The 211,571-nt window shown below is 69.7% G+C and carries 212 protein-coding genes, 1 tRNA gene, 1 other RNA gene and 3 pseudogenes; 108 read left to right on the top strand and 109 right to left on the bottom strand.

Annotation, left to right across the window (positions count from 1 at the left end; genetic code table 11):
- On the bottom strand, positions 1-428 hold a 428-nt coding region (locus ACE37J_RS09375; RefSeq protein WP_409710542.1), incomplete at its 3' end, for a hypothetical protein.
- A 572-nt stretch (positions 429-1,000) separates the two neighbouring features.
- Entirely contained in the window at positions 1,001-3,490 is a 2,490-nt protein-coding gene (locus ACE37J_RS09370; RefSeq protein WP_409710539.1) for a heavy metal translocating P-type ATPase, read from the bottom strand.
- A gap of 152 nt (positions 3,491-3,642) precedes the next feature.
- Between ACE37J_RS09370 and ACE37J_RS09365 the strand changes: the two genes are divergently transcribed.
- Positions 3,643-3,834 carry a heavy-metal-associated domain-containing protein gene (locus tag ACE37J_RS09365; RefSeq protein ID WP_409710536.1) on the top strand — a complete coding sequence of 64 codons (192 nt, stop codon included), beginning with the start codon at positions 3,643-3,645 and terminating at the stop codon, positions 3,832-3,834.
- 173 nt (positions 3,835-4,007) lie between these two features.
- Here the strand turns inward: ACE37J_RS09365 and ACE37J_RS09360 are convergent, their stop codons facing one another.
- Positions 4,008-4,439, bottom strand: a complete 432-nt coding sequence (locus ACE37J_RS09360) for a c-type cytochrome (RefSeq protein ID WP_409710533.1) — start codon at positions 4,437-4,439, stop codon at positions 4,008-4,010.
- Positions 4,440-5,078: 639 nt separating this feature from the next.
- Between ACE37J_RS09360 and ACE37J_RS09355 the strand changes: the two genes are divergently transcribed.
- The 13 genes from ACE37J_RS09355 to ACE37J_RS09295 are packed head-to-tail and all read left to right on the top strand — an operon-like array spanning position 5,079 to position 17,576.
- A complete protein-coding gene (locus ACE37J_RS09355; protein ID WP_409710530.1) occupies positions 5,079-6,314 on the top strand; it encodes a transporter substrate-binding protein in 1,236 nt (411 codons plus the stop codon).
- Positions 6,315-6,356: 42 nt separating this feature from the next.
- Positions 6,357-7,223, top strand: a complete 867-nt coding sequence (locus ACE37J_RS09350) for a branched-chain amino acid ABC transporter permease (protein ID WP_409710527.1) — start codon at positions 6,357-6,359, stop codon at positions 7,221-7,223.
- A 2-nt stretch (positions 7,224-7,225) separates the two neighbouring features.
- Positions 7,226-8,299, top strand: coding sequence for an ABC transporter permease subunit (locus tag ACE37J_RS09345; RefSeq protein ID WP_409710524.1), 1,074 nt, complete (start codon positions 7,226-7,228; stop codon positions 8,297-8,299).
- Positions 8,292-9,020 carry an ABC transporter ATP-binding protein gene (locus tag ACE37J_RS09340; RefSeq protein ID WP_409710520.1) on the top strand — a complete coding sequence of 243 codons (729 nt, stop codon included), beginning with the start codon at positions 8,292-8,294 and terminating at the stop codon, positions 9,018-9,020. Before ACE37J_RS09345 ends, ACE37J_RS09340 begins: the two co-directional genes overlap by 8 nt.
- Positions 9,010-9,711: an ABC transporter ATP-binding protein gene (locus ACE37J_RS09335; RefSeq protein WP_409710517.1), complete on the top strand. Its 702-nt coding sequence runs from the start codon at positions 9,010-9,012 to the stop codon at positions 9,709-9,711. The genes ACE37J_RS09340 and ACE37J_RS09335 overlap by 11 nt, the downstream gene beginning before the upstream one ends.
- Before the next feature lie 21 nt (positions 9,712-9,732).
- Entirely contained in the window at positions 9,733-11,247 is a 1,515-nt protein-coding gene (locus tag ACE37J_RS09330) for an amidase (protein WP_409710514.1), read from the top strand.
- 3 nt (positions 11,248-11,250) lie between these two features.
- Positions 11,251-12,753: an amidase gene (locus ACE37J_RS09325; RefSeq protein WP_409710511.1), complete on the top strand. Its 1,503-nt coding sequence runs from the start codon at positions 11,251-11,253 to the stop codon at positions 12,751-12,753.
- Positions 12,753-13,196, top strand: a complete 444-nt coding sequence (locus ACE37J_RS09320) for an urease accessory protein UreE (RefSeq protein ID WP_409710508.1) — start codon at positions 12,753-12,755, stop codon at positions 13,194-13,196. Before ACE37J_RS09325 ends, ACE37J_RS09320 begins: the two co-directional genes overlap by 1 nt.
- Positions 13,193-13,801, top strand: a complete 609-nt coding sequence (locus tag ACE37J_RS09315; RefSeq protein ID WP_409710505.1) for an urease accessory protein UreF — start codon at positions 13,193-13,195, stop codon at positions 13,799-13,801. The genes ACE37J_RS09320 and ACE37J_RS09315 overlap by 4 nt, the downstream gene beginning before the upstream one ends.
- Positions 13,802-13,811: 10 nt before the next feature.
- On the top strand, positions 13,812-14,501 hold the full coding sequence (gene ureB, locus ACE37J_RS09310; protein WP_409710502.1) for an urease subunit beta: 690 nt from the start codon (positions 13,812-13,814) through the stop codon (positions 14,499-14,501).
- Positions 14,498-16,198, top strand: coding sequence for an urease subunit alpha (ureC, locus tag ACE37J_RS09305; RefSeq protein WP_409710499.1), 1,701 nt, complete (start codon positions 14,498-14,500; stop codon positions 16,196-16,198). The genes ureB and ureC (ACE37J_RS09305) overlap by 4 nt, the downstream gene beginning before the upstream one ends.
- Positions 16,195-16,797 (top strand): urease accessory protein UreG, encoded by a 603-nt coding sequence (gene ureG, locus ACE37J_RS09300; protein WP_409710496.1) that lies wholly within the window; start codon positions 16,195-16,197, stop codon positions 16,795-16,797. The genes ureC (ACE37J_RS09305) and ureG (ACE37J_RS09300) overlap by 4 nt, the downstream gene beginning before the upstream one ends.
- Positions 16,794-17,576, top strand: a complete 783-nt coding sequence (locus ACE37J_RS09295) for an urease accessory protein UreD (protein ID WP_409710493.1) — start codon at positions 16,794-16,796, stop codon at positions 17,574-17,576. Before ureG (ACE37J_RS09300) ends, ACE37J_RS09295 begins: the two co-directional genes overlap by 4 nt.
- Here ACE37J_RS09295 and ACE37J_RS09290 read toward each other — a convergent pair.
- The gene (locus tag ACE37J_RS09290) at positions 17,573-18,277 is read right to left on the bottom strand and encodes a cysteine hydrolase family protein (protein ID WP_409710490.1); all 705 of its coding nucleotides are present in this window, start codon (positions 18,275-18,277) and stop codon (positions 17,573-17,575) included. The genes ACE37J_RS09295 and ACE37J_RS09290 overlap by 4 nt on opposite strands.
- 12 nt (positions 18,278-18,289) lie before the next feature.
- On the bottom strand, positions 18,290-19,708 hold the full coding sequence (locus ACE37J_RS09285) for an amidase (protein WP_409710488.1): 1,419 nt from the start codon (positions 19,706-19,708) through the stop codon (positions 18,290-18,292).
- Between the two features lie 105 nt (positions 19,709-19,813).
- Between ACE37J_RS09285 and ACE37J_RS09280 the strand changes: the two genes are divergently transcribed.
- Positions 19,814-20,821 carry an ABC transporter substrate-binding protein gene (locus ACE37J_RS09280; protein WP_409710485.1) on the top strand — a complete coding sequence of 336 codons (1,008 nt, stop codon included), beginning with the start codon at positions 19,814-19,816 and terminating at the stop codon, positions 20,819-20,821.
- Positions 20,822-20,924: 103 nt separating this feature from the next.
- On the top strand, positions 20,925-21,347 hold the full coding sequence (locus ACE37J_RS09275; RefSeq protein ID WP_409710483.1) for a MarR family winged helix-turn-helix transcriptional regulator: 423 nt from the start codon (positions 20,925-20,927) through the stop codon (positions 21,345-21,347).
- A 682-nt stretch (positions 21,348-22,029) separates the two neighbouring features.
- On the opposite strand, the gene ACE37J_RS09270 is transcribed toward ACE37J_RS09275, so the two are convergent.
- The 3 genes and pseudogenes from ACE37J_RS09270 to ACE37J_RS09260 form a co-directional block, all read right to left on the bottom strand.
- Positions 22,030-22,464 (bottom strand): dimethylsulfonioproprionate lyase family protein, encoded by a 435-nt coding sequence (locus ACE37J_RS09270; RefSeq protein ID WP_409710480.1) that lies wholly within the window; start codon positions 22,462-22,464, stop codon positions 22,030-22,032.
- A 172-nt stretch (positions 22,465-22,636) separates the two neighbouring features.
- Positions 22,637-23,359, bottom strand: coding sequence for a LysR substrate-binding domain-containing protein (locus ACE37J_RS09265; protein WP_409710555.1), 723 nt, complete (start codon positions 23,357-23,359; stop codon positions 22,637-22,639).
- A 60-nt stretch (positions 23,360-23,419) separates the two neighbouring features.
- Positions 23,420-23,548, bottom strand: a pseudogene (locus tag ACE37J_RS09260) (LysR family transcriptional regulator); the annotation flags it as partial.
- Between the two features lie 153 nt (positions 23,549-23,701).
- Between ACE37J_RS09260 and ACE37J_RS09255 the strand changes: the two are divergent.
- The 7 genes from ACE37J_RS09255 (at position 23,702) to ACE37J_RS09225 (ending at position 31,726) form a co-directional block, all read left to right on the top strand.
- On the top strand, positions 23,702-25,021 hold the full coding sequence (locus ACE37J_RS09255) for an NAD(P)/FAD-dependent oxidoreductase (RefSeq protein WP_409710477.1): 1,320 nt from the start codon (positions 23,702-23,704) through the stop codon (positions 25,019-25,021).
- An 80-nt stretch (positions 25,022-25,101) separates the two neighbouring features.
- Positions 25,102-26,142, top strand: a complete 1,041-nt coding sequence (locus ACE37J_RS09250) for a polyamine ABC transporter substrate-binding protein (protein ID WP_409710474.1) — start codon at positions 25,102-25,104, stop codon at positions 26,140-26,142.
- Between the two features lie 66 nt (positions 26,143-26,208).
- Positions 26,209-27,297: an ABC transporter ATP-binding protein gene (locus ACE37J_RS09245; RefSeq protein ID WP_409710471.1), complete on the top strand. Its 1,089-nt coding sequence runs from the start codon at positions 26,209-26,211 to the stop codon at positions 27,295-27,297.
- Position 27,298: 1 nt separating this feature from the next.
- Complete coding sequence (locus ACE37J_RS09240) at positions 27,299-28,183, top strand: ABC transporter permease (RefSeq protein WP_409710468.1); 885 nt, start codon at positions 27,299-27,301, stop codon at positions 28,181-28,183.
- Entirely contained in the window at positions 28,180-29,007 is an 828-nt protein-coding gene (locus ACE37J_RS09235) for an ABC transporter permease (RefSeq protein ID WP_409710465.1), read from the top strand. The genes ACE37J_RS09240 and ACE37J_RS09235 overlap by 4 nt, the downstream gene beginning before the upstream one ends.
- Positions 29,004-30,626, top strand: coding sequence for a GMC family oxidoreductase (locus ACE37J_RS09230; protein ID WP_409710462.1), 1,623 nt, complete (start codon positions 29,004-29,006; stop codon positions 30,624-30,626). The genes ACE37J_RS09235 and ACE37J_RS09230 overlap by 4 nt, the downstream gene beginning before the upstream one ends.
- Positions 30,623-31,726 (top strand): mandelate racemase/muconate lactonizing enzyme family protein, encoded by a 1,104-nt coding sequence (locus tag ACE37J_RS09225; RefSeq protein WP_409710459.1) that lies wholly within the window; start codon positions 30,623-30,625, stop codon positions 31,724-31,726. Before ACE37J_RS09230 ends, ACE37J_RS09225 begins: the two co-directional genes overlap by 4 nt.
- 172 nt (positions 31,727-31,898) lie before the next feature.
- Here the strand turns inward: ACE37J_RS09225 and ACE37J_RS09220 are convergent, their stop codons facing one another.
- From ACE37J_RS09220 to ACE37J_RS09205, 4 genes are read right to left on the bottom strand one after another with little or no spacing between them, the layout of a single operon-like run.
- Entirely contained in the window at positions 31,899-32,825 is a 927-nt protein-coding gene (locus tag ACE37J_RS09220) for an ornithine cyclodeaminase family protein (protein ID WP_409710456.1), read from the bottom strand.
- Positions 32,822-33,340, bottom strand: coding sequence for a TRAP transporter small permease (locus tag ACE37J_RS09215; RefSeq protein ID WP_409710453.1), 519 nt, complete (start codon positions 33,338-33,340; stop codon positions 32,822-32,824). The genes ACE37J_RS09220 and ACE37J_RS09215 overlap by 4 nt, the downstream gene beginning before the upstream one ends.
- Positions 33,337-34,335 (bottom strand): TRAP transporter substrate-binding protein, encoded by a 999-nt coding sequence (locus tag ACE37J_RS09210; protein ID WP_409710450.1) that lies wholly within the window; start codon positions 34,333-34,335, stop codon positions 33,337-33,339. The genes ACE37J_RS09215 and ACE37J_RS09210 overlap by 4 nt, the downstream gene beginning before the upstream one ends.
- 22 nt (positions 34,336-34,357) lie before the next feature.
- The gene (locus ACE37J_RS09205) at positions 34,358-35,677 is read right to left on the bottom strand and encodes a TRAP transporter large permease (RefSeq protein ID WP_409710447.1); all 1,320 of its coding nucleotides are present in this window, start codon (positions 35,675-35,677) and stop codon (positions 34,358-34,360) included.
- Between the two features lie 99 nt (positions 35,678-35,776).
- On the opposite strand from ACE37J_RS09205, the gene ACE37J_RS09200 reads away from it, so the two are divergent.
- Both ACE37J_RS09200 and ACE37J_RS09195 read left to right on the top strand, forming a co-directional pair.
- Complete coding sequence (locus ACE37J_RS09200) at positions 35,777-36,403, top strand: helix-turn-helix domain-containing protein (protein WP_409710444.1); 627 nt, start codon at positions 35,777-35,779, stop codon at positions 36,401-36,403.
- Positions 36,403-37,824: an amidase gene (locus tag ACE37J_RS09195; protein ID WP_409710441.1), complete on the top strand. Its 1,422-nt coding sequence runs from the start codon at positions 36,403-36,405 to the stop codon at positions 37,822-37,824. The genes ACE37J_RS09200 and ACE37J_RS09195 overlap by 1 nt, the downstream gene beginning before the upstream one ends.
- Positions 37,825-37,925: 101 nt before the next feature.
- Here ACE37J_RS09195 and ACE37J_RS09190 read toward each other — a convergent pair.
- Positions 37,926-38,002, bottom strand: a tRNA-Met gene (locus ACE37J_RS09190).
- Between the two features lie 52 nt (positions 38,003-38,054).
- Entirely contained in the window at positions 38,055-38,687 is a 633-nt protein-coding gene (locus tag ACE37J_RS09185) for a glutathione S-transferase family protein (RefSeq protein WP_409710438.1), read from the bottom strand.
- A gap of 96 nt (positions 38,688-38,783) precedes the next feature.
- Between ACE37J_RS09185 and ACE37J_RS09180 the strand changes: the two genes are divergently transcribed.
- The 9 genes from ACE37J_RS09180 to ACE37J_RS09140 are packed head-to-tail and all read left to right on the top strand — an operon-like array spanning position 38,784 to position 46,732.
- Positions 38,784-39,416 carry a TetR/AcrR family transcriptional regulator gene (locus ACE37J_RS09180; RefSeq protein ID WP_409710435.1) on the top strand — a complete coding sequence of 211 codons (633 nt, stop codon included), beginning with the start codon at positions 38,784-38,786 and terminating at the stop codon, positions 39,414-39,416.
- The gene (locus ACE37J_RS09175; RefSeq protein WP_409710432.1) at positions 39,398-40,561 is read left to right on the top strand and encodes an isovaleryl-CoA dehydrogenase; all 1,164 of its coding nucleotides are present in this window, start codon (positions 39,398-39,400) and stop codon (positions 40,559-40,561) included. Before ACE37J_RS09180 ends, ACE37J_RS09175 begins: the two co-directional genes overlap by 19 nt.
- Positions 40,562-40,618: 57 nt before the next feature.
- Positions 40,619-41,089, top strand: coding sequence for a hypothetical protein (locus ACE37J_RS09170; protein WP_409710429.1), 471 nt, complete (start codon positions 40,619-40,621; stop codon positions 41,087-41,089).
- A gap of 5 nt (positions 41,090-41,094) precedes the next feature.
- On the top strand, positions 41,095-41,466 hold the full coding sequence (locus tag ACE37J_RS09165) for a type II toxin-antitoxin system VapC family toxin (protein WP_409710426.1): 372 nt from the start codon (positions 41,095-41,097) through the stop codon (positions 41,464-41,466).
- Positions 41,463-41,918, top strand: a complete 456-nt coding sequence (locus ACE37J_RS09160) for a lysozyme inhibitor LprI family protein (protein ID WP_409710423.1) — start codon at positions 41,463-41,465, stop codon at positions 41,916-41,918. Before ACE37J_RS09165 ends, ACE37J_RS09160 begins: the two co-directional genes overlap by 4 nt.
- Positions 41,919-43,523, top strand: a complete 1,605-nt coding sequence (locus ACE37J_RS09155; RefSeq protein ID WP_409710420.1) for a carboxyl transferase domain-containing protein — start codon at positions 41,919-41,921, stop codon at positions 43,521-43,523.
- A gap of 4 nt (positions 43,524-43,527) precedes the next feature.
- Positions 43,528-43,902, top strand: coding sequence for a YybH family protein (locus tag ACE37J_RS09150; RefSeq protein WP_409710417.1), 375 nt, complete (start codon positions 43,528-43,530; stop codon positions 43,900-43,902).
- Between the two features lie 27 nt (positions 43,903-43,929).
- Positions 43,930-45,885: an acetyl/propionyl/methylcrotonyl-CoA carboxylase subunit alpha gene (locus ACE37J_RS09145; RefSeq protein WP_409710414.1), complete on the top strand. Its 1,956-nt coding sequence runs from the start codon at positions 43,930-43,932 to the stop codon at positions 45,883-45,885.
- Positions 45,878-46,732, top strand: coding sequence for a hydroxymethylglutaryl-CoA lyase (locus ACE37J_RS09140; protein WP_409710411.1), 855 nt, complete (start codon positions 45,878-45,880; stop codon positions 46,730-46,732). The genes ACE37J_RS09145 and ACE37J_RS09140 overlap by 8 nt, the downstream gene beginning before the upstream one ends.
- On the opposite strand, the gene ACE37J_RS09135 is transcribed toward ACE37J_RS09140, so the two are convergent.
- A complete protein-coding gene (locus ACE37J_RS09135) occupies positions 46,719-46,937 on the bottom strand; it encodes a DUF2061 domain-containing protein (RefSeq protein ID WP_409710408.1) in 219 nt (72 codons plus the stop codon). The two genes, ACE37J_RS09140 and ACE37J_RS09135, sit on opposite strands and share 14 nt — an antisense overlap.
- A gap of 104 nt (positions 46,938-47,041) precedes the next feature.
- On the opposite strand from ACE37J_RS09135, the gene ACE37J_RS09130 reads away from it, so the two are divergent.
- The gene (locus ACE37J_RS09130) at positions 47,042-47,905 is read left to right on the top strand and encodes a multiprotein-bridging factor 1 family protein (RefSeq protein ID WP_409710405.1); all 864 of its coding nucleotides are present in this window, start codon (positions 47,042-47,044) and stop codon (positions 47,903-47,905) included.
- 45 nt (positions 47,906-47,950) lie between these two features.
- Positions 47,951-48,736: a crotonase/enoyl-CoA hydratase family protein gene (locus tag ACE37J_RS09125; RefSeq protein ID WP_409710402.1), complete on the top strand. Its 786-nt coding sequence runs from the start codon at positions 47,951-47,953 to the stop codon at positions 48,734-48,736.
- A 107-nt stretch (positions 48,737-48,843) separates the two neighbouring features.
- Here ACE37J_RS09125 and ACE37J_RS09120 read toward each other — a convergent pair whose 3' ends face one another.
- From ACE37J_RS09120 to ACE37J_RS09110, 3 genes are all read right to left on the bottom strand, one after another.
- Positions 48,844-49,083 (bottom strand): helix-turn-helix domain-containing protein, encoded by a 240-nt coding sequence (locus ACE37J_RS09120; RefSeq protein ID WP_409710399.1) that lies wholly within the window; start codon positions 49,081-49,083, stop codon positions 48,844-48,846.
- On the bottom strand, positions 49,083-49,619 hold the full coding sequence (locus ACE37J_RS09115) for a hypothetical protein (protein ID WP_409710396.1): 537 nt from the start codon (positions 49,617-49,619) through the stop codon (positions 49,083-49,085). The genes ACE37J_RS09120 and ACE37J_RS09115 overlap by 1 nt, the downstream gene beginning before the upstream one ends.
- 67 nt (positions 49,620-49,686) lie before the next feature.
- Complete coding sequence (locus tag ACE37J_RS09110; RefSeq protein WP_409710393.1) at positions 49,687-50,178, bottom strand: flavin reductase family protein; 492 nt, start codon at positions 50,176-50,178, stop codon at positions 49,687-49,689.
- Between the two features lie 70 nt (positions 50,179-50,248).
- Between ACE37J_RS09110 and ACE37J_RS09105 the strand changes: the two genes are divergently transcribed.
- The gene (locus tag ACE37J_RS09105) at positions 50,249-50,656 is read left to right on the top strand and encodes a GFA family protein (RefSeq protein ID WP_409710390.1); all 408 of its coding nucleotides are present in this window, start codon (positions 50,249-50,251) and stop codon (positions 50,654-50,656) included.
- A 199-nt stretch (positions 50,657-50,855) separates the two neighbouring features.
- On the opposite strand, the gene rnpB is transcribed toward ACE37J_RS09105, so the two are convergent.
- The 3 genes and pseudogenes from rnpB to ACE37J_RS09090 form a co-directional block, all read right to left on the bottom strand.
- An RNA gene (gene rnpB, locus ACE37J_RS09100) (RNase P RNA component class A) lies at positions 50,856-51,229 on the bottom strand.
- A 28-nt stretch (positions 51,230-51,257) separates the two neighbouring features.
- Positions 51,258-52,031 (bottom strand): hypothetical protein, encoded by a 774-nt coding sequence (locus ACE37J_RS09095; RefSeq protein WP_409710387.1) that lies wholly within the window; start codon positions 52,029-52,031, stop codon positions 51,258-51,260.
- A 62-nt stretch (positions 52,032-52,093) separates the two neighbouring features.
- A pseudogene (locus ACE37J_RS09090) lies at positions 52,094-52,552 on the bottom strand (N-acetylmuramoyl-L-alanine amidase); the annotation flags it as partial.
- Between the two features lie 28 nt (positions 52,553-52,580).
- Between ACE37J_RS09090 and ACE37J_RS09085 the strand changes: the two are divergent.
- The gene (locus tag ACE37J_RS09085; RefSeq protein ID WP_409710384.1) at positions 52,581-53,168 is read left to right on the top strand and encodes a hypothetical protein; all 588 of its coding nucleotides are present in this window, start codon (positions 52,581-52,583) and stop codon (positions 53,166-53,168) included.
- On the opposite strand, the gene ACE37J_RS09080 is transcribed toward ACE37J_RS09085, so the two are convergent.
- The gene (locus ACE37J_RS09080; protein ID WP_409710381.1) at positions 53,095-54,015 is read right to left on the bottom strand and encodes a pseudouridine synthase; all 921 of its coding nucleotides are present in this window, start codon (positions 54,013-54,015) and stop codon (positions 53,095-53,097) included. The genes ACE37J_RS09085 and ACE37J_RS09080 overlap by 74 nt on opposite strands.
- 66 nt (positions 54,016-54,081) lie before the next feature.
- Between ACE37J_RS09080 and ACE37J_RS09075 the strand changes: the two genes are divergently transcribed.
- Positions 54,082-54,522, top strand: a complete 441-nt coding sequence (locus ACE37J_RS09075) for a nucleoside deaminase (RefSeq protein WP_409710378.1) — start codon at positions 54,082-54,084, stop codon at positions 54,520-54,522.
- Here ACE37J_RS09075 and ACE37J_RS09070 read toward each other — a convergent pair.
- The 3 genes from ACE37J_RS09070 to ACE37J_RS09060 form a co-directional block, all read right to left on the bottom strand.
- Complete coding sequence (locus ACE37J_RS09070) at positions 54,506-54,691, bottom strand: hypothetical protein (protein WP_409710375.1); 186 nt, start codon at positions 54,689-54,691, stop codon at positions 54,506-54,508. The two genes, ACE37J_RS09075 and ACE37J_RS09070, sit on opposite strands and share 17 nt — an antisense overlap.
- Before the next feature lie 142 nt (positions 54,692-54,833).
- Positions 54,834-55,139, bottom strand: a complete 306-nt coding sequence (locus ACE37J_RS09065; protein ID WP_409710372.1) for a hypothetical protein — start codon at positions 55,137-55,139, stop codon at positions 54,834-54,836.
- Between the two features lie 65 nt (positions 55,140-55,204).
- A complete protein-coding gene (locus ACE37J_RS09060; RefSeq protein ID WP_409710369.1) occupies positions 55,205-55,891 on the bottom strand; it encodes a metal-dependent hydrolase in 687 nt (228 codons plus the stop codon).
- A 79-nt stretch (positions 55,892-55,970) separates the two neighbouring features.
- Here ACE37J_RS09060 and ACE37J_RS09055 point away from each other — a divergent pair, with 79 nt between their 5' ends.
- On the top strand, positions 55,971-56,264 hold the full coding sequence (locus tag ACE37J_RS09055; protein ID WP_409710366.1) for a hypothetical protein: 294 nt from the start codon (positions 55,971-55,973) through the stop codon (positions 56,262-56,264).
- Positions 56,237-56,893 (top strand): phosphotransferase family protein, encoded by a 657-nt coding sequence (locus ACE37J_RS09050; protein ID WP_409710551.1) that lies wholly within the window; start codon positions 56,237-56,239, stop codon positions 56,891-56,893. Before ACE37J_RS09055 ends, ACE37J_RS09050 begins: the two co-directional genes overlap by 28 nt.
- Here the strand turns inward: ACE37J_RS09050 and ACE37J_RS09045 are convergent.
- The 5 genes from ACE37J_RS09045 to ACE37J_RS09025 all read right to left on the bottom strand — a co-directional run bounded on the left by ACE37J_RS09045 (position 56,790) and on the right by ACE37J_RS09025 (position 62,122).
- A complete protein-coding gene (locus ACE37J_RS09045) occupies positions 56,790-58,493 on the bottom strand; it encodes an ATP-binding cassette domain-containing protein (RefSeq protein WP_409710363.1) in 1,704 nt (567 codons plus the stop codon). The two genes, ACE37J_RS09050 and ACE37J_RS09045, sit on opposite strands and share 104 nt — an antisense overlap.
- Entirely contained in the window at positions 58,490-59,572 is a 1,083-nt protein-coding gene (locus tag ACE37J_RS09040) for a hypothetical protein (RefSeq protein ID WP_409710361.1), read from the bottom strand. Before ACE37J_RS09040 ends, ACE37J_RS09045 begins: the two co-directional genes overlap by 4 nt.
- 11 nt (positions 59,573-59,583) lie before the next feature.
- Positions 59,584-60,375 carry a hypothetical protein gene (locus ACE37J_RS09035; protein ID WP_409710358.1) on the bottom strand — a complete coding sequence of 264 codons (792 nt, stop codon included), beginning with the start codon at positions 60,373-60,375 and terminating at the stop codon, positions 59,584-59,586.
- A gap of 38 nt (positions 60,376-60,413) precedes the next feature.
- Complete coding sequence (locus tag ACE37J_RS09030; protein WP_409710355.1) at positions 60,414-61,067, bottom strand: hypothetical protein; 654 nt, start codon at positions 61,065-61,067, stop codon at positions 60,414-60,416.
- Between the two features lie 107 nt (positions 61,068-61,174).
- A complete protein-coding gene (locus tag ACE37J_RS09025; protein ID WP_409710353.1) occupies positions 61,175-62,122 on the bottom strand; it encodes a S8 family serine peptidase in 948 nt (315 codons plus the stop codon).
- Between ACE37J_RS09025 and ACE37J_RS09020 the strand changes: the two genes are divergently transcribed.
- The 5 genes from ACE37J_RS09020 (at position 62,117) to ACE37J_RS09000 (ending at position 65,836) form a co-directional block, all read left to right on the top strand.
- Positions 62,117-63,058 carry a hypothetical protein gene (locus tag ACE37J_RS09020; protein WP_409710350.1) on the top strand — a complete coding sequence of 314 codons (942 nt, stop codon included), beginning with the start codon at positions 62,117-62,119 and terminating at the stop codon, positions 63,056-63,058. The genes ACE37J_RS09025 and ACE37J_RS09020 overlap by 6 nt on opposite strands.
- A 98-nt stretch (positions 63,059-63,156) precedes the next feature.
- Complete coding sequence (locus ACE37J_RS09015; RefSeq protein ID WP_409710347.1) at positions 63,157-63,654, top strand: RNA polymerase sigma factor; 498 nt, start codon at positions 63,157-63,159, stop codon at positions 63,652-63,654.
- Positions 63,651-64,382, top strand: a complete 732-nt coding sequence (locus ACE37J_RS09010) for a hypothetical protein (protein WP_409710343.1) — start codon at positions 63,651-63,653, stop codon at positions 64,380-64,382. Before ACE37J_RS09015 ends, ACE37J_RS09010 begins: the two co-directional genes overlap by 4 nt.
- Before the next feature lie 71 nt (positions 64,383-64,453).
- Entirely contained in the window at positions 64,454-64,642 is a 189-nt protein-coding gene (locus ACE37J_RS09005) for a hypothetical protein (protein WP_409710340.1), read from the top strand.
- Between the two features lie 9 nt (positions 64,643-64,651).
- Positions 64,652-65,836: a vWA domain-containing protein gene (locus ACE37J_RS09000; RefSeq protein WP_409710337.1), complete on the top strand. Its 1,185-nt coding sequence runs from the start codon at positions 64,652-64,654 to the stop codon at positions 65,834-65,836.
- 58 nt (positions 65,837-65,894) lie between these two features.
- Here the strand turns inward: ACE37J_RS09000 and ACE37J_RS08995 are convergent, their stop codons facing one another.
- Positions 65,895-66,299 carry a RidA family protein gene (locus ACE37J_RS08995; RefSeq protein WP_409710334.1) on the bottom strand — a complete coding sequence of 135 codons (405 nt, stop codon included), beginning with the start codon at positions 66,297-66,299 and terminating at the stop codon, positions 65,895-65,897.
- 23 nt (positions 66,300-66,322) lie between these two features.
- Positions 66,323-68,359, bottom strand: coding sequence for an FAD-dependent oxidoreductase (locus ACE37J_RS08990; protein WP_409710331.1), 2,037 nt, complete (start codon positions 68,357-68,359; stop codon positions 66,323-66,325).
- Positions 68,360-68,746: 387 nt separating this feature from the next.
- Here ACE37J_RS08990 and ACE37J_RS08985 point away from each other — a divergent pair, with 387 nt between their 5' ends.
- Positions 68,747-69,475 (top strand): HAD family hydrolase, encoded by a 729-nt coding sequence (locus tag ACE37J_RS08985; RefSeq protein WP_409710328.1) that lies wholly within the window; start codon positions 68,747-68,749, stop codon positions 69,473-69,475.
- Positions 69,476-69,566: 91 nt separating this feature from the next.
- The gene (locus ACE37J_RS08980; RefSeq protein ID WP_409710326.1) at positions 69,567-71,129 is read left to right on the top strand and encodes a trimethylamine methyltransferase family protein; all 1,563 of its coding nucleotides are present in this window, start codon (positions 69,567-69,569) and stop codon (positions 71,127-71,129) included.
- Between the two features lie 3 nt (positions 71,130-71,132).
- Here the strand turns inward: ACE37J_RS08980 and ACE37J_RS08975 are convergent, their stop codons facing one another.
- Entirely contained in the window at positions 71,133-71,789 is a 657-nt protein-coding gene (locus tag ACE37J_RS08975) for a VPLPA-CTERM sorting domain-containing protein (RefSeq protein ID WP_409710323.1), read from the bottom strand.
- Between the two features lie 209 nt (positions 71,790-71,998).
- A complete protein-coding gene (locus tag ACE37J_RS08970) occupies positions 71,999-72,763 on the bottom strand; it encodes a DUF1013 domain-containing protein (RefSeq protein WP_409710320.1) in 765 nt (254 codons plus the stop codon).
- Positions 72,764-72,877: 114 nt separating this feature from the next.
- Here ACE37J_RS08970 and ACE37J_RS08965 point away from each other — a divergent pair, with 114 nt between their 5' ends.
- The 7 genes from ACE37J_RS08965 to ACE37J_RS08935 all read left to right on the top strand — a co-directional run bounded on the left by ACE37J_RS08965 (position 72,878) and on the right by ACE37J_RS08935 (position 81,701).
- Positions 72,878-73,519 (top strand): ribonuclease T2 family protein, encoded by a 642-nt coding sequence (locus tag ACE37J_RS08965; RefSeq protein ID WP_409710548.1) that lies wholly within the window; start codon positions 72,878-72,880, stop codon positions 73,517-73,519.
- Between the two features lie 185 nt (positions 73,520-73,704).
- Positions 73,705-75,330: an acyl-CoA synthetase gene (locus tag ACE37J_RS08960; protein ID WP_409710317.1), complete on the top strand. Its 1,626-nt coding sequence runs from the start codon at positions 73,705-73,707 to the stop codon at positions 75,328-75,330.
- 63 nt (positions 75,331-75,393) lie between these two features.
- Positions 75,394-76,023, top strand: coding sequence for a pyridoxamine 5'-phosphate oxidase (gene pdxH / locus ACE37J_RS08955; RefSeq protein WP_409710314.1), 630 nt, complete (start codon positions 75,394-75,396; stop codon positions 76,021-76,023).
- A gap of 330 nt (positions 76,024-76,353) precedes the next feature.
- Positions 76,354-77,793, top strand: coding sequence for a protein adenylyltransferase SelO (locus ACE37J_RS08950; protein ID WP_409710311.1), 1,440 nt, complete (start codon positions 76,354-76,356; stop codon positions 77,791-77,793).
- Between the two features lie 279 nt (positions 77,794-78,072).
- Positions 78,073-79,245 (top strand): hypothetical protein, encoded by a 1,173-nt coding sequence (locus ACE37J_RS08945; protein WP_409710308.1) that lies wholly within the window; start codon positions 78,073-78,075, stop codon positions 79,243-79,245.
- Positions 79,246-79,764: 519 nt separating this feature from the next.
- A complete protein-coding gene (locus ACE37J_RS08940; protein WP_409710305.1) occupies positions 79,765-80,499 on the top strand; it encodes an SDR family NAD(P)-dependent oxidoreductase in 735 nt (244 codons plus the stop codon).
- Positions 80,496-81,701: a DUF2254 family protein gene (locus tag ACE37J_RS08935; protein ID WP_409710301.1), complete on the top strand. Its 1,206-nt coding sequence runs from the start codon at positions 80,496-80,498 to the stop codon at positions 81,699-81,701. The genes ACE37J_RS08940 and ACE37J_RS08935 overlap by 4 nt, the downstream gene beginning before the upstream one ends.
- Positions 81,702-81,705: 4 nt before the next feature.
- Here ACE37J_RS08935 and ACE37J_RS08930 read toward each other — a convergent pair whose 3' ends face one another.
- Positions 81,706-82,449 (bottom strand): hypothetical protein, encoded by a 744-nt coding sequence (locus tag ACE37J_RS08930; RefSeq protein ID WP_409710298.1) that lies wholly within the window; start codon positions 82,447-82,449, stop codon positions 81,706-81,708.
- A gap of 114 nt (positions 82,450-82,563) precedes the next feature.
- On the opposite strand from ACE37J_RS08930, the gene ACE37J_RS08925 reads away from it, so the two are divergent.
- Both ACE37J_RS08925 and ACE37J_RS08920 read left to right on the top strand, forming a co-directional pair.
- The gene (locus ACE37J_RS08925) at positions 82,564-84,090 is read left to right on the top strand and encodes a malonate--CoA ligase (protein WP_409710295.1); all 1,527 of its coding nucleotides are present in this window, start codon (positions 82,564-82,566) and stop codon (positions 84,088-84,090) included.
- Between the two features lie 33 nt (positions 84,091-84,123).
- Positions 84,124-84,750, top strand: a complete 627-nt coding sequence (locus ACE37J_RS08920; protein ID WP_409710292.1) for a VanZ family protein — start codon at positions 84,124-84,126, stop codon at positions 84,748-84,750.
- On the opposite strand, the gene ACE37J_RS08915 is transcribed toward ACE37J_RS08920, so the two are convergent.
- Both ACE37J_RS08915 and ACE37J_RS08910 read right to left on the bottom strand, forming a co-directional pair.
- Positions 84,674-85,135 carry a DNA polymerase III subunit chi gene (locus tag ACE37J_RS08915; RefSeq protein WP_409710289.1) on the bottom strand — a complete coding sequence of 154 codons (462 nt, stop codon included), beginning with the start codon at positions 85,133-85,135 and terminating at the stop codon, positions 84,674-84,676. The genes ACE37J_RS08920 and ACE37J_RS08915 overlap by 77 nt on opposite strands.
- Positions 85,128-86,612, bottom strand: coding sequence for a leucyl aminopeptidase (locus ACE37J_RS08910; RefSeq protein ID WP_409710286.1), 1,485 nt, complete (start codon positions 86,610-86,612; stop codon positions 85,128-85,130). Before ACE37J_RS08910 ends, ACE37J_RS08915 begins: the two co-directional genes overlap by 8 nt.
- A gap of 126 nt (positions 86,613-86,738) precedes the next feature.
- Between ACE37J_RS08910 and ACE37J_RS08905 the strand changes: the two genes are divergently transcribed.
- Genes ACE37J_RS08905 through rsmA form a run of 4 tightly spaced genes read left to right on the top strand, consistent with a single transcriptional unit; the run spans position 86,739 to position 91,919 of the window.
- A complete protein-coding gene (locus tag ACE37J_RS08905; protein ID WP_409710283.1) occupies positions 86,739-88,883 on the top strand; it encodes an LPS-assembly protein LptD in 2,145 nt (714 codons plus the stop codon).
- 13 nt (positions 88,884-88,896) lie between these two features.
- A complete protein-coding gene (locus ACE37J_RS08900; RefSeq protein ID WP_409710280.1) occupies positions 88,897-90,123 on the top strand; it encodes a peptidylprolyl isomerase in 1,227 nt (408 codons plus the stop codon).
- Entirely contained in the window at positions 90,124-91,095 is a 972-nt protein-coding gene (gene pdxA / locus ACE37J_RS08895; protein WP_409710277.1) for a 4-hydroxythreonine-4-phosphate dehydrogenase PdxA, read from the top strand.
- Entirely contained in the window at positions 91,092-91,919 is an 828-nt protein-coding gene (gene rsmA, locus ACE37J_RS08890) for a 16S rRNA (adenine(1518)-N(6)/adenine(1519)-N(6))-dimethyltransferase RsmA (protein WP_409710274.1), read from the top strand. Before pdxA ends, rsmA begins: the two co-directional genes overlap by 4 nt.
- On the opposite strand, the gene ACE37J_RS08885 is transcribed toward rsmA, so the two are convergent.
- Genes ACE37J_RS08885 through prfA form a run of 3 tightly spaced genes read right to left on the bottom strand, consistent with a single transcriptional unit; the run spans position 91,920 to position 94,842 of the window.
- Positions 91,920-92,921 carry a DUF4167 domain-containing protein gene (locus tag ACE37J_RS08885; protein ID WP_409710271.1) on the bottom strand — a complete coding sequence of 334 codons (1,002 nt, stop codon included), beginning with the start codon at positions 92,919-92,921 and terminating at the stop codon, positions 91,920-91,922. It lies immediately after the preceding gene.
- A 14-nt stretch (positions 92,922-92,935) separates the two neighbouring features.
- Complete coding sequence (prmC, locus tag ACE37J_RS08880; protein ID WP_409710269.1) at positions 92,936-93,790, bottom strand: peptide chain release factor N(5)-glutamine methyltransferase; 855 nt, start codon at positions 93,788-93,790, stop codon at positions 92,936-92,938.
- Positions 93,787-94,842 carry a peptide chain release factor 1 gene (prfA, locus tag ACE37J_RS08875; protein ID WP_409710266.1) on the bottom strand — a complete coding sequence of 352 codons (1,056 nt, stop codon included), beginning with the start codon at positions 94,840-94,842 and terminating at the stop codon, positions 93,787-93,789. Before prfA ends, prmC begins: the two co-directional genes overlap by 4 nt.
- A 78-nt stretch (positions 94,843-94,920) precedes the next feature.
- Here prfA and ACE37J_RS08870 point away from each other — a divergent pair, with 78 nt between their 5' ends.
- Entirely contained in the window at positions 94,921-95,229 is a 309-nt protein-coding gene (locus ACE37J_RS08870; protein ID WP_409710263.1) for a hypothetical protein, read from the top strand.
- On the opposite strand, the gene ACE37J_RS08865 is transcribed toward ACE37J_RS08870, so the two are convergent.
- The 3 genes from ACE37J_RS08865 to ACE37J_RS08855 form a co-directional block, all read right to left on the bottom strand.
- Positions 95,206-95,655, bottom strand: coding sequence for a DUF1499 domain-containing protein (locus ACE37J_RS08865; protein ID WP_409710260.1), 450 nt, complete (start codon positions 95,653-95,655; stop codon positions 95,206-95,208). The two genes, ACE37J_RS08870 and ACE37J_RS08865, sit on opposite strands and share 24 nt — an antisense overlap.
- 5 nt (positions 95,656-95,660) lie before the next feature.
- Positions 95,661-96,785, bottom strand: a complete 1,125-nt coding sequence (gene ispG / locus ACE37J_RS08860) for a flavodoxin-dependent (E)-4-hydroxy-3-methylbut-2-enyl-diphosphate synthase (protein ID WP_409710257.1) — start codon at positions 96,783-96,785, stop codon at positions 95,661-95,663.
- Between the two features lie 72 nt (positions 96,786-96,857).
- On the bottom strand, positions 96,858-98,135 hold the full coding sequence (locus ACE37J_RS08855; RefSeq protein ID WP_409710254.1) for a helix-turn-helix domain-containing protein: 1,278 nt from the start codon (positions 98,133-98,135) through the stop codon (positions 96,858-96,860).
- 302 nt (positions 98,136-98,437) lie between these two features.
- Between ACE37J_RS08855 and ACE37J_RS08850 the strand changes: the two genes are divergently transcribed.
- Positions 98,438-99,235: a DUF1295 domain-containing protein gene (locus ACE37J_RS08850; protein WP_409710251.1), complete on the top strand. Its 798-nt coding sequence runs from the start codon at positions 98,438-98,440 to the stop codon at positions 99,233-99,235.
- A 16-nt stretch (positions 99,236-99,251) separates the two neighbouring features.
- Here ACE37J_RS08850 and ACE37J_RS08845 read toward each other — a convergent pair whose 3' ends face one another.
- Together ACE37J_RS08845 and trmFO are read right to left on the bottom strand one after the other, a co-directional pair.
- On the bottom strand, positions 99,252-99,866 hold the full coding sequence (locus ACE37J_RS08845; protein WP_409710249.1) for a class I SAM-dependent DNA methyltransferase: 615 nt from the start codon (positions 99,864-99,866) through the stop codon (positions 99,252-99,254).
- Positions 99,867-99,915: 49 nt separating this feature from the next.
- Entirely contained in the window at positions 99,916-101,304 is a 1,389-nt protein-coding gene (gene trmFO, locus ACE37J_RS08840; RefSeq protein ID WP_409710245.1) for a methylenetetrahydrofolate--tRNA-(uracil(54)-C(5))-methyltransferase (FADH(2)-oxidizing) TrmFO, read from the bottom strand.
- A 96-nt stretch (positions 101,305-101,400) separates the two neighbouring features.
- On the opposite strand from trmFO, the gene ACE37J_RS08835 reads away from it, so the two are divergent.
- On the top strand, positions 101,401-101,559 hold the full coding sequence (locus ACE37J_RS08835) for a hypothetical protein (protein ID WP_409710242.1): 159 nt from the start codon (positions 101,401-101,403) through the stop codon (positions 101,557-101,559).
- A gap of 10 nt (positions 101,560-101,569) precedes the next feature.
- On the opposite strand, the gene ACE37J_RS08830 is transcribed toward ACE37J_RS08835, so the two are convergent.
- The 5 genes from ACE37J_RS08830 to ACE37J_RS08810 form a co-directional block, all read right to left on the bottom strand.
- A complete protein-coding gene (locus ACE37J_RS08830) occupies positions 101,570-102,403 on the bottom strand; it encodes a lytic transglycosylase domain-containing protein (protein WP_409710238.1) in 834 nt (277 codons plus the stop codon).
- Positions 102,400-102,792 (bottom strand): VOC family protein, encoded by a 393-nt coding sequence (locus tag ACE37J_RS08825; protein WP_409710233.1) that lies wholly within the window; start codon positions 102,790-102,792, stop codon positions 102,400-102,402. Before ACE37J_RS08825 ends, ACE37J_RS08830 begins: the two co-directional genes overlap by 4 nt.
- Positions 102,789-105,530 carry a DNA gyrase subunit A gene (gene gyrA, locus ACE37J_RS08820; protein WP_409710230.1) on the bottom strand — a complete coding sequence of 914 codons (2,742 nt, stop codon included), beginning with the start codon at positions 105,528-105,530 and terminating at the stop codon, positions 102,789-102,791. Before gyrA ends, ACE37J_RS08825 begins: the two co-directional genes overlap by 4 nt.
- A 142-nt stretch (positions 105,531-105,672) precedes the next feature.
- Positions 105,673-106,752, bottom strand: coding sequence for a malate/lactate/ureidoglycolate dehydrogenase (locus tag ACE37J_RS08815; protein WP_409710227.1), 1,080 nt, complete (start codon positions 106,750-106,752; stop codon positions 105,673-105,675).
- On the bottom strand, positions 106,753-107,139 hold the full coding sequence (locus ACE37J_RS08810; protein WP_409710224.1) for a DUF2147 domain-containing protein: 387 nt from the start codon (positions 107,137-107,139) through the stop codon (positions 106,753-106,755).
- 120 nt (positions 107,140-107,259) lie between these two features.
- Between ACE37J_RS08810 and hisA the strand changes: the two genes are divergently transcribed.
- From hisA to ACE37J_RS08775, 7 genes are all read left to right on the top strand, one after another.
- On the top strand, positions 107,260-107,994 hold the full coding sequence (hisA, locus tag ACE37J_RS08805; protein ID WP_409710221.1) for a 1-(5-phosphoribosyl)-5-[(5-phosphoribosylamino)methylideneamino]imidazole-4-carboxamide isomerase: 735 nt from the start codon (positions 107,260-107,262) through the stop codon (positions 107,992-107,994).
- On the top strand, positions 107,988-108,746 hold the full coding sequence (hisF, locus tag ACE37J_RS08800; RefSeq protein ID WP_409710218.1) for an imidazole glycerol phosphate synthase subunit HisF: 759 nt from the start codon (positions 107,988-107,990) through the stop codon (positions 108,744-108,746). Before hisA ends, hisF begins: the two co-directional genes overlap by 7 nt.
- The gene (locus tag ACE37J_RS08795) at positions 108,743-109,060 is read left to right on the top strand and encodes a phosphoribosyl-ATP diphosphatase (protein ID WP_409710215.1); all 318 of its coding nucleotides are present in this window, start codon (positions 108,743-108,745) and stop codon (positions 109,058-109,060) included. Before hisF ends, ACE37J_RS08795 begins: the two co-directional genes overlap by 4 nt.
- Complete coding sequence (locus ACE37J_RS08790) at positions 109,057-110,454, top strand: FkbM family methyltransferase (protein ID WP_409710212.1); 1,398 nt, start codon at positions 109,057-109,059, stop codon at positions 110,452-110,454. Before ACE37J_RS08795 ends, ACE37J_RS08790 begins: the two co-directional genes overlap by 4 nt.
- 98 nt (positions 110,455-110,552) lie before the next feature.
- Complete coding sequence (locus ACE37J_RS08785) at positions 110,553-110,900, top strand: hypothetical protein (RefSeq protein WP_409710209.1); 348 nt, start codon at positions 110,553-110,555, stop codon at positions 110,898-110,900.
- The gene (gene zapA / locus ACE37J_RS08780; protein ID WP_409710206.1) at positions 110,893-111,327 is read left to right on the top strand and encodes a cell division protein ZapA; all 435 of its coding nucleotides are present in this window, start codon (positions 110,893-110,895) and stop codon (positions 111,325-111,327) included. The genes ACE37J_RS08785 and zapA overlap by 8 nt, the downstream gene beginning before the upstream one ends.
- Before the next feature lie 105 nt (positions 111,328-111,432).
- Positions 111,433-112,617, top strand: a complete 1,185-nt coding sequence (locus ACE37J_RS08775) for a pyridoxal-phosphate-dependent aminotransferase family protein (protein WP_409710203.1) — start codon at positions 111,433-111,435, stop codon at positions 112,615-112,617.
- 36 nt (positions 112,618-112,653) lie between these two features.
- Here the strand turns inward: ACE37J_RS08775 and ACE37J_RS08770 are convergent, their stop codons facing one another.
- On the bottom strand, positions 112,654-113,310 hold the full coding sequence (locus ACE37J_RS08770; protein ID WP_409710200.1) for a hypothetical protein: 657 nt from the start codon (positions 113,308-113,310) through the stop codon (positions 112,654-112,656).
- Between the two features lie 181 nt (positions 113,311-113,491).
- Between ACE37J_RS08770 and ACE37J_RS08765 the strand changes: the two genes are divergently transcribed.
- On the top strand, positions 113,492-115,378 hold the full coding sequence (locus tag ACE37J_RS08765; RefSeq protein ID WP_409710197.1) for a SurA N-terminal domain-containing protein: 1,887 nt from the start codon (positions 113,492-113,494) through the stop codon (positions 115,376-115,378).
- Between the two features lie 12 nt (positions 115,379-115,390).
- Here ACE37J_RS08765 and gatB read toward each other — a convergent pair whose 3' ends face one another.
- Positions 115,391-116,917, bottom strand: a complete 1,527-nt coding sequence (gene gatB / locus ACE37J_RS08760; protein WP_409710194.1) for an Asp-tRNA(Asn)/Glu-tRNA(Gln) amidotransferase subunit GatB — start codon at positions 116,915-116,917, stop codon at positions 115,391-115,393.
- A gap of 116 nt (positions 116,918-117,033) precedes the next feature.
- Between gatB and ACE37J_RS08755 the strand changes: the two genes are divergently transcribed.
- From ACE37J_RS08755 to ACE37J_RS08740, 4 genes are all read left to right on the top strand, one after another.
- The gene (locus ACE37J_RS08755; protein WP_409710191.1) at positions 117,034-117,867 is read left to right on the top strand and encodes an amino acid ABC transporter substrate-binding protein; all 834 of its coding nucleotides are present in this window, start codon (positions 117,034-117,036) and stop codon (positions 117,865-117,867) included.
- A 111-nt stretch (positions 117,868-117,978) separates the two neighbouring features.
- A complete protein-coding gene (gene argB, locus ACE37J_RS08750; RefSeq protein ID WP_409710188.1) occupies positions 117,979-118,881 on the top strand; it encodes an acetylglutamate kinase in 903 nt (300 codons plus the stop codon).
- 98 nt (positions 118,882-118,979) lie between these two features.
- Complete coding sequence (locus ACE37J_RS08745) at positions 118,980-119,282, top strand: hypothetical protein (RefSeq protein ID WP_409710185.1); 303 nt, start codon at positions 118,980-118,982, stop codon at positions 119,280-119,282.
- Positions 119,282-119,968: a helix-turn-helix transcriptional regulator gene (locus ACE37J_RS08740; protein WP_409710182.1), complete on the top strand. Its 687-nt coding sequence runs from the start codon at positions 119,282-119,284 to the stop codon at positions 119,966-119,968. Before ACE37J_RS08745 ends, ACE37J_RS08740 begins: the two co-directional genes overlap by 1 nt.
- A 411-nt stretch (positions 119,969-120,379) precedes the next feature.
- Here ACE37J_RS08740 and ACE37J_RS08735 read toward each other — a convergent pair whose 3' ends face one another.
- From ACE37J_RS08735 to ACE37J_RS08560, 36 genes are all read right to left on the bottom strand, one after another.
- Positions 120,380-120,811 (bottom strand): DUF6691 family protein, encoded by a 432-nt coding sequence (locus tag ACE37J_RS08735; RefSeq protein ID WP_409710179.1) that lies wholly within the window; start codon positions 120,809-120,811, stop codon positions 120,380-120,382.
- A gap of 4 nt (positions 120,812-120,815) precedes the next feature.
- Complete coding sequence (locus ACE37J_RS08730; protein WP_409710176.1) at positions 120,816-121,244, bottom strand: YeeE/YedE family protein; 429 nt, start codon at positions 121,242-121,244, stop codon at positions 120,816-120,818.
- Positions 121,241-121,570: a metalloregulator ArsR/SmtB family transcription factor gene (locus ACE37J_RS08725; RefSeq protein ID WP_409710173.1), complete on the bottom strand. Its 330-nt coding sequence runs from the start codon at positions 121,568-121,570 to the stop codon at positions 121,241-121,243. Before ACE37J_RS08725 ends, ACE37J_RS08730 begins: the two co-directional genes overlap by 4 nt.
- Before the next feature lie 70 nt (positions 121,571-121,640).
- Positions 121,641-123,203 carry an isochorismatase family protein gene (locus tag ACE37J_RS08720; RefSeq protein ID WP_409710170.1) on the bottom strand — a complete coding sequence of 521 codons (1,563 nt, stop codon included), beginning with the start codon at positions 123,201-123,203 and terminating at the stop codon, positions 121,641-121,643.
- A gap of 10 nt (positions 123,204-123,213) precedes the next feature.
- Positions 123,214-124,065 carry an MBL fold metallo-hydrolase gene (locus ACE37J_RS08715; RefSeq protein ID WP_409710167.1) on the bottom strand — a complete coding sequence of 284 codons (852 nt, stop codon included), beginning with the start codon at positions 124,063-124,065 and terminating at the stop codon, positions 123,214-123,216.
- Positions 124,066-124,078: 13 nt separating this feature from the next.
- Positions 124,079-124,960: an amidohydrolase family protein gene (locus ACE37J_RS08710; protein ID WP_409710164.1), complete on the bottom strand. Its 882-nt coding sequence runs from the start codon at positions 124,958-124,960 to the stop codon at positions 124,079-124,081.
- On the bottom strand, positions 124,957-126,054 hold the full coding sequence (locus tag ACE37J_RS08705; RefSeq protein WP_409710161.1) for a VWA domain-containing protein: 1,098 nt from the start codon (positions 126,052-126,054) through the stop codon (positions 124,957-124,959). Before ACE37J_RS08705 ends, ACE37J_RS08710 begins: the two co-directional genes overlap by 4 nt.
- Positions 126,055-126,556: 502 nt before the next feature.
- Positions 126,557-127,438 (bottom strand): AAA family ATPase, encoded by an 882-nt coding sequence (locus ACE37J_RS08700; protein WP_409710158.1) that lies wholly within the window; start codon positions 127,436-127,438, stop codon positions 126,557-126,559.
- Positions 127,438-128,460 carry a xanthine dehydrogenase family protein molybdopterin-binding subunit gene (locus ACE37J_RS08695; protein ID WP_409710155.1) on the bottom strand — a complete coding sequence of 341 codons (1,023 nt, stop codon included), beginning with the start codon at positions 128,458-128,460 and terminating at the stop codon, positions 127,438-127,440. The genes ACE37J_RS08700 and ACE37J_RS08695 overlap by 1 nt, the downstream gene beginning before the upstream one ends.
- Positions 128,460-130,109, bottom strand: coding sequence for a xanthine dehydrogenase family protein molybdopterin-binding subunit (locus ACE37J_RS08690; protein ID WP_409710152.1), 1,650 nt, complete (start codon positions 130,107-130,109; stop codon positions 128,460-128,462). Before ACE37J_RS08690 ends, ACE37J_RS08695 begins: the two co-directional genes overlap by 1 nt.
- Complete coding sequence (locus ACE37J_RS08685) at positions 130,106-130,582, bottom strand: (2Fe-2S)-binding protein (protein ID WP_409710149.1); 477 nt, start codon at positions 130,580-130,582, stop codon at positions 130,106-130,108. Before ACE37J_RS08685 ends, ACE37J_RS08690 begins: the two co-directional genes overlap by 4 nt.
- Positions 130,582-131,382 carry an FAD binding domain-containing protein gene (locus ACE37J_RS08680; RefSeq protein ID WP_409710146.1) on the bottom strand — a complete coding sequence of 267 codons (801 nt, stop codon included), beginning with the start codon at positions 131,380-131,382 and terminating at the stop codon, positions 130,582-130,584. The genes ACE37J_RS08685 and ACE37J_RS08680 overlap by 1 nt, the downstream gene beginning before the upstream one ends.
- Complete coding sequence (locus ACE37J_RS08675) at positions 131,379-131,822, bottom strand: SRPBCC family protein (RefSeq protein ID WP_409710143.1); 444 nt, start codon at positions 131,820-131,822, stop codon at positions 131,379-131,381. The genes ACE37J_RS08680 and ACE37J_RS08675 overlap by 4 nt, the downstream gene beginning before the upstream one ends.
- 4 nt (positions 131,823-131,826) lie before the next feature.
- Positions 131,827-132,264, bottom strand: a complete 438-nt coding sequence (locus ACE37J_RS08670) for an SRPBCC family protein (RefSeq protein ID WP_409710140.1) — start codon at positions 132,262-132,264, stop codon at positions 131,827-131,829.
- Positions 132,265-135,213, bottom strand: coding sequence for a flotillin domain-containing protein (locus ACE37J_RS08665; protein WP_409710137.1), 2,949 nt, complete (start codon positions 135,211-135,213; stop codon positions 132,265-132,267).
- A 19-nt stretch (positions 135,214-135,232) separates the two neighbouring features.
- Positions 135,233-136,057 carry a phosphoenolpyruvate hydrolase family protein gene (locus ACE37J_RS08660; protein ID WP_409710134.1) on the bottom strand — a complete coding sequence of 275 codons (825 nt, stop codon included), beginning with the start codon at positions 136,055-136,057 and terminating at the stop codon, positions 135,233-135,235.
- Positions 136,054-138,222, bottom strand: coding sequence for an ABC transporter permease (locus ACE37J_RS08655; protein WP_409710132.1), 2,169 nt, complete (start codon positions 138,220-138,222; stop codon positions 136,054-136,056). Before ACE37J_RS08655 ends, ACE37J_RS08660 begins: the two co-directional genes overlap by 4 nt.
- Positions 138,215-138,994, bottom strand: a complete 780-nt coding sequence (locus ACE37J_RS08650; RefSeq protein WP_409710129.1) for an ABC transporter ATP-binding protein — start codon at positions 138,992-138,994, stop codon at positions 138,215-138,217. The genes ACE37J_RS08655 and ACE37J_RS08650 overlap by 8 nt, the downstream gene beginning before the upstream one ends.
- Complete coding sequence (locus ACE37J_RS08645; protein WP_409710126.1) at positions 138,991-140,034, bottom strand: branched-chain amino acid ABC transporter permease; 1,044 nt, start codon at positions 140,032-140,034, stop codon at positions 138,991-138,993. The genes ACE37J_RS08650 and ACE37J_RS08645 overlap by 4 nt, the downstream gene beginning before the upstream one ends.
- Before the next feature lie 7 nt (positions 140,035-140,041).
- Positions 140,042-141,055 carry a branched-chain amino acid ABC transporter permease gene (locus tag ACE37J_RS08640; RefSeq protein ID WP_409710123.1) on the bottom strand — a complete coding sequence of 338 codons (1,014 nt, stop codon included), beginning with the start codon at positions 141,053-141,055 and terminating at the stop codon, positions 140,042-140,044.
- 122 nt (positions 141,056-141,177) lie between these two features.
- The gene (locus ACE37J_RS08635; protein WP_409710120.1) at positions 141,178-142,014 is read right to left on the bottom strand and encodes an AraC family transcriptional regulator; all 837 of its coding nucleotides are present in this window, start codon (positions 142,012-142,014) and stop codon (positions 141,178-141,180) included.
- 91 nt (positions 142,015-142,105) lie between these two features.
- Complete coding sequence (locus tag ACE37J_RS08630; RefSeq protein ID WP_409710118.1) at positions 142,106-143,170, bottom strand: iron-containing alcohol dehydrogenase; 1,065 nt, start codon at positions 143,168-143,170, stop codon at positions 142,106-142,108.
- Positions 143,171-143,266: 96 nt separating this feature from the next.
- Positions 143,267-144,523 (bottom strand): ABC transporter substrate-binding protein, encoded by a 1,257-nt coding sequence (locus ACE37J_RS08625; RefSeq protein ID WP_409710114.1) that lies wholly within the window; start codon positions 144,521-144,523, stop codon positions 143,267-143,269.
- Positions 144,524-144,658: 135 nt separating this feature from the next.
- Positions 144,659-145,255: a protocatechuate 3,4-dioxygenase subunit alpha gene (gene pcaG, locus ACE37J_RS08620; RefSeq protein ID WP_409710111.1), complete on the bottom strand. Its 597-nt coding sequence runs from the start codon at positions 145,253-145,255 to the stop codon at positions 144,659-144,661.
- Positions 145,252-145,953, bottom strand: coding sequence for a protocatechuate 3,4-dioxygenase subunit beta (pcaH, locus tag ACE37J_RS08615; protein ID WP_409710108.1), 702 nt, complete (start codon positions 145,951-145,953; stop codon positions 145,252-145,254). The genes pcaG and pcaH overlap by 4 nt, the downstream gene beginning before the upstream one ends.
- A 24-nt stretch (positions 145,954-145,977) precedes the next feature.
- Positions 145,978-147,837 carry a bifunctional sugar phosphate isomerase/epimerase/4-hydroxyphenylpyruvate dioxygenase family protein gene (locus ACE37J_RS08610; RefSeq protein ID WP_409710105.1) on the bottom strand — a complete coding sequence of 620 codons (1,860 nt, stop codon included), beginning with the start codon at positions 147,835-147,837 and terminating at the stop codon, positions 145,978-145,980.
- A 1-nt stretch (position 147,838) separates the two neighbouring features.
- The gene (locus tag ACE37J_RS08605) at positions 147,839-148,663 is read right to left on the bottom strand and encodes a shikimate dehydrogenase family protein (RefSeq protein WP_409710102.1); all 825 of its coding nucleotides are present in this window, start codon (positions 148,661-148,663) and stop codon (positions 147,839-147,841) included.
- On the bottom strand, positions 148,660-149,097 hold the full coding sequence (locus ACE37J_RS08600; protein ID WP_409710100.1) for a TerB family tellurite resistance protein: 438 nt from the start codon (positions 149,095-149,097) through the stop codon (positions 148,660-148,662). The genes ACE37J_RS08605 and ACE37J_RS08600 overlap by 4 nt, the downstream gene beginning before the upstream one ends.
- Positions 149,094-150,005, bottom strand: a complete 912-nt coding sequence (locus tag ACE37J_RS08595) for a histone deacetylase (RefSeq protein ID WP_409710097.1) — start codon at positions 150,003-150,005, stop codon at positions 149,094-149,096. Before ACE37J_RS08595 ends, ACE37J_RS08600 begins: the two co-directional genes overlap by 4 nt.
- A 269-nt stretch (positions 150,006-150,274) precedes the next feature.
- Entirely contained in the window at positions 150,275-153,091 is a 2,817-nt protein-coding gene (locus ACE37J_RS08590) for a bifunctional [glutamine synthetase] adenylyltransferase/[glutamine synthetase]-adenylyl-L-tyrosine phosphorylase (protein ID WP_409710094.1), read from the bottom strand.
- Positions 153,088-153,864, bottom strand: a complete 777-nt coding sequence (locus ACE37J_RS08585) for an enoyl-CoA hydratase-related protein (protein ID WP_409710092.1) — start codon at positions 153,862-153,864, stop codon at positions 153,088-153,090. Before ACE37J_RS08585 ends, ACE37J_RS08590 begins: the two co-directional genes overlap by 4 nt.
- A 451-nt stretch (positions 153,865-154,315) precedes the next feature.
- On the bottom strand, positions 154,316-154,771 hold the full coding sequence (locus tag ACE37J_RS08580; RefSeq protein ID WP_409710089.1) for a cytochrome c-type biogenesis protein: 456 nt from the start codon (positions 154,769-154,771) through the stop codon (positions 154,316-154,318).
- A gap of 4 nt (positions 154,772-154,775) precedes the next feature.
- Positions 154,776-156,773, bottom strand: coding sequence for a heme lyase CcmF/NrfE family subunit (locus tag ACE37J_RS08575; protein ID WP_409710086.1), 1,998 nt, complete (start codon positions 156,771-156,773; stop codon positions 154,776-154,778).
- Positions 156,774-157,070: 297 nt separating this feature from the next.
- Positions 157,071-158,759, bottom strand: a complete 1,689-nt coding sequence (locus ACE37J_RS08570; RefSeq protein WP_409710083.1) for a thiamine pyrophosphate-requiring protein — start codon at positions 158,757-158,759, stop codon at positions 157,071-157,073.
- Entirely contained in the window at positions 158,756-159,637 is an 882-nt protein-coding gene (locus ACE37J_RS08565) for a 4-(cytidine 5'-diphospho)-2-C-methyl-D-erythritol kinase (RefSeq protein ID WP_409710080.1), read from the bottom strand. The genes ACE37J_RS08570 and ACE37J_RS08565 overlap by 4 nt, the downstream gene beginning before the upstream one ends.
- The gene (locus tag ACE37J_RS08560; protein WP_409710077.1) at positions 159,627-161,348 is read right to left on the bottom strand and encodes a tetratricopeptide repeat protein; all 1,722 of its coding nucleotides are present in this window, start codon (positions 161,346-161,348) and stop codon (positions 159,627-159,629) included. Before ACE37J_RS08560 ends, ACE37J_RS08565 begins: the two co-directional genes overlap by 11 nt.
- Positions 161,349-161,461: 113 nt before the next feature.
- Between ACE37J_RS08560 and ACE37J_RS08555 the strand changes: the two genes are divergently transcribed.
- From ACE37J_RS08555 to ACE37J_RS08540, 4 genes are all read left to right on the top strand, one after another.
- A complete protein-coding gene (locus ACE37J_RS08555) occupies positions 161,462-162,334 on the top strand; it encodes a sulfotransferase (protein ID WP_409710074.1) in 873 nt (290 codons plus the stop codon).
- A gap of 57 nt (positions 162,335-162,391) precedes the next feature.
- On the top strand, positions 162,392-163,213 hold the full coding sequence (locus tag ACE37J_RS08550) for a sulfotransferase (RefSeq protein ID WP_409710071.1): 822 nt from the start codon (positions 162,392-162,394) through the stop codon (positions 163,211-163,213).
- A gap of 112 nt (positions 163,214-163,325) precedes the next feature.
- Entirely contained in the window at positions 163,326-163,634 is a 309-nt protein-coding gene (locus tag ACE37J_RS08545; protein ID WP_409710068.1) for a DUF6280 family protein, read from the top strand.
- A gap of 113 nt (positions 163,635-163,747) precedes the next feature.
- A complete protein-coding gene (locus ACE37J_RS08540) occupies positions 163,748-164,164 on the top strand; it encodes a VOC family protein (RefSeq protein WP_409710065.1) in 417 nt (138 codons plus the stop codon).
- A gap of 7 nt (positions 164,165-164,171) precedes the next feature.
- Here ACE37J_RS08540 and ACE37J_RS08535 read toward each other — a convergent pair whose 3' ends face one another.
- The 6 genes from ACE37J_RS08535 to hslV form a co-directional block, all read right to left on the bottom strand.
- Complete coding sequence (locus ACE37J_RS08535) at positions 164,172-165,479, bottom strand: M16 family metallopeptidase (RefSeq protein ID WP_409710062.1); 1,308 nt, start codon at positions 165,477-165,479, stop codon at positions 164,172-164,174.
- Entirely contained in the window at positions 165,476-166,804 is a 1,329-nt protein-coding gene (locus tag ACE37J_RS08530) for a M16 family metallopeptidase (protein ID WP_409710059.1), read from the bottom strand. Before ACE37J_RS08530 ends, ACE37J_RS08535 begins: the two co-directional genes overlap by 4 nt.
- An 88-nt stretch (positions 166,805-166,892) precedes the next feature.
- Positions 166,893-167,495, bottom strand: coding sequence for a DUF3035 domain-containing protein (locus tag ACE37J_RS08525; RefSeq protein WP_409710056.1), 603 nt, complete (start codon positions 167,493-167,495; stop codon positions 166,893-166,895).
- Positions 167,496-167,566: 71 nt separating this feature from the next.
- Entirely contained in the window at positions 167,567-168,049 is a 483-nt protein-coding gene (lspA, locus tag ACE37J_RS08520) for a signal peptidase II (protein WP_409710053.1), read from the bottom strand.
- The gene (gene hslU / locus ACE37J_RS08515) at positions 168,046-169,359 is read right to left on the bottom strand and encodes an ATP-dependent protease ATPase subunit HslU (protein ID WP_409710049.1); all 1,314 of its coding nucleotides are present in this window, start codon (positions 169,357-169,359) and stop codon (positions 168,046-168,048) included. Before hslU ends, lspA begins: the two co-directional genes overlap by 4 nt.
- An 18-nt stretch (positions 169,360-169,377) precedes the next feature.
- Positions 169,378-169,908, bottom strand: coding sequence for an ATP-dependent protease subunit HslV (hslV, locus tag ACE37J_RS08510; protein ID WP_409710046.1), 531 nt, complete (start codon positions 169,906-169,908; stop codon positions 169,378-169,380).
- Positions 169,909-170,012: 104 nt separating this feature from the next.
- Between hslV and hisB the strand changes: the two genes are divergently transcribed.
- Genes hisB through ACE37J_RS08495 form a run of 3 tightly spaced genes read left to right on the top strand, consistent with a single transcriptional unit; the run spans position 170,013 to position 172,439 of the window.
- Positions 170,013-170,603, top strand: a complete 591-nt coding sequence (gene hisB / locus ACE37J_RS08505) for an imidazoleglycerol-phosphate dehydratase HisB (RefSeq protein WP_409710044.1) — start codon at positions 170,013-170,015, stop codon at positions 170,601-170,603.
- On the top strand, positions 170,600-171,235 hold the full coding sequence (hisH, locus tag ACE37J_RS08500; RefSeq protein ID WP_409710041.1) for an imidazole glycerol phosphate synthase subunit HisH: 636 nt from the start codon (positions 170,600-170,602) through the stop codon (positions 171,233-171,235). The genes hisB and hisH overlap by 4 nt, the downstream gene beginning before the upstream one ends.
- A gap of 22 nt (positions 171,236-171,257) precedes the next feature.
- Entirely contained in the window at positions 171,258-172,439 is a 1,182-nt protein-coding gene (locus ACE37J_RS08495) for an acetyl-CoA C-acyltransferase (protein ID WP_409710038.1), read from the top strand.
- A 2-nt stretch (positions 172,440-172,441) separates the two neighbouring features.
- Here the strand turns inward: ACE37J_RS08495 and ACE37J_RS08490 are convergent, their stop codons facing one another.
- From ACE37J_RS08490 to ACE37J_RS08475, 4 genes are all read right to left on the bottom strand, one after another.
- The gene (locus tag ACE37J_RS08490; RefSeq protein WP_409710035.1) at positions 172,442-172,621 is read right to left on the bottom strand and encodes a hypothetical protein; all 180 of its coding nucleotides are present in this window, start codon (positions 172,619-172,621) and stop codon (positions 172,442-172,444) included.
- A 206-nt stretch (positions 172,622-172,827) separates the two neighbouring features.
- Positions 172,828-173,808: a 3,4-dihydroxyphenylacetate 2,3-dioxygenase gene (gene hpaD / locus ACE37J_RS08485; RefSeq protein WP_409710032.1), complete on the bottom strand. Its 981-nt coding sequence runs from the start codon at positions 173,806-173,808 to the stop codon at positions 172,828-172,830.
- A gap of 11 nt (positions 173,809-173,819) precedes the next feature.
- Complete coding sequence (hpaE, locus tag ACE37J_RS08480; protein WP_409710029.1) at positions 173,820-175,325, bottom strand: 5-carboxymethyl-2-hydroxymuconate semialdehyde dehydrogenase; 1,506 nt, start codon at positions 175,323-175,325, stop codon at positions 173,820-173,822.
- Positions 175,322-175,732 (bottom strand): 5-carboxymethyl-2-hydroxymuconate isomerase, encoded by a 411-nt coding sequence (locus ACE37J_RS08475; protein ID WP_409710026.1) that lies wholly within the window; start codon positions 175,730-175,732, stop codon positions 175,322-175,324. The genes hpaE and ACE37J_RS08475 overlap by 4 nt, the downstream gene beginning before the upstream one ends.
- Positions 175,733-175,785: 53 nt before the next feature.
- Here ACE37J_RS08475 and ACE37J_RS08470 point away from each other — a divergent pair, with 53 nt between their 5' ends.
- From ACE37J_RS08470 to ACE37J_RS08425, 10 genes are all read left to right on the top strand, one after another.
- Positions 175,786-176,622: a fumarylacetoacetate hydrolase family protein gene (locus ACE37J_RS08470; RefSeq protein WP_409710023.1), complete on the top strand. Its 837-nt coding sequence runs from the start codon at positions 175,786-175,788 to the stop codon at positions 176,620-176,622.
- Positions 176,619-177,431 (top strand): 2-oxo-hept-4-ene-1,7-dioate hydratase, encoded by an 813-nt coding sequence (hpaH, locus tag ACE37J_RS08465; protein WP_409710019.1) that lies wholly within the window; start codon positions 176,619-176,621, stop codon positions 177,429-177,431. The genes ACE37J_RS08470 and hpaH overlap by 4 nt, the downstream gene beginning before the upstream one ends.
- Positions 177,428-178,183 carry an HpcH/HpaI aldolase family protein gene (locus ACE37J_RS08460; protein ID WP_409710016.1) on the top strand — a complete coding sequence of 252 codons (756 nt, stop codon included), beginning with the start codon at positions 177,428-177,430 and terminating at the stop codon, positions 178,181-178,183. Before hpaH ends, ACE37J_RS08460 begins: the two co-directional genes overlap by 4 nt.
- Positions 178,184-178,206: 23 nt before the next feature.
- Entirely contained in the window at positions 178,207-178,623 is a 417-nt protein-coding gene (locus ACE37J_RS08455) for an ATP-binding protein (protein WP_409710013.1), read from the top strand.
- Positions 178,624-178,753: 130 nt separating this feature from the next.
- A complete protein-coding gene (locus ACE37J_RS08450; RefSeq protein ID WP_409710010.1) occupies positions 178,754-179,071 on the top strand; it encodes a hypothetical protein in 318 nt (105 codons plus the stop codon).
- 11 nt (positions 179,072-179,082) lie between these two features.
- Positions 179,083-179,601, top strand: a complete 519-nt coding sequence (locus tag ACE37J_RS08445) for a hypothetical protein (RefSeq protein ID WP_409710007.1) — start codon at positions 179,083-179,085, stop codon at positions 179,599-179,601.
- 1 nt (position 179,602) lies between these two features.
- On the top strand, positions 179,603-180,931 hold the full coding sequence (locus ACE37J_RS08440; RefSeq protein WP_409710004.1) for an OmpA family protein: 1,329 nt from the start codon (positions 179,603-179,605) through the stop codon (positions 180,929-180,931).
- 119 nt (positions 180,932-181,050) lie between these two features.
- Positions 181,051-181,998: an alpha/beta hydrolase gene (locus ACE37J_RS08435; protein WP_409710001.1), complete on the top strand. Its 948-nt coding sequence runs from the start codon at positions 181,051-181,053 to the stop codon at positions 181,996-181,998.
- Positions 181,999-182,040: 42 nt separating this feature from the next.
- Complete coding sequence (gene xth / locus ACE37J_RS08430) at positions 182,041-182,823, top strand: exodeoxyribonuclease III (protein ID WP_409709998.1); 783 nt, start codon at positions 182,041-182,043, stop codon at positions 182,821-182,823.
- 3 nt (positions 182,824-182,826) lie between these two features.
- Entirely contained in the window at positions 182,827-182,943 is a 117-nt protein-coding gene (locus tag ACE37J_RS08425; protein WP_409709995.1) for a type II toxin-antitoxin system ParD family antitoxin, read from the top strand.
- A 398-nt stretch (positions 182,944-183,341) separates the two neighbouring features.
- On the opposite strand, the gene ACE37J_RS08420 is transcribed toward ACE37J_RS08425, so the two are convergent.
- Positions 183,342-184,349 (bottom strand): hydrogen peroxide-inducible genes activator, encoded by a 1,008-nt coding sequence (locus ACE37J_RS08420; protein ID WP_409709992.1) that lies wholly within the window; start codon positions 184,347-184,349, stop codon positions 183,342-183,344.
- 154 nt (positions 184,350-184,503) lie between these two features.
- Between ACE37J_RS08420 and katG the strand changes: the two genes are divergently transcribed.
- Complete coding sequence (gene katG, locus ACE37J_RS08415) at positions 184,504-186,717, top strand: catalase/peroxidase HPI (RefSeq protein WP_409709989.1); 2,214 nt, start codon at positions 184,504-184,506, stop codon at positions 186,715-186,717.
- Between the two features lie 53 nt (positions 186,718-186,770).
- On the opposite strand, the gene ACE37J_RS08410 is transcribed toward katG, so the two are convergent.
- From ACE37J_RS08410 to ACE37J_RS08385, 6 genes and pseudogenes are all read right to left on the bottom strand, one after another.
- The gene (locus ACE37J_RS08410) at positions 186,771-189,053 is read right to left on the bottom strand and encodes an NADP-dependent malic enzyme (protein ID WP_409709986.1); all 2,283 of its coding nucleotides are present in this window, start codon (positions 189,051-189,053) and stop codon (positions 186,771-186,773) included.
- Positions 189,054-189,126: 73 nt separating this feature from the next.
- Entirely contained in the window at positions 189,127-191,130 is a 2,004-nt protein-coding gene (locus ACE37J_RS08405; RefSeq protein ID WP_409709983.1) for a hypothetical protein, read from the bottom strand.
- 117 nt (positions 191,131-191,247) lie between these two features.
- Positions 191,248-194,109: a hypothetical protein gene (locus ACE37J_RS08400; RefSeq protein WP_409709980.1), complete on the bottom strand. Its 2,862-nt coding sequence runs from the start codon at positions 194,107-194,109 to the stop codon at positions 191,248-191,250.
- A 105-nt stretch (positions 194,110-194,214) separates the two neighbouring features.
- Positions 194,215-194,835: a hypothetical protein gene (locus tag ACE37J_RS08395; RefSeq protein ID WP_409709977.1), complete on the bottom strand. Its 621-nt coding sequence runs from the start codon at positions 194,833-194,835 to the stop codon at positions 194,215-194,217.
- 1 nt (position 194,836) lies between these two features.
- Positions 194,837-195,175, bottom strand: coding sequence for a YbaB/EbfC family nucleoid-associated protein (locus ACE37J_RS08390; RefSeq protein ID WP_409709974.1), 339 nt, complete (start codon positions 195,173-195,175; stop codon positions 194,837-194,839).
- 18 nt (positions 195,176-195,193) lie between these two features.
- Positions 195,194-196,987: pseudogene (locus ACE37J_RS08385) on the bottom strand (DNA polymerase III subunit gamma/tau); the annotation flags it as partial.
- Between the two features lie 98 nt (positions 196,988-197,085).
- Here ACE37J_RS08385 and ACE37J_RS08380 point away from each other — a divergent pair.
- The 3 genes from ACE37J_RS08380 to ACE37J_RS08370 all read left to right on the top strand — a co-directional run bounded on the left by ACE37J_RS08380 (position 197,086) and on the right by ACE37J_RS08370 (position 199,464).
- A complete protein-coding gene (locus ACE37J_RS08380) occupies positions 197,086-197,754 on the top strand; it encodes a response regulator transcription factor (RefSeq protein ID WP_409709970.1) in 669 nt (222 codons plus the stop codon).
- 61 nt (positions 197,755-197,815) lie between these two features.
- Positions 197,816-198,811, top strand: coding sequence for a carbon-nitrogen hydrolase family protein (locus tag ACE37J_RS08375; protein ID WP_409709967.1), 996 nt, complete (start codon positions 197,816-197,818; stop codon positions 198,809-198,811).
- Entirely contained in the window at positions 198,808-199,464 is a 657-nt protein-coding gene (locus ACE37J_RS08370; protein WP_409709964.1) for a pyridoxamine 5'-phosphate oxidase family protein, read from the top strand. The genes ACE37J_RS08375 and ACE37J_RS08370 overlap by 4 nt, the downstream gene beginning before the upstream one ends.
- Before the next feature lie 19 nt (positions 199,465-199,483).
- Here the strand turns inward: ACE37J_RS08370 and ACE37J_RS08365 are convergent, their stop codons facing one another.
- Together ACE37J_RS08365 and ACE37J_RS08360 are read right to left on the bottom strand one after the other, a co-directional pair.
- Complete coding sequence (locus ACE37J_RS08365; RefSeq protein ID WP_409709961.1) at positions 199,484-200,092, bottom strand: HAD family hydrolase; 609 nt, start codon at positions 200,090-200,092, stop codon at positions 199,484-199,486.
- Entirely contained in the window at positions 200,089-202,317 is a 2,229-nt protein-coding gene (locus ACE37J_RS08360; protein WP_409709958.1) for a mechanosensitive ion channel family protein, read from the bottom strand. The genes ACE37J_RS08365 and ACE37J_RS08360 overlap by 4 nt, the downstream gene beginning before the upstream one ends.
- A gap of 117 nt (positions 202,318-202,434) precedes the next feature.
- Between ACE37J_RS08360 and ACE37J_RS08355 the strand changes: the two genes are divergently transcribed.
- From ACE37J_RS08355 to ureG (ACE37J_RS08305), 11 genes are all read left to right on the top strand, one after another.
- The gene (locus tag ACE37J_RS08355) at positions 202,435-202,722 is read left to right on the top strand and encodes a putative quinol monooxygenase (RefSeq protein ID WP_409709955.1); all 288 of its coding nucleotides are present in this window, start codon (positions 202,435-202,437) and stop codon (positions 202,720-202,722) included.
- Between the two features lie 53 nt (positions 202,723-202,775).
- Positions 202,776-203,549: an SDR family oxidoreductase gene (locus ACE37J_RS08350; RefSeq protein WP_409709952.1), complete on the top strand. Its 774-nt coding sequence runs from the start codon at positions 202,776-202,778 to the stop codon at positions 203,547-203,549.
- Positions 203,549-204,472 carry a sugar kinase gene (locus tag ACE37J_RS08345; RefSeq protein ID WP_409709949.1) on the top strand — a complete coding sequence of 308 codons (924 nt, stop codon included), beginning with the start codon at positions 203,549-203,551 and terminating at the stop codon, positions 204,470-204,472. The genes ACE37J_RS08350 and ACE37J_RS08345 overlap by 1 nt, the downstream gene beginning before the upstream one ends.
- 67 nt (positions 204,473-204,539) lie before the next feature.
- Positions 204,540-205,373 (top strand): urease accessory protein UreD, encoded by an 834-nt coding sequence (locus ACE37J_RS08340; RefSeq protein ID WP_409709946.1) that lies wholly within the window; start codon positions 204,540-204,542, stop codon positions 205,371-205,373.
- 14 nt (positions 205,374-205,387) lie between these two features.
- Complete coding sequence (locus ACE37J_RS08335) at positions 205,388-205,690, top strand: urease subunit gamma (protein WP_409709943.1); 303 nt, start codon at positions 205,388-205,390, stop codon at positions 205,688-205,690.
- A 5-nt stretch (positions 205,691-205,695) separates the two neighbouring features.
- Positions 205,696-206,001, top strand: coding sequence for an urease subunit beta (locus ACE37J_RS08330; protein ID WP_409709940.1), 306 nt, complete (start codon positions 205,696-205,698; stop codon positions 205,999-206,001).
- The gene (gene ureC, locus ACE37J_RS08325) at positions 206,001-207,707 is read left to right on the top strand and encodes an urease subunit alpha (RefSeq protein WP_409709937.1); all 1,707 of its coding nucleotides are present in this window, start codon (positions 206,001-206,003) and stop codon (positions 207,705-207,707) included. Before ACE37J_RS08330 ends, ureC (ACE37J_RS08325) begins: the two co-directional genes overlap by 1 nt.
- Before the next feature lie 154 nt (positions 207,708-207,861).
- A complete protein-coding gene (locus tag ACE37J_RS08320) occupies positions 207,862-208,452 on the top strand; it encodes an urease accessory protein UreE (RefSeq protein ID WP_409709934.1) in 591 nt (196 codons plus the stop codon).
- The gene (locus ACE37J_RS08315) at positions 208,445-209,077 is read left to right on the top strand and encodes an urease accessory protein UreF (RefSeq protein WP_409710545.1); all 633 of its coding nucleotides are present in this window, start codon (positions 208,445-208,447) and stop codon (positions 209,075-209,077) included. The genes ACE37J_RS08320 and ACE37J_RS08315 overlap by 8 nt, the downstream gene beginning before the upstream one ends.
- A complete protein-coding gene (locus tag ACE37J_RS08310; RefSeq protein WP_409709931.1) occupies positions 209,074-209,502 on the top strand; it encodes a hypothetical protein in 429 nt (142 codons plus the stop codon). Before ACE37J_RS08315 ends, ACE37J_RS08310 begins: the two co-directional genes overlap by 4 nt.
- The gene (gene ureG, locus ACE37J_RS08305) at positions 209,502-210,122 is read left to right on the top strand and encodes an urease accessory protein UreG (protein WP_409709928.1); all 621 of its coding nucleotides are present in this window, start codon (positions 209,502-209,504) and stop codon (positions 210,120-210,122) included. Before ACE37J_RS08310 ends, ureG (ACE37J_RS08305) begins: the two co-directional genes overlap by 1 nt.
- Here ureG (ACE37J_RS08305) and ACE37J_RS08300 read toward each other — a convergent pair.
- Both ACE37J_RS08300 and ACE37J_RS08295 read right to left on the bottom strand, forming a co-directional pair.
- Positions 210,110-210,859 carry a hypothetical protein gene (locus ACE37J_RS08300; RefSeq protein WP_409709925.1) on the bottom strand — a complete coding sequence of 250 codons (750 nt, stop codon included), beginning with the start codon at positions 210,857-210,859 and terminating at the stop codon, positions 210,110-210,112. The two genes, ureG (ACE37J_RS08305) and ACE37J_RS08300, sit on opposite strands and share 13 nt — an antisense overlap.
- On the bottom strand, positions 210,856-211,470 hold the full coding sequence (locus ACE37J_RS08295; protein WP_409709922.1) for a sulfatase/phosphatase domain-containing protein: 615 nt from the start codon (positions 211,468-211,470) through the stop codon (positions 210,856-210,858). The genes ACE37J_RS08300 and ACE37J_RS08295 overlap by 4 nt, the downstream gene beginning before the upstream one ends.
- Positions 211,471-211,571: the final 101 nt, after the last annotated feature.

Raw genomic sequence — 211,571 nt, 5'->3', positions numbered from 1 at the left:
CTCAGCGCTCGGCGGCTTGACGCCGACCGAGTTCGCCGACCAACTGAAACTAGCCCGGAAGGTCGCATGAGGACTGGACCAGATACAGGGTCAGGTCCCATCCCAAGCGCTTCATTGGCGAGCGCCTCGCGGCCATTGGCGCCCAGCACCTCCTTCCCCGAGAAGGAAGGACTTGAAAGAAAGTGCAGATGATCGTGGTAGGCCCCCGACAGCGCCATGAGGACCTTCGCCTTGTTCTCCCAGATTGCGGCGTCAAGAGCGTCGGGGTTCTGCGTGGCGCGCGAAAGTTGATCTCTCAGCTTCCCGACTTGCGCTTCCTTGCGCTCAGCTTCCAGTAAAGCCTCGCCAAGTTCGTGTTCCAACTGGTTATAGAGGCGAAGAAGGGACTTGAGAGCGTCACTACCTTTTTCGTGTTGGTTTTCCAGCACTATTACCTACCACCTCGCATTGCGCTCACGACGGATCAGCCCTCAACACTCTCTGACCGAGACGCAAGGTTGACGTTGATCGTACTGGGGCATCGGAAATTTTCAACACCCTGCGCCTTTCGCGGAGCGCAAAGCGGGCGCCCTGACCTCCGCCACGAATCCCGCTGAAACCGGAGCCGGCGCTCGCCGATTGCCGCAATCTGCGCGACGGTCGGCAGCGCGTTCGCCCAGATCACGGAACATCGGAATTGAAAGCCGGATCGGGGGCGCCCGTCGTCCACGACGAAGGGACGCCTGCGGCCACGCTCGCCGCGGAGGCGGGGGTGGTCGAGCGCCGGACTCACGCGCGGGTTCGACGAACCCGGGGCGCCTCGCGCACGAAGGCGCAGAACGAGCCGCGCGGCTGCGCCGTCCAGCGAGGCGGCAAAGGACGCGCTGACCCATGGCGCCCGTTCCCCGGGCCTCGTCGAGGGGATCTCCGGCTTCTTCGTCAGCGCCGCCCGAGCGCGGAAAGCGCGGGCGGGCGCCTCGGCCGCGACCAGGCTGGTCATCGACGCGGCCGGCGCCGATGTTCATGCCCGCCCGGCCGCGAGCGGCGGCGCGAAACGGCGGAGACGGAGGGCGTTGCCGACGACGAAGACCGAAGAAAGCGCCATCGCCGCCGCGGCGAGGGCGGGCGAGAGCATGAGTCCGAAAGCGGGCTGGAGCGCGCCGGCCGCGACCGGGATGAGTGCGGCGTTGTAGGCGAAGGCCCAGAAGAGGTTCTGCCGGATGTTGCGGATCGTGGCGCGGGAGAGCGCGACCGCGTTCGGCGCGCCGGCAACGGAGCCTGACATCAGCACCACGTCCGCCGCCTCCGCGGCCACGTCCGTCCCGCCGCCGACCGCGAGGCCGGTATCCGCCTCCGCGAGCGCGGGCGCATCGTTGATCCCGTCCCCGACGAAGGCGACGCGGCCCCGGGCCTTCAGCCGCCGCACCGCCTCGACCTTGCCCTCGGGCAGCGCCTCGGCGACCACCTCGTCGATCCCCAGCCGCTTCGCGACCGCCTCCGCCGTTCGCCGGTTGTCGCCCGTAACCATCACGACCTCGAGCCCGAGCGCGTGGAGCGCCGCGATAGCGGCGGGCGTCGTCTCCCTGATCGGGTCGGCGACCGCGAGGATTGCGGCGAGCCGCCCGTCTATCGCGGCGTAGAGCGGCGTCTTGCCCTCGTCGCCGAGCCGCGCCGCCGTGTCGCCGAAGAGCGCTGCGTCGAGCCCGAGCGACGCCATGAAGCGGTCCGCCCCGACCTCGACCCGCCGACCGGCGACATCCGCCCGCGCGCCCATGCCCGTGACGCTTTCGAACGCCCCGGCCTCCTCCCTGGCGAGCCCCTCCGCCTCCGCCGCCGCGACAAGGGCGCGGGCGATCGGATGCTCCGAGTTCGCCTCGACGGCGGCGACGGCGGCCAGAACCTCCGCCCGGTCGAAACCTTCCGCCGTCTCGAGATCGGTGAGCGCCGGCCGCCCCTCGGTCAGCGTCCCCGTCTTGTCGAGCGCGACGATCCTGGCCTCCCGCAGCAGCTGAAGCGCCTCGCCCCGGCGGAAGAGCACGCCAATCTCCGCGCCCCGCCCCGTGCCGACCATGATCGAGACGGGCGTCGCAAGCCCCATCGCGCAGGGGCAGGCGATGATGAGGACGGCGACCGCGGCGACGAGCGCATGGGTCAGCGCCGGCTCCGGCCCGAAGGCGAACCAGAGCGCGAAGGTCGCCGCGGCGACCGCCATCACCGCCGGGACGAACCACATCGTCACCCGATCCACCATCGCCTGGATCGGGAGCTTTGCGCCCTGCGCCGCCTCCACCATGCGCACGATCTGCGCCAGCATGGTCTCGGCGCCCACCGCCTCGACGCGGAAGGCGAAGGCCCCGGCGCCGTTGACCGCGCCGCCCGTCACCGCCGCGCCCTCCGTCTTCTCGACGGGGACCGGCTCTCCGGTGAGCATCGACTCGTCGACGAAGCTGCGGCCCTCGGTCACCGCGCCGTCCGCGGGCACGCGCTCTCCCGGGCGCATCTCCACGATGTCGCCCGGCCGCAGCGCCTCGACCGCGACAGTCTCGACCCGCCCCGCCCGCCGGACCCGCGCCGTCGCCGGGCGGAGCGCGGCGAGCCGGCGGATCGCCTCGGACGTGCGGCCCTTCGCCCTCGCCTCCAGCCAGCGGCCGAAGAGGATCAGCGTCACGATCACCGCCGCCGCCTCGAAATAGACATGGCGCGCATCCTCCGGCAGGAGCTCCGCCATGAAGGTCGCGATGGTGGAATAGACGAAGGCCGCCCCTGCGCCGAGCGCGACGAGGCTGTTCATGTCCGGAGCGCCCCTGGCGAGCGCGGGAAGCCCGATCTCGAAGAAGCGCCGCCCCGGCCCGGCGAGGACGAGCGTCGCAAGGCCGAACTGGACCGCCCAGCTCTGCGTCTGTCCGACCGTGGAGGCGATCCAGTGATGGATGGCGGGGATGAGATGCCCGCCCATCTCGAAAGCGAAGAGCGGCAGGGTGAGAGCCGCCGCGATCAGCGTGTCGCGGCGGAGCGCCGCCGTCTCCGCCTCGCGGCGGGCCGCCGCGGCGCCGTCTCCGGCCTCGCCGCCGGTTTCGTCGGCGACAGGACGCACGCCATAGCCTGCAGCCTCGACCGCGGCGAGAAGCGCCGACATGTCGGCCGCGCCCTCGATCTCGGCCCGCTCCGTCGCGAGGTTCACCCGCGCCGCGCGCACGCCGGGAACGGCCGCGAGCGCGCGCTCCACCCGCCCGACGCAGGAGGCGCAGGTCATCCCCTCCACGTCGAGCCGGACCGGCGCGGAGCGGACCGAATACCCCGCCGCCTCCACCGCGGCCACGAGCGAAGCGCGTGCGCCCGGGGCGTCGACGCGTATCTCGGCGCGTTCGGTGGCGAGGTTCACGGACGCCTCCGTCACGCCCGGCGCCGCCTTAAGCGCGCGCTCGACCCGCCCGACGCAGGAGGCGCAGGTCATCCCCTCGATGGGGAGGGAGATCGTCTCGAAATGGCGGGCCTTGGCGGGGGCGTTCATCGCGGTCTCCGGGTTCGGTATCGGCTCCCCGCTTCAGGTAGGGCTTCCAGTCATGGGAAGGTCAAGCGCCGATCTCCGGAATCTTTCCCCTTGACCTTCCCATTGCGGGAAACCCCATCTGATCGGGGAAGCGGCGACCGGAGGACAGAACCATGAAGTTCCGCATCGAGGCGATGCATTGCGGCGGCTGCGCCCGTGGCGTGACAGCGGCGATCCGCAGCGTCGACCCGGCCGCCGCCGTCGAGGCGGACCCGCCGAGCCGCGCCGTGACCGTGACGACGGACCGGCCCCGCGCCGCGATCGTGGCCGCGCTGGAGGCGGCCGGGTTCCCGCCGGCCGCGTGAGGCCGAACCTCGCCTTCGGCGCGTCGAGCGCGCGGCGCTGAATTCCCGCGTCTCGACAGCGGCGCCGGTCGCGTGCATCCGGTCGCCCTGGCGCCGCAGCAAGCGCAGGTCGGCGTCTTGGCGAAATCGAATGCTCTCCGGTTCATTGCCATTGTCTGTCCTCTTGTTTCGGCTCAGTCAGGATCGGCCGCATTCATCTGTTCCTGATACTCCCTCATCCGCGGCGACCAGCGCGAGCGGATGAAGGCGAGCACATCGCGGATATCGTCGTCCGACAGCACGTCGCCGAAGGCAGGCATGGCGCTCTGCACCCCGCCGACGCCCATCCGCGCCAGCGTCTCGGCGCCGCCCAGCTTCACATAGTCGAAGAGCAGCCGGTCCGAATGATGCCATGTATGGCCGCTGTCGCCATGCGGCGGGGCGCGGAGCGTTCCGTCCGGATTCGGCTCCTGCCAGTCGGGCTCGCCTTCGAGCGAAGCGCCGTGGCAGGACGCGCAATTCTCAGCATAGAGCGACGCGCCGCGCGCCAGATCCGGCTCCGCCGGCGAGCGCAGCGCGAGCGCGGCGAGCCCGATGGCCGCAAGCCCGCAAGCCGCGCCCGCCATGAGCCTGCGGCGGCGATCGGCGGCGTCTGGCTGCGCAGCGGTGGATCGGCGGGTTGGTCCTGTCATCTCGTCCTCGTCGGTCAGGCGGGTCCGCCCCGGCGCGCGGCCGGGCGCGGCCGGGCGCGGCAGAGGATCGTCGAGCCTTCCGCCCGAAGCCCGGCTTCGGGCGGCGCGGCTTCCGGCGCTTCGCCATCGTCGCCGGCGCCGCCGGGAGAGGTAGCGCCTTTCATGGTCGAGAATACCTCGTCCACATGCCGGCGCCACATCGAGCAGGCGCGCATCCGTGCGCTGCGTTTCGGGGGCGCCGAAGCGGATCGCAGGGGGCGACAGGCTCGCCGTTCTGATCCGGGGAAGAGTGCTGAATGACCGGCGGTGGACGCCGCTGCGCGGCTGAGGCGGCTTTCCCCGTTTGCGAGGCGGGCGGTCTCGGGCGGCGCGACGCTCCCCGCATCGCGGAGATTCGCCATTTGATTGCGACCGCAACCATCAAAAGATTTTCTAAATTTCTACCATTTCCTCCGAGTTCGCCTGATTCTTAGTCATCTGAGGAGCAATTTCGCGCGCAGCACCCGATTTCGTTGACCTGAAGTGGAGCGGCCCCTGACCGTATGTTGGAAATTTCAACGAACAGGAGCCGCCATGAGCATCAGCCGCCGCCGTTTCGTAAAGGGCGCAGCCGCCCTCGCCGCAGGGTCTGTGGCCCTGCCCTACGCAGCCGAGGCCAGCGACGACACGATCCTCGTCGGCGGGTTGCACGATCTTTCCGGCCCGATCGACTTCGCCGGGATCCCGATGAACCAGATCCTCCAGCTCGCCGTCGAGGAGATCAACGCCACCGGCGGCCTGCTGGGCAAGCAGCTGAAGGCGGTCACCTACGACCCGCAGTCGAACATGTCGCTCTATTCGCAGTACGCCACCCAGCTTGCGCTGCGCGACAAGGTGGCGGTCGTGCATGGCGGCATCACCTCGGCCAGCCGCGAGACGATCCGCCCGATCTTCCACCGCTTCAAGACTCTCTACTTCTACAACACCCTCTATGAGGGCGGGGTCTGCGACCGCAACGAGATCAGCCTGGGCACCACCCCGGCCCAGACGGTGGAAAAGCTGGTCCCCCATGTGATGAACATGTGGGGCAAGAAGGTCTACACCATCGCCGCCGACTACAACTATGGCCAGATCACCGCCGCATGGGTGAAGCGCTATGTCGAGGCGAATGGCGGCGAGGTGGTCGCGACAGAATTCTTCCCGCTCGACGTCACGCAGTTCGGCTCGACCATCTCGAAGATCCAGGGCGCCGCGCCGGACATCGTCATGTCCGTCCTCGTCGGCACCGGGCATCTCGGCTTCTATCGCCAGTGGGTCGCGGCGGGGATGAAGGACAAGATCCCCATGGCCTCGACCACCTTCGGCGCGGCCGGCACCGAACCGGTCATCATGACGCCGGAGGAGGCGAACGGCATCCCGACCTGCTACGGCTACTACGACACGATCGACAACCCGGTGAACAAGGCGTTCCTCGAGAAGGTCAAGGCGCGCTACCCAACCGACACGCCGCTCCTGTCCGAGCTCTCGGCCTGCACCTGGGAAGGCATGATGATCTGGGCCGACGCGGTGAAGATGGCCGGCACGATCGAGCGCATGCCGGTGATCGAGGCGCTGGAATCGGGCAAGTCCTACGATATGCCGGGGGGCAAGGTCACCATCGACCCGATCACCCACCACGCGATCCGCGACGTCTACATCGCGGAGCTTCAGGACCGCGTCTGGCAGATCAAGGGCAAGTTCGAGCAGGTGCCGCCGAGCGACACGCAGATGGTGTGCAATCTCGTCGAGACGCCGGACGCGAACGTCCATCACGAGATCAGCCTGAACTGAGCGAGGGGGCTTCGGCCCCCTCCCGCAGCATTGGAGCCCTGCATGGACTACGCCTTCATCGTCCTGATCGAAGTTCTGCGCGCCATTTCTTGGCTCGTGCTCCTCGCTTCGGGCCTCGCGATCATCTTCGGCATGATGCGGGTGATCAACATCGCCCATGGCGAGTTCCTGATGCTCGGGGGATACACCGTCATCCTCGCCACCGGGGCCGGCGTGCCGCTGGCGATCTCGATCCTGGTGCTGGCGCCGCTTGTCGTCGGCGTTTTCGGCGTTCTGGTCGAGCGGCTGGTGATCCGGTTCCTCTACGGGCGGATGATCGACACGCTTCTGGCGACATGGGGGCTGGGGCTCTTCATGGTCGGGAGCGTGACGCTGATCTTCGGCAACACGCGCGAGGGCGTCTCGACCCCGCTCGGCGGGTTCTCGGTCGGCGCCTATCAGGTCTCGACCTACACGCTCGTGCTGATCGCCGCGTCGGCGGCGCTTCTGGCGGCGATCTGGGCGGTTCTGAAGTTCACCCGCGCCGGCCTGATCGCCCGCGCCGTGATGCAGAACCCCGGCATGGCGCAAGCGCTCGGGGTCAATTCCCGGCTTGTCTACATGGTCACCTTCGGGATCGGGTCGGCGCTGACCGGGCTCGCCGGGGGGCTGCTCGCGCCGGTCACCGGCGTCGTGCCGTCGATGGGCGTGAACTTCATCGGCCAGTCCTTCATCACCGTCATCGTCGGCGGCGCCTCGGTCATCACCGGGACGATCTCGGCCGCCGGCTCTCTCGGCGCGGTCAGCCAGTCCGTCACCTTCGGCTGGGGGCCGGTCTATGGCGACGCGGCGCTGCTTCTCGCCGCGCTTGTCCTGCTTCGGCTGCTGCCGCAGGGCATCACAGGCCGCATCTTCACGAGGAGCATCTGAGCATGAAACGCTTCGAGAAGCCGATCCTCAGGGATCCGGGTTTCTACGCCGTCACCGCTTTCGGGCTCGTCGTGCTGTTCGTCGCGCCCCTGATCTTCGATTTCTTCGAGATCATGCAGATGACGCAATATGTCGTCCTGTCGGTCTATGCGCTCAGCCTCGCCTATATCTGGGGCTATGGCGGTATCCTCTCCTTCGGGCAGTCGGCCTTCTTCGGGCTCGGCGGCTATACGTTCGCCATCGCGGCGATCAACATGGGCGACACGACGGCGCCACTGATCCTCGCCTTCGTGATCCCCGCGGCGTTCGGCGCGGCGCTCGGCTATTTCATGTTCTACGGGCGGCTCTCCGACGTCTATCTCGGGGTCGTGACGCTGGTCGTGGCGCTGATCTTCTGGAAGATCATCAATACCACCGCCGGCCCCGAATACGCCATCGGCGCCGCGCGGCTCGGCGGGTTCAACGGCATACCCTCGATTCCCATCGTCAACGTGCCGGGCGATCCGAACGCAGACCTCGACCCGGTCCAGCTCTTCCAGTTCTTCATGGTCGTGCTGATCGGCGTCTACATCGCGCTCCGGCTGCTGATCGCTTCGGATTTCGGGCGGATCACCGTATCGATCCGCGAGAACGAGACCCGCACCGCGCTTCTCGGCTACGACGTCCGCCGCCACAAGGTCATCGTCTTCTCCATCGGCTCCGGCATCGCCGGCTTCGCAGGGGCGATGTGGGCGACCTACCAGACTTTCATCGACCCGAACGCCTTCAGCCTGGAGATGTCCGCCAAGGCGCTGATCTGGGCGATGGCGGGGGGCATCGGCACCCTGTTCGGGCCGATCGTCGGCGTCCTCGGGCTCCAGTGGCTGTCCCTCAAGCTCGGGGAGATGACGCTGCCCATCAACAATTTCATGATCCTCGGCGCGATCCTTGTCGTCCTCGTCCTGGTCCTTCCGCGGGGGATCGTGCCGTCGATCAGGCTCTGGGCGATCCAGGGCTGGACCCTCCTGCGCCTCCGGCGGGCGGCGCAGGCGGATGAACAGTCCGCGCCCGCCCGTCCGGCGACCTCCGATGTCTGAGTACCGCATCCTCACCACCGAGGCGCTGACCATGCGCTTCGGCGGCGTCACCGCCGTGGACGGGGTGGACTTCGCCGTCCGCGACGGCGAACTCCGCTGCCTCCTCGGGCCGAACGGGGCGGGCAAGAGCACCTTCTTCAAGTGCCTGACCGGGCAGCTGACGCCGACCTCCGGGCGCGTGACCTTCCGCGACCAGGACATAACGGGCTGGCAGACGCACCAGATCGTCGCCCTTGGCATCGGCATCAAGACGCAGGTGCCGAACCTCTATAACGGCCTCGACGCCTGGGAGCATGTGCGCATCGCGGCCCGGCGCAAACACCTGCCGAAACTGGCGCGGGAGATCGCCGAGAAAAGTCTCGAACGCTGCGGCATCACCGATCTCGCGCGGCGCGAGGTCGGGCTCCTCAGCCACGGCCAGAGGCAGCTTGTGGAGCTGGCCATGGTGCTGGCGGGCGAGCCGACGCTGCTGCTGCTGGACGAGCCGGCCGCCGGAATGACCGGGGAGGAGAGGGACCGTCTGGCCCGCCTCGTGATCGAGGCGTCGAAGACCGCCGCCGTGATCGTCGTCGAGCATGACATGGCCTTCATCCGGCAAATCGCCCGCGACGTCACCGTGTTCCACCGCGGCGCGATCTTCGCGGAGGCGCCGGTGGCGGAAATCATGGCCGATCGGCGGGTGCAGGAGATCTATCTGGGGAAGCAATCAGATGCTGCTTGAGGTGAAGGGGCTGAAGGCGTCCTACGGCGTTGTGCCGGCGTTGCACAGCGTCGACTTCCACGCCAATGCCGGCGAGTGCGTCGGCATCCTCGGCCACAACGGCATGGGCAAGACCACCCTGCTGCGCGCCATCATGGGCTTCGTGAAGGTGACCGGGGGCGAGGTGACGTTCGACGGTCAATCGCTCAAGGGCAAGTCGATCCACGCCCGGGCCCGGATGGGCATGGGGCTTGTCCCGCAGGGGCGGGAGATCTTCCCCAACCTTTCGGTCGAGCAGAACCTGATGGTCGGCATCTCCAACGAGAATCCGGCGGCCGTCGTGCAGGAGATCCTCGCCCTCTTCCCCCGGCTCGAACGACTGCTCGACCGGCGGGGCGGCGCGCTCTCCGGCGGCGAGCAACAGCTTCTCGCGCTCGCGAGATGCCTTTGCGCGCGGCCGCGGCTGATGCTTCTGGACGAGCCGACCGAGGGTATCCAGCCCTCGATCATCGACGAGATCGGCGAGACGCTCGGCAAGCTGACCGCGCGGGGCGAGTTGACCATCGTGCTCGTCGAGCAGAATCTCGAATTCATCACCCGCCTCGCCGGCCGCGTCTACGCCATCACCCGCGGCGTCCTCGATGCGGAAATCCCGCGGGCGAGCCTGACCGACCCGCGGGCGGTCAGCGAATACATGGGCTTCGCAGCCTGAGACGAGGGACAGGAGACTGAAATGGCAGTACAACTTCCCACTTCCGCGCAGGTCGAGAGCGTCGCGGCGGAACTCGGGCTGAGCCTGTCGAAGGAGGATGTGGCCTCCTTCCAGGGCCTGATGAAGGGCTATGTCGACGCCTACAACATCGTCGACCGGCTGCCTGACCCGCTGCCGCGCGTGAAGTATCCCCGGACGCCGGGCCACCGCCCCGCGCCGGAGGAGAACCCGATGGGGGCGTGGTACGTGAAATCAACGATCGCCGGCGCCCCGGAAGGGCGGCTCGCCGGCAAGACCTTCGCGGCGAAGGACAACGTGATGGTCGCCGGCGTGCCGATGATGAACGGCGCCGCTACGCTCGAAGGCTACGTGCCGGAAGTGGACGCGACCATCGTCACCCGCCTGCTCGACGCGGGGGCGACCTGCCTCGGCAAGGCGACCTGCGAGTATTTCTGCCTCTCCGGCGGCAGCCACACCTCGATGCCGGGGCCGGTCCACAACCCCATGAAGCAGGGTTGGTCGGCCGGCGGCTCCTCCTCGGGCTCGGCGGCGCTCGTCGTCTCCGGCGAGGTCGACATGGCCATCGGCGGGGACCAGGGCGGCTCCATCCGGATGCCGGCGGCGTATTCCGGCTGCGTGGGCATGAAGGGCACGCATGGCCTCGTCCCTTATACGGGCGTCATGCCGATCGAGATCTATGTCGACCATACCGGCCCGATGACGCGCTCCGTCGCGGACAATGCGCTGTTCCTCGAAGTCATGGCGGGGCCGGACGGCTACGATTCCCGCCAGATCGGCTGCGCGGTCGACGCCTATACCGAGGCGCTGGACAAGGGCGCGAAGGGGTTGAAGATCGCCGTCGTGAAGGAGGGCTTCGACCGGCCCGATAGCGAACCCGGCGTGGATGCGAAGGTGCGCGCCGCGGCGAAACGGCTGGAGGCGCTCGGGGCCGAGATCTCCGAGGTCTCGATACCGTGGCATACGCTCGGGGCGGCGATCTGGGCGCCGATCGGCCTCGAAGGGCTGACGCAGACGATGATGCTCGGCGACGGCTACGGAACCTCGCGGCAGGACCTCTACGTGACCTCGCTGATGGACTTCCATCGCGGCTGGCGCAAGCGGGCGGATGAACTGTCCGAAACGCTGAAGCTCACGATGCTGTTCGGCGCCTATGCGGACCGGATGTACGGCAAGCGGTTCTACGGCAAGGCGATCAACCTCAGCTATCAGCTGCGCGCCGCCTATGACGCGGTTCTGGCGGACCATGACATGCTCCTGATGCCCACCGTCCCGATGGTCGCGACGAAGCTTCCCGAACCGGGGGCGAGCCGCGAGGACATCTGCGCCCGCGCCTTCGAGATGCTCGGCAACACCTCCCCCTTCGACATTTCGCACCATCCCTCCCTGTCCCTGCCCTGCGGACTCTCTGACGGCCTGCCTGTCGGACTGATGCTGACGGGCCGGTTCTGGGGCGAGAAGGCGCTCTACCAGGCCGCCCACGCCTTCGAATCCGCCGGCGACTGGAAGGGTTTCTGAGCCATGACAATGCCCCTCGCGCCGAACGCGGCGGAGCTGACGGCGATCGGCGAAAGCCTCGGAATCGACTATACGGACGAAGACGTCGCCTTCATCGGCGCAGCCATCACGCCCTTCGTGGCGGCGGCGAACGCGGCGATGCGCCTGCCGGACAACCTGCCGGAATCGCGATGGCCCCGGACGCCGGGCTGGCGGCCGGCGGCGGAGGAGAACCCGCTCAACGCCTGGTACTGGCGGACGGAGATACCCGGCGCGCCGGAAGGGCCGCTCGCCGGCAAGACGGTTGCGCTGAAGGACAACGTCCTCGTCGCCGGCGTGCCGATGATGAACGGCGCGTCGATGTGGCAGCACTACACGCCGGAAGCGGACGCGACCGTGGTCACGCGCCTGCTGGACGCTGGCGCGACGATCCTCGGCAAGGCGCATTGCGAGTATTTCTGTCTTTCGGGCTCCAGCCATTCGAACGCGCTCGGCCCGTGCCACAACCCGGTGAAGCACGGCTATTCCGCGGGCGGCTCCTCTTCGGGCTCGGCCGCGCTGGTCGGCGCAGGCGAGGTGGACATGGCCATCGGCGGCGACCAGGGCGGCTCGATCCGGATGCCCGCCTCCTTTTGCGGGATCGTCGGCCTGAAGCCGACCCATGGCCTCGTCCCCTACAGCGGCATCTGTTCGATGGAGGTGACGATCGACCATGCCGGCCCGATGACCCGGACGGTGGCCGACAACGCCCTCATGCTGGAGGCGATTGCGGGCCCCGACGGCTGGGACGCAAGGCAGCAGAACGTGGTCACGCATCCCTATTCGCGCGCGCTCGGGGAGGGGGTGAAAGGCCTCCGCATCGGCGTTCTCCGCGAAGGGTTCGGCCGGCCCGAGAGCATGGCGGAGGTGGACGCCGCATGCCGCGCGGCGGCGGAGGCGCTGGCGCGGATGGGCGCGGAGGTGGCGGAGGTCTCCGTCCCCGCCCATGACAGGATCGGCGACATCTTCATGCCGATGATCGCGGAAGGCATGGTCCGGCAGCTTACCTTTGGCGGCGGGCTCGGTTCGGGCGCTTTCGGGTTCTATCCCCGGAGCCTCCTGGAAAAGAACCTCGCCGTCAGCGACCGGGCGAACGAGCTCCCCGATACGGTCCGCGCAATGGCGACTTTCGGCGCCTGGGTGTTGAAGAAGTATGGCGGACGGGTCTATGCCAAGGGGCAGAACCTCCGGCCCTTCTACCGGGCGCAATATGACGAGCCCCTTCGCCGTTTCGACCTCCTGCTGATGCCGACCACGCCCATGACCGCGATGAAGCTGCCGGAGCCGGATGTCAGCCGGGAGGACTGGCTGCATCAGGCATGGTGCATGCTCGGGAACACGTCCCCTTACGACTATACCGGGCATCCCGCGATCAGCCTGCCCTGCGGGACGACGTCCGAGGGCCTGCCGATCGGATTGCAACTGGTCGGGCGGCACTTCGACGAGCCGACGATCTATCGCGCCGCGGCGGCGTTCGAGGCCGGCTGATGCTGCTGACCCGGATCGTCGGCCTTGCGGGCGATCCGGGGATTCACCACAGGCTGCATGCGCTGGAGCATGAGGGGCGGGTGGAGATCATCGCCGTCCCTGAAGCGGAGGCCGCGCGGCGGCGCCTGCGGGCGGTGACGGACAAGGGGCGGGACTGCGCCATCGCGCTCGACCGGGCGGAGCGCCTGTCGGACGGCGCGGTGCTCCATCTCGGCGACGATCTCGCCATTCTCGTCCGGCTCGACGGCGGCGCCCGGCTCCGGCTGATCCCGGCCGATGTCGCCTCCGCGCTCCGGCTCGGGCACTGGTGCGGCAATCTCCACTGGCGGGTGGAGTTTGCGCCGGGCCATATGGACGTGATCCTGGAACGGCCGGAAGAGACTTATCGCGAGCGGCTTCGCGACCTCGAAGCGCTCGCAAGCTTCCGCGTGGAGCGGCCATGAGCCTCCTCTCCGCCCTGCAATTCGGCGATTCCGCCTTCCCGAGCGGCGGCTTCGCCTTCTCCTGGGGGCTGGAGACGGCGCTCCGCGACGGGCGCGTCGGGCGCGACGACCTCTCCGGCTGGATCGAGGCGGAGCTCCTGGGCCGCTGGGCGCGGTTCGACCGGGTGGCGCTCGCAGGCGCCTGGGAAGCCGATCCCGACTGGGCCGAGATCGTGGACGCCGCCCTCTGGTCCGAGGCGATGCGGCTCCGCTCGCTCGAAGCCGGCGCGGCGCTCCTGACCTCCGCGCGCCGGATGGGGCTGGAGCCGCTGCCGGCGGCGGCGCACCTGCCGCTCGCCCAGGCGGCGGCCTACCGGGCGGCCGGGCTCACGCTCGAAGAGGCGCTTTCCGTCTCGGCGCATCAGGCCGCGCAGGGGCTCGCCTCGGCGGCGGTCCGGCTGAACGTCGTGGGCGCGGTGGCGGTGCAGGGCCTCCTCCGCACGCTCCGTCCCGCGCTCGAACGCGCCGCCGCCGCGCCCGCGCCGGGAACGCCTCTCTCAAGCTTCGCGCCGCTCTCCGACATCGCGATGCTGCGCCCGCGCGCCGACCGGCTCTTCGTGACCTGAAGGAGGCCCCATGCACCTGACACCCACCGAGATGGAGCGGCTGGCGATCTTCCAGGCGGCCGAGCTCGCCCGCCGCTACCGCGCGCGGGGCATCCGCCTCAGCGCGCCGGAGGCCACGGCGCTGATCGCAGACGAGATCGTGACCGCCGCGCGCGAGGGGCTGGATCATCCCGCGCTCGTGGCCTTCGGGGGTCAGGTGCTGAGCGCCGACGAGGTCCAGCCGGGCGTCGCCTCGATGATCAAGGTCATTTCGGTCGAAGTCATGATGGACGAGGGCACCAAGCTCATAACCGTCTTCGACCCTGTCCGCCCCGGCGCGGAGGCGGAGACGGGCCCCGTACCCGGCGAATACCTGATCGAGCCCGGCGAGATCGAGATCAACGCCGGGCGCGAGGGCGTGGAGATCGAGGTGCTGAACGTCGGGGACAGGACGATCCAGGTCCGGAGCCACGCCCATTTCTTCGAGGTCAACAAGGCGCTTCGCTTTGACCGCCGCGCCGCCTTCGGCATGCGGCTCGACCGGCCTTCGGGCGCGGGCGAGCGCTTCGACCCCGGCGTGGCGCGCGCCGTCCGGCTTGTCCCCTTCGGCGGCCTCCGGCGGATGCACGGCTTCGCCGGGCTGGCCGAGGGCGGGATGGAGACACGGGAGGCGGCCTTCGCCCGCGCCCGGGCGCGCGGCTATATGGAGGAGCCGGAATGAAGATCTCCCGCGCGCAATACGCCGCTTTCTACGGCCCCACGACGGGCGACCGCATCCGCCTCGCAGACACGTCCCTCATCGTCGAGATCGAGCGCGACCACGCCCATCCGGGCGAGGAGCTGACCACCGGCGCCGGCAAGACGATGCGCGACGGGGAAGGATTCCGCACCACGGGCACGGACCGCGCCGGCGCGCTCGACATGGTGGTGCAGAACGCGATCATCCTCGATCCGCTGCTTGGCGTCGTGAAGGGTGATATCGGCGTGCGCCGGGGCCGCATCGTCGGCGTCGGCAAGGCCGGCAATCCGGACGTGATGGAGGGGGTGACGCCCGGCCTCGTCACCGGGCCGAACACCACCGTGATCCACGGCGACCATCACATCGTCACCGCCGGCGTGATCGAGGCGCATGCGCATTTCCTCTCCCCCCAGCAGGTCTGGCATGCGCTCGCGGGGGGCTGCACGACGATGATCGGCATGTCGCCCGGCCCACATTTCGACACGTCCTGCGCCGGGCCCCACACGCTCGGCCGGCTGATCCAGGCGGCGGACGAGTATCCGATCAATTTCGGCTTCCTCGGCCGCGGCTGTTCGGATCCGGGCGCGGTGGCGGAATCGGTCGCGGGCGGTGCGCTCGGCGTGAAGATCCACGAGGATCTGGGCGCCTCCCCCGGCGTGATCGACGGCTGCCTCAGGGCGGCGGACGACGCGGACTTCTCGGTCCATATCCACACCGACACGATCAACGAGTTCGGCTTCTACGAGGATACGATGGCGGCGGTCGCGAACCGCACCATCCACATGTACCACACGGAAGGCGCCGGCGGCGGCCACGCGCCGGACATCCTCGCCGTCAACCAGCACGCCTGCGTCCTCCCCTCCTCGACCAATCCGACCAACCCCTTCACGCCCGCGGCGCTGGAGGAAGGGGTGCCGATGACGATGCTCGCCCACATGATGAGCTTCGACCTGCCGGAGGATGTCGCCTTCGCCGAAAGCCGCATCCGCCCGCAATCCATGTCCGCGGAGGATTTCCTGCACGACATGGGCGCCGTCTCCATCTTCGCGACGGATACCCAGGGTATGGGCCGCCTCGCCGAGAACGCTGCGAAATGCTTCCAGCTCGCCAGCGTGATGAAGGACCGGCTCGGCCCGCTCGAAGGGGACAGCGCGCGGAACGACAATTCCCGCGTGCTTCGCTATCTCGCCAAGCTCACGATCAACCCGGCGATCGCCGCCGGAATAGACGCGCATGTCGGCGCCATCGCGCCGGGGCGGATGGCGGACCTCGCCTTCTGGCCCCCCGCGAGCTTCGGCGCGAAACCCTCCATGGTCGTGAAGGCGGGGGAGATCGTCTGGTCCACGATGGGGGACGGGAACGGCAGCCATATCGGCTCGGAGCCGATGCTGCACCGGCCGATGTGGGGCGCGCTCGGCACGGCGAAGCACCGCGTCGGCGTCACCTTCGCGAGCCGCCTCGCGGTCGAGAGCGGCGTGGCGGGGCGGCTCGGCGTCGCGAAGGAGATCCTGCCGATCTCCAGCGTCCGCGCCTTGCGGAAGACGGACATGGTGCGCAACGCCGCCATGCCCGTGATCGAGGTCGACCCGCGCACATTCGACGTGCGGGCGGACGGCCGGAGGCTCTGGGCGCCGCCGGTCACCTCCGTCCCGCTCAACCGCCGGCATTTCCTCCGATGACCGCGGCGAGGGTGGGCATCGGCGGCCCGGTCGGCTCGGGCAAGACCGCGCTGATCGAGCGGCTGCTGGAGCGGATGGCGGGGCGGGTCGACGTCGCCGTCATCACCAACGACCTCGTGACCGACGAGGATGCGGAGCGCCTCCGCCGCGGCGGGCGGCTCCCGCCGGAGCGCATTCTCGCGGTGCAGGCCGGCGCCTGCCCCCATACCGTGATCCGCGAGGATCCGACGATGAACATCGCCGCGGCGGACCGGCTTGAGGCCGCGTTCCCCGGGCTCGAACTGATCCTGATCGAAAGCGGGGGGGACAACCTCGCCTCCACCTTCTCCCTGGATCTGGTGGACTGGTGGATGTTCGTGATCGACGTCGCGGGCGGGGACGACATCCCCCGAAAGAACGGCCCCGGCGTGCTGATGTGCGACCTTCTGATCGTGAACAAGACCGATCTCGGCCCCCATGTCGGCGTCGATGTTCCGACGATGGTGGAGACGGCGCGCAGGGCGCGGCGGGACCGCCCCGTGCTCTCCACCGATGCGCGCTCCGGCGGGGGCGTGGATGCGGTGCTGGACCACATCAGCGCCGCGGTGCTCTTCACGTGAGCCTCGACCTGCCCCGCGCCGGCGGGCCGGTTCTCGACCTCCTGCTGGAGCGGGGGCCCGGCGGCGTCACGCGCATCGCGCGCCGCCGCGTCGCCTGGCCCTGGTCGCTGCCGCGTGGCTACGCGCTCGGCGGGCCGGAAGGCTGCCTGACCCTCGTGCCGCAGGCCGCGGGCGCGGCGCTCATGCCGGGCGACATCTGGGAGCAGCGGCTGACCCTCGGCCCGGGCGCGGCCGCGCGGCTGGTCACCGCGGGCGCGACGGCGGTTCACGGGCCGGGCGGGGCGGAGACGATATGGCGGCTCTCGCTCGCACCCGGCGCGTGGCTCGCCATGCTGCCCGACCCGGCCGTGCTCTTCGAGGGCGCCGCCCTCCGGCAGACGGTCGAGGCCGATCTCGGGCCGGGCGCCGTCCTGATTCTGGCGGACGGCGTGTGCCTCCGTGCGCCGGATGTCCGCCCGCTCGGCTGGACCTCCCGGCTCGTCGTCACCGGGCCGGAAGGAACGATCCTGACCGAGCGGCAGGAGGCCGGGCCCGAAAGCTTCCCCCGCCTCGCCCGGCTGCCGGATGCCCCCGCCGCCTTCGGCAGCCTGACGGCGTTCGGGGCCTTTCCAGCGGAGCCCGGCCCGCTCGACCTGCCGGGCTGCTATGCGGCTGCGGGCTTGCTGCGCGGCGGCGCCGGGATGACGGCCCGCATCGCCGCGCCGAGCGGGGGCGCTCTTTCGAGCGCCCTCCGCCGCCTCGCCGCCGCCTGGGCGCCGCGCTTCGAGCCGCGGCTCTAGGCGGCGGTCTTCGCCTTGGCGCGCTCGATGCCGGCGACCACCTGGTCGGCGCTTTGCAGGTCAGCGAAGATCGTCGCCATGTTGGCGAGGGTGGCGTTGTGCTCCCAATCGGTATGCGTGGCGTTGCCGTCGGTCACGAAGACGGTGCGATAGTTCCGCTGGTTCGCGTCCCGCGCCGTGCTCTCGCAGCAGCAATTGGTCAGCGTGCCGGTGATGATCAGCGTGTCGATCCCCTTCTTGCGCAGCATCTCGTCAAGATCGCAGGTTCCCGGCACGAAGGCGGAGAAGCGCGTCTTGTCGACGATCCAGTCCGCCGGCTGAACGTCCAGCGCCGACCAGAGCTCGAAATCCGGATGGCCGGGCGTGAACACCTCCTTCAGCTCCTCCGAGGCCGCATCCGTGAGCATCTCGCCGTACCAAGCCGTCCAGTTCTGCGGCTCGGCGGCGTCATGGGTATAGCGGAGATAGACGACAAGGCCGCCCGCGTCCCGCAGCGCCTTCGTGATGCGGTTGACGGCGGGGACGATGGCGCGCGCCATCGGCACCTCCACCGCCGCGCCTTCGCGCATGAAGCCGTTCTGGAGGTCGACGACGATATGCGCCGTCCGGGTGGGGTCGAGCCGGTCGAAGATTACCTCGCGGTCACCGCGCAGGCCCTTCGCGCGGGCGAGAATGAAGTCGGGAAGGTCGATCTTGTGCATCTGAATCTCCTCTCAGGCGGTGAAGGGGGAAAGGTCGGGCCGGCGCGTGTGCCACCCCGTGACGGTCTGGAAGGCGTGGCCGGCGGAGAGCAGCGCCGGCTCCGAGAGCGCCGGGCCCATCAGCTGGAGCCCGATCGGCGCGCCCTTCGCGTCGAACCCGGCGGGGAAGGTCAGCGCAGGGAGACCGGCCATGTCCGCCGGCGCGGTGAATTTCAGCAGCGCCTCGATGCCGCCCTCAACCATCGCCATGAAGTCCGGAATCGTCGGCGTGTCGCCGGTGAGCACAGGCATGAGGACCATGTCCACGTCCATGAGGCTCCGGTTCAGCGCGCCGACATAGATCAGCCGGTTCTGCATGGCGCGGGCGAGCTCAAGCCCGGTGACCGCGTGGCCGGCTTCGATGAGGGCCCCGATCGGGCCGTAATGCGCCTTCTTCGCCGGCCATGTCTCGGCATGGGCGACCGCGCATTCGGCGGCGCAGATCGCGTTCCAGTCGTCGAACATGCCGGCGTCATCGGGCAGGGTGACGGGAACGATCCGCGCGCCGAGCGCCCGGAAAGCCTCCAGCGCATCGGTGAGCGCGGCCGCCGTGGCGGGCGAGACCGCTCCCATGACAAGAGCCTCGTCGAAGCCGATGCGAAGGCCGCTGACCGGGGTGGAGAGGCCGGCGAGGTAGTCGGGCGTCGGCGCGTCCAGCGTGGTGGGGTCGCGCGGGTCCGCACCGGCGAGCGCCGTCATCATCGCGGCGCAATCCTCCGCCGCCCGCGCCATCGGGCCGACATGGTCGAGGCTGTCCGCGAGCGCGAAGACCCCGGCGCGGCTGACGCGGCCCCAGGTCGGCTTCAGCCCCGTCACGCCGCAGGCGGCGGAGGGGAACCGGATCGACCCGCCCGTGTCGGAGCCGAGCGAAGCGAAGCACTGGCCCGCGGCGACAGACGAGCCGGACCCGGAGGAGGACGCCCCGGTCCAGGTTCGCTCCCCCCAGGGGTTGACCGGCGTCTGCAGGAGCGGGTGGTGATGGGCGAAGGCCCCTTCCGTCATCGCAAGCTTGCCAAGGATGATCGCCCCGGCCTGTTCGAGCCGGACGCAGACCGTGGCGTCCGCCTCCGCCATGTAATCCTTGTGGATCGACATGCCCGCGGAGGTCGGCGCCCATTCCGTCCGGCAGAGATCCTTGACCGCAACGGGCACGCCGTGAAGCGGGCCGCGGACCTGCCCGGCGGCTCGCTCGGCGTCGAGGGCCCGGGCCTTCGACAGGGCGCGCTCGCCGGCGACGATCATGTAGGATTTCAGGCTTGCGTCCGTCGCCTCGATGCGGGCCAGCGCGGCCTCCGTCAGGTCCAGAGCGCTCACCGCGCCGGACGAGAGCATCCGGGACGCCTGCATCAGCCCCAGATCCGCCGGGCTGCCCAATTCGTGACCATCCTTCATCGCTTCTCTCCCGAGACTGCCCGATCCGCTATCAGATTCGATAGTTGAAAACAAAAATGTTGCAATGCAAGGGGAATCTGAGACTCTGTCACTGACGGAGGCGTGATGAAGCTCGGGCTGATCCTGCCGCGACGAGGACCAAGCGGCTTGTGGGCCGCGGGCTGCGAGGCCGCCGCCTTCCTCGCCGTCGCCGAAATCAACGCTGCAGGGGGCGTGCGCGGAGAGCCGGTGCGCATGGCGGTCGCCTGTTCGGGAGAGACGCCCGCCGACGCAGCGGAAGCAGCCGGAGCCCTGCAGGAGACCGAACATCCGGACGCCGTCATCGGCTTCCAGCCCAGCCATATGCGCCACGCCGTCCGGGCGCGGCTCGCCGGCGCCGTTCCCTATTTCTACACGCCGCAATACGAGGGGGGCTATCCCGGGCCGGGCACGCTGGCGCTCGGCGTGACGGACGAGGAGGCGCTGCGCCCGGCGCTCTCCTGGCTGATGGACGCGCGGGGAGTTCGCCGCTGCTTTTTCGTGGGCAACGATTACATCTGGCCGAGGACGGCCCACGGCACGGCGCACGATGCGATGGCCCAATGCGGCCTGCAGTCCTGCGGCTCGGCGATAATCCCGTTCGGCACCGAGGATTACGAGCCGCTCCTCGCGACAATCCGGCGCGCCGCGCCGGATCTGGTCATCACCGTTCTCCTCGGCGAGGAGACGGTCCGGTTCAATCGCGCCTTCGCTGCGGCGGGCATGGCGGCGCGAAGCCTCCGGCTGGCGCTGGCGATGGACGAGACGCTGCTGCTCGGGATCGGCCCCGACGCAGCCGAGAACCTGTTCGCCGCCGAGACCTTTTTCGCGGGCAATCACGGCCGAGCGGACGACCCGATGCTCGCGCTCTATGACGCCGCCTATGGCCGTTCGCTGCCGCCGGTGAATGTGTTCTCCCTCGGCTGCTACAACGCCATCAGGCTCGTCGCCGACCTTGCCGGAGAGGCGGGCCGCTCGGATGCGAAGAGCCTCCTCACGGCGATGCGCCGCCCGCATGCCAGGCGCAGCCGGCTCAGGCCGATCCATATCGCCGAGGCGGACGGCACCGGCTTCCGGGTTCGCGCCACGCTCTGAGCCGCGCCGGTTTCTCTTGATCGCGCCCCCGTCATCGGCATATCCACGCTGCAATGGTAGAAAACGATATGGTCTCTTGGGAGAGAGACGCCGGAGGACTGAAATGAACGGCCCGGAACTGAACCAGCAGCTCGGATACATCATCGCCAGCGTCAATCGCCGGCTGGAGGATGAGCTCGCCGAACGGCTCCGGCCCGGCGGCGTGCCGATAGAACAGTTCCGTGTGCTGGAGGCGCTCGCCCAGCGCGGGGAATGCGCGATGGGGGAACTCGCACAGATCATCCTAGTCGAGCCCGCAACGCTCACGAAAATCGTGGACCGCATGGTCTCGGAGCAGCTCGTCTTCCGCTCGCCCGATCCGGCCGACCGGCGCCGGGTGAAGATCCTCACCACGCCGGAGGGAAAGGCGCTCTGGAAGCGGCTTTCCGGGGTCAGCAAGGCGCAGGAGGCGCGCATCGCCGCGCTGCTGGACGCTCCGCGCGCGGAAGAGCTGAGGTCGCTCCTCCGCGAGCTTCTGGATCGTTGAGCACCGCCGGCGACGGGACGGAGATCGCCCCCCGAGCCGACGCCGAAGCTCAGCAGCCGCCGCGGGCGCGAACCTGACCGGCCGGAACTCGCCGCAATCGGGAGCGACGGCGAAACGCCCGGCCCGGAACGGAGGCTCCGGCATCTCGGCGAGGCGAAGGGCCCGGGGGCCATGCGCTGCTGTCTTCGCCGCCGGCTTGTCCTTACCCGTCATCGGGCGTCTCGCCCGCCATGAGAGCGGCGAAAAGACGCCCGACGTCGTCGCGGGCGTTTGACTTCGCCGCGGAGACGACCTTGCGAAGAGGTCGCGCCCTGAACGAGCGCTGTCTCGATGACGGAGACGACCCATCCGGCGCGGTCCTGGCGCTGTTCGGGGTTTCGTCGTCACTCTCGGCGCTCTCCATCGGAGAGGCGGCTTCGCCACGCCTGCGGTCTGAGCTTGAAACGAGGCGGCGGGCCTGACGGGCAGGCCATCAGACTGGCGACGCTCGTCGTGCCGTTCCGCGTTGCAATGCGTGCGAAGGCAAGCCCGCCGATGACGGCGCGATCACGCGCGAAAGAGACGGAAATCCGCCGCAACGGATTGATCCGATCCGGAGAAATCAGGGGAATGATAGCGGAGGTTCGTTCCTGTCAAACCCCGACGCTCCGGCTCGCCGAGACTTGCACTTGAAATCAACAATTCAGGCCGAATAGGTCGCTGCGCCGATGTCGCCCGTCCACGCCCAGGCGGCAAGCAGCTGCTCCGCCTCAGTCCGCATGGCGTGGGTTCGTCTGGGCGCGTGATGAACAAATTCGCCGGGCCGCCTCGGCCGCGGCTCCTCGCCGTCGACGGCCCAGAGCGCGGTTCCCTGCAACACGAGGTAGAGTTCCTCCGCTGCATGCCGGTGTGGCGGATAGAGGAGATGCGCACGCTGGACAAGGAGACCGAAGCGGATATCCGGGTCGATGAACATCCCGTCGGGGCCGAGGATTTCGCAGACGGCCATCTTGTCCGCGATCTCCGGAGAAAGGCGGCCGAATCCTGGCGCCCGCCATTCAAGGAGCGGCAAGCAAGGGACAAGAACCTCGACCAGCGGGTCGCACGCGCCCGCCATCCCGTCCATGGCCGGAAGCATCGCGCGGGGTGATCGCGGGGCGAGGTCGCGCGGCTTCTCAAGCGCGGCGGCAATCTTCGTTCCTATCTCGCTTCGATGCGCGCCGAACCGCGCTGCGGCGAAGGAGATAAAGGTCCGGATCGGCTCCGAATTCAGCATGACGACCCCTTTCTCGCGGCCCGGCCGGATGGCCCTACTCGACACCTGTCGTCTCCGCGCCGACGGCTTTCAGGCCGTCGCGGACGAGCTGGCGAACGGCCTTGGCCGCATCACTGAGGATCTGGCCACGAGCGGTGATCATTGCGGCCTCATGGTCGATCCGCGGTTCGAACCGTCGCCAGACGACCCCGTCGCCGAGATCCGCCTTGCCATTGACAGGATCGATGATCGCAACGCCGCCGCCCTCGGCCACGATGTTCCGCCCGATGGCGAAGAAGTAGCTGGTGACGTCGCGCTTAACGGGCGCGCCCGTCTTTGACAGGTGCGTCTCAAGCTGTCGGTCCACCGCATGGTCGCCGGTGACGCCAATGATCGAGCGGTCTCGCAGGTGGGCCGGCGTGACGACCGGCTCCGCGGCCAGCGGATCCTTCGCCTGCATAACGCAGACGCATTCCAGTCGGAAAATCTCCGTGCTGAGGCCGGCGACCGGAACCGGGGTGTCGATCAGACCGATATCGATCTGCCCCGCCGCCACCCAGGCTGCGATCTGGCGCGACGAATGCACCCGCAACTCGACGCCGACGCCGGAATTGTCGCCACGGAAGCCGGCGATCAGCCGCGGAAGGAAATTGACGGCGAGCGCGCCGTTCGTCGCGATGCTCACGCCTCCGGTCGCGCCGGTGCGAATTTCCGCCGCGCGGCGCTCGATCCTCGCGATGGCGCGAAGCCCCTGAGCGACCTCGTCGTGAAGCTGCATCGCCTCGGCGGTCGGAGCGAAATAGCCGCGTTCGCGATGGAAGAGGCGAAAGCCCAGCTGCGTTTCGAGATTACCGAGCGCGATGCTGACGGCGGGCTGCGTGAGGTTGAGCCGCTCCGCCGCGCGCGAAACCGACCCGGCCTCAAGCAGCGCGGTGAAGACTTCGAGATGCCGAAGCTTGAGTTGCATCGCGCCTCACAGGCGTTTCCATAAGCGTTTCGAATACACGAATTACGCTGTTTAAATTGATCTAATGCGATTCCGCCCGTAGCGTCAATGAAGGCAAATGTGAGCCGCGCCCGCCGGCTGATCAGGAGCAGGCGTTTTCGGCAAGGATCGAACATGACTCCGCGGACAAACGCGCTGACGCCGGATTTCAGGGACACGTCATACTGGCTTGACGGCCTGCCGCCGCCGCCCGCGTTTCCGGATCAGATTCCGGACGAGGTGGACGTCGCCATCGTCGGGTCGGGCTATACCGGCCTGAACGCCGCGATCGAGACGGCGAAGGGCGGCGCCGCGACCCTCGTGCTGGATGCCGGGGAGCCCGGCTGGGGTTGCAGCACGCGCAATGGCGGGCAGATCAGCACAAGCGTGAAGCCCTCGCTCGCCAAGCTGAGCATGCGTTTCGGGGCCGAACGGGCCCGGGCGATCCGCCGGGAGGGCGAGACCGCGCTCGAATGGATCGAGACCTTCACAAAGGAGGAGGGGATCGAGTGCGATTTCAGTCGGTGCGGACGCTTCCACGCCGCGCACACTCCGGCGAAATACGAGGAGCTCGCCCGCGATGCGGAGACGATGCGGAAGGCGGAGGGTATCGAGAGCTTCGCCGTCAGCAGGGCGGATCAGCGGCGGGAGCTTGGAACGAACGTCTATCACGGCGGCGTCGTCTTCACGCGCCACGCCTCGCTCAACCCGGCGAAGTACCATCGCGGGCTGCTGGCGCGCGCGCTCGCGCTTGGCGTCCAGGTAGTCGGTCGCTGCACCGTGACCCGGATCGCGCGGGACTCGCGCGGCTTCGTCCTTGCGACGGCGAAGGGCCCGGTGCGCGCCCGCGAGGTGATCGTGGCGACGAACGGCTACACGACGAACCTGACTCCCTGGCTCCGCCGCAGGGTCATCCCCATCGGCAGCTACATCATCGCCACAGAGCCCCTTCCGAGGGATCTCGTCGCCGGACTTTTCCCGACGAACCGGATCGCGAGCGACAGCTGCAAGGTCGTCTACTACTACCGCGCCTCGCCGGACGGGACCCGGGTGCTTTTCGGCGGGCGCGTATCCGCAAGCGAGACGGACGTTTCCTTAAGCGGGCCGAAGCTCCATGCGGACATGGTCCGCATCTTCCCCGAGCTCTCCGGCTATCGCGCGACGCATTCCTGGATGGGCCTCGTCGCCTATACGTTCGACGAGCTGGCGCACACCGGAACCCACGAGGGGGTGCGCTATGCGATGGGCTATTGCGGCTCCGGCGTCTCGATGGCCAGCTATCTCGGCATGCGGCTCGGCCAGAAGACAATGGGGCTGGAGGCGGGCAGGACGGCCTTCGACGACCTGCCCAACCCGACCCGCCCGCTCTACACCGGAAACCCCTGGTTCCTGCCCGCGACCGTCGCCTGGTATCGCTGGCGGGACCGGATCGAATATCAGCGGGCGGCGGCCTAGGGCCGTCGACGCGGAACCGGGCGGCTGAAGCGCCGCGTCGCCCGGCCTACACAGAACGGCGCACGACAAGGAGGTCTGCCATGAGAATCCGACTTGGACTGGTCGCAGTCGCGGCTTTGCTGTCCGGCGCCGCCGCGGCGCAGGACAGGAGCGTGACCATCGCATCCTGGGGCGGCTCCTATCAGGAGGCGCAGAGCAAGGCGCTGTTCGTCCCCGCCGCCGCCGCCACCGGCATCGCCGTGAAGGAGGAGACCTATGGCGGCATGTCCGACGTGCGGCTTCAGGTCAGCTCTGGCGTCGTGACGCTCGATATCGTGGCCAGCGGCTCCGGCTCGGCGGCGCGCGCCGCAGCGGAGGGCCTGCTGGAGAAGCTCGATTACACGATCATCGACATCTCCGACTTCTACCCGGGGCTCGCCACCGATTACTGCGTTGGCGGCGACGTCTTCTCGACGGTCTACGCCTGGAACACGGCTACCTATGGCGACGCCGGGCCGCAGAGCTGGGCCGACTTCTTCGACGTGGAGAAATTCCCCGGGAAGCGCGCATACCGCAACAAGGTCGCCGGCGCGCTGGAGCCTGCGCTGATGGCGGACGGCGTGCCGATGGAGGAAGTCTACAAGGTGCTCGATTCGGAAGAGGGCATCGAGCGCGCAATCAACAAGATCCGCGAACTGAAGCCGCATATCGACGTCTTCTGGTCCTCAGGGGCGCAGCACGCTCAGCTGATAAAGGACGGCGAGGTCGACATGACGACGGGCTGGAACGGCCGGTTCGACAACGCCGCGAAGGACGGCGGCAAGGTGAAGTACAGCTTCAACCAGGCCCTGCTCGACTATGACTGCTTCGCCATTCCGAAGGGCGCTCCGAACAAGGACGCGGCGATGGCCTTCCTCGCGGAAATCTCGAAGCCCGAATACCAGGACGATCTGCCAAAATACATCACCTACGGCCCGACCAACAAGGCGGCCTACGACACGGGCGTGATCGACGCGGCGACGGCGGCGACGCTGCCCTCCTCGCCGGCCAACGCGGCGCTGCAGCTGCCGGTCTCCCTCGAATGGTACGCGAAGTGGGAGACCATCGCGGACGAGATGTATCAGGAGATGCTGACCGAATAACCCCGAGCCGGACAACGACGCTCCGCGGGCCCGCCGGGCCCGCGGACCCGCATCGGGGAGAAGGACATGCAGAATGAAGCGGTCGGAGCGCTCCCGATCACGGTCAGGAACGTTACGAAGCGATACGGGCGCGTTTTCGCGCTCGACGACGTCTCGCTGGACGTGCGGAGCGGCGAGTTCCTGACCCTGCTGGGCCCTTCCGGCTCCGGCAAGACGACGCTCCTGATGGTGCTCGCGGGCTTCACCCGGCCGGACCGCGGCAGCCTGAAGTTCGGCGAAACAGAGATGATCCGCAAGCCGCCGCACCTGCGCGACGTCGGCATGGTCTTCCAGAACTACGCGCTCTTCCCGCACATGACCGTCGCCGGCAATGTCGGCTACCCGCTCCGACTCCGGAACACGCCGAAGGCGGAGGCGGAGTCGCGTGTGGAGCGCGCGCTGGAGACGGTGCAGCTCGGCGGCTACGGAGCGCGGCGGATCGACCAGCTCTCGGGCGGTCAGAAGCAGCGTGTCGCGCTGGCGCGCTCCATCGTGTTCGAGCCGCGCATCCTGCTGATGGACGAGCCGCTCTCCGCCCTCGACAAGAAGCTGCGCGATCGCATGCAGATCGAACTCCGGCATCTGCATGAGAAGCTCGGGATGACGACCGTCTACGTGACGCATGACCAGCGCGAGGCGCTGACCATGTCGGATCGGATCGCGGTGGTGAACCACGGCCGGATCATGCAGCTCGCCACGCCCCAGGCGCTCTACGACCGGCCGGCGAACCGCTTCGTCGCCGATTTCATCGGGGATTCCGCCTTCCTCCCGGTTACGCGATCGGGGGATCAGGTGCTCCTCCACGGGGCGCCGCTGAAGATCGGGGGGTCGATCCCCGCCTCCGGCTCCCTCCTCCTGATGATCCGGCCTGAACGCGTGCGTCTCGCCGGCGAGGAGACCGGGGAGGATGTGAACCGGTTCGAGGCGACCGTATCCGAAGTCGTCTACCAGGGGGACAGCTACCTCCTCTACGCCCGCCTGTCCGACGGGTCGGAGATCGGCCTCCGCGGCCCGATCCGGGAGGGGACGGTCGCGGGCCTGCCCAAACCGGGCGCGCAGGCGACGCTGGCCCTCGCGCCCGAGGACGCGATCCTCATCGAAGACGGGGACGGGTGAGATGACCGCGTTCGCGGACAACGCAAGCGGCCTCCGCCTCGACGCCCGGCTGGAGCGGCTCCGGCTCTTCGGCCTCGGCTCCCCGGCGCTTCTTCTTGTTCTGGTGATCCTCGTAATCCCGGTCGGATGGCTCTTCTACCTGTCGTTCATCGGGGCCGACGGCGCGCTCTCATGGGAGAACTATGACCGGATGCTGGAGCGGAGTTCCTACTACCGGATCTTCGTCACGACCTTCCAGGTGAGCCTGCTGACGACCGGCCTCTGCATCCTGATCGGTTATCCTCTCGCCTATTTCCTCTCGCAGCTGCCGGCGCGCGCCGCCAATCTCTGCATGATCGCGGTCCTCCTGCCGTTCTGGACCTCGCTTCTCGTCCGCACCTACGCCTGGCTGGTCCTCCTGCAGAAGCAGGGGCTGGTGAATGACTGGGCGATCTCGCTCGGCCTCTGGGCGGAGCCGGTGAAGATGGTCCACAACATGACGGGGACGTTGATCGGCATGGTGCATATCATGCTCCCCTTCCTAATCCTGCCGGTTTACAGCGCGATGAAGGCCATCGACCGGGACTACATGAAGGCCGCCTCCAATCTCGGCGCCAACCCGACGCGCGCGTTCTGGACGATCTTCTTTCCGCTCTCGACGCCGGGCCTCTTCGCCGGCTCGCTCATGGTCTTCGTGCTCTGCCTCGGCTTCTTCGTGACGCCGGCCGTGCTAGGCGGCGGGCGGGTCATCATGGTGTCGATGAAGATCGTCTCCAACATCGAGCTCTTCGTGAACTGGGGCGCGGCCAGCGCCCTCGGCGTGGTGCTTCTGGTCCTGACGCTCGCCATCCTCTGGATCTCGTCGCGGTTCCTGAGGCTGGAGTCGATGGCGGGGGGTGGGCGATGATCGGCGGCTGGTTCGGCCGTCCGGCCTCGGAGACGCAGGTCACCCACGGCCAGCGGCTGTGGCTCTATGTCTTCTCCGTAATCGCGATGATCCTCCTCGTCGCGCCGACGCTGATCGTGATCCCGATGTCCTTCTCCGACTCCCAGTATCTGGAGTTCCCGCCGGAGACATGGTCGCTCCGCTGGTACCGGAACTATTTCGGCTCGTCGGAATGGATGCTCGCCACCGAAACCTCGCTCAAGGCCGCGGTGCTGACGATGCTGGTGGCGACCCCGATCGGGGTGCTTGCGGCCTATGGTCTCCACACGTCCGGTCTCCGGCTCGTCCGCGCCGCTTTCGTGCTCCTGATCGCGCCGATGATGGTTCCGGTCGTGCTCGTCGCCATCGGGGCCTTCTACGCCTATGCGAAGCTCGGCCTGATCTACACCCTCGCGGGCCTCGTGCTCGCGCATACGATCCTCGCGCTGCCGCTGGTGCTGATCGTCGTGGGGTCCGCGCTGAAGAGCTACGACATGAACCAGGAACTGGCGGCCCGGAGCCTCGGCGCGCCGCGCTGGCGGGCCTTCCTGACGATCACGCTGCCGCAGATCCGCTTCTCCGTCATCACCGCGGCGCTCCTCTCATTTCTCACGTCGTTCGACGAGGTGGTGGTCGCGATGTTCATCTCGGGGGGGGACAATCCGACCCTCACGCGCAGCATGTTCAACGCGCTCCGCGACCAGATCGACCCGACCATCGCCGCGATCTCGACACTGATGATCGTCGTCACGACGCTGGCGATGGTGCTGGCGCAGGTCTTCGGGCGGGGCTCCGCCGGGAAATGACCGCTTTCGACTATGTGATCGTCGGCGCGGGCTCCGCCGGCTCCGCCCTCGCCGCGCGGCTGACGGAGGACGGGCGGGCGACCGTTCTGCTGCTGGAGGCCGGGGGATCGGACCGAAGGATCTGGATCCGGGTCCCCATCGGCTACGGCAAGATCTACTATGACGCGCGGGTAAACTGGAAATACCTCACCGAGCCCGACCCGGGACTGGACGGGGCGCGCACCTACTGGCCGCGCGGCAAGGTTCTCGGCGGGTCGAGCTCGATCAACGCGATGGTCTATGTCCGTGGCCATCCTGCGGACTATGCGGAGTGGAACGAATCCGCGCCCGGCTGGGACTGGCAGGAAGTTGCGCCCGTCTTCCGGCGAATGGAGGACTGGGAGGGCGGCGCCGATGAATGGCGCGGCGCCGGCGGGCCGCTGCCGGTCCATGACGTCTCCGGCGAGGTCCACCCCCTCACCCGGACCTATCTGGAGGCGGCCGCGGAAGCCGGCATTCCGACGAACCCGGACTATAACGGGGCGCGGATGGACGGCGCCGCGCTCTACCAGATCACCACGAAGGGCGGGTTTCGCGCCTCCGCGGCGCGCGCCTATCTCTGGCCGGCGCGGGGGCGGCGCAATCTCGAAACCCGCCTCGGCGCGCATGCGACCCGCATCCTCTTCGAAGGGCGGCGGGCCGTCGGCGTCGAATACCGGCGGGCGGGTCGGCTGGAGCGCGCGCAGGCCCGGGCGGAGGTGATCCTCTGCGGCGGCGCCATCAACTCGCCGCAGCTCCTCCAGCTTTCCGGGATCGGCCCGGGATCGCTTCTCCGCCGTTACGGGATCGACATCGTCCGCGACGCGCCGGAGGTCGGCCGGAACCTGCAGGATCATCTGGGGGCCGATCATCTCTACCGCTCCCGCGCGCCGACGCTGAATCAGGAGCTGCGGCCCTGGGCCGGCAAGCTTCGCGCCGCGCTCCGCTATCTCCTGACCCGCACCGGGCCGCTCTCGCTCAGCCTCAACCAGGGCGGCGGCTTCGTCCGGGCGATGGAGGGGGGCGGGCCGCCGGATCTGCAACTCTATTTCTCGCCGGTCAGCTACACGCGCGCGCCACCCGGAACGCGCCCGCTGATGAACCCGGACCCGTTCCCCGGCTTCCTGCTCGGGTTCAACCCTTGCAAGCCGACAAGCCTCGGCTCGGTCGCGATCCGCTCCGCCGATCCGCTGGAGGCTCCGGAGCTGAGGGGCAATTACCTTGACACCGAGCATGACCGCGCGCTGATGCGCGCGGGCGTCCGCCTGATACGGCGCATCGCGGCGGCGCCGGCGCTCGCTTCCGTCATCGAGGAGGAAATCCAGCCGGGGCCGGACGCCCACTCCGATGAGGAGGTGGACGCCTTCATCCGCGCGAAGTCATGGTCCGTCTTCCATCAATGCGGAACCTGCCGAATGGGGCGGGACCCGGCGTCATCCGTCGTCGATCCGCGGCTCAGGGCGCACGGGATAGAGGGGCTGCGCGTCGCCGACGCCTCGGTATTCCCGACGATCCCCACTGGAAACATCAACGCGCCCGCCATCATGGTCGGCGAAAGGGCGGCGGACCTCATCCGCCTGGACAGGGAAGCAGGCGCATGAGACTCCGGAGCATAGAGACGTTCAGCACGCGCGACGTGGGCTTCGTCCGCGTGACGGCGGAGGATGGATCGCAAGGCTGGGGGCAGGTCTCCACCTACAATTCCGATATCACGGCGCAGGTGCTGCACCGGCAGGTCGCGCCGTGGACGCTGATGCAGGACACAACCGACCTCGACGATCTGCTCGACCGCGTGACCGAGCGGGAGCACAAGTTCCCCGGCTCCTATCTCCGCCGCGCAATGGCCGGGCTCGACACGGCGATCTGGGATCTCCGCGGCAAGCTTGCGGGCAAACCCGTCGCCGAACTTCTCGGGGGCTCGGCGGGGACGCTCCGCGCCTACGCCTCCTCCATGAAACGCGACATCACGCCGAAGGACGAGGCGGCGCGGCTGAAGCGGCTGCGGGACGAACAGGGCTTCGACGCCTTCAAGGTCCGCGCCGGAGCGGAGGTCGGCCGCGACAGGGACGAATGGCCGGGCCGGACGGAGGAGATCATCCCCACCATGCGGCGCGAGCTCGGCGACGACGTGGACCTCCTGATCGACGCCAACAGCTGCTATTCGCCGCGCCGCGCCATCGAGGTCGGCCGCATGCTTCAGGATCACGGCTTCCGGCATTTCGAGGAGCCCTGCCCCTATTGGGAGCTGGAGCAGACCAAGGAAGTCGCCGACGCCCTGGAGATCGACGTGACGGGCGGCGAACAGGATTGCGACCTCACGATCTGGCGGCGGATGATCGACATGCGCGCCGTCGACATCGTCCAGCCGGATATCCTCTATCTCGGGGGAATCTGCCGGACGCTGCGGGTGGTCGAGATGGCGCGGGCGGCGGGCCTGCCGGTGACGCCGCATTGCGCGAACTGGTCGATGGTGACGCTCTTCACCATGCATCTCCTGCGCGCCATTCCGAATGCCGGCGACTATCTCGAATTCTCCATCGAGGGGCCGGACTATTACCCGTGGCAATACGGCCTCTTCGTCGACTCGCCCTACCGGATCGAGGGCGGGCGGGTCCGGGTTGCGGACGCGCCCGGCTGGGGCGTCGAGATCAGCCCGGAATGGCTGGCGAAGTCGCGCTATGAGGCGAGCGGCGCCGTGTAGACCCGCGCGGGCGCGGCGACGGCGGACGACGACCCGGACCCCGACCTCGCTCTCAACGCCGCGTTCGACGCCTTGAGGCGGATCGAAGGCGGCCACATCGCCGCTTGCCCGCTTGGCGCGTCCGCGCCGTTCCAGGCCGATCTGCGAAAGCGCGAAGGCCGCTTCCTGAACTCTAGCCACGCGCCCGAAGAACGGCGAGGCCGACGGCGAGATCCTGCACGATGACGCCGTGCGACTTGTAGAGCGTGAGCTCGCCCGCCCCGCCGCGCCCCGGCGCCGCGCCGGAGAGGACGGCGCCGATCTCCGTTAGGGCAACGTCATCCAGGATCGCGCCGCTCGCGCGGGCGCCGATGATCTCGCCCGCCTCGCGCGAGGCGCTCTCCCTTGAGTCGGTGAAAAGCCGGGCGCGGGCGACGCCCTCGTCGTCGATCTCCCGCTGGTCCGCGAGGCTGGCGCCGACGAGGTTCACGTGCTGGCCGGGCTGCAGCAGGCGGCCGGGCAGGAAGGGCGCGCGCGCGGCGGTGAGCGCCGTCACGACATCCGCGCCGGCGAGCGCGCGTTCGAGCGTCTCCGCGAGGACGAGACGCTCCGGCCCCGCCGCCGCGATCAGCGCCGCCGCCCGCTCCGGCCGGCGCGCCCAGATCCGGATCTCCTCCGGCTCGAAACGCGCGCGGAAGGCGGCGAGATGCGCCGCCGCCTGCTCCCCCGCGCCGAGGATCGCGAAGTGGCGCGGTCCGGGCCGGGCGAGCGCGCGCGTGGCGAGGCAGGTCATCGCCGCGGTCCGCAGCGCGGTGAGCGCATCCGCCTCCAGCGCGGCGATCGTCTCCCCCGTCTCCCGGTCGAAGAGCAGGAGATGGCCGAGATGACTGGAGCGGCCCTTGGCCGGGTTTCCGGGAAAGAGCGAAAGGACCTTCACGCCGTGAACCCCGCCCCAGGCCCCGGGCATCAGCCCGAGCCGGTCGCCGCCGCCGAGATTGACGACGCAGCGCGCGGGCACGATGGCGCGCCCCTCCGAAAGGTCGATCATCGGCTCGCGCAGCGCCGCCTCCGCCGCCGCGAAGCCGAGCCGCCCGATCTCCTCCGCGCCGACGAGGATCACGGTCGGGCGCCTTCCGGGCCCGGCCGAAGCGCCTGCGCGGCGGCGTGGAGGAGGATCAGCGCAGCGGAGACGGGAATCGCCGCGCCGATCAGCGCCATGTTGACGCCGAGGCCGTTCGACGTGCGGGCGAGGCTCCGGGCGATGAAGCCGCGGTCCACGTCCCCTCCCGGCCCGGCGAGCGAATAGGCGATGACGGGAGCGAGGAAGACGAGGACGGCGGCGAAGACCGCCGCCCGCCGCGCCGCCGCCGCCCGGCGAGCGCCGCCCTCCCGCGGGCGCACGATCACAGGGTCCGCCCCACGGCGGAAGGCCGAGGCGGCGCCGAGGAGGCCGCCCCAGACCATCAGGTAGCGGGCCAGTTCCTCCGTCCACGCGGGCGGCGCGCGAAAGCCGTAGCGGAGCGCGATCTGGAGGAGGATCACGAGCGCGATCCCCGCCAGCGCCGCCTTGGCGAGCGGCAGGCAGACCCGGTCCGCCGCCGCGCTCGCCCGTTCGAGCGCCGCCGCGAGCCTCATTTCCGCGTCGCCTCGGCGAGCGCCTGGAAGGCGGCGATCTTTTCCTCCGGCATCAGGATGGGCCAGACCGCCTCGGACCGCGCGCGGAAATCGGCCAGCGCCTCGGGCGAAAGCTCCGTCACGGTCACGCCCCGCTCCTTGAGCATGGCGGGCTCCGCCTTCGCCGCCTCCAGCGTCCACGCGCGGTTGCCCTCCATCGCGGCGGCCACCGCCTCGTCAACCAGCGCGCGCGCCGCGTCGTCCAGCCCGTCATACCAGTCCGCCGACATCAGCGCGGAGCGGAATGGCGTGCCGGCGCCGAGATCGGTGTAATGGGTCAGGAAGTCGGTATGCTTGAAGATCACCGGCACGATGGGCGGGTTGAAATAGCCGTCCACCACGCCCTGGGAGACGGCGCCGGCGAATTCCGGCATGTCCACCACGGCCCCGGCGGCGCCCCATTGCTCGAAGAGCTTGATCTGGCTGTCGTCGATGGCGCGAAGCCGCAGTTCCGCGAGGTCCCCGGGCCCAGTCACCGGGCGCTTCGAGTTGAAGATGCCCATCGTGCCGCCGATGCCGGGCAGGCCGGCGATGCGGACGCCCTGGGCCGCCATGGACGCCTTCACGCCGTCCATCAGCGCGCTTTCCGCATCGAGCGTAGCGCGGAAGAAATGCGCCATGTCGTCGAACATGTAGGGCGCGAGGAAGCCGAGGACGGTCGGGTCCACCTCCTTGATCATCACGAAGTTGACGAGGCCGAACTGGAGGAGGCCCTGCGCCAGCTGGTCCACGATCTCCGGATCCTTGCCGAGCGCGCCGCCGGTATAGACCTTCGCCTCCAGCCCCCCGGCGTTGAGGCGGCCCGCGAGGTCCTCCGCCCAGAGCCAGTCGGAACAGGCGGGGACGGGCGGGCAGCCGACGGCGATGCGGATTTCCTCGGCCGCCGCGGGGGAATACGGTGCGGGTGCGAGGGCGGCGGCGGCGAAGAGGGCGCCGAGGGCGAATGTCTTCTGCATGTCGTCTCTCCTTCTGGTCGGTTCAGGGCGAGAGCCCAGCCAGGCGCGGCAGGGTCAGGGTGATGGCGGGGAAGAGGATGAGGATCACGACGGCGACGAGATGGACGCCGAGAAAGGGCGTCACCGCGCGGCAGAGCCGGGCGTAGTTCACCCCGCTCGCCGCCGAGATGACCATCAGGCAGCCGCCGAAGGGCGGGGAGATCAGCCCGAGCGTCAGCACGATGCAGGCGACGATGCCGACATGGACCGGGTCGAGCCCCGTCGCCGTCGCCGCCGGAATGAGGAGCGGGACGAGGAGGACGAGCGCCATCGTCACGTCGATGAACATCCCCGCGACAAAGAGCACCGCCGCCGCGAGGAGGAGATAGGCCGTTCCCGTCAGCTCCACACGGGCGACGAGCGCGGCGATGGCCTCCGGCGCGCCGAGGATGCCGAAGAGATAGCCGAAGACGGCCGCCGCCACGAGGATCATGAAGATCGATCCGGTGAGGATTACCGCCCGCTCCAGCGCCACAGAGCCGACTTCCATCGCCCCGCGGAAGGCGGCCCCCGCCCCTTCCCCGTCCGCGAGCCGGTAGGCGAGAACGAGCGCGCCCGCGATCAGCACGGCGAGCGCCGCCGCCTCCGTCGGCGTCACGACGCCGAAGACGATGCCGGCGACGATGGTGGCGGGAATCGAGAGCGCGGGCAGCGCGCGGGCGATCGTGGGCCACAGGGGGGGCGGCTCCGCGCCCTCCCCGCCCGGATGATCATCCCGATGCGCGACGCGCAGGTTCCAGAGCGCGAGCAGGGCCGCGATCAGGAGGCCCGGCAGGATGCCCCCGGCGAAGAGCGCGGCGACCGAGACGTTCATCAGCGCGCCATAGAAGATCATCACGATGCTCGGCGGAATGATCGGCCCGATCACGCAGCTCGCCGCGGTGAGCGCGGCCGCGTAGTCGAGCGGATAGCGCCGCGCCGTCATCGCGGGCACGAGCGTGTTGGTCGTCGCCGCCGCGTCGGCCACCGCCGAGCCCGAGACGCCGGCCATGAAGACGCTGGCGGCGATGTTCACATGGCCGAGCCCGCCCTTCAGCCGCCCGACGGCGAGGAGGGCGAGGTCGATCATTCGCGCTGTAACCCCGCCGCGCGTCATGATCTCGCCGGCGAGGATGAAGAGCGGCATGGCGAGAAAGGTGAAGACGTCGAGCTGGCTGAAGATGCGCTGGGGCATGATCGCGAGGAAGCGGGCGTGATCGGTCGCCACAAAGGCGAGTACGGCGGAAGCGCCCGCCACATAGGCCACGGCGGCGCCGGCGAGGATGGCGGCGGCTCCGAAGAGAAGGATCAGCGCAAGGCCCATGCAGCACTCCCGTTCGGGCCATGCTTTTTCCGATCGGAAAACTTGTCAATCATTTTCCTTTCGGAAATACTCGCCGTGAATGCCGATGGAGGGCGAAGCATGGCGGAGGGCGAGAGGGCGGCGCGCGCGCCGCTGCCGGGCGGCGAGGAGTTCGGAGCGCGGCTGCGCGCCCTCCGCCGCACCACCGGCATGACGATGCAGCAGCTGGCGGACCGGGCCGGCCTCGCCGTCTCCACGATCTCGAAGATCGAGACCTCCCGCACCTCGCCGACCTATGACGTGCTCCTGAAGCTCGCCGGCGGGCTCGGCGCGGATTTCAGCACGCTGCTGGAGGGCGCCGCGCCGCGCGCGAATCCGGGCGCGGAGGGCCGCCTTAACGTCACCCGCGCGGCGGAGCGCAAGGCGCATCCCGCCGGCGCCTATGTCTACGAGCCGATGGCGACCGGCCTCCTCGACAAGCTGATCGACCCGACCGTGGCGCATGTGAGGGCGCGGTCACGGGAGGAGTTCGAGTCCCTGATCTCCCATCCGGGGGAGGAATTCGTCTATGTCGTCTCGGGCGAGGTCGAGCTCATCACCGACATCTACGCCCCGATCCGCCTCGCCGCCGGAGACAGCGTCTACTACGACGCGCGGATGGGGCACGCCTTCATCTCGAAAAGCCGGGAGGACGCCGTGATCCTGAACATCGTCGCCGGGGGCTCGCCCCGGCCGGAGCGCGCGTGATGCTGACGCGGGAGGAATGGCGGGCGCAGGACCTCGTCGGGCTCGCCGCGCTCGTCGCGCGGAAGGAGATCGCACCGCGCGAGGTCGCGCTGACCGCGATCCGGGAGATCGAGGCGCTGAACCCCGCGCTCAACGCCGTCGTCGTCACGCGCTTCGAGGAGGCGCTCTCCGCGCTCGACGCGGCGGAGGCGGCGGGGGGGGAGCGACCCCGGTTCCACGGCATGCCCTGGCTCGCGAAGGATCTCCACGCGCCGGTCAAAGGCCTGCCGCTCGCCAATGGCAGCCGCCGCTTCCGGGGCCAGACGCACAATTTCGATTCGACGACCTTTGCGCGGATGCGCGCCGCCGGCTTCGCGATGCTCGGGCGGACGAACTCCCCCGAATTCGGCCTCTCCGTCTCGACCGAACCGGCGCTCTGGGGCCCGGCGCTGAACCCGTGGGACAGGAGCCGGAGCGCGGGCGGATCGAGCGGCGGGGCCGCCGCCGCCGTTGGCGCAGGCATGCTGCCCGCCGCCCATGCGACGGACAGCGCCGGCTCGATCCGCGCGCCCGCCGCGAATTGCGGCGTCGTCGGCTTCAAGCCGACGCGCGGCGTGAACGCCCTCGGCCCGCACCGGGGCGACCCGAATTTCGGCATCAGCCATGAACACGCCGTCGCCCGCTCGGTGCGGGACAGCGCGGCGATCCTCGACTTCACCGCCGGGCCTGATGTCGGCGCGCCCTGGTTCACGAAGACGCCGGACGAGCCCTTCGAGCGGTTGATCGAGAAGGCGCCCTCCAGGCTCCGCATCGGCTTCACGACGCGGACGCTGGCGGGCGACCCGGTGCATCCGGATTGCGCCGCGGCGGCGGAAGCGATGGCGCGGCTCCTCGCCGACATGGGCCATGACGTGGAGGAGGCGACGCCGAACTTCGATGCGAAAGGGCTGACGGACGCGACGATCCGCCTGCTGATGGGCTCGCTTGCCGGGCTCTTTCCCGGAGGGGCGGCGGACGGCGAGGGGCTGGAGCCGATGACCCGCGCCGCCCTCGCCTTCGCCGCCCGCACGTCGCTCGGCGAGCATCTCGCCCGCAGCGCGGTGATGAACGCGGAGGTGCGCCGCCTCTCCGCCTTCTGGACCGGCCACGACATCCTCGTCACCCCGGCGATGGCGACCCCGCCGGTCCTGCTCGGCGTCCTCGACACGAGCGGCGACGATCTCGAAGCCTTCCTCGACACGCTCTTCGGCATCTGCCCCTTCACCGCGCCCTTCAACGCGAGCGGCCAGCCGGCGATCAGCCTGCCCTTCGGCCGGAGCGCGGAGGGTCTCCCCGTCGGCGTCCAGCTTGTCGGGCGCTTCGCCGACGACGCGACCGTTCTCGCCCTCTCCCGCGCAGTCGAGGATGCGAGCCCCTGGGCGCCGCCGCCGGGAAGCCTCTAGGAGAGGCGGCGGCGGCCGTCATGCAAGCCGCTTCAACGCCGCCCTCTGCCCGGACGTATCCGACGCGCCATCGCACAGGAAACTGGGAGCTTTGTGGATTTTGGTAGCGGAGGAGGGACTTGAACCCCCGACACGCGGATTATGATTCCGCTGCTCTAACCAGCTGAGCTACTCCGCCACTGCGCGCGGGTTCTAGGGGCGCGCCCCCGCCCCGTCAAGCGGGAAACCTGTCAGCCCGGCAGGGGGATGGCGTGCCCCATCGCGGGAACGTCATAGCCCTTGCGGAAGCCCTCGCGCGCCGCGAGGGCGAGGTACCAGCGGCGCACGTTCGGGAATTCCGCAAGGTCGATCCGCTGCCATTCGTAGCGGGAGGCCCAGGGCCAGATCGCGAAATCGGCGATGGAGAGATCGCCCGCCACATGCTCCGCCTCGCCGAGCCGCCGGTCGAGCACGCCGTAGAGCCGCCGCGCCTCGGCCGAGAAGCGCTCCTCCGCATAGGGCGCCTTGCCGGGATTGAAGCGAAGGAAGTGATGCGCCTGCCCCAGCATCGGGCCGAATCCGCCCATCTGCCACATCAGCCATTCGAACACCGCCGCGCGCGCCGGACCGGTAGCCGGCAGGAAGCGCCCCGTCTTCTCGCCGAGCCACAGGAGAATCGCCCCGCTCTCGAACACTGTCTGGCCGCTCTCACGGTCCCGGATCGCAGGGATCTTGTTGTTCGGGCTCACTTTCAGGAAGCCGGGCGCGAACTGCTCGTCCTTCGTGATGTCGACAGGATGGACCTCGTAGGCCAGCCCCATCTCCTCCAGCGCGATGGAGACCTTGCGGCCGTTCGGCGTGCTCCAGGCGTAAAGGTCGATCATCGTCGGCTCCCGCTTCTTCGCCGCCGAACCCTATCCGCACGGCCCGCTTGCGCAAGCGGATTGACAATGAACGAGCGTTCGTTTCTATCAGGGCGCATGGCGAGGCAGGCAGGATCGCAGGGGGCGGAGACGGCGGAGCGGGCGCGGCGCGCCGCGCTTTCGCTCTTCGCCCGGCACGGCTACGCCGCCGTCTCGATGCGGGAGATCGCGGCCGAGACGGGCGTGGGCGCCGCCGCGCTCTACAACCATTTCGCGACGAAGCAGGACCTCCTGACCGAACTCATGGTCAAGCATCTCGAAACCCTCCTCGCCGCGTGGGACGCGGAGCCGGAGGCCGCGCCGGAGACTGAGCCGCGCGCCGCGCTCGCCGCCTTCGCGCGCTTCCATCTCCGCTTCCACGCCGCACGGCGGGACGCCGTCTTCGTCTCCACGATGGAGCTCCGGAGCCTCGACCAGCCGAATTTCCACCGGGTCGAACGGCTCCGCCGCGCCTGGGAGGACCGGATGGAGGACATTGTCCGGCGCGGGGCGGAGGCAGGGCTCTTTCACGCGCCCGAGCCGCGGATCGCGACCATGGCGCTGATCGGGATGCTGACGGGCGTGACGAACTGGTACCGCCCCGCCGGCCGGCTGCCCGCTTCCGCCATAGAAGCCCTGCATGTAGAGATGACGCTCAGCGCCCTCGGCGCTCCGATGACGGGAGATGACGCATGTTCGCCGCATCCATGAACTTCGCCCTCGGCGACGACATCGAGAGCCTCAGGGAGGCGACGCATCGCTGGGCGCAGGAGCGCGTCGCGCCCCTCGCCGCCGAGATCGACAGGACGAACGCCTTCCCCATGCATCTCTGGAAGGAGATGGGCGATCTCGGCCTTCTCGGGGTCACCGTAGACGAGAAATATGGCGGGCTCGGCCTCGGCTATCTCGCCCATTCCGTCGCGGTGGAGGAGGTGAGCCGCGCCTCGGCCTCCGTCGGCCTCTCCTACGGCGCGCATTCCAATCTCTGCGTCAACCAGATCAAGCTGAACGGCACGGAGGAGCAGAAGCGCCGCTACCTGCCCGGCCTGATCTCCGGCGAGCATGTCGGCGCCCTCGCCATGTCGGAGGCGGGCGCGGGCTCGGACGTGATGGGCATGAAGCTCCGGGCGGAGAAGCGGAACGACCGCTTCGTGCTGAACGGCACGAAATACTGGATCACCAACGGCCCGGACGCGGACACGCTCGTCGTCTACGCCAAGACGGACCCGGAGGCGGGCTCGAAGGGCGTCACCGCCTTCATCGTGGAGAAGGCGATGAAGGGCTTCTCCACCTCCCCGCATTTCGACAAGCTGGGGATGCGCGGCTCCAATACGGGCGAGCTGATCTTCGAGGATGTCGAGGTGCCGTTCGAGAACGTGCTGGGCGAGGAAGGGCGCGGCGCCGCCGTCCTCATGTCCGGGCTCGACTATGAGCGCGTCGTGCTCTCCGGCATCGGCGTCGGCATCATGCACGCCTGCCTCGATCATGTGATGCCCTACATGCACGAGCGGCGGCAGTTCGGGCAGAAGATTGGCGATTTCCAGCTGATGCAGGGCAAGATCGCGGACATGTACGCCGCGATGAACTCCGCCCGCGCCTATGTCTACGCCGTCGCCGCCGCCTGCGACCGCGGGCAGGTGACCCGGCAGGACGCGGCGGCCTGCGTGCTCTACGCCTCCGAACAGGCCATGCTCCAGGCGATGCAGGCCGTGCAGGCGATGGGCGGCGCGGGCTTCCTCAACGACAGCCCGGTGAGCCGCATCTTCCGCGACGCCAAGCTGATGGAGATCGGCGCGGGCACGTCGGAAATCCGCCGCATGCTCTGCGGGCGGGAGCTGATGCGGGTGACGGCGTGACTTTTGTTGTTTGTCGATTTATATGTCGATAACGACAAACGGAACGAGGGACGCGCCATGACCGCCCATTTCCGCCGCCCGCGCGAGGGGACCGAGAAGGCCCGCATCTGGCGGCTCTGCGAGGAGCTCGCCGCCGAACTCGGCCATGAGCCGACGGGCCGGCAGGTGGTGGATCGTTATGTCGCTGCGGGCGGGAACGAGGCGACGGGCTTCACGCAATTCTCCCACTGGCGCAAGGCGCGCGCCGCGGCGGACGAGGCGCCGGGCGAGCCGGGCGACCATGACCGCGTCCTCCTCGAACTCGGCAAGGACGGCGCGTTGCGCCTGCCCGAATCCCTCCGCCGGGCGATGGCGCTGAAGTCGGGCGAGCGCGTCACGGCCTTCGTCGAGGGGGGGGAGCTGCGCGTTGTCGGGATGCAGGCGGCGATCCGCCGGGCGCAGGCGATCGCGGCGAAGTACAAGAAACCGGGGGAAAGTATCGTGGACGAGTTTCTCGCGGAGCGGCGGGCGATGTGGGGCGAAGAGTGAGGACGGTGCTGGATTGTTCGGCCGTCCTCGCTCTCATCTTCGATGAGCCGGGCCGCGAGCGGGTGGACGCTGCGTTGCCGGAAGCGCTCCTGTCCGCAGTGAATCTCGCCGAAGTGGTCTCGAAGCTGATCGAACGCGGCGTGGCGAAGGCGGATGTGCCCCCGCTGATCTCGCCTTTTCTCGCCGGAATCGTCCCCTTCGACAAAGCCATGGCTCTGGAGGCCGGCGCGCTCCGCGCCGAGACGCGCGCCGCCGGCCTCTCCCTCGGCGACCGGGCCTGCCTCGCCCTCGCCGCCGCCGAGGGCGTCCCCGCCCTGACGGCGGATCGCGCCTGGGCGCAGGTCGATATCGGCGTTGAAATCGAGGTGATCCGGTGATCCGCGCGCTCTTCGCCCTCGCCCTCGCCGCCCCCGCGCCCGCCGTCGCGGAGACGCTTGTGGAGCGGATCGACGCCTGCGTCGCAGAACTCGGCGCCTATGGCGACCATGTCGAGCAATGCCTCGGTCTTCATGCGCAGCCCTGCATGGAGGAGGAGGAGAATTTCACCACACTCGGCATGGTCGGCTGCCTGACGACCGAGGCCGAGGCGTGGGAGACGATCATGGCGCGGGAGGTGCGCCGCCTCCTCCCCCGGCTCGACGATGAGCAGAAGGCGGCGCTGCAACAGGCGCAGGCCGCCTGGTCCGCCTTCCGGGACGCGGATTGCGCCTTTCCCCAGGTCCTCGTCCGGGGCACGCTCGCGCAGCCCTGGAGCGCGGATTGCGTGATGCAGCACACCGCCCGGCGGGCGATGGAGATCCGCGGCCTCGTCGCCTACACGGAGGACTGAATGAAACTCGCGACCGCCGCCCTGCCCCGCGACCCGGCCTTCCGCGCCAACCGGGAGGCGCATCTCGCCGCGCTGGAGGAGGCGCGCGCGGCGGCTGACGCGGCGGCGCAGGGCGGCGGGGAGCGGGCGATGGCCCGCCATGTCTCCCGCGGCAAGCTCCCGCCGCGGGACAGGGTGGCCGCGCTCCTCGACCCGGGCGCGCCCTTTCTCGAGATCGGCGCGACCGCGGCGCACGGCATGTATGAGGGCGCCGCGCCCTGCGCCGGCGTCATCGCGGGCGTCGGCCGCGTCTCGGGCCGCGAATGCGTCATCGTCTGCAACGACGCGACCGTGAAGGGCGGCACCTATTACCCGATGACGGTGAAGAAGCATCTCCGCGCGCAGGAAATCGCGATGGAGAACCGCCTGCCCTGCGTCTACCTCGTGGATTCCGGCGGCGCGAACCTCCCGAACCAGGACGACGTTTTCCCGGACCGAGAGCATTTCGGCCGCATCTTCTACAACCAGGCCAATCTCTCCGCCCGCGGGATACCGCAGATCGCCGTCGTCATGGGCTCCTGTACCGCGGGCGGCGCCTATGTGCCCGCGATGTCGGACGAGACGATCATCGTGAAGAAGCAGGGCACGATCTTCCTCGGCGGCCCGCCGCTCGTGAAGATGGCGACGGGCGAGGTGGTGGACGCGGAGACGCTCGGCGGGGGGGACACGCATACCCGCCTCTCCGGCGTCGCGGACCATCTGGCGGAGGACGACATGCACGCCCTTGCGCTGGCCCGCCGCATCGTCGCCGGGCTGAACCGCCCCAAGCCCGCGACGGTGGAGCTTATGGCGCCGGAGCCGCCCGCGCATGACCCGGAAGAGATGCTGGGCGTCGTCCCCGCCGACCTCCGCACGCCCTATGACATCCGCGAGGTGATCGCCCGCACGGTGGATGGTTCAAGGTTCGACGAGTTCAAGGCCCGGTTCGGCCCCACCCTCGTCACCGGCTTCGCCCATATCGAGGGCATCCCCGCGGGGATCATCGCGAACAACGGCATCCTCTATTCCGAGAGCGCCGCGAAGGGCGCGCATTTCATCGAGCTTTGCTGCCAGCGGCGCATCCCGCTCGTCTTCCTCCAGAACATCACCGGCTTCATGGTCGGCCGGAAATACGAGGCGGAGGGCATCGCCCGGCACGGCGCGAAACTCGTCACCGCCGTCGCCACCGCCTCCGTCCCGAAAGTCACCGTGATCGTCGGCGGCTCCTTCGGCGCAGGGAATTACGGCATGTGCGGGCGGGCCTATTCCCCCCGCTTCCTCTGGACCTGGCCGAATTCCCGCATCTCCGTGATGGGCGGGGAGCAGGCTGCGGGCGTGCTCGCCACCGTGCAGCGCGACGCGCGGGAAGCGCGGGGCGAGACGCTGACGATGGAAGAGGAGGCCGGGATCAAGGACCCGATCCTCGCCCAGTTCGCCCATCAATCCCACCCGCTCTACGCCTCCGCCCGGCTCTGGGACGACGGGATCATCGACCCGCGGCGGACGCGGGACGTGCTGGCGCTCTCCCTCTCGGCGGCGCTGAATGCGGAAATCGGGGAGCCGCGCTTCGGCGTGTTCCGGATGTGACCCGATGACCCCGACCCGCGAGGAGGCCGAACGCATGGCCCGCGACTGGTGCGACGCCTGGAACCGGCGGGACCTTGAGGCTGTGCTCTCGCATTACGCCGAGGACATCGAAATCCGCTCGCCCCTCGTCGCGAAGCGGCTCGGGCGGGCGGACGGCATCCTGCGCGGCAAGGCGGAGCTTCGCGGCTATTTCGCGCGGGGCATGACGAATTCCGCCCTCCGGTTCGAGTTCGAAGACGTGCGGATCGGCGTCAATGCGGTCACCGTCCTCTACAGGCGGGAGAACGGGATGCGCGTCTCCGACACGATGGAGCTGGATGATGACGGGCGGGCGATCCGGATGATCGCCTGTTATGCGGGGGGCGAGAGCGATGTGTGAGACGGCGCGCGCGAGGAAGGCAGGCTGATGTTCCGAAAGATCCTCATCGCCAACCGGGGCGAGATCGCCTGCCGGGTGATCCGCACCGCCCGCCGCATGGGCGTCTCCACCGTCGCCGTCTACTCGGACGCGGATGCGGCGAGCCTCCATGTCGCCAGCGCGGACGAGGCGGTGGGGATCGGCCCCGCCCCCGTCTCGCAATCCTATCTGAAGGCCGACGCGATCATCGCCGCCGCGAAGGCGACGGGCGCGGAGGCGATCCATCCCGGCTTCGGCTTCCTTTCCGAAAATCCCGAATTCGTGGAAGCGGTGGAGGCGGCGGGCCTCGTCTTCATCGGCCCCTCCGCCTCCGCGATCCGCGCAATGGGCCTGAAGGACGCGGCGAAAGCGCTGATGGAGAAGGCGGGCGTCCCCGTCGTCCCCGGCTATCACGGCCCGCGGCAGGAGCCGGACTTCCTCGCCGGGGAGGCGGAGGCCATCGGCTACCCCGTCCTCATCAAGGCGCGGGCGGGCGGCGGCGGCAAGGGGATGCGGCTTGTCGAGCGGGCCGAGGATTTCCCCGCCGCCCTCGCCTCCGCCGCCTCCGAAGGCAAGTCGAGTTTCGGGGACGGGGCGGTTCTGATTGAGAAATACGTCACCGCCCCGCGCCATATCGAGGTGCAGGTCTTCGGCGACGGGAAGGACGCGATCCACCTCTTCGAGCGGGATTGCTCGCTCCAGCGCCGCCATCAGAAGGTGATCGAGGAGGCGCCCGCGCCGGGGATGACGGAGGAGGTCCGCGCCGCGATGGGCGCCGCGGCGGTGAAGGCGGCGAAGGCCATCGGCTATGCCGGCGCCGGCACCATCGAGTTCATAGTGGACGGGAGCCGCGGCCTCCGCCCCGACGGCTTCTGGTTCATGGAGATGAACACCCGCCTCCAGGTCGAGCACCCGGTGACGGAGGAGATCACGGGCGTCGACCTCGTCGAATGGCAGCTCCGCGTCGCCGCCGGGGAGCCGCTGCCGATGCGGCAGGAGGACCTTCGCATCGACGGCTGGGCCTTCGAGGCGCGGCTCTATGCGGAGGACCCGGCGAAGGGCTTCCTCCCCGCCACCGGCCGGCTCGACCATCTGGACTTCCCGAATTCCGCGCGGATCGAGACGGGCGTGCGGCCGGGGGACGAGATCACGCCCTTCTACGACCCGATGATCGCCAAGATCGTCACCAGGGGGCGGGACCGGGCGGAGGCGCTTTCCCGCCTCCGCGCCGCGCTCGAAGCCACGGAAGTGGCGGGCTCCGTGACGAATATCGACTTCCTCGCCCGCCTCGCCGCGCATGAGGGTTTCGGGCGGGGAGAGGTGGACACCGGCCTCATCGCCCGCGACGCGGAGGCGCTCACCGCCCCGCGCGAAGCGCCGTCCGTCGCCCGAGCCCTCGCCGCGCTCGCGGCGCTCGGGCTCCCGGCGGAGGGCGGCGCGGAGTGGAGCCGGCGGGACGGGTTCCGCCTCTGGGGCCCTGCGCGCAGCCTTGTGCGCATCGGGGAGGCGCTGGCCGAAGTCGAGACGGCGGGGGAGTGCTTCTCCGTCGCCTTCGGCGCAGAGCGCGTCGGCCTCTCCGTGAAGCGCGAGGGCGACCGGCTCCGCGTCGATGACGGCGCCCGCATCTTCACCGCCCGCGCCGTGCTCCACGGGGGGCGCGTCACCGTGTTCATGGACGGCGCGGCGCACGGCTTCGCCCTGCCCGATCCGCTCGCCGTCGGCGGAGATGCGGGCGCCGGTGGCGACATGGTGCTCTCCCCCATGCCCGGCCTCGTGAAATCCGTCTCCGCCGCGGTCGGCGCCGCCGTGGAGAAGGGCGCGCCGCTCTGCGTGCTGGAGGCGATGAAGATGGAGCACACGCTGAAGGCGCCGCGCGCCGGCGTTGTCGCCGCGCTCGGCGCCGGGCCGGGCGACCAGGTGGAGGAGGGCGCGATCCTCGTCACGCTCGAGCCCCTCGATGGCTGAACGCGTCACGATCTTCGAGATGAGCCCGCGCGACGGGCTCCAGAACGAGAAGCGCCCGGCCGCGACGGCGGAGAAGGTCCGCCTCGTCGATCTCCTCACCGCCGCCGGCTTCGCGAAGATCGAGGCGGCGAGCTTCGTCTCCCCGAAATGGGTGCCGCAGATGGCGGACGGGGCGGAGGTGCTGGCCGGCATCGCCCGGCGCGCGGGCGTGCGCTACACCGCGCTCACGCCGAACCTGAAGGGCTTCGAGCGGGCGATGGCGGCGGGGGCGGACGAGGTGGCGATCTTCGGCTCCGCCTCCGAGGGCTTCTCCCGCGCCAATCTGAACGCCTCCTGCGTCGAAGCGATGGAGATGTTCCGCCCCGTGGCCGAGGCGGCGAAGGCGGCCGGCGTCCCGCTCCGCGCCTATGTCTCCTGCGTCACCGACTGCCCGTTCGACGGGCCGACCCCGCCCGCAGCCGTGGCCGAAGCCGTGGCGGCCTTCCTCGCCCTCGGCGCCTACGAGGTCTCGCTGGGGGATACGATCGGCCGCGGAACGCCGGAGGCGGTCGCCGCCATGCTCGACGCCTGCCTAGAAGCCGCCCCCGCCGCCCGGCTCGCCGGGCATTTCCACGATACCGGGGGCCGGGCGCTGGAGAATGTCGCCGTCGCGCTCGAAAAGGGCCTCCGCACCTTCGATTCCTCCGCCGGCGGGCTCGGCGGCTGCCCCTACGCCCCCGGCGCCGCCGGCAATGTGGCGACGGAGGCGGTCGTCGCCCTCATGGCGGAGCGGGGCTTCGAGACGGGGATCGACCGGGAGAGGCTGGCGGAGGCCGCCGCCTTCGCGAAAGGGCTCAGGGCCGCCTGAAGCCCCAACGCACCCGCGCCCAGGCTCTCTCGTGAAGAAAGTAGGAGACAAATCCCGCAACCGCGCCGCCAGCCGCAACGGCGCCGCCTTCCGCAAGTGAGCCTGTGATCGCCCAAGTCAGCGCCGTCATCACGGCGAAGCCGCTGACCTGCCAGGTCGTCGCCTTGGCGAAGGTCCTTCCTGCCGTCTCCTCCGATCTCTGCACGCTTGGCTCCCGTTCCGCCTTCGAACCGAGATATCGGGGAAGGCAGGGCCGTGGCAGTCAGCTTTTTCGTAACAGAAAATAGCGCTAGGTGATAATAGTCGACGATGACGACAAAAACCGACAAGCGAGACCGCGCCGCCCTGTTCCGCAGCCGGCTGGCCGAAGCGATGCAGCGCGCCGGGATGAGTCGCGCCGCCCTCGCCCGTGAGAGCGGCGTCAACCGCTCCACCGTCGCGCAGCTTCTGTCGGACGAGGGGCCGCGCCTTCCCAACGCGCATCTCGCCGCCGACTGCGCCGCCGCGCTCGGAGTCAGCGCGGACTGGCTGCTGGGCCTCGCGAACCGGCCGGAGCGGGCGGGGGACCTCGTGGAGGCCGCGGTCAGCCTTTCCGACGCGGCGCGAGCCGAGGTGGACGACCGGATTCTCTCGTGGCACCGGGAGGCGCGGGGTTACAAGATCCGCCATGTGCCGGCGACCCTGCCCGACGTGCTGAAGACGGACGCGGTGCTCCGCTGGGAATATGCGCGGCATGAGGCGCGAACGCCGGCTCAGGCGCAGGCCGCTGCGGAGGACCGGCGCGCATGGCTGCGCGAGCAGCTCTCGGATTATGAAATCGCGATGCCTGTGGGCGAGCTTCGCGCCTTCGCCGCCGCCGCCGGATACTACCACGGGCTGCCACGCGAGGCGCGCGCCCCACAGCTTCGTGCGCTAGCCGAGCGTGCGCAACAAGGCTATCCGGCTCTCCGTATTCATCTTTTTGACGCCCGGCGTGTATTCAGCGCGCCGGTCACCGTATTCGGCCCGCTCCTCGCCACGGTCTATATCGGCAAGGTGCATCTGGCCTTCCGGTCCGCAGACCGGGTGCAAGCGCTCACCCGGCATTTCGACGGCCTCGTTCGAGAGGCGGAGGTGGACGCGCGTGAAACGGCGAACTGGATCGATGCGCTGGCCGACGAGATCGGGGATTGACCTGCAAGCGCCGCTACGGCGCTATCGCCGCGAAAGGGAGCCCGCATGACCTTCGAAACCATCCGCCTCGCGACCGACACGCGCGGCGTCGCCACGCTGACCCTCGCCCGTCCGGAAAAGCACAACGCCCTCTCCGCCCGGATGATCGCGGAGCTTTCGGAGGCCGCCGCCGCCCTCGCCGCGGACCGCGCCGTCCGGGTGGTGATCCTGACCGGGGAGGGCGAAAGCTTCTGCGCCGGCGGCGATCTCGGCTGGATGCGGGAGCAGTTCGCGGCGGACCGCGAACAGCGCATGGCGGAGGCGCGGAAACTCGCCGCCATGCTCGGCGCGCTGAACTCCCTGCCCCAGCCGCTGATCGGCCGGGTGAACGGCCCGGCCTATGGCGGGGGCATGGGCATGATGTCCGTCTGCGACGTCGCCATCGCCGCCGACCATGCGAAGTTCGGCTTCACGGAAACCCGCCTCGGCCTCGTGCCCGCGACGATCTCACCGTATGTCCTCGCCCGGATGGGCGAGGGCATGGCCCGCCGCGTCTTCATGTCCGCCCGTCTCTTCGGCGCGGAGGAGGCGGTCGCGCTCGGCCTCGCCGCCAGGGCCGTCCCTGCCGCGATGCTTGATGAAGCGGTGGAGGCGGAGGCCCAGCCCTATCTCGCCGCCGCGCCCGGCGCCGTCGCCCGCTCCAAACGCCTCGCCCGGATGCTCGGCCCGAAGCTCGACCCGGAGACCATCGAGGCGACCATCGCCGCCCTCGCCGACGCCTGGGAAGACCCGGAATCGCATGAGGGCGTCGCCGCCTTCTTCGAGAAGCGGAAGCCGGCCTGGCGGGCCTGACCGGCGCCGCCTACCGCCGCCGGGAGGGGCAAGGGTCGATCCGGTTCTCCCGGCATATGCTTTCGAGCCAGTCCGCGCCCGCGCCGCGCCAGTTCCAGTCCGTGCAGCTAGACGTCGCGAGCGCGATCAGCAGGATCAGCGTTGTCCTTCGCATAATGCAATAAGTCCCCTGGCTGGCAGTCGAGCGCCGCGCAGAGCCGCGCGAGCGTCTCGAACCGCACGCCCTTCACGCGCCCCTGTTTCAGAAGCGAGAGATTGGCCTCCGTGACGCCAATCTCCGCCGCCAGTTCGCGGGAGCGCATCTTTCGGCGCGCGAGCATGACGTCGAGCGTCAGCACGATCCCCATCAGACAATCTCCGCGTGGTCCGCCGCGAGTTCAGCCGCCCGCGCCATCACGTCGGAAATCAGCCAGACTGCTGCGCCAAGAACGAGCCCGAGCAACGGACCCGAGCCGATTTCGACGACAAGCATCCGCTCCCCTTCCGGCGCGCCGGCCGAGAGGATGAGCCAGATCGCCGTCGGCGCGGCGAGCGCCGCGGCGGCGGCGGCGATCATCCGCGCCGCCATGCGGCGGAGCGCCGCCGCCGCTTCAGGCTCGAACCATCGGCCCGCCGCGAAGACCTCCAGACAGGCCCGGGCTGAAAGCAGCGCCGCGCCCGCGAGAAGCGCCGGCGCTAAGCCGGCGAGCGCCGCGAAGACGAGCGCGAGCCGGGTCGGATCGAAACCCAAGGGCGACCCGGAGACGAGAGCGCCCGGACCTGCATAGGCGAGCACGGCGGCCACGGAGGCCGGCAGCAGGAAGGCCATAACGAGGCAGACAAGGGCCGCGGCGCGGCTCTTGCGTTTCAGCCGGGCGTCGGCGAGCGGTTCGGCAAAGGTCATCCGGGAACTCCTTTCCCGATGACGGCTACCGAAAACCTTATCGTATTACAATAATTTTTTTCTGTGATCAGATATCCGCCAAGAAATATCCGCCCCGCGCGTAGCCGAGCGGGCGGAGCCGCTCCTGCCCGAAGCCGGCGATGCGGCCGATCAGGATCTCGTGGTCCCCCGCCTCCAGCCGGTCATGCAGCCGGCAGTCGAACCAGCCGCAGACCCCGTCGAGAATCGGGCCGCCGACCGGGCCGGGCGTCCACGCGACCCCGGCGAAGCGATCCTCCGCCGGGCGTGCGAAGCGGTCCGAGAGCGCCTGCTGCGATTCGGAAAGGATGTTCACCGCGAAACCCTCTGTCCGCAGGAAGGCCGGAAGGCTGAGCGATTTCCGCGAAATGCAGACGAGGAGGAGCGGCGGCTCGAGCGAAACCGAGGTGAAGGAATTGGCCGTGAGGCCCACCGGCGTCCCGCATTCGTCCACCGTCGTCACCACGGTCACGCCGGTCATGAAGGCGCCGAAGGCCGTCCGAAGGGCGCGCTTCTCGTCTGCGGCCGCTTCCACGGTCATGTCTTTGTCCTCCGGCTTCGCCTGCGCAATATAGAGGCGAAGGGCCGCGATGAAAGACGGGAGCCGCGAAATGGGCGAAGCGGAGATCACGCAGGGGCGCTGCCTCTGCGGCGCGGTGCGCTATGAGTTCGAGGGGGCGCCGAACTGGGCCGGCCATTGCAGCTGCGAAAGCTGCCGCCGCGCCGCCTCCGCCGGGGTCACAAGCTATTTCGGCGTCTCCAACGAGCGCTGGCGATGGACTGGGGCGGAGCCTGCCGCCTACGCCTCCTCGCCCGGCGTGGAGCGCCTCTTCTGCGGCCGCTGCGGCTCGCCGCTCGCCTATCGCTGCGAAAAACGGGCGCACGAGACCGATTTCCACGCGATGACGCTGGAGCGGCCGGAGGCGTTCCGCCCCGAATTCCACGTCTTCGCGGCGGAAGCGGTGGACTGGCTGCCGGTGGCGGACGGCCTTCCGCGCTGGCCGGGAACGAAGGGCTGAGGCGCCGGGGGTGTATTCCTGCACTGGCGGGCGGCAGGGCGGCCGCGCATCTTGGTCTCCGGGGCGGGAAGGAGAACAGAATGTCGCGAAAGATGGCCCTTGCGGCGCTGGCGACGGTGGCGGCCTTTCTTGCGCTCTCCGCGCTGGCCCGGGCCGGGCATGACGGCGCCGCGCCGGCGGCGATTCTCGGATTCCTATAAGGCGCGGATGGCCTGTACGCCGGGTTCTGTCCCCCCGCTTTCGCGGGATGGATAGCCATTCATCTGGGACGCGCGTCGCCGCGCGCCTCGTGCGATCAACCCGGCCGGCGGGGCGGAGACCCCCTGCGCCCTTTCGGGCGCGGCCAGCCCTATTCGATCTTGCGGCCGGCGGGGCTTGCCATGCCGCCCCCGTCGCCGGGGGCGCGGTGGGCTCTTACCCCACCCTTTCACCCTTTCCTCCGAGAACGGAGGCGGTTTGCTTTCTGTGGCGCTTTCCCTCGGGTCGCCCCGGCCGGGCGTTACCCGGCGCCGTCTCTCCATGCCGCCCGGACGTTCCTCACCCCCGAAGGAGCGCGGCTATCCGGCCATCCGCGCGCCGCGTTTACGCGCCGCGGGCCGGATCAGCAAGCCTCCTCCTTCACCAGCGCCCCGCCGCTGTAGCAGACCGTTGTCGGCCCGCTCTCGCGGGAGGGAAAGTGCGCCGTCCCTTCCGGCGCGCCGTTGACGAAGGTGACGGCGGCGTCGAGCCGGGCGCCGGTATAGCGCCGCTGCTCCTGCGCGCCGGGAGTGGCGCCCGAGCGGAGAGTCATCGTCCTCCGCACGAAGCCGCCTTCGACGACCGGAACAAAGTCCTGCGCGATGAAGACGCCGCCGAGCACGCCGGCGGAATAAGTCGCGCGCCTGAATGAAAAGTAGGCGGGAAACGCCCCCCAGTTTTCGGACTCGTAGCGGGAGCCCGAACTGAGAACGACGCCCGAGAGCGCGCCGTTCTCCATCGCGCCCTCGATATAGGTGACGACCTCGACAACAGGCGCCTCCGAAGGCTCCGCCTCTCGCAGGATGAGCGCGCCGAATGGCCCGCTCAGCGCGCCGCCCGTGCAGTCGCCCGAGAGAACCTTCACTTCCGGCATGGAGGCGCCGCGCGCCAGCAGCTCCGCCGCCGGGCGCTGGTAGACGATGGCGCTGATCGTCTCGTCGCCGAGGTCGCAGATCGGGTCCGCATCCTGAAACTCGCCCCGGTCAGGGAGCGGGCTGCGGCCCCTGAATTCGTCCAGGCTCCGGAGCGCGGCGATCTCGTCCGCGGCGGCGAAATCGGGGCTGCGGTCGAACTCGTTCGCCGCGGGGGCGAATGCGAAAAGGGCGGCGGCCGCCCCGATCGGAAAGGCTGGCGGCATCGGTCGCTCCTTCGTTGACCGGGCGAGCATTTCAGCCGCCGCGCGCGCGGTCAACCGCGCGCCGCCAGCCCAAGCCGCGCGAGCCGGGCCCAGTCGAACTTCCCGCCCGGGTCGATCTTCCGCCCCGGCGCCACATCCTCGTGCCCGACGACGTTTCGCGGGCTGACGGGCCAGCGCGCCATGATCTCCGCCAGCAACCGCTCCAGCGCCGCCATCTGCGGCTCGGAGAACGGATGATAGCCATGCTCGTGGCCGGGATTGACCAGCTCGATCCCGATGGAGCGGGAATTCACGTCCCGCTCCCCCTCCCATTCCGAAACCCCGGCATGCCAGGCGCGCCGGTCCTCGGGAACGAGCGCCTCCGTCCGCCCGTCGAGATGGATCAGCCAATGGGCCGAAACTTCCGATTCCGGGTCGCAGAGCCGGGCGCGCGCCGCCTCCGCCGTCTCCATGCCGGTATAGTGGATCACCACCATGTCCGGCTTGCCGAGGCGGCGCTCGTTGTGGTTCGGGCTTTGCATCGCGCGAGGTTTCGGCTTTCCTCCGCGGATGTCCAGCCGCCCCTCCCCGCTCCCGAACCGCGTGGACCCGTTCGGGGCGGTCCACGCCCATCCCGCGCGCGGCGCATGGATGGGCAATCGCGGCGGACGAATCCACGAAGGGTTCCGCATCGCGCGCCCCCAGGCCTCCCGCCGCTGGATCATCTGCCGCCTGAGGTGGAAGGACTGGCGGCGGGAGGTCATGGGAGAAGGCTACACCGAGCTCTTCTTCCACGACGAGGCGACGGCGCTCGCCGCCGGTCACCGGCCCTGCTTCCTCTGCCGGCGGGAGGCGGCGCTCGCCTTCGCGGAGGCGTTCGGGGAGGCGATGGCCGAGGCGATGGACCGGCGGCTGGCGGCGGAGCGGCGCGGCGCGCGGCCCCTCATCGAGCCCGAGGCCCTCGCGCCGGGCGCGCTGGTGGAGACCGCAGGCGCGGCCTTCCTCTGGGAGGGCGAAGCCCTCCGCCGCTGGTCCTTCGAAGGCTACGGGCCGCCCGAGGCGCCCGCCGGCCCGCTCCGCCTCCTCACCCCCGTCTCGACCCTCGCGGCCCTCCGCCGGGGCTACCGCCCGGAGACGGGCGCTTCGGCCCCGAGCTGAGCGCGGGGCCCGGCTTCGCACCCGCGCGCGGCTTGCGGGCGCCGGGCTTCGGCGCCCCGGGCTTGGGGGCGGGCGCCGGCTGCGCCGGGCCGCGCAGCGCCTCCGGGTCCCGCTTGATGCCGAGCTGGTCGCGCAGGATCTTCGGCCGGACCTCCTCCACCGCCCCCGCGGCGAGGTCGCCAAGCTGGAACGGGCCGTAGGAGATGCGGATCAGCCGGTTGACGACGAGGCCCACCGCCTCCAGCGCCCGCCGGATCTCCCGGTTCTTGCCCTCCTTCAGCGAGATCCCGAGCCAGAGATTGCCGCCCTGCGCCCGCTCGATCTCCACCTTCATCGGCTGGAAGCGCTCGCCCTCGACCGTGAGGCCCTTTCGCAACGGCTCCAGCCCCGCATCGTCGATCCGGCCATGCGCGCGGGCGCGATAGCGGCGGGTCCAGCCCGTGGAGGGCAGCTCCAGCTTCCGCTTCAGGTCGCCGTCATTGGTGAGGAGCAGGAGCCCCTCCGAGGTGAGGTCGAGCCGGCCGACGCTCAGCACGCGCGGCATGTCCGGCGGCAGATTGTCGAACACCGTCGCCCGCCCCTTCTCGTCCCGTTCCGAGGTCACGAGGCCCACGGGCTTGTGATAGCGCCAGAGCCGCGGCGGCTCGGCTGCGGCGAGCGGCTGCCCGTCCACCTCGATCCGGTCGCCCTCCCCCACATTCAGCGCCGGGCTCGCGATCTTCCTGCCGTTGACGGAGACGCGCCCGGCCTCGATCATCCGCTCCGCCTCCCGGCGGGAGGCGACGCCGGCGCGGGCGAGCCGCTTGGCGATGCGCTCGCCCCCCTCCGTTTCGCTTTCCTTCGCCATGGATCGGCCCTTGCAAGCGCGCGCGGCGCGGGTTCAAACCGCTCAATGGGCCTTTTCTCCCCTCATATGCAAGCCGCGCTGGAAGAGGCGCGCGCCGCCGCCCTGCGCGGGGAGGTTCCCGTCGGCGCCGTCGTGGCGGAGCCCGGCGGCGCCATCCTCGCCCGCGAGGGCAACCGGATGCGGGAGCGGAATGACCCCACCGCCCATGCGGAGATCCTCGCCATCCGCGCGGCCTGCGCCCGGCTCGGCGCCGAGCGGCTGACGGGGCTCGACCTCTTCGTGACGCTGGAGCCCTGCGCGATGTGCGCCGGCGCGATCTCCTTCGCCCGGATCGGCCGGCTCTATTTCGGCGCGGCGGACCCGAAGGGCGGCGCGGTGGAGCACGGCCCGCGCTTCTTCGATCAGCCGACCTGTCATCACGCCCCCGAACTCTATGGCGGCATCGCGGAGCGGGAGGCGGCGGAGCTCCTCCGCGCCTTCTTCGCGGGCCTCAGGGGCGGCGGATGATGTTCAGCCCGGGGCCGACGCCATAGCTCGGGCTCTGGTCGCGGCGCAGCTGGTCCGTCCTGATCGCCGGCTGGCGCTCGATCTGGCTCCGCTGGTCGAGGAGGCGGCCCTGGTTGTCGAATGTCCCGCCCTCGCGGCGGCTTCGCTCCGCAGGCGTCTCCTCGCGCACGAGCGGCCTGTCGGAGGAGGCGGGCGGCGCGCCGGCGGAGGGCGGCGGATTTTCGGCGCGCGGAAAGGGCGCGATCTGACCGGGCGGCGGCGGGCTCTGCGCGAATGCGGCGCCGGCGAGCAGCGCCGCAAGCAGCGCGGCGCTACTCCGAAGGGTCGAAGAGCGAACGGAGCCGCCGGTTCCCGCCCTTGCGGAGGCCTGGCGGGCCCGAAGCCTCGAAATCATAGCGGTCGCCCTCCGAGGCGCTGCGCTCGTAGATATTGTCATAGCGCCGCTCCGGCCGCCGCGTCGGGTCGAAGCCCGGCGCGATGAAGGGCGAGCGTTCGGCCGCCGCCCGGTCCGGCGCGGCCTCCAGCACGATCTCGCCCTGCGGCCGCTCCGCATCCTGCGCGAGGGCGGGCGCGGCGGCGAGGGCGGCGCAGGCGAAGAGGAAGGCGCAGGGCTTCATGGCGATCTCCCATGCCATCGAGATGGCGAATCCTACGGCGCTTTCAACCGGCGGTCGATCTCCGCTCAGATCACGATCGCCTTCATCACTTCCGGCTCGACAATCCGCGCGCCCGGAACCTCCATCCCCTCGGCGGATTGGGCGAGGAGCGGGAAGGTCTTGTAATGGCAGGGAATGATCGTCCGGAACTTGAAGAATTTCCGGCAGGCGAAGGCGGCGCGGGGCGGGTCCATCGTGAAATGCCCGCCGATCGGCACGATCCCGATATCGGGGTCGTGAAGCTCAGCGAAGACGCCCATATCGGCCATCACGTCGGTGTCGCCCATGAAATAGATCACATGGCCCTCGGCCGCGATCATGTAGCCCGATTCATGGCCCATATAGACGGGCCGCCCCTCGATGCTGGCGGAGGAGGAATGGGCGGCGTTGACCATCGTCACCGCGACATCGCCAAGCTTCACCGTCCCGCCCTTGTTGAAGCCGATGACCTCGACCTTCTCCGTCTCGCCAAGCCAGGTCGCCCAGTCATAGATGCCGACGACCTTCGCCCCCGTCGCGCGCGCGATCTCCGCGGCGCCGGAGGCGTGGTCGCCATGCGCATGGCTGACGAGAACATGCGTCGCGCCCGCCACCGCCTCGTCGAACCGCGCCTCGTCGAAGCTCGGATTGCCGCGGAGCCAGGGGTCGACCAGCAGGACTTGCCCCGCCGCCTCGATGCGGAATCCGGAATGGCCGAGCCAGGTGATCTTCATGCTGCTGCTCCTCTCGCGGGGCCGTCTGCCCTTCTCGGGGGGACTGTGGCATAGCTTCCGGCGCGAAGGAACAGGGGCGATGGGGATGGAGGATCAGGCGGCGGCGGCGCTGGCGGCGGCGGATTTTCCGGCGGCTCCGCTCTCCCTCCTCCGCCTCCGCCCGGGCCGCGCCGCCGCGTTCCGCGCGGGCGGCGCCTTCGTGAAGGTCTATCTCGGGCCGGAGGCCGAGGCCCGCGCCGACGCGGCGATCGCGGGCAGGCGCGGGCCGCCCGGCTCGAAGGGCCGGGCGGCGCGCTCGCCCCCGCCCCCGGCCCGCTCGCCGGCGCGGCCTTCGCGAGCGAATGGCTGGAGGCGGAGCGGTTCGGGGACCTGATGCGCGCCCGCTTCCGCCCCGCTCGCCGCGCCGCGCTCCTCGAGGCGGCGGGCGCGTCCCTCGCGCGGCTCCACCGCAGCGCCCCCGGCGCGCCGCTCGCCTTCGGCGGCTGGCCGGCCGACGCGCTCCTGAAGACGCTGGCCCGCGCGGGCCGCCCGCCCTGGCCCGGCTTCGCCGCGCTTGTCGGCCGCGCCTGCGGCAAGCTCCATGAAGCGCGGGCGGAGCCGCTCCCCGCCGGTCCCGGGCATGGCGACCTTCATGCGGAGAACCTGCTCGTTCTGGCCGGCGGCGCGCTCCGGATGGTCGATTTCGCGGGTGACGAAACGCGCCCGGCGCTGGCCGACGTCGCGCAGCTCCTCGTCACCGCGGCGGCGCGGAGCCCGCGCTTCCCGCCCCGGCGGCGCGGCCGGTTCGGGCTCGCGTCGGCGGACGAGGCGGCGTTTTTCGCCGGCTACGGCGCGCTCCCCGCGCCGCCGCCGCTCGTCGCGCTCCACATCCTCCGCGTCGCGCTCGCGCAGGCGCTCCTCACCGCGGACCCGGAGCGCGAAGGGGCGGCGTCGCGCGGGCGGCGGCGGCGGCTCGCCCGGTTGCGGAGCCTCGCCGAGGCTGCGGCGGCGCGGATCGGCTGAGCCCCCGCGGGCGGGAGGCGGGCGGCGCCGGCAGCCGCCACATCGCGCCGATCCGCTCCGCGAAGCCCTCGTCCCGGCAGGCGATGAGCACGGCGCCCTTCCGCGCCGCGATGGCTTCGAGCAGCGCCTCCCGCCCCGCCTCGTCCAGCGCGGCGTCGAGCCCGTCGATGAGCGCGAGCCGCGCGTCGGAAAGGATCAGCCGCGCCAGCGCGAGCCTCGCGAGCTCCCCGGCGGAAAGCGTGCGCCCCCCCTCCCCCACTTCGCCGTCAAGACCGCCGAGCCGCGCCAGCGTCTCGCCGAACCCGGCCCGCTCCGCCGCCGCGATCAGCGCGGCGTCATCCGGCCGGGGCGATAGGCCGAGCGAAAGCGCCCGGCGGAGCGATCCGGCGAGGACCAGCGGGCGCGGCCCGAGATGGAGGATATGCCGCCGCCGGTCCGCCACGGAGAGCGAGGCGGGCGCCGCGCCCCGCACCCGAACCTTGCCGGCGGCGGGCGCGTCGAGCCCCGCGGCGACGCGCAGGAGGGCGGACTTGCCGGCCCCGTTCGGCCCGGTCAGCGCCGCCTTCTCCCCGGGCGCGAGCGCGGCGTCGAACCCCGTCACCGGCCCCGCCGAGACGCCTTCAAAGGCGAGCGCGGGCCGCCCTTTCCGCGGCCGCGCGGCGCCCGGCCGGGCGAGCCGCGGGGCGGAGAGCAGCGCGTCGAGCCGCGCCCGCGCCGCCTCATGCGCGCGCCGCCGGTCCCAGACGCCCGCAAGGTCGCGAAGCTGCGTCAGCATCAGCCCGAGCGCGGCGAGCGCGCCGGCGAGCGCCGCCGGCCCTTCCCCCGCCTGGAAGACGGCGAGTATCGCGCCGAGCGCGGCGAGCCCCGCAATCGCATCCGGCGCGGCGGCGAGCGCAGCGGCGTCCCGCGCGCGAAGGGCGGCGGCACGGCGGAGCGCGCGGCCGCGGGTTTCAAGCCGCGCCGTCTCCGTCGCCATCCGCCCGGCGAGCCGCAATTCGGGCGCAAGCGGCAACCGCTCCGCCATTTCGGAGGCGAGCCGCGCGCGCCGGCTCCGCAGCCGCCGATGCCGCCGCCCGAGCCCCGCGCCGAAGAGCGCCATCGCCCCGAGCCCGATGAGGAGCCCCGGCGCCGCCCCCATCGCCGCCGCCGGGCTGACCCAGACGAGCGCGGCGAAGGCGGCGGGGAGCGCGACCGCGGCGGCGAGGAGCGGCGCAAGGCCCCGGCTCACCCAGCCCGAAAGCGCCGCAAGATCGCCGGTGAAGCGCAAAGTGAGCCCCCCCGCGCGCCGCGCCGCCACAGCCTCCGCCGGCATCCGCGAAAGCTGGCGGAAAACGGCGAGCCGCACCGCCGCGGCGTAATCCTGCCCGAGGCCGGCGGCGGCCCAGCGCCCACCCCAGCGGCAAAGCGCGAGCGCGAGCGCCGCGGCGGCGAGGGCGAGCGCGGGGCCGAGCGGCGAAAGCCCCTCATGCATCGCGGAGAAAACCGCCCGCGTCGCCACCGCCGCAGCGGCCATCGCCGCCGCCTGCCCGAAGGCGAGCGCGACGAGGCCCGCGAAGCGGCCCCGCCGCCCGTCGCCGAGCGGGGCGGGCGCCGCGTTCACGCCGCCTCCCGCGCGCCGCTCTCCGCCCGGCGGATCAGCGCGGCGGCTTCCGCCGGGTCGCAAAGATCGCCGAGGTCGAGCACGCGCAGCCCCGTCGCCGCCTCCGCCTCCGCCGCGAGAAGCGGGGAGCGGGCGACGAGCCCGGAAAGGGCGAGCGGCGCGATCCCCCGCGCCGCGAGCGCGGAGACGCCGCCGACGGCGGAGAGCGCGCAGCCCGTCGCGAAGAGGAAGCCGCCAAAGGCGGAGCGCAGAACGGGGTCGGAGATCAGCGCATCTGTCTCCGTCTGCAGCACGCCGTCCGCGAACTCGACGACGGCCGCGTCGCAGCCCCGCGCCGCAGCCTCCGCCAGCAGCGTGTCAAGCGCCGCGGAGAGCCGCGCCGGCGCCTCGCGATAGGTCGAGGCCATGCCGCAATCGGTGAAGTCGAGCACGACATGCGCGCCGGCGTCGAGATAGGCGTTGTAGTCGCCGAAGGCGCCCGTCCCCGTCGCCTTGATCGCGGCGACGCGCCGCCCGGCGCGGGCGAGCCCGTGGGCGAGGCTGGCCGTCGTCGCCGTCTTGCCGGCGTTCATCGAGGCGCCGACGACCGCGATGGCGGAAATCCCGGCGGGCCGCGGCGCGGGCGCGAGCGCATAGGCGGAGAGGTTGAGCGCCGCGCCCCGCGCATCGGCCAGGAGCCCGAGCGGCGTCACCCGCGTCGGCGCGCCCATCTTCCCGTGCTTCTCGCGCATCCGGCCGAGCACGCCGCCGCCGGCCAGCATGTCCGCCTCGGCGCCGATCTCGGCCACCCCTTCGAACTGGTCGGCGGCGTAGCGCGCGCCGCAGGGCATGACGATCAGGTCGCCCTCATAGAGCTGGGAGGGGCGGCCGGCGGCGAGCTGGATGTTCCGGTGCTGCCCGATCCGGGCGACCCGGGCGAGGACGAGATCGCCCGCCCGCGCGCCGCGCGCATCCTCGATGAGGCCGGCCACGTCTCCCTGCGCTACGCGGCGCGCGGAGAAGGCCCATTTGGCGCGCTCGGCGAGCCGCGCGGCGTTGGTGCGGATAAGGGCGGCGGAAAACGGGGCGGTCATGGTCATGGTCCTTTGCTTCAGCCGCGATGGGCGAGGTTGATGAGGGCGCCGTCCGCGGCGCAGGCGTCGAAATCATGCCCGAGGCCGGGCGCGACGGTGAGGGAGAGGCGCGGGGCGGGCAGGCCCCGTTCCGCGGCGGCCGCCTTCAGCGCCGCGACCCAGGCCCCGGCGCGGGCGCGCCGGTTTGGGCCCTGCTGGGCGTCGATCCCGGGCGCGGCGCGCATGTTCTCGTCCCGCTGGTCGTCATCCGCGCCGACGAAGACGGCGATGTCGAGCCCGAGCATCCGATCGAAGCCGGAGGCGAGCTTCGCCCCCCACTCGCCGCCGAAGCCATAGGGAAAGGGCGCCTCGTCCGGGAAGGTCCAGAAGCCCGGCGCGGCGAGGGTCAGCCGCCGCACGCGCTCAGGGTAGAGCATCGCGAAACGGTGGGCGAACTGCGCCCCGCCGGAGAAGCCGGAGAGGTCGAAGCGCCGCGTCTCGAGGAGCCCCTCGTCCTCCAGCTCGTCGAGGAGCGAGAGCAACGCGCGGTCGGCCCGGTTCGGCTTCACCCGCTGATAGCCGCCCCAGCGCGCCTCGTCGAAGAGCGGGGCGATGACGGCGCGGCCCGCGGCGGCGGCGCCCGGCGCATGGGCGCAGGCCTGCGCCTCGGCGTCCCGCGCGATCCCGTGGAGGGCGATCAGCGGCGGCGCGCCCGCCTCGGCTTCGGCCGGCAGCGCCAGCCAGCAATCCAGAGCCCGCTTGCCGCGGCCCTTCCGAAAGGCGAGCCGGAAGGCCCCCGCTTTCGCCCGTGTCTCGGTCACATGCATCATCTCGGCGCCTCTTCTGACAAGTTGGAGCGCTTCGCCGCTCAGTTGCGAACCCAGGCCTCTTCGACCCCGTTCTCCTCATGCACGGCGCGGAAGGCCACCGGCCCCTCGCCCTCGGCGAACCAGGTGGTGCGGACGCGCTTGCCGTCCGCGCAGGCGACGACATGGGCGGGCGTGGCGGCGCCGGAGGGGCGGATCACCGCCTCGGAGCCGGTGACGCGGCAGCGCGTCTCCCGCGTGTAGGTGCGGCCGGTATGGGAGGTCGCGTTGCGCACATAGCCGGCCTCGGCGCCGGGCCGGAGCGGCCAGAGCGAGCCGACCGGGCGAACCGTCGCCTGGCCGGTATGCCAGTTCTGCGACTCGCCGCAATTCGCCCAGCTGTCGGAGGGCGCGAACCAGTCGCCCCAGCGCGTCCATGCGCAGCCGTCGGACTGCACCACGCGAACCGTGTCGCCGGACGCCCGGGCGCGAAGGGTGACGGGCGCGCCGTCGATGAGGTTGGTCGCGCTGATGTCGCCCGTCAGCGGCGCGCGCGGCTTCGCCATCGCGGCGAGCGGCCCGGAAAGCGGCGCCGTCTCCGGCGCGACGGCCGGCGCCGCGAGGCGCGCGACCGGGGCCGGGGCGCCGGCGCAGGCGGCGAGGCCGAGCAGCGCGGCGGCGGCGGCGGACAGGCGGAGGGGGGAAAGGCGGTTCATCGTTTCGTCTCCTGCTTGGCGGCCCCGTTCGGGCCGGTTGCAGGAAGAACGAAGGGCCGCGCGGGTTATTCCCGCGCGGCCCGTCTTTTTTCCGCCTTGCGCAGGCCTTAGCGGCAGCGCCCCCCCGGCGCGCGGATAAGGCCGAAGCCCGTCTCCTCGTCCCGCCCCGGCGCGCCGAGATCCTCCGCGCCGCGCACGAGCAGGGCGCGCGCCGCCTCCGGGTCCCCGCCCGCGGCGCCGCGCGCGCGGAGAAGGGCCGCGACCGCGAACGGCACGGCGAAGCTCGTCCCCGTCCACCCTTGCGAGCCGCCGTCCGGCGCGGCGGAGGCGACGTTCACGCCCGGCGCCGCGAACTCGACATAGGGGCCGCGATTGCCCCCGCGCCAGGCGCGCTTGCGCCGGTCCACGGCCGAGACGGCGATGACGGAGGGCAGCGCGGCCGGGAAGGCGGCGCGCGCGCCCGGCCCGGCATTCCCCGCCGCCGCGACGATGTTCGCCCGCCGCCCCGCCGTGTCGAGCGCGCGGCCGAGGAGGATGTTGTGTTCCCCCGCGATGCTCATGCCGACGACGCGCGCGCCCTCGGCAAGCGCCCAGTCGAGCGCGCGGATCAGCGCCGCCGCGTCGGCGCGCGTCGCCTCGCCCCGCTGCGCGAAGGCGGCGGCGGAGAGGAGCCGCGCGCCGGGGGCGAGCGGGGCCATGCCGGGCGCGGCCTCCCCGACGAGGAGCGCGGCGACCGCGGTGCCGTGATCGGGCGGCGCGGGGGAAAGGCCGGGCGTGAGGAAGCTCGCCTGCTCGATCCGGGCCCCGCGCAGCGAGGGGTGCGAAAGGTCCACCGCCGTGTCGATGATCGCAATCGGCGCGGCCCCTGTGCAGGCGTCGGCCGGGCCCGTATCGAGGCTGACGAACTGCGCCCCCCAGCACTCCTCCCCGGCGCAGGCGCCGGCGCCGCTGTCGTAGAGGTCATTCTGGTCGAACACCGCCTCGGGCGCGATGTTGCGCGCGGCGGCGAGCGCGGCTTCGACGCTCTGTCCGAGCGGCAGGGAGAGGACATGCATGACCTCCCCGAGCCCGCCGAGCCGATCCTCCGAAAGCGCGACATAGCCCCGCGCCGCCAGCGCCTGAAGCGCCGCCGGGCTCAGGCCGAAGGCGACGATCTCCTCGGGCAGCACGTCACGCCCGTCAGGCGAGCGCGGCGCGCCGAAGAGCGCCGCGAGCGCCCGCTGCGGGGCCGTCGTGCGGTCCTCGTCGTCATCATCGTCGTCATCGTCATCGTCATCGTCATCGTCGTCATCGTCGCGGCGGTCCCCGTCGTCATCGTCCCGGTCGTCATCGTCGCGGTCGTCATCGTCCCGGTCGTCGTCCCGGTCGTCGTCGTCGCGGTCATTGTCGTCCCGGTCATTGTCGTCCCGGTCGTTGTCGCCGTCGTCTCCGCCGTCATCTCCCCCATCGTCGCCGCCATCGTCGCCGCCGTCATCTCCCCCGTCGTCGCCGCCATCGTCGCCGCCGTCATCTCCCCCGTCGTCGCCGCCGTCGTCGCCGCCATCGTCGCCACCGTCATCCCCGCCATCGTCGCCACCGTCGTCGCCGCCGTCATCCCCGCCGCCGCCGCTTCCGCCGCCGCTGCCGCCGCCGCTTCCACCACTGCCGCCGCCGTCATCGCCGCCATCGCCATCCCCGTCGCCGTCCCCGTCGCCGTCCCCATCCCCATCCCCGTCGCCATCCCCATCCCCGTCGCCGTCTCCATCCCCGTCGCCGTCTCCATCCCCGTCGCCATCGCCGTCGCCGTCTCCATCCCCGTCGCCGTCGCCATCGCCGTCGCCCCCGTCGCTGTCGCCGCCGCCTCCCCCGCCGCTGCCGTCGCTCTCTCCGCCATCCGCTTTCGCCGAGCCGCGGAAGGTCGAAAGCGTCCAGTCGTCGCCGAAGGGCGCGAAGGCGAGCCCGAGCGTGAAGAGAATGGTCCAGAGGGCGCGCATCGTGGTCTCCTTGGTTGACGCGGATGAAACGCGCCGAACCGTTGAAAAATTCCCCCGCTGCGGGAATAGACGCCTCGTTGGCGGCGTTTCACCCGCGAACAAGGGAGAAATCCGGCATGAGCGAAGACGTCAAGGCGGAACTTGTCGCCCTCATACCCCGGCTCCGGCGCTTCGCCTGGTCGCTGACCGGCAGCCGGGACGAGGGGGACGATCTGGTGCAGGCCGCCTGCCTGAAGGCGCTCGGCGCGCTGGACCAGTACGAGCCGGGCACGCGGCTCGATTCCTGGATGTTCCGGATTCTCCGGACCGGCTGGATCGACCGCGCCCGCACCCGCGCCCGCCGCCCGGGTTCGAGCGACCCGGAGCTGCTCGAATCGCTCTCCGACGATGGCTACGCCGAGCGCAAGGCCGAGGCGCGGATGACGCTGGACAGGGTCCGCGCCGCGATGGAGCGGCTGCCGGACGAACAGAGGGAAGTGCTGGCGCTCGTCGCCGTCGAAGGCCTCAGCTACCGCGAGGCGGCGGACGTGATCGGGGCGCCGATCGGAACGGTGATGAGCCGCCTCGCGCGGGCGCGGGCGCGGCTCGGCGAGATGATGGAGACCGCGGCATGAGCAAGGAGTGGACCGAGATGGAAATCGCCGCCTATGTGGACGGGGAGCTGGTCGGAGAGGATGCGGCGCGCGTCGCCCGCATCATCGAGGCGGACCCGGAGGCCGCGCGCCTCGCGCTGAAGCTGATGGAGATGAACGACCTCCTGCGCGAGGCCTTCGCCGCCCCGGCGGAGGAGGAGGCGCCCGCCCCGCTCCGCGCCGCCGTGCTCGCCGAGCCCGGCAAGGTGGCGACGCTGAAGCGCAAGCCCTTCCTCGCCCCGCCCGCCGTCTTCTCGGCGCTCGCCGCCACGCTCGCGCTCACGGTCGGGCTCGGGCTCGGCGGCGCGCTCTTCGGAACCGGCGCGCCGGAGGGGGCGCGGCTCGCGCTCGGCGCCGGCCCCGCGCCGGAAGAAGCCGCCGCCGCCTTCGAGACGGCGGCGAGCGGGAGCGAGGCCGCCGGCCTGCGCCCCCTCGTCAGCTTCGAGACGGCGGCGGGCCCCTGCCGGGAGTTCGAGACGCTGGGGGATGGCGGCGCCGTCACCGCCCTCGGCCTCGCCTGCCGGGAGGATGGCCGATGGTCCGTCCGCGTCCTCGCCGCGGCGCCGGAGGCGGAGACCGCCTCGGGCGGCTTCGCCCCCGCCTCAGGCGCCGCGGCGGACGCCGTCGGCGCCCTGCTCGACGCGCTCGGCGCCGGCCCCGCCCTCTCCCCGGCGGAGGAGGCGGCGCGGATCGGCGCAGGCTGGCGCTGAGGCGGAAAGCCCGCTTGCGTCCGAGGCCGCCAGCGGGCAGGGAAGGCGCGCTTCAGGAGGAAAGGCTCGCCATGCTGCCCATCGCCGCCACGATCTTCGGCTTCGCGCTCGGCTGGGTCCGCGCCGCCCGCCGGGGCGGCACGGTCGCCGACCGCTGGCAATACGCCATCGGCCATGCGCTCGGCTTCGGCCTCCTCGGCTTCCTCATCGCCATCGTGATCGTCTGGATCGGGCTTTTCGCGGAAGGCGGGGCCGGCTAGGCTCCCCCCATGTTCAACCGTTTCTTCCTTTCCCTTCGCGAGGCGAAGGTGCCCTGCTCGCTCCGCGAGTATCTGACGCTGATCGAGGCGCTGCAGAAGGGCGTCGCGATGTACGACGTCGAGGCGTTCTATCACCTCGCCCGCGCCGCGCTGGTGAAGGACGAGCGGCATATCGACCGGTTCGACCAGGTCTTCGCCGCCTGCTTCAAGGGGCTCGAAAGCGCCGCGCTGGCCGACGCGATCGCGGAGACGGCGCTGCCCGAGGAATGGCTCCGCAAGCTCGCCGAAAAGCACCTCTCGCCGGAGGAGATGGCGCAGATCGAGGCGCTCGGCGGCTGGGAGAAGCTGATGGAGACGCTCCGCCAGCGGCTGGAGGAGCAGAAGGGCCGGCACCAGGGCGGCTCGAAATGGATCGGCACCGCCGGCACCTCCCCCTTCGGCGCCTATGGCTACAACCCCGAAGGCGTCCGGATCGGCCAGAAGGAGAGCCGCCACCGCCGCGCGGTGAAGGTCTGGGACAAGCGGGAATTCCGCAATCTCGATTCGGATGTCGAGATCGGGACGCGCACGATCAAGGTCGCGCTCCGTCGCCTCCGCCGCTGGGCGCGGGACGGGGCGCAGGAGGAGCTCGATCTCGACGGCACGATCCGCGCCACCGCGGAACACGGCTATCTCGACGTGAAGACGCGGCCCGAACGGCGAAACGCCGTGAAGGTGCTCCTCTTCCTCGACAATGGCGGCTCGATGGACGGCCATGTGAAGGTCGTGGAGGAGCTGTTCTCCGCCGCCTGCACCGAGTTCAAGCACATGGAGCATTTCTACTTCCACAACTGCCTCTACGAAGGCGTGTGGAAGGACAATCGCCGGAGGTGGGACGCGCAGACGCCGACGCACGAGATCCTCCGCACCTACGGGCCGGATTACCGCGTCGTCTTCGTCGGCGACGCGGCGATGAGCCCTTACGAGATCGTGCAGCCCGGCGGCGCCGTCGAGCACTGGAACCAGGAGGCCGGCGAGGTCTGGCTCCGCCGCGCCATCGGGCAATGGCCGAAGAGCGTCTGGATCAACCCGACCCCGGAACAGCACTGGAAATACACCCAGTCCACCCAGCTCATCCGGCAGATATTCGCCGACCGGATGTATGCGATGACGCTCCAGGGCATCGAGGGCGCGATGCGGGAATTGTCGCGGTAGCCCTTCCCGCAGTCCCGGCCTTGAGCCGGGACCCCGACGAACAGAGGCGCCCCGCTCCCTAGATCTCCGCCACCGCCTCCACCTCGAAGAGGAAATCCTCCTTCACCAGCCGGTCCACCACGAGGATCGTGTTGGGCGGGAAGAGCGGGCCCGGGAAGATCGTGGGGAAGAGCGCCTTCCGCAGCGCCATGAAGGGCTCGATATCCTGGCTGTGCACGAAGATCGTCGTCATCCGCACGATGCTGGAATAATCCCCGCCCATCCCCTTCAGCACATCGCCGAGATTGCCGAAGCACTGGTGGAACTGCGCCGCGAAATCGCCCTTCCCCACCACGTCCCCCGCGAGGTTCACCGAAAGCTGGCCCGCGATGAAGACGAGTCTGCCCTTCCCGCTCGGCACGCCGACATGGGAATAGAGCCCCTGCGCGGGCGCGGTGTTCGGCGGGTTGACGTATTCGACCATGCTTCTCTCCTTGCTGTCGGCGCTCACCACCTGAGCCCGATCCTCACCGCGTCGTAGATCGCCGCGTGAATGTTGCGGGACGCGACCGCATCCCCGATCCGGCAGAGCCGGAAGGCCGCCTCCGGCGCGCGGTCGGGGAAGATCTCCCCCGCCCCGATCAGCGCCCGCTGGTCGATCTCGCCGCGGTTCCGGCTCAACGGCTTCAGCGCGAAATAGAGATCGTCGAGCGGCGCCGTCCCGTGTTCGACGACGACCTGATCGACCGCGCGCTCCTCCGCGTAAGCAGCTTCGAATTCCGAGCCGAGCGTCGCGACGAGCCGGTTCCCCTCCCGCCGCACCGCCCGGACGCGCGTGTTGACCGTGATCCGCGCGCCCGCCCGCTGCATCGCGGCGGCGAGCGGCGCGTGGTTCATCCCGCCGATGCCGATGGCGAAGGCGCGTTCGGGCGTCACCACCTCCAGCCGCGATCCGGCGGCGGCGATCATCTCCGCCGCGGCCATGCCCGGCTCCGCCCCGTTGTCGTCGAAAAGCAGGACCTCCGCCCCCGGCTTCACGGCGCCCGAGACGATGTCCCATGACGTGACGCAAAGATCGGCGCCCGCCATGGCCGGCGGTTGCGGCAGCCCGCCGGTGGCGATCACCACCATGTCGGGGGAAAGCGCCAGCACGTCCTCCGCCTCCGCGAAGACATTGCAGCGGAGGTCGACGCCGAGCCGTTCGAGCTCCGCCAGCCGCCAGTCCACGATCCCGATCAGCTCCCGCCGCCGCGGGTTCATCGCCATGAGCCGCGCCTGCCCGCCCGGCTCCGAAGCCGCCTCCAGCAGCGTCACCTGATGCCCCCGCTCCGCCGCGACCCGCGCCGCCTCCAGCCCGCCCGGGCCGGCGCCGACGATGACGGCGCGGAGCGGGCGGCCGGCGCGCGGGATGTCATGCGGAATCGTCGCCTCCCGCCCCGTCGCGGCGTTGTGGAGGCAGAGCGCGCCGCCGCCCTCATAGAGCCGGTCGAGGCAGTAAGTCGCGCCGACGCAGGGCCGGATGCGCGCCTCCTCTCGCGCCATCACCTTCCGCATGAGATGCGGGTCCGCGAGATGCGCCCGCGTCATGCCCACAAGATCGAGTTTCCCGCTCTCGATCGCATGCCGCGCCGTCGCCACATCGGAAATCTTCGCGGCGTGGAATACGGGAAAGCGCGTCTCCGCCCTGACCTCCCCCGCGAAGTCGAGATGCGGGGCGGAGGCCATGCCCGCCATCGGGATGACGCGGATCAGCCGCGCGTCATGGTCCACTTGCCCCCGGATCAGGTTGATGAAGTCGAAGAGCCCGGAGGCGACGACGCGCCGGGCGATCTCCATTCCCTCCTCGCGCCCGATCCCGCCCTCCGCCTGCTCGTCCGCCACCATGCGGAGGCCGACGATGAAGTCCGGGCCGACGGCGGCGCGGATCGCCCGCCCGACCTCCCAGGTGAAACGCAGCCGGTTCTCGAGGCTCCCGCCGTATTCATCCTCCCGCCGGTTGGTGAGCGGGGACCAGAACCCATCCAAGAGGTGCCCGTAGGTCTCGATCTCGAACCCGTCGAGCCCCGCCGCCTGCATCCGCTGCGCCGCCGCGGCGTAATCCGCCGCGATCCGCGCGAAGTCGAAATCCTCCATCGCCTTCGGAAAGGCCCGGTGCGCCGGCTCCCTGAGGGAGGAGGCGGCGACGGGCGGCAGCCAGTCCGCCTTCGCATAGGTCGTGCGCCGGCCGAGATGGGTGAGCTGGATCATCACAGCGCAGCCCTCCTCATGGCAATCCGCGGCGATGCGGGCGAGGAGCGGCACGATCCGGTCGTCATAGGCCTTGAGGTTGCCGAAGGCGGCCGGGCTGTCCGGCGAGACGACGGCGGAGCCCGCCGTCATCGTCATGGCGACGCCGCCCTTCGCCTTCTCCCGGTGATAGAGCCGGTAACGCTCCCCCGGCAGCCCGTCCTCGCCGTAATCCGGCTCGTGGGCGGTGGAGATGACCCGGTTCTTCAGCGTCAGATGCTTCAGCCGGTAGGGGCGGAGGAGGGGGTCGTCGCGCATCGGCGCATCAGGCGCGGCGGCGGGCGCGCCGTCAAGCGCTTGAGCGGACGAGCTTGTAATGCGACCTTTGGCCGTGCGCCACGGCCCCGAAGAGCGGGTCTCCGGTGGAGACCCGCAGGGGCCGTTCGGCCGGAGCCCCTGCGGAGGCCGAGGGGCGCCAAGCCTTCCCGAACGTCGAAGATCAGACCGTGCACGCCGCGGTGGGCGCGGACTCGCGCCCGCCGGGGGGGCGGCGGGCGCGGGCTGATCTGACGCGGGTCAGATCAGCCGGGCGCATCTCGCCGCCGCAGCGCGCCGATCCGGCGGCGGACCGAACGCAGCCCGCCGTCAAGCGCTTGCGCCCGCGCTCCGTCGCCCGCAACCATGCGCGCGAACAGGGAGGCCGGCATGGCGACACGAATCCGCGGCGCGCTCTTCGACAAGGACGGAACGCTGATCGACTTCACGGCGACATGGCGCGGCCTCGTCGAGAGCCTGATCGAAGATCTGGCGGAGGGCGACGCGCCGCTCGCCCGCGCGCTCGGCCACGCCATCGGCTTCGACGGGGCGACCGGGCTCTTCCTGCCGGGCTCCCCCGTCGTCGCCGGATCGACCGGCGAGGTCGCCGCCCTCCTCGCCGCGCTCCTGCCGAAGGGCGACGCGGCGGAGATCGAGGCCGAGGCGAACCGCCGCGCCGCCGCCGCCGGGGCGGGGGACGAGGCGGGGCTCGTCGCCGTTCCGGGCCTCGCCGGCGCGCTCGGCCGGCTCGAAGGCATGGGCCTCTCCCTCGGCGTCGCCACCCACGATTCGGAGGCGGCGGCGCGGGCCCATGCCGCCCAGCTCGGCCTCGCGCCGCATTTCCGCTTCTACGCCGGCTATGACAGCGGCCATGGGCTGAAGCCCGGCCCGGGGATGCCCCGCGCCTTCTGCGCCGCCGCCGGCCTCGCGCCGGGCGAGACCGTGATGATCGGCGACAGCGTGCATGACCTCGGCGCCGCCCGCGCCGCCGGCCTCGCCGCCGCGGTGGGCGTGCTCACCGGCCCGGCGACGGAGCGGGAGCTCGCGCCCCATGCGGACGTGATCCTCCCCTCCGCCGCCGACCTGCCGGACTGGCTCATTCGCGCCTTCCCCGCCTAGAGCGCGCGTTCGCGGCGCCGGGCGTCGCAAGCCGCGATTGACGTCGCGGGGAGGCGCGCGATGCTCGGGGCCGCTCCAGAGGATTGCAGAGATGACCGAGACAGAGACGCGCGAAGCCCCCTCGCGCCGCGCCCGCGGCGGCAGGGCCGGCAACCAGCGCCGAGGCGGCTCCGCCGCGATCCGCCAGACCCCGTGGGGGCGGATCGTCAACACGGACCATCCGACCGCCCCGCTCCGCCCCGAAGGCGTCGAGGCGGTGCATGACGCCGCGATGCGCGTGCTGGAGGAGATCGGCGTCGACTTCCTCAACGAGGAAGCCCGCGCCATTCTCCGCGAGGCCGGCGCGAAGGTGGAGGGGGATCGCGTCCGCATGGGCCGCGACTTCGTGATGGAGATGGTCGCCCGCGCCCCCCGCGAATTCGACATCACCCCGCGGAACCCCGAAAGGCGCGTCCATATCGGCGGGGCCGACATGGTCTTCGTCAATGTCTCCTCCCCGCCGAACGCGATGGACCTCGATCATGGCCGCCGCGTCGGCAATATGGAGGACTTCCGCAACTTCATCCGCCTCACGCAATACTTCAACTGCATCCATCTCGCCGGCGGCTATCCGGTGGAGCCGGTGGACATCCACGCCTCCATCCGCCATCTCGACTGCCTCTATGAGAAGCTGACGCTGACGGACAAGGTCTGCCACGCCTATTCGCTCGGGGCGGAGCGGGTGGAGGACGTGATGGAGATGGTCCGCATCGCCGGCGGCCTCTCCCATGCCGAATTCGACGCCGCGCCGCGGATGTACACGAACATCAACTCCTCCTCCCCGCTGAAGCACGATTTCCCGATGCTGGACGGCGCGATGCGCCTCGCCCGCCGCGGCCAGCCGGTGATCGTCACGCCCTTCACCCTCGCCGGGGCGATGGCGCCGGTGACGCTGGCGGGGGCGACCGTGCTCTCAGTCGCCGAATGCCTCGCCGCCGTCGCGCTCCTCGAATGGATCGCGCCGGGGCTGCCCGTGGTGATGGGGACCTTCACCTCGAATGTGGACATGAAGTCCGGCGCCCCCGCCTTCGGCACCCCGGAATATTCGCGCGCGACGCAGATGGCCGGGCAGATGGCGCGCTTCTACGGCCTGCCGCTCCGCGCTTCCAACGCCTGCGCCGCCAACGCGCCGGACGGGCAGGCGATGTGGGAGAGCGCGAATTCGCTCTGGGCCTGCGTCACCGCGCAGGCCAACATCGTCTATCACGGCGCGGGCTGGCTCGAAGGCGGGCTCATCGCCTCCTACGAGAAGTTCGTGATGGATTGCGAGCTGATCCAGCAGATGGCCCATTACATGAAGGGCGTCTCCGCCATGGAGGCGGACCTTGCGCTGGAGGCGATCCGCGAGGTCGATTCGAGCGGCCATTTCTTCGGCTGCCAGCACACGCAGGAGCGCTACGAGACGGCGTTCTACACGCCCTTCCTCTCGGACTGGCGGAATTTCGAAGCCTGGACGGAGGCGGGCGCCGTGGAGACGCCGCAGCGCGCGAACCGGATCTGGAAGGAGATCCTCGCCGAGTTCACGCCCCCGCCGATGGACGAGGGGACCCGCGAGGCGCTCGCATCCTTCGTCGCGCGCCGGAAGAGCGAAGGCGGCGCGCCGACCGATTTCTGAGCCTCAGCCGCGCCGTCGCCGGCGGTTGAGGAACACGAGCCCGCCGAGCGCGGTCAGCAGGAGCGGAAGCGCCTCCGGCGTCGGCACCGCCGCGGTGACGCCCTGCGAGGGCGCCGCCGCGAGCCGGAGCGCGAGCGGGCCGAAGAGCCCGACATTGTCCACCTTGGGGCCGATATTGTCCGTCCCGGTCGTCGACAGCGAAATGGTCACGAACTGGTCGACCGCCAGGAAGGTGGTCGAAAAGCTCATGAAGCCGTGCTTGATCGCGCCGGGCAGGTTGAGCCGGCCGTCGATGCTTCCGATGCTGTAGAAGATCGTCTCCGGGCGCGTATGCGTGCGGGCGTAGTCGAACGAGAATTCGTAGAGTTCGCCGAGCACCAGCTCGAACGTCCTCTTCGTCTCGATTCGCCCCGCCATGTTCATCGACCCTTCGAGGTCGAGGAAGAGCCCGTCGCCGCCCAGCCAGAGGAAACTGTACCCGCCGCCGACAACGTCGATCGCGCCGTTGGTGACGTTCCAGTGCGTCAACTGGGCATTGTGCCAGTGCGTCTCATCCTCGAAATCGTCGAAGAAGACGACGCTTGTCGCATGAGCGGCCCCCACAGCCGCCGATGCGCCGAGCGCAGCCGCAAGAGCGACCGCGCGAAAGAGCGCTTTCATGTCAGTCCCCACAAGACCACATCGCGCGGCCACATCCGCGCACATTCAGAATTTGTCTCAACTTCTTGACAAATTCAAGGCGTCGGGGCAGGCGCCACGCTCCATGGCGCCTGTGATGTGATCAATACGACACAACCATGCCGCGCAGCGCCCGGTCAGCGGGGCCCAGTCAGCGGGGCCCAGTCAGCGAGGTCCAGTCAGCGAGGCAGTCAGCGGGGCTGCTCGTCCTCGTCATCCTCCCCGCCCTTCGGCAGGTTGAAGAGGCTTTCCGCGTCCACGAGCGTGCTGCGCCCGCCCTCCTCCTCGCGCTCGTCGCCGAGGATGGAGAAGTTCTCGAGCCCGCCGAAGCTCTTCTGCGGGCGGGCGGGTTCGACATGGGCGTGAAGGCTCGCCTCGGTGGACATGAGGACCTTCTTCTCCTCGTCCGTCATCGTCTCGCCTTCGACCTTCGCCTTGCGGGCGGTCGCGCGCTTCACCGCCGCGTCGAGTTCCATCTGCTTGCAGAGGCCGAGGGCGACAGGGTCCACCGGGCGGATGTTCGGCATGTTCCAGTGCGATTTCTCGCGCACGGAGAGAATCGTCGGCTTCGTCGTGCCGACGAGCTTGGCGATCTGGCTGTCCGCCAGTTCCGGGTGATAGCGCACGAGCCAGGCGATGGCCGCCGGCCGGTCCTGCCGCTTGGAAAGCGGGGTGTAGCGGGGCACCTTCCGCTTCTGCTCGGGCGCGAGCGTCTTCTTCTGGAGCCGCAGCCGCGCCTTCGGGTCCGCCTCGCAGCGCGCGATCTCCTCCTTCGTCAGCTGCCCGCGGGCCACCGGGTCGAGCCCCTTGATGCCGATGGAGACCTCGCCGTCGGCGATGCCGCCGATCTCGAGTTCGTGCATGCCGGTGAAGTCCGCGATCTGCTGGAAGGTCAGGGCGGTGTTGTCCACGAGCCAGACGGCGGTCGCCTTGGGCAGGAGCGGAAGGTCGGTCATGGTCGGTCTCCTCAGGGCATGGCTCTCCGCGGTCCGAAAACCGGCGCCGGAGCGTTAGTCGGTGTTCGAGGGGAGATTGGCGGGTATATAGACCCGATGACCGGGCGAATAAAGATGCTTCTCAACATGCTCCGACTCTGCTTTCTCCTGCTTTTCCTCCCGTTCGCGGCGGCGCGGGCCGAAGACCGGGCGGGCGAATTCGACTATTACGTCCTCGCCCTCTCCTGGAACGCCTCCTGGTGCGCGCGGGAGGGGGACGCGCGCAGCGCGGAGCAATGCGACGCCCGCCACGACCACGGCTTCACCGTCCACGGCCTCTGGCCGCAATACGAGCGCGGCTGGCCCCAGGATTGCCGGACGCGGGAGCGGGACCCGTCGCGGCGGGAGACGGCGGAAATGACCCCGATCATGGGCTCCTCCGGCCTCGCCGCCTATCAATGGCGCAAGCACGGCCGCTGCACCGGCCTCTCCGCCACCGAATATTTCGACGCGACGCGCCGCGCCTGGGCCGCCGTGACCCGACCGGACATCTTCCGCCGCCTCCCCCGCGACATGGAGATTGCGCCCGCCGTGGTCGAGGAGGCCTTCCTCGAAGCGAACCCTGCGCTTGAGAGGGACGGCGTGACGGTGACCTGCCGGGACGGCTTCATCCAGGAAGTCCGCATCTGCATGACAAAGGCGCTGGAGCCCCGCGCCTGCGCTCCGGATGCGCGGCGGGATTGCCGGGCGGTCTCGCTCATGCCGAAAATGCGGTGAGCTGCGCCGCGTGGCGCGCCTCCCCTTCCCCCGGCAGGGGGAGGGGGGGGCGACGCTTGTGCGGGCCCCGCGCACCCGCCACCCTAACGGTAGCTTGCGCCCCCCGCCCGCGCCTTCCCCGCCCTCCCGATTGATTTCCCGCCCCCTTCGGCGAATATCGGACCCAAGAAACGGGAGGAGCGACCATGGCCGGCAGCGCCTATGACGTGGGACTGGAACGCCGCGAAGCGAATCATCAGCCGCTCTCGCCCATCCCCTTCCTCGCCCGCGCCGCGCTGGTGCACCCGGAAAAGACGGCGATCATCCACGGCCCGCTCCGGCGGACCTACGCGGAGTTCCACGCCCGCGCCCGCCGCCTCGCCTCCGCCCTCGCGGCGAGGGGCGTGGGCAAGAACGACACCGTCGCCGCCCTCCTCCTCAACACCCCCGCGATGCTGGAGGCGCATTACGGCGTCCCCATGGCCGGCGCCGTGCTCAACACGATCAACACGCGGCTCGACGCCGCGGGGATCGCCTTCATCCTCGACCATGGCGAGGCGAAGGTCCTGCTAGTCGACAGCGAACTGAGCCCCCTCGCCGCCGAGGCGCTGAAGATCGCGAAGGCGAAACCCCTCCTCGTCGAATACGCCGACCCGGAAAGCGGCGTCCCCGCCTCGCTCGGCGCCGAGGACTACGAGGCCTTCGTCGCCGCGGGCGACCCGGCCTTCACGCCCGTCACCCCGGGAGACGAATGGGACGCCATCGCCCTCAACTACACCTCCGGCACGACGGGGGACCCGAAGGGCGTCGTCTACCACCACCGCGGCGCCGCGCTCCTCGCCCTCTCGAACGCGCTGCACGGGGCGATGGGCGCCTCAAGCGTCTATCTCTGGACGCTGCCGATGTTCCACTGCAACGGCTGGTGCTTCCCCTGGACGCTCTCCGCCGCCATGGGCACCCATGTCTGCCTCCGCGCCGTCCGCGCGAAGGCGATGTTCGACGCCATCGCGGACCATCGCGTGACGCATCTCTGCGGCGCGCCCATCGTGATGCAGACCCTCCTCAACGCCCCCGAGGCGGAGAAGCGGGACTTCCCCCACCGCGTCAGCTTCCTCACCGCCGCCGCGCCGCCGCCCGAGGCGGTGCTGGCCGCGATGGGCGGCGCCGGCTTCGACGTGACGCATCTCTACGGCCTGACGGAGACCTACGGCCCCTCCGTCGTGAACGAGTGGAAGCCGGAATGGGACGCCCTCCCCCCCGCCGACCAGGCCGCGAGGAAGGCGCGGCAGGGCGTCCGCTACATCGCGCTCGACGACCTCACCGTGCTCGACCCCGAGACGATGCAGCCCGTCCCGGCGGACGGGGAGACGCTGGGGGAGGTAATGTTCCGCGGCAACGTGGTGATGAAGGGCTACCTCAAGAACGCGGCGGCGACGGAAAAGAGCTTTTCCGGCGGCTGGTTCCATTCCGGCGATCTCGGCGTCCTGCACCCCGATGGCTACATCCAGCTGAAGGACCGGTCGAAGGACATCATCATCTCGGGCGGGGAGAACATCTCCTCCATCGAGGTGGAGGACGCGCTCTTCAAGCATCCCGCCGTCGCCGCCTGCGCCGTGGTGGCGAGGCCGGACGAGAAATGGGGCGAGACGCCCTGCGCCTTCGTCGAGCTGAAGCCGGGCAAGGAGGCGACGGAGGCGGAGCTCATCGCCTTCGTCCGCGAGCGGCTCGCGCATTTCAAGGCGCCGCGCACGGTCGTCTTCGCGGAACTGCCGAAGACCTCCACCGGCAAGATCCAGAAATTCGAGCTGAGGAAAGCCGCCGCCGCGCTCTGACCCGCCCTTGCCCCGCGCCCCCGGCTGCAATAGCTCACGAGCCGCATGTGAGGAGGGCGAAGCATGGCGGAAAGCGGCGGAAAGCGGGATCTGTTCGGCGGGGACGATCCTTTCGCCCTCGCCCGCGCCTGGCTCGCGGAGGCGGAGGCCTCGGAGCCAAACGATCCGAACGCCATCGCCCTGGCGACGGCGGACGCATCGGGCCTCCCCAATGTCCGCATGGTCCTCCTGAAGGAGATCGAGACGAGCCAGACGAAGGGCGGCTTCGTCTTCTACACCAACCATGAGGGCGCGAAGGGCCGCGAGCTCGCCGCCAACCCGCAGGCCGCGCTTGTGGCGCACTGGAAGTCGCTCCGCCGGCAGGTCCGCGTCCGCGGCCCGGTGGAGCGGGTGGAGGACGCGCAGGCGGACGCCTATTACAATTCCCGCGCCTATCAGAGCCGGATCGGCGCCTGGGCTTCGAAACAGTCCCGCCCGCTCCGCTCCCGCGCCGCGCTGATGGCGGAGGTGGCGAAATACGCCGCCCGCTTCCCCGTCAATCCGCCCCGCCCGCCGCACTGGGGCGGCTACCGCATCCGGCCCGTGGAGATCGAGTTCTGGGCGGATGGCGACTTCCGCCTGCATGACCGCTTTCGCTGGACCCGGCCGGATGTGGGCAAGACCGGCTGGAAGGTGGAGCGGCTGAACCCCTGAGGCGAGGGACAGTCTCATCTGGCGCCCGCCAAGGGTTCCGTACCCGGCCTCGAAAAGCATCTCTCCAGTGGAGAGATGCCGAGGCCGTCGCCCGAAGGCGCAAGCCGCAGGGCGAGGGGCGCCAAGCTTGCCCGGACGGCTGCATCGGCGCGCGGCCGCCCGTGGTGGCCGCGGAATCGCGGCCGCCTGGGGGCGGGCGGCCGCGGGCCGATACGCGGGGCGTATCGGCCGGGCGCTTTCTACGACGGCTCAAACAAGAAGGGCGGCGGCGCTCCTCTCCGCCCCCCCTTCCCGCTTCCACCCCGCGCCCGGCGCCCCTATCTTCCCCCCATGGATGAGCTAACCCCCCTCGCGATTCCCTTCGACAACAGCTACGCGCGCCTGCCCGCCCGCTTCTACGCGCGGCTGGAGCCGACGCCGGTCCGCGCCCCGCGCCTGATCGCCGTGAACCGCGCGCTGGCGGCGGAGCTGGGGATCGACCCGGCAAGCCTCGCCTCCCCCGCCGGCCTCCTCGCCCTCTCCGGCAACCGCCCGCCGCCGGGCGCCGAGCCGCTGGCGCAGGCCTATGCCGGCCACCAGTTCGGCGGCTGGTCCCCCCAGCTGGGGGACGGCCGCGCCATCCTCCTCGGCGAGGTGGAGGATCGCCACGGCCGCCGCCGCGACATCCAGCTGAAGGGCTCCGGCCCCACCCCCTTCTCCCGGATGGGGGACGGCCGGGCCCCGCTCGGCCCCGTCCTCCGCGAATACATCGTCTCCGAGGCGATGCACGCCCTCGGCGTCCCCACCACCCGCGCCCTCGCCGCCATCGCCACCGGCGAGCCCGTCCTCAGGCAGGAGGGGCCGCTCCCCGGCGGCGTCCTCACCCGCGTCGCCGCGAGCCATATCCGCGTCGGCACCTTCCAGTTCTTCGCGGGAAGGCACGATGAGGAGGGCCTCCGCCTCCTCACCGACCACTGCATCGCCCGCCACTACCCCGGGGCGGAGGGCGCCGCCGGCCTCCTGAAAGCCGTCATCGCCGCGCAAGCCCGGCTAATCGCCCGCTGGTTGAGCCTCGGCTTCATCCACGGCGTGATGAACACCGACAACATGAGCATCTCCGGCGAGACGATCGACTACGGCCCCTGCGCCTTCATGGAGGGGTTCGACCCCGCGCAGAAATTCTCCTTCATCGACGAGGGCGGGCGCTACGCCTACGGGAACCAGCCGGGGATCGGCCAGTGGAACCTCTCCCGCCTCGCCGTCGCGCTCATTCCTCTCCTCGGCGAGAGCGAGGAGGAAGCCGTGGAGGCGGCGAAGGACGCGCTCGGCGCCTACCCTGCCCTCTATGACGCGGAATGGCGCGCCCGCCTCTCCGAAAAGACCGGCGTGGAAGACGACGGCGCCCTCGGCGCCCGCCTCCTCGGCCTCATGGCCGAAGCCCGCGCCGACTTCACCCTCGCCTTCCGCCACCTCGCCGACGCCGCCGAAGGAAACGAAGCCCCCCTCCGCGCCCTCTTCCCCGAAGGCGCGCTGGACCAATGGCTCACGGAATGGCGCGCCGCCCCCGGCGCGCGGGACGCCAAGGCCCTCCGCGCCGCCAACCCCCTTTACATCCCCCGCAACCACCTCGTGGAGGAGGCCATCGAGGCCGGCTATCGCGGGGACTACGCCCCGTTCGAGACGCTGAATGCCGTGCTGGCGCGGCCCTTCGAGGCGCAGGAAGGGCGGGAACGCTATGCGCTCCCGGCGGGGCCGGGGGAGGCGGTGGCGCGGACATTTTGCGGGACGTGAGGGGCGAGAAGTGATGACAGAACGCGATATGTCTCACCGCCGAAGAAATGAGACGCTGAGTACGCCAATCCTGATCAAGGGCAATTCTCCAATTAGGCCAATAACGGTCGTTTTCGCCAATGAAAGAAACGTATGAGTTGTGTCCGCTATTGTGATCAGCGACGAACGGGGCGCTGCGTGCCGTAAACGTTTTTGGCGCGCTCCAAAACAGTTGCAAGATGGCATACGAGTGATTCAAAGATTGAAAATGAAGCACAAAAGAATATTGAGGACACCTCCATGACCTTTGGTGAGTTTCTTGCGGCTCTCACAACGTTCGGCTTGCCCCCAACAGTGTTAGGCACCGTTTTTTTGTTTGCGAGGGCCATGGATAAAAGGCTGCGCCCAATCTATCGACGTCAAATGACTAGGCTAATGGTCAGTTACCCTGAAAAGAGCCCGACGTTGGCTGTCGATGCGGTTGCGGCGATACTAGATTTCATTTTTGGAGCGCGGCGTATTCACCTATTTCAAAGAGAGATCATACTTCCAAGTTTCATCCGAAGTTATCTTGCATCCGTGCTGACGTCATCAGTGCTCCTGTATATTTACCTAATATATTTTCAGTATGGGCAGCAACTCTGGTATCTAGACTTCCGCAATGCCGAGATTCAGGCGGCACAGAGGGATGTGAGCATGACAACTGCGTACCTGTACAGCCTGTTTTCGAGCCACGTACTGTTACAAAACTACTACGTACAGGACGGTTGTGTATTGGGATCCACTTACTATGCCATCGTGCCGCTGTTCGGAGTTCTTTCCGCGATCTTAGTTGCAAACCCTATACTAGACTTTGCCGCCATAGTGAGCACGCGCAACATCGTTGAATCAATGCGGCGACGGGTGCCTCGTACACCCAAAGAGAATGACAAAAAACCTGTCAAAATACTCTATCGCCTTGCCGCAATGGACGCAGCTTTTACAACATTTCTGGTTCTCATAATATTTCCCACTGTATCTCGAATACTTTTCGCAATTTTTTCGCATTTTAACGTCGAGGACCCAGAGACTGGTGAGCCGTACTTTCCTGAAGATGTGTTGGATGTTGGATCGTTGTCCCACCCCCTCCAGCCAGCATCTGTTGGAGAAAGCCTGACAAGGATAGAGAATTTCTACTACTACTTTTTCGGGATCGCCCCAGAAGGGGTTAATGGAGCATACATCTATTCCACATACCTGACGTCGATGTGGATATGGTTCGTTTTTTTCGGAATTTTGGCCGGGGCGGTAGCCGCAAGACTAAACGCAATCAGCCTGTTTGCTTTGCGTTACCTTGTTTTCTCGCGGGATGTGTTGCGAAGGCCATGTCAGACTAGTGTAGTATTCGCGTTTATAGTTTGCGCGGGTCTAATATTGGCAGTCACATTGATAACCAGCTTTCTGTCGGGCGTCATGCTTGAAGATTGTTTCTAGATGTGCGCGAACTGATGCTCGCGGGCAAAGACTCGCCGGTTCCAGTCACGGGACAAAAACCCCATGTCACAACCTGTGCGCCAAAAACGGTCGTTTGCGGCCCTTTCAGTCGGGCTCTGTCTTTTCAATCGCTTGGCGTAGTCAAAACCCCACGACAAAACTTGGCGCGTTTAGGCACGTTCGAGTCTCCCACCTAGGGCAGCAGAGACTCGCTGCGCCTCCGCGTCCTGATAAGAATTATCTGAGTAGAGCGGTCGACACGGAGGCGCTGATGGCGCGGGATCAAGATGTATGATTTTTCATAGACCACCCTCCACACTCCCCTCCACCCCCTCCCGAATCCCCCCTGAAACAATCGATCACGGAAAAAATCGTTCCTTTTCAACCCTCCGACCCCGATTTCCATGGAAATCCCCCCGCGCCGCCCCCTCTCCGCCCCCCTGCCCCGCGCCCCCCGCAGCTCCGCTTCAGCGACGGGCGGGGGCGCCCCAGCCGGACGCGATGCCCCGGAGGCCCGACATGCCCGAACGAAAGACCCTGCTCCTCACCGGCGCCTCGCGCGGCATCGGCCACGCGACGGTGAAGCGCTTCTCCTCCGCCGGCTGGCGGGTCATCACCTGCTCCCGCCACCCCTTCCCGGAGGATTGCCCCTGGGAGGCGGGGGAGGAGGATCACATCCAGGTCGACCTCGCGGACCCGAAATCCACCATCGAGGCGGTGGAGGAGATCAAGAGCCGGCTGAAGGGCGGCAAGCTGGAGGCCCTCGTCAACAATGCCGGGATCAGCCCTAAGGGCGAGGGCGGCGCCCGGCTCGACACGTTCTCGACCGATCTTCGCACCTGGGGGCAGGTCTTCCACGTCAACTTCTTCGCCTCCATCGTCCTCGCCCGCGGCCTCAAGACGGAGCTGGTGAAGGCGCAGGGGGCGATCGTGAACGTCACCTCCATCGCCGGCGCCCGCGTCCACCCCTTCGCCGGCGCCGCCTATTCGACCTCGAAGGCCGCGCTCGCCGCCCTGACGCGGGAGATGGCGCATGATTTCGGCCCCCTCGGCGTCCGCGTGAACGCCATCGCCCCGGGCGAGATCGAGACGGACATCCTCTCCCCCGGCACGGAAAAGATCGTGGAGACGCTGCCGATGCGCCGCCTCGGCAAGCCGGAGGAGGTGGCGCGCACCATCTACTATCTCTGCACCCCCGAAAGCTCCTACGTCACCGGGGTGGAGATCGAGATCAACGGCGGGCAGCACGTTTGACGCCCCCGACTTCGGCGCGGGCGCTCGCCGCAAGGCTCGGCCGGCTCCTGACGCTCCGCGGCCTCATCGCCGCGCCGGGGGCGATCAGCCTCTCGGGCCTCGCCCTCGCCGCCGCCGCAATCCTCCTTGACCGCGCCGCGCCCGGCCTTGTCTCGCGGTGGGGGCTGGAGCCGGAACCGGCCCGCGCCGTCCTCTCCACCCTCGCCGGCGCGGCGATGACGGCGCTCGGGCTCGTCTATTCGATCACCCTCGTCGTCTTCACCCTCGCCGCCGGCTCCATCGCCCCGCGGCTACTCGAACGCTTCACGAAGGACCGGGTGAGCCAGCTCGCCATCGGCGCCCTCGGCGCGCTCTTCATCCACGCGCTCGTCTCCCTCGCCCTCTCGCCCGCAGGGAAGAGCCTCGCGCCGCCGCTCCTCGCCTGCCTCATGGCGCTCCTCGCCGTCATGCTCCTCCTCGTCTTCGTTGACCGGGTGGCACGGCGGATCACGGTGGACGAGGAGATCGACGCCATCGCGACGGGGCTCGACGCGCGCATCGCCGCGATGGCGGGCCGCAGCGGCGCGCTGCAACGGCGCGACCTCGTTCTTCCCGCGGGGCCGGAAGCGGCGGTGCGCGCGCCCGCCTCCGGCTATCTCGAATCCGTCGCCTTCGAAGCGCTCGCCGCCGCGGCCCGCGCGCGGTCGGGCTTTCTCGATCTTCGCGTGGCGCCCGGGGATCCGGTCCTGAAGGGAGACGTCGTCGCCCGCGCGCTCGGTCCGGGGGCGAAGGCGCTGGCGGCGGAAACGCAGGATTGCTTCGCCATCGGACGGCGGCGGACGGAGGAAGGCGACCTCCGCTTCTCCGTCTCTCTCCTTCTCGAAATCGCGCTCCGCGCGCTTTCTCCCGGCGTGAACGACAGCTTCACCGCCATTTCCGTCATCAACAGGCTCGTCGCCTCGCTCGCGGTCGCGGCGGAACACGGGCTGGACGCCGGCGTCTGGTGCGATGCTGAAGGGGCGCCACGCATCGCGATCCCGAAGGCGGGGCTGGACGAGCTGATCCGCTTCGCCTTCGATCCGATCCACCAGGCCGCGGCCGGGAACCTGCTGGTCGCCCAGGCCGCGTCGGATGCCTTGGCGCGCCTCGCCCCCCGCCTCGACGGTCGCGCGCGGGAGGAGGCGGAGCGGCAGCTACGGCTCTTCGCCGAGGCGAGCGACTAGGTCCTCATCCGTCCCGCCGCTCGAAGGCGAGCGCGCCGAAGCGGGTCGGGAATTCCAGCCGGTGCGGCGCCCAGAGCCCCGGAGCGATCTCGAAGAGATCGAGGTTCAGGCCCTTCTCCTCCAGCAGCGAAACGCCCTCGTTCCCGATCCGGTGCCCGCCGATCGGCCGATAGGCCGCGACGCAGGGCGTGAGGCCAGGCCCCGCCGCCTCCGCGCGCGGGGAAAGCTCGATGTCGAACCGCACGATCCCGCTGAAGACCTTGCGCGCTCCGGAACAGGCCTCCGCCCCGCTCGCGGCGGGGATCAGGAACGCGGCCACCGGGTCCATCGCGCCGACGAGCATCTCGGGCATGAGCGGCGCGCGCTCCTCTTCCTCCCCATCGTCGTCGAACGGCGGCTCGGCGCGGAACGCCGCCTCCGCGGAGCCGTCGCCGAACACGATGTCCGCGAAGACGGTGCGGGAGGGGCTTTCGAAGCGCGCCGTGTAGGCGGCAGGGATCAGCGCCTCCGCCCGTGCGCCCTCGCTCCCCATCGTCGCCTCGCCGGACCAGAAGAGGAAGCGGAAGCCGCCGTCGAGATCGACGGAGTATCGACCTCCCCCCTCGGCGAGATAGAGCGCAACCTCGCCGATCCCGATCCCGGCGATGCTGACCTCGTAGAACTCTTTGGGCGATCCGGGGTCGAGCGCAGCGGCGGGCTGCGGCATGACCAGGGCGGCGAGACCAAAGACCGAGGCGAGTGTCTTCATCGGAGCGCTCCGCTGTAGCCACTGTAAAGATAAGGCGGCCGGATGGAAAGTCGAGCGCCCTTTACCGGCGCCCGGGAATCGCGGAAAAGCGGGCGGCGCGACGGGAGATGACGCATGGCCAACCCTCTCTACGACCGGCTCTTCGGGCTCCACGCCGGGAAGGACACGCCCTTCCTGATCCTGCCGGACGGCAGCACGATCACGCATGACGCCTTCGTCCGCATGGCCGGGCGCTTCGCCCATGCGCTCGTCGCCGCCGGGCTGGAGCCGGGGGACCGGGTCGCCGCGCAGGTTCCGAAATCACCGGAGGCGCTGGCGCTCTACGCCGCCGCAGCGCAGGCGGGGATCGTCTTTCTGCCGCTAAACACCGCTTACACGCCGGCGGAGGTTTCCTATTTCGTCGAGAATTCGGGCGCGAAGCTGCTGATCGCGAGCCCGGGCGCCGCGCTCGAACCCGTCGCCGCCGCGGCGGGCGCGCGGCTGATGACGCTCGGCGCCGCGGGCGACGGGAGCTTCGCCGACGCGGCTGCGGGCGCGCCGGAGGCGTTCCCGACCGTGGCGCGCGCGGCGGGTGACCTTGCGGCCTTCCTCTACACCTCGGGCACGACCGGCCGCTCCAAGGGCGCGATGCTGACGCAGGCCAACCTTCTCTCGAACGCCGAGGTGCTGGCGGAATGCTGGCGCTTCACGGCGGCGGACTGCTTGATCCACGCGCTGCCGATCTTTCATACGCACGGGCTCTTCGTCGCCACCAACATCGTTGCGCTGACCGGGGGCGCGATGCTCTTCATGGAGAAGTTCGACGCGCGGGAGGCGCTGCGCCTCATGCCGCAGGCGACGACGATGATGGGCGTGCCGACCTTCTACACGCGGCTGCTCGATGAGGCGGGGCTGACCCGCGAGGCGACCGCACACATGAGGCTCTTCGTCTCCGGCTCCGCGCCGCTGCTGGCGGAGACGCACCGCGCCTTCGAGGCGCGGACGGGCCAGCGCATCCTCGAACGCTACGGCATGACGGAGACGAACATGAACACGTCGAACCCCTATGAAGGGGAGCGGCGGGCCGGGACGGTGGGCTTCCCCCTCCCCGGCGTGGAGCTGAAGATCACGGACCCGGAGACGGGCGCGACTTTGCCGCAGGGCGAGGTCGGCGTGATCGAGGTCCGGGGGCCGAACGTCTTCAAGGGTTATTGGGGGATGCCGGAAAAGACGAAGGAGGAGCTCAGGGCGGACGGGTTCTTCATCACCGGCGATCTCGGGCTGATCGATGCAGACGGGTATGTCCAGATCGTCGGGCGGGGGAAGGACCTGATCATCTCAGGCGGCTTCAACGTCTATCCGAAGGAGGTTGAGCTCGCGCTCGACGCGCAGCCGGGCGTGCTGGAGAGCGCGGTGGTGGGCGCGCCGCATCCCGATTTCGGGGAGGCTGTCGTCGGCGTCATCGTCCCTGCGCCAGGCGCCGCGCCCGATCTCGGGGCGATCGAGACGGCGCTCGGTGTGACGCTCGCGCGCTACAAACAGCCGAAGCGGCTCCTCCTCCGTGAGGAGCTGCCGCGCAACACGATGGGGAAGGTGCAGAAGGCCCTGCTGCGCGAGGAGGTGAAGGGCGTTTTCGCCGCGGCGCCGGCGGCGGGCGCCTGATGCGCGCGCCCCGCATCGCATGGGCGGGCGGGAATGCGGCCTGAGCAGTTCATCCCCTTTCTCGGCCTCGCCGCGATCTACGCCGCATTGGCGACGGCGACGCTCTATGGCCTCACGCGGCTTGTGGCGAGGCCGGGCGGGCGGGCGGCGCCGCTCGTGTTCTTCTCGCTGTTCTTCTTCTTTCTGACGCAGCATCCTTTTCCCGACCCGGCGCAGATGATCTGCCCGCGGCCCTTCACGGAGCCGCAGACGCAGCCCTTCCTGTTCCTGAGGAGCTTCGCGGAGATGTGGGAGAAGGGCGGCGGTTTCGCCGAATGGACGCGCAACCGGATCGTCGCCGCCTCCACCATGAACTTCGCGCTGCTCGGCCTTGTCGGCGTCGCGCTCCGATTCGCGACGGCCCGCTGGATCGCGGCGCTGATATTCGCGCCCAGTCTAAGCCTCGCCGCGGAACTCACTCAATTGACGGCGTTCTGGGGGCTCTGGCCCTGCCCCTTCCGGCAGTTCAACGTGGACGACCTTATCCTGAACGTCTCCGGCCTCTGGCTCGGCTTCGCGCTCGCCTCGCTGGTTGCGCCCCGGTTCAGCTTTCCCGCTTCAGCGTCCAGCCGCCGCGCTCCCCCTCGGCCCAGTAGCGGGCGGGGAGGCCGGCGGAAGTGACAGCGCGCCAGGCGCCGCGGGCGGCGTTCAGCGCCGCTTCGTCATGCCCGTCGAAGAGCAGCATGACCCGCTCGAACCGGCCCATCTCCGCCGGCTCGGCGGCAGCGCCGTCCGCCAGCATCAGCGCCTGCGGGTTGTTGGGGAGTTCGGGCCCTGCGGTGAGATAGACCGGCTGGCGCGCCGGCTCCGGGTCCTCCGGCCCGCCATGGGGCAGGAAGCTTTCCTCCCGAAAGGTCCAGAGATGGCGGTTCAGAGCCTCGGCGCGCGCGGCCGAACCAGCCCGGAGCCCGACGCGCCAGCCGCGCTCGAGGCATTTCTCAAGGAGCGGCGGCGCCGCCGCCTCCAGCGGCGTGCGCGTCAGGTGATAGAAATGAACCTCAGCCACGGCTCTCGTAGCGGTCGCGCACCAGCCGATCGAGCGCGCGGACGCCCCAGCCCGTCGCCCCCGCAGGCGCGACGTCGCTCTCCTTCGACAGGAGCGTGACGCCAGCGATGTCGAGATGGATCCAGGGCGTGCCTTCCTTGATGAAGCGCTGGATGAACTGCGCGGCGGTGATGGAGCCGGCGGGCCGGCCGCCCACGTTCTTCATGTCCGCGAGGCGGGACTTCAGAAGTTTGTCGTAGGCCGGCGCGAGCGGCATCCGCCAGGCCCCCTCGCCCGACGCCTTCGCCGCGTCGAGGAAGGCCGCGGCGAAGTCGTCGTCGTTCGAGAAGACGCCGGCGTGCTCGTGCCCGAGGGCGATGATGATCGCGCCCGTCAGCGTCGCGAGGTCGATGACGGCGGCGGGCTTGAACCGCTCCTGCGCATACCAGAGCGCATCGGCGAGGACGAGCCGGCCCTCGGCGTCCGTGTTGATGACCTCGATCGTATCGCCCTTCATGGAGCGCACGATGTCCCCCGGCCGCTGGGCGTTGCCGGCGACCATGTTTTCCACGAGCCCGACGACGCCGACGACATTGGCCTTCGCCTTCCGGAGCGCGAGCGCGCGCATGACGCCGGAGACGACGCCGGCGCCGCCCATGTCCATCGTCATCTCCTCCATCCCGGCCGCGGGCTTGATGGAGACGCCGCCGGTGTCGAAGACGACGCCCTTGCCGACGAGGCAGAGCGGCGCCTCGTCGCCGCCGCCGTTCCATTTCATCACGACGAGCTTCGGCTCGTCGTCCGAAGCCATGCCGACGGCGAGCAGCGCGTTCATGCCGAGCGCGCGCATCTCCTCCGCCCCGAGGATGTCGATTTCGAGCCCAAGTTCCTCCATCGCGGCGAGGCGGCCGGCGAAATCCCCGGTCGTCAGTACATTGGCGGGCTCGCTCACGAGGTCGCGGGTGAAGAACACGCCCTCAGCCAGCGCCGCGAGCGGGCCGGACACGCGGGCGACCGCCTCCGCTTCCTCGCTCACGAAGGTGACGTCGCCCGGCTCCTTCGCCCCGTCCTCGTCGCCCTTCGTCTTGTAGGCGTCGAACTCGTAGCGGCGGAGGGCGAAGCCGAAGGCGACCTCGGCCTGCGTCTCCGGCCCGCCTGCGCCCCAGAGCGTGACGGCCCCCGCGCCCGCGGCCTTCGCCGCCGCCGCGCCGGCCTTCCGCGCCGCCGCGCCGTCCGGCGCCGCGCCGAGTGCGACGACCACCAGCCGGTCCGCCTTCAGGCCGTGCGGGAAGGCGAGGACGCCCGCTTCCCCCGCCTTGCCCTTGAACCCCTTGCCGCCGACGAGCCGGCCGACCGCCCCGCCCGTCCGCCCGTCCGCCTCCGCCGCCCCGGGCGTGAGCGCGCCGTCCTTCAACGTGAAGACGACGAGCGAGCCCGCACGCTCCGCCATCGGCGCGGCCTCCGGTGCGACGAAATCGATCTCGACGGGGCTGGTCATGGCGGACTCCTCACGCTTGTCTTGCTTCGGTCGAGAGGCGTAGCGCGGATCGGACCGGGCGCCTAGGCTTGCCGCGCCCCCCGGCCGGCGGTTAACTCGGGGCCGGGACGAGGAGGAGAGTCGCGCATGGCGGCGCACTGGACGCAGATCGCGCGCGCGGCGCTCTTCGCGCTTCTCCTTCCCTTTGGCCTTGCGGCGCAGGACGCGGCCCGCCCCGTGGCGCTTGTGGCTGACGAAATCGCCTTCGACGAACAGACCGGCGTGCTCACGGCGCGTGGCAATGTCGAGCTCTACCAGGACGGGCGGACGCTGACCGCCGCCGCGATCCGGTATGACAGCCGGTCCGAGCGCATCGCTGCGGAGGGGCCTATCACGCTCCGCACCGAGCGGGGTGAGACCGTCTTCGCCGAAGGCGCCGATCTCGACGCCGACCTCCGCGCAGGGCTCGTGGAGGGCGCGCGCTCGGTCATCGCCGGCGGCGGCAAGATCGCGGCGGCCGAGGCGGAGCGGATCGACGGGCGCTACAACGTGCTCGGCAAGGCCGTCTTCTCGCCTTGCGAGGTCTGCGCGGCGCGGCCCACGCCGCTCTGGCGAATCCGGGCCGAGCGGATCGTGCATGACCAGGAAGAGCGGTTGATCCACTACGAGGACGCCTATTTCGACGTGCTGGGCGTTCCGGTCGGCTATCTTCCCTATTTTCGCCATCCCTCCCCTGAGGTGGAGCGCGCGACCGGCCTGCTGGCGCCGGAGGCGGGGCGGGACAGGGCCTATGGCGTCGGGGTGAAGACGCCGTTTTTCATCGTGCTGGACGATTACTCGGATGTAACGCTGACTCCCTTCATCGTCACGGAGGACGGCGCGATTCTCGAAACGGAGTATCGGCGCCGCTTCACGCAGGGTTTCCTCGATCTCGATCTCAAGCTCGGGCTCACCGACTACGACGACGACCTGGACGGGACCCAGCTCCGCCTTGGCGGCTTCGGCGCCGGGCGTTACCGGCTCGACGAGGGCGTGACGGCGGGCTTCGACCTCGCCTTCGCGACGGACGATCCTTTCCTCCGCCGCTATGACTTCACCACGGTGGACCGGCTGACGACGGAAGGCTTCGTGCGCCGGTACGACGGGCCGAACCGCGCCTCGGTCTCCGCCGCCTTCCTCCAGAGCCTGCGCGACAACGACCCGCAATCGGCGATCCCGCTCGTCCTGCCCGAGCTTTCGGCGCGGCAGGTCTGGGCCGCACCGGGGATCGGCGGGGAGGTCGGGCTCGGGTTCGACGCGGTGAGCCTCGTGCGGGAGCGGGGGCGGGACGTGGCGCGCGTCTCCCTCGGCGCGGATTATTCGCGGCAGGAGATCATTCCCGGCGGGATCGTGCTGCGCGGCTTCGCGGATGCGCGGGCGGACTTCTACCGGATCGAGGACGACCCGGCCTTCGAAGGGGAGGCGGCGCGATTCCTCCCCCGGATCGGCGCGGAGGCGCGCGCGCCCTTCGCGCGGGTGGACGAGGCGGGGCGGACGCATGTGGCAGAGCCCGTGATCCTCTTCACACTCGCGCCGGACGTGAACGACCGGGACATTCCGAACGAGGACAGCTTGATCGTCGAGTTCGACGAGATGAACCTTTTCGAGGCTGACCGCTCCGCCGGGTTCGACCGGGCGGAAACGGGCGCGAATCTCTCGGTCGGCGCCCGCTACGAGATGATCGACGATGACGGGCTCGGCTTCCGCGCCGCGGGCGGGCGCGTCTTCCGGTTCGAGGAGACGTTCGACTTCCCGGGCCGGGCCGGGCTGGACGGGGAAGTGTCGGACTGGGTGGCGGCGGGAACCGTGACCTTCGCCGACTTTCTTGAGGTTTCCGCCCGCTGGCGGCTTTCCGACGATCTCTCGATCAACCGGGCTGAGGCGGGCGGACGGATTGACTATGACCCGGTGACGCTCTTCGGCTATTATCTATTCGTGGAATCGGACCCGGCGGAGGCGACGCCGCTCGACCGGTCGGAGATCAGCCTCGGCGCCGCGCTGGCGCTCGACCGCAACTGGACCCTTTCAGGCGATGCGCAACGCGACCTGATCGAGGATAGATTCGTCACCGCGGGCGGAGTATTGACCTACGAGGATGAATGCGCGGCGCTGGACCTCTTCCTGCGCAGGCAGTTCACCGAATCGTTCAGCGCGCCGCGCGGGACGAATATTGGCGTCCGGGTGCGGCTCTTCGGGGCCGGCGCGGCCGACCAGTCAAAGACGTCGGGGCTCTGCGCTTTCGGCGCGAACTGAGGGGACGGAGCGAATGACGGGTTTCTCGGCGATGGCGCGGCGGATTGCGGCGGGCGTTCTGGCGCTCTTCCTCCTCGCGCCCGGCGCAGGGGCGCAGACCGCCTTCGCCCCCGCCGTCGTCGTCAACGACGACATCATCACATGGTATGACATTGAGCAGCGGGCGCGGCTCCTGCAGGTCAACGGCGCGGAGGGCGGGCCACGGCTCAACGCCGCCGCGCTCGAACAGCTGATCGACGACCGGCTGCGCCTGCAGGCCGGGGAGCGGTTCAATCTCTCCGCCTCGCCGCAGGAAGTCGAGTCCGGGCGCGCGGAATTCGCCGGCCGGATCGGGGTGGACCAGTCGACGCTCACGCAGCGCATGTCGTCCCTCGATGTCGCGCCCGGGGCGCTCGACAGTTTTGTCGAGTCGCAGATCGTCTGGCGCAAGCTGGTGAACGGCCGCTTCGCGAACCGCGCGACGCCCACCGAGGTTGAGCTCGATCAGGAGATCGCCATCGCAGCCTCGGGGACGACGCGCTCCTTCCGGCTCAGCGAACTCGCCATCCCCTCCGGCCCCGGTCAGGAGGCGGCGGCGCGCGGGGAGGTCGAACGTGTGCTCGATGCGCTCTCCCGCGGGCAGGATTTCGCCGCGCTCGCCCGCCGCTTCTCCCGCGCGCCCTCGGCGGCGAATGGCGGCGATGTCGGCTGGGTGCCGGAGACGGTGCTGCCGCCGGGCCTCGCCGAGATCATCGCGGCCACGCCTCCGGGCGGGGTGACGCAGCCGATCGAGACGCCGGGCGCGATTTCGCTCTACCGCGTCGAGGACACGCGCTCCGAGACGCCTCCTTGGGCGCGCGAAACCGAGATGTCCCTGCGCCGGGTTATGGTGCCCATCGGCGAGGGCGGAGAAGACGCCGCGCGCGCGCAGGCGGAAGAGATCCGAGCGCAAACCCAGGGCTGCGGAGACATAGGCGGGCCGGCGGCGGAGGCGGTGGTCGAGCCGATCGACGCCAAGCTTGTCAGCACGCTGCCCGGGCCGGTTCGGGATGTGGTGCGGCTTCTCCAGTCCGGTCAGGCCTCCCGGCCTGTGACATCGGAATCGAGCGTCGACATCTTCGTCGTCTGCTCCCGCACCGGCGGGGTGGACGACGCGACGCGGGCGCAGCTGCGTGAGCAGATCCGGGATCAGCGGCTCGCCCGCCTCGCGGAGGGCTATCTGCAGGAGCTTCGCCGCGAGGCCGTGATCGAGCGGCGCTGAATGCGCCCCCTCGCCGTGACGATGGGCGACCCCGCCGGGATCGGCGGGGAGATCGTGGTCGCCGCCTGGAGATCGTGCGCGGTGACCGCGCCCTTCTTCTGCATCGACGACCCCGCAAGGCTCGAAGCGCTCGGCGCCCGCGTCGCGGTCATCGCCGAACCTGAAGAAGCGGAGGGCGCGGAGGGCGCCTTGCCCGTTCTGCCCGAACCCCTGCCGTTCCTGGCCCGGCCCGGCGAGCCCGCGCCGGAGCACGCCGCCCCGGCGATACGCTCAATCGAGCGCGCGGTCGGTTTCGCGCTCTCGGGCCGGGCGGCCGCCGTCGTCACCGCCCCAGTCAACAAGCGGGCGCTGCAGGAAGGGGCGGGTTTCGCACATCCCGGCCATACCGAATTCCTCGCCGCGCTGACCGGCGCGAAGCGGCCCGTAATGATGCTGACGGCGCCGGGTCTTCGCGTCGTCCCCGTCACGATCCACATTCCGCTTCGGGAGGCGCCGCGCCAACTCACCGCCGCGCTGATCGAGGAGACGGGCATGGTGCTGGCCGAAGCCTTGATCCGCGATTTCGGCGCGGCGGCGCCGCGCATCGCCGTCGCCGGGCTCAACCCCCATGCCGGGGAAGGCGGCGCGATGGGGCGGGAGGACATGGAGATCGTCGCCCCCGCGATCGCCGCGCTCCGCGCCCGCGGAATCGACGCCTTCGGGCCGCTGCCGGCGGACACGATGTTCCACCCGGCGGCGCGTGCGCGGTACGACGCCGCGCTCTGCATGTATCACGATCAGGCGCTGATCCCGGTGAAGATGCTCGACTTCGCGCGGGGCGTGAACGTGACGCTCGGCCTTCCCATCGTCCGCACCTCGCCCGATCACGGCGTCGCCTACGACATCGCGGGCAAGGGACTGGCCGATCCGACAAGCATGATCGAATCGCTGAACCTCGCCGCGGCGATGGCCGCCGGCCGGGCCGGCGTGTGAGCGGGCCGCCGGACGGCCTGCCGCCGCTCCGCGAGGTGATCGCGGCGCACGGGCTCGGCGCGAAGAAGGCGCTGGGGCAGAACTTCCTCCTCGACCTCAACCTCACCGGAAAGATCGCCCGCGCCGCCGCGCCCCTGGAAGAGACGGAAGTGCTGGAGATCGGCCCGGGCCCGGGCGGCCTGACGCGCGCCCTGCTCCTTGCTGGCGCAAAGCGCGTCGTCGCGGTGGAGCGGGATGCGCGCTGCCTTCCGGCGCTGGAGGAGATTGCGGCGCGCTGGCCCGGGAGGCTTACCGTAATCGAAGGCGACGCGATGGAGATCGACCCGCGGCCGCTGCTGAACGGGCCGGCCCAGATCGTCGCCAACCTGCCCTACAACATCGGCACCGCGCTCTTCGCCGGATGGATGGAGGCGGAATGGCCGCCCTTCTGGTCCCGCCTCACGCTCATGTTCCAGCGCGAGGTGGCTGAGCGCATTGTCGCAGCGCCCGGCTCAGGCGCCTATGGCCGGCTCGCCGTCCTTGCGCAGTGGCGGGCGAAGCCGCGCATCCTTTTCGAAGTGCCGCCGCAGGCCTTCACGCCGCCTCCCAAGGTAACGTCGGCCATTGTCTCCGTCACGCCGGCGGAGCCGGTCGCCCCGGCGGAGCTCGCCGCTCTCTCTCGGGTCACGGCGGCGGCCTTCGGCCAGCGGCGGAAGATGCTGCGCCAGAGCCTCCGCCCCCTCGGAGGGGCGGAGCGGATGCTTGAGGCGGCGGGGATCGACGGCGCGCGGCGAGCCGAGACGCTGACGATTCCGGAATTCTGCGCGCTGGCACGCGCGCTCTGATTATTCGGCGGCTTCCGGCGCCTCGGCCTCGGGCTTCACCGGCTTGGCGCGCGGTTTCCGCGGTCTCCGTTCCGCCGGTTTGGCGCGGCTCTCCGGCGTCTCCACGATCTCCGGCCCGGCGTCCAGCGCGCCGAGCGCGTCCGGCACGGGCGCGGCGGCGGTGATGAAGGCGGGAAGCTCCGGCTGCGCCTCCGGCTCCGGAGCGCGCTGTGCGGCCGTCGCGGACTCGGGCGACGGCTGGGTCTGCTCCGCGGCGCTCTCGACCGCGGCGCGCGGGCGGCGCTCCTGCCGTCGGGGTTCGTCGCGCCTCGGTTCATCCCGGCGGGGTTCTTCCTGCCGAGGTTCCTCACGGCGATGCTCATCTCTCCGGGGCTCCTCGCGGCGCTGATCTTCGCGGCGCGGGCCCTCGCGGCGGAACTCCTCTCCGCGCGGCTGAGGCTGAGGTTGCTCGGCGACGTCGCGCGGGTCGCGCCCGAAGCGCGGATCGTCCTCGTCCTCGCGTTCGTTGTCACGGTCGAAGCCCGGCTGCTGCTGCCCGTGCCGCTCCCCCTGCGCCTCCTGCACGGAGATCAGGATGCGAGCGTAGTGCTCGGCGTGCTGCAGGAAGTTCTCCGCGGTCACCCGGTCGCCCGAAAGCTGCGCGTCCCGCGCCAACGCCTGATACTTGTCGATGATCTGTTGCGGCGTGCCGCGCACCTTGCCCTCGGGCCCGGCGCTTTCATAGACCCGGTTGGGCGAATGGCTGAAACCGCCGCCGCCTCCGCCGCCCTTGTTGCGGTTCTTGTTCCCGCGTGAGCGGCCAGATTTCTGCTGAGGTCTCATAGGTTCGTCTCGGTCGGTTAAGCGCCGTTCCGGTCGCAGCCCTTCGGGGCCGATACCGTCGATCCGGACACGGCCTTGCCGCCGGATCGCCCTTTGCTGTGTGGGTCTCTCTCGTCCGCCCATACGTGCGGCCCCCGCCGCACCGGACAATGCAAAGTAACCCGCCGCGGCGGCCGCCACAAGCGCAAAAGGACTCAGGCCTTGCGCCGCCATTCAAGGCAGCGGTCCCGCCCGTCCATGTCGCGGTGGAGGATCGGTTGGGGCCAGCCGAAGGCCGCGAAGATCGCGGAGACAGGCGCGGCGTGGTCCGGCCCGATCTCGAAGAAGGCGCGGCCGCGGCGGCGGAGGAAGGCGGCGAGATCGGGCGCGATGCGGCGATAGGGGTCGAGCCCGTCGCCCCCCGGCGTGAGGGCGAGCCGTGGCTCATGGTCCCGCACTTCGGGCGCCAGCGCCTCCACCTCCGCCTCGGCGATGTAGGGCGGATTGCAGAGGATGAGGTCGAACCCTTCCTCCAGCCCGTCCAGCCAGTCCCCGATCCGGAGCGCGGCGCGGTGCGCCAGTCCGTGCTGCGCGAGATTGCGCGCCGCAACGGCGAGCGCGGCGCGGCTTGCGTCGATCCCGAGGCCGGTCGCCTCCGGCCGCTCCGAGAGGATCGTGGCGAGGAGGGCGCCCGAGCCCACCCCGAGGTCCAGCACCTTTCCCGGCGACGCGGCGCCTTCCGGTTCGGCAAGAGCCGCCGCGATCATCGTCTCGGATTCAGGCCGCGGGTCCAGCACGTCCTTCGTCACCTCGAACCAACGGCCCCAGAATTCGCGACCGCCGACGATGTGGGAGAGCGGCGCCCGCCCCGCCCGCTTCGCCAGCGCCCCGTCATAACGCAGTCGCGCCTCGATCGGCGCTGGCTCATCGCCGCGTGCGGCGAGCGCGGCGCCTTCCAGCCCGCCCGCCCAGCGGAGGAGACGCTCCGCATCCCGCGCCGCGCCCTCGATCCCGGCCGCGGCGAGGAGCGCAGCGCCGCGGCGGCGCGCCTCGTCCCAGCTCTCGCTCACGGCTCCATCGCCGCGAGCCGCGCGGCCTCGTCCGCCTCCGTCAGCGCGGCGACCACCTCTTCGAGATCTCCCGCCATGATCTCCGGCAGGCGATAGAGGGTGAGGCCGATGCGATGGTCAGTCACTCGCCCCTGCGGAAAGTTGTAGGTGCGGATGCGCTCCGACCTGTCGCCGGAGCCGACCTGCCCCTTCCGGTCCGCCGCGCGGGCCGCATCCGCCGCGCGGCGCTTCTCGTCGAAGAGCCGAGCACGGAGAATCTCCATCGCCCGCGCACGATTCTGGTGCTGCGACTTCTCCGAGGCGGTGACGACGATCCCGGTAGGCAGATGCGTGATGCGCACGGCGGAATCGGTTGTGTTCACATGCTGACCGCCGGCGCCCGAGGCGCGCATCGTGTCGATCCGGATGTCGCCCTCAGCGATCTCGACATCGATCGCCTCCGCCTCCGGCAGGACGGCGACGGTGGCGGCGGAGGTGTGGATGCGCCCGCCCGATTCCGTCTCCGGCACGCGCTGCACTCGGTGAACCCCGCTCTCGAATTTCAGGGCCGCGAAGGCTCCTTGCCCCCGGATCGCCGCGACAAGCTCCTTCAGCCCGCCAAGCTCGGTCTCCGCCTGCTCGACGACCTCCGCCGCCCAGCCCCGCCGCTCCGCGAAGCGGGCGTACATGCGCCAGAGCGCGGCGGCGAAGAGCGCGGCCTCCTCCCCTCCGGTTCCGGGCCGAATCTCGAGGATGGCGGGGCGGGAATCGGCGGCGTCGCGCGGTATCAGCGCGCGGCGCATCGCCGCTTCCAGCGCGGGGCGGGAGGCTTCGAGCGCGGCAATCTCCTCCCGCGCCAGCGGAGCCATTTCCGGATCGGCCAGCATCGCCTCGGCCGCTGCGATCTCCTCGTCGAGGCGGAGGAAGGCGGCGGCCTGATCCGCTGCGGGCTTAAGCTCCGCATATTCGCGCGAAAGGCTCGCCATCTCCTCCGGCGCGAGGGCGGAGGAGAGCTTCGCCTCGAGGAAGCCGAGGCGACGCACAAGCTGATCGACCTTGTCGCGCTGGATCATGCGCCCTCTTCGCGCCGGCATGAGGGCGGGTCAAGGGCGGGCTGTTGTAGGCGGATGCGGCTGTGTTATCCTGCTTCGATGGGACGGATCGCGATCGCACTCATCCTTCTGGCCGGCTCCGCGGCGGCGGACCCGATCTTCCAGCGCCCGCCGGCGGCGAAGGGCTATTCCTATCCCGAATGCTACTGCACCAACCGGGGCGAGCGGGTGGAGATGGGCGAGCTGGCCTGCATCCGGATCGGCTCGAACGCCTTCACCGCGCGCTGCGGCATGTCGCAGAACAGCCCGACATGGCGCAAGGTCGAGGATGGATGCCCGCCTGCCGGCGAGATCTCCCTCGCGCCCCCCGGCCTCCTCGAAGGCTCAGAGGCGCGAAAGCCAGGCTGAGACCCGCGCGGCGTTGACGCCGAGGTCGTCGAGCCCGAAGCGCGAGCGCGAATGGATGAAGAGCGCGGCGCCCCCGCCTTCCGCAGGAGCAGCCTTGACCGAGACATAGTCCGGATAGGCCATCAACCGCGTCCGCGCGACGAATGTCAGGAACCCGCCTTCATCCGACAGCAGCGCAACCCTCGGCTCCGAGAGCGCGACGTCGCGGAACCGGGCGAGGAGCGACTCTGGCGTCTCCGCATAGACTGGCGAGGCGATGTCAGCCCCCTGCCCACCCGGCTTCACGATGAAGTCGTTCTTCAGATCGCGTTCGACCGCCGTCTCAGGGTCCTGATGCCAGCGGGCGGGGTCATCCGGCGCGATCCGGACCCACAGCGCGAAAGCGACAAAGGCGGCGACAAGCGAAACCAGGATCCAGGTCAGCACGCGCCTCACTCCGCCGCCTCCATCGGGCGCACGGCTCCGGCTTCGATCTCCGCCGCCCGCTTCTCGACGAGGTCGACGATGTGGTCGATCATCCGGGCATTGTCCATCTTGTGGTCCTGCTTTCCGGCCAGATAGACCATGCCGGAGCCGGCCCCGCCGCCGGTGAAGCCCACATCGGTCATCAGCGCCTCGCCCGGCCCGTTCACCACACAGCCGATGATCGAGAGGCTCATCGGCGTCTTGATGTGTTCGAGCCGCTTCTCCAGCGCCGCGACGGTCTTGATCACGTCGAAGCCCTGACGCGCGCAGGACGGGCAGGAGATGATGTTGACGCCGCGATGGCGCAGGCCGAGCGCCTTCAGGATCTCGAAGCCGATCTTCACCTCCTCCACCGGATCGGCGGATAGCGAGACGCGGATCGTGTCGCCGATCCCCATCCAGAGGAGGAAGCCGAGGCCGATGGCGGATTTCACCGAGCCGGAGACGAACCCGCCCGCCTCCGTGATGCCGAGATGGATCGGCGCGTCCGTCGCCTCCGCGAGGCCCTGATAGGCGGCGGCGGCGAGGAAGACGTCGGAAGCCTTCACGCTGATCTTGAATTCATGGAAGTCGTTGTCTTCAAGGATGCGGATATGGTCGAGCCCGCTCTCGATCATCGCCTCCGGGCAGGGCTCGCCATACTTTTCGAGCAGATGCTTCTCGAGGCTGCCGGCGTTGACGCCGATGCGGATGGAACAGCCATGATCCTTCGCCGCACGGATCACCTCGCGCACCCGCTCCGCCGAACCAATATTGCCGGGATTGATCCGGAGGCAGGCCGCGCCCGCTTCCGCCGCCTCGATCGCGCGGCGATAGTGGAAGTGGATGTCGGCGACGATCGGGACAGGGCTTTCGCGCACGATCTCCCGCAGCGCGGCCGTCGATCCCTCGTCCGGGCAGGAGACGCGCACGATGTCCGCCCCCGCCTCCGTGCAGGCGAGGATCTGCGCTATGGTCGCCTTCGCATCAGTCGTCAGCGTGTTTGTCATGGTCTGGACGGAGATCGGCGCCCCGCCCCCGACCTCGACGGAGCCGACGCGAATCCGGCGGGAGGGGCGGCGCGCGATGTCGCGCCACGGGCGAATGCTCATCGGAGGCTCCGATCCTGTTTCGCCGTCAGAGATATTGTCCGGCGCGCGCGATGTCCACCGCGGCGGGCGCGGTCACTCGGAGCGGAGCGCCATTGCGCCGGGCGAGCCTTCCGCAGCCTCCTCCACAGTCGCCGCCGCGCGGAGCGGCGAGGCGGCGACGTGCGGCGCGAGGGGAAAGGCCGCGCGAACGGCGTCCGGAAGCAGGTTCACCCGCCGCGCGACGTCGGGGCCCGAGCCGAGCGGCCCGAAGGCCGCGCCATCGACGAGTATGTAGACGGCGCCGGCATTCCCCGCGCGCAATTCGGGTTCCTCCGCGCCCTCGGGAAGGCTGAACCGCTCGCCCGGCCCGAGAATGCCGGTGAAGAGCGTGCGGCGCTCCCCGTCGCGCACCCGGATCCAGGCGTCCTCAAGGGCGAGCACGTCCACGCCCCCTGCAGGCGGAGCACTCTGATCCATCAGGAGCAGCGGCTCTTCCTCGTCCCCGACCGCGGAGACCGGCGCTCCGGCAGCAGGTTCGGCGGAAGCGACCGTGGCGGCGATCGCCGAAGGCGCGGCGGCAAGCGCAGGCTCCGCCTCCGGGAGGGCGAACACGCCGGCGCGGCGCGGATCGATGGAGGAGATCGGACCGTCTCGCGGGGTGGGGGCGGGAGGCGGCGGGGCCTCCTGCGCCGCGTAGATCGCCGCGAGGCTCACCCTGGGAGCCGTATCCTGCGCGGAGGACGGCGCTCCGGCGAAGCCTCCCTCCGCCGGATTCGGCAATTCAGGCGCAGCCACAAGCACCTCGGGCGCCGTCGGCAGAGGCGCGAAGCCGAGTCGCTGCAGGTCCTGAAGCAGGGTCCATCCGCCGTAGCCGAGACCGATGACGAGCGCCCCGAGCGCCGCCACCGAGCCGAGCCCGCGAAGGCCGACTGCGAAGGCGCGGCGCTCCTGCGCCCGGTTCGCTGCGAGGAAGCGGGTCGAGATGGCCGCCGCGGCTGGCTTGCCGACCTGCGCCGGAGCCGACGCAACCTGCGGGCGAGTGGTGGACAGCACCTCGCGGGGGTCCACGCTCTGGGTCGGCGCGACGCCGGCGAACCCGGATTCCTCCCGGAAGCGGCGGTAGACGTCATCCTCATCGAGGCCGAGATAGCGGGCGTAGGCGCGAACATACCCCGCTGCGAAGCCGGCGAAGGGAAAGGCGGAGGCGTCCGCATCTTCGATCGCCGCGAGATAGTCAGCGCGGATGCGAAGGTCGCGCTGAACGTCAAGAAGCGACTTGCCGAGCGAGGCGCGCTCCCCGCGCAACTCGTCACCTAGCTTCAACTCATACGAATCGAAGCCGCGCAACTCGGGATGATGCTCGCTCCCCATTCCCGATTCCGACGCCTTTCCATAGCCAAGCGTGCATTAGGGCGAACGCCGCTCCCCCGCAAGCATCCGTTAGTCAAATTAACATGAAACGAACGGAAACCCACCTGCGAAAACCGGCTTCCGCCAACCGTTTCCGCGACGATCATGATACGAGAGCATTAACAGGCGGTAACCAAGGCCGGACTTCGCGCATGGCGCGCATTCGGCCTCGACCGCCGGGGGTGGGGCCGGTTTCGGCGCCCGCCGGGTGATCCGAAAAGCGACGCCTGACGTATTCCCAGAAGAATCACCACGGGCGGAAAATGGACCCAATTGACCTCTATCTCTCCGCACTCGCTCTTGGGCTCGGCGTCTTCGTCGCGCTCTGGCCGGTCAGTCTTGTGCGGCGGGACGCCAGCGTAGTGGACGCGTGGTGGGGCCCCGGCTTCCTCGCGGGTCTGGCGCTCGTCTGGTCGCTTTCTGGCGCGCCGGATCATGCGCGCGCGGTGCTTCTCCTCACGCTCGTCGGGGCCTGGTCGCTTCGCCTCGGCTTCGTCCTGGTGCGCCGGCGACTGGCGGAAGGGGAGGAAGATGCGCGCTATCGCGACATCAGGAAGAGTTGGGGGCTCGCCTTCTGGTGGAAAAGCCTCTTCATCGTCTTCGTTCTCCAGGGCGTGCTCCAGTTCGTCGTCGCGCTCGCCCCGCTCGCCGGCCTGACCGCTGCGCCGTCGCCGCTCGGCTTCTTCGGGATCGCCGGCGCTGGGCTGGCGATCCTGGGTCTCGCGCTCGAAACACAGGCTGACCGGGAACTCGATCGTTTCAAGGCGACCGCGAAGCCGGGCGCGCTCATGACGACCGGTCTCCGCGCGCACGTGCGACATCCGAACTACGCCGGGGAGATAGCCTTTTGGTGGGGGATTTGGCTTGTCGCTGCGGAAGCGGGGGCGTTTTGGACCATTCTTTCCCCGCTCCTGCTGACCTTCCTGCTGGTCAAGATCTCAGGCGCGGCGATGACCGGGGACCATCTACGCCGCTCGAAGCCGGGCTATGCCGAATGGGCGGCGCGGACGCCCGCCTTCCTGCCGCGTCTCAGCAGGAACGCGCGCATGCCCGCCGAATGACAGCCGCGCGCTGCCGTCACGTCTTTCGAATCACAATCACGTCGGCGCCCATGCCGCGCGATCGAATGTGTTCGCCATATTCTCGGCTGACGAGTTCGAGCTTGCCCGCCTCCTCAAGCGCCTTGAGCCGAACCTCGTGGGCTCCGTCGGCTATGGTGAAGTCATTGAGCGAGAAACACATCAACCCGCCGGGCGCAAGAAGGCGCAGGCACTGGTCGAGCGCTTCGGGCGGCGCAAGGCCGGGCGCCAGGACGCCGACGGCGACAATCGCCGCATAGGCGCCGGCCGGCGCTGTCAGCGGCCCGTCCGGCTCGATCTGGCGGAGCACGCGATAGGCGTCCCGCGCCTCGGCCCGGCGGATCATCTCTGCGGACGGGTCCCATCCGTCGATCACAGTAAAGCCTTCCGCCCGGAGCGCGACGCCCGACAGCCCGGTGCCGCAGCCAAGGTCAAGCACAGGGCGACCGCGCTCTTCGGTTGCGGCGGCAAGTGAGAGCGCACAACGCCGTGGCGTCACATAGCCGTTTTCGGCCAGTTCCTCGTCGTAGGAATCCGCCCAAGCGTCATAGAAGCGCTCCGCTTCAAGGCCGGGTCCATGTCTGTAGGCATCGTCAAGAAACTTCTTGACCATCACACCCCCGAACGCCCCCGGAGGATAATCCCCTCAGGCCTCTACGCTGTCAATTCGCAAAGACACAATTCCACCGCTTGAAGGCCTCTTTCGCCCTTGTGGTGTAAAGACTTTTCCGGCTCGCCTTGCCGCGGCGCCCGCCCGGCGCGGCCTCGGGCGGCGGGAAGAGGCCGAAGTTGACATTCATCGGCTGGAACGTCTCCGCCTCCGCCCCCCCGGTGATATGGGCGAGGAGCGCGCCGTGGGCCGTTTCGGGAGGCGGCGGCGGCAAGGTCCGGCCAAGCCGCTCCGCCGCGGCGAGCCGGCCGGCGAGCCCACCCATCGCCGCGCTCTCGACATAACCCTCGACGCCGGTGATCTGCCCGGCGAAGCGCAGCCGCGGCGCCGCGCGGAGCCGCATTTCGCCGTCGAGCACGCGCGGCGAGTTCAGGAACGTGTTCCGGTGGATGCCGCCAAGCCTGGCGAACCGCGCCCCCTCCAGCCCGGGAATGAGCGCAAGCGCATCGGCTTGCGCCGCGTACTTCATCTTCGTCTGGAAGCCGACGATGTTGAAGAGCGTGCCGAGCGCATTGTCCCGCCGCAATTGGACGACCGCATGGGCCTTGACCCCCGGCGCATGCGGATTGGTCAGCCCAACGGGCTTCATCGGACCATGCCGCAGCGTTTCCCGCCCCCGCGCGGCCATGACCTCGATGGGGAGACATCCCTCGAAATAGGGCGTGTCCTTCTCCCATTCGCGAAACTCGGAGACGGGCGCGGCGAGCAGGGCGTCGATGAAGCGGTCGTATTCCTCCCGGTTCATCGGGCAGTTGAGATAGGCAGTCCGCTCAGCCTCGCTCTCACCCTTGTCGTATCGGGACTGGAACCAGGCCTTCTCCATGTTCACGCTGTCGGCGTAGACGATGGGTGCGATGGCGTCGAAGAAGGCGAGGCTTTCCTCCCCTGTCAGCGAGCGGATCGCCTCAGCCAGCGCCGGCGAGGTGAGCGGGCCGGTGGCGACGATGACGGACGACCAGTCCTCCGGCGGCAGGCCTGCGACCTCGCCGCGCTCGACCTGGATGAGCGGATGCGCCCCGATCCGCACCGTGACCTCGGCGGAGAACCGGTCCCTGTCGACGGCCAGCGCGCCGCCGGCTGGCAGCTTCGCCTCCGCCGCCGCGGCCATGACGAGCGATCCTGCGGCGCGCATCTCCCAGTGCAGGAGGCCGACCGCGTTCGATTCGTCGTCGTCCGAGCGGAAGGAATTGGAGCAGACGAGCTCGGCCAGCCCTTCCGTCCGGTGCGCCTCGGTCCCGCGAAGGGGGCGCATTTCGTGCAGAATGACGGGCACGCCCGCCTCCGCCGCCGCCCAGGCGGCCTCGGAGCCCGCCATGCCGCCGCCGATGATGTGGATCGGCTCCATGCCGCCCTCCTTAACGCTCTCTTCGCGAGAGGACATGTAGCCTTCCATCGACGCCCGCGCGAGGGCGCCGTCGCGCCATGAGGCCGCCGCATTGCGAGGGCAAGCGTCGTCCGAGGAACGAGGGAGGACGGGATGCGAGGCAGGGCGGGCTGGACTCTGATCGCGCTATTCTGCGTCGCGGCGGCGGCAAGCGCGCTCTGGAGCGCTGTCGCCGGCGGGCCGGAGGCGGAGCGGCTGGCGCGTGAAGGCGGCGCGGCCTTCCTCCTCTCCCGCATTCTCCCCGGCGCCTGAACCTGCGCAGTCAGGTCTTGCGGATCATGCAGGTCACACCTGCGCGGCGGATGCGGAGGCAGAGCTTCTGCGCCTCGGACCGCGTCTCGGCCCCGAGAATCGCGAGGTAGCGCGGGCCCGCGCTTTTCCGCGGCGCCCGGATCACCGTCATCTCCGCCGCGTCGATGACCCCGCGGGCTGCGCGGCGCGCCCGGTCGAAGGCGATATGCGCCGCCCGCGCGTTCCGCCCTCCGGCGACGACGACGCCCCAGGGCGGGCGCGGCGCGGCGCGCGTCTCCATCACGGGCAGCTTCGCGCAGTCCGCCTCGAACGGGCCGGGGCCGAGCGGCCGGGGGCCGACCTCGGCCCCCTTGCGGAGGAAATAGGCGGCGGGCTGGCCGGTTATGGAGAGAACGTAATCCTGGGTCTCCGCCGGCAGCCCGCCCCGCCCCGTCCGCCAGCGCGCCACCCGATCCGGGCCGCCATTATAGGCCGCGGCGGCGAGGCCCCAGTTACCGAAGGCGGCGCGGAGATCGGCGAGGAAATCCGCCGAGGCGCGAATTGCCTGCTCCGGGTCGAACGGGTCCGCCAGACCGCGTTCCTTCGCCGTATAGGGCATGAACTGCGCCACGCCCTGCGCGCCGACGGGGGAGACGGCCTCGATGTCGAACCGGCTCTCCTTCCAGATCAGGCGCGCGAAATAGTCCTTCGGCAGCCCCCGCCGCTCCGCGTTGATGGCGATCAGAGCGCAGAGGCCGGCGGGGGAGGCCGGGTCATGTCGGACGGGCCATGAGGGTTCCTCGACGCCGGTATAGGCTTGGGCCGAGGAGGCGAGGAGGGCGAGGGCGAGGCCGGCCGCCCTCACGCCGGCCTCCGCTGAAGAAGGTCCCACCGGTTGCCGCAGAGATCCCGGAACACGGCGACGCGGCCATAGGGCTCGTCCCGCGGCGCCTCCTCGAACTCGCCCCCGGCAGCGCGCATCCGGGTATGATCCGCAGCGAAATCGTCTGTCTCGAGGAAGAAGGCGACGCGACCTCCGGCCGCCCCGCCTCTCGCCGCGCGCTGATCCTCGTTCGCGGCCTCGGCGAGCAGGATGTCGGCGCCGCCGCTGGGCGGGCTCATGACGACCCAACGGCCGCCACTGGGGCGCGGCGAATCCTCCTTCAGCGTGAAGCCGAGCGCGCGGGAGAACCATAGGATGGCCGGGTCATAAGCCTCGACGACGATCGCGACGAGAGCGAGGCGCCCGCTCACCCCTCGGCCTCCTCCCCGCCCTGCTCCGCGATCCGCGCGACGGAGACGACGCGCTCGCCCGCCGCCGCATTCAGCACCTTCACGCCCCCCGCGTTGCGGGAGCGGAAGGAGATGCCGGAGACGGGGCAGCGGATGGACTGGCCGCCATCCGTGACCGCCATGATCTGGTCGTCGATCTCGACCGGGAAGGAGGCGACGACAGGCCCGCCGCGCATCGCCCGGTCCATCGCGAAGACGCCCTGCCCGCCCCGGCCCCGAAGGGGATAGTCATGGCTCGAGGAAAGCTTGCCCTGCCCGCGCTCGGTCAGCGTGAGGATAAGATTCTCCGCCGCGGACATCTCGGCGTAGCGCTCGGGCGAGAGGGCGACGACGGCCACCGCCTCCTCCTCGGGCTCGGCCTCCTCCTCCACGCCCTCGGCCTGCCCCGCCACCGCGCGGCGCATCTTGAGATAGGCCGCGCGCTCTTCCGGCGTCGCCTCGAAATGGCGGATGATCGACATCGAGACCACCCTGTCCCCCTCCGCCAGCCGAACGCCGCGAACGCCGGTGGAGCCGCGCCCCTCGAACACCCGCACATCCATGGTGGAGAAGCGGATCGCCTTGCCCGCCGCCGTCACCAGCATCACGTCATCCTCCTCGGAGGAGATGCGGGCGTTCACCAGCGTGTCGTCGGCGTCCTCGCCCTCGAACTTCATCGCGATCTTGCCGTTCCGCATGACGTTGGTGAAGTCGGAGAGCCGGTTGCGCCGGACCCCGCCCTTCGCCGTGGCGAAGGTGATCTGGAGATCGGCCCAGTCCTCCTCCGGCCGGTCCACCGGCATCAGCGCGGCGATGGAGATTCCCGCCGTCACGGGCAGGACGTTGACGATGGCCTTGCCGCGGCTCGCCCGCCCGCCAAGCGGGAGCTGCCATGTCTTGAGCTTGTAGCAGATGCCGTCCGTCGTGAAAAAGAGGATCGGCGTGTGCGTGTTGGCGACGAAGAGCGTGGTGACGAAATCGTCGTCCTTCGTGGACATTCCCGAAAGCCCCTTGCCGCCCCGCGCCTGCGCCCGGTACTCGGCCAGAGGCGTGCGCTTCAGATAGCCGCCGTGGGTGACGGTGACGACCATCTCTTCCCGCTCGATCAGGTCCTCGTCGTCCACGTCGCCGTCGAACTCGACGATCTCGGACCGGCGGGGCGTCGCGAAGGCCGCCTTCACGGCGGAGAGCTCCTCCGAGATTATCGCCATGATCCGCTCGCGCGAGCGGAGGATGGCGAGATAATCCACGATCCGCGCGGCGAGAGACTCGAGCTCGTCCGTCACCTCCTTCACGCCGAGCGCCGTGAGCCGCTGGAGCCGGAGCTCCAGGATCGCGCGCGCCTGCGCATCGGAGAGGTTATAGGTCCCGTCCTCGTTCATCGGATGGGCCGGGTCGTCGATGAGGCGGAGATAGTCGGCGATCTGCGCCGCCGGCCAGCGCCGCTCCATCAGGCTGCGCCGCGCCTCCGCAGCATCCGCCGAGGCGCGGATCGTGCGCACCACCTCGTCCACGTTCTCCACCGCGACGGCGAGGCCGCAGAGAAGATGCGCCCTCTCCCGCGCCTTCCGGAGTTCAAAGGCCGTGCGCCGCGTCACCACCTCCTCGCGGAAGGCGATGAAGGAGGAGAGGATCCGCCGGAGGTCCATCTGCTCCGGCCGGCCGCCGTTCAGCGCCAGCATGTTGCAGGGGAAGCTCTGCTGGAGGGGCGTGAAGCGGAAGAGCTGGTTCAGCACCACGTCCGGCGTCGCGTCCCGCTTCAGTTCGATGACGACGCGGACGCCCTGCCGGTCGCTCTCGTCCTGCACGTGGTGGAGCCCGTCGATCTTCTTCTCGCGCACGAGTTCCGCGATCTTCTCGATCATAGTGGACTTGTTCACCTGATAGGGAACCTCGTCCACGATGATGGCGAAGCGGTCCTTCCGGATCTCCTCGATATGCGTCTTCGCGCGCATGATCACGGAGCCGCGGCCCTCGTGATAGGCCTTCCGCGCGCCCGAACGCCCGAGGATCAGCGCGCCGGTCGGGAAATCCGGCGCCGGGATGTGCTGCATGAGGTCATGGACCGTCAGGTCCGGCTCGGCGATCAGCGCCAGCGTCGCGTCGATCACCTCGCCGAGATTGTGCGGCGGGATATTCGTCGCCATGCCGACGGCGATGCCGCCCGCGCCGTTGACAAGGATGTTGGGGAACCGGGCGGGAAGCACGGTCGGCTCCCGGTCCTTCCCGTCGTAATTGTCCTGGAAATCGACCGTCTCCTTGTCGATGTCCTCGAGGAGCGCGCCGGCGGATTTCGCCATCCGCACCTCGGTGTAGCGCATCGCCGCCGGCGCATCGCCGTCCATCGAGCCGAAATTGCCCTGCCCGTCGAGGAGCGGCAGGCGCATGGAGAAGGTCTGCGCCATCCGCACGAGCGCGTCATAGATCGCGCTGTCGCCATGCGGATGGTACTTGCCCATCACGTCGCCGACGGGCCGGGCGGACTTCCGGTAGGGCTTGTCGAAGGTGTTTCCCGTCTCGCTCATCGCATAGAGGATGCGCCGGTGGACGGGCTTCAGACCGTCCCGCACATCCGGAATTGCGCGGGAGACGATGACGGACATCGCATAGTCGAGATAGGACCGCCGCATCTCGTCCTCGATCGAGATCGTCGGGCCGGAATGGGAGGGTCTTGCCGGGCCGGCCTCTTCGGGGCCGTCCTGTGTCTCGTCGTCGCTCAAGGGGATGTCCTGCTTCGCCAGCCGAAAGGGTGAGAAAGGTATATTACGCGGGGGGGCGCGCGTCCATCGCGGGGGATGCGGAGAGGCTGGTCGTCCTCGTCCTCGAAATCAGCGGCGGCGGGATGTCTGTCGCTCCCGCAGCTCAGGCCGCTTCAGGAGCCCCCACCGAGCGCGCCGCTGCGACGAGGCTATCCCATGTCTCCCTCGGCAGGGGCACGCCTTCGGCCAGGCGCCTGGCGCGCGCCTTCCGCTCCGGGTCGCCGGGGATCATGACGGGCGAGGCCGGGTCGGCGGGCCGGGCCGACTTCACGAAGGCGACGTAATCGGCCACCGCCGAGCCCCAGCCGAACCCGTCATCAAGCCGGTTCGGGTCGAGATAGATCGAGAGCATCCCGTTATAGGGCCCCTCCCCCGGCCCAGCGGCGCCCGATCCGGTCAGCGCCCCGGCCAGCAGTTCGCAGGCGAGCGCGAGGCCGGAACCCTTGTGCGCGCCCATCGCGGTCAGCGCCCCGGGCCCCTTCCGCGGGTCGGGGACGGCGCCGGGCTCCGTTTCGCCATAGAGCGCGCGCGGGTCCTCCGTCAGGCGCCCGTCTCCGTCGATCAGGGAGCCGGCGGGCGGCGCCTTGCCGCCTTTCATCGCGACGAGGATCTTCCCCTCCGCCGCCGTCGCGGTCGCGAAATCGAGCAGGAAATCCTCGCCTCCGGGGTTCGGCACGCCGATGCAGACCGGGTTGGTGGAAAAGCGCCGCTCCGCCGCGCCGAAGGGCGCGACGAGCATGGAGCGCCCGACATTGACGAAATGGATCGAGGCGAGGCCGGCGGCGGAAGCCCGCTCCGCCCATTCCCCGATCCGCCCGAGATGCCCGGCGCGGCGGAGCGCGACGAGCGCGACCCCTTCCCGCTTCGCGCGCGCCACGCCGATCTCCACGGCCTGCCGCCCCACGGTCTGGCCGAAGCCGAAGCCGCCATCGAGAAGGAGGAAGGCGCCGCCGTCCGTCACGACCTCCGCCTTGCCGCCGAAAACCATCTGGCCGAGCCGCGCATTCTCGAGGTAGCGCGGCGTGCGGACGACGCCGTGGCTGTCATGCCCGGCGAGATTGGCGCCGACGAGATTGGCCGCGATCTCCCGCGCCTCCTCGTCGGAGGCGCCGGCGGCCGCGAATGTTCCGGCGATGAAGGCGGTGAGCCGCTCCGCCGGGATCAGCACGTCATCTTTCGCCATTTACTGATACCGCGCCCAGTCCTGCCCGCGGCAGAAGACGATGACGCAGCCTTCCACCGCCAGAACGTCGCCCTTCAGCTCCATGTTGGCCGAATAGGTCTTGTCGTCGTCAGGCGCCCAGATTTCCCCGTCGTCCCACTTGTTCGCGCCGTCCGGCTTCATGCCGGTGATCATCTGCCGGCCGAGATGCTCATAGGTCTCGTTCACGGCGCCGGAGACATTCCGCGCCTCGACGATGGTGCCGCAGAGCGCGTCTCCGCAGGGCGCGACCTCGACGACGAGGAACCCCCCCTCCTCGTTCGGGTTGGTCATCCATTTCCCCATCGCATCGGCGGCGGCGGCGCCGGCGAGGAGGGAGAGGGCGGCGGCGGCGGCGATGAGTCTCATAACGGGCTCCCGTTGGATGTTGCCAGCGTAAAGATGCCGGCTTCCGCTGCTTCGTCAACCCCGTTTGCGAGCCCGCGCGAAACCCGTTAATAGGCGCGGCGGAGCCCGGCGGAGCGCAGCATGATCCTCTATCCCGCGATCGACCTCAAGGCCGGCGCCTGCGTGCGCCTGATTCGGGGCGAGATGGACCAGGCCACCGTCTTCAACGAGAACCCGGCCGCGCAAGCCCGCGCCTTCGCCGCGGCAGGGGCCGAGTGGCTCCATGTCGTCGATCTCGACGGAGCCTTCGCCGGCCGGCCAGAGAACGCCGCGGCGGTGGAGGCGATCCTCGGGGCCGTCTCGATCCCCGTCCAGCTCGGAGGCGGGGTGCGGGAGATGGGCGCGCTAGAGGGCTGGCTCGCCAAGGGTATCTCGCGCGTCATCCTCGGCACCGCCGCGGTGCGGGACCCTGCCTTCGTGAAGGCCGCGGCGAAGGCGCATCCCGGCCGCGTCGCCGTCGGCATAGACGCGCGCGGCGGCAAGGTGGCGGTCGAGGGCTGGGCGGAGACGACGGGGGAGGAGGCGACGGACCTCGCAAAGGCCTATGAGGGCGCCGGCGTCGCCGCGATCATCTACACCGATATCGAGCGGGACGGCGCGATGCAGGGCCCGAACGTCGCCGCCACGGCGGCGCTCGCCCGCGCCGTCTCGATCCCCGTCATCGCCTCCGGCGGCGTTTCCTCGCTCGAAGATCTCCGCGCCCTCCGCGATTGCGGCGCGCCGCTCGACGGCGCGATCTCGGGCCGCGCGCTCTATGACGGGCGGATCGACCTCGCGGAAGCGATGGCGCTCCTCAAGGAGCCCGCCTCATGCTGAAGACCCGCGTCATCCCCTGCCTCGACGTGAAGGACGGGCGCGTGGTGAAGGGCGTCAACTTCGTCGATCTCCGCGATGCGGGGGATCCGGTGGAGCAGGCCGCGCTCTATGACGCGGCGGGTGCGGACGAGCTCTGCTTCCTCGACATCACGGCGAGCTCCGACAACCGCGAGACGATCCTCGACGTCGCGCAGCGCACGGCAGAGCGCTGCTTCATGCCGCTCACCGTGGGCGGCGGGGTGCGGACGCTGGAGAACATCCGCGATCTCCTCCGCGCCGGGGCCGACAAGGTTTCGATCAACACGGCGGCGGTGAAGGACCCGGATTTCGTCGCCCGCGCGGCGGAGAAGTTCGGCGCGCAATGCATCACCGTCGCCATCGACGCCAAGACGGTCTCCCCCGGCAGGTGGGAGATCTTCACCCATGGCGGGCGGGAGCGGACGGGGATCGACGCCGTCGGCTTCGCGAAACAGATGGCGGAGAAGGGCGCGGGCGAGATCCTCCTCACCTCGATGGACCGCGACGGGACGAAGGAAGGCTACAACCTCCCCCTCACCCGCGCGGTCGCCGAAGCCGTCCCGATCCCCGTCATCGCTTCGGGCGGGGTCGGGACGCTGGAGCATCTCGTGGAGGGGGTGACGCAGGGCCGCGCCTCCGCCGTCCTCGCCGCCTCGATCTTCCATTTCGGGCAGCACACGATCCGGGAGGCTAAGGAGGCGCTGGCGTCGGCCGGCGTTCCGGTGCGGCTGTGAGCGCCCTTGAACGGCTCGCCGCAGTCATCGCCGCCCGGAAGGCGGCGGGGGACGCAACCGGCTCCCATACCGCCCGCCTCCTCGCCGCCGGCCCGGCGAAATGCGCCCAGAAATTCGGGGAGGAGGCGGTGGAGGCCGTGATCGCCGCCGCCTCCGGCGGGCGGGACGAGACGGTCTCGGAAGCGGCGGACGCGCTCTATCATCTACTCGTCATGCTCGCCGCGCGAGACTTGACGCTCGCGGACGTGGAGGCGGAGCTGGAGCGGCGCGAGGGCGTGTCCGGCCTCGCGGAGAAGGCCGCGCGGAAAGGGTGAGCGCCCCGGCGCTCTACGTCGTCAACCGCGCGGCGGACGAAGCCCGCCTCGCCCGCTTCACCGGCGCCGCAGAGGCGCTCGGCCTCGGCTTCGCGCGGATCGAGGCGATGAACGGGCATGACCCGGATTTCCCCTTCTTCCTCTACGAACACCTGCTTCCCGAAACCTTTTGGGGCGAAGACCGGATCAAGCCCGGCGCCTTCGGTTGCCTCCTCTCGCACCGCGCTGCCTGGGCGCGGATGCTGGCGGACGGGGCGGAGACTGCGCTGATCTGCGAGGACGACGCAGTGCTCTCCGCCCCGCCCTCCGCGGTTCCGGTGCCGGGCGGGTTCGATGTCGTCTTCTGCGGCGCCCGGCTCGCCGCATGGCGCGACGGGCCGGGCCTCGTCTCCGTACCGCACGTTCTCTCCACGATGGACGCGCGGCGCCCCGGCGCGGGCGGGCTCACGTCGGCGCCGGGGGCGGAAGCCTATCTTCTCAGCCGCGCGGGCGCGCGTCGCCTTCTCGCGCTTTCGGAGCGGGACGGGGCGCGGGCCGGCGTCGACTGGCTGATGCTCGGCTGGTCCGCTCCCGCCGCCGCGCGCCCCGGCTGGCCGGAATGGGCGCATCTGCCGGAGGGGGGGCTGAAGGCCTTCGTCGCCGATCCCATCGCCGAGGCGGCGCCCGCGCCGAGCGTGATCCGCCACCGGGAGACTGTCCCGCTCGCCGCGCTCCGCTGCCTCGCGCCCCTCTCAGGGCTGGCGGAGACAGGCGGGCTCGACGATCCGGCGGCGCGCGCTCTGGCGGAGGGGCGTTACCCGGCGCTTCCCGCGCTCGATCTCCTCTTTCGCTGGATGAGGCGCGGGGGCCTCTTCGTCGATATCGGCGCCCATCTCGGGGCGGCGACGCTTTTCATGCTCCGCCATGGCGGCGCCGCGCGCGCCATCGCTTTCGAATGGGCCGATGCGGCCTCCGGCCCGCTCCGGCGCAGCCTCGCCGCCGCCGGGCTGGAGGCGCGAGCGGAGACGGCGCATCTCGGCCTCGGGCTGGCGGAGTCGCGGGGGCGGCTCGCCGTGCGCGGCGACGCGGCGGCGCCCTGGGCGGCGCGGCTGAAGCCCGACTTCGCGGAGACGATCCCCGTCCGCGCCGGCGACACGCTCCTGCGAGCGGAGGCGCCCGACCTCATTCTCCTCGACGTGAACGGAGAGGAACGCGAAGTCCTGAAGGGCCTCCGCAAGACCATCGGGCGGCACGCCCCTGTCATCGCCCTCGCGATGACCCATGAGAGGAGCGCGAAGGCCCTGCCCCTCCTCGCGCGACGCGGCTACCGGGAGGCGGAGCGGATCGAGTGGGAGGAGGGGGGCGAGCCGCGCCGCCTCGCCGTTTTCGTCCGGCGGGGAGACAAAGGCGGCTAATCGTTGCCCCTCTGCGCCCCGGCGGCGATAGTTGCGCCGCGGCGGGGGCGCGCGGGTCGATTCGGCGCGCCGATCAGACCGTTGAGAGAGGGACAGGGATGAGCAATCTGGCGACAGCGGTCGGGCGGCTCCGGGCCGCCGTGAGCGCGCTCGAAGCCGCCTTGCGCGCAGAGCGGGCGGCGGCGGGCGCGGCGGAGGCGGAGGCGGAGCGGCGCGCGGCGCATTCGGAGGCGCGGATCGCCGCGCTCGAGGCCGAGGCGGGGGGCAAGGCGGACGAAGGCGCCCTGAAAGCCGCTCTCGCCCGCGCGGAGGCGGCGGAAGCCGAGGCGGCGAAGCTGCGGGAAGCGCTGGCGGAGGACGAGAAGCTGAAGGAAGAGGCCGCGCTGGCGCTGGACGCGGCCATCATCGAATTGCGCACCATGGGCGGGGTCGCGGCGCATGGCTGAGGTTTCGGTCCGCGTCGGCGGCAGGACCTATCCCGTCCACTGCGAGGACGGGCAGGAGCCGCGCGTCGCCGCCCTCGCCCGCCGGATCGATGCGGAGACGGCGGCGCTCCTCGCGGGCGGCGGCGCCGCGCCGAGCGAGCCGCGCCTCCTCCTCATGGCGGCCTTGATGCTCGCCGACAAGCTCGACGAGGCGGAGGCGGCGCTGGCGAAGCCGGCGCCCCCTCCCCCGCCCCCCGCCGCGGATCTCTTCGCCGCCGAGGAGGCCGAGCGGGCGGCCGTCGCGATGGAGGAAGCCGCCCGCCGTCTCGACGCGCTCCGCGAGGGCGACGACGCGGAGGATGACGGCCCGGAAGATCAGGGAGACGGGCTGAGCCGCGCGGAGCGCCGCGCCCTCCGCCGCGCGCGGCGGGAGAGCGGCGAGGAATAGGCGGCGTCCATCACGTTTCGTGACGGGAGCCATCGGCAATCCGCGCTTCCCCTCCCGGCGCGCCGTGATAAAGCGGGGGAGACGACACCCCCTCCGGAGCCTCCCATGCCCCTCGCCAACGGTCGCCATTTCCTCGCCATTCCGGGCCCGTCGGTGATGCCGGACGAGGTGCTTCGGGCGATGCACCGGCCGGGCGCGAACATCTACGAGGGCAAGCTTGTCGAGATGACCTTCGCCATGCTGCCGGACCTCGCGAAGGTCGCGCGCACGGCGGGGCGGCCAATGATCTACATCGGCAACGGCCACGCGGCGTGGGAGGCTGCGCTCGTCAACACGCTCGACCCGGGGGAGACCGCACTGGTGCTCGAATCCGGGCGCTTCGCCGTAACCTGGGGGGAAATGGCTTCGGCGCTCGGCATCAAGGTCGAGGTGCTGAACGCCCGCCCCCGCCGCGCGGTGGACCCGGAGGCGGTCGAGGCGCGGCTGCGGGCCGACAAGAACCATGAGATCAAGGCGATCCTCGTCGTCCAGATCGACACCGCCTCCGGCTGCTGGAACGACATCGCCGCGATCCGCCGCGCGATCGACGCGGCGGGCCACCCCGCCCTCTTCATGGTCGATTGCATGGCCTCGCTCGGCTGCGTCCCCTACGAAATGGACGAATGGGGCGCGGACGTGACCATCGCGGGCTCGCAGAAGGGATTGATGACGCCGCCGGGCCTCGGCTTCGTCTGGGCGTCGGAGAAGGCCTGGGCGAAGACGCCCACGCTCACGCGCGGCCGCTCCCATTGGGCGTGGGAGAAGCGGGCGGAGCCCGAATTCTTCTACCAGCTCTTCCACGGCACCGCGCCGGTGCAGCATCTCTATGCGCTACGCGCCGCGCTCGACATGATCCTCGAGGAAGGGCTGGAGGCCGTCTGGGCCCGCCACGCCGCGCTCGCCGCCGGGGTCCGCGCCGCCGTGCTCCGCTGGGGCGAGGGCGGGCCGCTGGAGCTGAACATGACCGAGGCGTCGGAGCGCTCCGACGCGGTGACGACGGTGCTGACCGGCTCCATCGACGCGAAGCGGCTGCGGACGGTGGCGGAGACCAACCTCAACGTCACGCTCGGCATCGGCCTCGGCATCTCGGAAACGGGCGCCTTCCGCATCGGTCATATGGGCCATGTGAACGCGCCGATGGCGCTCGGCGCGCTCGGCGCGGTCGAGCTGGCGCTGACCCATATCGGCGCGCCCTTCGCGCCCGGCGGCGTGGAGGCGGCGATCAGGGCGATGGCCCCCGGCGTCGCCTGAGCCGCATCCGGCCGGGAGCGAGCCCGGGAGCTTCGCCTAGCGCGAGGAGGCGAGCCGCAGGGGCGGAGGCGACGGCGGCAACGCGGGCGCGCCGTCCGCGACCGCTTCGCGCATCAACGCACGATAGACCTGCAACGCCTGAATGCGCCGGTTGATCGAGATCAGCGCGTCGACCGGCGGCGTGCCCGGCGTGAGTTCGCCCCGCTCCAGCAGCCGCTCGATATGCTGCGCGAAGTCGAAGAGCGGCATGTAGGCCTTCTCCAGCGCCTCTATCATCAGCGCCTCCGCGTCGCCCGCAAGGGCGCGACGCGCATGCGAGCCTTCCGCGAAGAAGGTCAGCAGCGCGCCGCGATGCCTGTTGAAGCGGACCATGATCTGTTCGCCGCCGTCCACGGCCCCGGCGACGATCACCGAACAATCGGAGAGGACCAGCCCGCCGAGCCGCGCGACATGATCGGGCATCGCCAGCATTCCCGGCCGCTCCAGCGCTTTCCGCGCAAGGCTCGCCATTTCGGCGCTGGCCGGGCCGGAGAGGGCGGAGGCGATGTCGGCCTCGCCCGGAAAGGAGAACCGGACGCGGGAGCGCCGGGCGACGAGTTCGACCGAGCGAAGCATCAGGGCCCCGTCGGGCTCGGCCTTCATCGTCACGACGAGCGCTTCGGGCGCCGCCGATCCTGAACCTTTTTGAGCCATCGGTTTCCACCCCTGTGCCTCGGATGCTCCTAGGCTATCCCGATTAATTTTAGGTAAATTGATCATGGAGGCCCTTTCTGCAGCGTGCAAAGCCGTCGCCCGGCGCGCACTTGCGCCGCGGCCCCGGCCGCGCATAAGGTCCGCGCGCCGAAAATCGGCTGTTGAACGCAAGGATCGCTCGATGCTCGACCTGCTCAGACGCGGCATCAAAACCTGGGTCGCGAAGGCGCTGTTCGCGCTTCTCGTCGTCTCCTTCGCCGTCTGGGGCATTGGCGACGTCTTCTCCGGCGGACTCTCCTCCTCCGTGGCTACGGTTGGCGAGCGAAAGATCCCGGCCGAGCGCTTCGCCAATGCGCTGGAGCGCGAGACGCGGACGATGGCGCAGCGTTTCGGCCAGCCGCTGGACCGGGAGATGACGCAGGCCCTCGGGATCCCGCAGCGCGTCCTCGCCGGGCTGGCTCAGGAGGCGACGCTGGACGAAGCGGTGGGCGCCCTCCGCGTTTCGGCCCCGGACGAAGCGGTGCGCGACGCGATCCTCGCGGACCCGTCATTCCTCAACGCCTCCGGCGGGTTCGACCAGGCGCAATACCGCTATCTCCTTGCCCAGAGCGGTTATTCCGTCGAGGCATATGAGGCGCTGACCCGGCGCGCGCTTGCGCGCGACCAGTTCGTACGCGCCCTGACAGACGGAGCCGTCGCACCCGCCCCGCTGGTGGACGCGCTCTATCGTCATCAGACGGAACTGCGCCGCGTCGCCTTCCTCACCCTCGGTCCGGCCGAGGCGGGGGAGATCGCGGCGCCGGACGAGGCGGCGCTCGCCGCCCATCACGAAGCGAATGCGGGGCGCTTCACCGCGCCGGAAACGCGCGACGCCGTTTTTCTTCACGTCTCGCTGGAAGCGGCCGGCGCCGGTTTCGAGCCCGACGAGGCGGAGCTCCGCTCCATGTACGAGGCGCGGAAGGCCGAGTTCGACCGGCCGGAGCGGCGGCGACTCTTCCAGATCGTCTATGACGACCGTGTGGCGGCAGAGGCCGCGCTCGCGCAGATCGAAGGCGGCGCGAGCTTCGAGGACCTTCTCGCAGAGCGGCGCGAGACGAGGGCCGACGTCGATCTCGGATTCGTGATGCGGGACGAGGTGGCCGCCGCCACGGGCGAGGCGGCCTTCGCCCTTGCCGCGCCGGGCGTCGCCGGGCCGGTGGATACCGGCTTCGGCCAGGCACTTGTCGAGGTGGCGGAGATCGTTCCGGCCGAGACGACCGGCTTCGAAGAGGCGCGGGAGATGCTGGCCGCCACGCTCCGCCGCGACCATGCGATCGACCGGGCGCCCGAACTCGCAGGCGAGATCGAGGATCGGCGCGCCGCCGGCGCGACGCTGGAGGAGATCGCCGCCGAGCTCTCGCTTCCCCTCGGCCGCGCAACGGGCGTTGCTGCCCACGGGAGCGGGGCCGAGGGTTTCGCCGCCGATCGGGACTTCCTCGCCGAGCTTTTCGCCGCCGAGGACGGCGAGGAAAGGGACTTCGTGGAGACCGCCGCAGGCGAATACTTCGTGCTTCGGGTCGAGGCCGTTAAGGAAGCGGCGCTCCGCCCGCTGGACGAAGTGCGCGAAGAGGTCGAGGCGGACTGGCGCGCCGCCCGTACGGTCGAGGCGCTGGAGACGAAGGCCGAGGCGCTCGTCACCCGCATCGAGGGCGGGGAGGAGCTCGCCGCGATCGCCGCCGAGCTGGGGCTGGAACCGGGGGCCGAAGGGCCGAAGGCCCGCGTTCAGGGTTGGGCCTCCCTCCCGCCCGCTTTGGTCGAGACGATCTTCCGGGAGGAGGAGGGAGGCGCGGCGTTCGCCCCGGCCGAGACGGAGGAGCCCGTCGTCATCGTCGCCGCGCTCGTTTCGATTGCGCCCGGCGAGGCGAGCGAGGCCAACGCCGCGCTTCGCCAGTCGCTGGAGCGGCAGATGAACCAGATGGCCGCCTCCGACGCGCTGACCCTCTTCATCGCCGCCAAGCAGGCCGAGCTTGGCGTCACCGTCAACGATGCGGTGATTGATGCGGTGATGACCTCGATGCCGGGCGGCTGAGGCCGCCCCGCGTCACTCGATCCCGAGCTTCTTCTTCACCAGCTCGCCCGCCGCCTGCGGGTTCGCCTTGCCGCCAGTGGCCTTCATCACCTGACCGACGAACCAGCCGGCCATGGAAGGCTTCTCCCGCGCCTGCGCCGCCTTCTCCGGGTTGGCCGCGATCACCTCGTCCACGGCCGCCTCGATGGCGCCGGTATCGGTGACCTGCCGCATCCCCCGCGACTCGACGATCTCCGCCGGGTCCCCGCCCTCGGACCAAAGGATCTCGAAGAGGTCCTTCGCAATCTTGCCGGAAATCTCCCCGCTCGCGATAAGGTCGATCACCCCGCCGAGCTGCGCGGCGGAGACCGGGCTGGCGGAGACGGAGAGCCCCTCCTTGTTCAGCCGGCCGAAGAGCTCGTTGATCACCCAGTTAGCCGCCGCCTTCCCGTCCCGCCCGGAGGCGACCGCCTCGAAGAAATCCGCGCTCTCGACCTCGGCGGTCAGCACCCCGGAATCGTACTCGGTGACGCCGTACTCGCGCACGAAGCGGGCCTTCTTCTGGTCGGGCAGCTCCGGCAGGCCCGCTGCGATCCCGTCCACGAAGTCCTGTGAGAATTCGAGCGGCAGAAGGTCTGGGTCGGGGAAATAGCGATAATCGTGCGCCTCCTCCTTGGAGCGCATCGAACGAGTCTCGCCCTTCGAGGGGTCGTAGAGCCGGGTCTCCTGCTCCACCTTGCCGCCATCCTCCAGAATCGCGATCTGCCGCTTCGCCTCGTAGTCGATGGCCTGCTGTATGAAGCGCATCGAGTTCATGTTCTTGATCTCGCAGCGCGTCCCGAGATGCCCGAAATCCCCTGTCTCGCGGAAGCGCTCGTAGTCGCCCGGCCGGCAGATCGAGACGTTCACGTCGGCCCGGAGGCTCCCCTCCTGCATGTTGCCGTCGCATGCGCCGAGATAACGGAGGATCTGCCGGAGCTTCCGCACATATTCCGCCGCCTCCTCCGGCCCCCGGATATGCGGGCGCGAGACGATCTCCATCAGCGCGACGCCGGTGCGGTTGAGATCGACGAAGGAAAGCGAGGGATCCATGTCGTGGATCGACTTGCCGGCGTCCTGTTCGAGATGGATGCGTTCGATCCCGACCCGCCGAGCGATTCCGGGCGCGAGATCGACGATCACCTCCCCCTCGCCAACGATCGGATGTTTGAACTGGCTGATCTGATAGCCCTGCGGCAGGTCGGGATAGAAATAGTTCTTCCGGTCGAAGACCGAACGGAGGTTGATCTGCGCGCGGAGCCCGAGCCCCGCCCGCACCGCCTGCTCGACGCAGAAGGCGTTGATGACCGGCAGCATCCCCGGCATTGCCGCATCGACGAGGCTCACATTCGTGTTCGGCTCCGCGCCGAAGGCGGTGGAGGCGCCGGAGAAGAGCTTGGATTTCGAGGCGACCTGGGCGTGGACCTCCATCCCGATCACCATCTCCCATTCGCCTGTCGCGCCCTCGATGCGCTTGGCGGCGGGCTCCTCGAAGGCGAGCAGGGGGGTGTCGAGCGGCATGGGCGGGCTCCTTCTTTCGTAGCCGGTTCTCTACGCCGCGCCCCCCGCGCCCGCAAGCCGGCCGATTTACGCCGGCCCCCCGCCCCGCTAGGCTTCGCGAAATCGGGAGCGTGACGATGATCCTGCGGGCCCTTTTCCTCCTCTGCCTCCTCGCCGCCCCGGCGAGCGCCGACGTGATGGACAGGGCGGCCGCCGGCGGGGAGGTCGCCTTCGGCCACCGGACGGACGCGCCGCCCTTCTCCCATCTCGAGGCGGGGCGCCCCGCAGGCCTCGCCGTGCGGCTCTGCGAGGCGGTGGCGGAGGAGATCTCGCAGGCGGCGGGGCGCGCGGATCTCCGCATCCGCTGGGTCCCCGTCACGGCGGCGGACCGGTTCGAGGCCCTTGAATCGGGGCGGATCGACATGCTCTGCGGGCCGACGACGCAGACCCTCGCGCGGCGGGAGCGGTTCGACTTCTCGATCCCCTATTTCATCGACGGCATGGGCGCCGTCTTCCGCGCCGGCCCCGGCGCCGGCTTTCCGGCGCTCGCAGGGGAGGTCGTCGGCGTCCTGCAGGGGACGACGACGGCCGCGCTCCTCCCCGGTATCCTCGCCGCCGAGGGCGGCGCAGGAGCGGAGATCGTCGGCTACGAAAGCCATGTGGACGGGCTGGAGGCGCTCGCCTCCGGCCATGTCGCCGCCTATTTCGGCGATGCGGCGATCCTCCGCTATCAACTCGGGCTTCTCCGCCCGCGGACGCCGCTGCAATTCGCGCCCGGCCAGTTCTCCTTCGAGCCCTATGCGCTGACGATGCGGCGCGGCGAGACGCGGCTGCGCCTCCTCGCCGACGCCGCGCTGAGCCGCGCTTTCCGCAGCGGCGCGGTGGAGGCGATGATCGAGGAGACGCTGGGCGAAGTCACGCTCTCCGACCTCGTGCTCTCCATCTACCGGGTGGTGACGCTGCCGGAATGAGCCGCGCGGCGCCGGTCGCGGAGGTCGCGACGCGATCGCCCTGTGGCCACCGGCGCGCGGCGGCGCTATGCAGCGCCAGACGACCCGGTTCGCCCGGAAGAGGAGACGCCCATGGAGGTTTCGCGCGCAATGAAACGCGACTGGATCGCCACCGCCCGCACGCTGAGCGAGGCCCTGCCCTATCTGCAACGCCATGCCGGCGCCACCGTCGTCGTCAAGTTCGGCGGCCATGCGATGGGCGACTCGGAAGCGATGGCGGGCTTCGCACGGGACATCGTGCTGATGAAGCAGTGCGGCCTTCATCCCGTCGTCGTCCATGGCGGCGGGCCGCAGATCAACGAGATGCTCGCGAAACTCGGCATCGTCTCCGAATTCGTGGACGGTCGGCGCGTGACCGACGAAAAGACGGTCGAAGTGGTCGAAATGGTCCTCGCCGGGCTGATCAACAAGCGGATCGTGCAGGCGCTGAACGCGCAGGGCGGCCGCGCGGTGGGCCTTTCGGGCAAGGACGCCGATCTCATCGTCTGCGAAAAGGCGCTGACCTGGAGCCGCGACCCCGAGAGCAACATCGAGAAGGTGCTCGACCTCGGCTTTGTCGGCGAGCCGGTCGAGGTGAACCCGGACGTGCTGCGCATGTTCATCAAGGGCGACTTCATCCCGGTCGTCGCCCCCGTAGGCGTCGGGCGGGACGGGGAGACCTACAACATCAACGGCGACACGGCGGCCGGCGCCGTCGCCGGGGCGATGAAGGCGGAGCGGCTCCTCCTCCTCACAGACGTCTCGGGCGTCAAGAACGCCGAGGGCGAGGTGCTGACCCGCCTGACGGCGGAAGATGTGGACCGTCTCCGCGCCTCCGGGGTGATCCATGGCGGCATGATCCCGAAGGTGGAGACCGCGCTCGACGCGATTCGCGCCGGGGTGAAGGCGGTCGTGATCATGGACGGGCGGCAGCCGCATGCCTGCCTTCTCGAGCTCTTCACCGAGCACGGGGCGGGGACGATGATCCTCCCCTGAGGGCAGGGCGGGAGGCTCCTGACATGGCCCGTCACGGCGCCGTCGTCTCGTCCCCCGCGCGGCGAGAACGCCGCGCCGCTGGGAACAGGAGACTTCAGATGACCACCCGATGCCTCGAATCCGTCCGCTTCCGCCTCGCCGCCGGGGCGGACGAGGCGGCGTTCCGCGCCGCCGCCCCTCTCGTGACCGAATGGGCCTCCCGCCAGCCGGGCTTCCTCTCCCGGATGCTGGTGGAGGAGGGGGAAGGCTGGTTCCGCGACCTCGTACTCTGGGAGGACGAGGCCTCGGCCTCCGCCGCGGCGGCGGCCTTCGGCAAGGCGATGGGCGGGAGCGCCTTCGCACGCGCCATCGAGGGCGCGAGCGTCGAGATGCGCCATCTCCCCGTCGTGTCGGCGGCCTGATGCGGCGCGCGGAGCGGCTCTTCCGGCTGGCGGAGCTGCTCCGCGGACGGCGGCTCGCCGTCACCGCCGCCGCGCTCGCCGCCGACCTCGAAGTCTCGCCGCGGACGATCTATCGCGACATCGACGCGCTCCGCGCCGCGGGCGCGCCCATCGACGGGGAGGCGGGCGTCGGCTTCCGCCTCGCCTCGGGCTGGGAGATGCCGCCGCTGAGCTTCGACGGGGAGGAGGTGGAGGCGCTGCTCGTGGGCCTCCGCATGACGCGCGCCTTTACCGACGACGACCTCGCCCGCGCGGCGCGGCGGGCGGAGGCGAAGCTCCGCGCTGCGCTCGGCGAGGCGGGTTTGCGGCGGGCCGACCTCTCCCCATACCACGCCCCGCCGACGGAACTGGCGGAGCGCCGGACGCTGCACCGGGCCGTGCGCCGGGCGGCCGAGACGGCGCGGAAGCTCCGCATCCTCTATCGCGACGAGGCGGGGGCGGAAACGGAGCGGGTGATCCATCCCTTCGCCCTCCTCCGCTGGCGCGCAGTCTGGACGATGATCGCTCATTGCGAGCTTCGGGGGGCGGAACGGCATTTCCGCCTCGATCGCATCCTCAGCGCCGAGGCGCTGGAGGAACGGTTCCCCGAACCCTCCGCCGCCCTCCGCGCGAAGATGGCGGCGTTGATCGAGGCCGAGCGGCCCTGACCGGGGCGTCGAAGCCTGAGCCGAGGCCGGAGGACGGGAAGCCGTGGAGGGGCTATTTCCTTGCAGCGTCCGGATTGCGGAACATCTCGCGGACGAGCCCGATCATCCGCCTCGCCCGCTCGTCATGCAAACGATAGCAGCTCGCCTTGCCGCCCCGCCGGAACTCGAAGTGCCCCTAGAGCCGAAGGCGCTGGCGGGCGCGTCGGGCCTGCGCACAGTGCGCATGGGGGTCATGCGTCTGAAATAAAATGATATTCCAAAATAGCGCGCGCGGAAAGCGTCAGCCCCGGATCAGGTCCGGGGCCGGAGGCGAGGCGGGGTATCGGGCGTCGCCCTGCATTTTGTCTGTTTCGTATGTACGAAGGGAGGCGACCCGGCTGTGCTGCGCCGGGCGCCGGTTTGGGGGGCAGGTCAGGCCGCCCGCAGCTTCGCCCCGCCTTCCGAAAGCATCCGCGCCGCCCACATGCCGATGAGCATGGCCGGCATGAATGCAAGGATGCCCGTAGAGCCGAGCCCGAGCGCGGTGAGCGCCGGGCCGGGGCAGAAGCCGCCGAGCCCCCAGCCCACGCCGAAGAGCGCAGGGCCGGCGAGGAGCCGCCCGTCAATGTCCCGCCTTGTCGGGACCTGGAACTTGCCGCCGAGGATCGGCGCCTTCATGCCGAAGACGAGCCGGTAGCCGACGAACGCCACGATCACGCCGCCGCCCATCACGAAGGCGAGCGACGGGTCCCAAGTCCCGAACACGTCGAGAAAGTTCAGCACCTTCGCCGGGTCCGCCATGCCGGAGACGATGAGGCCGACGCCGAAGAGAAGTCCGAGGGCGAGATTGACGAGGAAGGACATGGGTTCAGCCTCCGATCACATGGCGGGTGAGAAGAACGGTGACGAAGGCCGTGGCCATGAACGTCCCCACCGCAACGGCCGAGCGCGGCGAGAGGCGCGAGAGGCCGCAGATGCCGTGCCCGGAAGTGCAGCCGGACCCCCATACGGAGCCGAAGCCGACGAGGAGGCCGGCGACGACCATCAGGGGAACATTGGCGGAGACGGTCTGCAAGACGCCCTCCCCCGTCGCCGCGGTCCAGAGGAAAGGCGCGGCCACGAGGCCGATGACGAAGCCGAGCCGACCGCCGAGCGCCTCCCCGCCCCAGGGCGGCAGAAGGCGGGAGGCGATGCCGCTGATCCCGGCGATGCGGCCTTCGAAGGCCATCAGCAGCACGGCGGAAAGCCCGATCAGGGCGCCGCCGATCAGCGAGGCGATTGGGGTGAACTCGGTCATGTCTCGGAGCCTCCATCGGCGCAGAACAGGCGGTGCATCACCGCGACGAACTCGGCCGCGCGGCCATCCGCGAGGCGATAGAACACGGATTTCGATTCCTTCCGCGCCGCGATCAGCCCCGCCTCCCGCAGCGCGGCGAGCTGCTGGGAGAGCGCGGGCTGCCGGAGGCCGAGCCCGTCCTCCAGCGCGCGGACGGAGCGCTCGCCCTCGACGAGCGCGCAGACGATCATCAACCGGGCGGGATGGGCGAGCGTCTTCAGGAACGCAGAGGCGGTCTCCGCGCGCGCCAGCATCTCCTCCGTCTCGGGCCTGAGGTCGAGCGCCATGGGCGGCCTTTCGATTGCGATTCTTCGATTGCACAAATACGCAATCGTTTCCCCGCAATCAAGAGGCGCCTCACCCCAGCGCGGCGATCACCGCATCCGTCTTCGTCACCAGCGCGACGTTCTGCATTGCATAATCGATGGAGGCGCGGTGCCAGTCCGCATTCATGGTCGAACAGGCGTCCTCCGGGATGACCATGACATAGCCCTTGTCGGCGCCGGTGCGGGCCGTGTGCTCGATGCTCATGTTGGTCCAGGCGCCCGTCTCGATGATGATGTCCCGCCCCTCGGCCTTCAGCACCGTCTCCAGCGTCGAGCCCTCCCAGGCCGACATGCGCATCTTCTCCACCACATGGTCGCTCTCCGCGGGCTCGAGCCCCGGCGCCGGGGCGGCGCCCCAGGTGCCGCGGATGAGGGCGTTCGCCTCGTAAGCCCCCTCGAAAAGCGGGCAGTTGAGCGTCAGCCCCTTCGCCCCCGGCGGCACGACGAAATGGACATGGATCACCGGCACGCCCCGCGCACGGCAATGCGCGGCGAGGCGCGCGGCATTCTCCACCGAGCGCTGCGCGCGGGCATGCTCCGGCGCGCCGGAGGAGGCGAAGGCGCCGCCCTCCATAACCACATCGTTCTGCATGTCCTGAATGATGAGCGCGCAGCGCGCCGGGTCGAGCCTGAGATCCCCGTCCGCCGCCGGCGCCGCAGGCGCGGAGGCGGCGGCGGGGCGGGCGCGCATGAAGGGCTCGTTCCGCGGCCCGATCTTCACATCCACCGCATAGACGGAGGTGGAGGCGGCGACGAAGAGCGTTCGCCACTCCTCCCCGCCCCAGTGGAGATTGGCGGGATGTTCGGGGATCGAGACCTTCCCGATATGCCGCCCGTCCGGCGCAAAGACCCAGAGCCCCCCCGGCCCGGTGACCCAGATATTCCCCTCCGCATCGCATTTCATCCCGTCCGGCACGCCGGATTTCAGGCTGTCGCGGATGCCGGAGGCGAAGACGCGGCCGTTCTTCAGCGCCCCCCCGTCCACGTCGAAGACGCGGATGTTCGCCTGATCCGTATCGTTCACATAGAGCTTCGATTCGTCGGGGCAGAAGCAAAGCCCGTTCGGCTGGGTGAACATGTAGCGGTCGACCACGAGCTCCGGCTCCGCCCCCGGCCGCGCGTTCGGCGGGATGCGGAACACGCCCTGCCAGCCGAGCTGCCGCGGCCGCTCCACGCCGTAATGCGGCATCCGACCGTACCAGGGGTCGGTGAACCAGATCGAGCCGTCGGACTTCACGACGATGTCGTTCGGCGAGTTCAGCTCCCGCCCCTCGAAATGGCTCGCCAGCACCTCCCGCGCCCCGTCGGGCCGAAAGCGGGCGACCGACGACGTCGCATGCTCGCAAACGATGAGGTTGAGCGCCGCGTCATAGGTCATCCCGTTGCCCTTGTTCGAGGGCTTCAGAACCTCACGGACGCCGTGCCGGTCCCACCGCCGGCGCACGTCCGCCGGCATGTCGGAGAAGAGGAGGTAATGCTCCGAAGGGTGCCAGATCGGCCCCTCGGTGAAGGTGAAGCCCGTGCCGATCTGGCGGACGGGCGCATGCTCGTCGATCAGCCGGCGGAAGGCCGGGTCCAGCGCGTCATGGGCCATCGGAGCCTCCTTACATCGGGAACCAGTCGCGCTTGCGCACGGTTTGCGTCACGGGGCCGGGCACCGCCATGTCGAGCCGGCCCACCACCTGCCCGTGCTCGATCTTCGCCGGCTTGTCATGGACGGGGAGGAGGAACTTCGCGCCGGAATGCATCAGCTTCCCGATCTGCCCCTTCTCCTCCCGCTTCGAGACGCCGTGATTGCCCGTCACCTGGAACTCCTCCGGCCCGAAGGAATGGTAGGGCTCGATGATCTGATCCTGGAAGTCGTAGATCACGTCGCCGCAGATCGTCGCCCGCCCCTCGACCGTATCAACATGCACGTTCATCGAGCCCTCGGTATGCGCCCCCGCCATCTCCAGATAGACGCCGGGGCAGAGCTCGATCGGCCCGGAAATCTCCAGATCGACGAGCCGCAGCGCGCCGGGCGTGTGGAGCCGCTCCACGAGGTGGATGATGTCCGGCTTCGGATATTGCGGGTGCATGAGGCCGGAGACAGAATATTCCAGCTCCCGCCGGTTGATGAGCACCGTCGTGTTCATCGGGAACTGGTCGTCCTTCCCCGCATGGTCGATATGGAGATGGGTGTGGAGGATATACCGCACGTCCCCCATCTTCACGCCGTGGCGGGCGAGCTGGTTCTGGATCATGTTCTCGTGGAACTGGAGCCCGCGCATCCCCAGCGTCTCCATGATCGCGTTGTCGCGATAGCCGGTGTCCACCACGATGGGCCAGGGCCCGCCGAGGATCAGGAAGCCGTAGGTCGGCACCCGACGCACGCGCCCGCAATCCCGCCCGAGGACGAGGAAGCTCGATTCGAGCTCAATGTCGCCGAAGTCCAGGATCTTGATTTCCAGAGCCATGAATCCCTCCCGTTCAGAGCCGGTAGACCCGGCGTGCGGTGTTGAAGAAGATCGCCTCCCGCTCCCCCTCCGAGAGCCCGCCCGCGGCGGCCCGGTGGGCGGAGAGGAGGGAGGCGTAGTCGGTCCAGAGCTTCTCGATGGGGAAGTTGGAGCCGAAGAGGCAGCGGTCCGCGCCGAAGAGCGCGACCGTCTCGGAAACGACCCAGCCGACATGGGCCGGGTCGTTCCGGTGGATGAAGGTGCCGAAGCCCGAAAGCTTGGCGAAGACATTGGGCCGCCTCGCGAGCGCCTCCATCCCCGCGCGCCACTCGGCGCGGCCCGCTTCCGACAAATCCTCCGGCATCCCCGCATGTTGCAGGATCAGCGGCGTCCGCGGCGCCGCGTCCACCAGCGCGCAGGCGCCCTCCATCTGGGGGGCGAAGACCTGAAGGTCGAAGGTCCAGCCGTAATCCGCGAGCCGCGCGACGTTCTTGTGAACCTTGGCGTCAAGGCAGAGATCGGGTCGCGTGGCGAAGCGGAGGAGCGGGTTCTCGTGCCAGTGAAATTGCTGCCTCACACCGCGCATCCGCGGGTGGCGGGAGAGGCGGTCGAGCGCCGGGCGCGCGTCCTCGACGGTCAGGTCGGCATAGCCGACGATCCCGTGCGGCCAGCCCGTCTCCCGCGCGAGGTTTTCGAGCCAGAGGACTTCGTCCTCCGCCCGCTCCACGGGCCAGTTGGCCTGCACATAGACGGATTTCTCGACGCCCGATCCTTCGAGATCGGCGAGATACTCCGTCATCGGATAGTCCCGCCTTATCGGCTCGTAAGGGCCGAAGATGCGGGGCTGCATCGGGCCTGTCAGCCAGGGCAGGTCCGCCTGCCGCCAGACATGGAAATGGCTGTCGATCACCCTCATCGCCGCGCGCCCTTGGCGAAGGCCAGCGTCTCGGCGGCGAGGGCGGCGGGGCCGGAGCCGTCCCCCAGCCGGTCGAGCAGTGGGAGGATCGCGCGCATCGCCTCGGTCTCCGGCCTGTAGGCCGGGTCGGCGGCGAGGGGGGAGAGCCAGAGGAGCCCGTGGGCGAGCCCCCTCAGCCGCTCCATCGCGGAGACGAGCGCCTCCGGCCCGCCGCGCTCCAATCCATCCGAGACGACGATGGCGAGCGCGCCCCGCGCATGGGCGGCGAAGCGCGGGACGGAGAGGAAGACGGAAAGCGCTTCGCCGAGCCGTGTCCCCCCGTCCCAGTCCGCGACGAGGCCCGAGGCGAGCTGAAGCGCCTGCGCCTCGTCGCGCCGCCTGAGCGCGGGGGTCACGCGCGTGAGCCGCGTGCCGAGGGTGAAGGCCTCGCCCCGCTCCGCCGCGCGGAGGAGCGCATGGCCGAAGCGGAGCGCGCCCTCCGTCCCCGCCTTCATCGAGCCCGAGACGTCAATGAGGAGGAGGACGCGGCGCTGCCGCTGCCGCCGCCGGCGGGAGGGGAGGCGCGTCAGTTCCCCGTCCTTCCGCATCATCTCCCGAAACGCCGCGCGAGGGTCAGCCCGCCGCCCGCCGCCCGCCGCGAAGCGGCGGGAGCGGCGGCGGGGCAGGCGCCGCTCAGCGAGGCGGGAGAACGCGCGGAGGCCCGCCGCCTCGCCTTCGCTGAAGGCCCGCGTAAAAAGCCTCTCCGCCACGGAGGCGTCAGCCCCCGAAGGTTCCTCCTCCCCCGCCTCGGGCAGAAGCTCCAGCCCCGAAGCGTCATAGGCCGCCGGCATCTCCTCCGGCGCGCCGAGCGCAGGGGCGGAAAGCGCGCGGCCGAGAAAGGCCGCGTCGAAGAGATCGTCGAACGCCTCCCCCTGCTCCGGCCCCGGCCCGTAGATCGCGCGGGCGGCGCGGCGGATGTCATCGATCGAGTTCGGCCCGAGGAGGCCGATGGCGGCGATGAAGCTCTCCGTTTGCTCCGGCGAGGCGGCGAAGCCCGCGCCCCGCAGGAGGGCGGCGAAGGCGAGGACGGGGCGGAGCGGGGCGGGGAAGGTCATGGGCGGCGCCCCCAGTCAGTCGCGCGTCCGCTCTCATATGCCCCCGGCAGATCAGACCCGCGGCTGATCTGCCCGCGGCCGCGTCGGGCGTATACGCCCGACCCCGGCGGCCGCGAGTCCGCGGCCACCGCGGCGGCCCCGGTCAGATCTTCAACCGACGCGGCGGCTCGGCGCCACTCGGCCTGCGGCTTGCGCCTCCGGCCGACGGCCTCGGCGTCTCTCCCCCGGAGAGACGCTGATCGAGGCCGAAGGGAAGACTTTCCAACGTCGCCTCCTGTCTCGAAGCGCTCTCCCCGCGCAGCCGTTCCGGCGCTGGATAGGAAAGGAAAACGCGGAGACTGAAAATGCCTCGGCGTCGCCGGCCCGCAAACACGACTCTTGAGATTTCCCAATGAAATCAAAGAAAAAATGCCCATAACCATGGTTATGGGCCCTCCGGAGCCCCAAAAGGGCCCGTCTCCGCCCCCCTCGGGAGCGGCTTTCACGAGGCGGAGACCCCCCCTCACGCCGCCACCTCCCCGAGCAGTTTCTCCAGCCCCGGCGCGACGAAGGCGAGGTCGTCCTGATCCTTCAGCGCCACCCCGATGGCCCGCGCGAAGGCGCGCGGCCAGGGCGCGCCCTGTTCATGCAGCAGCGTCGCCGCCTCCGCCCATTCCACCGTCTCGGCCACGCCCGGCGGCTTCGCCAGTGGCTGCGCCCGGAGCCGCCCCACGGCGCGCACCACCCGGTCCGCCGTATCCCGCGCCACGGTGGAGGCGCGCATCATCACGATCTCCGCCTCCAGCGCCGGGTCCGGATAGCCGATCCAGTGATAGACGCAGCGCCGCCGCAGCGCCTCGTGAAGCTCCCGCGTCCGGTTCGAGGTCAGCACCACGACGGGCGGCTCCGCGGCGCGGATCGTCCCGCGCTCGGGGATCGAGATCGTGAAGTCGGAGAGGAATTCCAGGAGGAACGCCTCGAACTCATGGTCCGCCCGGTCGATCTCGTCGATCAGCAGCACCCGCCCGCGCGGCTGCTGGAGCGCCAGCAGCATGGGGCGGGCCAGGAGGAAATCGTCCGCATAGAGGTTCACGTAGGAATCGCCCGCCTGCCGGATCGCCAGCATCTGCCGCGGGAAGTTCCATTCATAGAGCGCCGCCGCCGCGTCGATCCCCTCGTAGCACTGGAGCCGCGTCAGCTCCCGCCCGAGAACGGAGGCCAGCGCCTTCGCCGCCTCCGTCTTGCCGACGCCCGGCGCCCCTTCCAGCAGCAGCGGCTTGCCGAGCGCTAGCGCCAGATAAGCCGCCGTCGCCAACCCCTCGTCGGCCACATACTGCGCATCCCGCAGAGCGCGGGAAAGCGGCGCGGGGCCGTCGATGCCGAGGATGGAGCGGCGGACGCTCATCAGAGCCGCTTCTTCGGCTTCGCGCCGCCAAGCGCCCTGATGCCGCGCAGCACCTTCTCCGGCGTCACCGGCAAGTCGTCGATCCTGACGCCGACCGCGTCATAGACCGCGTTGACGACGGCGGGGAGGACGGGGTTCGCGCACATCTCCCCCGGCCCTTTCCCGCCGAAGGGACCGTCCGCCGCGGGCCGCTCCAGAACAGAGATATGATGCGGCGCGAGGTCCCCCATGCCGGGCATGAGGTAGTGGTTGAAGTCGACCGCCCCGTGATCCCGCGCCGGGTAATAGGGTTCCGTCGTCTCCCAGGCCGCATGGCTCATGCCCATCCAGGCCCCGCCGCGAAGCTGCTGCTCCACCAGCTTCGGGTTGAGCGCGCGGCCGACCTCGTAGGCCGACTTGACGTTCAGGACGGAAACCTCGCCCGTCTCGTCGTCCACCTCCACCTCCACGATCATCGCGGCATGCGCGAAGGTGGAGACGGGCGTCATCTCGCCCGTGTCCGCGTCCACCTCGGAAAGCGGAATGAGGAAGATGCCGCGCCCGGCGATGGTTCGCCCCTGCCGGAACTGCGCGGCCTGCGCCGCCGCCATGGTGGTGATGGCGCGGGAGGGAGCGCCCTTCACATGGATATTGCCCTTGCCGTCCGTCACGAGATCGGCGGCGTCCACCTCCAGCTCCTCCGCCGCCGCCTCCAGCATCACCGCCCGCGCCTCCTCCGCCGCGCGCATCACGGCGTTGCCGACGCGGTGCGTGCCGCGGGAGGCGAAGCTCCCCATGTCATGCGGTCCGGTGTCGCTGTCCGCCGTGTCGACATAGACATCCTCGACCGGCACGCCGAGCGTCTCCGCCGCGATCTGGCGGGTGACGGACTTCATGCCCTGCCCGAGATCGATGGCGGAGAGGGCGACGGTGAACTTCCCGTCCGGGTTGGAGTGGACCAACGCCTGAGACGGGTCGCCGCCGAGATTCATGCCGATAGGGTAGTTGATCGCCGCGAAGCCGCGGCCCCGATGCAGCGCCATCACCGCCTCCTGAAGCCGGAAAGGGAGGAGAAGCGCAGCGCGCCTTTCCGCGCAGCGTCCGGCGCGGGAGCCGGAGGAGGAGCCGAAGCAGGGGCGGACTGCTGCGGCGCGGGCTGCGGCGAAGGCTGATATTGCGGCGCCGCCGGCCGCGGCGCGGGCGGAACGGAAACGGAGGCGCCGCCCCCTTTCCGCGCATAGCCGCCAGTGTCGATCCCCTGCACGCGCCCGTCCTGGTCGGTGACGGTATGCGCCGGGAGCCGCCCGCGCTCCCCGCCGCCGCCCTTCGTCGACGCCGCCGCAGCCGCTTCCCCCGAAAGCCGCACGCCCGCCTTCTCCGCCACGACCTGGCAGCACTCGACGAGGGCGCAGTTCTTCGCCTCGCGCCGGTGCGCCTTCATGTCCCCGTCGCGATAGGCGTTGAGGATGCGGAACTCGATCGGGTTCATCCCCACCGCCTCCGCCCCCTTGTCCATATGCGCCTCGATGGCGAAATCGACGCCGGTGATGCCGAAGCCGCGCATCGCCGTCGCCGGCGTGCGGTTGGTGTAGACGCAATAGACGTTCGCGGAGACGTTGGGGATCGTGTAGGGGCCGGGAAGGTGCCCAACCCCCTTGATGATCGCGTAGGACGAGAGGCGGGTATAGGCCCCGCTGTCGAAATAGCCGGTGAACTGCCGGGCGACGATTCGCCCGTCCTTCATCACCCCGTCCTTCAGATACCAGCGCTCCGCCCCGCGCGGGGCGCCGACCTGCATCTCCTCCTCCCGGTCCCAGGCGAACTTGCAAGGTTTGCCGGTGAGCATCGCGCCGAGGATGGCGATTGGCTCATGGATCGAATCCACCTTTCCGCCGAACCCGCCGCCGACCGTCCCGCCGACGAAGTGCAGCCGGCTCGACGGCATGGAGAGCACCTTCGCCGCCGTGCCGAGCGAGAAGAAGAGCGCCTGCGTGCCGGAGTAGCAGACATAGCGGTCGTTCACTTCCGGCGCCGCAATGGCGCCGCAGGTCTCCATCGGGGCCTGCTCGATGGGGGACATCTGGTAGCGTCCCTCGATCACGTGGTCGGCCTGACGGAACGCCGCCTCCACATCGCCGTAGCGCAGCTTCTGGTGGTCGTATTTTCCGTGATAGACGAACTTGTTGCCGGGATAGACCTCGCAGACACTCGGCGCGCCGGGGCGGATCGCCTCCTCCACGTCGAGTACATGCGGGAGCACGTCCCAATCTACCCGCACCTTCTTCACGGCGGCGCGGGCGGCGGCCTCGGTCGTCGCGATCACGGCGGCGACGGGCTCGCCCCTATAGGCGCATTTCGTCTCGGCCAGCAGCGGCTCATCGTCGAGCCCGAAATCGAGGAGGGAGAGGAGCGTGTTCAGGTTACGCGGCACGTCCTTCCCCGTCAGCACGCGGACGACCCCTTCGGACCGCTCCGCCTCGCTCACGTCGATCCGGCGGATGCGGGCGTGGTGATGGGGGGATCGGGCGCAGCGGATGTGCAGCAGGCCTTCGAAGAGGTGATCGTCATAGAAGGGCGAGCGCCCGGTGACGTGGCCAAGAATGTCCTGCCGCCTCGTGGGCTTGCCGATCTCGTTCAGGTTGTCGTCCCGCTCGTCGCGGAAGAATTCCTTGCGAAACTCGATCATGCTCATGCGCGCGCCCTTTCCCCGGCGGCGTCGAGCACCGCCTCGATGATCGGCTCGTATCCGGTGCAGCGGCAGAGATTGCCGGAAAGCGCCTCGATGACCTCCTCCCGCGTCGGGCGCGGGTTCCGGTCCAGCAGCGCCTTGGCGGAGACGAGCATCCCCGGCGTGCAGAAGCCGCATTGCGCGGCGAAGCGCTCCATGAACGCCTCCTGAAGCCGGTGTAGGACGGGGCCCGTGGCGAGGCCAGAGGCCGTTTCCACCGTCCGGCCCGCGGCGGACTCCGCGAGCGTCAGGCAGGAGAGATGCGGTTCCCCGTCGATCAGCACGGTGCAGGCGCCGCAGCCGCCCTGCCCGCAGCCGTGTTTCGGCGAGAGGTCGCCGACAGAGCGGCGCAGGAAGTCGAGCAGGTTCTGCCCGTCTTCCGCGAAGGCGGCGCTTTCCCGCCCGTTCAGCGTGAAGGTGACCGGTTTCTTCGCCATCAGCCGCGCTCCATCCGTTCGAGGAGGCGGCGGAGATGCACGCCCGCCATTTCCTTCCGATACCACGTGCTCGCCAAAGCGTCCGTCGGCGGGTCGAGTCCCTCGGCCGCCTGCGCGGCGGCGCGGGCGATGGTCGCCGCATCCAGCGCCCCGCCTTCGAGCGCCCGCTCCGCCCCCTGCCCTCGCATCGGCGCCGGCCCCATCGCGCCCCAGGCGACGCGGGCGCCGCGGATGCGCCCGCCCTCAGCAGGGAGGAAGGCGGCGATGGAGAGGACGGAGACACCCTTCGGCTTTACGCGGGAGACCTTGAGGAAGCCAAACTCCCGCCCGCTCCGGGGCCGGGGGATCTCCACGGCGGCGACGAGCGGAGGGCGCGCCCGCTCCCGCATCAGCTCCTCCACCGGGCGCGCGCCCCCCTGCCCCGCGAGCACCGCGCGTGCGCCGAGCGCGATGAGCGCGACGGCGAAATCGCCGTAGGGATGCGGGGCGAACAGGTTGCCGCCTACCGTTCCCATGTTCCGCACCTGCGGCCCGCCGATCTGGCGCGCGACAGGGTGAAGGAAGGCGAGGTCCCGCTCCGCGAGGATGCGCGCCATCGTGACCCCGGCGCCGAGCCGCACAATCTCCCCCTGCGCCCTGATTTCCTTCAGCGCCGGATCGGCGGAGCGGACAAGGCGCTGCGGCCCCTCGCCGGCGTTCACGTCCCGCATCAACACGGTGCCTCCGCCGAAGAAGGCGGCGCCGGAGCCCATAGCGCGGGCCGCCTCGGCGAGGGTGGGGAAGGTTTCGACCGTCGTCATGCCGCCCTCGCCAGATGCGCGCGGATCGCGTCGAACCCGCCCTGGTAGATGTCTTCCGCCACCATCCGCCCAAGCTCCTGTTCCCGCCCCGCAGGCGTGTCGAACCGGCTCTCCCACCACCAGAAGGTCCCGTCGCCGTCCGTCACCGGCGCGAGGCGGACATGGGCGACATAGTTGAGGAGCGGCACGGGCGTCTCGTGCAGGCAGTAGGAGAAGGCCATGTCGGCGTCCGAGAGCGTCAGCAGCCGTTCGCGGAGCTCCGAGCCGTCCTTCAGGTGAAAGCGGCGGACGCAGCCGATCCGGTCCGACGCCTGCCCTCGCTCGATCTCGCTGTCGGCGACGGCGGGGTGCCATTCGTCATGGCCGTTGAAGTCCCGCAGCACGGCCCAGACATCCTCCACCGGATGATCCAGCACCGTGCTCTTGACCACCTTCACCATCGCCTCATCCCGCCATCTGCCGCTTCAGCGCATCGAACCCGGCCTGGAAGACGTCTAGCCCGATGCCGCTCACAAGCCCCTCCGCGGCCTCCGCCGCGCAGTCGAATTCCGCCGTCCATTCCGCGAAGGTGCGGTCTCCGTCCGTCACCGGCGTCAGCCGCAGTGTCGCCACGTAGTCGGTCAGCGGCATCGGGCTTTCCAGGATCGAGTAAGTGCAGAAGTAATCGTAGTCTGAAAGGCCGAGCAGTTTTTCCCGGATGCGGTCGCCGTTCTGGAGGTGAAAGTCGCGGATGCAGCCCACCCGGTCCGCCGGCTCTCCGTTCTCGATGCGGCTGTCGCGGATGCGGGGGTGCCAGCGGGGGAGGCCGTTGAAATCCCGCACCCGCTCCCAGACTTTCGGAGCGGGGGCGTCGATGACGGACGAGATGTAGACGCGCGGCATTTACTTCTTCTCCCCTTCGCCCTTCGGATCGCCTTTCGGGGGCGCCTTCTTCGCCGCGTCGGCGATACGCTGCATGTCGGAGGCTTCGCGGATCAGCCCGCCCTGCTTCGTGAGGTTCCCGCCCTCGATGCCGATATCGCTCAGGAGGCTGTCGATCAGCGGCGCCTGGACGCGATAGCGAAGCGCGGAGTTGATGACCTCGTCGGTCGGGCTCCCGTCCCGGCTCCCGCCGCCGCCCGTCACGCCGTCCAGCTGCATGATGCGGATGTCCTGGATCTTCTCCAGCGGCTTGACGCTGGCCGCGACGATCCCCTCCACATGCTCCAGCAGCTTGCGGCGGAAGAGGGAGGCGCGGGCCGGGTCGGTCAGCACGTTCTCCGCCTCGTTGAGGAGCTTCTGCGCCTCGGCCTCGACCGCGCGACGAACCGCTTCCGCCTCGGCGGCGATCTTGGCTTCCGAAGCCGCCTTCTCCGCCATCAGCACGTCGATCTTCTGGCGGCGGGTCGCCTGCTCCGTCTCCCGCACGGTCTTCACCTTCTCCTCCGCTTCGGCGGCGGCGGCGCGGGCCGCGTCCGCCTCGGCGCGGGCGGCGCTCTCCTCCAGCGACTTCTTGTAGAGCGCGACGGCCTTCTCCATCTGCGCCGTCTCGACCGTCTTCTCGCGTTCGACCTCGAGCCTGCGGCGCTCGGTCTGATGGGAGATGCGGATTTCGTCGAGCCCGCGTTCGGAGGCGATGCGGGCGCGCTCGATATCCTCCTGGCTCTCGATCTCGGCTTCGCGCAGCGCCTGCACACGGGCGATCTCCAGCTGCTCGATGGAGCGGCGGCGTTCAAGCCGTGCGGCTTCGAGCGCGCGCTCGCGCTCCACATCCGCCGTCTCCACGTCCTTCCGCGCGACGATTTCGGCCTGCTTCACCTCCGCCTCGGCAGCGGCGGCCTTGGCCTTCTTGCCCGCGAGGGAGACGACGCGCTCCTGCTCCGCCGTCTCCACGACGCGCTTGCGCTCGATCTCCGTCACCTCGCGGGTGCGCTGGCTGCCGATCCGGTCCTCCTCCAGCGCCAGTTCGGCGGCGATGCGGGCCTTCTCCACCGCCTCCCGGCGACCGATCTCGGCGGCTTCGATCTCCTTCTCCCGCTGGATGGCGCGGGCGCGGACGGCCTCCTCGGCGGCGATCCGGTCGCCCTCCACCGCGCGGGTCTGGGCGATCTCGCGCAACGCGGTCGCCTCGGCGGCGGCGATGCGCTTCGCATCGAGTTCCAGCTTCTGGGCGATGCGCGCGGCCTCCACCGCCTCGTCCGCGGCGACGCGGGCCTCGTCCACCGCCCTGTTGCGGGCGATTTCCTCGGCGCGGGTCGCGCCGTCGGCGGCGATGCGCTCCGCGGCGAGCGCCTTCTCGCGCGCGATGCGGGCGGCCTCGGTCGCCTGCCCGGCGGCGATCTCCGCCGCTTCGATGGCCTGCTGCCGCTCGATCTCCAGCGCGCGGATGCGCCGGTCCTCCGCGATACGGGTCTCGTTGACGACGGCGGCCTCCGCGATGCGGAGCCGTTCCGTCGCCTCCCGCGCCTCGATCTCGGCCTCGTCGAGGCCCTTCTGCCGCGCGATCTCGCGCCGGCGGATATCTTCCTCGCCACGGATGCGCGTTTGCGCGATGACGAGGGTCCGCGCCATGCGGGCCTTCTCCGTCTCCTCCGTCGCGGCGATCTCCGCCTGTTCGACGGTGCGCTGGCGCTCGATCTCCAGCGATTGCGTCTCCCGGTCCTTCGCAATGCGGGCTTCGGCCACCGCCTTCTCCTGCGCGATCTGCGCGCGCTCCGTCGCCTCGCGAGCGGCGATCGCAGCCTCTTCGAGCAGCTTGCGGCGGGCGATTTCCTTCGCCTCGGTCTCCTGCTCGTTGAGGATGCGCGCCTCCTTCACCGCGCGCTCCTGCAGTATGCGGGCGGTTTCTGTCGCCTCGCGCGCGGCGATCTCCTCCGCCTCGTCGGCGCGGGTCCGCGCGATCTCGCGCGCCCTTACCTCGCGTTCAGAGGCGATGCGCGCCTCCGCGATGCCGCGCTCGTTGGCGATGCGCGCTTTCTCGATGGCCTCGCGCGCGCTGATCTGCGCGCTCTCGGCCTCCGTCTCCCGCTCGGCACGCTCCCGCGCCAGAAGCGCGCGCTGCTGCGCCCGGCGGAACTCGACCTCGCGCTCCTGCTCGAGCCGGGCCTCCTCGCTCTCGCGCTCGATATCGAGGGCCTGCTTCTCCGCCTCGAGGTTGCGGGCGCGGATGAGGATGGAGGTCTCCTGCTCGATGTCGTTCCGGAGCTTCCGCCGCGCCTCGATCTCCTTGATGATCGAGGTGAGACCCTCCGCGTCGAACCGGTTGGACGGGTTGAAGAATTCGAGCGCCGTCTGGTCGATGTCGAGAATCGCGACTGACTCCAGCTCAAGCCCGTTCCGGCTGAGATCCTCCTGCGCCGCCTCCTTCACGCGCGCGACATAGGAGCCGCGCTGCTCGTGCATCTCGCCCATCGCCATCTCGGCGGCGACGGCGCGCATAGCGCTCTCGAACTTGCCGGCGAGGAGGGCGTGGAGGCTCTCGGGCTCCAGCGTCCGCCGCCCGAGCGTGGAGGCGGCCATCGAGACGGCGTCCCGCGCCGGGCGCACGCGGACGTAGAATTCCGCCTCGACGTCCACCCGCATCCGGTCCTTCGTGATGAGCGCCTCGCCCTTCGTGCGGCTCACCTTCAGCGGCAGGGTGTTCATGTTGACGGGCGTGTAGTCGTGGACGATCGGCCAGACGAAGGCGCCGCCGTCGATCACCACCTTCTCCCCGAGGAAGCCGGTGCGGACGAAGGCGATCTCCTTCGTCGAGCGGCGGTAGAGCCATTGCATGACCCAGTAGACGATGGCGATGACGACCACCGCCACGATGAGCCAGAGGATCAGTTGCCCTATGATCTGACCTGTCATGTCGTCCTCCCTTTCGGCGTCACTTGCCGATGCGCTTGAACGCGCGCGTCTGTTCGGTGAGCGCGGTTTCCGCCGGCAGCCGCTCCATCGAGGAGGCGCCGTAGAACCCGTCGCAGCGTTTCGCGGCCTTCAGGACGAAATCCGCGTCGTCAGGCATGGAGACCGGCCCGCCATGGACGAGGATCAGCGCATCCGGCTTCACGGCCAGCGCCGCTTCCGCCCAACTGTCCACGAGGCCAGGGCAGTCCCCGAGCTTCAGCGCCGTCTCCGCGCCGATGGAGCCGCCGGTAGTGAGCCCGAGATGGCAGACGATGATGTCCGCCCCCGCCCCAGCCATCGCGGCCGCCGAAGCCTCGTCGAAGACATAGGGCGTCGTCAGCATGTCCTTCCGGCAGGCCTCCGCGATCATCTCGACCTCGAGCGCGTAGCCCATGCCCGTCTCTTCGAGATTGGCGCGGAACGTGCCGTCGATCAGGCCGACCGTGGGGAAGTTCTGCACGCCGGAGAAGCCCGCCGCCTTCACCTCGTCGAGGAAGCGCGGCATGAGCCGGAACGGGTCCGTCGCGCAGACGCCGGCCAGCACCGGCGTATGCTTGACGACCGGCAGCACCTCCGATGCCATCTCCATGACGATGGCGTTGGCGTCGCCGTAGGGCATCAGCCCCGCGAGCGAGCCGCGCCCGGCCATGCGGTAGCGCCCGGAATTGTAGATGACGATGAGGTCGATCCCCCCCGCCTCCTCGCACTTGGCGGAAAGCCCGGTGCCGGCGCCGCCGCCGACGATGGGCTCGCCCCGCGCCTTCATGGCGTGGAGCCGTTCCAGTATGTCCTTGCGGGGGATCATCGCCGCGCCTCTTTCCTTTTGGCCGGCCTGCCGCCATGCAGCTCGCGGAAGGCGGCGACGAGCGCCGCCGCGAAGGCCGGGTCGTTGATGTTGTGCGGCAGGCGGATCAGCCGCCGGTTCGCGCTCTGGCGCACCGTCGCATCGAGCGCGGAGAACAGCGCGGCGCGCGCCGCCGGATCGTGGAAATCCCGCCCGGGCGCGTCGAGCGCGGAGACACCGCCTTCGGGCAGAAGGAACCGCACCGGCCCCTCCATCTCGTTGAGCCGCCCGCCGATCCAGCGCCCCATCGCGGCGCATTCCTCTGCTGTCGTCCGCATCAGGGTGACCTGCGGGTTATGGACGTGCAGCTTCCGGCCTCGATAGCGCTCCGGCACGGTCTCCACCGCGCCGAAATTCACCATGTCGAGCGCGCCGACCGAGCCGACATAGGGGAGCCGCCGGCGGATGACCGCGCCGAACCTGTCCTCCGTCGCAGGGAAGACGCCGCCCATCATCATGTCGGCGACTTCCGTCGTCGTCGCGTCGATCACGCCGAGGAGGCGGCCGTTGTCCGCAAGGCTCTCCATCGCCCGGCCGCCGACGCCGGTGGCGTGGAAGACGAGGCAGTCATAGTCCTGATCGAGCGCCGAGACGACCTGCTGCACGCAGGGCGTCGTCACCCCGAACATCGTCAGGCCGACGGCGGGTTTTCGCGGCGCCGCCGGCCGCGCCGCCTTCCGCGCGCGGACCATGCCGACCATCGCCTGCGCGGCGTTGCCCAGCACCTCCTCCGTGATGGCGTTGAGGCCCTGAATGTCCGCCACCGAATGCATCATCATGATGTCGGAGGCGCCGACATATTGCCCGACCTCCCCGCTCGCGACGGTCGAGACGAGGAGCTTCGGCGCGCCGAAGGGCAGCGCGCGCATCGCCGGGGCGGCGAGCGCGGCGGCGCCGGAGCCGCCGGCGGCGACGATCCCCGCGATCCCTTCCTGCCGCGCGATCCAGCGCTCGAAGGCCAGCGCCATCGCCGTCACCGCCGCGCCCCGGTCCCCGGTGAAGACGCCGGCGGCGCCGCGCGGGTGGAAGGCGGCGACCTGATGCGCCGGGATGTCCGCGCCGGAATGCGCGCCGGTTGTGGAAAGATCGACAAGCCGCACGGGAAGCCCGGCGGCGAGGATCAGATCGCGCAGGTGGCGGAGTTCCGGGCCCTTGGTGTCGAGCGTGCCGGCGACGAGCACCACCTTGGCCCCCGGCGCGGCCAGCGGGCGAATCTCCGCCGAGGGCGCGGCGAGCGGCCCTGTCGTCACGACCCGCGCCTCCCGCTCCAGCCGGTGGACGGGCACGGGCGCGCTCCAGCGCGTGGGCGCCGCCGGATTGGCGTTGTATATCTTCACTGCGGCGGGCGCTGATGGCGCCGGCGCCTCGGCCTCGCCCTGCGCGGGCTCCGGCGTCTCCTCATGCCCGTGCCGGCCGACGCCGAGCAGGCGCTGCTGAAGCTCCCGGTCCGCCGCCAGCGCCGCCGCTGGCGCGATGCGGTTGATCCGGCCGTTGACCATGATCGCGACCTCGGAGGCCACGCCGCAGGCGACGCCGATGTTCTGCTCGATAACCAGCACGTCGATCTCGCCCTCGTCGGCGAGGCGGAGGAGCATCTCCTCCACCTGCGCGACGATGACGGGGGCGAGGCCCTCGGTCGGCTCGTCCATGACGAGCAGTTTCGGATTGGAGAGGAGCGCGCGGGAGATGGCGAGCATCTGCTGCTCGCCACCCGAAAGCTGCGCGCCGCCGTTCCCCTTCCGCTCCGCGAGGCGGGGAAAGGTCGAATAGACCCGCTCGATGGACCAGGCGCCGCCCGGCTTCGCCACGATCCGCAGATGCTCGTCCACTGTGAGCGAGCGCCAGAGCCGCCGCCCCTGCGGGACATAGCCGACGCCCATGCGCGCGATCTCCGCCGGGCTCCGCCCGGTGAGCGGCTGGCCGCGGAAGCTGATCGTCCCCGACGCGGCGGGAACGAGGCCCATGACCGCCTTGCAGAGCGTCGTCTTGCCCATCCCGTTCCGCCCGACGACGGAGAGAACGCCGGATTTCAGCGTAAGGTCGACGCCCTGCAACGCATGGCTCGCGCCGTAGAAGACGTTGAGGCCCTTGATCTCGAGGCCGGGCGGGCCGCTGCGCTCAGCCATGGCCGCCCCCGAGATAGAGTTCCTGCACCTCGGCGTCGTCCTCGATCTCGGCCGGCGTGCCTTCCTTGAAGACCCGACCGTTGTGCATCATCGTCACGCTTTCGGCGACGCGCAGCGCCACATCCATGTCATGCTCGATGATGATGTAGCCGATATGCTCCGGCAGGCCGGTGAGGATCTTGATGAGCTCCGCTCGCTCCGTGGGGGAGAGGCCGGCGGCCGGCTCGTCGAAGAGGATGAAGCGCGGGGCGCCGGCCAGCGCGAGAGCGATCTCGAGCTGGCGCTGCTGGCCGTAGGAAAGGTCGGAGACCATCGTCTCCCGCGCCGCGGTGAGCCGCACGGCCTCGATCAGCTCGCCCGCCTGCGCCAGCAGCGCGTCGCCCCGCCGCGGGCGGAGCAGCGAGAACCGCCCGCGGGAGACGCCGCGGCAGGCGAGATAGACGTTGTCCGCCACCGAAAGGCCGCCGAAGAGAAGGCTGATCTGATAGGTGCGCCGGAGCCCCCGCCGGATGCGCTCATGGGCCGGGAAGGCCGTCACATCCTCCCCGAAGAGGCGGATGGAGCCCGAGGTCGGCAGGAAATCCCCTGTCACGCAGTTGAAGAGCGTGGTCTTGCCAGCGCCGTTCGAGCCGAGCACAGCCCGCCGCTCCCCAGGGCGGACCGTCATCGTCACGTCCGCAATGGCGGCGAGGGCGCCGAACATCTTCGTCACGCCCCTCAGCTCCAGCGCCGCGCCGGAGCCGACCTGCCCCAGTCCCTCCGCCATGCTCATCGCGAGCCCCCGCGCAGCGGATCGGCCTTGCTCGCCCGCCTTGCGCGCCACCGCTCCCAGAGGCCGAGCACGCCATCGGGCGAGAAGAACACGATGAGGAGGAAGCCGAGCCCGATCAGGAGCTTGAACCGCTCCGTCGAGAGCCCGAAGGCGCTCAGCGCGTCCGGCGCGAAGGAGCGGAGGAGCACGTAAATGAGCGCCCCGATGAACGGTCCGATGGGCCGCTTCAGCCCGCCGACGACGGCGATCACCAAAATGTCGATCACCGCCGGAATCCCCGCCGTGCCGGGCGAGATCTGCGCGTTCTGCCAGACGAGGAGGATGCCGCCGAAGGCCGCGATGACGGAGGCGAAGGCGTAGGCCGCGATCCGGTGCGCCGTGACGTTGAAGCCGAGCGCCGCCATCCGGCGCGGATTGTCCCGAACTCCCTGCAGCGCCAGCCCGAAGGGCGAGCGGGAGACATAGACGACCGCAAGCCACGAGAGCGCCGCCATGCCGAGCGTCAGGTAATAGAACGGAACCGGCTGCCGCCAGTCCACCCCGAAGAGTTGCGGCGGAACGACGAGGTTGAACCCCGTATAGCCGTTGAAGATCCCGTAATTCTGCCGTGTGAAGTAGAAGAAGGCGGAGGCGATGGCGAGGGTGATCATGATCGTATAGATCCCCTCCGTCCGCACCGCCAGCGCGCCGACCAGCGCGCCCCCGATGGTCGCTATCACCACCGCGCCGGGAATGTAGACATACCAGGGGAGGAAAAGACTCAGCGCCTCCACCCCGCTCGGCCCGAATATGGCGACCATGTAGCCGGCGAGCGCCGCGACGCTCATCTGGATCAGGCTCACCATGCCGCCATAGCCGGCGAGGAACATGAGGCTGAGCGCGATCATGCCGAGGATGAAGGTCCAGCCGAAAACCTGGAACAGCACGAAGTCGTTCGCCAAGGCCGGCATGATGAGGAGAAGGAAGCCTACCGCCCAGACCGGGGCCGGAATCCGCTCCACCCAGTAGGGCTCCGCCGGCGCGCGCTCGATCACCGCCATTGCGCCCTCACCGCCTGTCGCCGAGCAGGCCTTGGGGCCGGAAGGCCAGCACCAACGCCATGATGAGGAAGGTGAAGACGACCGAATAGGTCGGCGCATAGACGAGGCCGAGCTGCTCCGAGAGCCCGATCACCAGCGCGCCGATGGCCGCGCCCGGAATCGAGCCCATCCCCCCCACGATCACCACGACAAGCGAGGCGAGGAGGAAGCGCGTATCCTCCCCCGGAGAGAGGGACTGGAACGTGCCGCCGACGATCCCGCCCACGCCCGCGAGCCCGGCGCCGAAGCCAAAGACGGCAAGAAACACATACTGGATGCGAACGCCCGAGGCCGCCAGCATCTCCCGGTCGTCCACCCCGGCGCGGATCAGCATGCCGAGTCGGGTGCGGTTCAGCACCAACCACATCGCGACGCCCACGACGACGGCGGCGACGAGGATGGCGATGCGCACCGCGGGGTATCGGAGATAGACAACCTCCCCGCTGTCCCGGATGGAGGAAATGATGGGAAGCGTCGTCGGCCCCGAAAGCCATTCAGGCGAGAGGATCGTGTAGGACTGCCCGCCCCAGATCCAGAGCATAAGGTCGGCGAGAACAACGGAGATGCCGATTGTCACCAGCGTCTGGCGCAGGTCCTGCCCCTCCATCCGGCGGAAGACCTGATTCTGCATCAGGAGACCGAGCGCCGCGACGAGGACGAACACGACAGGAAAGGCGAGGAGCCAGGAACCGGTCGAATCCGATATCTCGAAACCGACATAGCCGCCGAGAAGATAGAGGGAGCCATGCGCGAGATTCACGTTGCGCATCAGCCCGAAGATCAGCGTGAAACCGGCGGCGACGAGGAAATAGAGGGCGCCAAGCGTGATGCCGCCGAAGACCGCATTGAGGAATATGCGTTTCCGGCCGATCGCGTCCTCCAGCCCGTCCGGCCAGGGCGCGAAGACGAGCCATAGCAGCGCCGCCGCGGCGATGGCGATGACGAGCGTCCAAATCGGATGTCGCGAAGCGAAGCGCTGCATGATCCCTTCCGTCGGAACGCGCCTGCAGGCGCGTCCTCCTGTCTCCACACTAAGCCGCGGGGCCGCGGCGCGCGTTACCCCTCAGTCTGATCATTCGGCGCCCCGTCCGCTTATCGGGTCGCTCACCCGTGCTGGACGAGCACGCTCCGCCGGTAGACGGACGGCGGCACCACGCCGTTGGCGATGAAGAAGCGGGAGAAGCTCGCCTGGCTGGAAAAGCCGAGATCGAGCCCGATCTCGGAAACGGCCTCCGTCGTCTCCGCCAGCCGGTCGATCGCGCGCTCCATGCGAAGGGCGTTGAGATAGATGTTCGGCGTCGCGCCCACCTGCTCCCGGAACAGTTTGTAAAAGTGCGGGCGGGAGAGGCCTACTTCACGGGCGACCTCGTCGAGGCCCAGCGTCTCCCCCAGCCGCTCCTGCAGGAGGCGGAGCGCGTTGCGGATGCGGTAGTCGCGCTTCGGCAGCGCAGGGCCGACAAAGGCCGGGCCACGCTTCGTCCACTGCCAGGACTGGTCGAAGGCCGCCTGCGTGAGCGCGCAGAGCCGTTCCTCCAGCGCCGGGTCCACCCGTTCCGCGTCCAGCATTGAGGTCGCGATGCCGTAAACATGGCGCGCCATGTGGTCCGCCACGTCGACGCCGACGCGCCCGAAGCGGAGCGAGGCGGCGGCGCGGCGGGAGGCTTCGAGGAACCAGCCGGGGCGAATGTAGAGGACGAGCGCCAGCGTCGGGGCCGCGTGGTCCAACGGCGCATAATAGTGTCCCTGCCACGGGCTGATCCCCACAGCCTGCCCGGGGGCGAGCGGATAGCGCGCCCCGTCCACCACGACGGAGGCGGCAGGGCCCTGGATGTGGAAGATCAGATGCCCCTCACGGTGGACATGCGGGGCCATGACCCGGTCCATCGAATAAAGACAGACGCGGCCGAATGCGCCGTGAAAGACGGCGAGAGCGTCGCTCATGTTCCTCCCTCCCGCATTCTGGTGATGCAGCGTGACGCGAAGCCTAGGCCAGAACGCCCGGGACACAAAGCAGTTTGGAGAGGCCGGCCGCTCATCGCGCGTCCTCTAGGATGCGCAGATAATCCTCCATCGTGGCGAGGCGCGGATTGGTCTGCGTCGCCGGATCCTCAGCCGCGCGGCGCGCGGCGCGCCGGAGTGCGGGCTCGCCGATGTCGAGCGGGCCGAGCCTCGCCGGGAGCCCGAGCCGAGCGCCGAGCGCGGCGAGGCCGGCGCCCGGCTCCTGCCCCGCCGGCAGGCGCAGGGCCTCCGCCGCCGCCTCCAGCTTCGCCTCCAGCGCCGGCGCGTTGAAGGCGAGGACAGGGCCGACGAGCGCGATGTGAAGCTCGCCGTGGCGGGGCGCGCGCCCCGTTTCCTCCTCCAGCGCATGAGCAAGGGCGCGGACCCCGCCGAGCCCCTTCTGCGCGGCGAGCCCCGCGTCGAGCGCCGCGGCCAGCAATTCCCTTCGTGCATCCGGGTCCGCCCCGTCCCGCACCGCGTGCTCGACATGCGCGGCCGCGCGGCGCATCCCGTCGAGCGCGATGCCGTCCGCCGGGGGGTTCCACGTGGCGCAAAGGAAGGCTTCGAGGCAGTGGATCAGCGCGTCCATGCCCGCCGCCGCCGTTTCCTGCGGCCCGGCCTCCATAGTGAGCGTCGGGTCGCAGATCAGGAGCGCCGGCGTCGGCGCGGCGCAACTCAGGCCAAGGGCGGATGAGACAGGACCGAGGCCCACGCTCGCAGTGGTCGTCGGCGCGGCGATCATCGGGACGGGCTCGCGTGCGCCAGCGCTCTCCGGCCCCGCCTTCGCCAGCGCCCGCGCAAGGTCCAGGGCGACCGGCCCGCCGAGGCCGATCACCCCGTCCGCCCCCGCCGCCTCGAACCGGCGCGCTGCGGCGAGGAGCGCCTCGGGCGAGAGCCTGTCGGGCGCGGGCGCCGCGGCGGCGGCGGCGCCGGGCGGCAGGGCGTCGAGTATCCGGTCAAAGGCGTCGCCGCGGCGACCGGCCTCGTCCGTCACGATCAGGGGGCGGGAGAGGCCGAGCCGGCGCAACTCCACCGGAAGCGCATCCTCCACCACGCGGTCGGCGAAATGGATGCGCGTGACATAGGCGATGAGCGACATGGGCCTCTCCGGGGATGGCGGGCCGTCAAGCGCCCGCGCCGGGCTCCGGCGCGGGCGTGTCGGTCATGTCAGGCGGCGCGGGGGCGCCGCGAGGCTTCAGCCGCGGAGCGCGGCGCAGTCCGGCGTGTCGCGCGAGGGCAGGCCCATCGCCCGGAACTCTTCAGCCGACATGCCGAGCGTCTGCGTCACGCCTTCGGCCTTGCCGACCAGCGCGTTGCGAAGCCCGCCCTGCCCGTCATCGACCACCTCGTTGATCATGATCGTGCCCGTGGCCTGCCGGTTCTCGTTGAGCGAAATGACGCCGAGCGGAGTCTGGTGCTCGAGCGAGGAGAGCGCGGCGTGGAGCTTCGCCTGCCCGCCGGAAAGGTCCCCGTCGATCTCGTTCAGCGCGGCGATCGCGGCGGTGGTGGCGATGTAGTAGCCGACGCCGAAGAGCGACGGGGAGGGGAAACGCTCGCCCTCCGGGAAGGCGTCCTGATAGGCCTTCACGTACGAGGTCCATTCCGGCGAGTCGTTGTCCTGGGCCAGCCAGCCCGAGGTCGGCGTGCCGATCAGCGCGTCCTTCGCCCGGCCCTTGGAGGTGAGCACCGTCTGGTCGGCCATGATCGTGCCGCCAATGAGGTTCGTCTCCGTCCCGGCTTGCTCGAACTGATTGAGGAAGTTGATCGCGTCCGTGCCGCCGACGCCGAGATAGATCGCGTCCACGTCATCGGGCAGCGCTGCAATCACGCCGCCGAAGTCGGACGAGCCGAGCGGAACCCAGAAGCGCTCCACGATCTCCCCGCCCGCCTTGCAGAAGTCCACCGCGAAGCCGAGGAAGTTGGTGTAGCCGAAGGAATAGTCGGCGGCGACCGTCGCCACGCGCTTCCAGCCCTTCTCGTTCACCACATAGGAGCCGAGGCCGTAGCCCCACTGCGCCCCGTCCGGGTTGAAACGGAAGAAGTTCGGCGCCGGGTCCACCCAGGTCGTCTCCAGCGCGCCGGAGACGCCATTGATCACGGTCTTCTCCGGCACCGTCTTGGCGTAGTCGCGGAGCGCGATGCCCTCGGAGCCGGAGAGCGGGCCGATGATGATGTCCACCCCGTCCTGCTCGATCAGCTTGCGCGCCTGGCGCACCGCCGTGTCGGGCGTCGTGTCGGAAGGGGCGACGACGAATTCGATCTTCTTGCCGCCGGCCATGCCGCCCGCCTGGTTGATGGCGAGTTCGACATTGCGCACGCCGTCGGCCCCGCCTGCGGCGAAGGCGCCTTCGAGCGCGACGAGAATGCCGAGCTTGATCGTGTCCTGCGCCATCGCCGCCTGCGGCGCGAAAAGGGCCGCGGCGGCGACCGCGCCCAGAATCTGCTTCTTCATGACGTCCTCCCGGATTGCGCCGGCTCGCCCGGCCTTGCGGGGAAGGCTAGGCGCGGGCGACGGGCCCGGGCGATGACCGGCGATGCGCGGCCATACCCCTCCGTCTGTTTTTCCGCACGGGGCGCGCCGCTTTAATCAGCACTCGAAGAAGATCGTCTCCTCAGACCCCTGGAGGTGGATGTCGAATCGATAGGCGCTGGTCCCCTCGGCCCGCGCCACCAGCGTGGGGATGCGGGAGCGGTGCTCGATGCGTGAGAGGACTGGATCGACGGACAGATCGTCCTCCGGAAAATACATTCGCGTGTGGAGGCCGAGATTGATGCCCCGCGCGACAATCCAGAAAGTCACATGCGGCGCCTGCAACCGCCCGCCGGGGCCGGGAACGGGGCCGGGGCGGATCGTCTCGAAGGTCCATTCCCCGGTCTCGTAGTCCCCCGCCCGGCGCCCGAAGCCGGTGAAATGCGGGTCCGCCGCGCCACGCGTCTCCTCCGGCGAGGCGTAGAGCCCGGCGGCGTCCGCCTGCCAGATCTCCACCATCGCATCACGGAGCGCCATGCCCGCGCCGTCGATCACGCTTCCGCGGATCGTGATCCGCTCGCCCTTCGCTTCCCCGGTGATCATCCGGGCGCCAAGGTCCTCCGGCCAGACGCCGCCGAGGCCGCAGAAATTCGGGACGCAGCCGATATGGACATAGGGCCCCGCCGTCTGGCTCGCGCTTTCCCTGAACCTCATGGCCGGCCCTCGAACATGGTCTGGCGACGCCCCCTCAGCGTGATGTCGAAGCGGAAGGCCCGCGCGTCCATCGGGAGCGTCGCCTCCGGGTCCCACCGCGCGATCAGGCCCTCCACCGCCTCGCGCGAAGGGATGGAGGAGACGATTGGGCAGCGCCAGATCATCGGGTCCCCCTCGAAATACATCTGGGTGATGAGCCGCTGCGCGAAGGCGCGCCCGAAGATCGAGAAGTGGATATGCGCCGGCCGCCAGTCGTTCGGCCCGTTCGGCCAGGGATAGGCGCCGGGCTGGATGGTGCGGAACTCGTACCGCCCCTCCGCATCGGTGATCGTGCGCCCGCAGCCGCCGAAATTCGGGTCGATGGCGCCGATATAGCCCTCTTTCGCGTGGCGGTAGCGGCCGGAGGCGTTGGCCTGCCAGATCTCCACCAGCGCCTGCGGCACGGGCCGCCCGTCCTCGTCCTGCACGCGCCCATAGACGATGATGCGCGGCCCGATGGCGGCCTCCGCCCCGAAATTGCGGATGAGATCATTGTCGAGCGGGCCGGAAAGTCCGTGGCCGAAGGCCGGCCCCGTCGTCTCCGAAAGTGTCTGCGGCATCGTCACCGGCGCAAAGGAGGGGCTGCGCTTCACGCTCGTCTTGTAGGGCGGATGGAGCGCCGGCGGATGCCAGCCGCTTTCCCGTGCGTAATAGCTCATCGTTCCCTCCTTCAGCGCCGGGCTTCAGCGCCGCGGCGCGGCGTCGTCCCGGTTCAGCCGGGTCTGCGCGGCGAGGCGGATCGGCGCGTTGGGCGCGCCGTAGCCTTCATACCCGTCCCGCTGTACGATCTCGAAAAAGAACCGCTCCTCGAACAGGCCGGTATAGAGCTGGATATAGCGCCCGCCCGCGTCCTCGTCATAGAGCGCGCCGGCCTCCCTGAGCTTTGCCGCGAAGTCGGGGGCGAGGGCGAAGCGCGCCTCCACGTCGTCATGATAGTTCGCCGGAATGGGGAGCAGCGGCGCGCCCGCCGCCCGCATCGCCGCCGCCGCGGCGAAGATGTCGTCAGTCGCGAAGGCGACGTGCTGCACCCCGGCGCCGAAGAATTCCTGGATGAAGCGGTTCGATTGCGTCCGCCGCGCCGCGCTCGAATTCAGCGCGATGCGGACGGAACGGTCCGCCGAGTGCAGCACCTGGCTTTCGACGACACCCACCGGGTCCGCCACGTCCACCTGCCGGGTCCGGCCGAAATTCAGGATGGCGGCGTAGAAGAGCCGCCAGCTTTCGAGCGACTCGAACGGGATGGACTGCGCGATATGGTCGATCCGGCTGAGCCCGACCGGAGCCGCCTCCCCCGTCTCCGACTCGAACTCCGTCTCCCACACGGCGCCGAGCGGCCCCTTCCGGTCGAGAAGGTGGATCAGCGCGCCGCCGACGCCGCGGATCGCCGGGATTTCCAGCTCGCCGGCACCGACAGACTGGCTGAACGGCTCGGCCAGCAGCGCCTCCGCCCGCGCCATCGCCCGGCCCGCATCCTCGACCCAGAGGCCCAGCGCCGCGACGCAGGGGCCGTGCGTGACATAGGCGCTCCGCGCAAACCCATCCGCCTCGGCGTTGATGACGAGGTTGATCTCGCCCTGCGCGAACCGCTCCACCGCCTTCGTCCGGTGGCGGCCCGCCGGCGCGAAGCCCATGCCGTGGAAGAGCGCGCGGAGCGGCCCGGCCTCCGCTTCGGAAACCGCGAACTCCAGAAAGGCGACGCCAGTCGCCTCCGCGGGTTCCGGCAGCGGCGCGGCGCCCCGAACACGGCCCGTGAGGTGTATGAGGGATCGCTCGCCGTCGAAGGCGATGCGCGCGGGGTCGCTCATCCGGAACCGATCGGAAAAGACCTCGTGGCTCAGCCAGCCCTCGTAGCCGGTCGCGCCGAGAGCGGCCATGAAGCCCGGGATGTCCAACTCCCCCTGCCCCGGAAAGCAGCGGTGATGGCGGGAGAGCTGGAGCACATCCATCTCCATCAGCGGCGCATCGGAGACCTGGACGAAGCCGACTCGGTCCGCCGGAATCGCGCGGATCGCGTCGACCGGGTGGCGGCGGGCGAGCATGTGGAAGCTGTCGAGCACGACCTTGACGGCGGGATGATCCGCCCGCCGCACGACCTCCCAGGCGTCGCGATAATCGGAGACGTGCCGCCCCCAGGCCAGCGCCTCGAAACCAATCTCCACGCCCTCCTCCGCCGCGATCTCCCCGAGCGCGCGAAGGTCCGCTGCGGCGCGGTCGATCCCGCCGAGGCTTTCCGCGTGGACGGAGGAGCAGACGAGCATCCGCGGCGCGCCGAGCCGCCGGCCGAGCACGAGCTTCCGCCGCGCCCGCTCGAAGGCGCGGGCGCGGAGCGGCTCCGGCAACCCCTCGAAATCCCGGAAGGGCTGGAATGCCATCACCTCCAGCCCGTGATCGGCGCACATGGCGGCGATGGATTCGGGCGGCGCGTCATGCGCCAGCACGTCCGTCTCGAACAGCTCCACCCCCTCGAACCCCGCCTCTGCAATGGCCTTCAGCTTGGCGGGGAGGAGTCCGCCCATCGAGACCGTGGCGATGGCGCGCCGCATCTCAGGCGAGCCCGGCGCGGAGTTCGGTCTGATCGACCTCGCGCCCGGCGAAGAGGCGGAAGGCGTCCACCCCCTGATGGAAGAACAGCTCGTAGCCGGAGATGATCGCAAGCCCCTCCGCCGCCGCATCCCGCAAGAATTCGGTCTCGACCGGCGTGTAGACCGCGTCAAAGGCCCAGGCCGCGCCCGCCATCGCAGGGCGCGGCAGCGGCGTTCCCTCGTAGCCGACCATGCCGACCGGCGTGCAGTTGACAAGCCCGGCGGCGCCATGCGCGCCCGCGCCGGCATCCACCGTCACCGTCACGGCGAGCGCGGGCGAAGCCGCGCGGAGCGCTGCGGCCAGCGCCTCCGCCTTGGCGGGCTCCCGCTCGACCAGACGGAGATCGGACAGCCCCAGTGTGAGAAGCCCGAAGGCGACGGCGCGGCCGACGCCGCCCGCCCCGACCATACAGACAGGGCCGGGCGCAGCGCTATCGCGCGCGGCCCGATAGGCGGCGATGAAACCAGAATAGTCCGTGTTGAAGCCCCGCGGCCCCTCCGCCCCGAAAATCACGGTGTTGACCGCCCCGAGCCGGCCAACCGCCGGGTCCTCCACCCGCACCTTCGCCGCGGCCCGCTCCTTGTAGGGATAGGTGATGTTGAGCCCGGCGTAGCCGCGCCCCGGGCAGGCGGCGAAGAGCGCGTCGAAGTCCAGCCGCTCCTCCCGCGGGATCAGCCGGTCATAGCGCACGGAGAGGCCCGCGAGCCGCCCCGCCTGTTCGTGCAGGGCCGGGGCGCGCGAAGCCGCGATATTGTCCCCGATCAGGCCAAGGCGAAGCGTCGTCACTCCCGCTCAGCCCGGCGGCGGGCCAACGCCGCCTCCTGGTCCGAGACGTGGAGAAGCGAGGCGAACTGCCGCATCAGCGCGTTCTCCTCGTCGTCCCGCGCGCCGTCCGCCAGAACGACGCGCCAGAGTTCCTCCATCAGCGCGGCGCGGTCTTCCGGCGCGATGGCGGCCTTCACGAGGCGGGTGAACTGGTGATGGTCCAGCGCCTCCGCCTCGGCCCTCTCAGCCTCGGCGAGGAGCGCGGCGCCGTTCCCGAAGCGGGCGTCGAGCGCGGCGAGGATGGCGGCGCGCTCCCCTTCGTCGAACTCCCCGTCAGCCCGCGCGAGCCGCACCATGAGCGCGGCGAGGGCGAGGGCGGCGGGGTCGAAGCCCGAAGACGCGGCGGCGCCGGGGGCTTCAAAGAGGGCGGCGAGCTCTGCGAATATTCGTTTCATGTGGCGAGCCTATCCGAACGCGCGGCCTCTTCAAAGAGCACCGCGTGGCGCGCGGCGACGAGCGCCGGGTCGCTCGCATAGCCGCCGCCGAGAACTCCGACGAGCGGCAGGTCGCGCCCCGCGGCGAAGGCGAGCGCACGCGCCTCCCGCCGCCTCAGCCCTTCCGGCGTGAGGGCGAGCCTGCCGAGCCGGTCCCCCGCCGTCACGTCGACGCCGGCGTTGAGGAAGAGAATATCGGCCCGCTCGCGCGAGAGCCTGTCGAGCGCGCGTTCGAGCGCGGCGAGATAGGCTTCGTCGCCCGTCCCGTCCGGGAGCGGAATGTCGAGATCGGAGACGGCCTTCCGCACCGGAAAGTTCTTTTCCGCATGGATCGAGACGGTGAAGACGCGGTCGTCGCCTTCGAAAATCCGCGCCGTGCCGTCGCCCTGGTGCACGTCGAGATCAAGCACCAGCGCCCGCCGGATCACGCCCTCGGCGAGGAGGGCGGAGGCTGCGACGGCGACGTCGTTGAATACGCAGAAGCCCGCGCCTCCCTCCCGCGCCGCATGATGCGAGCCCCCGGCGAGGGAGAAGGCGCGGCCATGCTCCAGCGCCAGCCGCGCCGCGAGAAGCGTTCCGGCGGAGGAAAGCCGCACGCGCCGCGCCATCCGCGCCGTGCCGGGCAGGCCGATCCGGCGCAACTCGTCCGGGCGGAGCGAGAGGGAGATCACCCGCTCCACGTAATCCGCGTCATGGGCGAGCCCGATCACCCCCGGCGGGGCCTCCACCGGCGCGAGGAAGCCGCCGGGCGGCATCAGCCCGCGCTCGGCCAGCGCCTGCCGGAGATAGCCGTATTTCGACATGGGGAAGCGATGGCCCGGGTCGAGCGGGGCCTCGTAGTCCGGGTGCCAGACGAGCGGCGCGCGCATTCAGGCCGGCCGGAGGCGCGGAAAGGGGGAGCGGGCCGAACGCGTCCGCCGTTTCCCTGCCGATTTTCGGGACGTGACACCCGGACGTGGGGACTTCCGCGCTTCGCGTCGCTCCGGCGGCCCCTCTCCCGCCATCGGGTCGCGGGATGAGGAAGGGAGCGAAACACCGCCGAAAGCTCCCGAAGCGGCCGCGCCACGCGCAAACTCGTTTTTCTGATTACATTTATATAACAATAACATAAACCCCTTGCACACTGTGTGCACACACCTCATTCCGCCGCCGGCAGAAGCCGGTCTACAAGCGCCAGCGCCGCCTCCCGCTCCGCCGCAAGCCGCACTTCGAGCGCCGGGAAATCCCCCTCCCCCGCCGCCCGCGCCATCGCCGCCTTCAGCCCTTCGCCCGCCGTCTCGGCCCGGAAGGAGCCGGCAAGCGCCACGCGCTCGACCTGCTGGAGCCGGCTCTGGAACCGGTGGGCGGCGGTCAGCGCCTCCGCGGTCTCCGCCTCCATCGCCCCCGCCGCGACCAACCTCCTGAAGGCCGCTGGGGCGGAGCGCGCCCCGGTCAGCGAGGCGCAGAGGAGCCCGGCCTGGGCGGCGAACTCGATGTCCATCAATCCCCCCCCGCCGTGCTTGAGCGACCAGAGCTCGCCCCGGACCGCCCTGTGCGCCTCGATCAGCCGGGCGCGCATCGCCGCCACATCGGCCCGCGTCTTCCCCTCGTCCCGCGGGGCCGCAAGCACAGCCTCGATCGCCTGCCCGATATCGGCTTGGAGCGGCGCCGGCCCCGCCACGACCCGCGCCCGGGTCAGCGCCATGTGCTCCCATGTCCACGCTTCCTCCGCCTGATAGCGGCGGAAGCCTTCGAGCGAGACGGCGACGGGCCCCTGCCCGCCCGAGGGGCGGAGCCTCATGTCGACCTCATAGAGCGCGCCCTCCGCCGTTGCCGCCGTCAGCGCGGAGACCAGCATCTGCGTGAGCCGCGCATAATAGGGGCCGACGGAGAGCGGCCTCGGCCCGTCGGACGCTTCCACTCCCGCGGCGTCATAGACGATGATGAGGTCGAGATCGGAGGAGGCGGTCATCTCCGACCCGCCGAGCTTCCCCATCCCGATCACCGCCGCGCCGCGGCCGGGCGCCGCGCCGTGCCTCCGCGCGAACTCCTCCTCCACGACGGGCAGGAGCGCCCTTAGGCAAGCTTCCGCCACATCGGAGAATCCGCGCCCCGCCTCCGCCTCGTCCGCCACCCCGCGCAGAACCTGCACGCCGAGCCGGAACCGCCGCTCCTTCGCCCAGGCGCGAACGGCGTTGAGCCGCATCTCGTAGTCCGGGGCGCGATCGAGCGCCGCGGAGAGCTCCGTCTCCAGCGCCGCGAGCGGCGGCGGCGAGGAGAAGAAGTCGGCGTCGAGAACGGCGTCGAGAACGGCCGCGTTTCGCCCGAGATAGGCGGCGAGCCGCGGCGCTGCGGCGCAGATCTCCGCCAGAAGGTCCAGCAGCTGCGGATTGGCTTCGAAGAGCGAGAAGAGCTGCACCCCGGCGGGCAAGCCGGAGAGGAACCGGTCGAATTGCAGGGCCGCGTCGTCCGGATCGCCCGCCCTCGCCAGCCGCTGGAGGATCTCCGGCGCGAGGATGCGGAATTTCCGCCGCGCGCGGGAGGAACGGGTGGCCGCGATCTCCCCCCCGCCCCATCGCTCCGCCATCTCGCGCACCATGTCGGGCCGGGCGAAAGGCAACTCCGCGATAACCTTGTCTAGGTCCGGCGCCGGAGCGGCCGGAGCGGATTTGCCGAAGAAGGAGCGCACCCGCGCCCTGACTTCCGAAAGCCGCGCGGCGACATCCGCCTCCATCGCCCCCCGGCTTTCCCATCCGCCAAGCGCCGCAACCTGCGACCGCGCCTCTGCGGAGACGGGGATGGCGTGGGTCTGCGCATCGTCAATCATCTGGAGCCGGTGTTCGAGCCGGCGGTGCGCGCGATAGGCGGAGACGAGCGCCGCCCGAGTCTCCCCGTCGATCCGCCTCGCCTCCTCCAGCGCGGCGAGCGCCGCCTCGGTGCCGCGGACGCGGAGCGAAAGGTCCCGCCCGCCGAAGGCGAGCTGCTGCGTCTGCGCGAAAAACTCGATCTCCCTTATGCCGCCCGGCGCGAGCTTCAGGTCGTATCCCGGGAGGTCGCGCGGCCCGTTCAGACCCTTCGCGTCGCGGATCTTCGCGCGAATCTCGTTGATGTCCTCAAGCGCCGCAAAGTCGAGATGCCGCCGCCAGACGAAAGGCGCGAGCCCGGCGAGGAACGCCTCCCCCGCCGCGATATCCCCCGCCGCGGAGCGCGCCTTGATGAAGGCGGCGCGCTCCCATGTCCTCCCGACACTCTCGTAGTAGCGCTCGGCAGCCTCCATCGAGAGACATATCGGCGTGACCGAGGGGTTGGGCCGAAGCCGGAGATCGACCCGGAAGACGTATCCATCCGCCGTGATATCGGAGAGGAGCTTCACCGCCCGCTGCGCCACCCGGACCCAGCGCGTCTTCACTTCACCCTGAGCATCCGAACCGAAGCGCTCTCCGTCATGCAGGAGGATGAGATCGACGTCAGAGGAATAGTTCAACTCCCGCGCCCCGCCCTTGCCCATGGCGAGCGCGAGAAGGCCGGCCTCCGCCGCCGTCATTCCGGCGAGAGGGCCGGACGTCTCCGCCGCCAGAGACGCGGCGAAGGCGGACTCCACGGCATGATCCGCAAGGTCGGAAAGGGCGCCGGTAACCGCAGGAAGGTCCCAGAGACCGCCAAGGTCCGCGAGCGCGATCAGCAGAGCGGCGCGCCGCTTCAGAACGCGGAGCGCGACTCCCGTCTCCCGAGCCGCCGGGGTGACGGGCTCTGCGAGCAGGGCGGCGAAGGCCGCCTCCGGCCCGGCCTCCAGCGCGCCGGAGAGCCATTCAGCCTCCCGCTCGAAGAGCCGGGCGAGATAGGGGCTGGAGCCGGCGGCGCCGGACAGAAGCGCCGCAACCTTGCCGCTCGCGCCAATGCGCGACGCCGCCTCCGCCCCGCGCCTCGCATCATGCGCCCGCGGCAGGGCCGCGATGCGGCCGGCGAAACCGCTCATCGTCCCTCGAAGACGGGTTTCCGCTTTTCTAGGAAGGCGAGCACGCCCTCCTCGAAATCCCGGCTCGCACCGAGCGCCTGCTGCGCCCTCGCCTCGACAGCGAGCTGCTCGTGGAACCCGTTCTCGACGCTTTGGCGGAGGGCGGAGCGGATCGCGGCGTAGGCGCGGGTCGGCCCTTTCGCAAGGCGCGCCGCAAGCTCGTCCACCCGGGCCATCAGGGCGTCATCCTCCGTCACTTCCCAGATCATTCCCCATTCCGCCGCCTGTGGCGCCGGGATAGGCTCGGCGAAGAGACACATTCCCATTGCGCGCGCGAGGCCGATCTGCCGCGGCAGATGCCAGGTGCCGCCCGCATCCGGCAGGAGCCCGATGCGGGCGAAGGCTTCGAGGAAATAGGCGGAGCGCGCGGCGACGACCACGTCGCAAGCAAGAGCAAGATTGGCGCCTGCCCCCGCCGCAGGGCCGTTCACCGCGGCGATGATCGGCACCGGGCTCGCCTCGATCATCTTCAGGATCGGGTCGTATTCCTCCCGCAGGAGGCGCTCCAGATCAATGTCCGACGCCCGCTGCGTCTGCCCCAGATCCTGGCCCGAGCAGAAGCCGCGCCCGGCGCCGGTCAGCACGATCGCCCGCGCCTCTCCCTGCGCTCGCGGCAGGGCGTGGCGCATCTCAGCCCGCATTACGGCGGTGAACCCGTTGAGCGCCTGGGGCCGATTGAGCGTGATGCGCGCTACGCCGCCTTCGACCGAATACAGAATTTCCCGATAGTCCATCGCCGCCCTTTCCCTGTTGACGCGCGATCATACAGGCGGGGGCGCGGGCGCCAAGCGGCGGCAAGGCGGCGGGGCCGCGGCCGATACACGCCGCCACGGCCCCGCCCGTCGGCCGCGGCACACGCGGCGGGCGGCGACTCTCTGAACTCGTCGCACCCCTACGCAGCGCCGCCCGACCGCAGCGGCCGACGCGTGGGCCCGGAACACGCCATACGCTCCACCCCTGAAGCTCACTGGCCCGGACCCGCCCCAAGTCTAGCAAGACCGGCGCCAAGATCGTTCCGGCGGAAAACCTGTTGTCCGGACGCCCGAATTGGGCGGATCGTGACTTCACCGCACAGTCGGATCCAGAGGGCCCGTTCCAGAACGGCGCGGCCATGCGCCGGAATGAGCCGATCAGGAACAAGGCTACAATACCCTGAAAAGACGCGAAGAACTCTGCGAGGAAGGCTTAGTCCCGCGTCAACTCGGCGAGCCGAGACTCCTCCTCCGGACTCAGGCGTTCCAGAGCGCGCGGCGCGTCCCGCCGCTGCCTGCGGAGCCATATCACGATCCCTGCGCCGCCCAACAAGAGAAGGGCCGGCCCGGCCAGCCAAAGCGCGAGATTCCCACCCGTCATGCGAGGGTTGAGGAGGACGAATTCGCCGTAACGTTCCACGACGTAGGCGACCGTCTCATCGTCCGTATCACCGGCGACCAAGCGCTCACGGACGAGGAGGCGAAGATCCCTCGCCAGTGCGGCATTCGAGTCGTCGATGTTCTCGTTCCGGCAGACGAGGCAGCGCAGATCTTTCGAGATGTCCCGCGCGCGGGCTTCGAGCGCCGGATCATCGAGGATTTCGTCCGGCTGCACCGCCCAAGACGGGGTTGAAACGAGCAGCGTGAGAGCAAGGAGCAAGAAGCGCATCGCTTTACTCCGCCGGCGTGGCGACGGCTGCGGAAGGGGCTTTCGACGCCGCTTTGGCCGCCGCGCCGACGCGATAGCGCCGGTCGGTCAGGCTCACCAGGCCGCCCAGCGCCATCACGAGCGCGCCAAGCCATATCCAGTTGGCGTAGGGCTTCACGTAAGATCGTACGGCCCAGCGCGCCCCGCCTTCCGCCGGATCGCCAAGCACAACATAAATGTCCCTCGTCAGACCGCTGTCGATCCCCGCCTCCGTCGTCGGGGTTTGCTGCACGGGATAGAACCGCTTCTCCGGATAGACGACCGTGTCGACTTCGCCATTCCGGAATACCGTGAACTTGCCGATATCGGCCTGGTAGTTCGGCCCCTGAAACGGGCGCACGCCCTCGAAGAGGATCTCGTAGCCTCCGATCTCGATCCTATCGCCGGGCGAAGCGAGCCGTATATCCTCCACCTCCCAGGCTGAGATCGCGGCGATGCCGAAGATGGTGAAACCGAAGCCGGCATGGGCGACCGACTTCCCCCAGTCCGCCCGCGGGAGGTTGGCGAGGCGGCGGAGGCTCTCGGCGACGGGCGCGCGCCCCGCCTTGGCCCGGTCCGCCAGTTCCGCAACAACCCCGAGGCAAACCCAGGCCGCGAGCGCGATGCCGATGGGCGCGAAGACGGAGCGCCCAGTCTGAAGGCTCCAGACGAGCGTAGCCACCAGGAAGGCGATGGCGAGCACCATCATCACTTTCCGCCAGACCTTCGCCAGATCGCCCCGTTTCCAAGGCAGCATCGAGCCGAAAGGCAGCGCGATGGCGAGGAGGATCATGAACGGCGTGAAGGAGGCGTCGAAGAACGGCGCGCCGACGGAGATCTTCGTTCCGTCGATCATTTCCCGGAAGAGCGGTGCGAGCGTGCCGACGAAGACGACGGCGCAGGAAACGGTGAGGAGGAGGTTATTGAGGATCAGCCCCCCCTCCCGGCTCACCGGCGCAAACGCGCCCTCTGCCCGCATCTTCGGCGCGCGCCATGCGTAGAGCGCGAGCCCGCCGCCGATGGCGATGACCAGCATCCAGAGCAGGAACTGGCCACGCGTCGGGTCCGAGGCGAAGGCGTGCACTGAGGTAAGCACTCCAGAGCGCACGATGAAAGCGCCGATCAACGAGAGCGAGAAGGCGAAGATGGCGAGCAGGATCGTCCAGCTCTTCAACGTCCCCCGCTTCTCCACCACGATCGCGCTGTGAAGGAGCGCAGCGGCGACGAGCCAAGGCATGAAGCTAGCGTTCTCCACCGGGTCCCAGAACCACCAGCCGCCCCAGCCGAGCTCGTAGTAGGCCCACCAGGAGCCAAGCGCGATGCCAATGGTGAGGTTCAGCCAGGCGAGCAGCGTCCAGGGCCGCACCCAGCGCGCCCACGCCGCGTCGACCCGCCCCTCGATCAGCGCAGCGATAGCGAAGGAATAGCTCATCGAGAGGCCGACGTATCCGATGTAGAGAAAGGGCGGATGGAAGGCGAGGCCCGGATCCTGCAGCAGCGGATTGAGGTCGTTCCCGTCGGCCGGGGCGGGGAAGAGGCGCCAGAACGGATTAGAGGTCCAGAGGATGAAGCCTATGAAGGCGGCGCCGATCATACCCTGCACTGCAAGCGCCCGCGCCTTCAGCCCATCGGGGAGCGTGCCCCCGAAGATCGCGACGAGCGCGCCGAAGAGGGCGAGGATCAGGACCCAGAGGAGCATCGAACCCTCATGGTTCCCCCAGACGCCGGCGACCTTGTAAAGCATTGGCTTCAGAGAGTTCGAATTCGCCGCGACGAGGCGCACCGAAAAATCCGACACCACAAAGGAGTAGGTCAGCGCCGCGAAGGCGACGGCGAGCGCGACGAACTGGAGGATCGCCGCGGGCGAGCCGAGACGCATCCAGTCCACCCAGCCCTTCTGCGCGCCGATGAGCGGCACGGTGGACTGCCACAGGGCGAGGACGAAGGCGATGATGACGGCGAAATGGCCCAGCTCGGCGATCATGGCGCGCTCCCTTGTTGGGCGAGAGTTTAATCCTTTGTGAAGGCGCGGCAATGCGCGGATGCGCGCGGCTGCAGGGCGTTCCGCCGGGCGGAAGAGCCATGCGCGGCGGGCATGGCCGCTCTGCCTGATCGTTCATGGCGCCGCCCGGGCGCCGCGCCTATTTCAGCGTGGTGAGCGCGGGAACGCAACGCCCGCCGCCTCGCCCCGGCGTTATCTCCCTGGCGCCGGGCGCGTGGGGCCTCACACCGGCCTCCGCCGGGGCGCCCATCCCCCCAAGGGTGCCCCGCGGAGGCCCAATCATCCGGATACTGCAACGTCGAGGAGCGCGAGGCGGCCGCGCTCCGTTTCCGCCAGCGCCTCGGCCAACGCGAGTGCAAGATCATCCGCCGCCTCCACCCGCATGGCGAAAGCCCGGCTGGCGCGCGCCACGGCGGTGAAATCCGGCGAGGGAGCGAGCGCCGTCAACGGCATCCGGTTCGCCCGCGCCGCCGCGCCGCCGGGATAGAGCCCGGCGACGGACTGCCGCACCGCGCCCCACTCCGCATTGTTCAGGATCACGAGAAGAGGCGCAAGCCCGAGCGCCTCGGCGATCTGATGGCAAGCGACTGGGTTCGAGAAGATGTAGCTCCCATCTCCCATTGTCGCGACGACGAGCCGGCCGGGCGCGCCGAGCTTCATTCCAAGCGCAGCGGGAAAGCTCCAGCCGAGGCCGCCGGCATGAGGTTCCTGTCGCCATTGTCCGCGCTCCGTCAAACCAAGCGAGGCGAGCGGCGCGCCGAGTTCGGAGAGAACCGTCACCTCACGCCCCCGGATCGCCGCGCCGATTGCGGCGGAGACGAATCCCTTCGTCATCGGAGCGCCGGAGACGTGCGCCGAGGCCTTCTCGGCATCCGCCAGCGCAGCCGCATTGAGCGCAACGAGTCGTGGCCGTCGCGCCGCTATGCGTCCAGCGGCCTCGGCGAAATGCGGGCGCATCGCCGCCTCAATCGCGACGAGCCCGGGCCCCGTCTCCGTCGCGAGGGCGACCTCGCTTGCGAACATCCGCACCGGCGTGCGCGCCATATGTGGATCCGGCCCGAGCTGGACGATGCGGAGTCCGGGCGGAACGGCGTGCATGTCCGGCGACCAAGGCGCGAGGCTATCGATCACCAATGCGACGTCCGCCCCTTCGAGCGCGGCGCCGATGGCTGGGCCAATCCAGGCCGGGTGGTCCCGACTCAACGCGTTCGCAACAGCCCACCAATCCGCCACAGGGATCGCCCACTCCTCCGCAAGCCGCGCGAGCGCGGCCCAGCCCGCGGCGTCGCCGGCGCCACGCTGCGCCGCGATTACGGGCCGCTCCGCCAAGGCGAGAAGGCGCGCGGCGCGTTCGATCTCCTCAGCCGGAGCGCGCAGACCGGCTGGGGCGTAGGCGGGCGGGCCTGCGGGCGTATCGACCTCTTCCGAAAGTATCTCTCGCGGCAGCGAGAGATAGACCGGGCCCTGGGGATAAGAGAGCGCGATAGCGGCCGCGCGGTCCAGCAGCGGCCCGATCTGCTCGGGGAAGCGCAGCTCATAGTCCCATTTCACACATTCGCGAATCAGCGCGTGCTGGTCCCGCATCTCCTGGCCCCATCCGATGGGAACGGTGCGAGCGCCGAAGCGGCCCGCCTCAACCGTCGGCGTCCGCCCCGACATGATGATGACCGGAACGTGGTCTGAAGCGGCGTTGAGCGCCCCGATCACGCCATTGGCGAGACCGACATTTGTGTGCAGCATTACCGCCTGTAGTCGACCCGTCGCCAGCCACGCTCCATGCGCCATGCCCATCGCGGCGTGTTCGTGCGGCGCCAGGGTCGCCTCCGGCAGATCGATTCCCGCCTCGGCAGCCTGCGCCAGTCCCTCGATCACAGGCGGAAAGTCCGTGCCGGAATTGGCGAAGACATGAGAGACGCCGAGCGTCTTGAGCCGCGCGAAGATCGCGCCGCCGGCGTTTATCCGCGTCACGAATGCGCCTCCACCGGCGCGGCCACGACCCACCAGCCGGGCTCCGCCGCGCGGAGCCGCTCCGCCGCTTCGAGCGCGGAGGACTCTTTCGCATGAAGACCGAAGCAGGTCGCGCCGGAGCCAGACATTCGCGCCAGCGCGCAGGACTTGTCCCAGGCGAGGGCGGCGAGCGCGCGGCCGATCGCGGGGCGGAGCCGGCGGGCCGGCCCTTCCAGATCGTTGCGCTGCCGCGCGAGCCAGCTCGTCATGTGCGAGAAATCGTGGAACCGCGCCGGCGCCGGCGGCCCACCGGGCCCCTCCCGCCGCTTCAGCCCGGCGAAGACCTCCGCGGTCGAAAGCGGCTGCATAGGATTGGCGAGCACCATCCAGAAGGTCGGAAAGCCCGGCGCGGGCGAAAGCGCCTCGCCTGCTCCGGCCATCATCGCGGGCCGCTGCGCCAGACAGACAGGCGCGTCGGCGCCCAACTCTTCGGCGATCTCTGTCAATCGCCCCTTCGGAGCGCCGCCCCAGAGCCGGCCAAGCAGCCGCAGCGCGGCGCCGGCGTCAGCCGAGCCGCCGCCGATCCCGGAGGCGACGGGAAGTCGTTTTTCCAGCCGAAGCGCCGCTCCCGGCGCGCCGGGCGTGAGAGCGGAAAGCCGCTCCGCCGCGCGGATAACTAGATTGTCCGCGCCCGAAGAAAGCGCGGCGGAGAACGGGCCGCTAAGCGAGAGCGTCAGCCCCGGCGCCGACTCCGCCTCCAGCCCGTCGCCACAGAGCGGGAAGACAGCGAGGCTTTCGAGCAGGTGATAGCCGTCCTGCCGTCGGCCCCGGACGTGAAGGAAGAGATTGACCTTGGCCCGCGCTGTCTCTCGCAGCGCTGCGTGCGCTTCAGCCGCCATCCGCCGCGCGCGGGGTCTCGGGCGCGGCCTCTGCCGCCACCTCCTCGGCGCGCACGACGTCGAGGCCGACATCGAGCTTCCGGCGAATGCGCTCGCGGTCCTTCTCCTCCGGGTCAAAGGAGAGCGCGCGGCGCCACTGGAACTCCGCCTCCCGCTTTCGGCCGACCATCCAGAGCGCGTCGCCGAAATGGTCGTTGATGACCGGATCGACCGGGCGGAGCTCTACTGCGCGCTGCAGCTCCCGCACCGCCGCCGGATAATCTTCGAGGAGAAAAAAACCCCAGCCGAGGCTATCCACGATGTAGCCGTCTTCCGGCCTGGCGGCGACCGCCTTTCGGATCATGTCCATCGCCTCGTCGAGCCGCTCCCGCCGCTCCAGCCACGAATAGCCGAGATAGTTCAGTACGAGCGGCTGGTCCGGCTCCAGTTCGAGAGCCTTGAAGAAATCCGCCTCCGCCTTTTCCCATTGCTGCGACCGCTCGTAGCTTATCGCGCGCTGGTAGTAGAGCGCCCAATTCGCGCGGCCTGCCGACTCGGCGATATTGGTCGCGGCGTCATAGGCGGCTGCGGCCTCGCGGAACCGTTCGGTTCGGCGCAAGATGTCTCCAAGCGCGATATGTGCCTCGAGCGCGTCCGGCGCGCGGCGTGTCAGCGCCTTCAGCGCCTCGGCCGCCTCGTCGGCGCGGTCCATGCGAAAAAGCGCTTCCGCCCGGCCAATCTCCGCCGCGCGGGCGTAGGGGCTGTCCGGCGGAATTGTCTCGTAGGCGCGGACGGCGGCTTCGAACTGCTCGGTTCCCTCCATGACCTCCGCGACGAGCAGTTTCGCCTCGTCGAGATCGGGCCGAAGCCACGAGGCGAGGCGGGCGTAGACGAGGCTGAGCCTGTCGTCGGGCTCTTGCCCCAGGGCGGCGGCAAGACCGTAGAACGCTTCGGCTGCCCCTTCCGACGCCGTCCGGACCAAGAGGGGGGGCGCTTCGCCTTTCTCCATGAAGGCGAGATCGGCTTCGATCGCCGCATCGCCGAGGACGCGGCTCGCCGCCGCCTCGAGTTTCTCGCGCGCCTCGTCCGCGTTTCCGACGCCGAAAAGCGCCGCGGCCTCCGCCCGCGCCATCCGACCGCCGAGGCGCGGCATGTCTTCGGAGAGGCGCCCGAAAGCCTCCGCCGCACCGGTCGCGTCACCGGAGGAAAGGCTGAGCAGAGCTAGGTGATAGGCCGCGAAGACGCGGAACACGGGCGGCCCCTCGACAGAATCCAGCATGGCGCGGGCCCCCTCCTCGTCTCCCCCCGCGGCCTTTACCCATGTGGAAAGGAGATCGCGCAGAAGCGGATGAAAGGCCGCCGGCGCCGCCTCGATCCGCCGTGCGGCGGCTTCATTCTCCCCTCCACGCATCTCCGCCGTGACGAGGACGAGGCTGGCGAGCCGCTGCGTCGGGTCGAAGACGATCATCCGTTCGGCCAGCGCCTCCGCCTGCTCCATGCGCCCCGCCGCGGTGAGGTAAAGCAGCGTCTGTTCGCCGAGAGCAAGATCGCCGGGCGACCGGTCCAGCGCGCGGGAGAAGTATCGCGCCGCCGCCTCAACATCGCCGCGCTTGGCCGCTTGCGCTCCCGCGAGATAGGAGCCGGCGAACGATTCCTGCCCCGACGCGGCGAGCGGCGCACCGGTTGCGGCGGCAAGAAGCGCAAGGCTGGCGGCGCGAGCGATCATCGTCATGTCGTCATCTCCGTTCGATCCTTACGATATATAGGGGTTCCGGGCGTGCAGGTCTCCTGAAACGTTCGAGAGGCGACATTGCGGCGCCGGGCGGGCGGCGCTAGGAGTTCTGAATGTCCGACACTGCATCGCTCGCGCCGCGCCGCCGCGCCCGCCTCGAGGGGCGCGTCATGATCCTCGGCTGCGGGGCACAGAAGGCGGGCTCTACGTGGATGTTCGATCATCTTGCGCGGAATCCTGCTGTCCGCCGCTCCCCCGTGAAGGAGATGAACTTCTTCACCGCCTGGCTCCAGCCCTCGCGGTTCGGCTTTCACGAGCACCGCTTCGCCGCTCAGCTCGCCGCCTCCGACGACGCCGGGATCGACAAGGCGGCTCGCGCTCGGCTCGCTGCGAGGGTCGAGATGAGCGGCGACCGGGCGGCCTATCTCCGCTGGTTCGCCCGGCGCGGGCTGAAGCGCAGCCACATGATGGAGATGACCCCCTGCTATGCGCTGCTAGGCGAGGAAGAGCTGCGCTTCGTGCGCGCGCATTTCGAGGCGGCGGGCGTGATCGTCCGCCCCCTGCTGCTCCTCCGCGACCCCGTGGCGCGCATCGTCTCTCACCACCGCTCGGCGCGGAAAGCATTCGGGCAGGGATACAATCCGGACCGAGGGCTGCTTCTGAATCTCGCCGGCGGGGAACAGCTTCGACGCAGCCGTTATGACCTCACGCTCGCGCGGCTCTTCCGGGTGTTCGGGGAGGAGGCGGTGACGGTCTGCTTCTACGAGCGTCTGTTCGACCCAGCGGACCCGCACCTCGCCGAGGTCGAGCGCGCGCTGGGCCTGTCGCCACTCCCGCCGCTGCTGGAGCGGCGCATCAATCCTTCGCCGGAGACGCCCGCCCCCCCGGCGGCGCTGCTCGCGGCGCTTCGACGAAGGCTCCGTCCGGCATATCGCTTCGTCGCAGAACACTACGGACCCGCGGCCCCCGCGGCCTGGGGCGGCTGACGAGGTCGGAGGGTGTTTCTATCCGCGAAACTCCTGCGACGACTCGAGGGCAGGACGATGCTGATCGGCGTAGGGGCGCAGAAGGCTGGCACCTCTTGGCTCTTTCGACATCTGGCCGGGGATCCGGACGTGTACGCCTCACCGATCAAGGAGCTTCACTTCTTCGACGCGTGGCTCGGTCCGCGCCGGCTCGCTGTCTTTGACAGGCGTTACAGAGAGAAGGCCGCGCAGATGCGACGGCCGCTGCCTCGCCTCGCCGCCCCGCGCATGAGTCGCGCGGTGATAGAACGGGCCGAAATGTCCGAGGATCGGGCAGCCTATCTCAGCTACTTCGCGTCGCGGGTCCATCGTGAGAGATTCCTGCTGGAGGTCACACCCGGGTATTCCCTGCTCAACGAGAGAGGCTGGAGCCAGGCGCGCCGCTTTCTTGAAGAAGCCGGGCTTGCAGTACGTCCTGTTTTCCTGATGCGCGACCCGGTGGACCGGCACTTCTCCGCGCTGAGGATGGAGCAGCGAAAGGGTCGCATCGCGGATGCCGGCGCCGCATTCCGCAGCAGCCTAGGGTGGCGGGCCCATCGCGCTCACGGGCGGTATGACCGGGCATTGACCGAACTATGGAGCGCTTTCGGAAAGGATCACGTCGCCGTTGGCTTCTACGAGCATATCTTCGCAACGCCGGAGCGGCATCTCCGCGCGCTGACCGACTCGCTCGGACTTCCGTGGCGTGAGCCGGACATGACGCAGCGGGTCAACGCCTCGGCGGCGCCTTCGACGCTGAGCGCGGCCGACCGTGCAGCGGGGGTGGAGGCGTTTCGAAAGGTGTACGACTTCGTGAATGCGCGGTTTGGCGCAGAGAAACCTGCCTCATGGTCGGCCTGACGCTGCGTCGATGCATGGCCGCCATGCAAAAAACGCCTTTATTTTGCGCAAGGGATACGCCATATACGCCTTCCCTAGATGACAACGACATGACGACTCGGTGGAGGAGCCAATGGCTCTTGATGATGACGCTTTGAGCTTCACGAATGAGCAGGGACGGCGCGCGCGCAAGCTTTTCGCCGCCGTCGTTCTCGCGGCGCTTGATGACGCGATCAAGGATGAAAAGACCTTCGGCCCCGGAAAGGGCGCGGAAGGAATCGCCCGCTGGGCGAATTCACGCGACGGCATGGAAGTGCTGATGAACGCGGGGATAGAGGTGAACAGCCGCACGGTGGACGGACTCGTCGCCTTCGTGAAGCGGGGCGTGCGCGTCTCCAACGCGCTTTCCCTGAAGGACGATCAGGACAAAGCGGCAGCCTGATTTCGCTGCTCGGATTAGAAAGAGCGCCCGCTTGGGCGCTCTTTCTTTTTTGGAATGCTTGCGCTCCGGTCCGGCCGGCGGCTTTGATGCTCTCCTGAACAGGGAGAATGCGAATGAGCTGGTCGATCCACCACGTCAATCTCGAAGCGAAGGATGTACGCCGGAGTGCGGCCTTCTACGCTGCTGTGCTCGGCATGGAGGAAGGCAAATGGGCCTTCCCGGAGAGCCGCGGTTACATTCCTGGAGCGCCGGACCGGCTCGCGCTTTTCCCCGACGGTCGGCAGAGCCATACCGGTCTCCATCTCATCAAGGGCGACCCGGACTTCGCGGCTCGGAACGGATTTCGGCACAACCCCTCGCTCGGCGGCCACTTCGCCATCGAGGTTGACGACCTCCGTGTGGTGATGCGGCGGCTGGACGAGGCCGGCATCCCCTACTCGGACGGCGGAGTCTTCGCGATCCCGAACCTTCACAACATCTACTTCGAAGACCCGGATGGTAACCTGATCGAAGTTAACCAGCGGGTCTGACGCCGCCCTACTGGCCGGCTCCGAGCCCTTCGGGGCGTCCTACGACGACAAAAGAAAGCGCTTCCGGCTGCAGGAGACGCTTAGCGACGCGTCGGATGTCTTCCTCTGTCACCGCCTCTACGAGGGCGTTGCGTATTTCCGGGTAGTCGATAGGCAATCCAGCCGATTGAAGGCCGACCAGCATGTCGGCGATCTTTCCGTTTGAGTCGAATTGGAGCGCGTAAGCCCCTGTAAGGTAGCGCTTCGCCTTGGCCAACTCCTCCGCCGTCACCCCCTCCTCGGCCATCCGGCGCCACTCCTCACGTATCACAGCGACCGACTCTCCCATCGCCGCATTTGCAGTGGCCACGCCGCCGATGTGGAGCCCTGACCTGTCCATCGGCAGGAGATACGAATAGACGGAATAAGAAAGCCCACGCTTTTCGCGCACTTCAACGGTAAGGCGGGACGAAAATCCGCCGCCGCCGAGGATGTAATTCATCACGAATGCGGGAATGTAGTCGGGATCGTCGCGCAGGATCCCGGCATGGCCAAACATTGCGACTGATTGCGGCACGTCGAGGTCGATCACGGTAATGCCGGGCTCCAGCTCCGGCTCGACATGCCGCAAAGGGTCAGGCGCGCCGTCCGGTAGAGCGGAGAAGAGCCTGTCGAGCATCGCGCCCGTCTCCTCCACCGTGATCGCGCCAACGACGCCGATGCTGACTTCGCCTCGGCGTATCAGGCGCGGCAGCGCAGCGCGGAGGTCTTCCGCCGTCAGCGCGGCGACGCTCGCCTCCGTCCCCCCCGTCGGTCGGCCATACGGGTCAGAGGGAAAGGCCGCCTCAAAGAAAGCTTTGGCCGCGCGGGCATTGGGATCGGTCTCGTCCGAGCGGATCGAGGAAACCATCTGCGCCTTGACGCGCGCAACAGGCTCCTCATCGAAGCGAGGTTGGGAGAGGGCAAGGCGGAGGAGGTCAATCGTCTCCTCCCGGTTTTCCGCGAGCATCGTGGATGAAACGGAGATCGAGTCCCGCCCTGCCGAAAAGCCATATCGGGCGGCGATCGCATCCGCCGCCTCCGCGAATCCAACGGCGTCGAGTTCACCGGCTCCCTCATCGAGGAGGCCCGCGATCAGCCGCGCCAAGCCTTCCTTGCCCGCCGGGTCCAGCGAGGCGCCGCCGCGGAATTCGATCTCCAGCGAAACGATGGGAATGGCCCGCTCCTCGACCAGCCACGCCTCGATCCCACCGGGGCTGACGATGCGCTGGATGGGGGCGGCGGCGAAAGCCGGGGCGGCGACAAGCAGGAACAGCGCGGGAAGAAACCGGATCATTGCGTCGCCTCCGCGGCGCGGACGAGTCGCCCCGTCACCGAGTATTCGAGCCGCAGGAGCTTTGCGGCTTCCTTCACATCCTCGGCCGTCACGGCCTGAAGCACATCCGTCCAGCCCTCGATCCGTTCAACCGTCAGGCCGTTCACGAGGCCGACTCCATAGCGGTTGGCGAGGCCGCGCTGACTGTCCTGCGCGTAGATCTCGGAGGCGCGGATCACGCTTCTCGCGCGGTCGAGTTCAGCCTCGGTCGGCCCCTCGGCAGCGAGGCGGGACATCACCTCGTCGATGGCGGTTTCGATGGCGTCAAGCGCCACACCCTCAGCCGGCACGCCATAGACGCCGAACTCACCATAGTCGTACCCGGATCCCGAATAGAAGGTGCCGGTATTGATCGCGATCCTGTCTTGAAGCTGCAATTGCTTCGAGAGGCGGGAGGTGACGCCGCCGCCGCCCAGAACCTCGCCCAGCATGGCGAGGGCCGCCGCCTGTCCGTCGCCCCCGGTGCGGCGGGAAGGAACAAGGTAGCGCCGTATAACGTAGGGCTGACGGACGCGCGCGTCCGCCATTTCGAGTCGGCGCGGAGCCAGGTGGGGCGGTTCGCCCGCCCGCTCCCGCTCTGCGATGCCGGCGGCGGGAATCGGCCCGTAGTGGATCCGCGCAAGGCGCTCGACCTCGTCAGGCGTTACATCGCCGGCCACGACGAGGATGGCATTGTCCGGCGCATAGTGCCGCTCGTAGAAGGCGAGCGCATCCTCCATGGTCAGACCCTCCATCTCCCGCCGCCAGCCAATCACCGGAATACGGTAGGGGTGGTTCATGTAGAGCGCGGCGTCCATCTGCTCCCGGAAGAGCGCGCCAGGGTCATTGTCAGTCCGCTGGCTGCGCTCTTCGAGGATGACGGCGCGCTCCGGCGTCACCACCGCTTCCGAAAGTCGAAGGTCAACCATGCGGTCCGCCTCCATCCGCATGACAATCTCCAGCCGGTCGGCGGCGATGCGCTGGAAGTAAGCCGTGTAGTCATAGCTCGTGAACGCGTTGTCCTGCCCGCCGTTCTCGGCCACGATCTTTGAAAAGGCCCCGTCAGGTATCTCGTCCGTGCCCTTGAACATGAGGTGTTCGAGAAAATGGGCGATGCCGGACTTCCCGGGCGGTTCGTCGGCGGAGCCGACCCGATACCAGACCATGTGGGTTACGACTGGCGCGCGATGATCCTGGATCACCACGCCCTGCATTCCGTTCTCGAGCGTGAAGGTCGTCACCGCGGGCTCCGCGAAGGACGGCCCAGCGAGCAAGACTATCGCTGCGGCGGCGGCAATGGATTTCATGCGCGTCTCCGTTTTTCGCGCCGACAGGCGCTACTCACAGATATAGCGACCTCTCTGCGGCGCCTTCACAAGCCCGTGAACCCGCGGCTCAGTTTCGCCGGTAGACGGAGCCGATGAGGTCTTCGCTCGGGCGCCCGTCTTCTTCCACAATCGGCGGCGCGGCGGGGGTTGGGACGCCCTGCTGGCGCAGGCGCTCCATCTCCTCCGCGCTGAAGAGGAGCGCGTCCTCCTCACCCAGATTCTGCGGAATCGGCACTCCGAAGACGGAAGTGAGGCCGAAGCGCCGCTCTGTCGGTCCGGCTTCCCCGGCAAGAGCTGCGCGCACGGCGCTGTTGTCCCCGGTAGCGCCGGCTCCGGCAAGGAGAGCGGTTTCTCCGGAACCAGGCGCCTGAGCGCCGGCGCGCTCGGCGCTGACGGGGCGCCCGAAGAGTGCGGATTCCGCCTCAACAAAAGGATCAGGCTCAAGCCGGCTGGGCGCGCCGGGCTGCGGCCGCGGCAGGTCGAAGCTTGGAGGCATCTCCAGCGGGGCGCGGGCGATGATAAGGAACTCGTCAGGCGCACCGGCAGTGACGCCGAGTTGCTCCCCGATCGTGCCGCCGCGTTCGGAACTGACGGAGCAGCCTGCAAGAAAAACCACCGCTGCGAGCGCGGCGGATCGACGAGGACTTGTCGCAGAGGATGGGCGGCGCATCAGGCGGCTCCTCGTATCGTATCGGTCATTTATATCTCCGCGGCGTCGGAGCCGCAATGCGGCACCCACGCTTACGCACGTCGCTTCTCGCTTCCGACGAAGATCAGAAGCCCCGCTCCTGCGAAGATTGCGATATCCGCAACGTTGAAGACGTAGGGATTATCGATGCCGCAGCAGGACATGTTGAGGAAATCCGCCACAGCGCCGAAGCGCACACGGTCCAGCGCGTTGCCGATCGCGCCACCGACGACAAGGCCGACACCAAAGCGGAACCACAAGTCTCCACGGCCCCGCGCCCAGAGAAGAAGCGCACCCGAGATGACGACGGCGAGCCCGACGAGGCCCCAGCGCACGAGGTCCGAGCCGGACGCGCCGAGGCCGAAATTCACCCCTCTGTTCCAGGCCATTACGAAGCGCAGGAACGGCGGCGCCACATCGATCACGCCTCTTTCCATCAGTCCGAGCCCAAAGAGGACGGCGTGCTTCGTCGCCTGGTCGAGAGCGAAGACTAAGAAGGCGACCAAGAGGATGGCGCGCATGGCGGTCGCGGTCACAGCACGTAGCGCGAGAGGTCCGCCGAGCGGGCGAGGTCGCCCACATGCGCCTCCACGAACTCCGCGTCAACGCGCACGGTCTCACCCGACCGGTCCGGCGCGGCGAAACTGATCTCCTCGAACACCCGCTCCATCACGGTGTAGAGCCGCCGCGCGCCGATGTTCTCCACCAAACCGTTCACCTCGGCCGCGATGCGCGCCAAGGCCGCGACGCCGCTCTCCGCGAAATCGAGCGTCACGCCCTCCGCCGCCATGAGCGCCTGATACTGCCGGACGAGGGAATTGTCCGGTTCGGTGAGGATCCGGACAAAGTCCGTTTCCGTCAGCGCACGAAGCTCGACCCGGATCGGCAGACGGCCCTGCAACTCGGGCAACAAATCGGAAGGCTTCGCCACATGAAAGGCGCCTGAGGCGATAAAGAGAATGTGGTCGGTCTTCACCGCACCGTGCTTCGTCGTCACCGTCGTTCCCTCAATGAGAGGAAGAAGATCGCGCTGCACGCCCTCCCGGCTCACGTCGGCGCCGCGGAACCCGCCTTCGGAGGAGCGGGCGCAGACCTTGTCGATCTCGTCGATGAAGACGATCCCGTCCTCCTCCACGGCGCGGATCGCCTCGCGCGTGATCTCTTCCTGGTCGACCAGCTTGTCCGCCTCCTCCGCGAGAAGGAGATCGTAGCTCTCCGCCACTTTCAGACGCCGCTTCTTCTGTCGGCCGGAGAAGGCCTTTCCGAGGATGTCCCCCAGATTGACCATGCCCATCTGCCCGGCGCCGCCCGGAATGTCGAGCATGCCGAGGGGGTTGGACGTGTCCGCCACGGCGACGTCGATCTCCTTGTCGTCGAGAGCGCCCTCGCGCAGCTTCTTGCGGAAGGTCGCGCGCGTTCCTTCGGATGCCTGCTCGCCGACCAGCGCGTCGAGAACGCGGTCCTCCGCCCGCTCATGCGCGCGGGCCTTCACGCCCTCGCGCCGCTCCTCCCGCTTCATGACGATGGCGGTCTCCACGAGGTCCCGCACGATCTGCTCCACGTCGCGGCCGACATAGCCGACCTCGGTGAACTTCGTGGCCTCCACTTTCAGGAAGGGCGCGCCGGCGAGCTTGGCCAGCCGCCGGCTGATCTCCGTCTTGCCGACGCCGGTCGGCCCGATCATCAGGATGTTCTTCGGCGTGATCTCCGCCGAAAGCGGCCCCTCCACCCGCCGCCGCCGCCAGCGTGAGCGAAGCGCGACTGCGACTGCGCGTTTCGCCTCCTTCTGGCCGATGATGAACCGGTCGAGCTCGGAGACGATCTCGCGGGGGGTGAGGTCGGTCATGGGTGCTCCCTCGCGCGGTCAGGCCGACGCGATCTTTTCGAGGACGATCTCCTCGTTTGTGTAGACGCAGATCTCAGCCGCGATCTTCATCGCCTTCCGCGCGATCTCCTCGGCGCCGAGGCCTGTGTCAATCAGCGCCCGCGCGGCAGCGAGCGCGAAATTGCCGCCCGAGCCGACGGCGGCGACGCCGCCTTCGGGCTCTAGCACGTCGCCCGCGCCGGTGATGACGAGAAGGTCCGTGCCGTCCGTCACGATCAGCATGGCTTCGAGATTGCGGAGATACTTGTCCGTCCGCCAGTCCTTCGCCAGCTCCACAGCGGCGCGGGTAAGCTGGCCGGGCGCGGCCTCCAGCTTCTTCTCCAGCCGCTCGAAAAGGGTGAAGGCGTCCGCCGTCGAGCCTGCGAAGCCGGCGATCACATCGCGACCGCCGGGCGCCATGCGACGGACCTTGCGCGCCGTCCCCTTTATGACTGTATTGCCAAGGCTGACCTGCCCGTCGCCGGCGATCACGATCTCGCCCGCCTTTTTCACGCCGACGATGGTTGTCATCCGCTTTCCTCCCGGTCGGCGCTACATAGGCCGGGCGCCGTTCCGCCGCAACTTGCGGGCCGTGGCGCCCCGCCGCTATATGCGCAGAGCCGAGAGGGAGCGAGATGAGCCGCCGCGCCAGCCTGAGCCGCAAGACCGCCGAGACGTCCATAGAGGTCGAGATCGACCTTGACGGGACCGGCGCCTATGACAACCGGACTGGCGTGGGCTTCTTCGACCACATGCTAGACCAGCTCGCCCGCCACGCCCTGATCGACATGAAGGCGCGGGCCTCGGGCGACCTCCATATCGACGATCACCACACGGTCGAGGATACCGGCATCCTCCTCGGCAAGGCGCTCGCCGAGGCGATGGGCGACAAGCGCGGCATCCGCCGCTACGGCCACTGCTATCTTCCGATGGACGAATGCCTGACGCGCGCCGCGCTCGACCTTTCGGGCCGGCCTTTCCTCGTCTGGAAGGTGGAGTTCACCACGCCGAAGATCGGGACGTTCGACACCGAGCTGGTGCGCGAGTTCTTTACCGCGTTCGCGATGAATTCTGGCATGACGCTGCATGTGGAGACGCTCTATGGCGTCAATTCCCACCACATCGCGGAGACCTGCTTCAAGGCAGTCGCCCGCGCGCTCCGTGACGCGCTGGAGACGGACCCGCGCAAGGCGGAGGCGATCCCGTCCACCAAGGGGGTGCTGTGAGCGTCGCAATCGTCGACTACGGCTCGGGCAACCTCCACTCGGCGGAGAAGGCCTTCCAGCGCATGAGCCGGGAAGGCGCCGGCGCGCCGGTCGTCGTCACATCGGATCCGGAGGCGGTGCGGCGGGCGGACCGGATCGTGCTGCCGGGCGTCGGGGCTTTCGCCGATTGCCGCGCCGGCCTCGATTCGGTTCCCGGCATGGTCGAGGCGCTGGAGGAGCGGGCGCACCGGGGCGGCGCGCCCTTCCTCGGTATCTGCGTTGGGATGCAACTTCTCTCGACGGTCGGTCGGGAACATGGGGATACGCCGGGTCTCGGCTGGATCGCCGGCGAGGTCGTCAGGCTCGGGCCGAACGATCCGGACTTGAAGATCCCGCATATGGGCTGGAACGAGCTAAGCTTCGGCGAGCACCCGCTCTTCGCCGGGCTTTCCCCCGGCGCCCACGCCTATTTCGTCCACTCCTACCACATGCGCCCGCGAAACCCCGAGGCGCGGATCGCCCATTGCGCCCATGGCGAGATGGTCACCGCCGCCGTTGCGAAGGGGAACGTCGCCGGCGTGCAGTTCCACCCGGAGAAGAGCCAGGAGACCGGCCTCCGCCTCATCGCCAACTTCCTCGCCTGGGCGCCCTGAGCGCCGGAAAGGAGACAGAACCATGTCCGATCCCGTCGTCATCGTCGGCGCCGCGCGCACGCCCATGGGTGGCTTCCAGGGGGAGCTTTCGGGAGCCTCCGCCTCCGATCTCGGCGGCGCGGCCATCGCCGCGGCGCTCGCCCGCGCGGGTGTCGCCGCCGTGGATGTGGACGAGCTTCTCATGGGCTGCGTCCTCCCCGCCGGTCAGGGCCAGGCGCCGGCGCGGCAGGCGGGGTTCAAGGGCGGGCTTTCCGAGGCCGTTCCCGCGACGACGCTCAACAAGATGTGCGGCTCCGGCATGAAAGCGGTGATGATCGCGCATGACCAGCTTCTGGCCGGGAACGGCCGCGTCCTCGTCGCGGGCGGCATGGAGTCGATGACGAACGCGCCCTACCTTCTGCCAAAGATGCGTTCTGGCGCCAGGCTCGGCCATGCCGAGGTCAAGGACCACATGTTCCTAGACGGGCTTGAGGACGCATATGAGCCCGGCAGGCTCATGGGTTCCTTCGCCGAGGATTGCGCCGAGAAGTACCAGTTCACGCGCGAGGCGCAGGACGCCTATGCGCTCGAAAGCCTCGGAGGCGCTCGGCGGGCGCAAGCGACGGGCGCCTTCGCGGCCGAGATCGTCCCCGTGACCGTGAAGGGACGCGAAGGCGCCGCGGAGATCACGGAGGACGAGCAGCCGAACACGGCGCGGCCCGAGAAGATCCCCGGCCTGAAGCCCGCCTTCAGGAAGGACGGCACGATCACTCCCGCTAACGCCTCCTCCATCTCCGACGGCGCTGCGGCGCTTGTCCTCATGCGGGAATCGGAGGCGAAGGCGCGTGGGCTTACGATCCGCGCCCGCCTTCTGGGCCATGCGAGCCACGCGCAGGAACCGGGTTGGTTCACCACCGCGCCCGTACCAGCGATGAAGGCAGTGATGGCGAAGGCGGGATGGTCCGTGGAGGACGTTGACCTCTGGGAGGTGAACGAGGCCTTTGCCGTCGTCCCCATGGCCGCAATGGCTGAGATCGGCATGGCGCGGGATCGGCTGAACGTAAACGGCGGGGCCTGCGCGCTCGGCCATCCGATCGGGGCGTCGGGCGCACGCATCCTCGTGACGCTCCTCCACGCGCTGGAGGCGCGCGGCGGCAAGCGGGGAATAGCGGCGCTCTGCATCGGCGGCGGGGAGGGAACCGCCGTGGCGATGGAACTGGTCTGACCTCAGGTCGCCCGCGCCTCCCAGGCGCGGCGCGCCTCCTCGCAGAAGGCGACGGAAAAGACGACGTTGGACCAATCCCGCGCCGGGGGCTTGGGCGCCGGCGCGCTGCGGGACACCAAACGAAGCAGACGGGCCTCGGAGGCGGAGGTCTCTGCGGGGCGGGAGACGGCGGGGGCGGCCATGACATACTCCTCGACTTCTGTCGCACACGCGCGGCGTCCCCGGGGGCTGGAATGCGGCGCTCTCATGGCGAACATCTGTCGATCCTGTGAGCCGTTGTGAAGGGGCGAGCGAGCGCAACTGTGCGGAGTCGCACGTCTTTTCACCGGGCTGTCACGCTTGGGCCGCCTGGAGCGTGACGCGCGTCACGTATTGTCACGAAGCCGTCTCACGGCGCGACGATCGGCTCCGCTTTCAGGTCTGGATCGCGCGGGGTGATTCCCGCGAAGAGCGAGCCATGCTCGAACCAGCTCCTCGGCGCCGGCGCTCCCCATAGCGTCTGACGCTGCGGGTCCTTCAGGTCCCAGTGGATCGGTTCGTGGTCCGGGTCCACAGTTTGGTAGTCGGAGCAGTAGATCTCGATCCGGTGCCCGTTCGGGTCGAGGATGTAGAGGAAGAAGGCGTTGGAAATGCCGTGTCGCCCCGGCCCGCGCTCGATGTTCGTGACATAGCCGGTGGTGGACATGAGATCGAGCAGGTCGATGACGTTGAGCGGCGTCGGAACCCAAAAAGCGGTGTGATGGAGCCGCGGCCCGAGGCCGTTGGTGAAAGCGATGTCGTGGACGCCGCCTTTCCTGTGCATCCAGGCCGCCCATAGCTTTTTCGTCGCGGCGTCCTCGGTGTATTCGGTGGTCCGGAAACCGAGCGCCGTCCAGAAGGACACGCTCTCGTCCACATTCGGCGAGAAACAGTTGAAATGGTCGATCCGGAGGGGCTTTACTCCGCGATAGAGCGCGTATTCCTGGTGAATGGTCGGGAGCCGGTCCATCCGCGCATAGAACTCGATCGGCGTTCCGTGAAGGTCGGAAGAGGCGAGGGTGCGACCCTGAAACGGTCGCTCCACCCATTCGAGCGGGCGGCCCATCGCCGCTAGCGTCTCCGCCGCTCGATCAAGATCGGCCTCCTCCCAGACCTTGAAGGCGAGATGGTTTGCCCGCGCCTCCTTCGCCTCCCGAAGGACGACGCAGTGATGCCCGCGTTCCTCCATGGCCCGGAGGTAAAGGCAACCGTCGGCCTCCGCCGTCACGTGCAGCCCGAGCGTCTCAGCCCAGAACGCGCGGGACGCTGCCAGGTCCGTCACATCGAATACCGTATGCGAGAGGCGAACGGTGTTGAAGGGCGGATGGAGGAGCGAAGCGGGAAGGGGCATGAGTTTCTCCTTCAGGCTCCAAGCCGCGGGATCGGGTGCCGGCCCATGGCGAAGCCGACATGTTTTTGCTCCATGTAGAACTCGAAGGACCAGTCGCCGCCGTCCCGCCCGATCCCGCTCGCCTTCACGCCGCCAAAGGGCGTCGGCAGATGTCGGGCATTTTCCGAATTAACCCAGATCATTCCGGCCTCCAGCTCAGAGGTCACGCGAAGCGCGCGTGACAGGTTCTCCGTCCATACATAGGCGGTGAGCCCGTATTGAACGCCGTTGGCGATCTCCACAGCCTCAGCCTCCGCCTCAAAGGGAATTGCGGTGAGGACGGGGCCGAAAATCTCCTCCTGCGCGATGGCCATGTCGGGCCGGGCGCCGGTGAAGAGTGTCGGCCTAACATAGCAGCCGGGGCCGGGAAGGCGCTCCCCGCCCGCCGCTATGGTCGCACCTTCCGCCTTCGCCTTGTCAAAATAGGAGGCGACCTTCGCGACATGGACGGGATGGATGAGCGGCCCCACCTCCGTCGCCGGGTCGAGCGGATGGCCGACGCGGATGCGGTTCGCCCTCTCCGCGAGCCGCGCCGTGAACTCGTCATGGATGGATGCCTCGACGAGAAGGCGGGAAGAGGAGGTGCAGCGCTCCCCGTTCAGAGACCAGATCATGAAGGCGGCGGCGTCCAGCGCGCGCTCGAAATCCGCATCCGCGAAGACGATGCAGGGATTCTTGCCCCCAAGCTCGAAATGGACGCGCTTCAACGTATCCGAGCCTTGCCGCATGATCATGGAGCCGGTGCGGCTCTCTCCGACGAAAGCGATAGCCCGGATAAGGGGGTGCTCCGTCAGCGCCTTGCCAGCCTCCTCGCCGAAGCCTTGCACAAGGTTGAGCACGCCAGGCGGAAGCCCAGCCTCTTCCGCGATCTCGCTGAGTATGCGGGCGGTTATGGGTGAGAATTCCGCCGGCTTGTGAACCACCGTGCATCCCGCTGCGAGGGCCGGCGCGATCTTCCAGGTGGAGAGCATGAAGGGCGTGTTCCACGGCGTGATGACGCCCACGGGGCCGATGGGAACGCGCGTCGTTACGTTCATAAGCGTCGGCGAGGGGAGGTTCAGCCCGTCCCGCGCGCTCTCGGCCCGGTCCGCGAAGAAGCGGAAATTCTCCGCCCCGCGCAGCGCGGCCTTGGACATGAAGCGGAGCGCCTGCCCGGTGTCGAGGCATTCGAGGGAGGCGATTTCCTCCGCCCGCGCCACGATCCCGTCCGCAATCCGGTGGAGGATGCGCTTGCGCTCCGCCCCTGCCATGTCCCGCCATGCCGGGAAGGCGGCCTTCGCCGCGCGCGCCGCCGCGTCGATCTCCGCCGCGCCCCCGCGGGCGACGCGGACGAGGAGGGAGCCGTCATGCGGGGAGGTCGTGTCGAACCAGTCCGCCCCGGCGACATCCGCGCCGCCGATCCGGTGCCGCACACCGCTTTCGCGGAAGCGGGCGAGATGCGTCTCGGCCTTCGCCAGATTGACCTCAAGCGCGCTCATGACTTGCTCCTCGCCTGAAGGTGTTCGTGGATTGAGTTGAAGCGCTTGATCGAAAGCTCCGGATCGAACTCCCGCATTTCGAGGGAGAGGGCGAAGGCGCTCCCCGCCGCGCAGGGCTTCAGGAACGCCGCCGCCGCCGTATAGATCGCCTCTGCCGCAGCCTTCCGCGCCTCGAGGCTTCGGCCGGCGCCGAGCCGCACGACGATGTCCATGAACTGATGCGGGCCGCCATCCGCCACGAGGCAGACATCCGCCTTATGCCCGCGCACGCGGATTCCGCCGAGGGGGAAAAGCCCTGTGGTCGCCATCGCATCCCGCATCGCGGCGGCGAAGGCCGGAAGGTCCGCCAGGGTCTCGAGACCGGGGCTATACTCGAAGGAGAGATGGGGCATGTTGACCCTTTTCACTTAACGCGTTAAGCAAATATGCGTCCCTGACAGACCTGTCAAGCGAGGCTCCGATGAAGATATGCAGGTTCGACGCCGGCGCCGGCTGGCGGCTCGGCGCGGTGGTCGAGGGCGGGGTCGCGGACCTCACGGCGCGGTTCGGCCTCGCCGATCTCACCGCGATGATCCGCGCGGGGGCGCCGCTCGCCCTGCCCCGCGCGCCGGATGCGCCGGCGGATGCGATCCGGCTCGACCAGCCGATGCCGGAGGCGCGGCGGATCTTCTGCATCGGCGTCAACTACATGAATCGGAACGAGGAATACCGGGACGGATCGGAGGCGCCCGCCCATCCCTCGATCTTCGTGCGAAGCCCGCTCAGCTTCACCGGGCCGGACATGCCCCTGATCCGCCCGCCGGAATCCGAGCAGCTCGACTATGAGGGGGAGATCGTGCTCGTCATCGGGAAGCCGGGCCGCCGCATCCCGCAAAGCCGGGCGATGGAGCATGTCTTCGGCCTCACGCTCATGAACGAGGGCACGATCCGGGACTGGGTGCGCCACGGCAAGTTCAACGTGACGCAAGGCAAGAACTGGGACCGCACAGGCGCCATCGGACCCTGGGTGGAGACTGACCTTTCCGGCCTCGACGAGACCGACATGCGCATCGAGACGCGGGTGAACGGGGAGCTCCGGCAGGCGGACACGACCGCCTCCATGGCCTTTCCCTTCGCGAAGATCATTGAATATGTCTCCACCTTCACGGAGATTGGGGCCGGGGACCTGATCGCCACCGGCACGCCCACGGGCGCCGGCGCGCGGTTCGATCCGCCGCGCTGGCTGAAGCCGGGGGATGTGATCGAGGTGAGCGCGCCCGGCATCGGTGTGTTGAGGAACGGGGTGACCGACGAATGAAGCCCGAGACGATCGAAGCCCTCGCCTCTGCCTATAACGAGGCGGAGCGCACGCGGGTTCAGGTGCGCCAGCCGAGCCTTGACCATCCAGAAATGACCATCGCCGACGGCTACGCCGTCCAGCGCGCCTGGGTCGGGATGAAGCTGGCGCGGGGCGAGCGGATCATCGGCCACAAGATCGGCCTCACCTCCCGCGCCATGCAGCAGGCGAGCCAGATCGACGAGCCGGACTACGGCGCCTTGCTCGACACGATGGTGATAGACGACGGCGCCGTCATCGCGGCGAACCGCTTCATCCGGCCCCGGTTCGAGGTCGAGCTAGGCTTCTGGCTGAAATCGCGGCTCGAAGGGCCCGACGTGACGATCTTCGACGTGCTGGAGGCCACAGCATGGATGGTCCCGGCTTTCGAGGTGATCGACGCCCGCTGCCACCAGAATGACCCGGCCACAGGCCGGCCGAGGAAGGTGCAGGACACGATCTCGGACAACGCTGCCAACGCCGGGGTCATCTGGGGCGGGCGGCCGATGCGGCCGGATGCGGTTGACCTCGCCTGGATTCCGGGCGTCCTCTACCGCAATGGCGTGGTGGAGGAGACGGGCGTCGCCGCCGGCGTGCTCGGCCATCCGGCGAAGGGCATCGTCTGGCTCGTCCGCCGCCTCGCGGCGCAGGGCGTCGCGCTGGAGCCGGGCCAGTTCGTCCTTTCCGGAAGTTTCACGAGGCCGGTCGTCGGCCTTCCGGGCGACACATTCGCCTGCGATTTCGGGCCGCTCGGCGCCGTCACCTGCTCCATAACGAAGGAAACGTCATGAACCCGTTCAAGGACCGGCTGAAGACCGGCGAGCCGCTCTACGGCATCTTCCTCGGCCTCGCCCATCCGCTGGCTTCGGAAGTCTCGGCCCCGGCGGGATTCGACTGGCTGCTGATCGACGGGGAGCATGCGCCAAACGACCTCGACTCCATCGTCGCCCAGGCGAACGCGCTGGCGCGGCACGATCCTGCCGTCTTCGTCCGGATCCGGGACCGAGACCCGGCCCATCTGAAGCAGTTGCTCGACGTCGGCATCCGCAACTTTCTCGTGCCCGTCGTGGACACGAAGGAGCAGGCGGAGGCGCTGGCCGTCGCCACGTGCTATCCGCCGGAGGGGAATCGCGGCGTGGGCATGCTCGGCGCGCGGGCCACGAATTTCGGCCGCAACCCCGGCTACCTGAAAGACGCCAACAAGGATATCTGTCTGCTCGTCCAGATCGAGACGCGGCTCGCCCTCTCCAACATGGAGGCGATCATGGGCGTCGAGGGGATCGACGGCGTCTTCTTCGGCCCTGCCGACCTCTCAGCCGATTTCGGCCATATCGGCCAGCCCGGCCACCCGGAGGTGGAGGCGGCGATCCTCGACGGCATCCGCCGCGCCCGCGCCGCAGGCAAGGCGGCCGGCGTGATGACGCTCGACGACCGGCTGATCGCGACCTACCGGGACGCCGGTGCGAACTACCTCTCCATCGGGCTCGACACCAACCTTCTCGCGAAGGCGGCCGATGCGCTCGCCGCGAAATGGAAGGGCTGACAGGGGCGCCCCATGACGCTCTCATGACCTCCATGCGCCGCCGCATCCATTCGACGCTCGCCGAGGTCGCCGAGGCTGCCGAAGCGGCGGAGGCGCTTTGCGCGGACGCGGGCGCGGACGAGAGCCAGGCGCTCCGCATCGGCCTCGCGCTGGACGAACTGGCGGCCAACGCCCTCGTCCACGGCGCGGTGCGGGAGGAGGCGCCGGACATTCTTGTGGAGGTATGGACCGACGAGAGCGAGCTGACGCTCCGCGTCTCCGCCTCCGGTCCGCGTTTTGACCCGCGGGAGCCGCGGGAGACGCCGGAAGCCTTCGCCGGGGGAGGCCGAGGGCTCGCCCTTGTCCTCGCCTTCGCAGACCGGCTGACCTACGAGCGGGACGGGAACCGGAACGTCACCACCTTCACCGTCGCCAAGCGCGGAGAGCCGGAGGTGGAATGAGGCGAAGATTAGACATAGTCTTGACGCATCGCGCGGGCTCGCGCGCCGTGCGCAGCGAAATCGGAAGGAGAGGACGGCCTTGAAGGACGCTGACAAGCGCTTTCCTTTCCGCTGTGAGACGCGTGGCGACGTGACCGTCCTTCACTGCGGCGCGACGCATTACCATGCGGACAGCTTCGCGCCACTTGGTCGGGCGCTAAGCGCCGCGGTGGAACAGGCCGGGCAGGGCGGGCTTGTCATAGATCTCTCAGGCGTTGTCCTCTTCTCCTCGACCGCCCTCCGTGCGCTCCGCGCGGCGCATCTTGAGCGGGAGAGGCAGGGCGGGCGGATTGTGGCGGCGGGGGGCGGAGAGCTTGTCTCCGGCGTCCTCAAATTCGCCCCGTTCATTCCGCATTATCAGAGCCTTGAGGAGGCCGTTGCCGCCGCAGGGCGCGGGGCTGCCGGATGAAAGGGGCTGACATGAAAACGCTGATAGCCGCGGCTCTGATGGCCGGCGCCACCCTTCCCGCCGCCGCCTCGACGGAGACCGTGCGGAGCCTCTGCCAAGTGGAAGTTCCGGCTGAGGAAGCCGCCTTCCCCGCGCGGCGGGGAGAGACGGTCGGCTTTGTGAAGCGCGCGGAAGGCCAGGTGAAGGTGCTCCGACCGAAGCCGGGCGGATTCGAGGAACTCGATGCGAAAGTGGGCATGGACCTTTTCGCGGCCGACGCGGTAGCGACCGGCGCAAACGGGGCCTTCGACGCCATTTTCACCGACAATACAACGCTGACCGGCGTGGCAGACACCTGCGTGGAGATATCCACCTATGTCTACCGCGCGGCTGAGAAGACAGGCGAGTTCCGGATGCGGCTCGGCCGCGGCGTCGTTTCCGTTGCGGCGGGCGACGTGGCGAAGAGCGGGGCCGACCGCATGAGCGTGAGGATCAGGAACGACACGAACCTCGCAGTGACGGGCACGCGGATCGTGATAAGGGCGAAGTGACATGATCGCACGGTGGGGGGGATTGAGCTTGTTGATGCTGGCGCTCGGCGCTTGCGTCGCTGACTCTACGGGGCGGCTCGGGCCGAGCCAGTGGGATCCGGAAGCCGTCGCGGCCCGCCTCGGCGCTCCCGCGGGCGACCCTTGGTGCGCCCATATGGAAGGGCTACGCGCCCATCTCGACGGGGCCGGCCCCGGCCCTTCCGACGAGGCGCGCGAGGCTGCGCTGGAGGTCGTGCGAGCGGAGCGCAACGACCCGCTTTGGCCCTTCCGCAAGGCGCTGATCTGCGAATACACGACCAGCGCGGCGGAAGAGGCGGCGGTGTTCGAATGGGTCACGGTCGCCCAGTTCCTCGAAGCGGCGGAGGCGGCCGCCGTCGCGGAGCCCGACGGGATCAATCCGCTCGTCCCCGTCTTCGACCATCTCTCCGGCGACGAGCCCGAAAGCCTCGCGCCGGTAGACCTGACCGAACCTGCATATTGCGACACCTACGAAACCGCCAACCTCGCCCTGTCCCAGCAGCGCGGCGGGGTGGTTCAGGCGGTCGGCTTTCCCGGCTCCCTCCGCCGCGCGCCGGACTGGTTCGCACAGATTCAGGTAGCCTATCACCGCTGGGGTCGGGAGGTGCAGGAGCGCCGGCGCCTTGCGGGCGAGCGTGTGGCTCTCGGCGATGCGCCCTTCCATTGCCGCCGCTTCCACGCCGCGCTGGCCGGGAGCCAGGACTTCGCGATCAAGGACAACCTGATCTTCCTCCTCCCCGAACTCGACGACCCGGAGGCGGCGGGGCGGCTCGTCGTGCAGGATGCGGAGGGGCGCGAGATCGTGCTCGACCGGGTGCTCGCAGCGGCGCAGCTCGACGTGGGCGGGACGGGCGGCGAGCGCGTGGACTTCTTCGCGGAGGACCTCGCCGCCGCACCTGGCCTCCGCTCGGCGGTCGACCGGACGAACGCCCTGCCCCCGCCCAAGGTCTTCACCATCCTCTTCGGCTACAACGAGGCTGCACCGCTGGCGAAAGACGTGCAGCTGCAGTTCCTCGCCGCCGAACTTTCCGACCGCGACCCTGCGGAACCGCTCCGGATCGCGCTCTCCGGCCACGCAGATTGCGTCGGCCCAAACTGGTACAACACGATCCTCTCGGAACGGCGGGCGCAGGCGGTGTTCGACGGGACAATCCGCCCCGTCCTCCTCGCGCGCGGCTTCTCCGAGGAGGCGTTGGCGGACCCGCGGCGGTTCAAGCTCGTCGGCCTCGGGGAGACGGCGCCGGCGGTGGAGCCCGAGGGCCGCTGCGCTGCGACGGACGAGAACCGCCGCGTCGTCGTCGTTGTGCAATAGCGAAGAGACCGTCGCGCAACTGACGAAAAGCCGTGATCCGCCCGTAACAGGGCCAGGTTATCCACAGGCTCGAGGCGAAACGGCTCCGGCCAACGGAGCCTCGGGCGGGTGGTCAGGCGATGAAGACGGGTTCCGGCTCTTCGGGCGCGCGCGGCGCGCTCTCCGCGATGACGAACGGCTGGTTCTGGCTCCGGTTCGGACTCGCGCTCACGAGCCGCGCCTTTCCCGGACTGGCGGCATGGCTACTCCACGGTATCTACAGCCGCCCTGCCCTCACCCGCTATTACACCCGCAGCGAGCGAGCGCTGCTGCGCGAGGCTGCGATGCTCCTTTCCGGCGCCGAGAGGCTCGACACGCGAGTGAAGACGGGCCGGCGCGCCGGCCTCCTCCGCGCCTATCGCTTCCGCGCATGCGGCGAGACGCGCGGCCTCGTCCTCCTCCTCCACGGCTGGACGGCGGATAGCCGCGCGATGGCGGGCTTCGTCGCGCCGCTGGTAGAGGCGGGCTATGACGCGCTGGCGGTGGACCTCCCTGCCCATGGCGGCTCCTCCGGCCTCGTAACCGATGCGGAGAGCGGCGCAGCGGCGGTGCGCACGATGCTGACGGAGCGGGGGCTCGCGCCCGATCATGTGATCGCACACAGTTTCGGCGGGGCCGTCGCTTCCGTCCTCGCCGGAGCCGGGATCACGCCGCGCGCATATGTCTCGCTCTCCGCGCCAACGGCGATGACGGCGGCGCTGGAGGAACTGGCGAAAGCCTTCGCCCTAGCCCCCGCGGCCCGAACCCGCCTTCTCGCCCGCGCCCGGCGCGCGGCGGGCAAGCCGCTGCATGAATATGATGTGCAGCGCATCTGGCGCGCCCGCGCTTCCTCGATCCTCGCGCTCCATGCGCCGGAGGACGAATCGGTGAGCTTCTCCCATGCCGAACGCTGGCGCGGTCTGCCCAACGCCCGCCTCTCGCTGGCCCACGGCGTCGGTCACCGGGAGATCGTGTTCCACGAGGACTCCGTCGCCGCTGCGCTGGCGCATATTCTCCACGTAGACAGGACAGGCGGCGCAGCGGCCTGAGCGGCCCTTGCCCGGCGCGCACCCTCCCCCTAGTCTTCGGCCATGAAGATCGCGAGCTTCAACATCAACGGCGTGAAGGCGCGCCTCCCCGCCCTGCTTGAGTGGCTGCGCGAGGCGGCGCCGGACGTAGTGATTACGCAGGAGATAAAGAGCGTCGACGAAGCCTTTCCGCGCGAGCCGATCGAGGATCTCGGTTACAATGTCGAGACGCATGGGCAGAAGGGCTTCAACGGCGTAGCGATCCTTTCGAAGCGCCCGCTGGAGGATCTGACGCGCGGCCTCCCCGGCGATCCGGAGGACGAGCAGGCGCGCTGGATCGAGGCGACGGTTTCGGGGGATGCGGGCGCGCTCCGGCTCTGCGGGCTCTACCTGCCGAACGGCAACCCGGCGCCGGGGCCGAAATACGAATACAAGCTTGCCTGGATGGAGCGTCTCCACGCCCGCTGCGCCGAACTCGTGGCGGCAGAGGAGGCGGCGGTGATCGGCGGCGACTACAACGTGATCCCGCAGGCGGAGGACGTGCACGACCCGGCGGCCTGGGCCGGGGACGCGCTCTATCTTTACGAGACGCGCGCCGCCTATCGCCGCCTCCTCTCCCTCGGCCTGACGGACGCATTCCGCGCCTTCGAGCCGAGGCCGGGGCAGTACACGTTCTGGGATTATCAGGCCGGCGCCTGGCCCCGTAACAGGGGCATCCGCATCGACCATCTGCTGCTCACGCCGCAGGCGGCGGACCGGCTGAAGGACTGCCGGATCGACCGCGGGCCGCGGGGCGGGGAAAAGCCCTCGGACCATACGCCGATCTGGGCGGAGGTGGAGGTTTAGGGGATGCGTGACGAACTTGTATCGCTCGAAGAGTGCAAGTCGAGAGTCGAAGCCTTGAGGTGCGAGCTGATTGTAGGCGAGCGATCCGGCGAGGCCGAGCCGCTCGATATCGAGAAGTAAATTGCGGAGAGGCGCGGCGGCGCATGCGCCAGCTGATCTGGGCCTAGTCAGAAATTCGAGCATGTATCGCGAGAATCTCTTTTTCGGGAGTAAAGTGCCTCGAAGAACACTAAAGTGTTTGCTTCTGTGCTTTTGATATTCTCGTTGGCCGGATGCGCTACGGGTTCGGCTGTCGCGATTGGCGAACGTCGTCCCGCAGTATCTCCTCATCAAGTTAAGTTATACTCTGAGAAGCCCGATCGATCGACAGTGATTGGCATCGCAACAGCCTCAAGCGACGCAGGCATCACCGACCAACAGTCCATCGACTACGCTCTGGAGGAGTTGAAGGTTCAGGCTGCGAAAATTGGTGCGAACGGTGTCGTGCTCGAATCCGTGGGGGATACTACGAGCGGCTTCTATGTGGTTGGCAACGTAGGGCTGCCGATGACCGCGAAGACACTCTCAGGGCAAGCAATATTTGTTCCAGAATAAGTATCGCCCTGAACAAATCTTGGGCCCTCCCCCTCCCCCCGCATCGCCTCCGCCGCGCCCCTCACAATCCCCGCCACCTCCTGCAACTGCCCCGCCAGCGGGCTCGTCCGCCGCCAGATCATGCCGATGGTCCGCCGCGGCCTCGGCTCGGCGAAGCGGGTCACCGCCACCGCTGCGGAGCGGGTCTCCACCGCGGCGGCCATGTCCGGGATGAGCGTGACGCCGATCCCCGCCCCGACCATCTGCACGAGGGTCGAAAGCGAGCTTCCGTCCAGCAATTCCCGCGGCGGCGCCGGCTTCATCGCGCAGAAGGCGAGCGCCTGGTCGCGGAAGCAATGGCCCTCTTCGAGCAGCAGTAGCCGCATCTCGCGGAGCGCCGCAGGCCCCGGCGCGGGCTTGCCGGCCTCGGAGACGGGGCGCACGAGGAGGAATTCCTCGGAGAAGAGCGGCGCCTCCTCGAAGGCGGATTCGGAGACCGGAAGGGCGACGATGGCGGCGTCGAGCCGGCCCTCCGAGAGTTCCTCCATCAGCTTCGGCGTCACCGTCTCGCGCACATGGATGTCGAGCGCGGCGCTCGCCGCGGTCAGGTCGGCCACGATCCGCGGCAGGAGATAGGGCGCGACGGTCGGGATCACGCCGAGGCGGAGCCGACCGCTCAGGCTCCCCTGCGCGGCGCGGGCGAGATCCTCCAGCTCGTCGATGGAGCGGAGGATCGCCCGCGCCCGGGCGCCGAACCGCTCGCCGAACCCTGTGAGGGAGACGTGCCGCACCCCCCGTTCAAAGAGAGGCGCGCCAAGCCCCTCCTCCAGCTCCTTGATCTGCATGGAGAGCGCAGGCTGGGAGACGGAGCACGCCTCCGCCGCCCGGCCGAAATGCCCGTGCCGGGCAAGCGCGTCAAAATACCGGAGCTGACGGATGGTGAGGTTCTTCATCAGTCAATCTTATCACTGCAATCAGGAAACACAACTTCCGCTAATCATCCAGGTCTGCTACCACCCGCCGCGATGGAGGAAGGATTCGCCGCCCGCGTGCGCCGCGCCCCTCTCCTCCCGCGCTGAACGAATGCAGCCAGAATCGGAGAGCGACATGGACGGAAACGATATCGGCGGCGGCAAATGCCCCTTCACCGGCGGCGCCAGCGTCAGCTTCGGCGCCCGCTCGAATGCGGATTGGTGGCCGAACCAACTCAACCTGCGCATCCTGCATCAGAATTCCGCCCTGTCGGACCCGATGGACAAGGGCTTCGACTACGCGCAGGCGTTCAAGGCGCTGGATCTCGCGGCGGTGAAGCACGACCTCACTGCGCTCATGACGGATTCGAAACCGTGGTGGCCGGCCGACTACGGGCACTACGGGCCGTTCTTCATCCGCATGGCGTGGCACAGCGCCGGCACCTACCGCACTGGCGACGGGCGCGGCGGCGCCGGCGCCGGCTCGCAGCGCTTCGCGCCGCTCAACTCGTGGCCGGACAACGGCAATCTCGACAAGGCGCGTCGCCTGCTTTGGCCGATCAAGCAGAAATACGGCAAGGCGCTTTCCTGGGCCGACCTGATGATCCTCGCCGGCAACGTCGCCATCGAATCGATGGGCGGGCGGACTTTCGGATTCGGCGGCGGCCGCGCCGATATCTGGGAGCCGGAGGAGGACGTCTACTGGGGCGCCGAGGCCGAATGGCTCGCGACGTCGGACAAGCCGAACAGCCGCTATTCCGGCGAGCGCGATCTAGAGAACCCGCTCGCTGCAGTGCAGATGGGCCTCATTTACGTCAACCCGGAAGGGCCTGACGGCAAGCCCGATCCGCTCGCCTCCGCGCATGACATCCGCGTGACCTTCGCGCGCATGGCGATGAACGATTACGAGACGGTTGCGCTCACCGCCGGCGGCCACACGTTCGGCAAGGCCCACGGCGCCGGCCCGGCGGACCATGTCGGCCCCGAGCCGGAAGGCGCGCCGCTTGAAGCCATGGGCATGGGCTGGCTCAGCTCCTACAAGAGCGGCAAGGGCTCCGACGCTATCACCAGCGGCATTGAGGGCGCGTGGACGGCGAACCCGACGAAATGGGACATGGGCTATTTCGACGTCCTCTTCGGCTACGAGTGGGAGTTGGTGAAGAGCCCCGCCGGCGCCTGGCAGTGGGCGGCAAAGGACCTGAAGCAGGACGACATGGCGCCGGACGCGGAGGACGCCTCCAAGCGCGTTCCGCTGATGATGACGACCGCGGACATGGCGATGCGGATGGATCCGGCCTACGAGAAGATCTCCCGCCATTTCCACAAGAACCCGGACGAGTTCGCGGACGCCTTCGCCCGCGCCTGGTTCAAGCTGACGCATCGCGACATGGGCCCGAAGGTCCGCTATCTCGGCGCCGAGGTGCCGGCGGAGGACCTGATCTGGCAGGATCCGGTCCCCGCCGTCGACCATCCGCTCATCGACGCGGCCGATGCGAAAGCGCTGAAGGCGAAAATCCTCGCCACGGGCCTGCCGACCGTCGAGCTCGTGAAGGCCGCCTGGGCCTCCGCCTCCACCTTCCGCGGGTCGGACAAGCGCGGCGGCGCCAACGGCGCGCGCCTCCGGCTCGCCCCGCAGAAGGACTGGGAGGTGAACGAGCCCGAGACGCTCGGCAAGGTCCTCTCGGCGCTTGATGTCGTGAAGGCCGAGTACGACGCCTCGGCGACGGGCGGCAAGCGCGTCTCGATCGCCGATCTCGTCGTCCTCGCCGGCTGCGCCGGGGTCGAGGCGGCGGCGAAGGCGGCAGGGCATGAGATCGAAGTCCCGTTCGCGCCCGGCCGCACCGATGCGACGGCGGAGCAGACGGACGTCGAGTCTTTCGAGGTGCTGGAGCCAGCGGCGGACGGGTTCCGCAACTACCAGAGCCGGGAATTCTCCGTCTCCGCCGAGGAGATGCTCATCGACCGCGCCCAACTCCTGACGCTGACGGCCCCGGAGATGACGGCGCTGATCGGCGGCATGCGGGCGATGGGCGCGAATTTCGGCGGGACGAAGCACGGCGTTCTGACGGACCGGCCCGGCGCGCTGACGACGGACTTCTTCGTCAACCTGCTCGACGACGGCACCGAGTGGAAACCCGCCGCCTCCCGCGGGCTCTACGAAGGGAAGGACCGGGCGACGGGCGCCGTGAAGTGGACGGGTACGCGGGTCGACCTCGTCTTCGGCTCGAACTCGCAGCTGCGGGCGCTGGCGGAGGTCTACGCCTCCGCCGATGCGGGCGAGACGTTCGTGAAGGACTTCGTCGCCGCCTGGGCGAAGGTGATGAACGCGGACCGGTTCGACCTCGCCTGAGGCGGAGCCGGGCGAAATCGAAGGGGCGGCGCCGGGCGCCGCCACTTCTCCATTCAGACGCCCGCGAGCGCGGCGATGTTGATGAGCCCGCGCGTCGTCGCCGCCGGGGTCACGATGTGGGCCTTCCCGTCGAGCCCCATCAGGATCGGGCCGACGCCCATGCCCTTGCCCACCGTCTTCAGGAGGTTGCGGGCGACGGAGGCGGCGGAGGCGTTCGGCATGACGAGGAGGTTGGCGGCCCCCTTCAGCCGGCTCTCGGGGAAGATGCGGGCGCGGATTTCCGGGTCCATCGCCGTGTCGGCGTGCATCTCGCCCTCATACTGGAAGTCGGCCCCGGCCGCGTCCATCAACTCCACCGCGCGGCGCATCTTCGCCGCCTCTGGCTGGTTCACCGAGCCGAAATTCGAGTTCGAGATGAAGGCCGCCTTCGGCTCCTGGTTGAAGTCCCGCATCACGGCGGCGGAGGCGAGGGCGATCTCCACGATCTGCTCGGCGGTCGGGTCCTCGTGCACGTGGCTGTCCGCGATGAAGAGCGGCCCCGAATCCATGATGAGGAGGGAGAGCGCGCCAATCGGATGCCGCCCCTCCCGCGCCAGCACGTCCGTCACGTAGCGGAGATGCCAACTATACTCGCCGAAGAGGCCGCAGATCATGCTGTCCGCCTCTCCGCGATGGACCATGACGGCGGCGATGGCGGTCGTGTTCGTGCGGATGATCGCCTTGGCGAGATCGGCGGAGACGCCATCCCGCTTCTTCAGCTCGTAATAGGCGCTCCAGTATTCGAAATAGCGGGGGTCGTCCTCCGGGTTCACTAGCTCGAAATCGACGCCGGCCTTCAGGGCGATGCCCATCTTGTCCAGCCGGTCCTGCACCACGGCGGGGCGGCCGATGAGGATCGGCTTGTCCACGCCGTCCTGGATCATGTTCTGCGCGCAGCGGAGCGCCCGCTCGTCCTCCCCCTCCGCGAAGGCGATGCGGCGCGAGCTCTGCATCGCGCGCTCGAAGATCGGGCGCATGGCGAAGCCGGTGCGGAAGACGGAGGAGAGGAGGTTCTTCCGGTACCCCTCCACATCCGCGAGCGGGCGGCGCGCCACGCCCGTCTCCATCGCCGTCTTCGCCACGGCGGTGGCGACGACGGAGAGAAGCCGCGGGTCGAAGGGCTTGGGGATCAGGTAGTCCGGCCCGAAGACGAGGTTCTCCCCCGCATAGGCCGCCGCCGCCTCCGCCGTGGAGGGCGCGCGCGCCAGCTCCGCGATGGCGTGGACGCAGGCGACCTTCATCGCCTCGTTGATCTCCGTCGCGCCGACGTCCAGCGCGCCGCGGAAGATGAACGGAAAGCAGAGGACGTTGTTGACCTGGTTGGGATAATCCGACCGCCCGGTGGCGATCAGCGCGTCGGGAACCGCATCCCGCGCCACGTCCGGCATGATTTCGGGGATCGGGTTGGCGAGGCCGAAGATGATCGGATGCGGCGCCATGGTCTTCACCATCTCCGCCGTCAGCATGCCGGGCGCCGAGACGCCGAGGAACATGTCCGCGCCCTTCACCGCGTCGGCCAGCGTTCGCGCCTCCGTCTCGATCGCGAAGATCTCCTTCTCCGGCGTCAGGTCCGGCCGGCCCTTGTAGATGACGCCCTTCCGGTCGCAGACGATCACGTTCTCCCGCCTCACGCCGAGCGTGACGAGAAGGTTGATGCAGGCCGTGCCCGCCGCGCCGCCGCCCGAAACGGTCAGCCTGATGTCATCGAACCGCTTGCCACCGATCTTCAGCGCGTTGACGGCGGCGGCGCAGCAGACGATGGCGGTGCCGTGCTGGTCGTCATGGAAGACGGGGATGTTCATCCGCTCCTTGCAGATGCGCTCCACCTCGAAACATTCGGGGGCCTTGATGTCCTCCAGGTTCACCGCGCCGAAGGTCGGCTCCAGCGCGATGACGATTTCGGCGAGCTTCTTCGGGTCGGTCTCGTTAACCTCGATGTCGAAACAGTCTATATTCGCGAACTTCTTGAAGAGCGCGGCCTTGCCTTCCATCACGGGTTTTGAGGCGAGCGCGCCGATATTGCCGAGTCCGAGGACGGCCGTGCCGTTCGAGACGACGGCGACGAGATTGCCCTTGCCAGTATAGCGCGCGGCGTTGGCCGGCTCCTGCTCTATGGCGGTGCAGGCGTCGGCAACGCCCGGCGAATAGGCGAGGGAGAGATCGCGCGAGGTCGCCATCGGCTTGGTGACACGGACCTCCAGCTTCCCGGGTCGCCCCTCCTCATGGTAGCGTAGCGCGTCCTCACGCAGTTGCGCGCGCGCGTTGTTGCGGGCCTCGTCGGCGCTCGTTCCGGTCATGGCGTTCCCCTCTTCGCGTTTTCCGCTTGTCCGCAGTCTAGACCCGGAAACGGGCGGCGCGCCAGCGCGGGCTTCAGAAGAGGAAGTCTTCCTCCCCGAACTCCGCGGCGTTCTGTTTCTCGAAGAGGATTGACCCGCGGGAATAGGCGACGAGCACATCGTCTCCCCGTTGCTCGATCGCGAGCGCGTCGAACCCCGCGACGCCCCGCTTGAACTCAACGACATCCACTCCCTGCTGAAAATGGCGGATCACATCGGCGCCGTCGCCCGGCTTGAAGAGGAAGCGATCGGCTCCGCCGCCTCCTTTGAGCGTGTCGGCGCCCTTCGCGCCCTCAATCCGGTCAGCGCCGGCGCCGCCGGCGAGAAAGTCGCCGCCGCCGCCGCCGTGCAGCAGATCGTCGGCTCCTTGACCGAACAGCCGGTCAGCGCCGCCGCCGCCCTTGACGGAGTCGCCGCCGCCGCCGCCGCGCAGGACATCGTCGCCAGACTGACCGAGCAACGTGTCGTCTCCGGCCAGCCCGCGAACAGTGTCGTTCCCGGCGCCGGCCGCCATCCGTTCTGCGGATGCGCTGCCTCTCATAGCGTCGTCGCCGCCGGTCGGCCCTCCTGGCGCATCCCCCCATAGAGGCCCTTCGACGGTGGGCGGCGAAACATCAGGGGGCGGCGCTTCTGGGATGGCGGCGGGTGGGGTAGCCACCGGCGGCGGGGTCGCATTCGGGGGCGCCACCACTGGGGCGGAGACCCCGGGCGCGTCCGGACGGGGCATGACAACCGGGGGGGGCGTTAGGGTCGGCGTGGTGTCATCAGGCGTCGTATCAAGTGGCGGGGTCGTTACCGTTGGGGGTGTGGTGACAGGAGGCGTGACGGGCGGGAGTTCCGGAGGCGTGGCCTCATAGGAGCCGAGATCACGGAGCCCGAAGTCAGACGCGGCGCCGATACCCGGCTGATCCGCCGCCGACATGCGGCGCGCATCCGTTGCCGGCGCTGCAGCGCTGCCCGAGGCGTCAAGCGCCAGGTTGAGCTCGGAGACGAGCAGCGCGACCGTCCGTACGGGCCCGCCATTATCCGCGAGAACACCTCCATGGGTTCCGGCGCCAAGGGCCTGCGTCGTAGCAAAGACCGTGCGTGAATCAGCGATCACGAGGCTTGAATCATCTCTAGCGAGAACGGCGGCGGAGGCGCCGACGAGGGTCGTTCCCTCGGCGAGCAGCACGCCCGACTGTCGAACGAGAATCTCGTCGTTGCCTCGGTCGGCATTCTCCGCTCCCCTGTTGCCGAGGATCAGGCTGTCGCTCGTCTCCAGCCGCTCCGAGAAAGCCAAGCCGCCGCCGTTGGAGCCGCCGTTCGCTGTGCTTGTCGCCACGTTTGCGGTGATCGTGCTGTTGACCAGCCGAACGATCTCGCCGGAAACGCCGCCGCCCTCGGAGGCGAGGCCGGTCGTGCGGTTCCAGGCGATCGTGGCGTTGACGAGCAAGACCGTCTCGCCCGCAACGGCTCCGCCCGATGAGGCATAACCGTTGGTGGCATTGCCACAGAACGTGCTGTCGATCAGCGTTACGCGGTCACCGAAGACGCCGCCGCCCGCAGCAAAGAAGCCGCCGGTGCTGTTGCCAGCGACTGTGACCGAATCCAGAGTGATGGCCCCCGCCGCACGTATCGCGCCGCCGGTCTCTCCGGCTCCTTCCGTTCGCCCTCCGGTAAGGGTCAACCCGCGCAGCATAGAGCCGTCGGCCGAGGCGACGAGGTCGAAGAGACGCATGTTGTCGCCGAGCGTCGTCGCCGATGCTTCGACATCCGTCAGGCCTGCGGGGTCGGTGAAATCGTTGCCGAGCCGGTCGCCGCTCACCGTGATCGCGCCGCCGCCATCTATCGTCACCCTATCGGAGACCTCGATCTCTCCTTGCGTCAGACGCAGTATCCCGGAGAGGCTTTCTGCGAACAGGATCAGGTCGTCTCCCGGCGTCGCATTCGCGAGCGCCACTGCCTCGCGCAGCGAGAGCCCTGTTCCGCCCGGCGAAGCTTCGGTCGCGTCGACGTTCGATTCGTCGACGAGCGTTGTCACCGTGAATATCGTCATCTTCGCCCTTCTGGCTCCGCGACGCTAACGCAGCGTCGGCACGGGCAGAAAAGGGTCCGTAGGTTGAGAACCGGTAAGCGCGCTGCGAGAAACGTCTCAAATTGCGTCGAGTCGGCGTCAGAAGATGAAGTCCTCCTCCCCGAACGCAGCGGCGTCCTGGTTCGCGAAGAGGATCGAGCCGCGCAAATAACTAAGCAGGACATCATCGCCTTGTTGCGTGATGGTCAGATCTTCGATGCCGGAAACCCCGCGCTTGAACTCCACAAGGTCCACACCCTGCTGGAAGCGCTGGATCACGTCGGAGCCGTCGCCAGGCGCGAAGCGGAAAACGTCTGCGCTTGCCCCGCCGATCAAGGTGTCGGCGCCCCTGCCGCCGTCGATCCTGTCCGCGCTTGCCCCGCCGATCAGCCGGTCGGAGCCGCCGCCGCCTTTCAGATCGTCCCGGCCGCCGCCGCCCTTCAGGGTGTCGTCATCGCCCTGGCCGAGCAGCCGATCCGATCCGCCCCCGCCATTAAGTCTGTCAGCCCCGCCGGCGCCCCTCAACACGTCGTCGCCTTGCTGACCGAGAAGCGTATCGTCCCCGCCCAGCCCACGAACCGTATCATCGCCGGCGCGCGCGGCGATGCGATCCGGGCCGTTTGTTCCAGTCAGGACGTCGTCGCCGGGAGTTGGGCCCGACGTCGGAGGCGCCGGGTCCGGCGTCACAGGCCCCGGCGCATCAGGCCCGGGTGCGACGGGATCGGGATCGGGATCGACGGGGCCAGGATCGACGAGGCCAGGTTCAATCTCGGCCAGTAGAGCGGAAAGCGTGCGCTGACCGTCTGTGAAAAGGAAGAATTCGACATCCGCTACGGTGTTTGTCTCTCCGTTGCGGGAGACAGTCAGCTCCGCCCCGTTGCGTATCACCGCGAAAGCGGAGAGCGCGGCGCCGAATTCCAGCGTGTCCGTCCCCGTCCCGCCGTCGATCCGGTTGACGCCGGGGCCGGCCTCGAACCGGTCGTTGCCCGCCCCGCCGACCATCGTGTCGTTCCCCGGCGAGAGGATGAAAACGTCGTTTCCGTTCCCGCCTTCGATCCGTTGCGCGCCGGGGGCTCCGACGAGCGTGTCGTTCCCCTCCCCACCGATGAGCGTGTCGCCGGCGCTTCCGGCGACGAGCCGGTCATTCCCGCCACGCCCGTCGATCCGGTTCGCCCGCAGGTCCGAGGCGGAGATCGTGTCGTTCCCGGACGTTCCCTCCGCATCGTCGATCTGGGTGAGCGTGATCCGGAGCCCGGCGCGGACGGTCTGCGCGATCCCCTCCCGCTCCATGGCGAGATTGACCGGGCCGGACTCGCCGAAGGCGATCACGTCCCGCCCCGTATCGGCGGCGCCGGCGCCGGCCCCGGCGATGGCGAGGTCGCCGGAGACGGCGATGAGCCGGTCCGAACCCGAGCCGCCCCGGATCGTCGCCTCGCCGCGGGCGAGGATCGTGTCGTCCCCCGCCCCGCCGTCGACGGTCGTATCGTAGGAATCGGGGACGCCTGCGAGCGCCGAGGCGGTGACGATGTAGTCGTCCCCCCCGGCGCCCTCGATGCTGTCGCGCCCGCCGAAGCCGATGAGGATGTTGTCCCCGCTGTTGCCGATCAGCGTGTCGTTCCCGCGCGTGCCCTCCAGACCCTCGATGTTCTCGATGGTGAGGGTCAGGCCGGGGGCGGGGCCGATCAGGGGCGAGTCGAGCCGGCCGTAGACGCCCTGCTGCCCCGTATCCGGCCCGGAGTTGCGGAAGGAGATGATGTCCCGCCCCGCGCCGCCGAGGATGACGTGATTGCCTGTGAGGTCGGTCAGGTAGATGAGGTCTTCCCCGGCGCCGCCATAGGCGCGGAGGACGGAGGCGCCACCAAGCGCGATGTTGTCGTTCCCGGCCCCGCCGAAGATCGTATCGAAACCGTAAATGCTGCCATAGATCACGTCGTCGCCGTCGAAGCCGAAGAGAAGGCGGCCGCCGCTTGTGTCGTAGCGGTTGTTGATTGCGGGGGGCGTATCCGGATCGAAATTGTCGCCGAGCGGTCCGCCGCCGGCGCCTAAGCGCACCGCGTCCCGCCCCTGGCCGCCGAACCGTTCGAGAATGCCGATGACTTCCTGCCCCGGCTGGCCGTTAACGCTCAGGGCCGCGCCACCGGAACCGCCGTCCACGATTCCGAGCCTGATCCCTGCCGCGTACGGGGTGGGAGCAGTTTCGGCGAAGGAGACGGCGAGGGCGCCGACGCGCCCGACGCCGCCTTCGGTCCCGAGCGAGCTGAACGCGCTCGCCTCGATCATGCCCTCGTTGAGCACGCCGATCACGGCGGCGCCGCCATCGCCGCCCGGAATTCCGGCGACCCCGTTGCCACCGCTCCCGCCGAACGCGGTTCCACCCTGAAATCCGAGCATGTCGATCGACAGCGTTCCGCGGTTCAGCACCCCGAAAATGGCGTCGCCGCCATCGACGGTGAGTGAGCCGTAACTGCCTCGAACGACGCCTCCAGCGAAGGCGACCTCGCTCACCGTGAGGGTCGCTCCCGCGTAGTTGTGAACCGTAGCGGCGGTCTGAGAGTTGACGGCGGTGACGAAGGTGTCGAGAATACTGACATTGGTCAGCGTCAGCGTCCCGCGGTTGGCGATGGGAGAGACCACGCCCGAAGCCGTCGCCCCCTCCATGACGGCGCTGAGCCGGAGCGAGTTGAGCGTCAGGCTCGCGCCCGTCTCGACAGTCACGAGCCCGCCGTTCAGGTTGCGGATCGAGATGTCGGTCGAGCCGTCCCCGTCCACATCGCCGGTGACGGTGATCGCCCCGGCGTCGAGCCCCGCCGAGAGCGCTTCGGTGATCGTGACAGTGCCGCCCGCGAGGGACGCGGCGAAGGCGATGCTGTCCGCCTCCGGCGTCGCCTCCGCCGCCGCAAGCGCGGCGCGAAGGCTCCCCGCCCCGCTGTCATTCAGATTGGTGACGATAAAGTTAGCCATGGCGCGCCCACTCGACGGGTTACGCGGCGGAAATTGCCATGAACGGGCCGTTAATCAATCGCCAAGATGCACAGGGCGGCGGCCGTTCACCATGGTTTCCCCTTGTCAGACGCCGGCGCCCGCCCCGGCCATCAGCTTGCAGGTCTTGCAGGCGCCGCATTCCGCCCAGCCGCCCTCCCGCCGCACGGGCCGCCGGCAGGTCCAGCAGAGCCGGGCCAGCGGCCCGAGGTCCTCGATCTCCTGCGCCTTCGGGACGGGCGGGAGGAGGAAGAAGGGTGGCGGGGAATGCGGGTGGCAGTTCGCCGCCAGCGCCGCCTCGACATGGACGAAGCGCGCGGCGTCATGGCCCTCCTCGGCGCAGGTGCCGATGGTCCAGCGGTCCATCGGGCGGCCTCGGGCGCGATGATATGAATGGGCGCAGATGCCGGCCTCGAAGCCGACGCCCATGATGTCGAAGCCGAACCAGCGCATGTTGCGGTGGTCGATGGCCGTCTCCGACCACTGGAAGGGTCGGATCTTCCTGAGTTCGGGCACGAGCGCGCGGCAGGCGGCGGCCTCCGCCTCATGCCGCCCCTCCTCGTTGATGAAGTGGACATGATGGGCGAAGATTTCGTCATCCGTATCCCGGAGGAGGCGCATCAGCGTCCAGACGCTGTCCACCCCGCCCGAGACCATGACGAGGGTGGAACGCCGCGCGCTGTCTCCGGTGACGGTGATCGGCTCCATCTCAGCCGAAGGGCAGTTTCATCCCCGGCGGGAGAGGCAGGCCCTCGGTGATCTTCGCCATCTCCTCTGCGGCGCGGGCGCTCGCCTTTTCCTGCGCGTCCTTGACGGCGGCGACGATCAGGTCCTCCACCACCTCGCGCTCCTCGGGGACGAAGAGCGAGGGGTCGATGGAGAGGCCGCGGAGCGCGCCCTTCGCGGTGGCGCGCGCCTTCACGAGCCCGGCGCCGGCCTCGCCCTCGACCTCGATGCTTTCGAGCCGCTCATGCGCCTCCTGCACCTTGGCCTGCATCTGCTGGGCCTGCATCATCAGCTTGCCCATGTCGCCCAGTCCCTTGAACATCCGATCTCCTTTCCGCGGTCACTCCGCGAAGGGGTCCACCGGCGACCAGTCGTCGCCGAACTCGTCCTCGTCATAGGCTTCTTCCGGCGGGGGCGGCGGCGCGTCGGGCTCCGCCATCGCGCGCACCGCGGCGATGCGGGCGCCGGGGAAGGCTTCGAGCGCGGCGGCGACGAGGGGATGGCGCGCCACCGCGCCCGCCTCCTCCGCCTCCGCCCGCCGCCGGACCTCGGTGATGGAGGGCGCGCCCGGCGCGTCCGTGACGGAGACCATCCAGCGCGCGCCCGTCCAGGCCGCGAGCTTGGTCGAGAGCGTCTGCGCCAGTTCCGCCGGCGCGCCGGGGCCGGGGCAGAACTCGATCCGCCCCGGCGCGAAGCGGACGAGGCGGACGCAATCCTCCACGTCGGCCAACAGCTTCATGTCCCGCTTCTCACGGATGAGGGCGACGACCGCCTCCAGCGACTGGTAGGCGGAAAGCGCGTCCGGCGCAGACGCCGGGGCGAGCGCGGGCGCGAGCGCGGAGCCGACCGCGCGCGCCCCGCCCCCGCCGCCCGTGGGCGCAGGGCGCGGGCCGGGCGCGGCGGGCGCAGATGCAGCCTCACCCTTCAGCTCCTTCACGATCCGCTCCGGCGGCGGCAGTTCCGAGACATGGGTGAGGCGGATCACCGCCATCTCCGCCGCCATCATGGCGTTCGGCGCGCGGCCGACCTCCTCCATCGCCTTCAGCAGCATCTGCCACATCCGGGCGAGCGCCGGCATCTCCAGCGCGGCGGAGAGGGCGCGGCCGCGGTCCCGCTCGTCGGCGCCCACGGTCGGGTCGTCGGCATGGGCGGGGCTGATCTTCACCATGGAGATCCAGTGCGTCAGCTCCGCTAGGTCCCGCAGCACGGCGACCGGGTCCGCCCCCTCGGCGTATTGCCGCGAAAGCTCGCCCAGAGCTCCCGCCGCGTCCCCCCGCATGATCGCCTCGAAGAGGTCGATCACCCGCCCCCGGTCCGCCAGCCCGAGCATGGCGCGCACCGTCTCCGCCTCCACCGGCGCGTCGCGCCCGTCCGCCAGCGCCTGGTCGAGGAGGGAGAGCGCATCCCGCACCGAGCCCTCGGCGGCGCGGGTGATGAGAGCAAGCGCGCCCTCCGTCACCTTTGCGCCCTCGAGCCCGGCGATGCGCGCGAGATGCGCGATCATCGCCTCGGGCTCGATCCGCCGCAGGTCGAACCGCTGGCAGCGGGAGAGGACGGTGACGGGCACCTTCCGGATTTCGGTGGTGGCGAAGATGAACTTCACATGCGGCGGCGGCTCCTCCAGCGTCTTCAGAAGCGCGTTGAACGCGCTCACCGAAAGCATGTGGACCTCGTCGATGATATAGACCTTGTAGCGGGCGGAGGCGGCGCGGTAGCGCACCCCGTCAATCAGCTCCCGGATGTCGCCGACGCCGGTGCGGCTCGCCGCGTCCATCTCCTGCACGTCGACATGGCGGCCCTCCGCGATCTGACGGCAGGGCTCGCAGAGGCCACAGGGCGAGGTCGTGGGGCCGCCCTTCCCGTCCGGCCTGACGCAGTTCAGCCCCTTGGCGATGATCCGGGCGGTCGTGGTCTTTCCGACGCCGCGCACGCCTGTCATGATGAAGGCGTGGTGGATGCGGTCATGCGCGAAGGCGTTGGCGAGGACGCGCACCATAGCCTCCTGCCCGATCAGGTCGTCGAAATTCTGCGGCCGGTGCTTGCGCGCGAGCGCGAGATAGGGGCCGGCCTCTTCGACCTCGGGTTCGGCTTCGTCTGTCATCGGCTCCGGCGCGCTGGAATCGTCGGCCCGAGCCTATGAGCGGGGGCGGCGCCCCGCAAGGCGCGGCGCGCAGAGGCCCGCAATCCGCTTTGCCGGGCGGCCGATTCGGCGTAGCCTTTCTCATGGCGACGATGCAGGGCACGGCACCGGAGGAGCTTCGGCGCGTGGCGGAAGGAGCGCTGCGCGAAGCCGGGATGGATTGCGTCGGCCTCTATGTTCTTGACGATGCGGGCCGGATGCAGGGCGTCATCCTCGGCATGCCGGAAGCCTTCACCCGCGCCTACGAGACGCAGGGCATCCCCATCGACCCGGTTCTCGCCCGCGTGCGGGAGACCGGCGCCCCATGCTCCACGCTCGTCGCGCTGGGAGAGCGCTGGACGCGATCACATCTGTATCAGCGCGTCTCCGGCCGCTTCGGGCTCACGGGTTTCGCGACCCTGCCGCTCTATCGGGAAGAAAGTCTGTCGGGGGTGCTTTACCTGGGCGCAATGACGGAGGCGAATGCGCGTCGCCTGGATCTCGAAGGGCTCTGCGCGCTCTCCCCGCTCGCCACCCGCGCTTCCGTCCGGCTATTGACGCTGCCGCCGCGCCATCCCCGCCTGACCCGCCGGCAGAACGAGGTGGCGGAGCTGGCGGCAAGCGGCCTAACCAACCGCGAGATCGCGGAGGCGCTGGGCGGCGGCCTCGCCGCGGTGCAAAAGCACATGAAGGCGCTCCACCGGCTCTTCGGCGTCTCCACACGCACCGCGATGGCCGCCGCATGGCGCGCGGGCCTTGAAGGGTCCCCATTCGGGGACTGATCGGCTCAGGCCGCGCTGGCTAGGTTTCACTCCAGTAGAAATCGCTGACAGGGAAACGAGGATGACAAAAGTCGCCGCTGTGCAGGCCGCGCCCGTCTGGATGGACGCGAAGGGGACGCTGGAGAAGACCATTGCGCTGATCGAGGATGCCGGACGTCAGGATATCGAACTCCTCGCCTTCGGCGAAGTCTGGCTGCCGGGCTATCCCTTTACGATCTGGCTTCAGCCGCCGATGGCGGCGATGGACATCGTGATGGCGCATCGCCAAAACGCCATAACGGTCGACGGGCCTGAGATGCGTGCCGTGGGCGAGGCGGCGAAGCGCGCCGGCACCTGGGTCATGCTCGGCTTCGCGGAGCGCGACCGCGGCAGCATCTACTGTTCCCAGGCTCTGCTCGACGACCGCGGCGAGGTCGTGATGACGCGCCGCAAGCTCCGGCCCACGCACATGGAGCGCACGGTCTGGGGCGAGGGGCCGGCGACCGACCTAAGGGTCGTCGAGGCACCCTTCGGCCGGATTGGCGGACTGAACTGCTGGGAGAACATCCAGCCGCTCAACCGGCAGGGCATGTTCCAGCTCGGCGAGCAAATCCACGTCGCGAGTTGGCCCTCCTTTGGCATGTTCAAGGGAGTCCGCTCCGCCTATTGCCTGTCGGCCGCCGCCAACCTCAACGAGAGCGCGAGCTATGCGCTTGAGGGCGGGTGCTTCGTAATCGCTGCGAACTCGATCATTTCCGAAGACAGCCTTGACAGCATCACGCTCGGCGACCCGAACATTCGCGCGCTTGTGAGCGCGGGTGGAGGCGCCGCTGCAGTCTTTGCGCCGGATGGCTTCCGAATGACAGACCCGATCGACGAGTTCACCGACGGCTTCGCGACGGCGGAGATCGACCTCGCGATGATCGAGGGCGCCAAAGTCTTCGCTGACCCGGCGGGGCATTACTACCGGCCAGACGTCGCGCGCCTCGTGCTCGAAGCCCAGGCTGGCCCGGCCGCCGCGAACCCGCCCGCCCCGGCGCCGGCGCTCCGCGCGCTCCCTTCGGAGGCGGCCGAATGACGGCGCCATTCTACACTGGCGCACAGCGCGCCCTGCAGGAGGCGCAAGGGGCGACGAAGCTGGCGGAGACCGTGGCGGGAGCCATCGTGTGGGACGAGGTCGCGGGCCCCGCGGCCGACTTCATCGCCAGCCGGGACTTCTTCTTCCTCTCGACGGTGGACGGCTTCGGCCGCCCCACCGTCAGCTACAAGGGCGGGCCGGAGGGGGTGGTGCGGATCGCCGACCCGAAAACGCTGCTCTTCCCCGCCTATGACGGAAACGGGATGTTCCTCAGCATCGGAAACATCGCCGAGACCGCCAAGATCGGAATGCTCTTCATCGACTTCGAGACGCCGAATCGCGTGCGGGTTCAGGGCGACGCGACGATCCATAAAGGCGATCCGGAGCGCGGGCGCTGGCCTGGCGCGAAGATGGTCGTGCGCGTCGCGGTCGAGCGCTGCTTTCTCAATTGCGCCCGATACATCCACCGGCATCAACGGGTCGAGACCAGCCGATACGTTCCCGCCCCCGACGGCGCGCAGCCGCATCCGAGCTGGAAGCGGATCGACTTCGTGCAGGACGCCTTGCCGGTGGCCGACCGGGAACGGACGCGCGAGGCCGGGACGATCACGATGGAGGACTACGCCGTTCACCTTGCGGAAGGCCGCTCCTGAGCGGGCGGCCGGAGACGGATCAGACCGGGAATCCCGCCGCCGCGAGCGCGGCGCGGGTTCCCGAAGCGCCTTCGTGCACATGCCCGCCCCAGCCCCGCGCCCGGGCGGCGGCGACGTTATGGTCCTTGTCGTCGATGAAGAAGAGCGCGGCCCCCGCCGCGCCCGCCCGCCGCTCCAGCCGCTCGTAGAGCGCCGGGTCGGGCTTCACCAGCCGCTCATGGCCCGAGATCACCAGCCCGTCGAACTCCCCGATCTCCGGATGGAGACGCAGCGCCCGTTCCCATGCGTCGGCGGCGAAGTTGGAGAGCGCCCAGACGGGAACGCCCGCCTTTCGCAGCGCGTCCCGCAGCGCCACCGCGTCCGCGAAGAGACCGGCGCACATCCGCTCCCACCCCGCCCACCAGGGCAGGATCAGCGCCGCCTCCTCCGGATGCCGCTCCGCCAGCGCCTCCACCTCGGCGCGGAGGGAGCCGTTCCGGTCCCCTTCGAGGTTCATCGCATCGAGCGGCAGTCGGGCGAAGAGCGCCGCGCGGGCTTCATCGTCCGGGATCAGACGCCGGTAGAGATGCTGCGGCGACCAGTCGATCAGCACTCCGCCGATGTCGAAGACGACGATCTCCGGCTTCATGCGCCGCCCTCCCGCCCCTGGTTCTGGGCAGCCTGCCCCGCCGCCGCGGAGATCGCGGCCTTGTCCTCTTCCGTGAGCTTCATGCCCTCCATCGAGGGCAGCGCGACCCGCACCTCGCGCCGCGCGAACTCGATGCCCTGCGCCTCGAACGCCGCCTTCACGCGGTTGTAGACTTCCTTCCTCAGCACGAATTGCCGCCCCGGCTTGGCCATGAACTTGCCCCGGATGATCATCCCCACGTCGGTGAAGTCGAACACGCCCTGGGACTTGAATGGCTGGAGGAAATCCGGCCCGAATTCGGGCGAGGCCATCATCTCCTGCCCGATGGTCTTGAAGATCTTCTTCACCTTGTTCGGGTCCGTGTCGAAGGGCACGGTGAACTTGAGCTTCATGATCACCCAGTCGCGGGAAAAATTGGTGATCTTGTCCACCCCGCCATAGGGGATCGTGTGGACCGGCCCCTTGTGATGGCGGAGCTGCATCGAGCGGACGGAGATCTTCTCCACCGTGCCGACGGTGCCGGCGACCTCAATGTACTCCCCCGTCCGGAAGGCGTCGTCCACGAGGAAGAAGACGCCGGAGACGACATCCGCCACCAGCTTCTGCGCGCCGAAGCCGATGGCGAGCCCGGCGATGCCGGCGCCGGCGAGGAGCGGCGTGATGTCGAGCCCGATCTCCCCGAGCGCAAGGAGCGCGAAGATGATTGCGACGGCGACCTTCACCGTCCCGTGCAGGAGCGGCAGGACGGTGGAGAGGCGCGAGCCGCCGGCCTGCCCGCCCTCGCCGCCGCCCGGCTCGTCCGCCGTCAGGTCGAAGCCCGGCGCCGTCCGCTCCGCCGCGAGGCGGCGGTTGATCCAGAGCGAGACGAGCTCCCAGATGAGGTAGCCCGCGGCGAGGATCAGCAGCATCCGCACCAACGCCGCCGCCGCCTGCGCGCCGACGCCCGCGGCGGCGAGGTTCTGGAACTCGATGCCCCAGAGCCGCGCGACGAGATAAATGACGAAGCCGAAGACGAGGACACGCCCGATCCGGATCCAGCTCCTCCGGGCGGAAAGATGCGCCCGCGCCGCCAGCTCCCCCTCCCCCCGCATCGTCGGCTGGAGATGCCGGATCGCCCCGCGGATCGCCGTGTCGAACATCGGCGCGAAGAGGAGGATGCCGAGGGTCAGGTTCTGCCGCCCGTCAAGGAGATCATAGCGCCCGATTGCCGCGAGATAGACGATGAGGAGGTAGTTCGCCGCCACGAGGATCAGCGCGAAGGCCGGGAAGGCGCGGGCGATGCGCGCCTCCATCGGGCTCGTCTCGGCCGGCTCGGCCCCGATCAGCATTCGCGTCAGCGCGGCGCGGCCGCGCCAGGTCGTCCAGAGTATCCAGCCATAGAGCAGATTGTTCAGCCAAAAGCCGACCGGCGTCTCCGTCGGGTTCGCGCCATGGCTCGCGAAAAACACGACGCCGAAGGAGAGGAGGCCCCAGAGCGCGCCGATGATCGCGAGATGCCTTAGGAAGAACCGCGCCTCCTCCTCCTCCACGCTCATCAGCCGCAGCGAGGCGTCCCGGGGCGAGAGCAGGAAACGCGCCAGAGCTGCAGCGAGACGAGCGTAGAGCACGGGGTCGGAGATGAAGCGCCAGGCGACCTCGCGGTTGCTGTCCGGGAAGAGCGGGTGGAAGGAGTCGCCGGGCATCGCATGGCGGATCAGCGCCCAGGCGACAAGCATGAAGGCGGCGAGCCCGGCGCCGTCCGTCGCCAGCCGCCTGAGGAGCGCGAGGATCACGGCGCCGAGCCCCCGCCCCCGGCCGGCCGTCCGGAACGGCCTTGTGAGCCGCCGCGCCAGCGTCTCCGCCGCAGCCGCGACGGCGATCACCCCGGCGACCTGCGCGAGGAAAGAAAGGAAGCCGCCCCAGTCGCGCGGTTCGAAAAAGCGCCCGAAAGCGTCCGCCATTCGACCCGGCATGTCGGGGGTGCGGAGGAGGGACTGGCCGAGCACGTCGCCCACTTCTTCCGCCGCCTCCTGAGCCCATTGGGCGAGGCCGGAACCCTCCTCGTCAGCCACCGCCCGCTCGGCCGCCACCGCGTCGAGCCGTTCGAGAAGCAAGGCGCGGACCTCGGCGTCAGAGAGGCGGGAGACGAGTTCGCGCGCCGCCTCGGGGCTCGCCGGCTCCGGGGCCTGGGCGGCGGCGCCGAGGGCGGCGAGACAGAGCGCAAGAACAAGTGCAATGCGTCGCATCGGAATCCCCTCTCCGCGTCGGCGCCAGAGTGGCGCGGGCGCGACGCGGGGGAAAGCGATAGTTGACCGGATCGCCGCCCCCGGCGAGGATTCCGCGGCCCGAGAGAAGGAGCGCCCATGCCCGTCGTCGTCATCCTCACCGCGAAGGCCGCGCCCGGCCGCTACGCCGAGCTTCTCGCCATGATGGCTGAGGCGCTGCCGGACACCGTGGCCCAACCCGGCGCCGAACTCATCCGCGCCGGCGGGGACCGGGCGGCGGAGACGGTGACCGTCTTCCAGATCTGGGACCGGATCGAGAGCCGGCAGGCCTATATCGACTGGCGCGCGGCGCGCGGCGATCTCGACCGGATGGGAGGGATGCTGCGGGAGCCGGCGCGGTTCGACGTGATGGACCTCGTCTTCTGACGCCCTTGCCCCCCGCCCCGCCCGGCGCAATGATGTTGAAAATGGGGGATGGAATGATCGGCCTTGAACGCCTCTTTTCGCTGAAGGGCCGCACGGCCCTCGTCACCGGCTCCAGCCAGGGAATCGGCCTCGCCCTCGCCGGGGGGCTCGCCGGCGTCGGCGCGCGGGTTGTCCTCAACGGGCGCGACGATGCGAAGCTGGAGAGGGCGGCGGAGGAGCTTCGCGCCGGCGGCGCCGCGGTCGAACTCCTGCCCTTCGACGTGACGGACCATGCGGCCGCCCGCGCGGCGGTGGACGGGTTCGAGGCGGATGTCGGCCCCATCGACATCCTCGTGAACAACGCCGGGATGCAGCATCGCGGCCCTCTGGAGGACTTCGCGCCGGAGGATTTCGAGCGGCTGATGCGCGTCAACGTCTCCTCCGTCTTCAACGTGGGGCAGGCGTGCGCGCGGCACATGATCCGCCGCGGGCGGGGCAAGATCGTCAACATCGCCTCGGTGCAGACGGCGCTGGCCCGCCCCGGCATAGCGCCCTACACGGCGACGAAGGGGGCGGTGGCGAACCTCACCAAGGGCATGGCGACCGACTGGGCGAAGCACGGCCTGAATGTCAACGCCCTTGCGCCGGGCTATTTCGAGACGCCGCTCAACGCCGCGCTTGTCGCCGATCCGGCCTTCACCGAATGGCTGGCGAAGCGGACGCCGCAGGGCCGCTGGGGCCGGGTCGAGGAGCTTGTGGGCGCCTGCGTCTTCCTCTGCTCGCCCGGCGCGAGCTTCGTCAACGGGACGACGCTCTTCGTCGACGGCGGCGTGACCGCGTCGCTCTGATGGCCGACATCCTCTGCCTCGGGGAGCCGCTCGGCGAGTTCGTGCGGGAGCCGGACGGGCGCTGGCGCATGGGCTTTGGCGGGGACACGTCGAACGCCGCCATGGCCGCCGCGCGGCAGGGCGCGAGCGTCGGCTATCTCGGCGCGCTGGGGACAGACCTCTTCGGGGACGGGATCGTGGCGCACTGGGCCGAGGAGGGGGTGAGCGCGGCCTCCGTGCTCAGGAACCCGGATGCGCCCACCGGGCTCAACTTCATCGAGCCGGACCCTGCGGCGCGGCGCTTCACCTATGTGCGGAAGGGCTCCGCCGCCTCGCTCTACGGGCCTGACGACCTGGACCTGCCGGCGATCCGGGCGGCGAAGGTGCTGCACCTCTCCGGCATCACGCTCGCCGTCTCCCCGACGCTCCGCGCGGCGGGCTTCGCGGCGATGCGCGCGGCGCGGGAGGCGGGGGTTCGGGTCTCGCTCGACACCAATCTCCGCCTCGCGCTCTGGCGCGCGGAGGAGGCGCGGCGCGTGCTGGAGGAGGCGGCGGCGCTGGCGGACGTGCTGGTCACGTCGCTGGACGATTGCCGCGCGCTCATGGGCCTCGGCGCGGCGGACGCGGTGATCGACGCCTTCGCGGCGCTCGGGCCCTCGATCCTGATCGTGACGGACGGGGCGAACGGCGCCCGCATCGCCGCCGTCGGCCGGAGGGAGACGATTTCCCCCGCCCCGGCGACCCCGGTGGACAGCACCGGGGCGGGGGACAGCTTTTCCGGCGCCTTCCACGCCTGGATGCTGGAGACGGGAGACGCCTTCGAGGCCGGGCGCCGCGCCGCCATCGTCGCCGCCGGCACCGTCTCGGGTTATGGCGCGACCGATCCGATCCCGCGTCGGGAGGCGGTTCTGGCGGCGCTTGGCGCCCAGGAAAGAGGCGCCTGAAGCCAAGCGCCGCCCGGAACGGCGTTTTCCCGTTGCGCCGTCGCTCCGCCGCCGCTTCTATGGCCGGATGAGACCCGGGAGCCCCATGTTCCACGCCGCCACGCTCGACGCTTCGCCGGCCATGCAGCGCGCTGCAGGGCGCGTCCTTGTCTCCGCGAAGCAGCGCGGCGGGCGTACGGTTCTGGACAGGCTGCATCAAGGCGGCTGCGCGAAGGCGCGGATGCCGAACTCGAACGGATTCGAGGCGGTGCTGCTCAACACCGCCGGCGGCCTGACCGGCGGGGACCGGATCGACGTCGAGATCGAGGCTGCCGACGGCTGCCATGCGACGGCGGCGAGCCAGACGGCGGAGCGCGTCTACCGCTCCCTTGCCGGCGCGGCGACCGTACGGAACCGGCTCCGCATCGGCGCGGGCGCGCGGGTGGACTGGCTGCCGCAGGAGACGATCCTCTTTGACGGCGGCCGGCTTGACCGGCGGCTCGACGTGGAGATGGCGGAGGACGCTGCGCTCCTCGCCGTCGAGCCGCTAATCCTCGGTCGCGTGGCGATGGGGGAACAGGTGGCGACGGGCTCCCTGATCGACAACTGGCGGGTGCGACGCGGCGGGCGGCTGCTCCACGCCGAGGCGCTGCGCTTTTCGCCCGTCGCAGGGGCCGCCCCGGCGGGCTTCGCCGGCCGGCTCGCCGCCGCGACGCTGCTCTATGTGGCGCGGGACGCGGAGGAGAGGCTCGAAGCAGCCCGCGCCGCACTCCCCGAAGGCGTGACGGGCGGCGTCAGCGCCTGGGGCGGGCGGCTCGTAGCGCGCATTCTGGCGAAGACGGGCTGCGCGCTCCGCGCCGCGCTCATCCCGCTCATCCGCCTTTTCCGCGCGGGCGACCTGCCCCGCGTCTGGTCGATATGAAGAAGGGTTAGACGATGATCCTCACCCCGAGGGAAAAGGACAAGCTCCTCATCTCGATGGCCGCCGTCGTCGCGCGGAAACGCCTTGAACGCGGCGTGAAGCTGAACCACCCGGAGGCGGTGGCGCTCATCACCGATTTCGTGGTGGAGGGCGCGAGGGACGGCCGCTCGGTGGCCGACCTCATGGAGGCCGGGGCGCATGTGATCACGCGCGCGCAATGCATGGAAGGGGTGCCGGAGATGATCCACGACGTGCAGGTCGAGGCGACCTTTCCGGACGGGACGAAGCTCGTCACCGTCCACGAGCCGATACGGTGAGCCCGATGATCCCCGGTGAAATCCTCCCCGCCGAAGGCGAGATCGTCCTGAACGAGGGCGCCGCCGCCGTCACGATCACGGTCGCCAATACCGGCGACCGGCCGGTGCAGGTCGGCAGCCACTACCATTTTGCGGAGACGAACGGGGCGCTGGCCTTCGACCGGGAGGCCGCGCGCGGCATGCGGCTCGACATCGCGGCCGGAACCGCCGTCCGCTTCGAGCCGGGGCAGGAGCGGGAAGTGAGGCTCGTTCCCTATCGGGGGGCGCGGAAGGTCTTCGGTTTCCAGGGCAAAGTGATGGGGGATCTCTGATGCCTGCGCGCATATCCCGCCGCGACTACGCCGCCATGTTCGGCCCGACGACGGGCGACAAGGTGCGGCTCGCCGACACCGAGCTCTTCATCGAGGTGGAGCGGGACCTCACCACCTATGGCGAGGAGGTGAAGTTCGGCGGCGGCAAGGTGATCCGGGACGGGATGGGCCAGGCGCAGACGACGCGCGTCGCCGGGGCGGTGGACACGGTCATCACCAACGCGCTGATCGTGGACCATACCGGCATCTACAAGGCCGATGTCGGCCTCCGGGACGGGCGCATCCACAAGATCGGCAAGGCCGGCAACCCGGACGTGCAGCCGGGGGTGGACATCATCGTCGGCCCCGGCACTGACGCCATCGCGGGAGAGGGAAAGATCCTGACCGCCGGGGGATTCGACAGCCATATCCACTTCATCTGCCCGCAGCAGATCGAGGAGGCGCTGATGTCCGGCGTCACCACCATGCTCGGCGGCGGCACCGGCCCCTCGACGGGGACGAACGCGACGACCTGCACGCCCGGCGCCTGGCATATCGGGCGGATGCTTCAGGCGGCGGACGGGTTCCCGATGAACCTCGCCTTCTCCGGCAAGGGCAACGCCTCCACCCCGCACGAGCTGATCGCGCAGATTCAGGCTGGCGTCTGCGCCCTGAAGATGCATGAGGACTGGGGAACCACCCCGGCGGTGATAGATTGCTGCCTCTCCGTCTGCGACGAGATGGACGTGCAGGCGATGATCCATACCGACACGCTGAACGAGAGCGGCTTTGTCGAGAACACGGTCGCGGCGATGAAGGGCCGCACGATCCACGCCTTCCACACCGAGGGCGCGGGCGGGGGCCATGCGCCGGACATCATCAAGGTCGCGTCGCTGCCGCATGTGCTCCCTTCGAGCACGAACCCGACGCGGCCCTACACGGTCAACACGCTCGAAGAGCATCTCGACATGCTCATGGTCTGCCACCACCTCGACAAGTCGATCCCCGAGGACGTGGCCTTCGCGGAGAGCCGGATCAGGAAGGAGACCATCGCGGCTGAGGATATCCTGCATGACATGGGCGCCTTCTCCATCATCGCCTCCGACAGCCAGGCGATGGGCCGCGTGGGCGAGGTGCTGATCCGCACCTGGCAGACGGCGGACAAGATGAAGCGGCAGCGCGGGCGGCTCTCCGAGGAGACGGGGGCGAACGACAATTTCCGGGTGCGCCGCTATATTGCGAAATACACAATCAACCCCGCCATCGCGCATGGCATGGCGCATGAGATCGGCTCCATCGAGCCCGGCAAGCGGGCCGACCTCGTGCTCTGGTCCCCCGGCTTCTTCGGGGTGAAGCCCGATCTCGTGCTGATCGGCGGCATGATCGCGGCGGCGCCGATGGGGGACCCGAACGCCTCGATCCCGACGCCGCAGCCCGTCCACATGCGGCCGATGTTCGGAGCCTTCGGCGGCGCGCTCGCCGCCTCCTCCGTCACCTTCGTCTCGGAAGCCGCGCTCGGCGTCGGCGCCGATCTCGGGCTTCGGAAGGGGCTGTTGGCGGTGAAGAACACGAGGGGCGGGATCGGCAAGGCGTCCATGATGCTCAACAGCGCGACCCCGCATATCGAGGTGAACCCGGAGACCTACGAAGTGCGGGCGGACGGGGAACTGCTGACCTGCGAGCCGGCGACGGTGCTGCCGATGGCGCAGCGATACTTCCTGTTCTGAAGCGTGTGCACACGCTGTGCACTGGGGTTATGTATCTGGAATATATATGTAATCAGAAAAACGGGTTCGGACGCCGCCACCCTCTCCCGCAGGCGGGCGTGTGTGCGGCGTTTTGTGGAACCGGGACAGTCTCTCGAGCCGCGAAGGAGTGGCCATGACGATCGCAAAGGCGCTCAACCCGGCCCGGGCGACGAGCCTCGAAACCGCAGCCGCCAGCGACGACGAAATCCGACTCGCCTATGCCGACCGCTACCGCCGCCGGGGCCGGCTTGTGACCGAGGCCGGCGCAGCCGTCCTGCTCGACCTCGCGGAGGCGACGGAGTTGCGCGAGGGCGATGCGCTCCTGCTCGAAGACGGCCGACGCATCCTGATCCGCGCCGCGCCGGAGCCGCTGGCCGAGGTGCGGGCGGAGGGGCGGGCGCTTGCCCGGCTCGCCTGGCATGTGGGCAATAGGCACACACCGGCGCAGGTGGAGGACGGGCGGCTCCTGATCCAGCGGGATCATGTGCTGGAGGACATGTTGGCGCAGCTCGGCGCCGAGGTGCGGCATGTGGAGGAGCCATTCACGCCCGAAGGCGGCGCCTACGGCCACGGGCGGACGCACGGGCATTCGCACAGCCACGATCCGCACGAGGACCCGAACGCACATATCCCGCACCGGCATGAACACGGGCATGGGCACGACCACGCGCATGACCACGATCATGCGCATGGGCATCACCACCACCATCACCACCATGACTGAGGCGATGCAGAAGCTGCACGCCTGGCTTTCTCCCGGCTATCCGGTCGGGGCCTACGCCTATTCCCATGGGGTGGAGTGGGCGATCTCGGCGGGGCTGGTGGGGGACGGCGCGGCGCTCGAACGCTGGATCGCGGATTGCCTGCGGATCGGCGCGGGGCGGACGGACGCGATTCTTGCGGCCGCAGCCTATGCGGACCCTTCGAGCGAGGAGCCTGCCGACCTCGCCGCCGCACTCGCCCCCTCGCGGGAGCGGCTGGCGGAGACCACGGAGATGGGCGCCGCCTTCGCGGCGACGACTTCCGCCGTCTGGGGGCGGGACCACGGCCCCGCCCCCTACCCCGTCGCCTTTGGCCGCTTCGCGAGGGCGCACGAGGCGCCGCTGGTTCCGGCGCTGACGCTCTTCCTCCAGGCCTTCGCCGCCAACCTCGCCTCCGTCGGGGTCAGGCTGATCCCGCTCGGGCAGACAGAGGGGCAGAGGATCGTCGCCGCGCTCATGCCCATATGTGCTATGCTGGCGGAAGAGGCGGCGCGCTCGACGCTCGACGATGTCGGCGGCGCGGCGCTCCTCTCGGACATTTCCGCGATCGCTCACGAAACTCAAACCGTCAGGTTGTTCAGAACATGAAGCAAAGCCCACCCCCGGCGAAGACCGCCCCGAAACCCGTCATAGGCCTCACGCAGAAGCGCGGCGCCTGGGTCGCCAAGCCGACGGACCGGCGCTCCGCCGCCGTGCTCGGCTTCGAGCAGATACCCGTCATGCGGGATTTCGACGACGGCGAATGGACATGGGGCGGCAAGACGGTCACCTACCGGGTGGACATGGAGACGACGACGGACGGACGCTGGTGGCTTAAGCCCGAACATGAGGGCTGGCGCGAGCTGCTGCGCGAGGGCGCGCCGCTCTGGGTGCGGAAGGCGAAGGCCGCGAGCGTGGCGGAGCCGACGGGCTCCGTCGGCCGCTCCATAGGTGTATTCGCCACCTCTTCCGTGGAGATCGACGAAGACGGGATGAGCCTCTCGCTCACCGAAAGACTTGCGACGGTGAAATGATGAAATCCCCCCACGGCCCCCTTAGAGTCGGCATTGGCGGCCCGGTCGGCGCCGGCAAGACGACCCTGACCGACGCTCTCTGCAAGGCGATGCGGGAGCGATGGTCGGTCGGCGCGATCACCAACGACATCTACACGCGGGAGGATGCGGAGGCGCTGATGCGCTCCCAGGCGCTGCCGGCCGACCGGATCATCGGGGTGGAGACGGGCGGCTGCCCGCACACCGCGATCCGTGAGGACGCCTCCATCAACCTCGCGGCGGTAGCGGAGATGCGGCGGCGGCACCCCGATCTCGACGTCGTCTTCATCGAATCGGGGGGGGACAACCTCGCCGCCACCTTCTCCCCCGAACTCGCGGACCTGACGATCTACGTGATCGACGTGGCGGCGGGGGAGGAGATCCCGCGGAAGGGCGGGCCGGGCATCACCCGCTCCAACCTCCTCCTCATCAACAAGACCGACCTCGCGCCCCATGTCGGCGCCTCGCTCGACGCGATGGAGCGGGACGCGAACCGGATGCGGCAGGGACGGCCCTGGCTCTTCACCCGGCTGCGGCACGGGGAAGGGGTGGCGGAGATCGTGGACTTCCTCGCTGCGGAGGGCGGGCTTCAGGCCGCCTGAGCCCCCGGCAGGGCGCGGAGCGCCTCCCATACCTCGTATTCCGCATGAAAGGCCTTGCGGAGCCGCGCCCGCTCCTGATCTGTCAGCGCGGAAAGCGCGGCCCCGCCGCCGACCGGGGCGACGTGGTCCGCCGCATAGAGCGACAACACCGCGGCCGGATCATGGCCGAGGAGATGCGCGAGCGCCTCCACGATCCGCCTCATCGCCCCGATCTCTCCGATGAGGGCGAAACGCGCCGCCTCCGCCCGAACCCGCCCGGCCGAGCCGAAATAGGAGGCGTAGCCGCGCCTGAGATGGACGATGGCGCGGATAGCCCGCCGCGCGGCCGCAACCTGCTCCGCATCGCCGGAGATAAGGGCGCGGAAGAACGCATCAGGCGCGGGAAAGTTCGCGAAGGCCTCCTCCTCCCGCGCCGTCCACGGGATGTCATACCGCGGGCGGCCCTTCCGGAGGCGGGAGAGGAAGCCGGAGGCCATGCGCTCCAGCGGGTCGCGCAGCACGACGACAAGGCGTGAATCGGGCAGGAATTCGACGGCTTCGTCAAGCCCGATCCGGTGCGGCAGGTAGAGCGGGGCCCGCATCCCCCGCCCGCGCATCGCGTCGATGAGGTTGGCGAGGCTTGTGCCGCCCGTCTTCGGAATGTGAAGGCAGGCGAGGGACGGGTCCGCCCCCGCCCGCACCTGCCGCGCGATGATGCCCGGGATCTCGGCTCGGTGTTCAGGGGAGAGGCGGCTCATGCGCCCCCGCGCGGCGGCAGGGGCCGCGCCGGGCCGTGATAGGCCTCCTGATACTCCTCCGGCACTTCGTGCCCGTCATGCACGCCGATCAGGATGCCTGTGGAGGGCGTTCCGCCCCTACGCGCGAGGAGCGCGGCCTCCGAGACCGTGGTGCGCTGGGAGAGGCGGCGCGCCCAGCGGCCGAGGCGCTCATACATCATGGCGATGACCGAGGCGTGCTCCGGGTCCGCGCCGAGATCACGGAACTCGTCGGGGTCAGTCTCGAGGTCGAAGAGCATGGGGCGGAAGCCGCCTTCGGCATGCATGAACTTCCACCGCCGGTCCGCGATCATGAAGAGCCGCGCGTCTCGCGGGGCGACGCCAAGGACCTCCGCCATCGGGGAGACGGAATAATCGTATTCGCTCACTGCGAACTCGCGCCATTGCGGGCGCTCGCCGCGGAGTAGCGGTAGTAGAGAGCGGCCTTCAAGAATGTGGTCGGGGACCGGCGCGCCGTAATGCTCCACGAAGGTGACGGCGAGGTCGATCTGTTCGACGAGTTCGTCGCAGATCGTTCCGCGCGTAGCGTCCGCCCCGGGCGACGGGTCCACGATGATCAGCGGAACCTTCACGGAGGGGACCTGACCCTGTATCTGGTCCAGTCCTCATGCGACCTTCCGGGCTAGTTTCAGTTGGTCGGCGAACTCGGTCGGCGTCAAGCCGCCGAGCGCTG

The organism is Pikeienuella sp. (genome assembly GCF_046290545.1).
Lineage (GTDB): Bacteria > Pseudomonadota > Alphaproteobacteria > Rhodobacterales > Rhodobacteraceae > Pikeienuella.
Note: the sequence above shows the minus strand (reverse complement) of the source record. Positions and strands in the feature narration are given on the sequence as shown.

What these genes read in the sequence shown, in the direction of transcription:
- ACE37J_RS08365 (WP_409709961.1), bottom strand. Translation starts at nt 200,092, where the DNA reads ATGAAGCCGGAGATCGTCGTCTTCGACATCGGCGGAGTGCTGATCGAC.
- ACE37J_RS08730 (WP_409710176.1), bottom strand. Translation starts at nt 121,244, where the DNA reads ATGACCGAGTTCACCCCAATCGCCTCGCTGATCGGCGGCGCCCTGATC.
- zapA (WP_409710206.1), top strand. Translation starts at nt 110,893, where the DNA reads ATGGCTGAGGTTTCGGTCCGCGTCGGCGGCAGGACCTATCCCGTCCAC.
- ACE37J_RS09200 (WP_409710444.1), top strand. Translation starts at nt 35,777, where the DNA reads ATGGCGGAGGGCGAGAGGGCGGCGCGCGCGCCGCTGCCGGGCGGCGAG.
- ACE37J_RS08765 (WP_409710197.1), top strand. Translation starts at nt 113,492, where the DNA reads ATGCTCGACCTGCTCAGACGCGGCATCAAAACCTGGGTCGCGAAGGCG.
- ACE37J_RS09285 (WP_409710488.1), bottom strand. Translation starts at nt 19,708, where the DNA reads ATGAAGGATGGTCACGAATTGGGCAGCCCGGCGGATCTGGGGCTGATG.
- pdxA (WP_409710277.1), top strand. Translation starts at nt 90,124, where the DNA reads ATGCGCCCCCTCGCCGTGACGATGGGCGACCCCGCCGGGATCGGCGGG.
- ACE37J_RS08940 (WP_409710305.1), top strand. Translation starts at nt 79,765, where the DNA reads ATGCCCGAACGAAAGACCCTGCTCCTCACCGGCGCCTCGCGCGGCATC.
- ACE37J_RS08595 (WP_409710097.1), bottom strand. Translation starts at nt 150,005, where the DNA reads ATGCGCGCGCCGCTCGTCTGGCACCCGGACTACGAGGCCCCGCTCGAC.
- ACE37J_RS09175 (WP_409710432.1), top strand. Translation starts at nt 39,398, where the DNA reads ATGTTCGCCGCATCCATGAACTTCGCCCTCGGCGACGACATCGAGAGC.
- ureG (WP_409709928.1), top strand. Translation starts at nt 209,502, where the DNA reads ATGAAATCCCCCCACGGCCCCCTTAGAGTCGGCATTGGCGGCCCGGTC.
- pcaG (WP_409710111.1), bottom strand. Translation starts at nt 145,255, where the DNA reads ATGAGGTTCAGGGAAAGCGCGAGCCAGACGGCGGGGCCCTATGTCCAT.
- katG (WP_409709989.1), top strand. Translation starts at nt 184,504, where the DNA reads ATGGACGGAAACGATATCGGCGGCGGCAAATGCCCCTTCACCGGCGGC.
- ACE37J_RS08870 (WP_409710263.1), top strand. Translation starts at nt 94,921, where the DNA reads ATGGGACGGATCGCGATCGCACTCATCCTTCTGGCCGGCTCCGCGGCG.
- ACE37J_RS08910 (WP_409710286.1), bottom strand. Translation starts at nt 86,612, where the DNA reads ATGACCAGCCCCGTCGAGATCGATTTCGTCGCACCGGAGGCCGCGCCG.
- ACE37J_RS09230 (WP_409710462.1), top strand. Translation starts at nt 29,004, where the DNA reads ATGACCGCTTTCGACTATGTGATCGTCGGCGCGGGCTCCGCCGGCTCC.
- ACE37J_RS08330 (WP_409709940.1), top strand. Translation starts at nt 205,696, where the DNA reads ATGATCCCCGGTGAAATCCTCCCCGCCGAAGGCGAGATCGTCCTGAAC.
- ACE37J_RS08555 (WP_409710074.1), top strand. Translation starts at nt 161,462, where the DNA reads ATGTCCGACACTGCATCGCTCGCGCCGCGCCGCCGCGCCCGCCTCGAG.
- ACE37J_RS08550 (WP_409710071.1), top strand. Translation starts at nt 162,392, where the DNA reads ATGCTGATCGGCGTAGGGGCGCAGAAGGCTGGCACCTCTTGGCTCTTT.
- ACE37J_RS08610 (WP_409710105.1), bottom strand. Translation starts at nt 147,837, where the DNA reads ATGCGGCGCGCCATCGCCACGGTCTCGATGGGCGGACTCCTCCCCGCC.
- ACE37J_RS08985 (WP_409710328.1), top strand. Translation starts at nt 68,747, where the DNA reads ATGGCGACACGAATCCGCGGCGCGCTCTTCGACAAGGACGGAACGCTG.
- pcaH (WP_409710108.1), bottom strand. Translation starts at nt 145,953, where the DNA reads ATGAGCTATTACGCACGGGAAAGCGGCTGGCATCCGCCGGCGCTCCAT.
- ACE37J_RS08770 (WP_409710200.1), bottom strand. Translation starts at nt 113,310, where the DNA reads ATGGCTCAAAAAGGTTCAGGATCGGCGGCGCCCGAAGCGCTCGTCGTG.
- ACE37J_RS08905 (WP_409710283.1), top strand. Translation starts at nt 86,739, where the DNA reads ATGGCGGCGCACTGGACGCAGATCGCGCGCGCGGCGCTCTTCGCGCTT.
- ACE37J_RS08855 (WP_409710254.1), bottom strand. Translation starts at nt 98,135, where the DNA reads ATGGGGAGCGAGCATCATCCCGAGTTGCGCGGCTTCGATTCGTATGAG.
- ACE37J_RS08625 (WP_409710114.1), bottom strand. Translation starts at nt 144,523, where the DNA reads ATGAAGAAGCAGATTCTGGGCGCGGTCGCCGCCGCGGCCCTTTTCGCG.
- xth (WP_409709998.1), top strand. Translation starts at nt 182,041, where the DNA reads ATGAAGATCGCGAGCTTCAACATCAACGGCGTGAAGGCGCGCCTCCCC.
- ACE37J_RS09075 (WP_409710378.1), top strand. Translation starts at nt 54,082, where the DNA reads ATGCAAGCCGCGCTGGAAGAGGCGCGCGCCGCCGCCCTGCGCGGGGAG.
- ACE37J_RS08685 (WP_409710149.1), bottom strand. Translation starts at nt 130,582, where the DNA reads ATGGCGAAGAAACCGGTCACCTTCACGCTGAACGGGCGGGAAAGCGCC.
- ACE37J_RS09345 (WP_409710524.1), top strand. Translation starts at nt 7,226, where the DNA reads ATGAAACGCTTCGAGAAGCCGATCCTCAGGGATCCGGGTTTCTACGCC.
- ACE37J_RS08745 (WP_409710185.1), top strand. Translation starts at nt 118,980, where the DNA reads ATGACCACCCGATGCCTCGAATCCGTCCGCTTCCGCCTCGCCGCCGGG.
- ACE37J_RS09350 (WP_409710527.1), top strand. Translation starts at nt 6,357, where the DNA reads ATGGACTACGCCTTCATCGTCCTGATCGAAGTTCTGCGCGCCATTTCT.
- ACE37J_RS08635 (WP_409710120.1), bottom strand. Translation starts at nt 142,014, where the DNA reads ATGAGCGACGCTCTCGCCGTCTTTCACGGCGCATTCGGCCGCGTCTGT.
- ACE37J_RS09325 (WP_409710511.1), top strand. Translation starts at nt 11,251, where the DNA reads ATGACAATGCCCCTCGCGCCGAACGCGGCGGAGCTGACGGCGATCGGC.
- ACE37J_RS08700 (WP_409710158.1), bottom strand. Translation starts at nt 127,438, where the DNA reads ATGAGCGTCCGCCGCTCCATCCTCGGCATCGACGGCCCCGCGCCGCTT.
- ACE37J_RS09110 (WP_409710393.1), bottom strand. Translation starts at nt 50,178, where the DNA reads ATGACCGTGGAAGCGGCCGCAGACGAGAAGCGCGCCCTTCGGACGGCC.
- ACE37J_RS08600 (WP_409710100.1), bottom strand. Translation starts at nt 149,097, where the DNA reads ATGAAACGAATATTCGCAGAGCTCGCCGCCCTCTTTGAAGCCCCCGGC.
- ACE37J_RS08705 (WP_409710161.1), bottom strand. Translation starts at nt 126,054, where the DNA reads ATGACCTTCCCCGCCCCGCTCCGCCCCGTCCTCGCCTTCGCCGCCCTC.
- ACE37J_RS09255 (WP_409710477.1), top strand. Translation starts at nt 23,702, where the DNA reads ATGACTCCGCGGACAAACGCGCTGACGCCGGATTTCAGGGACACGTCA.
- ACE37J_RS09085 (WP_409710384.1), top strand. Translation starts at nt 52,581, where the DNA reads ATGTCCAGCCGCCCCTCCCCGCTCCCGAACCGCGTGGACCCGTTCGGG.
- ACE37J_RS08580 (WP_409710089.1), bottom strand. Translation starts at nt 154,771, where the DNA reads ATGCGCTTCTTGCTCCTTGCTCTCACGCTGCTCGTTTCAACCCCGTCT.
- ACE37J_RS09120 (WP_409710399.1), bottom strand. Translation starts at nt 49,083, where the DNA reads ATGGGGATCGTGCTGACGCTCGACGTCATGCTCGCGCGCCGAAAGATG.
- ACE37J_RS09195 (WP_409710441.1), top strand. Translation starts at nt 36,403, where the DNA reads ATGCTGACGCGGGAGGAATGGCGGGCGCAGGACCTCGTCGGGCTCGCC.
- ACE37J_RS08315 (WP_409710545.1), top strand. Translation starts at nt 208,445, where the DNA reads ATGACTGAGGCGATGCAGAAGCTGCACGCCTGGCTTTCTCCCGGCTAT.
- ACE37J_RS08525 (WP_409710056.1), bottom strand. Translation starts at nt 167,495, where the DNA reads ATGCGCCGCCCATCCTCTGCGACAAGTCCTCGTCGATCCGCCGCGCTC.
- ACE37J_RS08530 (WP_409710059.1), bottom strand. Translation starts at nt 166,804, where the DNA reads ATGAAATCCATTGCCGCCGCCGCAGCGATAGTCTTGCTCGCTGGGCCG.
- ACE37J_RS08715 (WP_409710167.1), bottom strand. Translation starts at nt 124,065, where the DNA reads ATGGCTCTGGAAATCAAGATCCTGGACTTCGGCGACATTGAGCTCGAA.
- ACE37J_RS09095 (WP_409710387.1), bottom strand. Translation starts at nt 52,031, where the DNA reads ATGCCGCCAGCCTTTCCGATCGGGGCGGCCGCCGCCCTTTTCGCATTC.
- hpaD (WP_409710032.1), bottom strand. Translation starts at nt 173,808, where the DNA reads ATGCCCCTTCCCGCTTCGCTCCTCCATCCGCCCTTCAACACCGTTCGC.
- ACE37J_RS08540 (WP_409710065.1), top strand. Translation starts at nt 163,748, where the DNA reads ATGAGCTGGTCGATCCACCACGTCAATCTCGAAGCGAAGGATGTACGC.
- ACE37J_RS08400 (WP_409709980.1), bottom strand. Translation starts at nt 194,109, where the DNA reads ATGGCTAACTTTATCGTCACCAATCTGAATGACAGCGGGGCGGGGAGC.
- ACE37J_RS08690 (WP_409710152.1), bottom strand. Translation starts at nt 130,109, where the DNA reads ATGAGCATGATCGAGTTTCGCAAGGAATTCTTCCGCGACGAGCGGGAC.
- ACE37J_RS09080 (WP_409710381.1), bottom strand. Translation starts at nt 54,015, where the DNA reads ATGGCGAAGGAAAGCGAAACGGAGGGGGGCGAGCGCATCGCCAAGCGG.
- ACE37J_RS09335 (WP_409710517.1), top strand. Translation starts at nt 9,010, where the DNA reads ATGCTGCTTGAGGTGAAGGGGCTGAAGGCGTCCTACGGCGTTGTGCCG.
- ACE37J_RS09170 (WP_409710429.1), top strand. Translation starts at nt 40,619, where the DNA reads ATGACCGCCCATTTCCGCCGCCCGCGCGAGGGGACCGAGAAGGCCCGC.
- ACE37J_RS08630 (WP_409710118.1), bottom strand. Translation starts at nt 143,170, where the DNA reads ATGTCGCTCATCGCCTATGTCACGCGCATCCATTTCGCCGACCGCGTG.
- ACE37J_RS09015 (WP_409710347.1), top strand. Translation starts at nt 63,157, where the DNA reads ATGAGCGAAGACGTCAAGGCGGAACTTGTCGCCCTCATACCCCGGCTC.
- ACE37J_RS08950 (WP_409710311.1), top strand. Translation starts at nt 76,354, where the DNA reads ATGGATGAGCTAACCCCCCTCGCGATTCCCTTCGACAACAGCTACGCG.
- ACE37J_RS09210 (WP_409710450.1), bottom strand. Translation starts at nt 34,335, where the DNA reads ATGCAGAAGACATTCGCCCTCGGCGCCCTCTTCGCCGCCGCCGCCCTC.
- ACE37J_RS09290 (WP_409710490.1), bottom strand. Translation starts at nt 18,277, where the DNA reads ATGCACAAGATCGACCTTCCCGACTTCATTCTCGCCCGCGCGAAGGGC.
- ACE37J_RS08980 (WP_409710326.1), top strand. Translation starts at nt 69,567, where the DNA reads ATGACCGAGACAGAGACGCGCGAAGCCCCCTCGCGCCGCGCCCGCGGC.
- ACE37J_RS09140 (WP_409710411.1), top strand. Translation starts at nt 45,878, where the DNA reads ATGGCTGAACGCGTCACGATCTTCGAGATGAGCCCGCGCGACGGGCTC.
- ACE37J_RS09355 (WP_409710530.1), top strand. Translation starts at nt 5,079, where the DNA reads ATGAGCATCAGCCGCCGCCGTTTCGTAAAGGGCGCAGCCGCCCTCGCC.
- ACE37J_RS08590 (WP_409710094.1), bottom strand. Translation starts at nt 153,091, where the DNA reads ATGAGCGGTTTCGCCGGCCGCATCGCGGCCCTGCCGCGGGCGCATGAT.
- ACE37J_RS09010 (WP_409710343.1), top strand. Translation starts at nt 63,651, where the DNA reads ATGAGCAAGGAGTGGACCGAGATGGAAATCGCCGCCTATGTGGACGGG.
- ACE37J_RS08755 (WP_409710191.1), top strand. Translation starts at nt 117,034, where the DNA reads ATGATCCTGCGGGCCCTTTTCCTCCTCTGCCTCCTCGCCGCCCCGGCG.
- ACE37J_RS08680 (WP_409710146.1), bottom strand. Translation starts at nt 131,382, where the DNA reads ATGACGACGGTCGAAACCTTCCCCACCCTCGCCGAGGCGGCCCGCGCT.
- ACE37J_RS09040 (WP_409710361.1), bottom strand. Translation starts at nt 59,572, where the DNA reads ATGACCATGACCGCCCCGTTTTCCGCCGCCCTTATCCGCACCAACGCC.
- ACE37J_RS08585 (WP_409710092.1), bottom strand. Translation starts at nt 153,864, where the DNA reads ATGGACTATCGGGAAATTCTGTATTCGGTCGAAGGCGGCGTAGCGCGC.
- ACE37J_RS08355 (WP_409709955.1), top strand. Translation starts at nt 202,435, where the DNA reads ATGCCCGTCGTCGTCATCCTCACCGCGAAGGCCGCGCCCGGCCGCTAC.
- hpaH (WP_409710019.1), top strand. Translation starts at nt 176,619, where the DNA reads ATGAAGCCCGAGACGATCGAAGCCCTCGCCTCTGCCTATAACGAGGCG.
- ACE37J_RS09215 (WP_409710453.1), bottom strand. Translation starts at nt 33,340, where the DNA reads ATGAGGCTCGCGGCGGCGCTCGAACGGGCGAGCGCGGCGGCGGACCGG.
- ACE37J_RS08710 (WP_409710164.1), bottom strand. Translation starts at nt 124,960, where the DNA reads ATGAGGGTGATCGACAGCCATTTCCATGTCTGGCGGCAGGCGGACCTG.
- ACE37J_RS08720 (WP_409710170.1), bottom strand. Translation starts at nt 123,203, where the DNA reads ATGGCCCATGACGCGCTGGACCCGGCCTTCCGCCGGCTGATCGACGAG.
- hslU (WP_409710049.1), bottom strand. Translation starts at nt 169,359, where the DNA reads ATGACCGACCTCACCCCCCGCGAGATCGTCTCCGAGCTCGACCGGTTC.
- hisF (WP_409710218.1), top strand. Translation starts at nt 107,988, where the DNA reads ATGCTGAAGACCCGCGTCATCCCCTGCCTCGACGTGAAGGACGGGCGC.
- ACE37J_RS09275 (WP_409710483.1), top strand. Translation starts at nt 20,925, where the DNA reads ATGAACGGCCCGGAACTGAACCAGCAGCTCGGATACATCATCGCCAGC.
- ACE37J_RS09370 (WP_409710539.1), bottom strand. Translation starts at nt 3,490, where the DNA reads ATGAACGCCCCCGCCAAGGCCCGCCATTTCGAGACGATCTCCCTCCCC.
- ACE37J_RS08740 (WP_409710182.1), top strand. Translation starts at nt 119,282, where the DNA reads ATGCGGCGCGCGGAGCGGCTCTTCCGGCTGGCGGAGCTGCTCCGCGGA.
- ACE37J_RS09000 (WP_409710337.1), top strand. Translation starts at nt 64,652, where the DNA reads ATGTTCAACCGTTTCTTCCTTTCCCTTCGCGAGGCGAAGGTGCCCTGC.
- ACE37J_RS08535 (WP_409710062.1), bottom strand. Translation starts at nt 165,479, where the DNA reads ATGATCCGGTTTCTTCCCGCGCTGTTCCTGCTTGTCGCCGCCCCGGCT.
- ACE37J_RS09150 (WP_409710417.1), top strand. Translation starts at nt 43,528, where the DNA reads ATGACCCCGACCCGCGAGGAGGCCGAACGCATGGCCCGCGACTGGTGC.
- ACE37J_RS09340 (WP_409710520.1), top strand. Translation starts at nt 8,292, where the DNA reads ATGTCTGAGTACCGCATCCTCACCACCGAGGCGCTGACCATGCGCTTC.
- ACE37J_RS09005 (WP_409710340.1), top strand. Translation starts at nt 64,454, where the DNA reads ATGCTGCCCATCGCCGCCACGATCTTCGGCTTCGCGCTCGGCTGGGTC.
- ACE37J_RS08960 (WP_409710317.1), top strand. Translation starts at nt 73,705, where the DNA reads ATGGCCGGCAGCGCCTATGACGTGGGACTGGAACGCCGCGAAGCGAAT.
- ACE37J_RS08785 (WP_409710209.1), top strand. Translation starts at nt 110,553, where the DNA reads ATGAGCAATCTGGCGACAGCGGTCGGGCGGCTCCGGGCCGCCGTGAGC.
- ACE37J_RS09055 (WP_409710366.1), top strand. Translation starts at nt 55,971, where the DNA reads ATGGGGATGGAGGATCAGGCGGCGGCGGCGCTGGCGGCGGCGGATTTT.
- ACE37J_RS09360 (WP_409710533.1), bottom strand. Translation starts at nt 4,439, where the DNA reads ATGGCGGGCGCGGCTTGCGGGCTTGCGGCCATCGGGCTCGCCGCGCTC.
- ACE37J_RS08440 (WP_409710004.1), top strand. Translation starts at nt 179,603, where the DNA reads ATGATCGCACGGTGGGGGGGATTGAGCTTGTTGATGCTGGCGCTCGGC.
- ACE37J_RS09030 (WP_409710355.1), bottom strand. Translation starts at nt 61,067, where the DNA reads ATGAACCGCCTTTCCCCCCTCCGCCTGTCCGCCGCCGCCGCCGCGCTG.
- ACE37J_RS08460 (WP_409710016.1), top strand. Translation starts at nt 177,428, where the DNA reads ATGAACCCGTTCAAGGACCGGCTGAAGACCGGCGAGCCGCTCTACGGC.
- ACE37J_RS09125 (WP_409710402.1), top strand. Translation starts at nt 47,951, where the DNA reads ATGACCTTCGAAACCATCCGCCTCGCGACCGACACGCGCGGCGTCGCC.
- ACE37J_RS08695 (WP_409710155.1), bottom strand. Translation starts at nt 128,460, where the DNA reads ATGGCGCTGCATCGGGGCCGCGGCTTCGCGGCGATCAACTACCCTATC.
- ACE37J_RS08335 (WP_409709943.1), top strand. Translation starts at nt 205,388, where the DNA reads ATGATCCTCACCCCGAGGGAAAAGGACAAGCTCCTCATCTCGATGGCC.
- ureC (WP_409710499.1), top strand. Translation starts at nt 14,498, where the DNA reads ATGAAGATCTCCCGCGCGCAATACGCCGCTTTCTACGGCCCCACGACG.
- ACE37J_RS08565 (WP_409710080.1), bottom strand. Translation starts at nt 159,637, where the DNA reads ATGGCGGCTGAAGCGCACGCAGCGCTGCGAGAGACAGCGCGGGCCAAG.
- ACE37J_RS09320 (WP_409710508.1), top strand. Translation starts at nt 12,753, where the DNA reads ATGCTGCTGACCCGGATCGTCGGCCTTGCGGGCGATCCGGGGATTCAC.
- ACE37J_RS08405 (WP_409709983.1), bottom strand. Translation starts at nt 191,130, where the DNA reads ATGACGATATTCACGGTGACAACGCTCGTCGACGAATCGAACGTCGAC.
- ACE37J_RS08340 (WP_409709946.1), top strand. Translation starts at nt 204,540, where the DNA reads ATGAGACCCGGGAGCCCCATGTTCCACGCCGCCACGCTCGACGCTTCG.
- ACE37J_RS08925 (WP_409710295.1), top strand. Translation starts at nt 82,564, where the DNA reads ATGGCCAACCCTCTCTACGACCGGCTCTTCGGGCTCCACGCCGGGAAG.
- ACE37J_RS08665 (WP_409710137.1), bottom strand. Translation starts at nt 135,213, where the DNA reads ATGACAGGTCAGATCATAGGGCAACTGATCCTCTGGCTCATCGTGGCG.
- ureG (WP_409710496.1), top strand. Translation starts at nt 16,195, where the DNA reads ATGACCGCGGCGAGGGTGGGCATCGGCGGCCCGGTCGGCTCGGGCAAG.
- ACE37J_RS08575 (WP_409710086.1), bottom strand. Translation starts at nt 156,773, where the DNA reads ATGATCGCCGAGCTGGGCCATTTCGCCGTCATCATCGCCTTCGTCCTC.
- ACE37J_RS08945 (WP_409710308.1), top strand. Translation starts at nt 78,073, where the DNA reads ATGACCTTTGGTGAGTTTCTTGCGGCTCTCACAACGTTCGGCTTGCCC.
- ACE37J_RS08490 (WP_409710035.1), bottom strand. Translation starts at nt 172,621, where the DNA reads ATGGCCGCCCCCGCCGTCTCCCGCCCCGCAGAGACCTCCGCCTCCGAG.
- ACE37J_RS08810 (WP_409710224.1), bottom strand. Translation starts at nt 107,139, where the DNA reads ATGAGACTCATCGCCGCCGCCGCCGCCCTCTCCCTCCTCGCCGGCGCC.
- ACE37J_RS08410 (WP_409709986.1), bottom strand. Translation starts at nt 189,053, where the DNA reads ATGACCGGAACGAGCGCCGACGAGGCCCGCAACAACGCGCGCGCGCAA.
- ACE37J_RS09115 (WP_409710396.1), bottom strand. Translation starts at nt 49,619, where the DNA reads ATGACCTTTGCCGAACCGCTCGCCGACGCCCGGCTGAAACGCAAGAGC.
- ACE37J_RS08650 (WP_409710129.1), bottom strand. Translation starts at nt 138,994, where the DNA reads ATGAGCATGGCGGAGGGACTGGGGCAGGTCGGCTCCGGCGCGGCGCTG.
- ACE37J_RS08425 (WP_409709995.1), top strand. Translation starts at nt 182,827, where the DNA reads ATGCGTGACGAACTTGTATCGCTCGAAGAGTGCAAGTCGAGAGTCGAA.
- ACE37J_RS08545 (WP_409710068.1), top strand. Translation starts at nt 163,326, where the DNA reads ATGGCTCTTGATGATGACGCTTTGAGCTTCACGAATGAGCAGGGACGG.
- ACE37J_RS08995 (WP_409710334.1), bottom strand. Translation starts at nt 66,299, where the DNA reads ATGGTCGAATACGTCAACCCGCCGAACACCGCGCCCGCGCAGGGGCTC.
- ACE37J_RS08930 (WP_409710298.1), bottom strand. Translation starts at nt 82,449, where the DNA reads ATGAAGACACTCGCCTCGGTCTTTGGTCTCGCCGCCCTGGTCATGCCG.
- ACE37J_RS09025 (WP_409710353.1), bottom strand. Translation starts at nt 62,122, where the DNA reads ATGCATGTCCTCTCCCTGCCGCTCGGACAGAGCGTCGAAGCCGCGCTC.
- ACE37J_RS08990 (WP_409710331.1), bottom strand. Translation starts at nt 68,359, where the DNA reads ATGCGCGACGACCCCCTCCTCCGCCCCTACCGGCTGAAGCATCTGACG.
- ACE37J_RS09205 (WP_409710447.1), bottom strand. Translation starts at nt 35,677, where the DNA reads ATGGGCCTTGCGCTGATCCTTCTCTTCGGAGCCGCCGCCATCCTCGCC.
- ACE37J_RS08920 (WP_409710292.1), top strand. Translation starts at nt 84,124, where the DNA reads ATGCGGCCTGAGCAGTTCATCCCCTTTCTCGGCCTCGCCGCGATCTAC.
- ACE37J_RS08350 (WP_409709952.1), top strand. Translation starts at nt 202,776, where the DNA reads ATGATCGGCCTTGAACGCCTCTTTTCGCTGAAGGGCCGCACGGCCCTC.
- ACE37J_RS08655 (WP_409710132.1), bottom strand. Translation starts at nt 138,222, where the DNA reads ATGGCTGAGCGCAGCGGCCCGCCCGGCCTCGAGATCAAGGGCCTCAAC.
- ACE37J_RS08390 (WP_409709974.1), bottom strand. Translation starts at nt 195,175, where the DNA reads ATGTTCAAGGGACTGGGCGACATGGGCAAGCTGATGATGCAGGCCCAG.
- prfA (WP_409710266.1), bottom strand. Translation starts at nt 94,842, where the DNA reads ATGATCCAGCGCGACAAGGTCGATCAGCTTGTGCGTCGCCTCGGCTTC.
- gatB (WP_409710194.1), bottom strand. Translation starts at nt 116,917, where the DNA reads ATGCCGCTCGACACCCCCCTGCTCGCCTTCGAGGAGCCCGCCGCCAAG.
- ACE37J_RS08835 (WP_409710242.1), top strand. Translation starts at nt 101,401, where the DNA reads ATGCGAGGCAGGGCGGGCTGGACTCTGATCGCGCTATTCTGCGTCGCG.
- ACE37J_RS09130 (WP_409710405.1), top strand. Translation starts at nt 47,042, where the DNA reads ATGACGACAAAAACCGACAAGCGAGACCGCGCCGCCCTGTTCCGCAGC.
- ACE37J_RS08975 (WP_409710323.1), bottom strand. Translation starts at nt 71,789, where the DNA reads ATGAAAGCGCTCTTTCGCGCGGTCGCTCTTGCGGCTGCGCTCGGCGCA.
- ACE37J_RS08310 (WP_409709931.1), top strand. Translation starts at nt 209,074, where the DNA reads ATGAAGCAAAGCCCACCCCCGGCGAAGACCGCCCCGAAACCCGTCATA.
- ACE37J_RS09035 (WP_409710358.1), bottom strand. Translation starts at nt 60,375, where the DNA reads ATGATGCATGTGACCGAGACACGGGCGAAAGCGGGGGCCTTCCGGCTC.
- ACE37J_RS08470 (WP_409710023.1), top strand. Translation starts at nt 175,786, where the DNA reads ATGAAGATATGCAGGTTCGACGCCGGCGCCGGCTGGCGGCTCGGCGCG.
- ACE37J_RS08375 (WP_409709967.1), top strand. Translation starts at nt 197,816, where the DNA reads ATGACAAAAGTCGCCGCTGTGCAGGCCGCGCCCGTCTGGATGGACGCG.
- ACE37J_RS08725 (WP_409710173.1), bottom strand. Translation starts at nt 121,570, where the DNA reads ATGGCGCTCGACCTCAGGCCCGAGACGGAGGAGATGCTGGCGCGCGCG.
- ACE37J_RS08445 (WP_409710007.1), top strand. Translation starts at nt 179,083, where the DNA reads ATGAAAACGCTGATAGCCGCGGCTCTGATGGCCGGCGCCACCCTTCCC.
- pdxH (WP_409710314.1), top strand. Translation starts at nt 75,394, where the DNA reads ATGGCGGAAAGCGGCGGAAAGCGGGATCTGTTCGGCGGGGACGATCCT.
- ACE37J_RS08675 (WP_409710143.1), bottom strand. Translation starts at nt 131,822, where the DNA reads ATGGTGAAGGTGGTCAAGAGCACGGTGCTGGATCATCCGGTGGAGGAT.
- ACE37J_RS08640 (WP_409710123.1), bottom strand. Translation starts at nt 141,055, where the DNA reads ATGCAGCGCTTCGCTTCGCGACATCCGATTTGGACGCTCGTCATCGCC.
- argB (WP_409710188.1), top strand. Translation starts at nt 117,979, where the DNA reads ATGGAGGTTTCGCGCGCAATGAAACGCGACTGGATCGCCACCGCCCGC.
- ACE37J_RS09235 (WP_409710465.1), top strand. Translation starts at nt 28,180, where the DNA reads ATGATCGGCGGCTGGTTCGGCCGTCCGGCCTCGGAGACGCAGGTCACC.
- ACE37J_RS09225 (WP_409710459.1), top strand. Translation starts at nt 30,623, where the DNA reads ATGAGACTCCGGAGCATAGAGACGTTCAGCACGCGCGACGTGGGCTTC.
- ACE37J_RS08495 (WP_409710038.1), top strand. Translation starts at nt 171,258, where the DNA reads ATGTCCGATCCCGTCGTCATCGTCGGCGCCGCGCGCACGCCCATGGGT.
- ACE37J_RS08850 (WP_409710251.1), top strand. Translation starts at nt 98,438, where the DNA reads ATGGACCCAATTGACCTCTATCTCTCCGCACTCGCTCTTGGGCTCGGC.
- ACE37J_RS08815 (WP_409710227.1), bottom strand. Translation starts at nt 106,752, where the DNA reads ATGGCGAAAGATGACGTGCTGATCCCGGCGGAGCGGCTCACCGCCTTC.
- ACE37J_RS08900 (WP_409710280.1), top strand. Translation starts at nt 88,897, where the DNA reads ATGACGGGTTTCTCGGCGATGGCGCGGCGGATTGCGGCGGGCGTTCTG.
- ACE37J_RS08735 (WP_409710179.1), bottom strand. Translation starts at nt 120,811, where the DNA reads ATGTCCTTCCTCGTCAATCTCGCCCTCGGACTTCTCTTCGGCGTCGGC.
- ureB (WP_409710502.1), top strand. Translation starts at nt 13,812, where the DNA reads ATGCACCTGACACCCACCGAGATGGAGCGGCTGGCGATCTTCCAGGCG.
- ACE37J_RS08660 (WP_409710134.1), bottom strand. Translation starts at nt 136,057, where the DNA reads ATGATCCCCCGCAAGGACATACTGGAACGGCTCCACGCCATGAAGGCG.
- ACE37J_RS09280 (WP_409710485.1), top strand. Translation starts at nt 19,814, where the DNA reads ATGAAGCTCGGGCTGATCCTGCCGCGACGAGGACCAAGCGGCTTGTGG.
- ACE37J_RS09180 (WP_409710435.1), top strand. Translation starts at nt 38,784, where the DNA reads ATGGCGAGGCAGGCAGGATCGCAGGGGGCGGAGACGGCGGAGCGGGCG.
- ACE37J_RS08420 (WP_409709992.1), bottom strand. Translation starts at nt 184,349, where the DNA reads ATGAAGAACCTCACCATCCGTCAGCTCCGGTATTTTGACGCGCTTGCC.
- ureC (WP_409709937.1), top strand. Translation starts at nt 206,001, where the DNA reads ATGCCTGCGCGCATATCCCGCCGCGACTACGCCGCCATGTTCGGCCCG.
- trmFO (WP_409710245.1), bottom strand. Translation starts at nt 101,304, where the DNA reads ATGTCCTCTCGCGAAGAGAGCGTTAAGGAGGGCGGCATGGAGCCGATC.
- hisA (WP_409710221.1), top strand. Translation starts at nt 107,260, where the DNA reads ATGATCCTCTATCCCGCGATCGACCTCAAGGCCGGCGCCTGCGTGCGC.
- ACE37J_RS08360 (WP_409709958.1), bottom strand. Translation starts at nt 202,317, where the DNA reads ATGCGACGCATTGCACTTGTTCTTGCGCTCTGTCTCGCCGCCCTCGGC.
- ACE37J_RS09145 (WP_409710414.1), top strand. Translation starts at nt 43,930, where the DNA reads ATGTTCCGAAAGATCCTCATCGCCAACCGGGGCGAGATCGCCTGCCGG.
- ACE37J_RS09065 (WP_409710372.1), bottom strand. Translation starts at nt 55,139, where the DNA reads ATGAAGCCCTGCGCCTTCCTCTTCGCCTGCGCCGCCCTCGCCGCCGCG.
- ACE37J_RS08845 (WP_409710249.1), bottom strand. Translation starts at nt 99,866, where the DNA reads ATGGTCAAGAAGTTTCTTGACGATGCCTACAGACATGGACCCGGCCTT.
- ACE37J_RS08455 (WP_409710013.1), top strand. Translation starts at nt 178,207, where the DNA reads ATGACCTCCATGCGCCGCCGCATCCATTCGACGCTCGCCGAGGTCGCC.
- ACE37J_RS09250 (WP_409710474.1), top strand. Translation starts at nt 25,102, where the DNA reads ATGAGAATCCGACTTGGACTGGTCGCAGTCGCGGCTTTGCTGTCCGGC.
- ACE37J_RS09270 (WP_409710480.1), bottom strand. Translation starts at nt 22,464, where the DNA reads ATGCTTCCGGCCATGGACGGGATGGCGGGCGCGTGCGACCCGCTGGTC.
- ACE37J_RS08300 (WP_409709925.1), bottom strand. Translation starts at nt 210,859, where the DNA reads ATGAGCCGCCTCTCCCCTGAACACCGAGCCGAGATCCCGGGCATCATC.
- ACE37J_RS09105 (WP_409710390.1), top strand. Translation starts at nt 50,249, where the DNA reads ATGGGCGAAGCGGAGATCACGCAGGGGCGCTGCCTCTGCGGCGCGGTG.
- ACE37J_RS09315 (WP_409710505.1), top strand. Translation starts at nt 13,193, where the DNA reads ATGAGCCTCCTCTCCGCCCTGCAATTCGGCGATTCCGCCTTCCCGAGC.
- hslV (WP_409710046.1), bottom strand. Translation starts at nt 169,908, where the DNA reads ATGACAACCATCGTCGGCGTGAAAAAGGCGGGCGAGATCGTGATCGCC.
- ACE37J_RS08670 (WP_409710140.1), bottom strand. Translation starts at nt 132,264, where the DNA reads ATGCCGCGCGTCTACATCTCGTCCGTCATCGACGCCCCCGCTCCGAAA.
- ACE37J_RS08435 (WP_409710001.1), top strand. Translation starts at nt 181,051, where the DNA reads ATGAAGACGGGTTCCGGCTCTTCGGGCGCGCGCGGCGCGCTCTCCGCG.
- ACE37J_RS09265 (WP_409710555.1), bottom strand. Translation starts at nt 23,359, where the DNA reads ATGCAGCTTCACGACGAGGTCGCTCAGGGGCTTCGCGCCATCGCGAGG.
- ACE37J_RS09185 (WP_409710438.1), bottom strand. Translation starts at nt 38,687, where the DNA reads ATGATCGACCTTTACGCCTGGAGCACGCCGAACGGCCGCAAGGTCTCC.
- ACE37J_RS09060 (WP_409710369.1), bottom strand. Translation starts at nt 55,891, where the DNA reads ATGAAGATCACCTGGCTCGGCCATTCCGGATTCCGCATCGAGGCGGCG.
- ACE37J_RS08560 (WP_409710077.1), bottom strand. Translation starts at nt 161,348, where the DNA reads ATGACGATGATCGCTCGCGCCGCCAGCCTTGCGCTTCTTGCCGCCGCA.
- hisB (WP_409710044.1), top strand. Translation starts at nt 170,013, where the DNA reads ATGAGCCGCCGCGCCAGCCTGAGCCGCAAGACCGCCGAGACGTCCATA.
- ACE37J_RS09245 (WP_409710471.1), top strand. Translation starts at nt 26,209, where the DNA reads ATGCAGAATGAAGCGGTCGGAGCGCTCCCGATCACGGTCAGGAACGTT.
- ACE37J_RS09365 (WP_409710536.1), top strand. Translation starts at nt 3,643, where the DNA reads ATGAAGTTCCGCATCGAGGCGATGCATTGCGGCGGCTGCGCCCGTGGC.
- ACE37J_RS09330 (WP_409710514.1), top strand. Translation starts at nt 9,733, where the DNA reads ATGGCAGTACAACTTCCCACTTCCGCGCAGGTCGAGAGCGTCGCGGCG.
- hpaE (WP_409710029.1), bottom strand. Translation starts at nt 175,325, where the DNA reads ATGAGCGCGCTTGAGGTCAATCTGGCGAAGGCCGAGACGCATCTCGCC.
- ACE37J_RS08645 (WP_409710126.1), bottom strand. Translation starts at nt 140,034, where the DNA reads ATGGCGGTGATCGAGCGCGCGCCGGCGGAGCCCTACTGGGTGGAGCGG.
- ispG (WP_409710257.1), bottom strand. Translation starts at nt 96,785, where the DNA reads ATGAGCATTCGCCCGTGGCGCGACATCGCGCGCCGCCCCTCCCGCCGG.
- ACE37J_RS09240 (WP_409710468.1), top strand. Translation starts at nt 27,299, where the DNA reads ATGACCGCGTTCGCGGACAACGCAAGCGGCCTCCGCCTCGACGCCCGG.
- ACE37J_RS08965 (WP_409710548.1), top strand. Translation starts at nt 72,878, where the DNA reads ATGCTTCTCAACATGCTCCGACTCTGCTTTCTCCTGCTTTTCCTCCCG.
- ACE37J_RS09020 (WP_409710350.1), top strand. Translation starts at nt 62,117, where the DNA reads ATGCATGACCTCCCCGAGCCCGCCGAGCCGATCCTCCGAAAGCGCGAC.
- ACE37J_RS09155 (WP_409710420.1), top strand. Translation starts at nt 41,919, where the DNA reads ATGAAACTCGCGACCGCCGCCCTGCCCCGCGACCCGGCCTTCCGCGCC.
- ACE37J_RS08380 (WP_409709970.1), top strand. Translation starts at nt 197,086, where the DNA reads ATGCAGGGCACGGCACCGGAGGAGCTTCGGCGCGTGGCGGAAGGAGCG.
- ACE37J_RS08320 (WP_409709934.1), top strand. Translation starts at nt 207,862, where the DNA reads ATGACGATCGCAAAGGCGCTCAACCCGGCCCGGGCGACGAGCCTCGAA.
- ACE37J_RS08345 (WP_409709949.1), top strand. Translation starts at nt 203,549, where the DNA reads ATGGCCGACATCCTCTGCCTCGGGGAGCCGCTCGGCGAGTTCGTGCGG.
- ACE37J_RS08370 (WP_409709964.1), top strand. Translation starts at nt 198,808, where the DNA reads ATGACGGCGCCATTCTACACTGGCGCACAGCGCGCCCTGCAGGAGGCG.
- ACE37J_RS08970 (WP_409710320.1), bottom strand. Translation starts at nt 72,763, where the DNA reads ATGACCGACCTTCCGCTCCTGCCCAAGGCGACCGCCGTCTGGCTCGTG.
- ACE37J_RS08395 (WP_409709977.1), bottom strand. Translation starts at nt 194,835, where the DNA reads ATGGAGCCGATCACCGTCACCGGAGACAGCGCGCGGCGTTCCACCCTC.
- ACE37J_RS08775 (WP_409710203.1), top strand. Translation starts at nt 111,433, where the DNA reads ATGCCCCTCGCCAACGGTCGCCATTTCCTCGCCATTCCGGGCCCGTCG.